General features: G+C 62.9%; 221 protein-coding genes, 3 tRNA genes and 1 pseudogene. 119 read left to right on the forward strand and 106 right to left on the reverse strand.

Annotation, left to right across the window (positions count from 1 at the left end):
* The first annotated feature begins 150 nt into the window (after window positions 1–150).
* On the forward strand, window positions 151–1,314 hold the full coding sequence (locus DQ230_RS02535) for a hypothetical protein (protein WP_113910941.1): 1,164 nt from the start codon (window positions 151–153) through the stop codon (window positions 1,312–1,314).
* A 172-nt stretch (window positions 1,315–1,486) separates the two neighbouring features.
* Here DQ230_RS02535 and DQ230_RS02540 read toward each other — a convergent pair whose 3' ends face one another.
* Window positions 1,487–2,353, reverse strand: a complete 867-nt coding sequence (locus tag DQ230_RS02540; protein ID WP_113910942.1) for a branched-chain amino acid aminotransferase — start codon at window positions 2,351–2,353, stop codon at window positions 1,487–1,489.
* A gap of 155 nt (window positions 2,354–2,508) precedes the next feature.
* Between DQ230_RS02540 and DQ230_RS02545 the strand changes: the two genes are divergently transcribed.
* From DQ230_RS02545 to leuC, 3 genes are all read left to right on the forward strand, one after another.
* On the forward strand, window positions 2,509–3,003 hold the full coding sequence (locus tag DQ230_RS02545; RefSeq protein ID WP_113910943.1) for a MarR family winged helix-turn-helix transcriptional regulator: 495 nt from the start codon (window positions 2,509–2,511) through the stop codon (window positions 3,001–3,003).
* A complete protein-coding gene (locus DQ230_RS02550) occupies window positions 3,003–3,704 on the forward strand; it encodes a response regulator (protein ID WP_113910944.1) in 702 nt (233 codons plus the stop codon). The genes DQ230_RS02545 and DQ230_RS02550 overlap by 1 nt, the downstream gene beginning before the upstream one ends.
* Window positions 3,705–4,025: 321 nt before the next feature.
* A complete protein-coding gene (leuC, locus tag DQ230_RS02560; protein ID WP_113910946.1) occupies window positions 4,026–5,429 on the forward strand; it encodes a 3-isopropylmalate dehydratase large subunit in 1,404 nt (467 codons plus the stop codon).
* Window positions 5,430–5,440: 11 nt separating this feature from the next.
* Here the strand turns inward: leuC and DQ230_RS02565 are convergent, their stop codons facing one another.
* A complete protein-coding gene (locus DQ230_RS02565; RefSeq protein WP_113910947.1) occupies window positions 5,441–5,656 on the reverse strand; it encodes a hypervirulence associated TUDOR domain-containing protein in 216 nt (71 codons plus the stop codon).
* An 87-nt stretch (window positions 5,657–5,743) separates the two neighbouring features.
* On the opposite strand from DQ230_RS02565, the gene leuD reads away from it, so the two are divergent.
* From leuD to DQ230_RS02580, 3 genes are all read left to right on the forward strand, one after another.
* A complete protein-coding gene (gene leuD, locus DQ230_RS02570; RefSeq protein WP_113910948.1) occupies window positions 5,744–6,349 on the forward strand; it encodes a 3-isopropylmalate dehydratase small subunit in 606 nt (201 codons plus the stop codon).
* A 304-nt stretch (window positions 6,350–6,653) separates the two neighbouring features.
* Entirely contained in the window at window positions 6,654–7,490 is an 837-nt protein-coding gene (locus DQ230_RS02575; protein ID WP_238987403.1) for a hypothetical protein, read from the forward strand.
* Window positions 7,491–7,540: 50 nt separating this feature from the next.
* The gene (locus DQ230_RS02580) at window positions 7,541–8,536 is read left to right on the forward strand and encodes an endonuclease/exonuclease/phosphatase family protein (protein ID WP_203227988.1); all 996 of its coding nucleotides are present in this window, start codon (window positions 7,541–7,543) and stop codon (window positions 8,534–8,536) included.
* Window positions 8,537–8,540: 4 nt separating this feature from the next.
* On the opposite strand, the gene hemF is transcribed toward DQ230_RS02580, so the two are convergent.
* The 5 genes from hemF to zapE all read right to left on the reverse strand — a co-directional run bounded on the left by hemF (window position 8,541) and on the right by zapE (window position 12,782).
* Complete coding sequence (gene hemF, locus DQ230_RS02585; protein WP_113911145.1) at window positions 8,541–9,431, reverse strand: oxygen-dependent coproporphyrinogen oxidase; 891 nt, start codon at window positions 9,429–9,431, stop codon at window positions 8,541–8,543.
* A gap of 32 nt (window positions 9,432–9,463) precedes the next feature.
* Window positions 9,464–10,264: an SDR family NAD(P)-dependent oxidoreductase gene (locus DQ230_RS02590; protein WP_113910949.1), complete on the reverse strand. Its 801-nt coding sequence runs from the start codon at window positions 10,262–10,264 to the stop codon at window positions 9,464–9,466.
* A gap of 27 nt (window positions 10,265–10,291) precedes the next feature.
* Window positions 10,292–11,281 carry a class I SAM-dependent methyltransferase gene (locus DQ230_RS02595; protein WP_113910950.1) on the reverse strand — a complete coding sequence of 330 codons (990 nt, stop codon included), beginning with the start codon at window positions 11,279–11,281 and terminating at the stop codon, window positions 10,292–10,294.
* Between the two features lie 5 nt (window positions 11,282–11,286).
* Complete coding sequence (gene clpS, locus DQ230_RS02600; RefSeq protein ID WP_113910951.1) at window positions 11,287–11,625, reverse strand: ATP-dependent Clp protease adapter ClpS; 339 nt, start codon at window positions 11,623–11,625, stop codon at window positions 11,287–11,289.
* Window positions 11,626–11,723: 98 nt separating this feature from the next.
* Window positions 11,724–12,782, reverse strand: coding sequence for a cell division protein ZapE (gene zapE / locus DQ230_RS02605; protein ID WP_113911146.1), 1,059 nt, complete (start codon window positions 12,780–12,782; stop codon window positions 11,724–11,726).
* A 91-nt stretch (window positions 12,783–12,873) separates the two neighbouring features.
* Between zapE and DQ230_RS02610 the strand changes: the two genes are divergently transcribed.
* Together DQ230_RS02610 and DQ230_RS02615 are read left to right on the forward strand one after the other, a co-directional pair.
* Window positions 12,874–13,482 carry a LysE family translocator gene (locus DQ230_RS02610; protein ID WP_113910952.1) on the forward strand — a complete coding sequence of 203 codons (609 nt, stop codon included), beginning with the start codon at window positions 12,874–12,876 and terminating at the stop codon, window positions 13,480–13,482.
* A 61-nt stretch (window positions 13,483–13,543) separates the two neighbouring features.
* Window positions 13,544–14,506, forward strand: coding sequence for an acetyl-CoA carboxylase carboxyltransferase subunit alpha (locus DQ230_RS02615; protein ID WP_113910953.1), 963 nt, complete (start codon window positions 13,544–13,546; stop codon window positions 14,504–14,506).
* On the opposite strand, the gene DQ230_RS02620 is transcribed toward DQ230_RS02615, so the two are convergent.
* A complete protein-coding gene (locus DQ230_RS02620; RefSeq protein WP_113910954.1) occupies window positions 14,503–15,150 on the reverse strand; it encodes a GntR family transcriptional regulator in 648 nt (215 codons plus the stop codon). The genes DQ230_RS02615 and DQ230_RS02620 overlap by 4 nt on opposite strands.
* A 30-nt stretch (window positions 15,151–15,180) precedes the next feature.
* Entirely contained in the window at window positions 15,181–15,861 is a 681-nt protein-coding gene (locus tag DQ230_RS02625; RefSeq protein ID WP_113910955.1) for a M48 family metallopeptidase, read from the reverse strand.
* Between the two features lie 107 nt (window positions 15,862–15,968).
* Between DQ230_RS02625 and DQ230_RS02630 the strand changes: the two genes are divergently transcribed.
* The 4 genes from DQ230_RS02630 to DQ230_RS17480 all read left to right on the forward strand — a co-directional run bounded on the left by DQ230_RS02630 (window position 15,969) and on the right by DQ230_RS17480 (window position 17,163).
* A complete protein-coding gene (locus tag DQ230_RS02630; RefSeq protein WP_113911147.1) occupies window positions 15,969–16,295 on the forward strand; it encodes a TIGR02300 family protein in 327 nt (108 codons plus the stop codon).
* An 84-nt stretch (window positions 16,296–16,379) separates the two neighbouring features.
* Window positions 16,380–16,455, forward strand: a tRNA-Ala gene (locus tag DQ230_RS02635).
* A 169-nt stretch (window positions 16,456–16,624) separates the two neighbouring features.
* Window positions 16,625–16,876: an AAA family ATPase gene (locus DQ230_RS17475; RefSeq protein WP_338050492.1), complete on the forward strand. Its 252-nt coding sequence runs from the start codon at window positions 16,625–16,627 to the stop codon at window positions 16,874–16,876.
* Between the two features lie 5 nt (window positions 16,877–16,881).
* Window positions 16,882–17,163: an AAA family ATPase gene (locus tag DQ230_RS17480; RefSeq protein ID WP_338050493.1), complete on the forward strand. Its 282-nt coding sequence runs from the start codon at window positions 16,882–16,884 to the stop codon at window positions 17,161–17,163.
* 8 nt (window positions 17,164–17,171) lie between these two features.
* Here DQ230_RS17480 and DQ230_RS02645 read toward each other — a convergent pair whose 3' ends face one another.
* From DQ230_RS02645 to DQ230_RS02675, 7 genes and pseudogenes are all read right to left on the reverse strand, one after another.
* On the reverse strand, window positions 17,172–17,381 hold the full coding sequence (locus tag DQ230_RS02645) for a hypothetical protein (protein ID WP_113910956.1): 210 nt from the start codon (window positions 17,379–17,381) through the stop codon (window positions 17,172–17,174).
* Window positions 17,382–17,453: 72 nt separating this feature from the next.
* Window positions 17,454–19,024 (reverse strand): annotated as a pseudogene (gene tnpC, locus DQ230_RS02650) (IS66 family transposase).
* Between the two features lie 62 nt (window positions 19,025–19,086).
* Complete coding sequence (gene tnpB, locus DQ230_RS02655) at window positions 19,087–19,413, reverse strand: IS66 family insertion sequence element accessory protein TnpB (RefSeq protein WP_476705471.1); 327 nt, start codon at window positions 19,411–19,413, stop codon at window positions 19,087–19,089.
* A gap of 17 nt (window positions 19,414–19,430) precedes the next feature.
* Window positions 19,431–19,793, reverse strand: a complete 363-nt coding sequence (gene tnpA, locus DQ230_RS02660) for an IS66-like element accessory protein TnpA (RefSeq protein ID WP_113910958.1) — start codon at window positions 19,791–19,793, stop codon at window positions 19,431–19,433.
* 387 nt (window positions 19,794–20,180) lie between these two features.
* Complete coding sequence (locus tag DQ230_RS02665; protein WP_162497344.1) at window positions 20,181–20,966, reverse strand: DUF4336 domain-containing protein; 786 nt, start codon at window positions 20,964–20,966, stop codon at window positions 20,181–20,183.
* A 2-nt stretch (window positions 20,967–20,968) separates the two neighbouring features.
* Window positions 20,969–21,520: a peptidylprolyl isomerase gene (locus DQ230_RS02670; RefSeq protein ID WP_113910960.1), complete on the reverse strand. Its 552-nt coding sequence runs from the start codon at window positions 21,518–21,520 to the stop codon at window positions 20,969–20,971.
* The gene (locus DQ230_RS02675) at window positions 21,513–22,019 is read right to left on the reverse strand and encodes a peptidylprolyl isomerase (RefSeq protein ID WP_113910961.1); all 507 of its coding nucleotides are present in this window, start codon (window positions 22,017–22,019) and stop codon (window positions 21,513–21,515) included. Before DQ230_RS02675 ends, DQ230_RS02670 begins: the two co-directional genes overlap by 8 nt.
* A 132-nt stretch (window positions 22,020–22,151) precedes the next feature.
* On the opposite strand from DQ230_RS02675, the gene DQ230_RS02680 reads away from it, so the two are divergent.
* Complete coding sequence (locus DQ230_RS02680; RefSeq protein ID WP_113910962.1) at window positions 22,152–23,336, forward strand: phosphoglycerate kinase; 1,185 nt, start codon at window positions 22,152–22,154, stop codon at window positions 23,334–23,336.
* An 81-nt stretch (window positions 23,337–23,417) separates the two neighbouring features.
* A complete protein-coding gene (locus DQ230_RS02685) occupies window positions 23,418–24,311 on the forward strand; it encodes a fructose bisphosphate aldolase (protein WP_113910963.1) in 894 nt (297 codons plus the stop codon).
* 162 nt (window positions 24,312–24,473) lie between these two features.
* On the opposite strand, the gene DQ230_RS02690 is transcribed toward DQ230_RS02685, so the two are convergent.
* Window positions 24,474–26,087 (reverse strand): acyl-CoA dehydrogenase family protein, encoded by a 1,614-nt coding sequence (locus tag DQ230_RS02690; RefSeq protein WP_113910964.1) that lies wholly within the window; start codon window positions 26,085–26,087, stop codon window positions 24,474–24,476.
* A gap of 163 nt (window positions 26,088–26,250) precedes the next feature.
* Between DQ230_RS02690 and DQ230_RS02695 the strand changes: the two genes are divergently transcribed.
* The 4 genes from DQ230_RS02695 to DQ230_RS02710 all read left to right on the forward strand — a co-directional run bounded on the left by DQ230_RS02695 (window position 26,251) and on the right by DQ230_RS02710 (window position 30,507).
* Window positions 26,251–26,550, forward strand: a complete 300-nt coding sequence (locus tag DQ230_RS02695; RefSeq protein ID WP_113910965.1) for an FtsB family cell division protein — start codon at window positions 26,251–26,253, stop codon at window positions 26,548–26,550.
* 230 nt (window positions 26,551–26,780) lie between these two features.
* The gene (gene pdhA / locus DQ230_RS02700) at window positions 26,781–27,791 is read left to right on the forward strand and encodes a pyruvate dehydrogenase (acetyl-transferring) E1 component subunit alpha (RefSeq protein WP_113910966.1); all 1,011 of its coding nucleotides are present in this window, start codon (window positions 26,781–26,783) and stop codon (window positions 27,789–27,791) included.
* Between the two features lie 13 nt (window positions 27,792–27,804).
* Window positions 27,805–29,178 carry a pyruvate dehydrogenase complex E1 component subunit beta gene (locus DQ230_RS02705; RefSeq protein WP_113910967.1) on the forward strand — a complete coding sequence of 458 codons (1,374 nt, stop codon included), beginning with the start codon at window positions 27,805–27,807 and terminating at the stop codon, window positions 29,176–29,178.
* Between the two features lie 12 nt (window positions 29,179–29,190).
* Window positions 29,191–30,507, forward strand: a complete 1,317-nt coding sequence (locus tag DQ230_RS02710; protein ID WP_113910968.1) for a pyruvate dehydrogenase complex dihydrolipoamide acetyltransferase — start codon at window positions 29,191–29,193, stop codon at window positions 30,505–30,507.
* A 65-nt stretch (window positions 30,508–30,572) separates the two neighbouring features.
* Here the strand turns inward: DQ230_RS02710 and DQ230_RS02715 are convergent, their stop codons facing one another.
* The 4 genes from DQ230_RS02715 to DQ230_RS02730 all read right to left on the reverse strand — a co-directional run bounded on the left by DQ230_RS02715 (window position 30,573) and on the right by DQ230_RS02730 (window position 35,524).
* A complete protein-coding gene (locus DQ230_RS02715; RefSeq protein WP_113910969.1) occupies window positions 30,573–31,814 on the reverse strand; it encodes an MFS transporter in 1,242 nt (413 codons plus the stop codon).
* A gap of 170 nt (window positions 31,815–31,984) precedes the next feature.
* A complete protein-coding gene (locus DQ230_RS02720; protein WP_113910970.1) occupies window positions 31,985–32,644 on the reverse strand; it encodes an adenylate kinase in 660 nt (219 codons plus the stop codon).
* Between the two features lie 217 nt (window positions 32,645–32,861).
* Window positions 32,862–34,499: an acetate--CoA ligase gene (locus DQ230_RS02725; protein WP_113910971.1), complete on the reverse strand. Its 1,638-nt coding sequence runs from the start codon at window positions 34,497–34,499 to the stop codon at window positions 32,862–32,864.
* 101 nt (window positions 34,500–34,600) lie between these two features.
* A complete protein-coding gene (locus tag DQ230_RS02730; protein ID WP_113910972.1) occupies window positions 34,601–35,524 on the reverse strand; it encodes a helix-turn-helix domain-containing protein in 924 nt (307 codons plus the stop codon).
* A 562-nt stretch (window positions 35,525–36,086) separates the two neighbouring features.
* On the opposite strand from DQ230_RS02730, the gene DQ230_RS02735 reads away from it, so the two are divergent.
* The 14 genes from DQ230_RS02735 (at window position 36,087) to DQ230_RS02800 (ending at window position 49,685) form a co-directional block, all read left to right on the forward strand.
* Complete coding sequence (locus DQ230_RS02735; RefSeq protein WP_113910973.1) at window positions 36,087–36,845, forward strand: electron transfer flavoprotein subunit beta/FixA family protein; 759 nt, start codon at window positions 36,087–36,089, stop codon at window positions 36,843–36,845.
* On the forward strand, window positions 36,845–37,774 hold the full coding sequence (locus DQ230_RS02740; protein ID WP_113910974.1) for an electron transfer flavoprotein subunit alpha/FixB family protein: 930 nt from the start codon (window positions 36,845–36,847) through the stop codon (window positions 37,772–37,774). The genes DQ230_RS02735 and DQ230_RS02740 overlap by 1 nt, the downstream gene beginning before the upstream one ends.
* Window positions 37,774–38,919, forward strand: coding sequence for an acyl-CoA dehydrogenase family protein (locus tag DQ230_RS02745; protein ID WP_113910975.1), 1,146 nt, complete (start codon window positions 37,774–37,776; stop codon window positions 38,917–38,919). Before DQ230_RS02740 ends, DQ230_RS02745 begins: the two co-directional genes overlap by 1 nt.
* A gap of 42 nt (window positions 38,920–38,961) precedes the next feature.
* On the forward strand, window positions 38,962–39,834 hold the full coding sequence (gene mmsB / locus DQ230_RS02750) for a 3-hydroxyisobutyrate dehydrogenase (RefSeq protein WP_113910976.1): 873 nt from the start codon (window positions 38,962–38,964) through the stop codon (window positions 39,832–39,834).
* Between the two features lie 31 nt (window positions 39,835–39,865).
* Window positions 39,866–41,602, forward strand: a complete 1,737-nt coding sequence (locus tag DQ230_RS02755) for a PHA/PHB synthase family protein (protein WP_162497345.1) — start codon at window positions 39,866–39,868, stop codon at window positions 41,600–41,602.
* 59 nt (window positions 41,603–41,661) lie between these two features.
* A complete protein-coding gene (locus DQ230_RS02760; RefSeq protein ID WP_162497346.1) occupies window positions 41,662–42,495 on the forward strand; it encodes an alpha/beta fold hydrolase in 834 nt (277 codons plus the stop codon).
* 31 nt (window positions 42,496–42,526) lie between these two features.
* Window positions 42,527–43,294 (forward strand): enoyl-CoA hydratase-related protein, encoded by a 768-nt coding sequence (locus DQ230_RS02765; protein ID WP_113911148.1) that lies wholly within the window; start codon window positions 42,527–42,529, stop codon window positions 43,292–43,294.
* A 92-nt stretch (window positions 43,295–43,386) separates the two neighbouring features.
* The gene (locus DQ230_RS02770) at window positions 43,387–43,710 is read left to right on the forward strand and encodes a hypothetical protein (RefSeq protein ID WP_113910979.1); all 324 of its coding nucleotides are present in this window, start codon (window positions 43,387–43,389) and stop codon (window positions 43,708–43,710) included.
* Window positions 43,707–45,350, forward strand: a complete 1,644-nt coding sequence (locus DQ230_RS02775; protein WP_113910980.1) for a sodium:solute symporter family transporter — start codon at window positions 43,707–43,709, stop codon at window positions 45,348–45,350. Before DQ230_RS02770 ends, DQ230_RS02775 begins: the two co-directional genes overlap by 4 nt.
* 38 nt (window positions 45,351–45,388) lie before the next feature.
* Window positions 45,389–45,847 carry a hypothetical protein gene (locus DQ230_RS02780; RefSeq protein ID WP_162497347.1) on the forward strand — a complete coding sequence of 153 codons (459 nt, stop codon included), beginning with the start codon at window positions 45,389–45,391 and terminating at the stop codon, window positions 45,845–45,847.
* A 24-nt stretch (window positions 45,848–45,871) separates the two neighbouring features.
* Window positions 45,872–46,603, forward strand: a complete 732-nt coding sequence (locus DQ230_RS02785) for a haloacid dehalogenase type II (RefSeq protein WP_113910982.1) — start codon at window positions 45,872–45,874, stop codon at window positions 46,601–46,603.
* A gap of 67 nt (window positions 46,604–46,670) precedes the next feature.
* A complete protein-coding gene (locus tag DQ230_RS02790) occupies window positions 46,671–47,438 on the forward strand; it encodes a 3-hydroxyacyl-CoA dehydrogenase (RefSeq protein ID WP_113910983.1) in 768 nt (255 codons plus the stop codon).
* A gap of 28 nt (window positions 47,439–47,466) precedes the next feature.
* Complete coding sequence (locus tag DQ230_RS02795; protein WP_113910984.1) at window positions 47,467–48,657, forward strand: acetyl-CoA C-acyltransferase; 1,191 nt, start codon at window positions 47,467–47,469, stop codon at window positions 48,655–48,657.
* A 125-nt stretch (window positions 48,658–48,782) separates the two neighbouring features.
* A complete protein-coding gene (locus DQ230_RS02800; RefSeq protein WP_113910985.1) occupies window positions 48,783–49,685 on the forward strand; it encodes a LysR family transcriptional regulator in 903 nt (300 codons plus the stop codon).
* Window positions 49,686–49,708: 23 nt separating this feature from the next.
* Here DQ230_RS02800 and DQ230_RS02805 read toward each other — a convergent pair whose 3' ends face one another.
* Complete coding sequence (locus DQ230_RS02805; protein WP_113910986.1) at window positions 49,709–50,482, reverse strand: MBL fold metallo-hydrolase; 774 nt, start codon at window positions 50,480–50,482, stop codon at window positions 49,709–49,711.
* A gap of 178 nt (window positions 50,483–50,660) precedes the next feature.
* Between DQ230_RS02805 and DQ230_RS02810 the strand changes: the two genes are divergently transcribed.
* A complete protein-coding gene (locus DQ230_RS02810) occupies window positions 50,661–51,917 on the forward strand; it encodes a DNA polymerase IV (protein ID WP_113910987.1) in 1,257 nt (418 codons plus the stop codon).
* A gap of 3 nt (window positions 51,918–51,920) precedes the next feature.
* Here DQ230_RS02810 and DQ230_RS02815 read toward each other — a convergent pair whose 3' ends face one another.
* Entirely contained in the window at window positions 51,921–52,784 is an 864-nt protein-coding gene (locus DQ230_RS02815; protein ID WP_113911149.1) for an N-formylglutamate amidohydrolase, read from the reverse strand.
* Window positions 52,785–52,941: 157 nt separating this feature from the next.
* Here DQ230_RS02815 and DQ230_RS02820 point away from each other — a divergent pair.
* The 3 genes from DQ230_RS02820 to DQ230_RS02830 all read left to right on the forward strand — a co-directional run bounded on the left by DQ230_RS02820 (window position 52,942) and on the right by DQ230_RS02830 (window position 54,610).
* Window positions 52,942–53,016, forward strand: a tRNA-Val gene (locus DQ230_RS02820).
* 79 nt (window positions 53,017–53,095) lie between these two features.
* Window positions 53,096–53,221: a type B 50S ribosomal protein L36 gene (ykgO, locus tag DQ230_RS02825; protein ID WP_113910988.1), complete on the forward strand. Its 126-nt coding sequence runs from the start codon at window positions 53,096–53,098 to the stop codon at window positions 53,219–53,221.
* 150 nt (window positions 53,222–53,371) lie between these two features.
* Window positions 53,372–54,610, forward strand: a complete 1,239-nt coding sequence (locus DQ230_RS02830) for an NAD(P)/FAD-dependent oxidoreductase (RefSeq protein WP_113910989.1) — start codon at window positions 53,372–53,374, stop codon at window positions 54,608–54,610.
* Window positions 54,611–54,654: 44 nt separating this feature from the next.
* Here DQ230_RS02830 and DQ230_RS02835 read toward each other — a convergent pair whose 3' ends face one another.
* The 4 genes from DQ230_RS02835 to DQ230_RS02850 form a co-directional block, all read right to left on the reverse strand.
* Window positions 54,655–55,191 (reverse strand): NADPH-dependent FMN reductase, encoded by a 537-nt coding sequence (locus DQ230_RS02835; protein ID WP_113910990.1) that lies wholly within the window; start codon window positions 55,189–55,191, stop codon window positions 54,655–54,657.
* Between the two features lie 165 nt (window positions 55,192–55,356).
* Entirely contained in the window at window positions 55,357–56,262 is a 906-nt protein-coding gene (locus DQ230_RS02840; protein ID WP_113910991.1) for a LysR family transcriptional regulator, read from the reverse strand.
* Window positions 56,263–56,420: 158 nt separating this feature from the next.
* Window positions 56,421–57,974, reverse strand: coding sequence for an exodeoxyribonuclease VII large subunit (gene xseA / locus DQ230_RS02845; protein ID WP_113910992.1), 1,554 nt, complete (start codon window positions 57,972–57,974; stop codon window positions 56,421–56,423).
* Between the two features lie 41 nt (window positions 57,975–58,015).
* A complete protein-coding gene (locus tag DQ230_RS02850; RefSeq protein ID WP_113911150.1) occupies window positions 58,016–58,576 on the reverse strand; it encodes a type 1 glutamine amidotransferase domain-containing protein in 561 nt (186 codons plus the stop codon).
* A 135-nt stretch (window positions 58,577–58,711) separates the two neighbouring features.
* Between DQ230_RS02850 and purD the strand changes: the two genes are divergently transcribed.
* Together purD and DQ230_RS02860 are read left to right on the forward strand one after the other, a co-directional pair.
* Window positions 58,712–59,977 carry a phosphoribosylamine--glycine ligase gene (purD, locus tag DQ230_RS02855; protein ID WP_113910993.1) on the forward strand — a complete coding sequence of 422 codons (1,266 nt, stop codon included), beginning with the start codon at window positions 58,712–58,714 and terminating at the stop codon, window positions 59,975–59,977.
* A complete protein-coding gene (locus tag DQ230_RS02860; RefSeq protein ID WP_113910994.1) occupies window positions 59,974–60,855 on the forward strand; it encodes a bestrophin family protein in 882 nt (293 codons plus the stop codon). The genes purD and DQ230_RS02860 overlap by 4 nt, the downstream gene beginning before the upstream one ends.
* A gap of 57 nt (window positions 60,856–60,912) precedes the next feature.
* Here DQ230_RS02860 and DQ230_RS02865 read toward each other — a convergent pair whose 3' ends face one another.
* Window positions 60,913–61,236 (reverse strand): 2Fe-2S iron-sulfur cluster-binding protein, encoded by a 324-nt coding sequence (locus tag DQ230_RS02865; protein WP_113910995.1) that lies wholly within the window; start codon window positions 61,234–61,236, stop codon window positions 60,913–60,915.
* A 125-nt stretch (window positions 61,237–61,361) separates the two neighbouring features.
* On the opposite strand from DQ230_RS02865, the gene DQ230_RS02870 reads away from it, so the two are divergent.
* Entirely contained in the window at window positions 61,362–61,736 is a 375-nt protein-coding gene (locus tag DQ230_RS02870) for an OB-fold nucleic acid binding domain-containing protein (protein ID WP_113910996.1), read from the forward strand.
* 21 nt (window positions 61,737–61,757) lie between these two features.
* Here DQ230_RS02870 and DQ230_RS02875 read toward each other — a convergent pair whose 3' ends face one another.
* Entirely contained in the window at window positions 61,758–62,648 is an 891-nt protein-coding gene (locus DQ230_RS02875) for a MurR/RpiR family transcriptional regulator (protein WP_113910997.1), read from the reverse strand.
* A gap of 85 nt (window positions 62,649–62,733) precedes the next feature.
* Between DQ230_RS02875 and DQ230_RS02880 the strand changes: the two genes are divergently transcribed.
* From DQ230_RS02880 to DQ230_RS02910, 7 genes are all read left to right on the forward strand, one after another.
* Window positions 62,734–63,519 (forward strand): N-formylglutamate amidohydrolase, encoded by a 786-nt coding sequence (locus tag DQ230_RS02880; RefSeq protein ID WP_113910998.1) that lies wholly within the window; start codon window positions 62,734–62,736, stop codon window positions 63,517–63,519.
* On the forward strand, window positions 63,512–64,108 hold the full coding sequence (locus tag DQ230_RS02885; protein ID WP_113910999.1) for a TRAP transporter small permease subunit: 597 nt from the start codon (window positions 63,512–63,514) through the stop codon (window positions 64,106–64,108). The genes DQ230_RS02880 and DQ230_RS02885 overlap by 8 nt, the downstream gene beginning before the upstream one ends.
* Window positions 64,108–65,427, forward strand: coding sequence for a TRAP transporter large permease (locus DQ230_RS02890; RefSeq protein WP_113911000.1), 1,320 nt, complete (start codon window positions 64,108–64,110; stop codon window positions 65,425–65,427). The genes DQ230_RS02885 and DQ230_RS02890 overlap by 1 nt, the downstream gene beginning before the upstream one ends.
* Window positions 65,428–65,483: 56 nt before the next feature.
* Window positions 65,484–66,524: a TRAP transporter substrate-binding protein gene (locus tag DQ230_RS02895; protein ID WP_113911001.1), complete on the forward strand. Its 1,041-nt coding sequence runs from the start codon at window positions 65,484–65,486 to the stop codon at window positions 66,522–66,524.
* A 78-nt stretch (window positions 66,525–66,602) separates the two neighbouring features.
* Entirely contained in the window at window positions 66,603–67,985 is a 1,383-nt protein-coding gene (locus tag DQ230_RS02900; protein WP_113911002.1) for a glutamine synthetase family protein, read from the forward strand.
* A gap of 149 nt (window positions 67,986–68,134) precedes the next feature.
* A complete protein-coding gene (locus DQ230_RS02905) occupies window positions 68,135–69,517 on the forward strand; it encodes an aldehyde dehydrogenase family protein (protein WP_113911003.1) in 1,383 nt (460 codons plus the stop codon).
* Window positions 69,514–70,659: an iron-containing alcohol dehydrogenase gene (locus DQ230_RS02910; RefSeq protein WP_113911004.1), complete on the forward strand. Its 1,146-nt coding sequence runs from the start codon at window positions 69,514–69,516 to the stop codon at window positions 70,657–70,659. Before DQ230_RS02905 ends, DQ230_RS02910 begins: the two co-directional genes overlap by 4 nt.
* Before the next feature lie 70 nt (window positions 70,660–70,729).
* On the opposite strand, the gene gltB is transcribed toward DQ230_RS02910, so the two are convergent.
* From gltB to DQ230_RS02930, 4 genes are all read right to left on the reverse strand, one after another.
* Window positions 70,730–75,259 carry a glutamate synthase large subunit gene (gene gltB, locus DQ230_RS02915; protein ID WP_113911151.1) on the reverse strand — a complete coding sequence of 1,510 codons (4,530 nt, stop codon included), beginning with the start codon at window positions 75,257–75,259 and terminating at the stop codon, window positions 70,730–70,732.
* Window positions 75,260–75,315: 56 nt separating this feature from the next.
* Window positions 75,316–76,749 carry an NAD(P)-dependent oxidoreductase gene (locus DQ230_RS02920; RefSeq protein ID WP_113911005.1) on the reverse strand — a complete coding sequence of 478 codons (1,434 nt, stop codon included), beginning with the start codon at window positions 76,747–76,749 and terminating at the stop codon, window positions 75,316–75,318.
* A gap of 151 nt (window positions 76,750–76,900) precedes the next feature.
* Complete coding sequence (locus DQ230_RS02925; protein WP_113911006.1) at window positions 76,901–77,704, reverse strand: undecaprenyl-diphosphate phosphatase; 804 nt, start codon at window positions 77,702–77,704, stop codon at window positions 76,901–76,903.
* A 30-nt stretch (window positions 77,705–77,734) separates the two neighbouring features.
* Window positions 77,735–78,718, reverse strand: a complete 984-nt coding sequence (locus DQ230_RS02930) for a complex I NDUFA9 subunit family protein (RefSeq protein ID WP_113911007.1) — start codon at window positions 78,716–78,718, stop codon at window positions 77,735–77,737.
* A gap of 183 nt (window positions 78,719–78,901) precedes the next feature.
* On the opposite strand from DQ230_RS02930, the gene DQ230_RS02935 reads away from it, so the two are divergent.
* Window positions 78,902–78,987, forward strand: a tRNA-Leu gene (locus DQ230_RS02935).
* A gap of 714 nt (window positions 78,988–79,701) precedes the next feature.
* On the opposite strand, the gene DQ230_RS02945 is transcribed toward DQ230_RS02935, so the two are convergent.
* The 4 genes from DQ230_RS02945 to DQ230_RS02960 all read right to left on the reverse strand — a co-directional run bounded on the left by DQ230_RS02945 (window position 79,702) and on the right by DQ230_RS02960 (window position 84,215).
* A complete protein-coding gene (locus tag DQ230_RS02945) occupies window positions 79,702–82,215 on the reverse strand; it encodes a cation:proton antiporter (protein ID WP_113911009.1) in 2,514 nt (837 codons plus the stop codon).
* A gap of 91 nt (window positions 82,216–82,306) precedes the next feature.
* The gene (locus tag DQ230_RS02950) at window positions 82,307–83,170 is read right to left on the reverse strand and encodes a universal stress protein (protein WP_113911010.1); all 864 of its coding nucleotides are present in this window, start codon (window positions 83,168–83,170) and stop codon (window positions 82,307–82,309) included.
* Between the two features lie 98 nt (window positions 83,171–83,268).
* Window positions 83,269–83,970: a response regulator transcription factor gene (locus DQ230_RS02955; RefSeq protein ID WP_113911011.1), complete on the reverse strand. Its 702-nt coding sequence runs from the start codon at window positions 83,968–83,970 to the stop codon at window positions 83,269–83,271.
* Between the two features lie 14 nt (window positions 83,971–83,984).
* Window positions 83,985–84,215: a hypothetical protein gene (locus DQ230_RS02960; RefSeq protein ID WP_238987404.1), complete on the reverse strand. Its 231-nt coding sequence runs from the start codon at window positions 84,213–84,215 to the stop codon at window positions 83,985–83,987.
* Between the two features lie 151 nt (window positions 84,216–84,366).
* Between DQ230_RS02960 and DQ230_RS02965 the strand changes: the two genes are divergently transcribed.
* The 3 genes from DQ230_RS02965 (at window position 84,367) to DQ230_RS02975 (ending at window position 86,672) form a co-directional block, all read left to right on the forward strand.
* A complete protein-coding gene (locus DQ230_RS02965) occupies window positions 84,367–84,750 on the forward strand; it encodes a hypothetical protein (protein ID WP_113911012.1) in 384 nt (127 codons plus the stop codon).
* Between the two features lie 82 nt (window positions 84,751–84,832).
* Window positions 84,833–85,453 (forward strand): ribonuclease HII, encoded by a 621-nt coding sequence (locus DQ230_RS02970; RefSeq protein ID WP_113911013.1) that lies wholly within the window; start codon window positions 84,833–84,835, stop codon window positions 85,451–85,453.
* 103 nt (window positions 85,454–85,556) lie between these two features.
* Window positions 85,557–86,672 carry a site-specific DNA-methyltransferase gene (locus tag DQ230_RS02975; RefSeq protein ID WP_203227984.1) on the forward strand — a complete coding sequence of 372 codons (1,116 nt, stop codon included), beginning with the start codon at window positions 85,557–85,559 and terminating at the stop codon, window positions 86,670–86,672.
* 171 nt (window positions 86,673–86,843) lie between these two features.
* Here the strand turns inward: DQ230_RS02975 and DQ230_RS02980 are convergent, their stop codons facing one another.
* Genes DQ230_RS02980 through mutY form a run of 3 tightly spaced genes read right to left on the reverse strand, consistent with a single transcriptional unit; the run spans window position 86,844 to window position 91,077 of the window.
* Window positions 86,844–88,811, reverse strand: a complete 1,968-nt coding sequence (locus DQ230_RS02980; RefSeq protein WP_113911014.1) for an oxidoreductase — start codon at window positions 88,809–88,811, stop codon at window positions 86,844–86,846.
* Between the two features lie 56 nt (window positions 88,812–88,867).
* Window positions 88,868–89,983: an alkane 1-monooxygenase gene (locus DQ230_RS02985; RefSeq protein ID WP_113911015.1), complete on the reverse strand. Its 1,116-nt coding sequence runs from the start codon at window positions 89,981–89,983 to the stop codon at window positions 88,868–88,870.
* Between the two features lie 29 nt (window positions 89,984–90,012).
* Complete coding sequence (gene mutY / locus DQ230_RS02990; protein ID WP_113911016.1) at window positions 90,013–91,077, reverse strand: A/G-specific adenine glycosylase; 1,065 nt, start codon at window positions 91,075–91,077, stop codon at window positions 90,013–90,015.
* An 81-nt stretch (window positions 91,078–91,158) separates the two neighbouring features.
* Between mutY and DQ230_RS02995 the strand changes: the two genes are divergently transcribed.
* From DQ230_RS02995 to DQ230_RS03005, 3 genes are read left to right on the forward strand one after another with little or no spacing between them, the layout of a single operon-like run.
* Window positions 91,159–91,668: a DUF721 domain-containing protein gene (locus tag DQ230_RS02995; RefSeq protein ID WP_113911017.1), complete on the forward strand. Its 510-nt coding sequence runs from the start codon at window positions 91,159–91,161 to the stop codon at window positions 91,666–91,668.
* A 17-nt stretch (window positions 91,669–91,685) separates the two neighbouring features.
* Window positions 91,686–92,342 (forward strand): DsbA family protein, encoded by a 657-nt coding sequence (locus tag DQ230_RS03000; RefSeq protein ID WP_113911018.1) that lies wholly within the window; start codon window positions 91,686–91,688, stop codon window positions 92,340–92,342.
* On the forward strand, window positions 92,339–93,454 hold the full coding sequence (locus DQ230_RS03005; protein WP_113911019.1) for a CaiB/BaiF CoA transferase family protein: 1,116 nt from the start codon (window positions 92,339–92,341) through the stop codon (window positions 93,452–93,454). The genes DQ230_RS03000 and DQ230_RS03005 overlap by 4 nt, the downstream gene beginning before the upstream one ends.
* A gap of 5 nt (window positions 93,455–93,459) precedes the next feature.
* On the opposite strand, the gene lpxK is transcribed toward DQ230_RS03005, so the two are convergent.
* The 5 genes from lpxK to DQ230_RS03030 all read right to left on the reverse strand — a co-directional run bounded on the left by lpxK (window position 93,460) and on the right by DQ230_RS03030 (window position 99,679).
* Entirely contained in the window at window positions 93,460–94,452 is a 993-nt protein-coding gene (lpxK, locus tag DQ230_RS03010) for a tetraacyldisaccharide 4'-kinase (protein ID WP_113911020.1), read from the reverse strand.
* The gene (locus DQ230_RS03015) at window positions 94,452–95,702 is read right to left on the reverse strand and encodes a 3-deoxy-D-manno-octulosonic acid transferase (protein ID WP_113911021.1); all 1,251 of its coding nucleotides are present in this window, start codon (window positions 95,700–95,702) and stop codon (window positions 94,452–94,454) included. The genes lpxK and DQ230_RS03015 overlap by 1 nt, the downstream gene beginning before the upstream one ends.
* A gap of 9 nt (window positions 95,703–95,711) precedes the next feature.
* Window positions 95,712–95,954 (reverse strand): DUF4170 domain-containing protein, encoded by a 243-nt coding sequence (locus DQ230_RS03020; RefSeq protein ID WP_113911022.1) that lies wholly within the window; start codon window positions 95,952–95,954, stop codon window positions 95,712–95,714.
* Window positions 95,955–96,019: 65 nt separating this feature from the next.
* Window positions 96,020–97,804: an ABC transporter ATP-binding protein gene (locus DQ230_RS03025; RefSeq protein ID WP_113911023.1), complete on the reverse strand. Its 1,785-nt coding sequence runs from the start codon at window positions 97,802–97,804 to the stop codon at window positions 96,020–96,022.
* 87 nt (window positions 97,805–97,891) lie between these two features.
* Complete coding sequence (locus tag DQ230_RS03030; RefSeq protein ID WP_113911024.1) at window positions 97,892–99,679, reverse strand: trypsin-like peptidase domain-containing protein; 1,788 nt, start codon at window positions 99,677–99,679, stop codon at window positions 97,892–97,894.
* A 217-nt stretch (window positions 99,680–99,896) separates the two neighbouring features.
* Here DQ230_RS03030 and DQ230_RS03035 point away from each other — a divergent pair, with 217 nt between their 5' ends.
* The 7 genes from DQ230_RS03035 to folP all read left to right on the forward strand — a co-directional run bounded on the left by DQ230_RS03035 (window position 99,897) and on the right by folP (window position 108,923).
* On the forward strand, window positions 99,897–100,826 hold the full coding sequence (locus tag DQ230_RS03035) for a glycine--tRNA ligase subunit alpha (RefSeq protein ID WP_113911025.1): 930 nt from the start codon (window positions 99,897–99,899) through the stop codon (window positions 100,824–100,826).
* Window positions 100,826–101,350 carry a DUF6446 family protein gene (locus DQ230_RS03040; protein ID WP_113911026.1) on the forward strand — a complete coding sequence of 175 codons (525 nt, stop codon included), beginning with the start codon at window positions 100,826–100,828 and terminating at the stop codon, window positions 101,348–101,350. The genes DQ230_RS03035 and DQ230_RS03040 overlap by 1 nt, the downstream gene beginning before the upstream one ends.
* Window positions 101,351–101,353: 3 nt before the next feature.
* Entirely contained in the window at window positions 101,354–103,453 is a 2,100-nt protein-coding gene (gene glyS, locus DQ230_RS03045) for a glycine--tRNA ligase subunit beta (RefSeq protein WP_113911027.1), read from the forward strand.
* 77 nt (window positions 103,454–103,530) lie between these two features.
* Window positions 103,531–106,086: a putative PEP-binding protein gene (locus DQ230_RS03050; protein ID WP_113911028.1), complete on the forward strand. Its 2,556-nt coding sequence runs from the start codon at window positions 103,531–103,533 to the stop codon at window positions 106,084–106,086.
* A 163-nt stretch (window positions 106,087–106,249) separates the two neighbouring features.
* Window positions 106,250–106,876: a cell wall hydrolase gene (locus tag DQ230_RS03055; protein WP_113911029.1), complete on the forward strand. Its 627-nt coding sequence runs from the start codon at window positions 106,250–106,252 to the stop codon at window positions 106,874–106,876.
* Between the two features lie 99 nt (window positions 106,877–106,975).
* Entirely contained in the window at window positions 106,976–107,908 is a 933-nt protein-coding gene (locus tag DQ230_RS03060; RefSeq protein ID WP_113911030.1) for a dihydroneopterin aldolase, read from the forward strand.
* A gap of 1 nt (window position 107,909) precedes the next feature.
* Window positions 107,910–108,923 (forward strand): dihydropteroate synthase, encoded by a 1,014-nt coding sequence (folP, locus tag DQ230_RS03065; protein WP_113911031.1) that lies wholly within the window; start codon window positions 107,910–107,912, stop codon window positions 108,921–108,923.
* A gap of 18 nt (window positions 108,924–108,941) precedes the next feature.
* Here folP and DQ230_RS03070 read toward each other — a convergent pair whose 3' ends face one another.
* Both DQ230_RS03070 and ilvC read right to left on the reverse strand, forming a co-directional pair.
* Window positions 108,942–109,868, reverse strand: a complete 927-nt coding sequence (locus tag DQ230_RS03070) for a DMT family transporter (protein WP_113911032.1) — start codon at window positions 109,866–109,868, stop codon at window positions 108,942–108,944.
* Between the two features lie 78 nt (window positions 109,869–109,946).
* Window positions 109,947–110,969 (reverse strand): ketol-acid reductoisomerase, encoded by a 1,023-nt coding sequence (gene ilvC, locus DQ230_RS03075; protein ID WP_113911033.1) that lies wholly within the window; start codon window positions 110,967–110,969, stop codon window positions 109,947–109,949.
* A 130-nt stretch (window positions 110,970–111,099) separates the two neighbouring features.
* On the opposite strand from ilvC, the gene DQ230_RS03080 reads away from it, so the two are divergent.
* From DQ230_RS03080 to DQ230_RS03090, 3 genes are all read left to right on the forward strand, one after another.
* Window positions 111,100–111,555, forward strand: coding sequence for an Lrp/AsnC family transcriptional regulator (locus DQ230_RS03080; protein WP_113911034.1), 456 nt, complete (start codon window positions 111,100–111,102; stop codon window positions 111,553–111,555).
* On the forward strand, window positions 111,552–112,010 hold the full coding sequence (locus DQ230_RS03085) for an Lrp/AsnC family transcriptional regulator (protein WP_113911035.1): 459 nt from the start codon (window positions 111,552–111,554) through the stop codon (window positions 112,008–112,010). The genes DQ230_RS03080 and DQ230_RS03085 overlap by 4 nt, the downstream gene beginning before the upstream one ends.
* Before the next feature lie 80 nt (window positions 112,011–112,090).
* Complete coding sequence (locus DQ230_RS03090) at window positions 112,091–113,218, forward strand: aminotransferase class V-fold PLP-dependent enzyme (RefSeq protein WP_113911036.1); 1,128 nt, start codon at window positions 112,091–112,093, stop codon at window positions 113,216–113,218.
* Here DQ230_RS03090 and DQ230_RS03095 read toward each other — a convergent pair whose 3' ends face one another.
* The 3 genes from DQ230_RS03095 to DQ230_RS03105 all read right to left on the reverse strand — a co-directional run bounded on the left by DQ230_RS03095 (window position 113,219) and on the right by DQ230_RS03105 (window position 115,429).
* Complete coding sequence (locus DQ230_RS03095) at window positions 113,219–114,421, reverse strand: UbiH/UbiF family hydroxylase (protein ID WP_113911037.1); 1,203 nt, start codon at window positions 114,419–114,421, stop codon at window positions 113,219–113,221.
* A gap of 48 nt (window positions 114,422–114,469) precedes the next feature.
* Complete coding sequence (locus DQ230_RS03100) at window positions 114,470–114,694, reverse strand: hypothetical protein (protein WP_113911038.1); 225 nt, start codon at window positions 114,692–114,694, stop codon at window positions 114,470–114,472.
* A 90-nt stretch (window positions 114,695–114,784) separates the two neighbouring features.
* The gene (locus DQ230_RS03105) at window positions 114,785–115,429 is read right to left on the reverse strand and encodes a pyrimidine 5'-nucleotidase (protein WP_113911039.1); all 645 of its coding nucleotides are present in this window, start codon (window positions 115,427–115,429) and stop codon (window positions 114,785–114,787) included.
* Between the two features lie 108 nt (window positions 115,430–115,537).
* On the opposite strand from DQ230_RS03105, the gene DQ230_RS03110 reads away from it, so the two are divergent.
* Entirely contained in the window at window positions 115,538–116,182 is a 645-nt protein-coding gene (locus tag DQ230_RS03110) for a GntR family transcriptional regulator (protein ID WP_113911040.1), read from the forward strand.
* Here DQ230_RS03110 and DQ230_RS03115 read toward each other — a convergent pair.
* Both DQ230_RS03115 and carA read right to left on the reverse strand, forming a co-directional pair.
* A complete protein-coding gene (locus tag DQ230_RS03115; RefSeq protein WP_113911041.1) occupies window positions 116,156–118,093 on the reverse strand; it encodes a glycosyltransferase in 1,938 nt (645 codons plus the stop codon). The two genes, DQ230_RS03110 and DQ230_RS03115, sit on opposite strands and share 27 nt — an antisense overlap.
* Window positions 118,094–118,173: 80 nt before the next feature.
* Entirely contained in the window at window positions 118,174–119,337 is a 1,164-nt protein-coding gene (carA, locus tag DQ230_RS03120) for a glutamine-hydrolyzing carbamoyl-phosphate synthase small subunit (protein WP_113911042.1), read from the reverse strand.
* A 206-nt stretch (window positions 119,338–119,543) separates the two neighbouring features.
* Between carA and DQ230_RS03125 the strand changes: the two genes are divergently transcribed.
* Window positions 119,544–120,002, forward strand: coding sequence for a GatB/YqeY domain-containing protein (locus DQ230_RS03125; protein WP_113911154.1), 459 nt, complete (start codon window positions 119,544–119,546; stop codon window positions 120,000–120,002).
* 31 nt (window positions 120,003–120,033) lie between these two features.
* Here the strand turns inward: DQ230_RS03125 and DQ230_RS03130 are convergent, their stop codons facing one another.
* From DQ230_RS03130 to DQ230_RS03140, 3 genes are all read right to left on the reverse strand, one after another.
* A complete protein-coding gene (locus DQ230_RS03130; RefSeq protein WP_113911043.1) occupies window positions 120,034–120,534 on the reverse strand; it encodes a DUF2244 domain-containing protein in 501 nt (166 codons plus the stop codon).
* 157 nt (window positions 120,535–120,691) lie between these two features.
* Complete coding sequence (locus tag DQ230_RS03135) at window positions 120,692–121,138, reverse strand: GNAT family N-acetyltransferase (protein ID WP_113911044.1); 447 nt, start codon at window positions 121,136–121,138, stop codon at window positions 120,692–120,694.
* 75 nt (window positions 121,139–121,213) lie between these two features.
* On the reverse strand, window positions 121,214–123,181 hold the full coding sequence (locus DQ230_RS03140) for a protein meaA (RefSeq protein WP_113911045.1): 1,968 nt from the start codon (window positions 123,179–123,181) through the stop codon (window positions 121,214–121,216).
* A gap of 320 nt (window positions 123,182–123,501) precedes the next feature.
* Between DQ230_RS03140 and DQ230_RS03145 the strand changes: the two genes are divergently transcribed.
* From DQ230_RS03145 to DQ230_RS03175, 7 genes are all read left to right on the forward strand, one after another.
* Window positions 123,502–124,296, forward strand: coding sequence for a bestrophin-like domain (locus DQ230_RS03145; RefSeq protein WP_113911046.1), 795 nt, complete (start codon window positions 123,502–123,504; stop codon window positions 124,294–124,296).
* Window positions 124,297–124,348: 52 nt separating this feature from the next.
* The gene (locus DQ230_RS03150) at window positions 124,349–125,749 is read left to right on the forward strand and encodes a 1-acyl-sn-glycerol-3-phosphate acyltransferase (protein WP_113911155.1); all 1,401 of its coding nucleotides are present in this window, start codon (window positions 124,349–124,351) and stop codon (window positions 125,747–125,749) included.
* Window positions 125,750–125,861: 112 nt separating this feature from the next.
* The gene (gene ccrA, locus DQ230_RS03155; protein WP_113911047.1) at window positions 125,862–127,148 is read left to right on the forward strand and encodes a crotonyl-CoA carboxylase/reductase; all 1,287 of its coding nucleotides are present in this window, start codon (window positions 125,862–125,864) and stop codon (window positions 127,146–127,148) included.
* A gap of 209 nt (window positions 127,149–127,357) precedes the next feature.
* A complete protein-coding gene (locus DQ230_RS03160; RefSeq protein WP_113911048.1) occupies window positions 127,358–127,567 on the forward strand; it encodes a hypothetical protein in 210 nt (69 codons plus the stop codon).
* A complete protein-coding gene (locus tag DQ230_RS03165) occupies window positions 127,506–128,231 on the forward strand; it encodes a helix-turn-helix transcriptional regulator (protein WP_113911049.1) in 726 nt (241 codons plus the stop codon). The genes DQ230_RS03160 and DQ230_RS03165 overlap by 62 nt, the downstream gene beginning before the upstream one ends.
* A gap of 132 nt (window positions 128,232–128,363) precedes the next feature.
* The gene (locus DQ230_RS03170; RefSeq protein ID WP_113911156.1) at window positions 128,364–129,356 is read left to right on the forward strand and encodes a TAXI family TRAP transporter solute-binding subunit; all 993 of its coding nucleotides are present in this window, start codon (window positions 128,364–128,366) and stop codon (window positions 129,354–129,356) included.
* A 73-nt stretch (window positions 129,357–129,429) separates the two neighbouring features.
* Window positions 129,430–131,520: a TRAP transporter permease gene (locus DQ230_RS03175; protein WP_113911050.1), complete on the forward strand. Its 2,091-nt coding sequence runs from the start codon at window positions 129,430–129,432 to the stop codon at window positions 131,518–131,520.
* A gap of 58 nt (window positions 131,521–131,578) precedes the next feature.
* On the opposite strand, the gene DQ230_RS03180 is transcribed toward DQ230_RS03175, so the two are convergent.
* A complete protein-coding gene (locus tag DQ230_RS03180; protein WP_113911051.1) occupies window positions 131,579–132,445 on the reverse strand; it encodes a branched-chain amino acid aminotransferase in 867 nt (288 codons plus the stop codon).
* Window positions 132,446–132,520: 75 nt separating this feature from the next.
* Window positions 132,521–133,540, reverse strand: a complete 1,020-nt coding sequence (trpS, locus tag DQ230_RS03185) for a tryptophan--tRNA ligase (protein ID WP_113911052.1) — start codon at window positions 133,538–133,540, stop codon at window positions 132,521–132,523.
* An 82-nt stretch (window positions 133,541–133,622) separates the two neighbouring features.
* Between trpS and DQ230_RS03190 the strand changes: the two genes are divergently transcribed.
* Window positions 133,623–134,309 (forward strand): rhomboid family intramembrane serine protease, encoded by a 687-nt coding sequence (locus DQ230_RS03190; protein ID WP_113911053.1) that lies wholly within the window; start codon window positions 133,623–133,625, stop codon window positions 134,307–134,309.
* Here the strand turns inward: DQ230_RS03190 and murJ are convergent.
* Genes murJ through DQ230_RS03205 form a run of 3 tightly spaced genes read right to left on the reverse strand, consistent with a single transcriptional unit; the run spans window position 134,300 to window position 139,872 of the window.
* Window positions 134,300–135,817, reverse strand: coding sequence for a murein biosynthesis integral membrane protein MurJ (gene murJ / locus DQ230_RS03195; protein ID WP_113911157.1), 1,518 nt, complete (start codon window positions 135,815–135,817; stop codon window positions 134,300–134,302). The two genes, DQ230_RS03190 and murJ, sit on opposite strands and share 10 nt — an antisense overlap.
* A 50-nt stretch (window positions 135,818–135,867) precedes the next feature.
* Window positions 135,868–138,660, reverse strand: coding sequence for a [protein-PII] uridylyltransferase (locus tag DQ230_RS03200; RefSeq protein WP_113911054.1), 2,793 nt, complete (start codon window positions 138,658–138,660; stop codon window positions 135,868–135,870).
* A 21-nt stretch (window positions 138,661–138,681) separates the two neighbouring features.
* Window positions 138,682–139,872 carry a penicillin-binding protein activator gene (locus DQ230_RS03205; RefSeq protein WP_113911055.1) on the reverse strand — a complete coding sequence of 397 codons (1,191 nt, stop codon included), beginning with the start codon at window positions 139,870–139,872 and terminating at the stop codon, window positions 138,682–138,684.
* Between the two features lie 89 nt (window positions 139,873–139,961).
* Here DQ230_RS03205 and rsmI point away from each other — a divergent pair, with 89 nt between their 5' ends.
* Genes rsmI through DQ230_RS03225 form a run of 4 tightly spaced genes read left to right on the forward strand, consistent with a single transcriptional unit; the run spans window position 139,962 to window position 143,131 of the window.
* The gene (gene rsmI, locus DQ230_RS03210; protein ID WP_113911056.1) at window positions 139,962–140,840 is read left to right on the forward strand and encodes a 16S rRNA (cytidine(1402)-2'-O)-methyltransferase; all 879 of its coding nucleotides are present in this window, start codon (window positions 139,962–139,964) and stop codon (window positions 140,838–140,840) included.
* The gene (locus DQ230_RS03215) at window positions 140,833–141,240 is read left to right on the forward strand and encodes a YraN family protein (protein WP_203227985.1); all 408 of its coding nucleotides are present in this window, start codon (window positions 140,833–140,835) and stop codon (window positions 141,238–141,240) included. Before rsmI ends, DQ230_RS03215 begins: the two co-directional genes overlap by 8 nt.
* Before the next feature lie 59 nt (window positions 141,241–141,299).
* The gene (gshB, locus tag DQ230_RS03220) at window positions 141,300–142,235 is read left to right on the forward strand and encodes a glutathione synthase (protein WP_113911058.1); all 936 of its coding nucleotides are present in this window, start codon (window positions 141,300–141,302) and stop codon (window positions 142,233–142,235) included.
* Window positions 142,232–143,131 (forward strand): alpha/beta hydrolase, encoded by a 900-nt coding sequence (locus tag DQ230_RS03225; RefSeq protein ID WP_113911059.1) that lies wholly within the window; start codon window positions 142,232–142,234, stop codon window positions 143,129–143,131. The genes gshB and DQ230_RS03225 overlap by 4 nt, the downstream gene beginning before the upstream one ends.
* Here DQ230_RS03225 and DQ230_RS03230 read toward each other — a convergent pair.
* The 3 genes from DQ230_RS03230 to cobU form a co-directional block, all read right to left on the reverse strand.
* On the reverse strand, window positions 143,109–144,623 hold the full coding sequence (locus DQ230_RS03230; protein WP_113911060.1) for a YifB family Mg chelatase-like AAA ATPase: 1,515 nt from the start codon (window positions 144,621–144,623) through the stop codon (window positions 143,109–143,111). The two genes, DQ230_RS03225 and DQ230_RS03230, sit on opposite strands and share 23 nt — an antisense overlap.
* A gap of 82 nt (window positions 144,624–144,705) precedes the next feature.
* A complete protein-coding gene (locus DQ230_RS03235) occupies window positions 144,706–145,278 on the reverse strand; it encodes a histidine phosphatase family protein (protein WP_113911061.1) in 573 nt (190 codons plus the stop codon).
* Window positions 145,275–145,799 (reverse strand): bifunctional adenosylcobinamide kinase/adenosylcobinamide-phosphate guanylyltransferase, encoded by a 525-nt coding sequence (gene cobU, locus DQ230_RS03240; RefSeq protein WP_113911062.1) that lies wholly within the window; start codon window positions 145,797–145,799, stop codon window positions 145,275–145,277. Before cobU ends, DQ230_RS03235 begins: the two co-directional genes overlap by 4 nt.
* A 102-nt stretch (window positions 145,800–145,901) precedes the next feature.
* Between cobU and DQ230_RS03245 the strand changes: the two genes are divergently transcribed.
* The 13 genes from DQ230_RS03245 (at window position 145,902) to folD (ending at window position 160,005) form a co-directional block, all read left to right on the forward strand.
* The gene (locus DQ230_RS03245) at window positions 145,902–146,780 is read left to right on the forward strand and encodes an RNA polymerase factor sigma-32 (protein ID WP_113911063.1); all 879 of its coding nucleotides are present in this window, start codon (window positions 145,902–145,904) and stop codon (window positions 146,778–146,780) included.
* Window positions 146,781–146,845: 65 nt separating this feature from the next.
* Complete coding sequence (coaBC, locus tag DQ230_RS03250; protein WP_113911064.1) at window positions 146,846–148,048, forward strand: bifunctional phosphopantothenoylcysteine decarboxylase/phosphopantothenate--cysteine ligase CoaBC; 1,203 nt, start codon at window positions 146,846–146,848, stop codon at window positions 148,046–148,048.
* Window positions 148,049–148,169: 121 nt separating this feature from the next.
* Window positions 148,170–148,451, forward strand: coding sequence for an NINE protein (locus tag DQ230_RS03255; protein WP_113911065.1), 282 nt, complete (start codon window positions 148,170–148,172; stop codon window positions 148,449–148,451).
* Window positions 148,452–148,505: 54 nt separating this feature from the next.
* Window positions 148,506–148,739 carry a TM2 domain-containing protein gene (locus DQ230_RS03260; RefSeq protein WP_113911066.1) on the forward strand — a complete coding sequence of 78 codons (234 nt, stop codon included), beginning with the start codon at window positions 148,506–148,508 and terminating at the stop codon, window positions 148,737–148,739.
* Window positions 148,740–148,948: 209 nt separating this feature from the next.
* Window positions 148,949–149,332 carry a succinate dehydrogenase, cytochrome b556 subunit gene (sdhC, locus tag DQ230_RS03265; protein WP_113911067.1) on the forward strand — a complete coding sequence of 128 codons (384 nt, stop codon included), beginning with the start codon at window positions 148,949–148,951 and terminating at the stop codon, window positions 149,330–149,332.
* Between the two features lie 13 nt (window positions 149,333–149,345).
* Complete coding sequence (gene sdhD, locus DQ230_RS03270) at window positions 149,346–149,717, forward strand: succinate dehydrogenase, hydrophobic membrane anchor protein (protein ID WP_113911068.1); 372 nt, start codon at window positions 149,346–149,348, stop codon at window positions 149,715–149,717.
* Between the two features lie 12 nt (window positions 149,718–149,729).
* Window positions 149,730–151,535: a succinate dehydrogenase flavoprotein subunit gene (gene sdhA, locus DQ230_RS03275; RefSeq protein WP_113911069.1), complete on the forward strand. Its 1,806-nt coding sequence runs from the start codon at window positions 149,730–149,732 to the stop codon at window positions 151,533–151,535.
* The gene (locus DQ230_RS03280) at window positions 151,535–151,855 is read left to right on the forward strand and encodes a succinate dehydrogenase (protein ID WP_238987405.1); all 321 of its coding nucleotides are present in this window, start codon (window positions 151,535–151,537) and stop codon (window positions 151,853–151,855) included. Before sdhA ends, DQ230_RS03280 begins: the two co-directional genes overlap by 1 nt.
* A 13-nt stretch (window positions 151,856–151,868) precedes the next feature.
* Window positions 151,869–152,648, forward strand: coding sequence for a succinate dehydrogenase iron-sulfur subunit (locus DQ230_RS03285; RefSeq protein ID WP_113911070.1), 780 nt, complete (start codon window positions 151,869–151,871; stop codon window positions 152,646–152,648).
* A gap of 151 nt (window positions 152,649–152,799) precedes the next feature.
* The gene (locus tag DQ230_RS03290) at window positions 152,800–154,485 is read left to right on the forward strand and encodes an NAD(P)H-dependent oxidoreductase subunit E (protein WP_113911071.1); all 1,686 of its coding nucleotides are present in this window, start codon (window positions 152,800–152,802) and stop codon (window positions 154,483–154,485) included.
* Window positions 154,485–157,265 (forward strand): formate dehydrogenase subunit alpha, encoded by a 2,781-nt coding sequence (gene fdhF / locus DQ230_RS03295; protein WP_113911072.1) that lies wholly within the window; start codon window positions 154,485–154,487, stop codon window positions 157,263–157,265. Before DQ230_RS03290 ends, fdhF begins: the two co-directional genes overlap by 1 nt.
* Before the next feature lie 30 nt (window positions 157,266–157,295).
* A complete protein-coding gene (locus DQ230_RS03300; RefSeq protein ID WP_113911073.1) occupies window positions 157,296–158,972 on the forward strand; it encodes a formate--tetrahydrofolate ligase in 1,677 nt (558 codons plus the stop codon).
* Window positions 158,973–159,111: 139 nt separating this feature from the next.
* Window positions 159,112–160,005: a bifunctional methylenetetrahydrofolate dehydrogenase/methenyltetrahydrofolate cyclohydrolase FolD gene (folD, locus tag DQ230_RS03305; protein WP_113911074.1), complete on the forward strand. Its 894-nt coding sequence runs from the start codon at window positions 159,112–159,114 to the stop codon at window positions 160,003–160,005.
* 63 nt (window positions 160,006–160,068) lie between these two features.
* Here folD and pdeM read toward each other — a convergent pair whose 3' ends face one another.
* The 7 genes from pdeM to dnaK all read right to left on the reverse strand — a co-directional run bounded on the left by pdeM (window position 160,069) and on the right by dnaK (window position 168,355).
* On the reverse strand, window positions 160,069–160,731 hold the full coding sequence (pdeM, locus tag DQ230_RS03310) for a ligase-associated DNA damage response endonuclease PdeM (RefSeq protein ID WP_113911075.1): 663 nt from the start codon (window positions 160,729–160,731) through the stop codon (window positions 160,069–160,071).
* An 18-nt stretch (window positions 160,732–160,749) separates the two neighbouring features.
* On the reverse strand, window positions 160,750–161,673 hold the full coding sequence (locus DQ230_RS03315) for a restriction endonuclease (protein ID WP_113911076.1): 924 nt from the start codon (window positions 161,671–161,673) through the stop codon (window positions 160,750–160,752).
* A 15-nt stretch (window positions 161,674–161,688) separates the two neighbouring features.
* Window positions 161,689–163,644: a DNA gyrase/topoisomerase IV subunit B gene (locus DQ230_RS03320; RefSeq protein ID WP_113911077.1), complete on the reverse strand. Its 1,956-nt coding sequence runs from the start codon at window positions 163,642–163,644 to the stop codon at window positions 161,689–161,691.
* A 100-nt stretch (window positions 163,645–163,744) separates the two neighbouring features.
* Window positions 163,745–163,963 (reverse strand): hypothetical protein, encoded by a 219-nt coding sequence (locus tag DQ230_RS03325; RefSeq protein ID WP_162497348.1) that lies wholly within the window; start codon window positions 163,961–163,963, stop codon window positions 163,745–163,747.
* Between the two features lie 270 nt (window positions 163,964–164,233).
* Window positions 164,234–165,043: a division plane positioning ATPase MipZ gene (locus DQ230_RS03330; RefSeq protein ID WP_113911079.1), complete on the reverse strand. Its 810-nt coding sequence runs from the start codon at window positions 165,041–165,043 to the stop codon at window positions 164,234–164,236.
* Between the two features lie 175 nt (window positions 165,044–165,218).
* The gene (gene dnaJ, locus DQ230_RS03335; RefSeq protein ID WP_113911080.1) at window positions 165,219–166,373 is read right to left on the reverse strand and encodes a molecular chaperone DnaJ; all 1,155 of its coding nucleotides are present in this window, start codon (window positions 166,371–166,373) and stop codon (window positions 165,219–165,221) included.
* A 74-nt stretch (window positions 166,374–166,447) separates the two neighbouring features.
* On the reverse strand, window positions 166,448–168,355 hold the full coding sequence (gene dnaK, locus DQ230_RS03340) for a molecular chaperone DnaK (protein ID WP_113911081.1): 1,908 nt from the start codon (window positions 168,353–168,355) through the stop codon (window positions 166,448–166,450).
* Between the two features lie 197 nt (window positions 168,356–168,552).
* Here dnaK and DQ230_RS03345 point away from each other — a divergent pair, with 197 nt between their 5' ends.
* Window positions 168,553–169,155, forward strand: a complete 603-nt coding sequence (locus tag DQ230_RS03345; protein ID WP_113911082.1) for an alpha-ketoglutarate-dependent dioxygenase AlkB family protein — start codon at window positions 168,553–168,555, stop codon at window positions 169,153–169,155.
* A gap of 22 nt (window positions 169,156–169,177) precedes the next feature.
* On the opposite strand, the gene DQ230_RS03350 is transcribed toward DQ230_RS03345, so the two are convergent.
* From DQ230_RS03350 to ffh, 16 genes are all read right to left on the reverse strand, one after another.
* Window positions 169,178–169,990 (reverse strand): mechanosensitive ion channel family protein, encoded by an 813-nt coding sequence (locus DQ230_RS03350; RefSeq protein ID WP_113911083.1) that lies wholly within the window; start codon window positions 169,988–169,990, stop codon window positions 169,178–169,180.
* Window positions 169,991–170,109: 119 nt separating this feature from the next.
* Window positions 170,110–170,541, reverse strand: a complete 432-nt coding sequence (mscL, locus tag DQ230_RS03355; protein ID WP_113911084.1) for a large conductance mechanosensitive channel protein MscL — start codon at window positions 170,539–170,541, stop codon at window positions 170,110–170,112.
* 36 nt (window positions 170,542–170,577) lie between these two features.
* Window positions 170,578–171,024 (reverse strand): YtoQ family protein, encoded by a 447-nt coding sequence (locus DQ230_RS03360; RefSeq protein ID WP_113911085.1) that lies wholly within the window; start codon window positions 171,022–171,024, stop codon window positions 170,578–170,580.
* Between the two features lie 14 nt (window positions 171,025–171,038).
* Window positions 171,039–173,450 (reverse strand): phenylalanine--tRNA ligase subunit beta, encoded by a 2,412-nt coding sequence (pheT, locus tag DQ230_RS03365; RefSeq protein ID WP_113911086.1) that lies wholly within the window; start codon window positions 173,448–173,450, stop codon window positions 171,039–171,041.
* 301 nt (window positions 173,451–173,751) lie between these two features.
* Window positions 173,752–174,102, reverse strand: coding sequence for a hypothetical protein (locus tag DQ230_RS17015; protein WP_162497349.1), 351 nt, complete (start codon window positions 174,100–174,102; stop codon window positions 173,752–173,754).
* A complete protein-coding gene (pheS, locus tag DQ230_RS03370) occupies window positions 174,099–175,172 on the reverse strand; it encodes a phenylalanine--tRNA ligase subunit alpha (protein WP_113911087.1) in 1,074 nt (357 codons plus the stop codon). The genes DQ230_RS17015 and pheS overlap by 4 nt, the downstream gene beginning before the upstream one ends.
* 143 nt (window positions 175,173–175,315) lie before the next feature.
* A complete protein-coding gene (gene rpmE / locus DQ230_RS03375; RefSeq protein WP_113911088.1) occupies window positions 175,316–175,537 on the reverse strand; it encodes a 50S ribosomal protein L31 in 222 nt (73 codons plus the stop codon).
* A gap of 11 nt (window positions 175,538–175,548) precedes the next feature.
* Entirely contained in the window at window positions 175,549–175,923 is a 375-nt protein-coding gene (rplS, locus tag DQ230_RS03380; protein WP_113911089.1) for a 50S ribosomal protein L19, read from the reverse strand.
* A gap of 290 nt (window positions 175,924–176,213) precedes the next feature.
* Window positions 176,214–177,008: a tRNA (guanosine(37)-N1)-methyltransferase TrmD gene (gene trmD / locus DQ230_RS03385; protein WP_113911090.1), complete on the reverse strand. Its 795-nt coding sequence runs from the start codon at window positions 177,006–177,008 to the stop codon at window positions 176,214–176,216.
* Window positions 177,009–177,069: 61 nt separating this feature from the next.
* Complete coding sequence (locus DQ230_RS03390; protein WP_113911091.1) at window positions 177,070–177,231, reverse strand: DUF1328 family protein; 162 nt, start codon at window positions 177,229–177,231, stop codon at window positions 177,070–177,072.
* A gap of 71 nt (window positions 177,232–177,302) precedes the next feature.
* Window positions 177,303–177,839 carry a ribosome maturation factor RimM gene (gene rimM, locus DQ230_RS03395; protein WP_113911092.1) on the reverse strand — a complete coding sequence of 179 codons (537 nt, stop codon included), beginning with the start codon at window positions 177,837–177,839 and terminating at the stop codon, window positions 177,303–177,305.
* Window positions 177,840–177,974: 135 nt separating this feature from the next.
* Window positions 177,975–178,604, reverse strand: a complete 630-nt coding sequence (gene bluB / locus DQ230_RS03400) for a 5,6-dimethylbenzimidazole synthase (RefSeq protein ID WP_113911093.1) — start codon at window positions 178,602–178,604, stop codon at window positions 177,975–177,977.
* 16 nt (window positions 178,605–178,620) lie between these two features.
* Complete coding sequence (rpsP, locus tag DQ230_RS03405) at window positions 178,621–179,010, reverse strand: 30S ribosomal protein S16 (protein WP_203227986.1); 390 nt, start codon at window positions 179,008–179,010, stop codon at window positions 178,621–178,623.
* Window positions 179,011–179,033: 23 nt separating this feature from the next.
* Complete coding sequence (locus tag DQ230_RS03410; RefSeq protein WP_113911094.1) at window positions 179,034–179,330, reverse strand: chorismate mutase; 297 nt, start codon at window positions 179,328–179,330, stop codon at window positions 179,034–179,036.
* Window positions 179,327–179,875 (reverse strand): GNAT family N-acetyltransferase, encoded by a 549-nt coding sequence (locus DQ230_RS03415; protein ID WP_113911095.1) that lies wholly within the window; start codon window positions 179,873–179,875, stop codon window positions 179,327–179,329. Before DQ230_RS03415 ends, DQ230_RS03410 begins: the two co-directional genes overlap by 4 nt.
* A 79-nt stretch (window positions 179,876–179,954) precedes the next feature.
* On the reverse strand, window positions 179,955–181,457 hold the full coding sequence (gene ffh / locus DQ230_RS03420) for a signal recognition particle protein (protein WP_113911096.1): 1,503 nt from the start codon (window positions 181,455–181,457) through the stop codon (window positions 179,955–179,957).
* Between the two features lie 306 nt (window positions 181,458–181,763).
* On the opposite strand from ffh, the gene DQ230_RS03425 reads away from it, so the two are divergent.
* Window positions 181,764–182,645 carry a DMT family transporter gene (locus tag DQ230_RS03425; RefSeq protein WP_113911160.1) on the forward strand — a complete coding sequence of 294 codons (882 nt, stop codon included), beginning with the start codon at window positions 181,764–181,766 and terminating at the stop codon, window positions 182,643–182,645.
* Between the two features lie 66 nt (window positions 182,646–182,711).
* On the opposite strand, the gene DQ230_RS03430 is transcribed toward DQ230_RS03425, so the two are convergent.
* Window positions 182,712–183,119 carry an ArsR/SmtB family transcription factor gene (locus tag DQ230_RS03430; RefSeq protein WP_113911097.1) on the reverse strand — a complete coding sequence of 136 codons (408 nt, stop codon included), beginning with the start codon at window positions 183,117–183,119 and terminating at the stop codon, window positions 182,712–182,714.
* 85 nt (window positions 183,120–183,204) lie between these two features.
* Between DQ230_RS03430 and DQ230_RS03435 the strand changes: the two genes are divergently transcribed.
* The 6 genes from DQ230_RS03435 (at window position 183,205) to DQ230_RS03460 (ending at window position 186,545) form a co-directional block, all read left to right on the forward strand.
* On the forward strand, window positions 183,205–183,618 hold the full coding sequence (locus DQ230_RS03435) for a universal stress protein (protein ID WP_113911098.1): 414 nt from the start codon (window positions 183,205–183,207) through the stop codon (window positions 183,616–183,618).
* 219 nt (window positions 183,619–183,837) lie between these two features.
* Window positions 183,838–184,200, forward strand: a complete 363-nt coding sequence (locus tag DQ230_RS03440; RefSeq protein WP_113911099.1) for an AtpZ/AtpI family protein — start codon at window positions 183,838–183,840, stop codon at window positions 184,198–184,200.
* The gene (locus DQ230_RS03445) at window positions 184,190–184,978 is read left to right on the forward strand and encodes a F0F1 ATP synthase subunit A (RefSeq protein WP_113911100.1); all 789 of its coding nucleotides are present in this window, start codon (window positions 184,190–184,192) and stop codon (window positions 184,976–184,978) included. The genes DQ230_RS03440 and DQ230_RS03445 overlap by 11 nt, the downstream gene beginning before the upstream one ends.
* 91 nt (window positions 184,979–185,069) lie before the next feature.
* Window positions 185,070–185,306 (forward strand): F0F1 ATP synthase subunit C, encoded by a 237-nt coding sequence (locus tag DQ230_RS03450; RefSeq protein WP_113911101.1) that lies wholly within the window; start codon window positions 185,070–185,072, stop codon window positions 185,304–185,306.
* 95 nt (window positions 185,307–185,401) lie between these two features.
* Window positions 185,402–185,983, forward strand: coding sequence for a F0F1 ATP synthase subunit B' (locus DQ230_RS03455; RefSeq protein ID WP_113911102.1), 582 nt, complete (start codon window positions 185,402–185,404; stop codon window positions 185,981–185,983).
* Between the two features lie 4 nt (window positions 185,984–185,987).
* The gene (locus tag DQ230_RS03460; RefSeq protein WP_113911103.1) at window positions 185,988–186,545 is read left to right on the forward strand and encodes a F0F1 ATP synthase subunit B; all 558 of its coding nucleotides are present in this window, start codon (window positions 185,988–185,990) and stop codon (window positions 186,543–186,545) included.
* Window positions 186,546–186,986: 441 nt separating this feature from the next.
* Here DQ230_RS03460 and DQ230_RS03465 read toward each other — a convergent pair whose 3' ends face one another.
* From DQ230_RS03465 to DQ230_RS03475, 3 genes are all read right to left on the reverse strand, one after another.
* Window positions 186,987–188,261: a bifunctional folylpolyglutamate synthase/dihydrofolate synthase gene (locus tag DQ230_RS03465; protein WP_113911104.1), complete on the reverse strand. Its 1,275-nt coding sequence runs from the start codon at window positions 188,259–188,261 to the stop codon at window positions 186,987–186,989.
* The gene (accD, locus tag DQ230_RS03470) at window positions 188,258–189,226 is read right to left on the reverse strand and encodes an acetyl-CoA carboxylase, carboxyltransferase subunit beta (RefSeq protein ID WP_113911105.1); all 969 of its coding nucleotides are present in this window, start codon (window positions 189,224–189,226) and stop codon (window positions 188,258–188,260) included. The genes DQ230_RS03465 and accD overlap by 4 nt, the downstream gene beginning before the upstream one ends.
* A gap of 63 nt (window positions 189,227–189,289) precedes the next feature.
* Window positions 189,290–190,177, reverse strand: a complete 888-nt coding sequence (locus DQ230_RS03475; RefSeq protein ID WP_113911106.1) for a CPBP family intramembrane glutamic endopeptidase — start codon at window positions 190,175–190,177, stop codon at window positions 189,290–189,292.
* 126 nt (window positions 190,178–190,303) lie between these two features.
* Here DQ230_RS03475 and ilvD point away from each other — a divergent pair, with 126 nt between their 5' ends.
* The 4 genes from ilvD (at window position 190,304) to DQ230_RS03495 (ending at window position 194,077) form a co-directional block, all read left to right on the forward strand.
* On the forward strand, window positions 190,304–192,061 hold the full coding sequence (gene ilvD / locus DQ230_RS03480; RefSeq protein ID WP_113911107.1) for a dihydroxy-acid dehydratase: 1,758 nt from the start codon (window positions 190,304–190,306) through the stop codon (window positions 192,059–192,061).
* 10 nt (window positions 192,062–192,071) lie between these two features.
* Window positions 192,072–192,767: a hypothetical protein gene (locus tag DQ230_RS03485; RefSeq protein WP_113911108.1), complete on the forward strand. Its 696-nt coding sequence runs from the start codon at window positions 192,072–192,074 to the stop codon at window positions 192,765–192,767.
* Between the two features lie 146 nt (window positions 192,768–192,913).
* The gene (locus DQ230_RS03490) at window positions 192,914–193,684 is read left to right on the forward strand and encodes a DUF6478 family protein (protein WP_113911109.1); all 771 of its coding nucleotides are present in this window, start codon (window positions 192,914–192,916) and stop codon (window positions 193,682–193,684) included.
* Between the two features lie 15 nt (window positions 193,685–193,699).
* On the forward strand, window positions 193,700–194,077 hold the full coding sequence (locus DQ230_RS03495; protein ID WP_113911110.1) for a hypothetical protein: 378 nt from the start codon (window positions 193,700–193,702) through the stop codon (window positions 194,075–194,077).
* Between the two features lie 42 nt (window positions 194,078–194,119).
* Here the strand turns inward: DQ230_RS03495 and DQ230_RS03500 are convergent, their stop codons facing one another.
* Both DQ230_RS03500 and mutL read right to left on the reverse strand, forming a co-directional pair.
* The gene (locus tag DQ230_RS03500) at window positions 194,120–195,550 is read right to left on the reverse strand and encodes a DNA recombination protein RmuC (protein WP_113911111.1); all 1,431 of its coding nucleotides are present in this window, start codon (window positions 195,548–195,550) and stop codon (window positions 194,120–194,122) included.
* Between the two features lie 76 nt (window positions 195,551–195,626).
* On the reverse strand, window positions 195,627–197,462 hold the full coding sequence (mutL, locus tag DQ230_RS03505; RefSeq protein WP_113911112.1) for a DNA mismatch repair endonuclease MutL: 1,836 nt from the start codon (window positions 197,460–197,462) through the stop codon (window positions 195,627–195,629).
* A gap of 185 nt (window positions 197,463–197,647) precedes the next feature.
* On the opposite strand from mutL, the gene DQ230_RS03510 reads away from it, so the two are divergent.
* A complete protein-coding gene (locus DQ230_RS03510; protein ID WP_113911113.1) occupies window positions 197,648–199,846 on the forward strand; it encodes a transglycosylase domain-containing protein in 2,199 nt (732 codons plus the stop codon).
* Window positions 199,847–199,922: 76 nt separating this feature from the next.
* On the opposite strand, the gene DQ230_RS03515 is transcribed toward DQ230_RS03510, so the two are convergent.
* Together DQ230_RS03515 and DQ230_RS03520 are read right to left on the reverse strand one after the other, a co-directional pair.
* Complete coding sequence (locus DQ230_RS03515; protein WP_203227987.1) at window positions 199,923–200,528, reverse strand: MlaC/ttg2D family ABC transporter substrate-binding protein; 606 nt, start codon at window positions 200,526–200,528, stop codon at window positions 199,923–199,925.
* Entirely contained in the window at window positions 200,518–201,339 is an 822-nt protein-coding gene (locus DQ230_RS03520) for an MlaA family lipoprotein (protein WP_238987406.1), read from the reverse strand. Before DQ230_RS03520 ends, DQ230_RS03515 begins: the two co-directional genes overlap by 11 nt.
* 293 nt (window positions 201,340–201,632) lie before the next feature.
* On the opposite strand from DQ230_RS03520, the gene DQ230_RS03525 reads away from it, so the two are divergent.
* The 4 genes from DQ230_RS03525 to DQ230_RS03540 are packed head-to-tail and all read left to right on the forward strand — an operon-like array spanning window position 201,633 to window position 204,393.
* Window positions 201,633–202,094, forward strand: a complete 462-nt coding sequence (locus tag DQ230_RS03525; protein WP_113911115.1) for a RidA family protein — start codon at window positions 201,633–201,635, stop codon at window positions 202,092–202,094.
* Window positions 202,091–202,858 carry a glycerophosphodiester phosphodiesterase family protein gene (locus DQ230_RS03530; RefSeq protein ID WP_113911116.1) on the forward strand — a complete coding sequence of 256 codons (768 nt, stop codon included), beginning with the start codon at window positions 202,091–202,093 and terminating at the stop codon, window positions 202,856–202,858. The genes DQ230_RS03525 and DQ230_RS03530 overlap by 4 nt, the downstream gene beginning before the upstream one ends.
* A gap of 51 nt (window positions 202,859–202,909) precedes the next feature.
* Window positions 202,910–204,100 carry a GNAT family N-acetyltransferase gene (locus tag DQ230_RS03535; protein WP_113911117.1) on the forward strand — a complete coding sequence of 397 codons (1,191 nt, stop codon included), beginning with the start codon at window positions 202,910–202,912 and terminating at the stop codon, window positions 204,098–204,100.
* Window positions 204,097–204,393, forward strand: a complete 297-nt coding sequence (locus tag DQ230_RS03540; protein ID WP_113911118.1) for a 4a-hydroxytetrahydrobiopterin dehydratase — start codon at window positions 204,097–204,099, stop codon at window positions 204,391–204,393. Before DQ230_RS03535 ends, DQ230_RS03540 begins: the two co-directional genes overlap by 4 nt.
* Window positions 204,394–204,544: 151 nt before the next feature.
* Here DQ230_RS03540 and DQ230_RS03545 read toward each other — a convergent pair whose 3' ends face one another.
* Window positions 204,545–205,033: a peroxiredoxin gene (locus DQ230_RS03545; RefSeq protein ID WP_113911119.1), complete on the reverse strand. Its 489-nt coding sequence runs from the start codon at window positions 205,031–205,033 to the stop codon at window positions 204,545–204,547.
* Between the two features lie 106 nt (window positions 205,034–205,139).
* Here DQ230_RS03545 and DQ230_RS03550 point away from each other — a divergent pair, with 106 nt between their 5' ends.
* Both DQ230_RS03550 and rsmD read left to right on the forward strand, forming a co-directional pair.
* Window positions 205,140–206,348: an NAD(P)/FAD-dependent oxidoreductase gene (locus DQ230_RS03550; RefSeq protein ID WP_113911120.1), complete on the forward strand. Its 1,209-nt coding sequence runs from the start codon at window positions 205,140–205,142 to the stop codon at window positions 206,346–206,348.
* The gene (gene rsmD, locus DQ230_RS03555; RefSeq protein WP_113911121.1) at window positions 206,345–206,911 is read left to right on the forward strand and encodes a 16S rRNA (guanine(966)-N(2))-methyltransferase RsmD; all 567 of its coding nucleotides are present in this window, start codon (window positions 206,345–206,347) and stop codon (window positions 206,909–206,911) included. The genes DQ230_RS03550 and rsmD overlap by 4 nt, the downstream gene beginning before the upstream one ends.
* A 10-nt stretch (window positions 206,912–206,921) precedes the next feature.
* On the opposite strand, the gene DQ230_RS03560 is transcribed toward rsmD, so the two are convergent.
* Together DQ230_RS03560 and DQ230_RS03565 are read right to left on the reverse strand one after the other, a co-directional pair.
* The gene (locus tag DQ230_RS03560) at window positions 206,922–207,311 is read right to left on the reverse strand and encodes a hypothetical protein (protein ID WP_113911122.1); all 390 of its coding nucleotides are present in this window, start codon (window positions 207,309–207,311) and stop codon (window positions 206,922–206,924) included.
* Between the two features lie 130 nt (window positions 207,312–207,441).
* Window positions 207,442–208,704 carry a glycerate kinase type-2 family protein gene (locus DQ230_RS03565; RefSeq protein WP_275263518.1) on the reverse strand — a complete coding sequence of 421 codons (1,263 nt, stop codon included), beginning with the start codon at window positions 208,702–208,704 and terminating at the stop codon, window positions 207,442–207,444.
* 129 nt (window positions 208,705–208,833) lie between these two features.
* On the opposite strand from DQ230_RS03565, the gene crcB reads away from it, so the two are divergent.
* The 8 genes from crcB to DQ230_RS03605 all read left to right on the forward strand — a co-directional run bounded on the left by crcB (window position 208,834) and on the right by DQ230_RS03605 (window position 216,282).
* The gene (crcB, locus tag DQ230_RS03570) at window positions 208,834–209,211 is read left to right on the forward strand and encodes a fluoride efflux transporter CrcB (protein ID WP_113911123.1); all 378 of its coding nucleotides are present in this window, start codon (window positions 208,834–208,836) and stop codon (window positions 209,209–209,211) included.
* The gene (locus DQ230_RS03575; RefSeq protein ID WP_113911124.1) at window positions 209,208–210,251 is read left to right on the forward strand and encodes an RluA family pseudouridine synthase; all 1,044 of its coding nucleotides are present in this window, start codon (window positions 209,208–209,210) and stop codon (window positions 210,249–210,251) included. Before crcB ends, DQ230_RS03575 begins: the two co-directional genes overlap by 4 nt.
* Window positions 210,248–210,928, forward strand: coding sequence for an HAD-IA family hydrolase (locus DQ230_RS03580; protein WP_113911125.1), 681 nt, complete (start codon window positions 210,248–210,250; stop codon window positions 210,926–210,928). Before DQ230_RS03575 ends, DQ230_RS03580 begins: the two co-directional genes overlap by 4 nt.
* Entirely contained in the window at window positions 210,925–211,635 is a 711-nt protein-coding gene (locus DQ230_RS03585) for an ATP12 family chaperone protein (protein WP_113911126.1), read from the forward strand. Before DQ230_RS03580 ends, DQ230_RS03585 begins: the two co-directional genes overlap by 4 nt.
* A gap of 199 nt (window positions 211,636–211,834) precedes the next feature.
* Window positions 211,835–212,854 (forward strand): amino acid ABC transporter substrate-binding protein, encoded by a 1,020-nt coding sequence (locus DQ230_RS03590; RefSeq protein WP_113911127.1) that lies wholly within the window; start codon window positions 211,835–211,837, stop codon window positions 212,852–212,854.
* 135 nt (window positions 212,855–212,989) lie between these two features.
* Window positions 212,990–214,204: an amino acid ABC transporter permease gene (locus tag DQ230_RS03595; protein ID WP_113911128.1), complete on the forward strand. Its 1,215-nt coding sequence runs from the start codon at window positions 212,990–212,992 to the stop codon at window positions 214,202–214,204.
* 1 nt (window position 214,205) lies between these two features.
* Entirely contained in the window at window positions 214,206–215,504 is a 1,299-nt protein-coding gene (locus tag DQ230_RS03600) for an amino acid ABC transporter permease (RefSeq protein WP_113911129.1), read from the forward strand.
* A gap of 13 nt (window positions 215,505–215,517) precedes the next feature.
* Window positions 215,518–216,282, forward strand: a complete 765-nt coding sequence (locus tag DQ230_RS03605; protein ID WP_113911130.1) for an amino acid ABC transporter ATP-binding protein — start codon at window positions 215,518–215,520, stop codon at window positions 216,280–216,282.
* A 3-nt stretch (window positions 216,283–216,285) separates the two neighbouring features.
* Here the strand turns inward: DQ230_RS03605 and DQ230_RS03610 are convergent, their stop codons facing one another.
* The 6 genes from DQ230_RS03610 to ttcA form a co-directional block, all read right to left on the reverse strand.
* Window positions 216,286–216,921 carry a ferredoxin gene (locus DQ230_RS03610; RefSeq protein ID WP_113911131.1) on the reverse strand — a complete coding sequence of 212 codons (636 nt, stop codon included), beginning with the start codon at window positions 216,919–216,921 and terminating at the stop codon, window positions 216,286–216,288.
* Entirely contained in the window at window positions 216,918–217,778 is an 861-nt protein-coding gene (argB, locus tag DQ230_RS03615) for an acetylglutamate kinase (RefSeq protein WP_113911132.1), read from the reverse strand. The genes DQ230_RS03610 and argB overlap by 4 nt, the downstream gene beginning before the upstream one ends.
* 54 nt (window positions 217,779–217,832) lie before the next feature.
* Entirely contained in the window at window positions 217,833–218,486 is a 654-nt protein-coding gene (gene yihA / locus DQ230_RS03620; protein WP_113911133.1) for a ribosome biogenesis GTP-binding protein YihA/YsxC, read from the reverse strand.
* Window positions 218,487–218,586: 100 nt separating this feature from the next.
* Window positions 218,587–220,419 (reverse strand): membrane protein insertase YidC, encoded by a 1,833-nt coding sequence (yidC, locus tag DQ230_RS03625; protein ID WP_113911134.1) that lies wholly within the window; start codon window positions 220,417–220,419, stop codon window positions 218,587–218,589.
* Window positions 220,420–220,533: 114 nt separating this feature from the next.
* Window positions 220,534–222,090, reverse strand: coding sequence for a putative bifunctional diguanylate cyclase/phosphodiesterase (locus tag DQ230_RS03630; RefSeq protein WP_113911135.1), 1,557 nt, complete (start codon window positions 222,088–222,090; stop codon window positions 220,534–220,536).
* A gap of 57 nt (window positions 222,091–222,147) precedes the next feature.
* Window positions 222,148–223,026, reverse strand: a complete 879-nt coding sequence (gene ttcA, locus DQ230_RS03635) for a tRNA 2-thiocytidine(32) synthetase TtcA (protein WP_113911136.1) — start codon at window positions 223,024–223,026, stop codon at window positions 222,148–222,150.
* Between the two features lie 97 nt (window positions 223,027–223,123).
* Between ttcA and DQ230_RS03640 the strand changes: the two genes are divergently transcribed.
* Window positions 223,124–223,636, forward strand: a complete 513-nt coding sequence (locus DQ230_RS03640) for a superoxide dismutase family protein (protein WP_238987407.1) — start codon at window positions 223,124–223,126, stop codon at window positions 223,634–223,636.
* Window positions 223,637–223,661: 25 nt separating this feature from the next.
* On the opposite strand, the gene yidD is transcribed toward DQ230_RS03640, so the two are convergent.
* Genes yidD through rpmH form a run of 3 tightly spaced genes read right to left on the reverse strand, consistent with a single transcriptional unit; the run spans window position 223,662 to window position 224,472 of the window.
* Window positions 223,662–223,883, reverse strand: coding sequence for a membrane protein insertion efficiency factor YidD (gene yidD, locus DQ230_RS03645; RefSeq protein WP_113911137.1), 222 nt, complete (start codon window positions 223,881–223,883; stop codon window positions 223,662–223,664).
* The gene (gene rnpA / locus DQ230_RS03650; protein ID WP_113911138.1) at window positions 223,880–224,314 is read right to left on the reverse strand and encodes a ribonuclease P protein component; all 435 of its coding nucleotides are present in this window, start codon (window positions 224,312–224,314) and stop codon (window positions 223,880–223,882) included. The genes yidD and rnpA overlap by 4 nt, the downstream gene beginning before the upstream one ends.
* A 23-nt stretch (window positions 224,315–224,337) precedes the next feature.
* The gene (gene rpmH, locus DQ230_RS03655; protein WP_012177012.1) at window positions 224,338–224,472 is read right to left on the reverse strand and encodes a 50S ribosomal protein L34; all 135 of its coding nucleotides are present in this window, start codon (window positions 224,470–224,472) and stop codon (window positions 224,338–224,340) included.
* Window positions 224,473–224,664: the final 192 nt, after the last annotated feature.

The following is a 224,664-nucleotide window of genomic DNA, read 5'->3' on the forward strand; positions in this document are numbered from 1 at the left end:
GCTGACGTCATCGCCCGCATCTCCGACATGCCGGTCTCACGCCTGCACGAGTTGCTGCCGTGGGAATGGAACGCAGCAACGCACCAAGTCAAGGCTGCCTGACCGCGGCCCTCGGCGGATGTTTACGCCGAACGCGGCTCCTTCAAGGGAATGACGACGGACGACTTCTACACCAAGGCCGCACACTTCGTTCTTCTCAAGGAGATGCTGCCGAAGGGACGGATTGTTCTGACAACTGAACAGGAGGCCACCCTACCCAATATCATTCCACATGTATTCGAAGAGGAGATCCAGGCAGACCGCTTCGTTTGGCTGGCGATGAAGTTCAAGAAGAAGACGACCAAACCGGAAAAGCTGGGAAAGGTGAAGGCATACAAGAAATCCCGCCGTCAGTTTCACAACGACGGTATGTATGCCGGTCGCTTCTCTCCGGAAACGGATGCCCGCACCGTCACGGAAGCCTATATCGCGGACCATATGGAGCCTGCGCTGCGCGGCGCCCGTCCGTATCCCGGATCGAACTACCAGACCCCCGTATTTCCGAAACTCTGGGTGTCTTCTCCGACGCAAGCGAGCGGAGAGCTGGACAAGGTTGTCGGATTTCCGATCCTGCCGCGGTATCTGCGCAATGAGATAAAGAACATCCCGTTCGATGGCCCTCTCGATGCTGATGTCCGCCAGGAACTGGCACCGTGGATCTACAAAGCGACCCTGCAACCGGCAAGCACTTTCATGAACTCGCTCCGAGAGCGCCTCAGCCTGGCGGACAGAGCTGGCAGCGGCGGTGCCCGGATCGGAGGATCGTATGTTCAGGGAGCAATCTTTAACCCTGCGATGCTGATCTCGATCATCAACATCTTCCGGATCAACTACAACTTCTTTGAGCCGAGGGTCTATACGCCACCATACGAAGAAATCGACGACTTCGCTAAGGCAGGAAAGCTGATGCCACGCGCCCTCCGCATCCCGGGGACAGACGAGTTTGTCCAGCTTCCGCCCCGCGCCCGGCGCTCGCCGCAGAAGCGCACTCCAGCAATGCGCCACGGCCTGGATGCCCGCAAGCTCCGGAAGGGCGGAGGCGAAGATGTGCCTGATCTCTACCGCGTGCTCTATCGGCCTTGGCTCTATGCCGGAACAAAAGTGGGCGCCAAGCTGGACCGGTCGTGGAAAACGCCTGCGGTCCAGACAGTAAACCGACCAACAGACCAATCGGATGCTGGCGTCGAGAAGATGGAAGTCGTGCCGATTCCCGAGATTCTGGGCATTCGGACCGACTTGTCGTCCGATGAGGAGAAGGCGGCGGGCCGAACCTGAGCCTGCAAGCGCCCATCATCTTGTAAGAAGCGCATCTTTAACCACAAGAAATGGCCGCGATGGTTCTCATCGCGGCCATACTCATTGAAGCCAGTTCCTAAAAACTGTGTCCCACGGCACGGAATGCGTCACCGTCAAAGGCGCCCTTTTTCGTGGCATTGGCCTGCCGGGATCAGCTGCGCACCAGCTGTTCATATGCGGCGCCAATGTCGCGGGTCAGTGCTCCCACCTCGAACGTGTAGTCGCCAATCATGCCCACGGGGGTCACTTCGGCCGCTGTGCCGGTCAGCCAGCATTGCTGAAACCCTTCCATTTCCTCGGGCATGATGTGCCGCTCATGGACGGTGACATTTCGCTCTTTCAGCATGCCGATAACGGTTTGCCGCGTCAGCCCGTTCAGGAAACAATCGGCCAGCGGCGTATGCACCTCGCCATCCTTGACGAAGAAGATGTTGGCCCCCGTCGCCTCGGCCACGTAGCCGCGATAATCCATGAACAAGGCGTCCGAACATCCCTTGGCCTCGGCCGCGTGCTTGGATGTGGTGCAGATCATGTAAAGGCCGGCGGCCTTGGCGTGGACCGGGATCGTCTCGGGGCTGGGGCGCTTCCATTTCGAGATGTCCAGCTTGGCGCCCTTGGTCTTGGCGTCGCCGTAATAGGCGCCCCATTCCCACGCGGCAATCGCCAGATGCACAGGGTTGCGCGCGCTGGCAACCCCCATATCCGGCCCGGCGCCCCGCCATGCGATGGCGCGCAGATAGGCATCCCTCAGACCCGCCGTAGCAAGAACCTCGGCCTTCGCGGCCTCTATCTCATCGACGGTGTAGGGGATTTGAAAATCCAGCTCGCCCGCGGAAAAATGCAGACGCTCGGAATGCTCGCGGCTTTTGAAGATTTTGCCGTTATACGCACGCTCGCCCTCAAACACAGAGCTGGCATAGTGCATCGCATGCGACAGGACATGAACGTTGGCCGCGCGCCAATCGACCATTTTGCCGTCCATCCAAATCATTCCGTCGCGGTCGTCATATCCTGCCATTTCTGGACTCCACATTCTGATTTTGCGTTTATTGCGCTGAATATGACCGAAACGGGCATAAAATTGCGCAGAAACTGCGATTCGCTACCAGTTGAAACTTGGAAAGTCAATAAAGCTGACGTAAGTTGTTCATGACAGACGACAGGGGATACCACATGGCTGAAGTGCAGGGCGGCGAAATGCTGCTATTCCTCACGGACGAGCAGTTGCAACAGGGCATCGAGGCCATGTTTTTCGCCTATCAGGGCTTTACCGCGGATCCTGATCGCATCCTGGCAAACATGGAATATGGGCGCGCACATCATCGCGCGGTGCATTTCATCGCGCGCAAACCCGGCACGACCGTCACCAATTTGCTGAATATCCTGGGCGTGACCAAACAATCGCTGAACCGGGTCCTGCGGACGCTGGTCGCGGATGGCCTGGTCGAAAGCCGAGTCGGCGCATCGGATAAACGCGAGCGTAACCTGTATCTGACAGAAGCGGGCAAATCGCTTGAGCGCGAGTTGAGTGACGCGCAGCGGGTCCGCCTGCGTGCGGCCTATCGCGCAGCAGGCCCCGAGGCTGTGATGGGATTCCGGCAAGTGCTGGAGGCGATGATGGACCCTGACATGCGCCGCCGCTACCAGACATTGCGAGGCACATCCTGATGACCGATCCCGCCCCCCATCTGCTGATCGTCGATGATGACGAGCGTATTCGCGGGCTTCTACGCAAGTTTCTGTCGCGCAATGGCTTTTTGGTGTCGGTCGCGCGGGATGCGGCCCATGCCCGCCGCATTCTGGCCGGGCTGGAATTTGATCTGATCGTACTGGATGTGATGATGCCCGGCGAAGACGGCGTCGCCCTCACGCGCGGCCTGCGCGCGTCGCTGGATACGCCCATCCTGCTGCTGACGGCCCGCGGCGAGACGAATGACCGCATCATAGGGCTGGAAGCCGGGGCTGACGATTATTTGGCCAAACCCTTCGAGCCCAAAGAGCTGCTGCTGCGGATCAATGCCATCCTGCGACGCATGCCAGATGCAGAACCGGAAGGCGCCGCGCCGAAAGTGATCAATCTCGGCGCGGTCCGATACGACATCGACCGCTCGGAACTGACGCAAGGGGGCGCACCCATTCGCCTGACCGCAACCGAGGTTCAGCTGATGCGGCTGTTCTCACAGAACCTCCGCCAACCCGTCAGCCGCGCCAAGCTGGTCGAGGATCTGGGCCGGGACCGGGGCCAGGCGCAAGAGCGCGCCATAGACGTGCAGATCACCCGCCTGCGCCGCAAGATCGAGGCCGATCCAAAACAGCCCCGCTATCTGCAAACGGTGCGCGGCGAAGGTTATATGCTGGCGCCAGACTGAACCGGAGGATTTGGGTATTTGTACCAAGAAAAAACCTGGTGCGGTTCAATCCATCGCCGCCCGCCCGTTCTTCTTGCTGAAAATATCCTCGCCGAAGGCATAAAATCTCTTTTGGACGACGGGCGCGGCGCAAGATTCCATGGCTCTTGCGAGACTCGGCGGCAGGTAGTATCTGAGGGGCATGAAAAAGATTTTTGACATCGACGACCGTTCGCGCCTGCCCTGGCGGTTCTTTGGTGCGTCCCTGTCGGTGCTTGCGCATCTATGAAGGACATTCGTCCGCCGTTTTTCGACACAATCTGACAATATGGGAGAGGACCTATGTCCCCCAAGACGCTCTACGATAAAATCTGGGATGCTCATCTGGTGCACGAGGCCGAGGATGGCACCTGTCTTCTTTATATCGACCGGCATCTGGTGCATGAAGTCACCAGTCCGCAAGCCTTTGAGGGGCTGCGGATGACCGGCCGCACCGTGCGCGCGCCAGAGCGCACGATTGCGGTGCCGGACCATAACGTGCCGACCACGCTGGACCGTGCCAAGGGAATCGAAAACCCCGAAAGCAAGATCCAGGTCGAGGCGCTGGACAAGAATGCCGCCGATTTCGGCATCCATTACTACCCCGTGTCCGACATCCGTCAGGGCATCGTACATATCGTCGGCCCCGAGCAGGGCTGGACCCTGCCCGGCATGACTGTTGTTTGCGGCGACAGCCATACCGCAACGCATGGGGCCTTTGGCGCGCTCGCGCATGGTATCGGCACATCCGAGGTCGAGCATGTGCTGGCCACCCAGACGCTGATCCAGCGCAAGGGTAAAAACATGAAGGTCGAGATCACCGGCAAGCTGGCGCCGGGCGTGACCGCCAAGGACATCACGCTGAGCGTCATCGGCAAAACCGGGACAGCGGGTGGCACTGGCTACGTCATCGAATATTGCGGTGAGGCCATTCGCGATCTGTCGATGGAAGGGCGCATGACCGTCTGCAACATGGCCATCGAGGGCGGCGCGCGCGCCGGTCTGATCGCGCCTGATGAGAAGACGTTTGAATACTGCATGGGCCGCCCACACGCGCCAAAGGGCGCGCAGTGGGAGGCCGCGCTGGCCTGGTGGAAAACGCTTCATTCCGACGATGACGCGCATTGGGACAAGGTTGTCACGCTGAAGGCAGAGGATATCGCGCCGGTCGTCACATGGGGCACCAGCCCCGAGGACGTTCTGCCTATCACCGCCAATGTCCCTGCGCCCGATGATTTCACCGGTGGCAAGGTCGACGCGGCAAAGCGGTCGCTGGAGTATATGGGCCTGACGGCGGGCACCCCGCTGAGCGAGGTTGAAATTGACACGGTGTTTATCGGGTCTTGCACCAACGGACGAATTGAAGATCTGCGCGCTGCGGCTTCGATCCTGAAGGGCAAGAAGATCAAGGACGGCTTGCGCGCCATGATCGTTCCAGGCTCTGGCCTTGTCCGGGCGCAGGCCGAGGAAGAGGGGCTGGCAGATATCTTCATCGAAGCGGGTTTCGAGTGGCGGCTTGCCGGCTGCTCCATGTGCCTTGCAATGAACCCCGATCAGCTGTCACCGGGCGAGCGCTGCGCCGCCACGTCGAACCGCAATTTCGAGGGCCGTCAGGGCCGCGGCGGGCGCACGCATCTGATGAGCCCGGCTATGGCCGCGGCGGCGGCGATCACGGGCCGGCTGACCGATGTACGCGAGATGATGTGATGCGGGCGGCGTCAGGACGATTTGCGCAGTTCGCTGTACGATTTCAACACCTCGTCCCCGTCCTGCTGCTCGATGCGGTAGGCGGGGCAATCGTCCGAGGCGTCGCGCGTCACATCGGTGCCCTTGATCGTCAGGGTGATTTTTCGGGTGTAAACCTTGGTCACCTTGCCGGTCCCGGTGCCGTCGCCCCAATCCCATTCCACCTTCGTGCCTTCGCTGTATGACATGATGCCAACTCCCTTCGCGTTCCAACGCTGAACGCCCGCCGCACAGGCCCGGTTCCCGGCGCGCGGCCCCGACAAAAGGACAGACCGATGGAAAAGTTTACCAAGATCAGCGGAATTGCCGCACCCATGCCGATGATCAACATCGACACCGATATGATCATTCCCAAGCAGTTTCTGAAGACGATCAAGCGGTCGGGTCTGGGTGTGAACCTGTTCGACGAGATGCGCTATGATGGAGACGGCAACGAAATCCCCGATTTCGTGCTGAACAAACCCGCCTATCGCGACGCCGAGATCCTGATCGCCGGCGATAACTTCGGCTGCGGATCGTCGCGCGAACATGCCCCTTGGGCGATCAAGGATTTCGGAATCCGCTGCGTCATCGCGCCCAGCTTTGCCGATATTTTCTATAATAACTGCTTCAAGAACGGCATTTTGCCAATCGCCTTGCCGCAAGAGCAGGTCGATATCCTGATGAACGAGGCCCAAAAGGGCGCCAATGCGCGGATCGAAGTGGATCTGGAGGCGCAGACTGTCACCACCTCCGAAGGAGAGGTGATTTCGTTCGAAGTGGATGCCTTCAAGAAGCACTGCCTGCTGGAAGGGCTGGATGATATTGGCCTGACCATGGAAAAAGTCCAGGCGATCAACGCCTTCGAGGCCGGTGTTGGCGCCACGCGCCCCTGGGTCTGACATCGTCGCCCGAACCGCTGGTTCGGGCGAATTTCGCCTTTTAGGTGCTGGGTCACGCCCGGCACCTAGATGTTGTTGTCGGCACAATCCCTGCTAAATCTATCCCAGCGATTGATGCAATCCCGCACCAGTCTGGCCACCTTGTTGTGTGCCGCGGTGGGCAATGCCCCCTAATTCCTTGAGCGCCAATCCGAAACAAGGCAAGAATAAGACTTAAATGAGGCATACCGCCGTAAAGAGCGGGATCAGTTTGGAACAACGTCGCGGCATCGTATCGCGCAGGCCAAGTTGAAGGGAACAGGCATTGATAGCTCAGCTATGCAGCGCGTTAGCGCGCGCGATTATCGTGGCCGTACTGGTCACGCTGCCGTCACTTATGTTGACGTCGGGCGCGCAGGATTCCAGCCAGATTGTGATTCTGATCGGGTTTGTCGCGGGGCTGTTGATTTTTGTCGAATACACCGCCCATTCGCCCAGCATTCTGGAATTCAGATTTGCGGCACCGTACAACCGTATCAAGTTTTCCTGCATCGCCTTATCGGTTCTGAGCCTGTCGCTGATTGCGCGCGCGGGCACTGACCCCAGTTCGCTCTCTGTTTTGCTGGCCGATATCGGCCGTGCGGCGCGCGCGGCGCTGGATTTTCCGTATTCGCCGGTCCGCTCGGTAATATTGCTGGTGCCGCCGCATACGCCGCCCGGTCTGGCTGAGTTTGTGGGGATCGCGGCGGCGGTTTGCTATTCTATATCACTGATCATGTTGGCCCTTTTCGTTTTGATCGTGCGGTTTCTGGGGTGGCCTGTACGGCGCGGGGCGTTCAACGTGTGGATGAACTTGCCCCTGTTTGACCCAACCGGCGGCGCGGATGTTGTTCAGAAGCTGAATAAAGAGGCGGTGATTAACGTGTCCTTAGGGATTGTTCTGCCATTCTTGGCGCCGGCGCTTGTGTCAGTTTTGGCCGGAGTGCTGGAGTCTGGCAGGATGCTGGACCCGAAAACGTTGATCTGGATTATTTGCGCATGGGCCTTCATTCCTGCCAGTCTGGTCATGCGGGGCATTGCCATGCACCGGGTGGCCGAACTGATCACAGCAAAGCGGCGGCGCGCCTATGCCAAGGCCGAGGACGCATTGCAAACAGTCTAGCGGCGGCGTGCATTATCTGGCTGCTGGCCTGCGCGGCGGGCGCAGATACGTTGCGGGTTGCGACATGGAATGCTGAACTGACGCGCGATGGGCCGGGTCTGCTGCTGCGTGATATCGTGCGCGGCGGTGATGCGCAGGTGGATGCTGCTGCACAGACAATCGCGGCGGTGGCGCCGGATATCTTGCTGCTTCAGAACGTCGATTACGATATGGAGCTGCGCGCGCTGATCGCGCTGCGTGATCTGATTGCGGCGCAGGGTTTGCGCTATGAACATCTTTATGCCGGACTGCCCAACACCGGGATGGCGACAGATCTGGACATGGACGGTGACGGACGGCTGGGCGAACCGGAGGACGCCCAAGGATACGGCGCCTTTCTGGGACAGGGCGGCATGGCCGTGCTTTCGCGGTATCCGATTGCAGTTGATGCCGTGCAGGACCTGAGCGGTATTTTATGGCGCGATGTGCCGGGGGCCTTGCTGCCCGGTGTGAACGGCGCACCGTTCCCGTCAGCGCAGGCGCAGGGCGCGCTGCGGCTGGCGGATGTGGCGCAATGGGCTGTTCCGGTGCTGCATGACAGCGGGCCTGTCACCCTGCTGGCGTTCCACGCGAATGCCCCGGTCTTTGACGGGCCAGAGGACCGCAACGGTCGGCGTAATCACGATCAGCTCAGGTTCTGGCAGCATTATCTGGACGGTGTTTTTGGCCCGGCTCCTGATGATCGTTTCGTGCTGCTGGGCCATGCCAACCAAGACCCACACCGCAGCGAGGGGATCAAGGCCGGGATCAGGGGCCTTCTGGCCGACCCGCGCGTGACCGACCCCGTACCGCTGCGCGCGCGCGCGCCGCCGGGCGATCCGCCAGAGGCAACGGTGAACTGGCCGCGCGTCACACCGTCGCAGATGCGTGTCAGCTATGTTCTGCCATCGCGCGACTGGACGGTGAGCGCGTCTGGCGTTCATTGGCCGGTGGAAGGTGAGGGCGCGCGCGTATCGGAATTGGCCAGCCGTCACCGGATGGTCTGGGTGGATCTGCAAACAAGGTGACGCGCTAGACCCATTTGGCCATCGGCGGCAGCGACATCAGCACCGCGCTGGGATCGTGCCCCGTGGCAAGGCCAAATTTTGTCCCCCGGTCATAGACCAGATTGTATTCCGCGTAGAGACCGCGATGTACCAACTGCGCATCCTTGTCGGCATCTGTCCACGCCTGCGCGCGGCGCGTTTCGATCAGCGGCACGAATGCCGGCAGGAAGGCACGGCCGATATCCTGGGTCAGGGCAAAATCCGCCTCCCAATCGCCGGAGTTTTGATCGTCCATGAAAATGCCGCCGACCCCGCGCGCGCGCTGGCGGTGGGGGATGTAGAAATAATCATCCGCCCATGCCTTGAGCCGGGGATAGTGGCCGGTGCCGTGCGGGTCCAGATGCAGGCGCTGCTGGTTGTGGAAATGCGCGGTATCGGCCTCGTATTCGATGCACGGGTTCAGGTCAGAGCCGCCGCCGAACCACCATGCATGCGGCGTCCAGAACATGCGGGTGTTCATGTGGACGGCGGGGCAATGCGGGTTCTGCATATGCGCGACCAGGCTGATGCCGCTGGCCCAAAAGCTGGGGTTGTCCTCCATACCCGGCACGCCGCGCGCCGCCATCGCCTTTTGCGCGGCGGGGCCGAGGACGCCGTACACCTCGGACACGTTGACGCCCACCTTTTCAAAGACGCGACCGCCGCGCATGACGCTCATCAGGCCGCCACCCGCGTCGCTGCCGTCGTCGGCGGTGCGCTTGGTCTTGGTCAGTTCGAACCGGCCCGGCGCCGCATCTGATAGCGGGCCAGTGTCGTGGCTGTCCTCCAGCCCCTCGAACGCCGTGACGATCTGATCACGCAGAGCGGTAAACCAGTCTGCGGCGCGGCGTTTGCGGGGGGTGAAATCGTTGCTCATCATGTGCCTCGCTGCTTGGCCAAAATGCGGTATCAGTGCGCCGGAGAGGCCACAGGATCAACCAGGGATCGCCCGCCGTCCAGTGTCATGATCTGGCCGGTCATGAAGCCTGCGCCGTCACTGGCCAGAAACTGAACCGCCTCGACCAGCTCGCTGCACGATGCGATCCGGCCCAGCGGCGTGTGCTGCTCGATGTCGGTGCGATAATCGCTGTGGTCTTTCAGGGTTTCCTGCAAGGACCGGCTCATGACCGAGCCGAAGGCCAGTGCGTTCACCCGGATCCGGTGCGGCGCCAGCGCGACGGCCAGGGATTGTGTCATCTGCTCGACCGCTGCGGTTGAAATGGCATAGGCCAGCAGATCGGGATGCGCGCGGCCGGCGGCGATGGAGGACAGGTTGACGATGGCGCCGCCGGTCGGATTTTCCTCGCCCTCGGACTGTTTGATCATCCGCTTGGCCACCAGTTGGCTGAGGCGCAGGGACGTCATCAGGTTCTGTTCCAGCAACATTCCGACAGCGTCATCGTCAGGATTCAGCGGATCGGACACGCAGACCTGACGCGAGGCGTTGATCAGAATATCGACTGAATCGAACGCGTCGATGGTGGCCGACAGCAGGTTTGCCAGCGTCAGTTTTTCGCGCAAATCGCCTGCGAAATAACGGATTGGCCCGTCTTCTGGATTGTCGCCCAGCTGATTTATCAGGGCATCCTCGTCAATGTCGGCGAACATGACATTCGCGCCCTTGTCAGCCAGATGCCGACCGATGGCCAGCCCGATGCCGTTGGCGCCGCCGGTGACGATGGCCGTCTTGCCGGAGATTGAAAATGACATTTTTGTATCCTTGGGATGATGCCGCGCTTAACGCTTTTTGCGCAGGGGGCGGCGGGCGTGCAGCAGTTTGAACCGGGTGTCGCCGCCCGGTGCCTCGGCCACTTCGGCAAAGTGTTCGGCCAGTGCGCGTTCGTAGGCCAGGTGGCGGTTGGCGACCATCCACAGCTGGCCGGAGGGTTTCAGCATCTCCGCCGCAGCGGCGATAAAGGCGCGGCCAAGCGCCGGGTCCGCCTTGCGCCCGGTGTGAAAGGGCGGGTTCATCAGGACGGTATCGGCAGCAGTATCGGGGCGCCAGCGCAGCGCATCCTCCCAATAAAGCTGCGCGCGGGCGTCGGTGACGTTCAGGCGGGCGCAGGACAGCGCGGTATGATCTGCCTCGATCAGGTCGATCTGGCGGATCGCGTCCCGCTCCAGCGCGCGGCGCGCGAGATATCCCCAGCCAGCGCCCAGATCTATCACATGCGCGCCCAGTTTTTCGGGCAGGGCATCGGCCAGCGCGCGCGAGGCGGGATCAATCCCGTCGGCGGAAAACACGCCGGGCGCGGTGACGAAGCCGTCGCCGATTTCCTGCGGCGGGCCTTGGCGCCAGTCGCTGAATTCGGGCGCCGGGTTCATCCAGAACAGCTTGCCATGGGCCTTGTTGACGGGCCCCTCGCAGGTGGCGCGGGCGCGGCACGCCTTCAGCGCGGATTCGATGCCGTCGGTTTTCAGCCCGTCGACGATCACCGGCCCGTCGGTGACGTCCGCCGCTTGCGCGATCAGGGCGCGGGCCAGATCCTTGGCGCGCGGCAGGCAGACCAGCGCGGCGCCATAGCGCCCCTCGGGCGCGGTGTTGCAGGTGTATCCCAGCGCGGCGAAATGGTCGCGTGCGGGTTTGTCCGTGGTGATGATGTGGCACATATCTGCGGGCAGGGGCGACAGGTCGCTGCTGTCGGTGGGTGCGAACACGGCAATGCGCGCGGATGCTGGAAGGGCCAGACCGCCCTCCAGCGCCAGGGATAACCGGATGCCTGTCACGTGCGCTATTCCCGTTCCATTGTGCATTGCAGGGGGTGTTCGTGGCGGCGGGCAAAGTCCATGACCTGTGCCACCTTGGTTTCCGCGATCTCGTGACTGAAGACGCCGACGACGGCAACGCCTTTTTTATGCACGGTCAGCATGATTTCGAACGATTGGGCGCTGTTCATGTTGAAAAACCGTTCCAGCACGGCAACGACGAATTCCATCGGCGTGTAATCGTCATTCAGCAGCAGCACCTTGTACAGCGGCGGGCGCTTTGTCTTGGGGCGTGTGGCGACGACAACCGACGCGTCGGAATCGTCGTCGCCTTTGTCTGTCAGTGTCCAGGGGGTCAGGGTCATGTCGTCCACGTCGTGTTAAGCGGGTTCGGTGTCTGGCGATCTATATAGCCTTTGGCGCGTTATTTGAAAGGGGGCAGCGATCCGGCCCTGCCATCCGCTCAGTCCGCGCCCCAACCATCGGACTGCATTTCGCGCAGGCGGCTGGCGGTGCGTTCAAATTCAAAGCTGCCTTCGCCTTCGACATAGAGAAATTCGGGCGTGGCGGCGGCGCTGCAAATCAGCCTGACGCGGGCCTCGTACAGCGCGTCGATCAGGGTGACAAAGCGCTTTGCCTCGTTGAAGTTCTGGCGGCTGAGCAACGGAATATCCTCCAGCACCAGCACGCGGGCGGCCTCGGCGATTGCCAGATAATCCGCCGGACCCAGCATGCGGCCGCACAGGTCAAAGAATGTGGCGCGCGCCACACCGTTGTGAAAGGCCGGAATTTCCACGGCGCGTTTTTGCACGGTCAGGGTATGGGGCTGCGCCTGCCCCCCTGTCAGGCTTTGCCATATGGCGTCGATCTGGCCGCGCGCCTCGGCGTTGTTGGGGGTGAAGTAGGTCTGGTTTCCGGCGATCCGGTCCTGCCGGTAATCGGTGGGAGAGGACAGGTGATGCACCACCATGTTTTGTTTCAGCAATTCGATAAACGGCAGGAACAGCTGACGGTTCAGCCCGTCCTTGTACAGATCGTCGGGCAGGCGATTGGATGTCGTGACCACCACAACGCCCGCATCGAACAGCGCCTGAAAAAGGCGCCCGACGATCATTGCATCGGTGATGTCGCTGATCTGCATTTCGTCAAAGGCCAGCAGGCGCACATTCTCGGCCACCTTTGCGGCCACCGGGGCCACGGCATCCTGCGCGCCCTTTTGCCGGGCTTCGTGAATGCCCGCATGGATTTCCTGCATGAAGGCGTGAAAATGCACGCGCCGGTTCGGGACGTCCAGCGACGCGGCAAAGATATCCATCAGCATGGATTTGCCGCGCCCGACGCCGCCCCACATATAAAGGCCCTTGGGCGGCTCGGGCGCCTTGCGAAACCACCCCTTTGGCTGGGCGTCCTGCAAGGCGCTGCGCATCCGCTCGAATTCAGGCAGAACCGCCTCCTGCGCGGGGTCGGCAGTCAGCGCGCCATTGGCGACCATGTCGGCGTATATTTCAGGCATCGTTTTCATGGCATCAGCCATAGCCCGGCAATCCGGCCCTGAAAAGTGGTGCGTGCAAAAACCGATTCCATTAGCCGCGCGGCGCGCTATGACTGCGGCCATGACAGTTGAGATTCTCTTTGCGCTGGTCGCGTTTTGCTTTGTCGGGGTGATCACGCCCGGCCCGAACAACCTGATGCTGATGGCATCGGGCGCCAATTTCGGGTTTCGCCGGACAGTGCCGCATATGTTTGGCGTGGGCCTGGGCATGCCCATTCTGACCACGCTGGTCGGCATCGGCGTGATGCGCGTGTTCGAGGCGTTTCCAATCGTCCAGACCATTCTGACGGTGTTGAGCGTCGCGTACCTGCTGTTTCTGGCATGGAAAATCGCCAATGCCGCGCCACCCTCCCGCGCGGAGGATGCGCAAACCGGCAAGCCGCTGACCTTCCTTCAGGCCGCCGCGTTTCAATGGGTCAACCCCAAGGCGTGGTTCATGGCACTGTCGGCCATTACGCTATATGCCGGCGGGCGCGAGCCGACCGCGATCCTGTGGGTCGCGGGTGTCTATTGTGCAGTGTCCACGATCAGCACGACCAGCTGGACCGCGCTGGGCCAGCAGATGCGCCGCCTGCTGAGTACGCCCGTGCGGTTGCGCATCTTTAACTGGACAATGGCGGTGCTGCTGGTCGGCACGCTGGTGCCGGTGCTGTGGCCTGCCTCTGGCTGAACCGATTGCAATTACGGCACCACCAAGCCATATAACGCAGGCACCAACCGGAGCCGCGACGATGACCCACTACCTCGACTTTGAAAAACCCCTTGCCGAAATCGAAGGCAAGGCAGAAGAGCTGCGCGCGATGGCCCGCGCGGGCGAGGGCGTCGATGTCGAAGACGAGGCCGCCGGTCTGGACAAGAAGGCCGCAACCATGCTGCGCGATCTGTACAAGGATCTGACGCCGTGGCGCAAATGCCAGGTCGCCCGCCACCCCGAGCGGCCCCATTGCGGTGCCTATATCCGGGCGCTGTTCACGGAATACACGCCGCTGGCCGGCGACCGCAACTTTGCCGACGATCACGCGGTCATGGGCGGGCTGGCGCGGCTGAACGACCGTCCCGTGATGGTGATCGGCCATGAAAAGGGCAACGATACCAAATCGCGGATCGAACACAATTTCGGCATGGCCCGGCCCGAGGGGTATCGCAAGGCGATCCGCCTGATGGAAATGGCCGACAAATTCGGCCTGCCCGTCATCACCCTGATCGACACCCCCGGCGCCTATCCCGGCAAGGGCGCCGAAGAGCGCGGCCAATCCGAGGCAATCGCGCGATCAACCGAAAAATGCCTGCAAATCGGCGTGCCGCTGATCAGCGCCGTGATCGGCGAGGGCGGATCGGGCGGCGCCGTTGCCTTTGCCACCGCCAACCGCGTGGCCATGCTGGAACATTCGGTGTATTCGGTCATCTCGCCCGAGGGCTGCGCGTCGATCCTGTGGAAGGACGCCGAGAAAATGCGCGAAGCCGCCGAGGCGCTGCGCCTGACCGCGCAGGACCTGATCAAGCTGGGTATCGCCGACCGTATCATTGACGAGCCGATGGGCGGCGCGCACCGTGCCCCGGGCCAGGCCATTGAAAACGTCGGCAAGGCGCTGGGCGAGATGCTGAAAGAACTGGACGGCAAAAGCCCCAAGGCGCTGATTTCGGACCGCCGCCGGAAGTTTCTGGATATGGGCGCCAAGGGGCTGGCGGCCTAGGTTGTCAGCATCCGCAGCCCTTGGGTCACGTCCGACCGCACGGCAAGGCGCAAGGTCTGCTCGTCCCCGGCCTTCAGCGCGCTGATGATCAGGCGGTGATAGGGGGGCGGTTCCTTCTGGCGCAGCTTGCCGTACAGCTTGCGCATGGTCGGGCCCAGTTGCAGCCACACGGTTTCAGCCATTGCCAGCATCGCGGGCGCCTGCGCGCGCAAATAGAGCGCGCGGTGAAATTCCAGATTGCGCCGGATATAGGCCACCGCATCCTGCCGTGCGATATCTTCGGCAATCGACGCGTTGATCGTGGTCAGCCGATCAATCAGCGCGATGTGTGCGCGGGGCAGGGCGCGGCTGGCCAGCTCGACTTCCAGCAGGGACCGCAGCGCCGCCAGCTCCTCGATCCGGTCATTGCTGAGCCATGGGGTGGACACGCGGCCCGAATTGCTGAGCGTCAGCGCGCCTTCGGCCACCAGCCTGCGCAGCGCCTCGCGGGCGGGGGTCATCGACACGTCAAAATCCTTGCCCACGCCGCGCAGTGTCAGTGATTCGCCCGGCGCCATTTCGCCATACATGATGCGGCTGCGGAGCCCGCGATACACGCGGTCATGGGCGGCAGGTGCCGGATCGGGACGGGGATTCATCAACATGCGTTCTTGTGATCACAAATCGCGCCCGCGTCAATCAAAGCGGTAGCGATGCAGCGCCGTACCGCTCTGGCGCAGCCAGTTGCGATGGGTTTGATAGTCCGGCATCAGCCGCGCGACGATGGCCCAGTAGGCGGGCGAATGATTCATCTGCTCCAGATGCGCAACCTCATGCGCGGCGACATAGTTCAGCACCTCGGGCGGCGCCATGATCAGCCGCCACGAATAGCTAAGGCCCCTGCTGGACGAACACGACCCCCAGCGCGAGCGCGTATCGCGCAGGGTGATGCGCGCGTAGGGTTGCCCCAGCGCCGCCGCATATCGGTCAGACGCCGCCGCCAGCCTATCACGCGCCAGTGTTTTCAGCCACGCTTGCAACCGCGCGGCGCTGCCCCCCGGCACCAGCAGCGAATCGCCCGCCGCCGTGACCCGCCGGCCAGACCCTGCCTCAACGCGCAGCATCTGCCCCTCAACCGGCAGCAGCGCACCGGGCGCTACCGCGACCTCCGGCTGGCGGTCCGCCAGATGCCCGGCCAGCCAGTCCTGTTTGGAGCGGGCAAAATCCAGCGCCTCACGTTCGGGCAGGCCCTTTGGCAGGGTCAGCGTGACGCGTCCATCCAGCGCGGACACGCGCAAGGATATCCGCCGCGCCTGCGCCGAACGGCGCAAGGTAACTTCGATAGGGGGGTTGCCGGGAAGGATATGCTGGCCCATATGCCTGATCTGTGCTGCTACCGAGGCGCAAAAGCTTTGACACCTTTGCCCTGTTATGGCAGGTGGCGCAGATCGCATGCAAGGCACCATATTTGAAAGGGACGCACATGCCCAAGGAAGAATGGGGCGTCAAGCGCCTGTGCCCGACGACCGGCCAGCGCTTTTACGACCTGAACAAGGATCCGATCATCAGCCCATACACCGGCGAAGTGGTCGAGCTGAACACCGGCAAAAGCCGCTCGATCAAGGCAGACGCCGAAGATGCCGAGACAAAGAAGATGAAAGACGCCAACACCGACGATGACGCGGTGCTGGACGATGATGACGACGTTGACGTGGATCTGGGCGACGACGTGCTGGAAGACGAAGATGACGACGCCGATGTCTCGCTGGACGAGATCGCGGATGTCGCCTCGGATGACGACGACAGCTGATATTGCGCGCCGGGCCGGATTTTTCGCTTGATCCCGCCCGGCGGTTTGCCTAAGTCAGCATTCAGCGGCCGCATCGGTCGCCTTGGGGCCTTAGCTCAGCTGGGAGAGCGCCTGCATGGCATGCAGGAGGTCAGGGGTTCGATCCCCCTAGGCTCCACCAATTCACTCTTGGAAATCACCAGATAGTTCTGCCTTTTTCGTCAGAGGATTTGCCTCTGCCGCGCAGACGGGTGCTGTTTTCCCTGCGATAATCCATGCTGCCTTGATCCGCGGCTTTCGGAGCGTCGATCGCTGCGCAGCCCTCCATCTGTCAAACCCGGGGATGGCCCATGAGCGACCATTTCTACGTCGTGACGGGCGGCCCCGGTGCGGGCAAGACCAGCCTCATAACCGAGCTTGCCCGTCGCGGCTTTCACGCGATCCCCGAATCCGGCCGCGCGATCATTCGCGAGGAGATAGATAACGGCGGAGACGCCCTCCCGTGGGTGGATCGCATGGCCTATGCCGAACGGATGCTGGAACGCGCACAGCGCCGCAGAGGCGCTCTCGGGCCCAGTGATCTTCGACCGAGGCACTCCTGACGTTATTGGGTTACCTGACCCTCTGCGGCCTCGCTGTGCCGTCTCACGCCGTGACAGCGGCCAAGACAGCCCGGTACAACGCCCGCGTCTTCCTTGCGTCCCACTGGGATGAGATCTTCACGCAGGATGCCGAACGCAAGCAGACCCGCGCCGAGGCCGAAGCGACATGCGCCGCCATGAGCGAGACCTACGCCGCCCTCGGATACGAAACCACAGAGTTGCCGCGCGCCGACATCGCAACACGCGCCAACTTTGTATGTGCGCAGTTGGCGAACCCAAACCTGTAGCTCCCCTATTATTCCTCCACCCAGAAGCGATCACTTGCTTTGCCACGGGATGCTAGGATACGGCGCACGACTGCGTCGCCACCAAAGACATCAACGGGATCGAAGCAAAATTTGTGGAACGTCTTTTCGCTTATCTCGGCGTCATCAAGTGCATCTTGGGCCACTCTCAACTTCGCACCATAGTTCTCCTTCAAGAACTCGACAGCTACGGGGATCATGCGTAACCGCGCCATTGAGACCGCAGCTTATGCGGCTTGACTGTCGGTTGCGGATGCCAGCGGCACCCAATTTCACGGCAGCAATTCATCCAGCCGGTTGATCTTGTGATCGTGGATACGGTCGAGGATGTCAGCCAGATAGGCCAGCGGGTCGAGACCGTTCAGTTTGGCGGTTTCAATGACGGTCATTGCACGCGCGAGCGTTTCCGCCCCGGTATCGGCTCCTGCAAACAACCAATTCTTACGTCCAATTCCAATCGGGCGCAGGGCGCGTTCTGCCGGGTTGTTGTCGATGGCCACACGCCCGTCAGACAAAAACAGTCTGAAGGCCTCCTGCCGCGCGAGACCATAGCGGAAGGCCTTGGCCAGATCGCTCTTGCCCGGGATGCGCAGAAGCTGCTGTTCGGACCAGGCAAAGAAAGCCTCGACCTTGGGCAGGCTGAGCTTTTGACGTGCCGCATAGCGGGCGTCGGCGGACTGGCCGTTGATATCGCGCTCGATGTCGTAGAACTTGCCAATCCGGTCGAGCGCCTCGCGGGCGATCTCGGATTTGGTCGAGGTCCAGAAGTCATGGAAGTCGCGCCGCAGGTGGGCCCAACAGGCCGCCTCGCGCAAGCGCGGTTTGCCACAGGGTTCAGGCGCGTAGAACTTGGTATACCCTTTGTATCCATCCGCTTGCAGGATGCCGCGCGCATCGGCCAGGTGGCCAAGAACATGCTCTTCCTTCCAGTTGGGTGCGAACCGATAGACAGCGCCGGGTGGCGCAGCTACTGCCCAGGGCCGTTGATCACGCACGTAGGTCCAGATACGGCCTTGCTTCACGCCTTTCCCCAACCCTTTATCTCTCTTCGACCGGTCCAGCACCCGGATTGGGGTATCATCCGCGTGTAGAAGATCGCTGCTCATGATGTTCGCCTCGATCCGCTCGACCAGCGGCGACAGGGTCTTCATGGCGCGGCCACACCGCCCACCAAAGTGCTTTCGGGGATATCAGCCCCCATGCGCGCGAATATCTCATGCTGGCGATACAAAGGGAGGTGATCGTCGAACTTCGAGACCAGCACATGCGCCAGGAGGTTCGGCCCGGCCATGCTGCCCGGGATAGGACGGCTGGGGGCGGGTTCCTGCACCATCCGCTCGCAGCGCCGGCAGGATTTCTTGATCCGAGCGATCTGAACCACCTTCATCTGGGCGGCGATCATATCGAGCAGTTCGCTGACATCTTCGCCGACTACACGCAGATCACCGCCACAGTCGGGGCAGCAGGCACCGGGGTCCAGTTCACGACGCTCGCGCTGGGTCGTATCCGAGACACGCGGCCTGCGACGCAAAGCGGGTGCATCGGCAGTGTCTGGTGATGGCTCATCCTGCCCTTCGTCGATGAGTGCGTCATCGTCTTCGGCCACCGCCACCAGCAGGTCTTCGAGCGCCAGTTCCAGTTGTTCAATCTCGCGCTCGATCTTTTCCGAAGATTTGCCAAAGGCCAGTTTCTGGAGTTTGGCGATCCGCAGGCGAAGCGCCTGAACCAGCTGGTCATGGACGCGCAATGTCGCCGATACCCTGGCGTTCTCGGCTTGCAATGCTGCGATCATCGCCTTCAACACAGCGGGATCATCGGGGAGGTTTTCAGCAGGCTTTGACATGCGCCTGACTACCAAAAATCAGGCCGAAGCACCATAGAAACAAAGCAAATCAAGCAACAGAATCACCCCACCCGCGCAGGCGGAGCACCCCAGTCCGGACGCCGCCAGTCGATGCCTTCCCAGAGCATCGCGAGCTGTGCCGAGGTCATCCGCACAGCTCCATCCTTGGCGCTCGGCCAAGGGAAGCGACCCCGTTCGAGCACTTTGTAATAAAGGCAAAATCCCTGACCATCCCAATACAGCAGCTTGATCCGGTCACCCCGACGGCCCCGAAAGGCAAAGACCGCATTACCGGTCGGCTTCTGATGCAGCACATCCTGGGTCAGCGATGCCAATCCCGCGATCCCCTTGCGCATGTCCGTAACACCGCAAGCGAGATACACACGCACACCAGTGCCGGGGCCGATCAGGCCCCTTCCACCGCGCGGATCAGCACCGACAGCGTCGCCGGATCGACCGCGCGTTCAAAATGTAAGCTGCGCCCGCCACGCAGACGCAACTCAACAGCAAATGAAGGCGGTGACCCAGCGACCGGTGCCTGCGCCATCGGCAGATCCACTGGAAAGAACAGCGCCCCGGCATCGGGCGACCACAAGCCTTTCTTCTTCAGCTCATGTCGCCACGCGTATATATGCTGTCGCTTAATCTCATGACGTTGCGCAACCTGCGTTACGCTTGCACCATCGACACCAACCGACACAACAATCTCAAGTTTGTCGTCGTCATGCCAAAAGCGTCGCCGCTCCGCCCCAAGAATTTCGCCACGCATCGCAGACCCCGTCTAAGAGACGTCGCTAATGACGTCCTTAGCGACGTCTCTTAGATCATTGCAAAAGCGTCAGGCAGGCGCTCCCAGTGGCGCGGTTACGATCAAACACCTAGACGCTTGCAGCTGTCCGACATACCTGCTGGATTAGAAAAGCCGCACATAGGATAGGCAGGAAGACCGATATAGTGCTTCCCGATGTTGGTAAAATTTTAATATTCTGATGGTGGATCCGTCGGTTGATACGAAATCCGCATTTTTCATCAAGCGTCTTTTTCAGAACAAAAAATCTTAATTGACAATACTCCCGCCGGAGGCGGCGCCAGCTTGAGGTGCAGGGACCGCAGGGAATACCAAGGCGGCCGGTTTCGAGCGTCCGCGACGCGCATTTCAGTCCGGTGTGCCGGTTTTTGTGGATATTTTCTCCATTGCTGCGGTCCATTCGCGGTCGCGCAGGATGCGCCGGAAGGCGCGGCGCAATTCGCCGACTGCCCCATCGGGGAACCAGCGACGATGCGCAAGCAACAGGCGCTGAGGGTCCAGCGCGATCATCGCCTCGACGGCGTCGGCCAAATCCGACTTGCGATACCTCATGCTGACAGGGAACGGCATCTTGCCGTCGCTGTCGTCAGCGCCTGACAGCCAGACAAGCGGGCGGGCGGCGGCAGGTAAATGCGCGGTCTGCACGTTATGTATCAGGTCCGTGCAGATCAGCGATGCAGAGGCGCGGTGAAAGTAGACAGTCTCGCAATGGTGCTTGCGGCCTTTGATGGCTATCTGATCGATCTCATCCGCCCAAGCTGCCGCTTTTTGCGATGAGGCGACACCATGCGCGCCTGCGTTCGGCGGGTGATCGGTCAGGCCGCCCGCGTGCCACAGCAGCGCATCGGGATAAGCCTGCTGCCAGTCAGGGAGCTGTGAAAAATGGCGCCCGTTCGGTGCGACAAGATATCCAACCGGCCCCAGCGCTTGCAATTCACGGCGCAGCGTTTCTGTCAGAACAGTTGGAGCATGAATCCAGAGGCTGCCGCATGCAAGGCGCACGACAGTGGCGCGCGACGGATACGGAATTTTACAAATCGTCACCGGCGGGCCGTCGATCAGCCAGATGTCTTTTGCCACGGGCTTGAGCGTGTTCAGCGGCTCATGGCCCGTGGCGCGTTCTTGCGGTGCCAAGGTCAGTCGATGACCGTGACGGAAGTCATCACATCGGGCTGTCCGACAACGGCGCCATTGCTGCCGGTGCCGCGCTTGATGCTGTTCAGCACATCCATGCCGTCCGTCACCTTGCCGACCACGGTGTACTGGCCGTTCAGATGGCCTGCGGGGGCAAAGTTGATGAAGAACTGGCTGTTGGCGCTGTCGGGGCTGGCACTGCGCGCCATGCCGACGGTTCCGGCCTCGAATGGCCGGTCCGAGAATTCGGCGGGCAGATCCGGCAGGTCCGAGCCGCCCGAGCCTGCGCGCATCATGTCGCCACCTTCCAGCTTGCCGTATTGCACATCGCCGGTTTGCGCCATGAAGCCGTCGATCACGCGGTGGAACACCACGCCGTCATAGGCGCCCTGCCGGGCCAGAGTGGTGATGCGTTCGACATGGGCGGGGGCGACATCTTCGAACAGGTCGATGGTGATGGTGCCGTTCGCCTCGCCCGCGACGTCGATTTTCAGGTCTGTCGCCAGCGCAGGCGCGGCGGCAAGGATCACGGTTGCTGCCAGAATGTTACGCATCTGCGGCCACCTTGACGCTGATCATGCGGTCGGGGTTCGCGGGCGGTTCGCCCTTGGCGATGTTGTCCACATGCTCCATCCCCTGAATGACGCGGCCATAGACGGTGTATTGGCCATTCAGGAAATTGTTGTCGCTGAAGTTGATAAAAAACTGGCTGTTCGCGCTGTCCGGGTTCTGGCTGCGCGCTGCGCCCAACGTGCCGCGATCATGCGGGATCTTGGAAAATTCTGCCTTGAGATTGGGCAGGTCGCTGCCGCCGGTGCCGGCCGCGCGGGGGTTGTAATCCTTTTCCATGTTGGCGTTTGCCACATCGCCTGTCTGCGCCATGAATCCGGCGATCACGCGGTGAAAGGCGACGTTGTCATAGGCGCCGGCGCGGGCCAGTTCCTTCATCCGTTCGCAATGGCCGGGGGCGACATCGGGCAGCAGTTCGATCGCGACGGTGCCGTCCTTCAGCTCGATCAGGATGGTGTTTTCTGGGTCTTTGATCTCGGCCATTGGGGCCTCCTTTTGATGGGCATTGCGGCAATATCTAGGCGCTTGGTGGCTGATTGCCAAGCGCCCCACCTTGACGCATGCGCGCCCACGCGCCAAGACATGCGCAACGGACCGGATGGCAAGGATGGGCAGATGAGCTGGAAAACCCTCGACGACATGGACCTGAGCGGCAAGCGCGTGCTGACACGCGTCGATATCAACGTGCCGGTCGAGGCCGGGCGCGTCACGGACGCCACCCGGATCGAACGGATTGTGCCGACCGTGCAGGACATTCTGGCCAAGGGCGGCAAACCGATCCTGATCGCGCATTTCGGCAGGCCCAAGGGGAAGGTGGTTCTGGACCTGTCGCTGCGCGTCCTGCGCCCCGCGCTGGAGGCGGCGCTGGGCCGCTCCGTGCGCTTGATCGAAACGCTGGACGGCGCCGAAAACCTGACCGCCGAGGCAGAGGCGGCAGACGTGCTGCTGCTGGAAAATATACGGTTCTACCCCGGCGAGGAGGCGAACGATCCTGATTTTGCCGCCCGCCTTGCCGCGCTGGGGGATGTCTATTGCAATGATGCGTTTTCAGCCGCGCATCGCGCCCATGCCAGCACGGCGGCCATCGCAGATTTGATGCCGTCCTGCGCCGGGCGCCTGATGCAGGCCGAATTGCAGGCGCTTGAGGCCGCGCTGGGCGCGCCAAAGCGCCCTGTGGTGGCCGTGGTGGGCGGCGCCAAAGTGTCGACAAAGCTGGATCTGCTCAGCAATCTGGTGGAAAAGGTCAACGTTCTGGTGATTGGCGGCGGCATGGCCAATACGTTTCTGGCCGCGCAGGGCCTGAATGTCGGAACGTCGCTGTGTGAGCATGACATGGCAAAAACTGCCCGGCAGATCATGACCAAAGCCGCCGATCAGGGCTGCGATATCATTTTGCCCGCCGATATCGTTGTTGCGCGCGAATTTGTTGAAAACGCCCCGCATGAGACGCTGGCGGTCCATCTTTGCCCCGATGACGCCATGATCCTCGATGCCGGACCGCAAAGCGTGGCGCGCGTGGCTCAGGCATTTGACGCCGCCAAAACGCTGATCTGGAACGGCCCGCTGGGTGCGTTCGAAATCGCGCCCTTCGATGCGGCCACCAATGCAGCAGCACGCCACGCCGCCGAGCGAACCCGGGCAGGCAAGCTGATTTCCGTTGCGGGCGGCGGCGATACCGTCGCCGCACTGAACCGCGCAGGCGCAGCCGACGATTTCACTTATATTTCAACCGCCGGCGGCGCGTTTCTGGAATGGATGGAGGGCAAGGATCTGCCAGGCGTCGCGGCGCTGGGCCGTTAGCGCGACCATAATTGCAAGCATCATGGCACTGCCGTAGAAGCGGGCGATAGACAGTAAATCAAATTGAGCGGAGCCATCATTATGCCGAATACAGCCCAAGCAGAGAAGATTCGCGCCGGTAACGGATTTGTTGCGGCGCTGGACCAATCGGGCGGCTCCACCCCCAAGGCGCTGGCACTGTATGGCGTGCCCGAGACCGCCTATTCGGGCGAGGCCGAGATGTTCGACATGATCCACGCCATGCGGTCGCGCATTGCGCAGGCACCTGATTTCAACGGCGACAAGGTAATCGGCGCGATCCTGTTCGAGATGACGATGGACCGCCAGATTGATGGTAAGCCGTCGGCCACCTATCTTTGGGAGGAACGCGGCGTCGTTCCGTTCCTGAAAGTGGACAAGGGTCTGGAGGATGAGGCAGACGGCGTGCGCCTGATGAAACCGATGCCCGATCTGGACGTTCTGTGCGACCGAGCCGCGAAGGAGGGTATTTTCGGTACCAAAATGCGCTCGGTCATCGACGCCGCATCCGCCAGCGGGATCGAAGCCGTGGTCGCCCAGCAGTTTGAGATCGGCAAGCAGATTCTGGGTCATGGCCTGATCCCGATTATCGAGCCGGAAGTCACCATTTCCATCGCCGACAAGGCCGAGGCCGAAGCGCTGCTTCTGGACGCGGTCAAACGCCACCTCGATGCGCTGCCCGAAGGCACCGAGGTCATGCTGAAGCTGACACTGCCCGAGACCGCAAATCACTATAAGCCGCTGGTCGATCACCCGGCGGTCATGCGCGTTGTCGCCCTGTCGGGAGGCTACTCCCGCGAGGAGGCGAACCGCCGCCTTGAGCAGAACACCGGCATTGTCGCCAGCTTCAGCCGGGCGCTGACCGAAGGATTGTCGGCGGATCAGACAGACGCGAAATTCAACGAAACAATCGGTGCGACAATCGACAGCATCCATGCGGCATCTGTTGCGGGCTGATGTAACCGACAGAGGGGGCCAGCCCCCAAGTCGAAAATCCAAAGGATTTTCAACTTTCCCCCGGGATATTTGACAGCAAGAAGAAATGGCAGGACGTTCCAAGCCGTTCTTCTTGCTGAAAATATCCTCGCCGAAGGCATAAAAGTTCTTGGTCGGAACGCTTTAGCCAAGCCGGGCGAGGATTGCTGCTGTATCGACCCCTGATATTGCGCCAGCGACGCGCCCACGCTCGCCTGTCAGCCGCGTGGCGATATAGGCTTCTGCGATGGCGGGCGGTGCATGTTGGATCAGGACCGCAGCGGTCAGCAATGTTGCCAGACTGTCAGCATACCAGCGTGCCTGCCCGGCGTCGGGCAAGCGGGGGAAGCGGCCCATGTGCGCGCGCAGCGCCGCATCGTAGCGGCGGTATTCGCCCGTCGCTTGGCCCAACGCATCACTCAGCACCTCGCCCGCCATCGGGACCGTGCGCAAGGTCCGCAGGATGTCCAGACACATGACGTTGCCGGGTCCCTCCCACAGGGCTGTCAATGGCGCCTCGCGGTACAGCAGCGGCAGGCCGGTTTCCTCAATATAGCCAGCGCCGCCGAGGCATTCCAGCGCCTCGCAAACTACGGCAGGGCAAAGCCGGTTGCTCAGGAATTTGGCCAGCGCGGCGCCCAGCCGCGCAAAGGCGCGGTCACGCTCGCCGGTGCCGTCGAAGGCGCGGGCGACGGCCAGTCCCAGCGCCATCGCGCCCTCCCAATCCAGTGCAAGATCGGCCAGCACGCTGCGCATCAGCGGCTGGTCGATGAGCCGCGCCGCGCCGACGCTTCGGTGATTGCACCAGTGATGCGCCGCGCCAAGCGCAGCGCGCATCAGGCCAGCCGGGGCAAGCGCGGCGTCCAGCCTGGTATGGTGCAGCATTTCTGCGACCCGCGCGATGCCGTCGCCCTCATCACCCAGCGGCAAGGCAAGCGCATCGGCATATTCGATTTCTGCCAGCGCGTTTGAACGATTGCCCAGCGTGTCCTTTAACCGCTGGATATGCAGCGTATTGCGCGTGCCGGACGTCCAGCGCGGCACCACAAAAGCGGTCAGGCCGCCGGGCGCCTGTGCCAGAGTGATGAACCCGTCCGACATCGGCGCCGAGCAAAACCATTTATGCCCGCGCAGGCGGTAGGCGTTGCCGTCGGGGATGGCGTGGGTCGATGTGCCGGTCAGGTCCGACCCACCCTGTTTTTCCGCCAGGGCCATACCCATCGTCGCCGCCGCCTTTCGCTCCAGCGGCGCAACGGCCGGATCATAAAGGCGCGCGGTCAGCTTTGGCACCCATTCGTCGAACAGGGGTTTCGATGCGCGCAGGGCGGGCACGGCGGCATAGGTCATGGTCATGGGGCAACAGACCCCCGGCTCCACCTGTGTGGTCATGTAAACCATTGCGGCATGGGTAGAATGACCGCCCGGCGCCGCTTCCCATGGCAGCGCGGCATAGCCCGCGCCCAGACCGGCCTGCATCAGCATGTGATAGGTCGGATGGTATGACACCTCGTCCAGCCGCCGGCCGCTGGGATCGAACAGCTGCGCCTCGGGGGGGTGGCGATTGGCCTCCATTCCGGCCTCGCGCATGGCGGCGCGGCCTATTTTGCGCCCGTAGGCCGCCAGATGCGCATCATCGGCGGCGTGCGCGTGGTCGCGCAGCGCCGGATCGCCGTCCCACAGATCCAGATCGCCGCGGGTGGGCGGCTGGTTCAGGACCTCATGCGTGTCTGTTTCGTTATGTGGCCGCGAATTTGGCATCGGCAAATCTCCTGTAGCGTGTGCATTTAGGCGGCCTTGGCGCAAGATTGCAACGTCCTGTCGCGCCATTGCGCGTCGGTCGACAAAGCGATTCCAAATCCGGGGCGGGTGTGGCAGGGTCTGCAAAGGATCCGGCAGAGATCACCAAAATGAGGCAGATGCAGTGACAAATCGGAAAAAGCCCGCGCTGGGCGTGTTCGTCTATTTCGCCATCGCATTCGCGCTGGGCACGTATTTCACCTTTGCCGCCGTTCAGGGCGATTTTGGCCTGTTCAGCCGCGCCGAGATCGAGGCCGAGGCAGATGCGCTTCAGGCGCAGCTTGACTTGCTCAACAGCGATATCGCGATGATGGAAAACCTGACCCGGCGCCTGTCGGACACTTATCTGGACCTGGATCTGCTGGATGAACAGGCGCGCTCGGTTATCGGTCTGCTGCGCAGTGATGAGATTGTCATCCGCTGAAATACCTGCCGAAACGCCTGCGATATACCCGATATCTGCGCGCGCTGCGTCCATCGCCGGCGTCACCGGGCCCGAGTGAAACCAACGAACGCAGCTTGCGTTTGTTGCGCAGCAATGCCTATCCTCAAAGGATGAACGCGGCCGAACGGGTCGCGCAACCATTTGTGCCATGGATAGTTTAGCGTTAAACTATCCTGCGATATATGTGCCAACCAAGGGGATATCTGCCAATGGCTGCCCAGAAGAAAGCAAGCAAATCAAACGCTTCGGCGGAGGATCTGAAGGCGTATTATTACGACATGCTGCTGATCCGGCGATTCGAGGAAAAGGCAGGCCAACTATACGGCATGGGCCTGATCGGCGGATTCTGTCACCTTTACATCGGCCAGGAGGCGATCGTTGTCGGGCTTGAGGCCACCGCGGAAGAGGGCGACAAGCGCATTACCACATATCGCGATCACGGTCATATGCTGGCGTGCGGCATGACCCCGGACGGCGTCATGGCCGAGCTGACCGGCCGCGAGGATGGCTATAGCCGCGGCAAGGGCGGCTCGATGCACATGTTCTCGAAGGAAAAGGATTTTTACGGCGGGCACGGCATTGTCGGCGCCAACGTGCCGCTGGGTGCCGGGCTGGCATTTTCCGACAAGTATCGCGGCAATGACCGGGTGACGTTCACCTATTTCGGTGACGGCGCGTCCAATCAGGGCCAGGTTTTCGAGACGTTCAATATGGCTGCCCTCTGGGCGTTGCCGGTGATTTTCGTCATTGAGAATAACAATTACGCGATGGGAACGTCGCAAAAACGCTCCACCTCGGCGCCCGAGCTTTACAAGCGGGGCGAGGCGTTCGGCATCCCCGGCGAGGCGGTGGATGGCATGGACGTTCTGGCCGTCAAGGAAGCGGGCGAAAAGGCCGTCGCGCATTGCCGCGCGGGCAAGGGGCCGTACATCCTTGAGATGAAGACCTATCGCTATCGCGGTCATTCGATGTCGGACCCGGCCAAATATCGCACCCGCGAGGAAGTGCAGAAGATCCGCGAAGAAAAGGACTGCATCGAACATGTCCGCGATCTGCTGCTGACCGGCAAACACGCGACCGAGGATGATCTGAAAGCGATCGACAAGGACATCAAGAAGATCGTCAACGCATCCGCCGAATTCGCCAAGGACAGCCCCGAGCCGGACCCCGCCGAGCTGTGGACAGACGTCTACGCCGATGCCGTGCCGCAGAAAGCCTGAGGAGCCATATTAGATGACGACAGAAATTCTCATGCCCGCCCTCAGCCCTACGATGGAAGAGGGAACGCTGGCCAAATGGCTGGTGAAGGAAGGCGATACCGTAAGCTCGGGCGATATCATCGCCGAGATTGAAACAGACAAGGCCACGATGGAATTCGAGGCCGTGGACGAAGGCACCATCGGCAAGATCCTGATCGAGGAGGGCACCGAAGGCGTCAAGGTCAACACCGCCATCGCCGTGCTGCTGGAAGAGGGCGAAAGCGCCGACGACATCGGCGACGCCAAGGCCAAGGCGCCAGAACCCGAGGTCAAGGAGGCGCCCAAACCCGACGCGCCGAAATCCGCCCCGGCCAAGGCTGCCGCGCCGCAGCCGGACCGCAGCCCCGACTGGCCCGAAGGCACCGAAACCAAACAGCAGACAGTGCGCGAGGCGCTGAATGCCGCCATGGCCGAGGAAATGCGCGCCGATGATGACGTGTTCATCATGGGCGAGGAGGTGGCCGAATATCAAGGCGCCTACAAGATCACCCAGAACCTGCTGGAAGAATTCGGCGCGCGGCGCGTGATCGACACGCCCATTACCGAACATGGCTTTGCCGGGATCGGCGTCGGCGCGGCCTTTGGCGGGCTGAAGCCCATCGTGGAGTTCATGACGTGGAATTTCGCCATGCAGGCGATCGACCAGATCATCAACTCGGCGGCCAAGACGCTTTATATGTCCGGCGGTCAGATGGGCTGCCCTATCGTGTTCCGCGGCCCCAATGGCGCCGCCGCGCGCGTGGCCGCGCAGCATAGCCAGGATTACGCGGCGTGGTATGCGCATATTCCGGGGCTGAAAGTGGTGCAGCCCTATTCGGCCTCTGACGCCAAGGGCCTGCTGAAATCGGCCATTCGGGACCCGAACCCGGTGATCTTTCTCGAAAACGAAATCCTTTATGGCAAATCGTTTGACGTGCCGGTGATGGATGATTTCACCGTGCCCTTCGGCAAGGCGCGCATCTGGCGCGAGGGCGAGGATGTGACCATCGTCAGCTTTGGCATCGGCATGACCTACGCGTTGGAGGCCGCCGAAAAGCTGGCCGAGGATGGCATTTCCGCCGAGGTGATCGACCTGCGCACGCTGCGCCCCATCGACTATGACACGTTGATCGCCAGCGTGCAGAAAACCAACCGCTGCGTGACCGTCGAAGAGGGCTTCCCGGTGGCATCCATTGGAAACCACCTCTCGGCTGTTATCATGGAGCGCGCTTTTGATTATCTGGACGCCCCGGTGATCAACTGCCTGGGCAAGGATGTGCCGATGCCCTATGCCGCGAACCTTGAAAAGCTGGCGCTGACCTCGACCCAAGAGGTTTTGGATGCCGTGCACAAAGTCACCTACCGTTAAGGAGAGAGAGCGATGCCGACAGAAATTCTGATGCCCGCGCTTTCCCCGACGATGGAGGAAGGCACGCTGGCCAAATGGCTGGTCAAGGAGGGCGACACCGTGTCCTCCGGCGATCTGCTGGCCGAGATTGAAACCGACAAGGCGACGATGGAATTCGAGGCCGTGGACGAAGGCACCATCGGCAAGATCCTGGTCGAGGAGGGCACCGAAGGCGTCAAGGTCAACACCGCCATTGCCGTGCTGCTGGAGGAGGGCGAAAGCGCCGACGATATAGGCAGCGCGCCTGAGTCGGAGAAAAAGGCGGAGAAGGCCGAGGCCCCTGAAAAAGAGGCGCAACCCGAACCTGCATCAGGCACCGTGACCGAGGCACCCGCCGCCCCCAAGGGCAAGGATGGCGAGCGTATCTTTGCCTCCCCCCTCGCGCGCCGGATCGCGGCCGACAAGGGGCTGGACCTGAGCCAGATCGACGGCTCCGGCCCGCATGGCCGCATCGTCAAGGCAGATGTCGAAGGCGCCAGCGCCGCACCGGCCAAGCAGCCCCAGGCGGCAGAGGCGGACGCCGTCGGCGCCCCCGCCGCGACTGAACCGGCCAAAGTGGGCCAGTCTGCCAGCGCCGTCGCCAAGATGTACGAGGGCCGCGAGTATCAGGAGGTCAAGCTGGACGGGATGCGCAAAACCATCGCCGCCCGCCTGACCGAGGCCAAGCAGACCGTGCCGCATTTCTACCTGCGCCGCGATATCCGGCTGGATGCGCTGCTGAAATTCCGCAGCGACCTGAACAAGCAGTTGGAGCCGCGCGGCGTCAAGCTGAGCGTTAACGACTTCATCATCAAAGCCTGCGCGCTGGCCTTGCAGTCGGTGCCGACGACAAATGCCGTCTGGGCGGGTGACCGGGTGTTGCAACTCAAGCCCTCGGATGTGGCTGTTGCCGTCGCGATCGAGGGCGGGCTGTTCACGCCGGTGCTGAAAGATGCCGACACAAAATCCCTGTCGGCCCTGTCTGCCGAGATGAAGGATCTGGCCGCCCGCGCGCGCGATCGCAAGCTGGCCCCGCATGAATATCAGGGCGGCAGCTTTGCGGTGTCCAACCTCGGCATGTTCGGGATCGATAATTTCGATGCGGTCATCAACCCGCCCCATGGCGCCATTCTGGCCGTGGGCGCGGGCGTGAAAAAACCCGTCGTCGGCAAGGATGGCGAGTTGTCGGTGGCAACCGTCATGTCAGTCACGCTCAGCGTGGATCACCGGGTGATTGACGGTGCGATGGGCGCCGAGCTGTTGCAGCATATCGTTGAAAATCTGGAAAATCCGATGGTCATGCTGGCCTGAAACGGGGCTTGTTGCCACGGAAAACGCGCCCCTTCGGGCGCGTTTTTCATTCGGCACCGTCCTGATTATTCCGATACGGCCGGTGGGCGCATTGACACGATCAGAACGATGGCAAGAACCGCCAGCCCCCCGGACAGGGCGTATGGCACCTGAAAATCGCCGATCTTTTCGGCCAGAAATCCGGCAACCACCGGGCCGATGCCCTGACCGGCGGAAAACACGATTGTCAGCACGGCAAACACATTCGCAGCAGAGGTCGGGCCAAAATAATCGCCCGCCGATGCGGCAATGATGACCGGAATGCTCCACGCGGCCAAACCGAACAGAGTGACCGACACATATAAAAGGCCGGGCGCAGATCCAAACCCGACAAGCATATAGGCCGTGCCCAGTACGCCAAACGCTACCGCCATGCCCGCGCGGCGCCCCAGACGATCGGATATCCAGCCAAACAGGATACCCGAAAAAACGCTGAGCAGGCCGAACCACGCCCACAGATTACCGGATGCATTTTTGGTCATGCCGTAGGCGTCGACCATGCTGGTGACGATAAACGTCACGTAAATCATGTAGGTGGCCCCATAGATGCCATAGGCCAGCCCCAGCTGCGCCAGCAGCCGCAGCTTGGCCCGCGGGGCCTGAACGGGTGCGCTTGCGGTCGTTTTCTCAGGGGTGCGCCCGGCGGGCAGCTTGCCAATCTCGCTGGGGCGATTGCGAAACAGGGCAAGGCACAGGCCGATGGCCAGGGCGGTGATCGCTGCAAAGATCAGCCATGCGATCTGCCATGGCACGAGGCCAAATTGCGGTGACAGCTGCGGCAGGATGAACCCGCTCAGGATAATGCCAAAGCCCGATCCGGCCATGACGATCCCCGCGGCAAGGCCGCGATGCGACGGATAGAACCACTGCGACATCGAGCTCATCGAAGGTAGAACAACGCCGGCACTGCCGATGCCGGTCAGCGTATATAGCGCGCACAGAACCGCGAAACTGCCGGTAAACGCCATGCCCGCCATCGACCCCGCAATCAGCCCAAGGCTGGCGACGATGGTTGCGCGCGCCCGCAATCTGGGCAGGACCAGCGGGATCAGCAGCACCCCGATCAAATACCCGGCCATGTTGGCAAAGCCCAGCAAACCGGCCTGCGAATACGACAGGCCCAGCGTCTGCGACATCGACGGCAGCAACATGCCAAAGGCAAACCGCCCCAACCCCAGAGCGCAAAACACCGCAACGGCGCCGGCCAGCGCGACAGTCCACGCATAATTACGTTGCGCGCGGGTCTGGGGTGTCCTGTTCTGGCTCACGTGTGGCCCCTGCTTTGCTGCCCATGCACCGGGTCAAGGTGGCTGCGTTCGGGCGCGATTTATAACGTTGCACCGGGCGCTTGGCGTCCTGCGCAACAGATTGGGCGGCACGCGATGCACGCTGCATTACGCTGGCCTTGCCGATGCATGAGCCTTCGGGGCAAGTCTGGTCAAGCGTCTTCTTGCGCTACGGCCGCTGCCAATTCGTTGCTGATGGCCTTGATATCACCCATTGCGTCAATGTGTTTGAGCAGTCCTTTGCCCTCGTAGTAGGCGATCAGCGGCGCGGTTTCGGCATGATACGCGGCAAGCCGCTGCGCGACGGTTTCCGCATTATCATCCGCGCGGCGTTTGAAATCATGCCCGCCGCAGGCGTCGCAGGTGTCAGGGTTTGCCGGTTTCTTGTGGGTATCGTGATACCCCTCGCCGCAGGCGGCACAGGTATATCGGCCCGATACCCGGTCAATCATCGCCTCGTCCTGCACGTCGAGCGATATGACGAGGTCCAGCGTCTGCGCCTTTTCGGTCAGGAGCGTATCCAACGCCTGGGCCTGTGCCACCGTGCGCGGGAACCCGTCAAAGATGACGCCGTTTGCCGTATCGGGACGGTCCAGCCGGTCGCTGACAATGGCGATGACAATATCGTCGGACACCAGACCGCCGGCCTGCATCACGTCCTGCGCGGCCTTGCCCGCATCGGTGCCCTTTTCCACGGCATCGCGCAGCAAATCCCCGGTGGACAGTTGCACCAGCCCGAATTTTTCAGTCAGCACGCGCGATTGGGTGCCTTTTCCGGCGCCGGGCGGCCCGAGCAATATCAGGTTGGCCATGTTCAACGTTCCTTTCGCTGTGTTCTTTGGGTTGCAGGTGCCGCGCAGGCGGATTGTGCAGGACTGCAAGCGCAGGTCACGCCGCTGGCAGGCGTCCGGACGTGGCATCATGCGGGACTGATAAACTGTTGTGAATTGGCCCCGCGCCGTGCGCGAGGTGGCCGTCATGTGTCTGGCGCGGGCGCCAGACACTGTGTTGTGGCGTCAAAATGCCTGTTCAGGCCTTTTGATCGGCTCGCAGTTCAACGCGGCGGATCTTGCCCGAGATGGTCTTGGGCAGTTCGTCGACAAAATTGATCTCGCGCGGGTATTTGTACGGCGCGGTGTATTTCTTGCAGAAGTCCTGAATTTCCTTGACCAGTTCGTCCGACGGCTCCTTGCCTTTGACCAGAATGACGTAGGCGGAGACAATCTCGCCGCGCATGTCGTCGGGTTTGCCGATCACGGCGCTTTCGGCAACGGCGGGATGCTCCAGCAGGGTGCTTTCCACCTCGAACGGGCTGATGCGATAGCCGCCCGAGCTGATCAGGTCGTCGGCGCGGCCGATGAACCAGAAATAGCCGTCGCTGTCACGTTTGGCGGTGTCGCCGGTAAAGTACCAGCCGTTGCGGAAATCCTTCCTGTTCGGCTCGCCGCCGGTGTAATAGCCGTCAAACAGGCCCGGAGGCGTGCCGTTTTTCAGGTTCACCGCGATATTGCCAATCTCGTCATCGGGCATCCGGTTGCCTTCGTCATCGACGATTTCCACGTCATAGCCCGGCACGGGCTGACCCATCGAGCCGATCTTGACCGGCTGATCGGGGAAGTTGCCGACGATGTTGATCGTCTCGCTCTGGCCATAGCCGTCTGCGACGGTGGTGCCGGTGGCCTTCTTCCAGAAGTTGATCACTTCGGGGTTCAGCGGCTCGCCCGCGCCCATGGAGCGGCGCAGCGAGCTGAGGTCGTAGCCCGACATATCGGCCTGCGCGAACATGCGGTAGGCGGTTGGCGGGCCGCAGAACGTGGTGACGCCCAGCTTTTCCACCAGTTTCAGGTGCTGATCGACGTCAAAGCCGGGGGGATCGTACAGAACAACCGTGACACCCATCAGGAACTGCGGGAACACCATGCCCCATGCCGCCTTGGCCCAGCCGGTGTCGGTCAGGGTCCAGTGGATATCATCGGGCTGGAAGTCCATCCAGAACAGGCCGGTCGACGCATGCGCCAGACCGTATTCATACGACCGCGGCACCATTTTGGGCATTCCGGTGGTGCCGGACGTGAAAAAGCCCAGCATCATATCGTCGCAATGTGTCTTGGGGCGGTCTTCGGGGGCGATTTCACCCGGCTGGTCCTTGCACAGCTCCTCGGTGGAAATCCAGCCTTCGCGCGGGCCGCCGATGACGATCAGGAATTCCAGCGTCGGGCATTCATCCCGCACCTCTTCAACCTTTTCGCAATGCTCGGGCGTGACGATGATCGCGCGCGCCTTGACGCCGTTCACGCGGTATTCGATGTCGTGACCGGTCAGCAGGTTCGTGCCGGGCAGCGACACAACGCCCAGCTTCATGCAGCCGAACAGCGCGTCGTACCACTGGGGGATGCGGCCCGCGATCAGGCAGGCGAAATCGCCCTGCTTCAGCCCCAGTGTGCGCAGCCCGTTGGCCATCTGCGACGAGGTGCGCGCCAGATCGGAATACTTGATTTCGCGGACGTTCTCGCCGGTTTTGTCCACGGCCAGAACCGCCGTTTTGTCGGCCTCGCGCCCGCGGCGGTCGATCACATCATAGGCAAAGTTGAAATCGTCCGGGCAATGAAATTTATAAGCTTCGCGCGCCTCTTTGTATGTTCTTGGAACATTCATGAATTCGTACATGTCTTACTCCTTGGTTGGGGCGGTGGGACGGCTGGTTCGCCGTCGCGCAAATATGTCTGTTCGGTGGCCCATTCGGATCGCTCCCAAAAGTTTAGCGGCGTCTAGGCAACCGTTTCAAGGTATTCGCGCGGCGCCATTCCGAACCGGGATTTGAAGCCCCGGTTGAAATTCGACAGATCGCGAAACCCCGAGTCAAAGGCTACTTCGGAAATGTGAATACGTCTTGTGGTTTTTTGGCTGCGCAGCCGCGCGGCTGCGGCGGTCAGCCTGCGGTCGCGCACTTCGCTGCTGAAACTTGTGTTCTCGGCCTCGAACAGGCGCTGCACCTGCCGGGTCGACATCCCGATCTGGTGCGCCAGCCAGGCAAGGGACAAGTCTTGATTGGTCAGGTTCTGCTGGATCAGGTCAAGCGCAAGCGCCAGTTGGCAATCCTTGCTGCTGGTCGCCTCGTCCTTGGCAAAGTCGACCGGGTTGGAAAAGGCCAGTTGGATCATGCCCAGGATAAGCCCCGAAGTGGCCCGCCCGACAGCCGCGCCGTGATCCCAGCCGTGACAGACCTGCTGCACCTGTTGCCGGATCGTCGGGGCAAGCGGATGATCGGCAGGCAGCAGTTGCCCGATCTGCACGCGCCCCGCGCAGCAGCCAAGGAAATCCGCGCGCGGCATATGCAGCAGCAGCAGGCGGCCGGGCTGAAGCAATGTGATCCGGCAGTCCTTGGTCGAATCCACCAGCACGCAGTCACCCGCGCCCAGCGGGGCCAGTTCGCCGTTGTGATCCACGTGGACCCTGCCGCTGGCCTGAATGAGGCAGAATATAAATTCAGCATCGTCCTGCCCGGCGCCGCGCGGCGCGCGCCGGATTGCGGCCACATCCCCGGAAATATCAGCGACCTTCAAACCGTCCAGATCATGCGCCGTAACGCGCCCTTTGACCGCGCTTTGATGGTCTTGGGCGACGCCCCGAAAGTGGTGGCAAACCTTCGCCAGATCGTGCGACCATCTGTTGAAATCAATCACATCACGCATGCCGCACCCCCCGGCTGCTGCGCGCTGTGCCAGACGTCCCGGCAGATGTGTCGCGCCCTACCAAATTGCGGCCTTCCCATGCGGGCGCTGTGCCGGATGGAGGCAGGCGCACACGATCCGGCGCAGATGAGCAGGTGTATCCGGCATGACGGTGTCCTTTTGGTTGGGCGCGATTGGCGCGCTGTCTGAACTTCATGTCAGAGTATTAAGAAAAATCCCCACGTCTACGCGTAATATTCTAATCAAGTCGTGCGTGAATTCGCATATGAATGTGCGCCTGTTCCGGTGTTGCTGGCGCGTCAGGCATGGATTCTGGCGCGAAATGCCTAGAGCGGCGTGGGGCATTTGGATACCTTACAGGCGAAAGGTTTGTTGCCGCCGAACGCGCGTTCTGGCCGCGACCGGTATGGTCCGGATGGCGCAAGAAGATGGGGTGGGCGCGAGCCCGCAGAACCTCGGCGGTGGTTGAGGGCTGGGGCGCGGGCGCAGCTTTGCCTGGCTCTTTGAGGGGCGCGATGAAAGCCGCAGAACCGCAGAAGCATGATTTAGAAGGAAGTTCCAGATGAAGGTACTGGTCGCTGTCAAGCGCGTCATTGATTACAACGTGAAGGTTCGCGTCAAAGCGGACGGTAGCGGTGTCGATCTTGCCAACGTCAAAATGTCGATGAACCCGTTCGATGAGATCGCGGTAGAGCAGGCCATTCGCATGAAAGAGGCCGGCACAGTTGATGAAGTTGTCGCCGTCTCCATCGGCGTCAAGCAGGCGCAGGAAACGCTGCGCACCGCGCTGGCCATGGGCGCCGACCGCGCAATTCTGGTGATCGCGTCCGAGGACGTGAACACCGATATCGAGCCGCTGGCCGTTGCCAAGATCCTCAAGGCAATCGTGGACGAAGAGCAGCCCGGTCTGGTTCTGGCGGGCAAGCAGGCGATCGACAACGACATGAACGCCACCGGCCAGATGCTATCGGCGCTGCTGGGCTGGTCCCAGGGCACGTTCGCCTCCGCGCTCGATATCGAGGGCGATCATGCGCTGGTCACGCGCGAAGTGGATGGCGGCTTGCAGACGATCAAGGTCAAGATGCCCAGCATCGTCACCGTCGATCTGCGCCTGAACGAGCCGCGCTATGCGTCCCTTCCCAACATCATGAAGGCCAAGAAAAAGCCGCTGGACGAGAAAACCGCCGCCGATTACGGCGTCGATGTCACGCCGCGCCTCACCGTCACCGGCACCGCCGAGCCCGAGGCGCGCAAGGCCGGCGAAATCGTCGGCTCGGTCGATGAACTGGTTGCGAAACTCAAAGAAGCGGGGGCTGTATAATGGCTGTTCTTTTACTTGCAGAAGTGACCGATGGCGAACTGGCGTGGGATGCAACCGCCAAGACCGTAACCGCCGCTACAAAACTGGGCGATGTGACGGTACTGTGCTGCGGCGCATCCGCCGCCGCTGCCGGCGAAGCGGCGGCAAAGATCACCGGCGTTACGCGCGTTCTGGTGGCCGAGGATGCATCGCTGGGCCACCGGCTGGCGGAATCGACTGCGGCGCTGATCGTGTCACTGGCGGGCGATTATGATCACATCGTTGCCCCGGCCACGACGGACGCGAAAAACGTGATGCCGCGCGTTGCGGCGCTGCTGGATGTCATGATCCTGTCGGATGTGTCCGGCGTTGTGGATGCCGACACGTTCGAGCGCCCGATTTATGCGGGCAACGCGGTTCAGACGGTCCGCTCGACCGATGCGAAAAAGGTCGTGACCATCCGCACGTCCACCTTTGACGCGGCGCCGGACGGCGGCTCGGCCCCGGTCGAGACGATTTCGGCAGCGGTCGATCCGGGCCTGTCCGAATGGATCGAGGACAAGCTGGCCGCGTCCGACCGCCCCGACCTGACATCGGCGGGAGTCGTGGTGTCGGGCGGGCGCGGCGTCGGCTCGGAAGAGGATTTCAAGATGATCGAGGCGCTGGCCGATGCGCTGGGCGCGGCAATTGGCGCATCGCGCGCGGCGGTCGATTCGGGCTATGCGCCCAATGACTGGCAGGTGGGCCAGACCGGCAAGGTGGTGGCACCGGCGCTGTACATCGCTGTTGGCATCTCCGGTGCGATCCAGCATCTTGCAGGTATGAAGGATTCGAAAATCATTGTCGCGATCAACAAAGATGAAGAGGCCCCAATCTTTCAGGTCGCTGACTACGGACTGGTGGCGGACCTGTTCACGGCCGTGCCCGAACTGACAGAAAGGTTGAAGTGATGGATTTTGCACCAACAGAAGAGCAGGTCGCCATCTTTGATATGGCATATGAGTTCGGTCAGGAGCATATCGCGCCCAACGCCGCCAAGTGGGAAAAGGAAGAAACCGTTCCCAAAAGCCTGTGGCCCAAAGTGGCCGAGCTGGGGCTGGGCGGCGTCTATGTTTCGGACGAATATGGCGGATCGGGCCTGTCGCGCCTTGATGCGACCATGGTGTTCGAGGCGCTGTCGATGTCCTGCCCGTCTGTTGCATCGCTGCTGTCGATCCACAACATGTGCGGCGGCATGATCGACAAATTCGGGTCCGAGGAAACAAAACAGAAATGGCTGCCGCAGCTGTGCAGCATGGAAAAATTCTTTTCCTACTGCCTCACTGAACCCGGCTCCGGCTCGGACGCGGCTGCACTGCGCACGCGCGCCGACCGCACCAATGAGGGCTACAAGCTGAACGGGAACAAGGCGTTCATCTCGGGCGGCAGCTATTCGGATGTGTACCTGACCATGGTGCGCACCGGCGACGTGGGACCGCGCGGTATTTCGGCGGTTCTGGTCGAGGACGGCACGCCCGGCCTGTCCTTTGGCGGGCTTGAGCAGAAAATGGGCTGGCGCGCGCAGCCCACCTCGCAGGTGCAATTCGATGATTGCGAAATTCCGGCTGAAAACCTGGTGGGCGAGGAAGGGCGCGGATTTACCTATGCGATGGCCGGTCTGGACGGCGGGCGCCTGAATATTGCGGCCTCCGCCTTGGGCGGGGCGCAGTTTGCCCTGAACACCGCACTGCAATACACCGGCGAGCGCAAGGCATTCGGCAAGACCATTGACCAGTTTCAGGCGCTTCAGTTCCGTCTGGCAGAAATGGAGATCAAGCTGCAATCGGCACGCGTGTTCCTGCGCCAGGCCGCATGGAAGCTGGACACCAAAGCGTATGACGCTGTGAAATACTGCGCAATGGCAAAGGCTTACGTCACAGATGTATCGTTTGAGGTGGCCAATGACGCGCTTCAATTACATGGCGGATATGGCTATCTGTCCGATTACGGGATCGAAAAGATCGTGCGCGATTTGCGGGTTCACCAGATCCTGGAAGGCACCAATGAGATCATGCATCTGATTGTCTCGCGGCAACTGATTGCTGATCGCGGATAGGCGAATAGCTTCGCCACCAAGCAAACAAGAAGGAAACACCATATGAAGATTGGCTTCATTGGACTGGGTAATATGGGCGGACCGATGGCCGCAAATCTGGCCGCCGCCGGACACGAGGTGCGCGGTTTTGACCTGGACGCGCCGATGCCCGAGGGCGTGCAGGCCGCCGATTCAGCCGCCGATGCCGCAACAGGGGCCGAGGTCGTCATTTCCATGCTGCCCAACGGCAAGATCCTGCGCAGCGTCGCGGATGAGGTGATCCCGGCCATGGCGGCGGGTGCGGTGCTGTGCGATTGCTCCACAGTCGATGTGGAAAGCGCGCGCGCAGTCGCCGCTCAGGCGCATGATGCGGGATTGGGCGCGCTGGACGCGCCGGTTTCTGGCGGCGTGGGCGGCGCGACAAACGGCACGCTGACCTTCATGGTGGGCGGCGACGATGCGGCCTTTGCCACCGCCGCGCCGCTGTTTGATATCATGGGCCAGAAGGCCGTGCATTGCGGCGCGGCGGGTGCGGGCCAGTCGGCCAAGATCTGCAACAACATGATCCTTGGCGTCACCATGATCGCCACCTGCGAGGCGTTTGCGCTGGCGGACAAGCTGAACCTTGACCGGCAGAAAATGTTCGATGTGGTGTCCACGTCGTCGGGTTATTCATGGTCGATGAACGCCTATTGCCCCGCACCGGGCGTTGGCCCGACCAGCCCTGCCGATAACGATTACAAACCCGGTTTTGCATCCGAATTGATGCTGAAGGATCTGCGCCTGAGCCAGCAAGCCGCCGAAGCGGTCGGCGCCGACACGCCGATGGGCGAGCAGGCGATGGAGATCTACCGAACCTTTGTCGAGAACGAGTCTGGACTTGGCACAGACTTTTCGGCAATGCTCCCTCGGTTTGAAAAACGCTCACGGTCCTGATTTCTGACGCGGCGCAGCTATGGAGACACGAATGAACGAGAAAACAGCAGAAACGATTTCGCAAATGATGAAATCAGCGACGCAGTCCCACCCGCTATTCGCCGGCTTTGACGCAACCAAAGCCGAGGAAATGCGGGAAATCCTCGTGAAATCAATGCAGACCATGGTTGCGCCGAAGCCCGAAGAAATGGGCGAATGGTTTCAAAGCTGGATCGACTATCAAAGTGAATTCACCAAACTCTGGCTCACGACCCTCTCCAACATGCAAAAGGGCGAGGTCGAGCCAAGCAAGGACCGCCGGTTCAGCGCCGAGGAGTGGACCAAGGGCCTGTACCCCTTCCTGCATCAATCCTACGAGCTGACAGCCAAGGCCATGATCGACATGGCCGAAAAGATGGGCTTGCCGGACCACGAACAGCGCAAGCTCAATTTCTACACCCGGGTCACTGCGGACGGGCTTTCGCCGTCGAACTATGCGCTGACCAATCCCGAAGTTCTGAAGCTGGCGATGGAGACGAACGGGCAAAGTCTGGTTGACGGGTTTCAAAACCTGCTGGCGGATCTGGAAAAGGGTTACATCACCACGACGGACGAATCCGCGTTTACCGTTGGCGAAAATCTGGCCAACACACCGGGCGCAGTTATTTTCCGCAATGACCTGATCGAATTGCTGCAATACACGCCGACCACCGAAAAAGTGCGCGCAAATCCGATTATGATCGTGCCGCCTTGCGTGAATAAATTCTATATTTTCGACATCAACGAAAAGAAATCCATGATCCGCTATCTGGTGGAGCAGGGACATACTGTGTTCACTATTTCGTGGCGCAATCCGGATGCGAAAATGGCGCAATATGATTGGAATGACTACATTGAAAAGGGCATTCTGGCCGCGCTGGATGTCACAGCCGAAATCAGCAAATCGGATAAAATTGATATGCTGTCATGGTGCAATGCCAGTGCGATGATGCTGGCGGCCTTGGCGGTGATGCCCGATAAACAGAAAAAGCTGGTCGGCACCGCCACTTTCCTGTCAGCGATGGCCGATTTCACAGATCCCGGCGAAATTGAAGTCTTTGTCGATGCGCCGCAAATTGAAGCGTACAAGCACCGCCTGAAATCGACCAAGGTCGCCACGGGCCGCGATATCGCGCAGGCCATGGCGATGCTGCATGTGAACGAATCGATCTGGGGGTTTGTGATCAACAACTACCTCAAGGGGAAATCTCCACCACCTTTCGATATTCTGTTCTGGAATTCCGATACCTCGAACCTGCCGGCCAAGTGGCTGGAATACTACACAGAGGAAATGTACGTCGCCAACAAGCTGAAAGACCCCGGCGCGCTGACATTGCTGGACCAGCCGGTTGATATCGGAAAGATTGATGTGCCGTGTTATTTCGTTGCTGCCACCGGCGATCATATCGTTCCGTGGAAGGCATCATTTGACGCGCTGCACCGCGTTTCCGGCGACAGCGAATTCATTCTGACGTCCGGCGGCCACGTGTCGGGAATGGTTATCAATCATCCTCACAAAAGCCGCCGCTATTATCTGTCGGGCGGAAAGCCGGTCAATGATGGCGATGAATGGGCCGCGTCGGCCACGCGCACCGAGGGAAGCTGGTGGCCCCATTGGCTGAAATGGCTGGAGACGCAAAACAGTGCCGAAGAACGCGCCGCGCCGCGCGAGTTGGGCAATAAGAAATATCCCGAACTGGCGCCTGCGCCGGGAACATATGTAACGGAAAAGGTGTCGCAAAGCGGCTGATGCTGCATAGGCATATTTAACGCAACGAACTGCGGGCGCTTGAAGGAATGGAAAAGAACATGAAACATGAAAAACTGTCTATTCCTGAAAGCGGCTTTCGCTACATCAAAGTCGGCGGGGTAAAGCTGCGGGTTTATGGGCGCGATCTGGACCGGTCGGAAATGCCGCTCGTTATCTGCAACGGTCTGGGGCAAGGCGTCGAAATGCTGTTCCCCTTGATGGACGAGCTGGAAGACCGTCCGATCATTGCCTTTGACGCTGCCGGTGTCGGCCGGTCGGATGTGCCGCAAACAGGCACGACGATCCCCGATCACGCGCAGATGTTGCAAGGGGTGCTGGACCGGCTGGGCATCGAACGCTTTGATATATTGGGCATTTCATGGGGCGGCGCACTTGCGCAGCAAATGGCGCTGGAGTGCCCCGAACGGTGCAGGCGACTGGTGCTGGCAATCACGTCGGCGGGCGGCATTGGCAGCTGGTGGGGATCGCCGATCGCGCTGGCCGAAATCATCTTTCCATGGCGTTACGTGAACAAGGAATACGGTAACTTTATCGGTCCCCTGATGTATGGCGGCGAGGCAATCATGCATCCCGAATTGTTCCAGCAATATTCGGAGCACGCCATCCGTCCGACCTACGAAGGGTATTCCGCCCAAGTGAATGCAATGTGTTCGTGGAGCAGCCTGCCCTGGCTGTCGCAGATAAAACAGCCAACGCAAGTCATTGCCGGAGCTTATGACACGCTGATCCCCATCGGAAATCAGATATTGCTGTCCAGCTTGATTCCGCAGGCAAGGCTGACGGTTTTTCAGGCGGGGCATCTGTTGATGTATTCGAAACGCGAAGAAGTTGGCGAATTGGTTACAGACTTTCTGGATACCGGACGCAAGTAACACTGTAATTCCAACTCAGGAGGGAATGAAAATGCCTGAAACAATCACAACCGAACAGCAGGGCCGCGTTGTTATCGTCCGCCTAAATCGCCCCAAGAACATGAACGCGCTGAATAGCCAGATGGCGCGGGAAATTATCGAAACACTGGCGCCGCTGGACCGTGATCCGGGCGTCGGTTGCTTTGTGCTGACAGGAAATGAGCGCGCCTTTGCGGCGGGTGCCGACATCAAGGAAATGGCCGACAAGACCTATACCGAAATGGCCGATTCCGATTTCTTTGGCGAATGGGAAACCTTTGCGAATTTTCGCACACCGAAAATTGCGGCGGTCAACGGATACGCACTGGGCGGTGGCTGCGAATTGGCGATGATGTGCGACTACATTATCGCCGGGGAGGGCGCGCAGTTTGGCCAGCCCGAAATCAAGCTGGGCGTTATTGCGGGCATCGGCGGTACGCAGCGCATGACAAAATTGATCGGGCGCGCCAAGTCGATGCAGATGCATTTGACCGGCCGCATGATGAAAGCGGACGAGGCGCTGGCTTGCGGTCTGGTGGCTCAAGTCGTTGCTGACGCTGACGTCGTGGAAACAGCGATCAGCGATGCGACGCAAATTGCCGACTATTCCAAATCGGTGGCGCGTCATGCCCGCGAGGCGGTGAACCGCGCCGAGGAACTTTCGCTGAGCGAGGGGTTGCTGTGGGAGCGGCGCGTATTCCACTCGCTGTTCGCAACGGAGGATCAAAAAGAAGGCATGGCCGCATTTATTGAAAAGCGGGCGCCTGAATTCAAACGCTAGGATATTTTGGAATCTGGTGTCATAATATTTCGGTGCCAGCGGATAAGATGACCAAAATCGCGGCGCTAACGAGATAAAAGGGAGGGACAACCTTGGACGCGTATAAAAAGGAAATAAAATCCACAATCGGTTTTGGCCTTGGCTTTGTTTTGCTGGGACATACCGGATTGTGGTTCATCATTCTGGGGACTGACAACAGCTCCAGAATACTTGGCCTGCCGACGCATTACTTCATCGCGCTCATTCTGGGATCGCTTGGCGTTTTGATCTGGTCGATCATCTGGTGCCGCTATGCCAACCGGCTGGAGGACGATATCGAGGCTGAAAATGCCAAGATTTCCGCCAGCGCGGCGGCAAGCGCCAAGCAACCGGGCTCCATGGCCGGCGCAACCACACCCGGAGGGGCGTCCAAATGACACCTGCTGACTGGCAAATTCAAAATATCTGGCTCGGCCTTGGGATCACCTTTGCCGTTTTTGGCCTCTATTACATCGTCGCCCTGATCAACAACAAAAAGACCGAAAACGCGACGGATCTGTATCTGGCGGGGCGGTCTGTCGGCCCGGTGATCAACTCGCTGGCCGCGTCATCGACATGGATGAGCGTTGCGACCTTCCTGGGCGTTGTCGCGCTGATCCAGCAGTTGCACCTGCCGTTCGTGTTCATGTGGATTCAGCTGATCCTCAGCGTTCCGCTGCTGGTGATGCTGTATGGTGCATCGCTGTATCGGATGGGCGTTTTCACGTCGGTTCACTTTGTTCAGGTGCGCTATGGCCGGAACACGGCATTTTTGGCGGCCGCGTGGATGCTGCTGATCATGCTGATGTACATGGTCGGTCAGTTCATCGGCATCGCCAAGGTGTTCGAGGTGCTGCTGGGCCTGCCCTACATGCCGTCGCTGATCCTGTCGGCGCTGGTGATCACCGGTTATGTCACCATTGGCGGCATGAAGGGGGCAACGTATAACGACGCCATCCAGATGGTGATCATGATGATCGCGCTGGTCGTGCCGCTGGGTGCGATCCTCAAGGCGATGGGCGTATCGGGCTATTGGTTCCCGCCGCTGGGCTATGGCGACATGACCGATACGCTGCTGGCGCAGATCCCGACGTTTTTCGATCTGAAATACGAGGCGCGGTTCTACGTGGCGCTGTTCGTATCGCTGACCATCGGCACATTGGGCCTGCCGCAGCTTGCGCAGCGGGTTCTGACATCGGAAAGCATCAAGGCCGCGCGCCGTGTCGTGCCATGGTTCTGCCTGTGGGTGGGCGTCATGTTTCTGGCGACCTACGCAATGGGTTTCGCGGGCGTTTACCACTTCGCCCTGATCGACACCGAGCTGACACCGGAAGCCGCGGACAAGACGACGCTGCTGCTGAACCTTGCCTATAACCCCGAATGGGTGTCGGCATTTGTTATTGCCGGTGTTCTGGCGGCGGGCGTGTCCACCATCGCGGGCCTGATGATCGGCGTTGCGACCGTGGTTGGCCACGACATCGTCGGCGTGCTGAAGCCGCATCTGCCCGAGAAAAGCCAGCTGCGTTACGGCTACTTCGCGCTTGCCGGAACGGGCATCGTGTCCCTTCTGGTGTCGCTCAACCCGCCTGCCTTCTTGGTCACGTCGATCTTCTGGGCGTTCGGTCTGTGCGCGACGGCCATCACACCGATGGTTGTGCTGGGCGTGTGGTCAACCCGCATCAACACGTGGGGCGCGTTCTGGGGCAGCATCCTGTCGGGTGCGCTTTATATCCTGCTGTCGCCCTATGTGTTCGGTAACTTTTCGGTCGGATCGGGTCTGGTGGCTGCTCTCGGCTTCTCAACCTCGCTGATTTCGGTGCCGGTCGGGTTTATCCTGACGATCGTGATTTCGCTGGCGGCTGAAAAGATGAAGTCCGGCGAAGCAGCGGATGAGCGCCGTATCGCGCAGGAAACCGTCGAGGGGATGCACGGCTGGGTCGATGTCACGCGCCAGCGCTATGACAGCAGCCAGTGGCTGATGATCCTTGCGGCACTGTGGGTTCCGATCCTGCTGTGGGGTATGGTGCCTTGGCAGTAGGAGTGATGAGGTTCTCCTCATTTCGGCTGCCTGCCCTTATGGGCATGCCAATAGCGGGGCTCCTGTGGAGCCTCGCGACCCTTTATGCCAAGTCTGACCTTGTTGCGTCCCTGGACGTGCCGCCCATGCAGGCGTTTCTGGCCATATCGGTTGGCGGCCTGGCGCTGACCTTTTCGCTGTGGGTCGGATTTGCCGCCGTCGGCTGGGCGATGGTGCGCGCCTTTGGCGGGCGCATCCGCGTTCTGGTGCTGACCACCCTGATTTCCAGTGCGGCGCTGCCTTTGTGGGTCGGCGCGCCGGCGGCGGCGCTTTGGCTGAATGGGGCAGGTCAAAACGCGCTGCTTTGGGCGGTGATTGCGCTGCTGAGTGTCGCATTGTTTCTGCAAACGCTCGCCAGCCTTTTGGCGGCCGAGCTGAGCTGGCCGCTGACACGCGCCATGACCTGCGTGGGCGCCGTCGCGATTTTTCTGGGCTGCTTTGCCTATCTGTCAACCTGAACACACTCCTGCGGAGGGATAATCATGGCGATAAAAGCAATCGTTTTCGATGCCTACGGTACACTTTACGATGTCCAATCCCTGTCGCAGATCACCAATGCCGAATTCCCGCGTCATGGCGAATTGATCACGCAGGTCTGGCGCCTGAAACAGCTGGAATACACGTGGCTGCGCACATTGATGCAAAGCTATCAAAGCTTCTGGGACATCTCGCGCGACTCGCTTGAGTTTACCTTGAACGCCATAGGGCAGACCGCCAGCCCGGCGCAGATCGACCGGATCATGGAAAAATACCTGAACCTTGATCCCTATCCCGAGGCGATAGATGCGCTGACCGCGCTGAAGGGCGTCCCGCTGGCGATCCTGTCAAATGGCAATCAAACCATGCTGGATGCGTTGGTGCAAAACAGCGGTTTGGACAAACATCTGGATGCGGTGATCAGCGTCGAAAAGGCCCGTAAATTCAAGCCGGACCCGGACGCTTACGGGCTGGTGGAATCTGCCCTGAACGTGCGTCCCGCGGACGTGCTGTTTGTGTCGTCAAACGCGTTTGATGCGACAGCGGCCAAGGATTTCGGGTTTCAGGTGGCGTGGATCGAACGCGTCACGCCGCAGGATCTGGCGGCCGAGGTTGAGGCAAATCCGGTGACCGGACCGGGTACGATGTTCAAAATACTTCGCATGCAGATGGAGACATTCGACATAGAGCCGGACCACCGCCTGAAAACACTGTCAGACCTCGCGGCACTGACATAGCGCGGCGGGCGCCGCCAAGGCCGCCTGCAATCGCCCGAGCAGATTACACGATCAAGGGACCAAGCCCATGGATATCAAAGACAAAACCTTCATCATCACCGGCAGCGGGTCGGGCCTGGGATCGGCCACCGCGCGCCGCATCGTCGCGGCTGGCGGGCGCGTCATGCTGGCGGACCTGAACGCCGAAAGCGGCGCAGCCCTGGCCGATGAACTGGGACCGCAGGCCGCCTTTGCCAAGGTGGATGTCTGCGACGAGGCCAGCGCCGAGGGGGCCATTGCCGCCTGCGGTGACACCTTTGGCGACCTGCACGGGCTGGTAAACTGCGCCGGTGTCGCGCCGTCGGAAAAGGTGGTCGGGCGCAAGGGCGCGCATCAACTGGACAGCTTCACCCGCACCATTCAGATCAACCTGATCGGCACGTTCAACATGCTGCGCCTTGCCGCAGCCGCGATGATGAACACGCAGCCCGATGAAAACGGCGAACGCGGCGTGATCGTGAACACCGCCTCCATCGCCGCCTTTGACGGCCAGATCGCGCAGGCGGCTTATGCGGCGTCCAAGGGCGGCGTGGTGTCCATGACCTTGCCGATTGCGCGCGAACTGGCGCGCAGCGGGATCCGCGTCATGACCATCGCGCCCGGTATTTTTGAAACGCCCATGATGGCCGCCATGCCCGAGGAGGTCCAGACATCCCTGGGCCAGAGCGTGCCGTTCCCGCAGCGGATGGGCCGCCCGGATGAATTTGCCGGGCTGGTCGCACATATCATCGAAAACTCCTATCTGAACGGCGAGATCATTCGCCTCGATGGGGCCATTCGCATGGCGGCCAAGTAACCGCCGCGCAAACGCAAAGGACACCGACATGACCAAATCCGCTGATCCAATCGTGATCGTCAGCGCCGCCCGCACGCCTTTGGGCGGGTTTCAGGGCGCCTTCTCCAGCCTGACCGCACCGCAGCTGGGCGCGGCCGCCCTGCGCGCCGCAACCGAACGGTCGACACTCAATCCCGCCGATATTCAGGAGGTCAACATGGGCTGCGTCCTGCCCGCCGGTCTGGGGCAGGCGCCCGCGCGGCAGGCGTCGCTGGGGGCGGGGCTGCCGCTGTCCACCGGCTGCACGACCGTCAACAAGATGTGCGGATCGGGCATGAAGGCCGTCATGCTGGCGCATGATTCCATTCTGGCAGGCAGCGCCGATATCATGGCCGCCGGCGGCATGGAAAGCATGACAAACGCGCCTTACATGCTGGACCGGGCGCGCGCGGGCTACCGCATGGGACATGGCCGGACGCTGGACCATATGTTCATGGACGGGCTTGAGGATGCCTATGACAAGGGCAGGCTGATGGGCACCTTTGCCGAGGATTGCGCGCAAAGCTATGGCTTCAACCGCGAGGAGCAGGACGCGTTTGCCATCGAATCGCTGAGCCGCGCACAGCAGTCCATCGCGCAGGGGCTGGCAGATGATGAAACGGTCACTGTCACCGTGAAAACCCGCAAGGGCGAGGTTGAGGTCCGACATGACGAGCAGCCCGGTCAGGCGGATGTGGCAAAAATCCCCAAGCTGAAGCCCGCATTCAGCGCCGATGGCACGGTCACGGCTGCCAACTCCAGCTCGATCTCGGACGGGGCGGCGGCGCTGGTGCTGATGCGCCGGTCCGAGGCGGACAGGCGCGGCCTTCAGCCGCTGGCCGTGATCTGCGGCCACTCCACCTATGGGCACGAGCCGAACCTGTTCCCGACCGCCCCGGTTGACGCCACCCGCCAGTTGCTGGCCAAAGTCGGCTGGAGCGCGGGCGACGTTGATCTGTATGAATTCAACGAGGCGTTCGCCGTCGTCGCCATGGCCGCAATGCGCGATCTGGATCTGCCCCATGACAAGGTGAACGTGCGCGGCGGGGCCTGCGCGCTGGGCCATCCTATCGGCGCATCGGGCGCGCGCATCCTTGTCACGCTGCTGTCTGCGATGAAGGAACGTCAGGCAAAACGCGGGCTTGCGGCGATTTGCCTTGGCGGCGGCGAGGCGACCGCGATGGCGCTTGAACTGGTCTGATCTTGTATCGATGCGCGGCACGATGATTTATCGTGCCGCGCCTGTACTGCCCTTTTCACATTGCACGGGTCCGCCGGGCGTCTTTTCAGGTTAGGATACTCCGACAAGATGCGGTTGGGGGGCTTATGGACAAGGCGCTGAACTGGGATTTGCTGCGGTCCTTTCTGACCGTCGCGCGCACCGGCAAGCTGACAAAGGCGGCGCGCGCCCTCAAAATTGACCACTCGACGCTCAGCCGCCGGGTAAAGCAGCTGGAGCGTGAACTGGACACGCATTTGTTTACCCGCAGCCTGACCGGATACGAATTGACCAAACAGGGCGAGAAGCTGCTGGAACAGGTCGAAAAGATGGAATCGACCGTCTTTGGCATCAATCAGGAGTTTTCCGACGAAAAATCCAGCGTGTCGGGAACGGTCAGGATCGGTGCGCCCGACGGGTTTGGAACCGCCTTTCTGGCGCCGCGTATCGGGCTGCTGCTGAATGCGCATCCCAACCTAGAGGTTGAAATTGTCGCCGCATCCCGCCGCTTCAGCCTGTCCAAGCGCGAGGCGGATATCGGCATCGGGCTGTTTCAGCCCACCCTCGACCGTCACAATGCCGTCAAGCTGACAGATTACGAATTGGGCCTGTACATCTCGCGCCAGCATCAGGAGAAGTTCGCGGATCTCAGGACGGTGCGGGATCTGCCCCGTTTTCCGTTTATCAGCTATATTGACGATCTTATTTTCACACCGGAATTGGATTATCTCAGCTCGGTCTCCAAGGATATCGTTCCGCAAATCCGCAGCTCTAACCTGCTGGCGCAGATGCGGGCGACCATTTCGGGGGCGGGTGTATGCGTGTTGCCGTGTTTTCTGGCCAATGAGCGGCCCGATCTGGTCCGCGTTTTGCCAGACGACGTGAAAATAATGCGCACCTTCTGGATGGTCACCCATTCAGACACGCAGCAATTGTTTCGCGTCCGCGCGGCGGCTGCATTCATTGCGGCCCAGGCGCGAACGTCCTCTGATTTTTTCACTCCACGATAGGGAACGTGCGGTGATTCACCGTTTCAGGCGCCGGGATACCACGCGCCAAATTTTGCCGCGATTCCGTCAGGCAGGGCCGCTGCAAATTCGGCCGGATCCTGCGTGCCGCCGTCGCGCCCGCGATAATGATAGGGATAGACATAGGTCGGGGCGAATTCTGCAACGGCGGATGCGGCGGCGTCGGATTCCATGGTGAAGGGCAGATTCATACAGACAAACGCAAGGTCGATATCTTGCAACGCCCGCATTTCCGGCGTGTCTTCGGTATCGCCCGAGACATAAATGCGAAAATCGCCATGCGTTATGACATAGCCATTGTCGCGTCCTTTGGGGTGAAATTTCAGCCGCTCTTCGGTAATGTTGTAGGCGGGAATCGCCTCGATCTCATAGGCACCGCGCGTGGTTGCATCGCCGTTCGCCATAGAGGTGGACCGCGCGGCCAGATCATCGGGCAGCATGTCCATCACCGCAGGGTTCACCACCAGATGCGCATCCGGGCTTAGCGCGATCAATGCCTGAATTGTATCCAGGTCGAAATGATCGCCATGCTCATGCGTGATCAGGATCGTTGTGGGCATGCCCACCTGCTCAATCCTATCCACATGACCCACCGGATCGACGGCAATCAAACCTGCCGTGCTGTCGATAAGAAAACTTGCATGATCAATCGGATAGATGGACACGTCGCCGCCGGGGCTGTCGAATGTCTGATGCTCCAGCCGGGCGGCGTAGGCGGCGAATGGCAGCACGGTGATCGCGGCGCCGGCACTGGTCAAAAATGTTCTGCGGGTCTGCATCGGCATCTCCTGAATTGGGGCGGCAACTGGTTTTCATCTTCGGGCCGGGCTGAATGACAGCGCCGCGCCACCCGGTAATGGTAGGGGCGCGGCGCGCTGCGTCAAACGCGCGCATTTCCGGCGGCACCGGGCAGGCAGTCACTTTCGCCCGGCAAACCGGGTGTGATATGGTCGGCCCATGCCCGCATTTTGCCGAGATTGCCTGAGCGCCAACGAGCCTGACCAGCGCCGCTGTGCAGTCTGCGGGCGGCCGCGCGTTCTGTCCCATCCCGAGCTGTTCGATCTGGGTATCGCGCATATGGATTGCGACGCGTTTTACGCCAGCGTGGAAAAGCGCGACAACCCCGCGCTGGAGGGCAAGCCGGTGATCATCGGCGGCGGGCGGCGCGGCGTGGTGTCTACCGCCTGCTACGTGGCGCGCATTCGCGGCGTGCGTTCGGCCATGCCGATGTTTCAGGCGCTGAAACTGTGCCCCGATGCGGTCGTCATCAAGCCCCGGATGGAGGTTTATGCCGCCGTATCACGCCAGATCCGCGCCATGATGGAGGATCTGACCCCCGCGATCGAGCCGCTGTCGCTGGACGAGGCGTTCATGGATCTGCGCGGCACCGCCCGCCTGCACGGCGCGCCGCCCGCAATCATGCTGGCGCGGCTGGTGCAAAGGATGCGGGACGAGCTGGGCGTGACCGGCTCCATCGGGCTGAGCCATAACAAGTTTCTGGCGAAAATCGCGTCGGATCTGGACAAACCGCGCGGCTTTTCCGTGATCGGCGCCGCCGAGACGCCCGAATTTCTGCGGGATAAGCCGGTGCGCCTGATATGGGGCGTCGGGCAGGCGGCGCAGATATCGCTGGAGGCGGCGGGGATTCGCACGTTTTCCGATCTGCTGCGTTGGGACCGGACGGACCTGCACGCGCGGTTCGGCGCCATGGGCGACAGGCTGTGGCATCTGGCGCGCGGGCACGATCATCGGCGCGTGGACGCGCGCGCGCCGGTCAAATCCATCTCGAACGAGACGACGTTCAACACCGATACCGGCGATCTGGATATTCTGGACGGCCATATCTGGCGGCTGGCCGAAAAGGTGTCGGGCCGGGCCAAGGCGCGCGATCTGGCGGGGCGGGTTGTAACGCTGAAGCTCAAGCGCAGCAATCACACCAGCCTGACCCGCCGCCAATCCCTGCGCGATGCCAGCCAGATGGCCGATACCATCTACCGCACCGCCCGCGCGCTGATGGATGGTGCGGCGGGCGAGGCGCCGTTTCGCCTGATCGGGGTGGGCCTGTCGGATCTGGTGCCGGACAGCGCGGCGGATCTGTCCGGCGATCTGCTGGACCCCGGCGCCGCCCGGCGCAGCGGGGCCGAGCGCGCCAGCGACGAAATCCGCCGCCGCTTTGGCGATGCGGCCATCCTCAAGGGGCGCGCGCTGCGATAGCGGCTATTCTGCGGCCAGCGGCATCGCGGCGGCGCGCCCGATATCGGTTATGTCCGCAATAACGCCTGCCAAAAGCGCCTGAAACGCGCCAAAGCCGGGCGCGGGGCGCACCGCCTTTTCGTCCATATACAGCGCGCGGTCGATTTCGATCTGAACCGCATGGCGGCCCCGCGCCGGGCGCCCGTAAGCCTGCGCGATATAGGCGCCGGCAAACGGCGTGTTGCGCGCCACCACCAGCCCGGCGGCGGTAAATGCCGCCTCGATCCGGTCGGTCACATCGCCCGACGCCGATGCGCCGAAACGGGTGCCCAGCACCACATCGGGACGCCGCGCGCCGGGGCGCACGGTGCCGTCCATCGCCTCGTGCGGCATGGAATGGCAGTCGATCAGGATCGCGCGCCCGAACATGCGGTGCGCAATGTCCATCTGTGCGGCCAGCGCGGCGTGATAGGGCCTCCAGACTGCTTCGATCCGGGCCTGCGCCTCGGCAGGGGCTAGTTTGCCACGGTAAATCGCCCGCCCGCCCGCCACAACGCGCGGGATGACGCCCAGACCGGCAGCGACGCGGGGGTTGTGCCCGGCATGGCGCACCCCTTCGATCAGGGCCGGGTCCAGCTCATCCGCGTTGCGATTCAGATCGACAAAGGCGCGCGGCGCCCCGGCCAGCAGCAAGGGCGCGCCGTGCTGCGGCGCCGCCGCAAACAGCAGATCCACAAAGGCATCCTCAGAGCTGCGCAGCGTCAGCGCATCCAGTTCGGAGGCGCGTAAAAACCAGTCGGAATAGTTGCGCGCACTGTGCGGCGAGGCAAAAACGCAGCAGGTATCATGCCGGTCCGGCGCGTGCAGATGAAAGGCGGCGTTGTGCATGATATCTCCGGCTTGGGCAGGTTTATGATAGTCCGAAGTTTTCATTATGCAAAAGCCCTTGATCCCCCGCGCGACTCCTTTTATAGACCTGCGGACCGGCGTTTGCTTTTGCGCCCCTTTCGTACGGGGGGCAATGGGGCATGGCGCAGGTATTCATGGGTGATTAGCTCAGTGGTAGAGCACTTCGTTGACATCGAAGGGGTCACAAGTTCGAACCTTGTATCGCCCACCATGAATTCACTGGCGCCGGTTTCGGCGCCGCCCGCAACCTCAGGCGCTGGCCCGCGCCACGATAGATCAGGAGATGAACGATGAAGGTTCGCAACTCGCTCCGCTCGCTCAAGAACCGGCACCGGGATTGCCGTATCGTGCGCCGCAAAGGCCGCGTTTACGTCATCAACAAGACCCAAGGCCGCTTCAAGGCCCGTCAGGGCTAAGCTGGCAACAATTCCTTAGGGAATTGGCAGTATCAAAACCCCGTCTCATCCGAGGCGGGGTTTTTCGCATGTCTGTTCGCATGACGGGCAGGCTATTGCCTGCGGGCGCCGATGCGGATTATCTGGCGCACATGCAGCAGGGGGCAGGATATGCAGGCGCAAAACATCGTTGTCGTCGGGGCCGGTATTTGCGGGCTGTCCGCCGCGATCTGGCTGCGCCGCGCTGGCCATACCGTGACGCTGATCGACAGGGACGGGCCGGGCGCCGGCGCGTCCTATGGTAATGCAGGGCTGCTGGCGGAATGGGCCGTGGTGCCGGTCAGCGAGCCGGGGATTGCGTGGACGGGCCTGAAATACCTGGTGTCGCGCGATGCGCCGCTGTCGCTGCAATGGTCGCAACTGCCGCGGCTGGCGCCATGGCTGGCGCAGTTCCTGCGCAATTCGACCGATACGCGCACGCGCCGGATTTCTAGCGCGCTGTCGCATCTGCTGCACGATAGCGTCGATCAGCATCGCGCGCTGACGCGCGGCACGCGGGCCGAGCGGTGCATCGCCTCCAGCGATATCGGCTGGGCCTACCCGAATCGCGCGGCCTATCATGCTGATGCCTATTCATGGGAATTGCGGCGCATTGCCGGCTACACCCCCGAGGTGAATGATGGCCCCGAAGTGCAGGAAATCGAGCCGATGCTTGGCCCGGCCACCACCTGCCTTGTGCGCCTGAAGGGCCACGGGCACATCACCAATCCGGGCGCCTACATGGCCGATCTGGCCCGCGTGTTGGAGGATGAGGGCGGCACCGTGCGACGCGCCGAAATGCGCGATGTGACCATGGTGGATGGCCGCATTACGCAGGTTTTGACAGACGAACGCCCGCTTCCCTGCGACACGGCCGTTCTGGCGGCGGGCATCTGGTCCGAGCCGCTGGCGCGTAAACTGGGTGTGCGCGTGCCGCTGGTGGCCGAGCGGGGGTTTCATCTGGAATTTCAGAACCCGTCGCAGATGCCGACCATGCCGATGATGATGACCAGCGGTAAATTTGCGGTCAATCCGATGCAGCTGGGCCTGCGCTGCGCCGGCATGGTCGAACTGGGCGGCACGTCCGAAAAAATGTCGCGCGGGCCGCTGAACCTGCTGGCGCGTAACGTGGCGCGGGTGTTTCCCGATCTGCGCTATGACAGCGTTGAGGAGTGGATGGGTTACCGCCCTTCAACCCCGGACAGCCTGCCGCTGATCGGGGAAATGGGCGCCAGCGGCGTGTTCGCGGCGTTCGGTCATCAGCATATCGGCCTGACCGGCGGCCCCAAGACGGGGCGCTGGGTGGCGGATATGATCGACGGGCGCGGCAATGCCGAGCTGCACACATTTGACGCCAACCGCTTTGGTTGAAGCCGCGGCGTGCCGGACATCGTGGGCCGGCACGCCGCGATGGCTTAGCCCAGCAGCTCGCGCAGCCGCGTCATCCGCGCCTCGATCTGCTTTTTAAGAAAATCATTGGTCAGGGCGCCGTTTTCGTCAAATTCGTTCTGCGCCGCCGCGACCAGAATCAGCGGACCATGCACGACGTGGACCTGTAGCTGCGTCAGGATGGAATGAGTCATGAAGTGCCCGGTTTCCCCGCCACTGCGGCCACCGGCGGCGGACAGAATCACGGCAACCTTGTCCTTGAATACAGGCGGCCGCGCGCGGCTGATCCAGTCAATCGCGTTTTTCAGAACGCCGGAAATGCCCTTGTTATATTCGGGCGCACCGATAATCAGCGCATCGGCGCGCACCACCTGATCTATCAGCGTCTGAACGGATGCCGGCATTCCCTCATCCTCGACATCACCGTCATAAAGCGGCAGGTTCAGATCGCCCGTCATCACGTCGGCATCGCCAAAGGCGCGCACGGCCTCGGCAATCAACATGCGGTTGTAGGAGCCTTTGCGCAAAGACCCCGACATGGTGAGAAGAACAGGTTTGCCCATCAAATATTCCTTTTTGGTTCATGTCGGCCCTTATCTGCACCGCTTTGCGTGAAAAGCAAGCAGGTCGCGCAAGGTGCCCGACCAGAAAAAACCCCGGCGCGCCTGTGTGGGCGTCCGGGGCAGGTGGCCGTTTCCGGCAGTCAGGCAGTCAGGTGTATCGCGGGGCTACCACTCGGTCGGCCCTTTGTCCGCGAAGGCATTTACCAAAAAATCAATGAAGGCGCGCACCTTGGGCTGGGTAAACCGGCCCGGCGGGTAAACCGCATAGATGCCTTGGGTTTCAACCGGCAGATCGGGGATGACATCCTCGACCAGACCCTTGGCCATGGCGCCGGCATAGAGAAAACTGGGCAGATAGGCGATTCCCAGCCCCGAAATCGCGGCGTTCAGCAGGGATTGGCCGTCGTTGACGGACAGCCCGCCAGCCGTGCGCACCTGACGTTTTTCGCCGGAGGGCGCGGTCAGTTTCCACACAGAACCGCCCGCCTGGCTGGAGTAATGCAGCAGCTTATGCTCGTTTAGATCGTCGATCTTGGTCGGGCGCCCATATTTGGCGATGTAGCCGGGCGCGGCAATCATCCGCTTGGTCGTTTCGGTCAGTTTTCGGGCGCGCAGGGTGCTGTCCTCCAGCTCTCCGATGCGGATGGCCATGTCGAACCCTTCCGAGATCAGCTCGACGTAGCGGTTATTCAGAACCATGTTCACGGTTATTTCAGGAAATTCGTCCAGAAAGGTGCCCAAGACGGGGCTGAGGTGATTCACCCCGAAATCCGTGGCGACGCTGATCCGCAGCAAACCCGACGGGTCCGACTGCATGGAACTGACCAGCGCGTCAGCCTCGCCCGCGTCGTTCAGCACGCGCAGGGCGCGGTCGTAATAGGCCAGCCCGATTTCCGTCGGGCTGACACGCCGCGTTGTGCGGTTCAGCAGACGCGCGCCCAGCCGCGCCTCAAGCGAGGAGACATGTTTGGACACCGCCGATTTCGAGATGCCCAGCTTGCGCGCCGCATCTGTAAAGCCGCCCTGATCCACAACGGTGGCAAAGGCTTCCATTTCTGTCAGGCGATCCATGCGAAGGCATCCTTCCGGCTATTTCTTGGCCTTCGGGTATGCGGAGCAATTCAGGCACAATAGCGGCGGAGGCCTGACAATCTCGGGGTATTGCCGGGGATCGTTCGCGGCATGGAAACGCGGAAACCCCTGTTTCCGCCGCCCGCCGCAGCCGTGGATCAAAATAAACTGCCCTGCTCTGGTTTCTTTGGCGCGGGTTTGGGCTTGGGCGATTTTTGCTCAGCGGCGCCGATGTCCAGCCGTCCATCGGCAAACTCGATCTCCAGCGCGGTGGCTTTCTTCGCCGCCTTCGCGGTGGTGACCAACGCGCCATCGGCGCGCACCACGGCATATCCGCGCTCCAGCGTGGCCTTGTATCCCAGCGTCTCGCGCAGGCGGTCCAGCGCGTCGATGCGTTGGCGCCAGGCGATGGTTTGCCGCTGCGCCGCCGCCGACAGACGTTGCGCGCTGCGGTCCAGATCGGCGCGGCGCGCGGTGATGCCATCGTCCGGCGCACGGGCGATCAGGCGGGCGGACAGCCCCTCCAGCCGCTTCGCATCGTCGCGCGTGCGGCGCAGCAGCGCACCGCCCAGCCGCTCGGACGCCGCAGTCAACCGGCGGCTGTCGCTGTCGATCATGCGCCGCAGCACGCCGGGGCGCAGGGCGCCGCCGGATTCGGACAAGGCGACACGGCGCAGTTGCACGCCCCGGATCAGCGCGGCAGGCAGGCGGTCGCCCCAGACGTCCAGCCGCTGGCGCGGAGTGTCCAGCAGCGCCTCGACCCGTGGCAGGGCGCGCGACAGATCGCGCAGCCGTTGGCCGCGCTGCGTGACCCCGGTGGTCAGCGCGTGGATCAGTCGCCCCTCTTGCCCGTCCAGCCATGTCAGCAGTTCCATCCGCACCGGCACGGCCAGTTCGGCGGCGGCGGTGGGGGTGGGTGCGCGTTTGTCCGAGGCGTAGTCGATCAGGGTGGTATCGGTCTCATGCCCGACGGCGGAAATCAGGGGAATGTCGCTGGCCGCTGCCGCGCGCACCACCGATTCCTCGTTGAAGCCCCAGAGATCCTCGATCGAGCCGCCGCCGCGCGCGACGATGATCAGATCGGGCCGGGGCAGCGCGCCGCCCGGCGTCATGGCGTTGAAGCCCTCGATGGCGCGTGTCACTTCGGGCGCGCAGCGTTCGCCCTGAACGGCGACAGGCCAGATCAGCACCTTGCGCGGGAAACGGTCGCGCAGGCGGTGCAAGATATCGCGGATCACCGCGCCCGAGGGCGAGGTGACGACACCGATGATTTCAGGCAGATAGGGCAGGGGCCGCTTCCGATCTGAGGCAAACAGCCCTTCGGCGGCCAGCGCCGCCTTGCGTTTTTCCAGCATCGCCATCAGCGCCCCGGCGCCGGCCGGTTTGATATCCTCGATCACAATCTGATAGCGGGACTGGCCGGGGAATGTGGTCAGGCGGCCGGTTGCGACCACCTCCATCCCTTCCTCGGGCATGACGGGCAGGCGGCCTGCAACGCCCTTCCAGATGATGCCGTTGATGACGGCGCGATCATCCTTGAGGTCCAGATAGATATGGCCCGATTTGGGGCGGGAGACGCGGCCGATTTCGCCGCGCACGCGCACATGGCCAAACTCGCCCTCGATCATGCGCTTGATCGCGCCCGACAAGTCCGAGACGGAAAATTCGGGCGCGTTATCGCCGGGGTGGGGATCATCAATCAGGTCAGACATGCCCCATCAATGCCCCATCCCGGCGCGCTTGAAAAGATGCGCTATGCGTCGCGGGCCGTATGCTTACCCTCGGCGATTTCCTCGATCAGCTTGGCACTGAAGGCGGGCAGGTCATCGGGGTTGCGGCTGGTGACCAGCCCAAGATCTGTGACAACTTCCTTGTCGTGCCAGTTGGCGCCTGCATTCTCCACATCCTTGCGGATCGAGTGATACGAGGTCATGTCGCGCCCCTTTGCGATGTCCGCCTCGATCAGCAGCCACGGGGCGTGGCAAATAGCGCCGATGGGCTTTTTGGCATCCCAGAATGCCCGCACGAATGCGACGGCATCGGGATTTGCGCGCAGAATGTCGGGGTTCATCTGGCCGCCGGGCAAAACCAGCGCATCGTAATCCGCCGATTTCACCGCATCCAGATTGTGATCGACCTTGACGATCTGGCCCCAGTCACCGCCGTCCCAGCCGCGGATCTCGCCGCCCTCGGGCGCGATGACGTGAACGGTGGCGCCCGCGTCCTCCAGCGCCTTTTGCGGGTGCTCCAGCTCGGACTGCTCGAAACCGTGGGTTGCCAGAATTGCGATTTTACGTCCTGAAATATCAGCCATTGTGTTTTCCTTCATCTGTTGATGATACCTGACCACATAACGCTTGCCGTGCGGCGATGTTCCATGCGGCGCGCTTGCCTGCGCGAAGCCTTGCGCATAATGAAGGGCGCGAAGTGCAGACAGCAGGAGAGCGGCATGAATATCTTGATCCTTGGCAGTGGCGGGCGCGAACACAGCCTTGCATGGGCCGTGCTGCAAAACCCCAAATGCGACCGGCTGATCGTGGCGCCGGGCAATGCCGGGATCGCGGACATTGCCGAATGTGCGACCGGGCTGGACATCATGAACCCCGGTGCGGTGGTTACATTCGCCGAACAGGAGGCGATTGACTTCGTCATCATCGGCCCCGAGGCGCCGCTTGCCGCCGGCGTGGCCGAGCGTTTGCGCGAGGCGGGCGTTCTGACCTTTGGCCCATCCATGGCCGCGGCGCAGCTGGAGGCGTCCAAGCACTTTACCAAGGAAGTTTGCGACGCCTGCAACGCGCCGACCGCCGCCTACGGCCATTTCACCAACGCCGCTGCCGCACGGGATTATGTCACCGCCCAAGGCGCGCCGATTGTGATCAAGGCGGATGGGCTGGCCGCCGGCAAGGGCGTCATCATTGCCGAAACGATCCCGCAGGCGCATGACGCCATTGACGACATGTTCGGCGGTGCCTTTGGCGGTGCCGGCGCCGAGGTGGTGATCGAGGAATTCATGCAGGGCGAGGAGGCATCGCTGTTCGTTCTCTGCGACGGGGAAAACATCCTGTCCATCGGCACAGCGCAGGATCACAAGCGGGTGGGCGAGGGCGACAACGGCCCCAATACCGGCGGCATGGGCGCCTATTCGCCCGCCCCCGTCGTCACGCCCGAAATCGAGGCGCGCGCGATGGACGAAATCGTGCGCCCGACGATTGCGGAAATGGCCCGGCGCGGGACGCCGTTTCAGGGAATCCTTTACGCTGGGCTGATGATCGAAGACGGCCAGCCGCGGCTGGTGGAATATAACGTGCGCTTTGGCGATCCCGAAGCGCAGGTATTGATGATGCGCCTTGGCGCGCAGGCGCTGGACCTGATGCACGCCGCCGCCGAGGGGCGGCTGGACCAGACCGGCGTGACCTGGGCCGAGGATCATGCGCTGTGCGTGGTCATGGCCGCAGACGGATATCCGGGCGATTATGCCAAGGGCAGCGTGATCGGCGGGCTGGACGATTGCCCGGCTGACAGCTTTCACATGGTGTTTCATGCCGGGACGGCCAAAAAGGATGGGAAGATTACCGCGGCAGGCGGGCGCGTTCTGGGCGTGACGGCGCGCGGCGCCAGCCTGCGCGAGGCGGCGGATCGCGCTTACGGCATGGTGGACCGGATCGACTGGCCCCAAGGGTTCTGCCGCCGCGATATCGGCTGGCGCGCCCTGTGATCATTCGGGACAAACCGGGGCTGCTGCAACTGCTGTTTTCAGTGCGCGGCTCGGTCTTGCCCCGGATCCTGCCACGGATTGCGTTCGTCACATCCTTTGCCATCGGACTGGTCTGGATTGATCAGACCTATCTGCTGCTGCCGCATACCAACGCCGCGCCGTTTGCGGTGTTCGGCATTGCGCTGTCGCTGTTCCTGGGCTTTCGCAACAACGCCGCGCATGACCGGTGGTGGGAGGGGCGCAAACTGTGGGGTCAACTGATCGCCGACATGCGGGCGCTGTCGCGCGAGGTTGAGATTTTCCTGCCCGAGGCTGCCGATCGTCGCCGCGTTCTGACGCTTGCGCTGGGGTTCATTCATGCGCACCGGCTGAACCTGCGGAGGTTACCGTCGAAATCCGCACCGCTGAACTGGCTGAGCGCCGAGGATCTGGCCACGCCGCACCCGCCCTGCACCAAGTTGAACCAGATGACCGAGCTGGTGGCCCGTGCCGCGCCCGATGGCTTTGCCCGCCGCGCCCTGGCTGAGCGTTTGGCCGCGATCACCCGTGCGCAGGCGGGGTGCGAGCGGATTGCGACAACGCCGCTGCCATATGTGTATTCGCTGCTGATTTTTCGCACCACATATCTGTATTGCGGCCTGATTCCGTTCGGGTTGATTGAAACGGCTGGCTGGCTGACGCCGGTGTTCGTGGCGATCATGGCTTACATTTTCTTTGGCCTTGCCGAAGTGACCGAGGAATTGGCCCACCCGTTCGGCGAGACGGTGAATGGCCTGCCGCTGGACGCGATGTGCCGCACGATTGAAATCAGTCTGGCACCGCACATGGGCATGGCGCCGCCCGAACCGATGAAGGCAGACCGGTTCTATCTGAGCTGAAATGCAAAAGGGCGCGGCGCCGCGCGCCACGCCCCTGAAATTGCGCAGGTGCGAAAATCAGATCTGCTTTTCCGGCATCTGCACCACCAGCCCGTCCAGCGCATCGGTCACCTTCAACTGGCAGGTCAGGCGCGAGCGGGCAGGGTCAGGCTCATACGCGAAATCCAGCATATCCTCTTCCATGTCGTCCTTGGCGGGCAGCTTTTCGATCCATTCGGGGTCAACATAGACATGGCAGGTCGAGCAGGCGCAGGCGCCGCCGCAATCGGCCTCGATCCCCGGAATGTTATTGTCGCGCGCGCCTTCCATGACGGTCAGGCCGGTCGGAACCTCGACCTCGTGCTTGGTCCCGTTATGCTCGATATAGGTGATCTTGGCCATGATCGCAGTCCCCCGTTTCTGGCGTTTCAGGTGTGTTAGCGGGCCAAACGGTGCCAAACCAGCCAAATCTGGCCAAGGCGGGGAAAAGAGTTGCGAATCGCGCCCGGCGTTCTATCTTTGTTCGCATGAAGGATTTCGTCTATGCACGCCCCCGCCACCCCGATGACTGGCCGCGCCCGCCCAGTGCAATCATCGCCGAAAGGCTGCATCTGCCGCCCACCGGCGTGCGGGTGACGGTGGCGGGGCTGGTGATTTTGCGCCAGCGGCCCGGCACCGCCAACGGGACGATTTTCCTGACGCTTGAGGATGAAACCGGCGTCGTCAATGTGATCGTCTGGCGCAAGATGTATGAACGGTTCCGCCGCGCGGTGATTGCCGGGCGGCTGCTGCGCGTGACGGGGCGGGTGCAGCGCGACAATAACGTGGTGCATATATTGGCCGAGGAGATCGAGGATATATCGCCCCTGCTGGATGAATTGCTGCGTCTTGAGAATGGTTAATGCGTTAGACCGGCCTGAGCGTCACTTCTCAAACAACCGCGCCGCGTCGAAAATACTGTCCAGCCGTTCGTAACGGTCGCGCGTTTCGGGCCAGTTCGCCTCCTGCGTGGCGGCGATCAGCGCCTCCAGCAGCATCATGGTTGAGGTGTTGCTGTCCCATGCCGACGGGATCTGCGTCCAGCAATGGAACGTGTGCCGCGCATGGGCGGCGGCGGGGCTGGCCCATTGATCGGTGATCAGGATCACGGCAACGCCGCGTTCGGTGGCCAGCTGCGCAAGGCGCAGCAGGTTCGTCTCGTACCGGCGCATGTCGAACAGCAGCAGGACATCGCCCTCGCTCATGTCCAGAACGTAATGCGGCCATGTGGCCGAGCTGGAGGTCATGTGGGTGATCCGCCGCCGCACCGCCTGAAAATGGGTAAAGGCATAATCGGCCAGCGCCCGGCTGATGCGCCCGCCCACCACGTATAGCCGCCGGTCCGTATCGGCCAGCAGCTGCGTTGCGGCGTCGAACTGCGCGCTGTCCAGATTGGCCAGCGTCTGCTGGATATTGTCGCCGACGGCAGTGGCAAAGCGGTTCAGCAGATGCGATTCAGGCACCTCGCTGGCCCATTGATCGCGGCGCTGGGTGGGGCCGGATGCCTTGGCCTCCAGCTCGGCCAGCAGGGCCTGCTGGAACTGCGGATAGCCCTTGAAACCCAGCTTTTGCACCAACCGCGCCAGCGTCGGCGTGGACACCTCGGCGTTGGCCGCCGCGATGGTGATCGAGGCAAGGCCGGCGGCCGGGTAATTGTCCAGCAAGGCTTGGGCGAATTTACGTTCGGAGGCTGTCAGCGCGCCGTAATGAGCGCGGATCGCCTCGCGCACGGTGCGCCCGGCGGACGGGCCGGCGGATGGGGAGGTCTGGCTCATGGCAGTTTCTCCGAAATAGCTTTGAGAAGATATTGACAGAAAATGGACAACGTGGAAACATCTTTCCAAACAGCGAGGGGATGTCATGCAGGGCGAGCCGCAGACAGATGCAATGGTCGAGATTATCGGCGCGGATGCCAAGGGTGCCGCGCTTGTTTTGTGCGAACATGCCGCGCATGCCATTCCCGAGCGCTACAATGGTCTGGGCCTGACGCCCGAGGCTGCGGTTAGCCATGCGGCCTGGGATCCCGGCGCGCGCGATCTGGCGGTGTATCTGGCCGATTGTCTGGACGGAACGCTGATCGCCGCCACCGTGTCGCGGCTGGTCTATGACTGCAACCGCCCGCCCGAGGCGGCATCGGCCATGCCTGAAAAATCCGAACTGATCGAGGTGCCGGGCAATGTCGGCCTGACGGACGCGCAGCGGGCAGAGCGGACCGATACGGTTTATCGCCCGTTTTGCGCGGCGGTCTCCAATGTCGTGGCCGCGCGGCAGCAGCGGCGCCAGCCGACTGCGGTGATCACCGTCCACAGCTTTACCCCGGTTTATTATGGCGAAACGCGCGAGACGGAAATCGGCATCCTGCACGACTGCGATTCCGATCTGGCCGACGCGATCCTGCACAGCCCCGCCAAGGCGGCAGAGCGGGTGATCCACCGCAATCAGCCTTATGGGCCGGAGGACGGCGTGACCCATTCGCTGCAAATTCACGGCATGGCGCATGGCCTGCCGAACGTGATGATCGAAGTGCGCAACGATCTGCTGCAAACACCCGAGGATGTCGCCGATATCGGGCAGGAACTCTGCGCGATGATCCGGCCTGCGCTGATTGATCTGGGTCTGCAACCCGAGGGGGGCGCCAATGCCTAAAGTCATCCGGGGGTTCGTGCGCGGCGTCGATGCGATGAACTATTTCATCGGGCGCATCGCCATGTACCTGATCTTTGCGCTGATCGGCGTGCTGATGTGGTCGTCCGTCTCCAAGACGTTTTTCGAGCCGACGCTGTGGACGCTGGAAATGGCGCAATTCGTCATGGTCGCGTTCTACGTTTTGGGCGGCCCATACGCGATCCAGATGGGATCGAACGTGCGGATGGATCTGTTTTACGGCAACTGGACCATGCGGCAAAAGGCATGGATGGACGCGTTTACCGTATTGTTCCTGATGTTCTATCTGGGCGTTCTGCTGTATGGCGCGATCGGATCGACCGCCTATTCGCTGGGCCACTTCACCGGCGAGCCGTTCAGCTTCTTCTGGGGGCTGTTTACCACGCTCATCACCGAAGGCCCGTCAGCGGCCAAGGAGCAGATGGGCTTCATGGAGCGCAGCCCGACAGCCTGGCGCCCCTATATCTGGCCCGTCAAAACGATCATGATCATCGGCGTCACCCTGATGCTGCTACAAGTCACCGCTGAATTTTTTCGCGATATCGGCCGCATTCGCGGGGAAGAGATCTGATGCCATACGAGATGATTGCGATCCTGATGTTCAGCACGATGATGCTGATGCTGCTGACGGGTCAGCGGGTGTTCGGCGCCATCGGCTTTGTCGCCGCAGCGGGCGGCATGTTGCTGTGGGGCACGGGCGGGGCGGATATGCCGTTTTCCGCCGCGATGAAATTGATGAAGTGGTATCCGCTGCTGACGCTGCCGATGTTCATCTTCATGGGCTATGTACTGTCTGAGTCGCGCATTGCCGATGATCTGTACAAGATGTTCCACGTCTGGATGGGCCCGGTGCGCGGCGGTCTGGCCATCGGGACTATCCTGCTGATGGTGCTGATATCGGCCATGAACGGCCTGTCGGTCGCAGGCATGGCCATCGGCGCGACCATCGCGCTGCCGGAACTCTTGAAGCGCGGCTATGACAAGATCATGGTGACTGGCGTCATCCAGGCCGGATCGTCGCTGGGTATCCTTGTGCCGCCTTCCGTGGTGCTGGTTCTGTACGCGATGATCGCGCGCCAGCCGGTGGGTCAGCTGTGGCTGGCGGGCGTCATTCCCGGCCTGATGATGGCGACCATGTTCATCATCTATATCTATGTCCGCTGCAAGATTCAGCCCGACCTTGGCCCGCCCCTGCCGGCGGAGGAGCGCAACGTCGGCACGCGCGAAAAGCTGCGCCTGCTGCGGTCGGGTCTGCTGCCGTTGATCATCTTTGCGGTGATGATGGTGCCGTTTGTCAAAGGCTGGACGTCGCTGGTGGAAAGCAGCGCAATCGGCGCAATGGCCGCATTCCTGGCCGCTGTTATCAAGGGGCGGATGACGCGCGAGGTGTTTGAAAATTCGGTCCGCAACACGCTGGGTATTTCCTGCATGTTCATGTGGATCATCCTTGCCGCTCTCGGTTTTGGCGCGATCTTTGACGGGCTGGGCGCGGTCAAGGCGATCTCGGATCTGTTCACCGCGCAGTGGGGGCTGGACCCGTGGATCATCCTGATCCTGATGCAGCTCAGCTTTATCGTGATGGGGACGTTTCTGGACGACACCGCGATGCTGGTCATCGTTGCGCCGCTTTACGTGCCGCTGGTGGGCGAGCTGGGCTTTGATCTGATCTGGTACGGCGTGCTGTACACGATCACCTGCCAGATTGCCTATATGACACCGCCCTTTGGCTATAACCTGTTTTTGATGCGCGCCATGGCGCCGCCGGAAATTTCGATCATAGATATCTACAGGTCGATCATTCCGTTCGTGGCGGTGATGTTCGTGGCGCTGGCGGCTGTCATGGCCTTCCCGCAGATCGCTCTGTGGCTGCCGGATCTGGTGTATAACTAACGACATAAGAACTCCGAAAAGGAGCGTACCGAATGACCTCAACAAGGAGAAATACCATGACTACCCGCAGAAAGTTTCTGGCCTCCGCCGGTATCGGCACGGCAGCGACCGCGCTGGGCGCCCCGTCCATCGTGCGCGCGCAGGAAGCCATCAAGTGGCGCTTTCAGACCTATGCCGGCGCCGCGCTGGGCGCCGAGGTGACGAAACCGGCCATCGACTATATCAACAACGCCGCCAATGGCGAGCTGGAGATCGAGCTGTTCTACGCCGATCAGATCGTGCCCACCGGCGAGATGTTCCAGGCGCTTCAGCGCGGCACCATCGACGGCGTGCATTCGGACGACGATTCCATGGCCTCGCCCACGCCACTGCAACAGTTCGGCGGCTATTTCCCGCTGGCGACCAAGCATATCCTCGATGTGCCGGCCTTGTTCAATCAGTACGGTCTGGCCGAGATCTGGGATGCGGAATACGAAAAGGTCGGCGTCAAATGGCTGTCGGCGGCGGGCCAGGATCCGTGCAACTTCAACACCACGCGCGAGATCACGTCGCTGGCGGATCTGGACGGTCTGAAGCTCTATACCTTCCCAACGGCGGGCCGGTTCCTGTCGCAGTTCGGCGTCGTGCCGGTCAGCATCCCCTATGAGGATGCCGAGGTGGCGGTGCAAACCGGCGAATTGGACGGCATGGCATGGTCAGGCATCACCGAGGATTACACGGTGGGCTGGGCGGACGTCACCGACTACTTCCTGACCAACAACATCTCGGGCGCGTGGATCGGATCGTTCTTTGTGAACCCCAAGCAGTGGGCCGACCTGCCCGAGCATCTGAAGCAGATCGTCATGGCCGGAATCGAAGCATCGCACACCTACCGCAACCAGTGGTACTGGGGCGGCGAGGCGCGTCTGCGGGCGCAGGGTGACAAGCTGCAACTGCGTTCGATCCCGCAAAAGGAATGGAAGACCGTCGAAGAGGCGGCTGTCACCTTCTGGGACGAGATCGCTCAGGAAGGCGAAGTTCACCAGAAGGTCGTGCAGATCTTCCGCGACTATAACGACGTGATCGGCAAGGCGGGCGTGCCCTATTCCTTCGAATGATCAGCGTCTAAGATCGGGGCGCTCCGGCATATTGTCGGGGCGCACCGCCCCACCATCAGTTTTACCACGAGGTACGCCATGCCCGCCCAGACCCACGCGCAGACCCCCGCGCTTAGCTTTGACGATCTGAAGAAACAGGTGACGGACGGCAGCGTCGATACCGTGCTGGTCTGCTTTGTCGACATGCAAGGCCGGATGATGGGCAAGCGGTTCCACGCCAGGCATTTCATCGACGGGGCCTACAAGGAAACGCATTGCTGCAACTACCTGCTGGCCACCGATCTGGAAATGTCCACGCCCGAAGGATACGCCAGCACAGGCTGGGAGACGGGCTATGGCGATTACGTGATGGCGCCGGATCTGGACACGCTGCGCCCGATGCCGTGGCTGGAGGGCACCGTCATGGTGCTGTGCGACGTGCTGGACCATCACACGCACAAGCCGATTGCCCATTCCCCGCGCGCGATGCTCAAGGCGCAACTGGCGCGGCTGGAAAAGATGGGTTTCACCGCGATGATGGCCACCGAACTGGAGTTTTTCCTGTTCGAGAAAAGCTTCGATGAACTCCGCAAGGACGGCTACCGCGATCTGGCGCCGATTTCGGGCTATAACGAAGATTACAACATCTTCCAGACCACCAAGGAAGAGCATGTGATGCGCCCGTTGCGCAATCATCTGTGGGATGCCGGCCTGCCGATCGAATGCACCAAGGGCGAGGCCGAGGCAGGCCAGGAAGAGCTGAACATCAAATATGCCGCCGCGCTGGATACGGCCGATTTCCACACCATCGCCAAACACGCGACCAAGGAGATTGCGTGGCAGCAGGGCCACGCTGTATCCTTCTTGCCGAAATGGAGCCGCGACCGCGTGGGCAGTTCGTCCCATGTGCATCAATCGCTGTGGAAAGACGGCGAAAACGCGTTTTTCGACGCATCTGACGATCTGGGCATGTCCGCGTTGATGAAGCATTATCTGGCCGGCATGTTGAAATATGCGCCCGACTACACCTATTTTCTGGCCCCCTACATCAACAGCTACAAGCGGTTCCGGTCCGGCACCTTTGCGCCCACGCGCACGATCTGGTCGGTCGATAACCGCACCGCCGGTTTCCGCCTGTGCGGCGACGGCACCAAGGCCGTGCGGGTCGAGTGCCGCGTTGGCGGGTCGGACATCAACCCCTACCTTGCCATGGCAGTGCAACTGGCCGCAGGGATCGCCGGGATTGAAGAAAAGCTGGACCTTTCGCCGCCCTTCAAGGGGGATGCCTATTCGGGCAATGAGGGCATGATCCCGACCAACCTGCGCGATGCTTGCGCATCGCTGAAGGCGTCGGACATGCTGCGCGCCGCGCTGGGCGATGATGTGGTCGATCACTATACCCGCGCCGCCGAAGTCGAAATCGAGGATTTCGAGGCCGCCGTCACCGACTATGAAATCGCGCGCGGGTTCGAGCGGTGCTAGACCGCAACCGGATGCGCTGAAGGCAATCGCCGGAGCCTCCGGCGGGGATATTTAGGGCAAGAAGAATGACATGCCCGAAGCGTTCTGCCCTGACCGGGTTTTTCAGGGTCAAGGTGCGGCGCCTTAGTAGAAACTGGATAGGCTTACCAATGAGCGAGACACTTACATGCATTTCACCGATTGACGGATCGGTCTTTGCCACGCGCGAGGCGCTGGATCTGGATGCCGCGCGCGCCGCAGCGGACAGGGCGCGCATGGCGCAGGTCAACTGGGCGGCGCGCCCGCTGGATGACCGGATCCGGCTGGTGATGGACGGCGTTGCAGCCGTTGGCGCGATGAATGACGAAGTGGTGCCCGAACTGGCGCGCATGATGGGCCGGCCTGTCCGGTTCGGCGGCGAATTTGGCGGCTTCAACGAGCGCGCGTCGCACATGGCCGCGATCGCCGCCGAGGCGCTGGCCGATATCGAGGTGGGCGAGGACGCCACGTTTACCCGCTATATCAAGCGTTTGCCGCATGGTGTGGTTCTGGTGGTGGCGCCGTGGAACTACCCGTACATGACGGCCATCAACACCGTCGCGCCCGCGCTGATCGCGGGTAACACCGTTTTGCTGAAACACGCGACCCAGACCCTGCTGGTCGGCGAGCGGATGGCGCAGGCATTTCATGCGGCAGGTGTGCCAGAGGATGTCTTTCAGAACGTGTTCCTTGGCCACGATACCACGTCGCAGCTGATTGCGGACCGCGCGGTGGATTTCGTGAACTTCACCGGGTCCGTCGGTGGCGGGCGCAGCATGGAGCAGGCGGCGGCTGGGACATTCACGCCTGTCGCGACCGAACTGGGCGGCAAGGATCCCGGCTATGTCATGGAAGACGCGGATCTGGATGCGGCGGTCGATACCTTGATCGACGGGGCGATGTTCAATTCAGGTCAGTGCTGCTGCGGGATCGAGCGGATCTATGTCCATGAGAGCCTGTATGACGCCTTTGTCGAAAAGGCGGTCAGGATTGTCGAGGGCTATACGCTGGGCGATCCGCTGAACGAAGAGACAACTATTGGGCCGATGGCGCATGTGCGCTTTGCCAAGGAGGTGCGCGCGCAAATAGACGAGGCCGTGGCCGCGGGCGCAAAGGCGCATATCGCCCCGATGGCCGCAGATGACGGCGGCGCCTATCTGACCCCGCAGATCCTGACCGATGTGACCCACGACATGCGCGTGATGCGCGACGAAAGCTTTGGTCCCGTCGTTGGCATCATGAAGGTGTCGTCGGACGATGAGGCCATCGAGCTGATGAACGACAGCCATTTCGGCCTGACCGCCAGCCTGTGGACCGCCGATCTGGACCGCGCGCAGGCCGTGGGCGACCGCATCGAGACGGGCACCGTGTTTATGAACCGTGCCGACTATCTGGATCCCGGTCTGTGCTGGACAGGCTGCAAGGACACTGGCAAAGGCGGCGGATTGTCCATTATCGGATATCAAAATCTGACGCGCCCGAAATCCTACCATCTCAAGAAGGTGACAAAATGAACCTGACAGGAAACTGGTCCTACCCGACCTCGATCAAATTCGGCGCTGGCCGCATTGCCGAATTGCCTGCCGCCTGCGCACAGGCGGGCATCAAGAAGCCGCTTCTTGTCACTGACAAGGGGCTGGCCGATCTGCCCATCACCGCGCAGGTGCTGGACATCATGGAGGGCGCGGGTCTTGGCCGCGGCATCTTCTCCGAGGTTGATCCCAACCCGAATGAGAAGAACCTTGATGCCGGCGTTGCCGCGTACAAATCGGGCGGCCATGACGGCGTGATTGCCTTCGGCGGCGGCTCTGGTCTGGATCTGGGCAAGATGGTCGCCTTCATGGCGCATCAGACGCGCCCCGTCTGGGATTATGAGGATGTCGATGACTGGTGGACGCGCGCGGATGCGGATGCGATCGCGCCGATCATCGCGGTGCCGACGACCGCCGGAACAGGCTCCGAAGTGGGCCGCGCCAGCGTCATCACCAATTCCGAGACGCATGTTAAGAAGATCATCTTTCACCCCAAGGTGCTGCCGACGGTCGTGATCTGCGACCCCGAACTGACCACCGGCATGCCGAAATTCATCACCGCCGGCACCGGCCTTGATGCGTTCGCCCATTGCGTGGAGGCATTCAGCAGCCCGCATTACCACCCGATGAGCCAGGGCATGGCGCTGGAAGGGATGCGCCTGGTCAAGGATTACCTGCCGCGCGCCTATGCCGACGGCAGTGATCTGGAGGCGCGCGCGCATATGATGAGCGCCGCAATGATGGGCGCGACGGCGTTTCAGAAGGGCCTTGGCGCGATCCACGCGATGAGCCATCCTGTCGGCGCCGTCTTTGGCACCCATCACGGCACGACCAATGCCGTCTGCATGCCTGCCGTGCTGCAACTGAACGCGCCCGAAATCAGGGACCGGTTCCGCAGCGCCGCTGCATATCTGGATATCGAAGGCGGATTTGACGGATTCTGCAGCTTCGTTCAGGAGTTCAACGACGCGCTGGGCATCCCACGTAAACTGTCCACCATGGGTGTTGATGCCGCCCGCATCGACGATCTGGTGCGCGAGGCGATCAAGGATCCCAGCTGCGGCGGCAACCCGGTCAAACTGACCGAGTCAAACCTGCGCGCGCTCTACGAGGCGAGCATCTAAGGCTTTCATCGTCCTGAAAATACTCGAAAAGCCCCGGAAGCCATCAATGCTTCCGGGGCTTTTTTCGCGCCTACTCCGCCGGTACGGCCATTTTCTGATCGCTCAACGGATGGGGCAGTTTGTCCAGCATTTCAATGGGGCAGACTTGCACAAAATGCGCCTTTTCCCTGTCCCAGTGCAGCAGTATGTCCAGCGCCTTGCGACTGCCGGTCTCATCGGCGTGGCGCTGAATCAACTCGTGCAGATGCGCCTCCCAGTGCGGATGCTGAACCGGGCCGGTCACAATCGTCTCGCGATTCATCAGCGGCGCGGTCTGCCCGGCGGGATCATAGAGATACGCCATGCCCCCGGTCATGCCAGCGCCGAAATTGGCACCGATCCGGCCCAGAATGACGGCAACGCCGCCGGTCATGTATTCGCAGCCATTGCTGCCACAGCCCTCAACCACCACATGCGCGCCTGAATTGCGCACGGCAAACCGCTCGCCCGCGCGTCCCGCCGCGAAAAGGTATCCGGCAGTCGCCCCGTAGAGAACCGTATTGCCAATAATGGTGTTTTCGCTGGCCTCCAGCGGGCTGGACATGGGCGGGCGCACCACGATAACGCCGCCTGACAGGCCTTTGCCCACGTAATCATTGGCGTCGCCCGACACTTCCAGTTTCAGGCCCGGCGCCGCAAACGCGCCCAGGGACTGGCCCGCACTGCCGGACAGTTTGACCGTCAGGTGATCCGCTTGCAGGCTGTTGTTCATGCCGAACTTGCGCACGATATGGCTGCTCACGCGCGTGCCAACGGTGCGGTGTGTGTTCTGAACCGCGTAATGCAACTGCATCTTTTCACCATCATTCAGGAACCGCGCAGCGTCGCGCACAATTTCGGCGTCCAGCGTGTCGGGCACTGGATTGCGCGGGCGCATGCGGTCCAGCGGCGCGCCCTGATTGGCCACGGTGATCAACATCGGGTTCAGGTCCAGATCATCCAGATGCGCACTGCCTCGGCTGACCTGCGTCAGCAGATCGGCGCGGCCGATCACGTCGTCCAGCGACCGCGCACCGATGCTGGCCAGCAGCTCGCGCACCTCTTGGGCATAAAAGGTGATCAGGTTCACGACCTTCTCGGCGTTGCCAGTAAATTTGGCGCGCAATCCCTCATCCTGAGTGCAAACACCCACGGGGCAGGTGTTGGACTGGCACTGGCGCACCATGATGCAGCCCATGGCGATCAGCGCCGCGGTGCCGATGCCATACTCTTCGGCCCCCATCATCGCGGCCATGACAATATCGCGCCCGGTACGCAGCCCGCCATCGGTGCGCAGCGTCACGCGGTCGCGCAGGTTGTTCATCGATAGCACCTGATGCGCCTCGGTCAGGCCCATCTCCCACGGCAGGCCGGCATATTTGATCGACGTGGCCGGGCTGGCGCCCGTGCCGCCGTTATGGCCGGAAATCAGGATCACATCGGCCTTTGCCTTGGCCACGCCTGCCGCGATGGTGCCGACACCCGATTGCGCCACCAGCTTGACCGTGACCTTGCAATCGGGGTTGATCTGCTTGAGGTCATAGATCAGCTGCGCCAGATCCTCGATGCTGTAGATATCGTGATGCGGTGGCGGCGAAATCAGCGTCACCCCCTTGGTCGAATGACGCAGCCGCGCGATCAGGTCCGTGACCTTCATGCCGGGCAGCTGTCCGCCCTCGCCGGGCTTGGCGCCTTGGGCGACTTTGATCTCCAGCTCTTCACATTGGTTCAAATACTCAGCTGTCACGCCGAACCGGCCAGACGCGACCTGTTTTATCTTGGCGCTGGGATTGTCGCCGTTGGCCTCAGGCGCGAAATGCGCCGGATCTTCGCCGCCCTCGCCGCTGTCGGACCGCGCGCCGATGCGGTTCATCGCCACGTTCAGCGTCTTGTGCGCCTCGGGGCTGAGCGCGCCCAGCGACATGCCCGGCGTCACGAACCGCTTGCGGATCGCGGTGACGGATTCCACCTCGCCCAGCGGGATCGCGTCGCCCATCGGCTTGATCGCCATCAGGTCGCGCAGATGGATCGGCGGCGCCGATTGCATGGCCGCCGAATACCGTTTCCACAGATCGAAACTGCCGGTGTTGCAGGCGGTTTGCAGCAGGTGCATGTTCTGCGCGCCCCAGGCATGGGTTTCGCCGGTTTTGCGTGATTTGTAGAATCCGCCGATGGGCAGCACATTATCCGGGGCGCCGTAGGCTTTGCCGTGAATTTGCTCCAGCTGCGTCTGGATGCCGCTGACCCCGATCCCGCTGATGCGACTGACGAGGCCGGGGAAATACTCGGCACACATGGCGCGGCTCAGCCCGATCGCCTCGAAGTTCAAGCCACCGCGATAGGACGAGATGACGGAAATCCCCATCTTGGACATGATTTTCAGCAGCCCCGCATCGATCGCCTTGCGATAGCGTGCGACCACCTCGGTCAGGGTACCGTCCAGCAGGCCCCGGTCCAGCCGGTCGGCCAGCGAATCCTGCGCCAGGTAGGCATTGACGATGGTCGCGCCCGCGCCGATCAGCACGGCGAAGTAGTGCGGATCAATACACTCCGCCGACCGCACGTTAAGCGAGCAGAACGTGCGCAGCCCCTTGCGCGTCAGGTGGCTATGCACGGCTGACGTCGCCAGGATCATCGGCATCCCGATGCGCCCGGCGCCGGTGCCCCTGTCGCTCAATACCAGGTGTCCCGCGCCGCTGCGCACGGCATCCTCCGCTTCTGCGCGAATGCGCGTCAGGCCCTCCTGCAGCGCATTGGGACCGGGCACAAACGTGCAGTCAACATGCCCCACGTCCGAGCTGAACTGCGCCATCAGCACGTCCCATTCGCTGTTGGCGATGAACGGGCTGTCCAGCACGATGATCTGCGTCTGTGCGCCCGACTCGTCCAGAACGTTGTTCAGATTGCCAAAGCGCGTCTTCAGGCTCATCACCCGATATTCACGCAAGGAATCAATCGGCGGGTTGGTCACTTGGCTGAAATTCTGCCGGAAAAAATGGCTCAGCGGGCGGTATTGCCTGGACAGCACCGCGCTGGGCGTATCGTCCCCCATCGACGCGATGGCCTCCTTGCCGTCCTCGCCCATCGGCGCCAGGATCTGCTCCAGCTCCTCGATGCTGTAGCCTGCGGCGATCTGGCGGCGGCGCAGATCCTCGCCGGTATATCCGACCTCCTCGGGCGTGCTGGTCAGCGTATCCTCCAGCGCGTTGATCTTGGACGTCCACTCGCCAAAGGGGCGCGCGGCGGCCAGCCGGTCCTTGATCTGCGTGTCGTGATAGAGCTTGCCCTCGGCCATATCGACGGCAAGCATCTGCCCCGGTCCCAGTGCCCCCTTTTCGACGACTGTTGCCTCGTCAATCGGCACCATCCCCGCCTCGGACCCCGCAATGACCAGACCATCACCGGTCACGACATAGCGCATCGGGCGCAGCCCGTTCCGGTCCAGCCCGGCACAGACCCAGCGGCCATCGGTCATCGCCAGCGCGGCGGGGCCGTCCCATGGCTCCATTACCGAATTGCAGTAGGAATACATGTCGCACCACGCCTGCGGCAGCGCCTGCGCCTGATTGGACCAGCTCTCTGGCACCAGCATGGTCTTCGCCATCGGCGCGGTGCGCCCGGCGCGCACCAGCACCTCGAACACCGAATCCAGCGCCGCCGAGTCGGAGGCGCCCGCGGGAACGATCGGCTTGATATCCTCGGCCAGATCGCCGAACGCGCTGGAGGCCATGCGGATCTCGTGGCTTTTCATCCAGTTGACGTTACCCTTCAGGGTGTTGACCTCGCCATTATGTGCCAGCATCCGAAACGGCTGCGCCAGCCACCATTGCGGGAATGTGTTGGTCGAATAACGCTGGTGGTAGATGGCAAAGGCCGATTTGAACCGCTCGTCCATCAAATCAGGGTAGAATACGGCAACCTCTTCGGCCAGCATCATGCCCTTGTAGATGATACTCCGGCAGCTAAGCGACGCGATATAGAAGTGATTGATATTCGCGGCGATCACCGCCTTCTCGATGCGGCGCCGGATGACGTACAACTCGCGCTCGAAATCCTCTTCGTCGATATCCTTGGCATTGGAAATCAGGATCTGCTCGATCTCCGGCCTGGTCGCATTGGCCTTGTCGCCCAGACAGGAAACATTCACCGGAACATGCCGCCACCCGTAAATTGTGTGCCCCATGCGCAGCACTTCGGTTTCCACAATCGTGCGGCACGCTTCCTGCGCGCCGAAGTCGGTGCGGGGCAGGAATACCTGGCCAACCGCCACCAGCTGATCCTGACGCGGCTCATGCCCCGTCCTGCGGATCTGGTCATAGATAAAGCTGACCGGAATCTGCACATGGATGCCAGCGCCATCGCCGGTCTTGCCATCGGCATCCACCGCGCCGCGATGCCAGATCGCCTTCAGCGCGTCGATCCCCGCCTGCACCACCCGGCGCGACCGCTTGCCGTTGATCGCAACGACAAGGCCGACCCCGCAGGACGAATGCTCCTCCTCATGGGCATACATGCCATTTTCGGCCAACCAGTCGCGCTTGGCGGCCTCAGTGTCGGCCCAATTTGTATCAAATGCGCTCATTTTCGGACCCTCTTGGCTGATGCTTTTCTCTGCGTCGTTCATCTTGGCAAAAATACTCATTCCGCGGCCACCGCGTGAGCTGCGGCCAGATCGGCCAGAATCGCCCCGGCGCAGTCGCGCCCGTCGCGTATTGCCCAGACAACCAGTGACGCGCCGCGTACGATATCACCCACCGCATAAACGCCGGGCAGGGATGTGCGGCCTGTGGTGAATTCGGCCTTGATCGTGCCCCATCGCGTGACCTCGAGTTCCGGCTGGTCCCAGAGTGTGGGCAAATCCTCGGCTTCAAATCCCAGCGCCTTGATCACCAGATCGGCGGGCTCGTCCTGCACGGCGCCCTCTATTTCCTCGGGCGCCCGGCGACCGGTGACGTCCGGCGCGCCCAGCCGCATTTGCTGCACGGATACCGAGGTGACAGATTCGCCGCTGAACCCCTTGGGCAGGGACAGCCAGTTGAACACCACGCCCTCTTCCTCGGCGTTGCCGACCTCGCGCAGGCTGCCGGGCATGTTCGCGCGGTCGCGGCGATACAGGCATTTGACAGAGTCGGCGCCCTGGCGGATGGCCGTGCGCACGCAGTCCATCGCGGTATCACCGCCGCCGATCACCACGACGCGCTTGCCCGCTGCATTCAGCGCGCCGCTGTCGAACTCCGGCACCGCATCGCCGAATGACCGCCGATTGCTGGCCGTCAGATAATCAATGGCGCGCACGATTCCCTTGGCGCCCGCACCCGGCCCAGCCAGATCGCGCGATTTGTAAACCCCGGTGGCGATGATCACGGCGTCATGGTCGCGCCGTAGATCGGCAAAGCTGACGTCCTGCCCGATGGTGCAGTTCAGGCGAAAGGTCACCCCTCCTGCCTCAAGCTGTGCGATGCGGCGCATCACCACATCCTTTTCCAGTTTGAAACCGGGAATGCCATAGGTCAGCAATCCGCCGCCGCGATCATATCGGTCATAGACCGTGACCTGAATTCCGGCCCGGCGCAGCATATCCGCCGCCGCCAGCCCGCCGGGACCGGCGCCGATGATCGCAACGCTCTCCGTCCGCTCCTTTGCGGGGGCGGCGGGCGTCACCCACCCGTTGTCCCATGCGGTATCGGTGATGTATTTTTCGACCGCACCTATAGTGACAGTGCCGTGGCCGGACGATTCGATCACGCAGTTTCCCTCGCACAAACGGTCCTGAGGGCAGATCCGGCCGCAGATTTCGGGAAATGTGTTGGTGGACTGGCTCAGGTCATACGCCTCGCGCAGGCGCCCTTCGGCGGTCAGGCGCAGCCAGTCGGGGATATTGTTGTGCAGGGGGCAATGGCTCTGGCAATAGGGGACGCCGCATTGGCTGCACCTGCTGGATTGTTCGCGCGCCTTGTCGTCTGCGTACTCGTCGTAGATTTCATCAAAGTCGCGGTTGCGCAGGTCCGGTGCGCGCTTTTGCGGCATATCTCGGGAAATATCTACGAATTTCAGCATCGGATTATCGGCCATCACACACCTGTTCTTGTTCAACTGGGTATGGATAAACGGATGCGCGGCCTGTGAAAAGACAGCATTGCTGCCGTATATATCGTTTATTTAGGCGTCAGGCCAAATTTATCCCACGCGATGCTCTATAATAGGCAGCACAGCTTACCTATATTCACAAACCGACCATCAACAAAACCATGGCGACCGACCCAATCAGGATACGCCACCAGCCAAACAGGCCGTACCCGTTGCGGCTGACAAAGCTCAGCAACCATTTCACCACAAACAGCCCGCTGACAAAGGCCATCGCAAACCCGACGGCGATATCGCCCATGGCGCTCAGGTCCAGAACGTCGCGATTCTGAAACAGGTCATAGGCCACCGCCCCGGCCATCGTGGGAATCGACAGGAAAAACGAAAACTCCGCCGCCGCGCGCTTGCCCACTCCCATCATCAGCGCGCCCACGATGGTCGCGCCAGATCTGCTGGTGCCGGGGATCATGGCAAGGCATTGGAACAGGCCGATGCGCAGCGCCACCCAGATGGGCAGGGCGGCGGCATCGTCATAGCGCGGCTCGGGCGCGAAGCGGTCGACGAAAATCAGCACGATCCCGCCCAGCACGAGCATTACCGCAACCAGCATCGGCGTTTCAAACAGCACATGCTTGATAAACCCGTGCGCCAGCATGCCAACTACCAGCGCAGGCAGAAATGCGATCAGCACCGACGCCAGAAACCGCCGCGCCGCCGCGCTGCGCGGCGCCTCGATCATAACCTGTGCAAGCCGGGTGAAATAAACCGACAGGATCGCCAGCACGGCGCCCAGCTGAATCACCACCTCGAAACTGCGGCCGGCGCTTTGAAAGCCCAGAAAATGCCCAACCAGCAGCAAATGGCCGGTGGAGGATACAGGAATGAATTCGGTCACCCCCTCGATCAGCCCAAGGGCCGCCGCGACGAGCGTCGTATCAGACATGAGGGGATCCGATTTGCTTGGCGCCGGGCATCAGCCCTCGCGCAGGTTGCCTGCTGATTCCTTGATCGCCGCATACTGCCCCGAGGAGCGGAAGCGCCACAGATATTCGGGCAGCACGGCCGCCATGGAATCGGGAACGATCTCCAGTGCCTCGAATCCCTGCGCGCCGTCCTGCACGACGTTGTCCGATTTCAGCGATGTGACCTGATCGCGCGTGATCTGCGCCTTGATCAGGCCCAGCGACAGGGTCTGAACCAGCTCCATTCCCGCGGCCATGCCGGTTGCGGCAAAAAACGGAATGTTGACGATGCCGCGCCGCTTGCGAATGGTGTCCAGCATCAGCTGCATCAGATCGCGGAAGCTGCACCTGTCCGGCCCGCCCAGTTCGTAAATGCCGGGTGCGGCTGTTCCCAGCGCCCCCATCGCGGCGGCCTGCGCCACGTCATCGACATAGACCGGCTGGAACAGCGTGTCAGCGCCGACCACGGGCAGGAGAGGGCCGAATTTTGTCATATTGGCAAAGCGATTGAAAAACTGATCCTCGGGGCCAAAGATGACCGATGGGCGCAGGATGACGGCATTCGGGAAATGCTCCAGCACGCCGTCCTCGCCCCGGCCCTTGCTGCGGGCGTAAAGGCTGTCGCCGTCTGCATCCGCGCCGATGGCCGACAGATGCACCATGTGCTGCACGCCCTCTTCGGCGGCGATGCGGGCGATGCGCGTTGCGCCTTCGTCCTGCACGGCGCCAAAGTTGTTCTTGCCCTTGCGGTCAAACGTGCCGACACAGTTGATCACGGCATCGGCCGCACGGGTCACGCTGCGCACGCTGTCGTCGTTGCGGATATTGCACATCACAGGCTCGACCTGACCGACGACACCGTAGGTGCGCACGAAACCGGCCTGCTCGGGACGGCGCACCGCAATGCGCACCCGCCACCCGGCCTGCGCCATCCGGTCCGCGATGTAGCGACCGACAAAGCCCGACCCACCAAAGATTGTGACCAGTTTCGACATGTGGATAACCTCCGGTGGCGCCCGTTTCTGCTTTACGACACTACTCCTACTCCCGCACGGCCCGGCGGGCAAGGCGCTATGCCATATGTGGCGCGATGGGCGGCGTAACTTGCCGAATGCGAAGTCGTGAAAAAGGCCATTGACACCCCGCGCGCCTACCCCTAAACGGCCCTTACGTGACCTGCCCAGGTGGCGGAATGGTAGACGCGCTAGCTTCAGGTGCTAGTACTGGCAACGGTGTGGAGGTTCGAGTCCTCTCCTGGGCACCATATCCTCAGCTAACACATTGGTGCCGTTCCGGCTTTCATCTCGTCATGGGGGCTGTCGGCCGTGTCGCAGACCAAACCACCTTCACCTTTGACAAGGATGATGCGTGTGACTTCGGCTGTCGCATATCATCGGAGTTGCGTCCCCGCTATTCTCTGCCACGGATCGGATATTCGGCGCATGCAAAATCGGAGAAGGCCCCCGAGCCGGAGCACGCCGAGCTGCTGGATGAGTACTGGTTCGACCGTCGAGCACAGGACGCCCAGTTGCCGGCGCAGCTTGTGATGCGGTCCCAATCGATTGTGACGATTAGGTTTGAACGCGGTGCGGTGCCCGCTTCCCAGCATTCTGTGGTGCTGTGTGAGACTGTATGGGCCTTGAGGGGCAAGGGGCGCAGTGAGACCTTTCAAATCCCCTTACCATTTGCGTGTTGTGGGGGATTGTGAGGCGCAACGGAATGGTTCAAGTCCGAGATAGCCTTGATTTATCGGGGCAGCGGTATTTCCCGGCGCATCAAGATAGAGGACTTGCACGCCTATTTCGGGCGCCAGGTGGAACCGAGTGCCTTGGGAATCGGGATTATCACCCCATCGCCGATCCTGCGCCGCAATCGGGCTGTGTTCGCGGTTGAACCAACCGGCAGCGAAATTGCTGACGGTGGTTTCAGGCGGCCCGTTTCCTGGTGGTGCTCGGGTCGGCAGGGCAGCCGCACGGGCTCATGTCAGTTTGCCCAGGTCGGCTGACAGCTTCTCCAGTGGGATACCGCGCCGGATTGCGCTTTGCTGGACGGCTGATTGCAGTGCCTTGCTGCGCCGCAGCAGGCGCAGGAAGCGTGCCTCGTCCAGGACCAGAAGGGTTGTGGGTGCGATGGCGCGCACTTCGGTGCGTTGCGGGCGGCGCATGAGCAGGCTCATCTGGCCGAACATGTCGCCGCGGCCCAGCCGCCAGGATTGGCCGGCTGTTTCCAGCTCGACCGCGCCGGATGCCACGAAAAATACGCTGCGCGGGACGGAATCGCGGCGCAGGATACGCTCGCCCGCGTTGACATAGCGCGTGACCAGCGACCGCGCCAGCCGGTTCAGCACCGCCTTGTCCAAATCCGCAAACAGCGGAAATTGCCGGACCAGCTCGGCCTTTTGCAGGGTCAGGTCCAGCAGCGGCGCCGCCTCGGCCCGGTCGCGGCGCTGGCCGATGTCGCCGGTCAGGGCGCTGTGAACCTCCTCGCCGATCAGCCCGTCCTCCAGCAACGCGTCGTATTCGCGTTCCTCCAGCCGCAGGGCGGTGCGGCGGATGAACCGGCGCTCCATCTCCTCGGCATAGCCGGGATATTGCAGGCGCAGCCCCTCCAGCGCCTGCTCCACCGTTTCGATCCGGCGGTCCAGCATTTCATGCAGCAATTCGGCCACGCGGCGGCCGTGGATTCGCCGGATGCGCCCGTCGATGAAGCTGTGCAGATCGCGCAGGATCAACCGCTGTGCCAGAAGCAGGCCAAACCGCGTGGCGGTGATGCGCGCCAGCGGCATCGAAAATCGCAGCCGGTTGTGCATGAAAATCGCGGATCTCAGCCACCGGCTGAACCCCAGGCTGCGCGCGGCGGCCCTTTTGTATCCGCTGCGCCCGCCAAAGCGTGACCCCTCGATCAGCGCATCGGCATCTGCCAGCAGCTGTTCGGACAGGGCCGAGGAAATCGTTCTGTCGCGGAACCGGGCAAGGATGCCGTCACGTTCGGCGCTGGCCAGCGCGATCAGGCCCAGCGTGATCCGGTCGCGGTCCAGCACGTTCAGGCTTTCATCGGCGGATTTCACCGCGACATCCAGCCGCTCGCCAAACCTCTTGGCCTCGGCGCGCACGGTGTCCTTGTTCAGCTCGTAATTGTCGGTGACCACGGCCAGATCCGCGCGCACGGTCTGCAAGGCGACGGCGATCACCTGATTATACAGCGCATTGTCCAGCGGCGACAGCTTGTCCAGGCCCAGCCAGCCGATGACGGTACGCAACGTGGTGCCCTGCACCAGCAGCGTGAACAGGGTGAATCCGGTTGCCAGAATGGCGACCTGCCGCTTGACCTCGATCGGGACGGCGGCGCTTTCGGTGACGGCAAGGGCCAGAGACAATGTGACGGCGCCGCGCAGGCCGCCCCACATGATTGCCACGCGGTAGGGTCGTTCGACCACCGGGGACAGGCGCATCAGCGTCAGCAGCGGGAGCAGGCCATATAAGATCAGCGCCCGCGCCACGATTGCCGCCACCACCACGACCATGATCAGGGCCAGATCCTTCAGCTGGATCGTCTCCAGCATGCGGGGAATCAGCAGCGCGGCCAGAATAAAGATCAGCGCGCCGGCCCAATGGGCCAAGAGGTCCCACACCTCGCGCAGGTTCAGCCATGTGGCGGGGGGCAGGCGCCCCGGCCCGGCCAGCTGCAATGTCATTGCCGCCACCACGACGGCGATGACGCCGGATGCGCCGACCATCTGCTCGGCGACGATATAGGCCAGATAGGGCAGGGCGATGGATACCGACACCACCGCCAGATCAAAGCGGGCGAACAGCCCCATGATGCGGATGGCGATCTGCGCCGCGATCCAGCCGACGGCAACGCCGCCGGCCAACAGCACGGGAAACCGTGATAGCGCGCTTTGCACCGACGGGTCCGGCACGCCGGCCATGGCAAACTCCATGAACAGGCCCGCCAGCGCGATGGCGGCGGCGTCATTCAGCAGGCTTTCGCCCTCGATGATCCGGGCCAGCCGCCGCGGCGCGGAGATGGAGCGGAAGATGCTGACAACCGCCGACGGATCGGTGGTGGACACGATCGCCCCCACCAGCAGCGCCGCCGACAGCGACAACGTGCTGACCCACGCCAGCGAGTAGCCGACAACGAATGTGGCCACGAACACGGCGACGACCGCCAGCACCAGAATAGGCACCCAGTCATCGGCCATGCGCCGCAGGTTCAGCCCCAGCGTGACCTGAAACACCAGCGTCGGAAGGAACACATACAGGAACACGTTCGATTTGATCGGCAGCGCCAGAATGGCGAATGCAACCGGATTCAGCGCATCGGTCAGATCCGTGCGCAGGAAAAACGTCGCCGCAAGCCCGACGAAAATGCCCAGGCACGCGATGATCACCGCATAGGGCAGCCGCAAGTAATGCGCGAGCGGTTCCGCCGCGCCGATCAGCAGGAAAAGTGACGCGATAATGGTCGTTATCAGAATGATGTCCATGACACAGACCTAGCAGAATAATCCGGTCAGGATAGTCCTGTTGCCGCGTCTTTCGGGCGAAAATGGCAGGGTATGACGGCCCGCGATTCCTTCAGGCCAGCAGGGTGGGCGGGATCGCCAGAACATCGGTTTCGGCGCGGCGCAGCACCTCTTCGGCCACGCTGCCGAGGAAGGTTTTGCTCAGGCCCACACGGCCCTGGCTGGCCACGACAATCAGATCGGCCTCAATCTCTGTCGCCGCTGTCTGAATCGCGGCGGATGTGGCGGTGTTGTAGTGGCGCGTCATCCGCATCGCATCGCGCAAGGCCGAGGCATCGGCAAAGTCGCGCAGGGCGCTGTCTGCCTCGATCTGCAATTCGACCAGATACTGGTCCTTTTCCTCCTCCTGCAACATGCCGCTCATCAACAGGCGTTTGGCGGGCGCATCGAACACATGCAGCAATGTGCACTGCTCGGGCGTCACCAGATCCAGCGATGAAAAATGCGCCACGGCCCTGCGCGATGTCTCGGACAGGTCGGTGGCGATCAGCACGTTGTCATAGGTCCGCTGCGGCGGCGCGTTGACCATCAGCACCGGCCATTGCGCGCGGCGGATCGTACGCTGCGCCGTGGTGCCGACAAACACGTTGCGCAGCAGGCGGCGGCGATGCGCGCCGATCACCACAAGGTCCGGCGCGATCTGGTCAGCGGCATTGCCGATCCCCTCGAACGGATCGCCCAGCACGACGCTGCTGGTGCAATTCAGCCCGTCCTGATGGTTCAGCTCTGCCGCCTCCTCCTGCAAAAGCTGCTTGGAAACGGTGGTTTCGCTTTCGATGATACGCGCTTTCTGGTCGTCATCGACCACATGCGTCAGGTGCAGCCCGGCGCCCGCCGCCCTGGCCATCAGCGCGGCACGGCGAATGGCCAGATCGGACCGCGCCGAGAAATCTGTCGCAACAAGTATCGTATCCATCCCGGCCCCCTTCAGCACCTGCACCCGGCAAGCCTAACGCGCGCGGCGCCCATTTGATAGACTGCGCAGCGGTGGGCCGATACGCGGCAGCGCGCAGATCAGATGACGCGAATGACTTCCTTGTCTATCGCCAGCACATAACCCTGCCGCGCGATGTTGCGCACCAGAAGCTGGCTGACCATCTGGTTGCCCAGCGTATCGCGCAGGCGCTTGATCCGCGTGGCGCCTGCCGCCTCGTCGCAGTCGCTGGAATCGCGGCCCGATATCATCCCCTCGATCTGCGCGCCGGTCAGGATATCGCCGTCCATCCGCGCCTCGGCCAGAATCGACAGTGTCTCCATCGCGGCATCGGTCAGCTTGAAGCCCATGTTGTTGAGGTAGACGGACTTCTCCGCGCGGCTGATCAGCAGCGAATTCACCTCGATCCCCGACCGCTCGATCTGGGCCATGCGGCGGTTCAGCGCGACCAGCATCAGCAAAAACACCAATGCAGAGGCCAGCAGCGCGGCGCTGAACACCAGCAGGACGAAAATGACCATCCGGTAACTGACCAGCGTTTCGCTGAAGGCGGTGCCGGACAGGGCCAATATCTCCAGCAGCTTGATTTCGGCGTCGCTGGTCAGCGCGTCATTTTCAACAAATATCCGCTCTACCCGCGCGTTGAACGCGCCCGCATCGGGCAGCGACAGGAACAGCCACACCGCCGCCAGGGTCAGAATTGCCACAATCGCGGCAATGCCCAGCGCCACCACGCGGCTGCCCGACCGGCGCGCCCCCGCCGCCGTCACCGTAGGGTCCATTGGGCCCGGTCCCGTCACTCCTGCGTCACCGACAGCACCTTGAGCAGGGTCAGCCCCTGCGCTGCCAGTTGCGGGCCAAGCTGCGCCGTGGCCCCGGCAACGGTGCAGGCGCCGCTGATTTCAATCGTGCCGTAAAACAGGCGCAGCGGATCGTCGCGCTTGGCCTTGTATTCGGCCAGGCAGGCGGCGCTGGCGGGGGTCGCCACCAGCGCGGCAAATATCAGGGGGGCGATCGTTTTCATCATGCGCCGAACATGACCTGCGCCGCGCCGCTATTCAATATCCAATGCCGCGGGCGCGTCCTGCTATCCGATAACACGCCCGCGTTATTGTGCGCGCGGCGCAGCCCCGGCCAGCATGAGCGTACATTTCAAGAAAACAAGAAAGGCTCACACAATGGCTGGCAAATTCATCACCCTCATCCTTGCGGCATCGGTCGCTATCACTGGCCTGACGGCGGCCCCGGCGCGCGCCTCCGACCGCGATCTGGCGCTGGCGCTGGGCGCGCTGGTTGGCGTTGCGGTTATCGGCGCCGCGATCCATGACGCCAAGAAAAAGGACAGGCGCCGCGCCGCAGCCCGGCAGCATCCGCGCCCCCAATACGGCACGCAGCACCGTTCGCACCGCGCGCAGAAACAACACCGCTCGCGCAGCTATCAGCAGGGCTATGACGATCACCGTCGCAAGGTGCAGGACCGGCGCGCGCACCGCCGCATGCACCGCCGCGACCAGCGCCCGCAATATGGCTATAGCGCGCGGCCCTACCGCCGCGCCGACTAAAGCCGCGCGCGCCTCGGGCTTGGAAATCGGCCCCGCGCGGGGCCCTTTTCTTTGGCGGCCACCTGTGGTCTGAGCGGATGCCATGACCGGCCCCGATTATTCATACGAAACCGCGGCGATGGCGCAGGGCGCGCGCATCATTGCCGGCGTGGACGAGGTCGGGCGCGGCCCGCTGGCCGGGCCTGTCACAGCCGCCGCCGTGGTGCTGGACCCCAGCCGCATCCCCGAGGGGTTGAACGATTCCAAGAAACTGACGGAACGCCGCCGCCTTGCGCTTTATGACGCAATCGTCGCCAGCGCCGAGGTCAGCATCGCCCATGCCAGCGTCGAGGAGATCGACCAGATCAACATCCTGCGCGCGTCGCATCTGGCGATGATGCGCGCGCTGGACGGCCTGCCGCGCCGCCCGGACATGGCCCTGATCGACGGCAACATGATCCCCCGCGGCCTGACGATCCCGGCGCGCACAATCATCAAGGGTGATGCCCTGTCCGTGTCGATTTCTGCGGCCTCAATCATGGCCAAAATATGTCGAGATTATGTCATGCGGGATTTAGCGCAACACTATCCCGGATATGGCTGGGAGACGAATGCAGGATACCCGTCCAAAAGCCACAAAGAGGCGCTGCAAAATCTGGGGATAACCCCACACCATAGGCGTTCGTTCAAACCTATCCACAAGATGTTGTATCAAGTTAAATAGTTAACCCTCTGATTTAATAAAGAAATTGACTGCGAATCAGCAATGACTCATCTTTGTCCACAAGCAGACAGAGCGCAAAAACGCGCCGGGACAGAGGCAAGACATGACAAAGATGACCAGCATCAAGGCGGCGGCGACGCTTCCTCTTAACACCATCATAGGCGGCGATTGCATCGAGGTGATGAACGCGCTTCCCGAAAATTCGGTCGATCTGATTTTCGCCGATCCGCCCTATAATCTGCAACTCAAGGGCGATCTGCACCGGCCCGACAACAGCCAGGTGGATGCGGTCGATGATGCCTGGGACCAGTTCGACAGCTTTGCCGTTTATGACAAATTCACCCGCGAATGGCTGGCCGCCGCGCGCCGCCTGCTGAAACCGAATGGCGCCATCTGGGTCATCGGATCGTATCACAACATCTTTCGCGTCGGCGCGGCATTGCAGGATGCCGGCTACTGGATCCTGAACGATGTGGTGTGGCGCAAGTCCAACCCGATGCCCAATTTCCGCGGCAAACGCCTGACCAACGCGCATGAGACGATGATATGGGCGTCCAAGCAGGAAGGCGGAAAATACACGTTCAACTACGAGGCGCTGAAGGCGCTCAATGACGGCGTCCAGATGCGCAGCGACTGGGTGCTGCCGATCTGCACCGGGCATGAGCGGCTGAAGGATGAGGCCGGCGACAAGGCCCACCCGACGCAAAAACCGCAAAGCCTGCTGCATCGCATCATCGTCGGCAGCACCAATCCCGGCGATGTCGTACTGGACCCGTTCTTTGGCACCGGCACCACCGGCGCCGTGGCCAAGATGCTGGGCCGCGACTATATCGGGATCGAGCGCGAAGAGGCGTATCGCACCGTCGCCGAAAAGCGCCTGAAAGGCATCCGCAAATTCGACCGCGAGGCATTGCAGGTCAGCACCTCCAAACGGGCCGAACCGCGCGTGCCCTTCGGCCAGCTGGTCGAACGCGGCATGTTGCGCCCCGGCGAAGAACTTTATTCGATGAACCAGCGCCACAAGGCCAAGGTGCGCGCCGACGGCACGCTGATCGGCGACGACATCAAGGGGTCGATCCATCAGGTCGGCGCCCATCTGGAAGGCGCGCCCAGCTGCAATGGCTGGACCTACTGGCACTTCAAGAAGGACGGCAAGCGCGTGCCGATCGACCTTCTGCGCCAGCAGATCCGCGCCGAAATGGCAGAGCGCCCGAACTAGAATTTTTCAAGTTTCGCAAGAATACCGCCGGTGCCTGTGGTCTGACGCAAGGCACCACTAACTGCGCCCTGCCGCGTGTCGGTAGGGCGTCTTTTTGAGTATTTTATCCAAGATGAATGACAGGTGCCCCTGGTTCATCTTGGCAAAAATACTCAAATCCGCCAGCGGCTGTTACAGCGCCCACGCCGCTTTCAGCCCGTCCAGCACAGCCTCTTCGGCGGTTCTGGGAGCCATGCAGTCGCCAATACCGATAACGCGGCCATCGTAGTCCTCCAGCGCGGCCAGCAGAGCGTCAGCCACATCGGTGCCTTGTGCCAGTACCAGCGTTTCCGTGTCCTCGATCATCATGGCCTCACCATTGGCGGCGTTGATGAAATAGGCCGTGTCGTCGTCCGCGCCATAGAGCTGGGCGTAGGGGATGATTTCAACGCCCAGCTTTTGCACACGGCCCACCATCGTATCACGCACGTAGCTTTGCAGCATTTCGCCGGCATGGGTGCCGTTCACGCATAATCGCACCCGGCGTCCCGCGCTGGCCAGCAGCTCGGCCACGCCAAGGCCGACCCAGTCGGCGCGCCAATCGGCGATGGTGACGGAGCCGCCCACATTTGCGTGGCTGCGCAACACATCCCAGGCGGTGACGATATGCGCGTCGTCGCTGAACTCCATCCCTTGCGGTATTCGCGCCGTGCCGCCGGTGGCGACGATAACGGCATCGGGGGCGGCCTGGGCCACCATGTCTGCTGTAACGCTGCTATTTAGATGTACGGTGACACCTGCCTGCTGCATTTCGCGGCTGAGGTTGGTGACGATGCCGCCAAATTCGGCGCGTCCCGGCAGCATCTGCGCCAGCAGCGCCTGACCGCCCGGTTGGGCGGCGGCCTCGTGCAGCGTCACGTCATGGCCCAGTGCGGCGGCGGTGGCTGCGGCCTTCATGCCGGCCGGGCCGCCGCCGATCACCATGACGGTTCTGGGCGCGCCGGTCTGGCGGCGCGTGCCATAGATCAGCTCGCGTCCCGTTTCGGGGAACTGGATGCAGGAAATCGGCACGCCCTTGTGGAAGTGGCCGATGCAGGCCTGATTGCAGCCGATACAGGCGCGGATATCATCGGGGCTGTCTGCCCTGGCCTTGGCGGGCATGGCCGGGTCGCAGATCAGCGCGCGGGTCATGCCGCACATATCCGCCTGTCCGGTGGCAATGATACCTTCGGCCTCCTGCGGCTGGTTGATGCGGCCCGCCACCATCACCGGGATGTCCACCGCCTGTTTGACCGCATGCGCGAAGGGGGCGAGATAGCCTGTCTCCTCGAACATCGGCGGTACGATATGGATCGCGCCGCTCAGGCTGGCCGATGTGCCGGCGATCACGCTGACATAATCGAGGCCGGGCGCCAGCGCGCGGATCACGTCAAGGCTATCGGCATCCTCCATCCCGTCATGGGTATGTTCGTCGCCCGAGATGCGCAGGCCGATGGCAAAGCCGTCTCCGGTGGCCGTGCGCACCGCGTCGATGACTTCGCGGACAAAGCGCATGCGGTTTTCCGCGCTGCCGCCATAGTCATCGTCGCGCCGGTTGACCTGCGGGCTGAGGAACTGCGCCGGCAGGTAGCCGTGGCTGGCGACGATTTCGACCCCGTCGAGGCCGGCCGTTTGCATGCGCCGGGCGGCGGCGGCATATCCGTCCACCACCTCGCGGATCATGCGCCGGGACATGGCGCGCGGGATGACGTGGAACCGGTCCGACGGCGTGGCCGAGGCGGAATAGGCGACCGGCGCGGTGCCGTCCGCCACCTCCATGATCTCGCGGCCCGGATGGAACAGCTGGGCAAAGATGCGGGTGCCGTGCGCGTGCAATGTCTGGGCCAGACGCGAGAAACCGGGCAGGCAGTCGTCATTCGTGCCCATCAGCACGTGCGAGGTGTAACGCGCCGTTTCATGCACGCCGACAACTTGCGATACGATCAGGCCGGCGCCGCCGCGCGCCCGCGACTCGTGATAGGCGATCATCGCGTCGGTGACCTGGCCGTTATGGGCCATCGACGTGTCGTGACCTGTGGACAGGATGCGGTTTGCAACCTCGACGCCGCCGATTTTCAGCGGAGTGAACAGATGCGGGAACAGCTGCGATGTGTCGGGCATTGGGCGGCCTCCGGGGCGGGGATTTGCCAATACGCTAGCGCCGCGGCGCTGCACCTTCAAGCGGGGTGCGGATTGGACCCTTTGTTATAGGGTTTCCAATCGGTCGTTTGCGGGTAGTTTGCCTTGCGCCAGGCGCGCACGCGCGGGTTCATCACGCGGCGCCAGAGGGGCGGGACCATCGCCGCCATGGTCATGATCGGATAGCCGTAGGGCAGCTGCGGCGCCTCATCCTCGGTGTAGTTTTGCAGCAGGGGAAACCGGCGGTCGGGTTTGTAATGGTGGTCCGAGTGGCGTTGCAGATTGATCAGCAGCCAGTTTGTGGCCTTGTGCGCCGCGTTCCAGCTGTGGCGCGGTTTGACGTGCTCGTACCTGCCATCGCCCAGATGCTCGCGCGTCAACCCGTAATGTTCGACGTAATTCGCCAGCTCCAGCTGCCAGATCGCGACCAGCGCCTGCCACAAAAACAGCGCAAGCCCTGTCCAGCCGCCCAAGGCCAGCGCGAGCGCCAGCATGACGGCCTGTAGCGCCCAGTAGCGAAAGAACGGATTGCTGGGATGCGACCATTTGCGCCCGCGCCGGGCCTGCATCGCCGCCTCGGCGCGAAAGGCCGATGTCACCTCGCCCGGCAGGACGCGGGCAAAAAAGCGGTGAAACCCCTCGTTATAGCGCGCCGTCACTGTATCGCGCGGGGTACCGACATAGCGGTGATGGACGTGCAGATGTTCCGACCGGAAATGCGAATACAGCACCATGGCCAGCAGGATATCGGCCATCCACCGTTCGATCCGCGGCTTTTGGTGCATCAATTCATGCGCGTAGTTGAGGCCGATGGTGCCGGTGATGACGCCAACGCCGAAAAACAGCACGATTTTCTCCAGACTGCCCAGATGCGCCGCCTGGGGGACATACCAGATCATCCAGAACAGCAGCACGAACTGCACCGGCGCCCAGATCAGCGTGATGGCGCGATACCATGTGATGTCCGTCTCGGGCGCCAGATTGTCCAGGTTCAGGCCCAGAAACGCGTCGAGGATCGAAAAGAAATACCATGTGAAGACCGGCAGCAGGATCACCGTCCAGCCGCCGTGCAACGCGCCGATGATTGCGATCGGGACCAATAGCAGCGACATCCAGAACGGGATGGCTTGCCTGATATGGGCGGCGGTGGGCATGGGGGCAGCTCCGAAAAGGTTGGCGCAGTCTAGCCCAGCTTTTGCAGGTTTCCACGCGCCAGATCAAAGACTTTGCGCATCACTGTCGGCAGTTGCGCGGGCTGGAACTGTGCCAATGGGATAAAATCGCCCTTTGACGGGTCCGCATTCATGCCGACCTGCGCCACTGCGATGTTAAGACGCAGATGGAAATGGGTGAAGGTGTGGCGCGCCTGCTCGTTCAGGGTTTGCCAATCAGCCTCCAGCGGGGGCGCCGGTGCGGCCGCGTCTTCGGTCCAGTCGCTGCCGGGCCAGCCCAGCATCCCGCCCAGCAGCCCGCGATCTTCGCGCCGCTCCAGCAGGATCGCGCCGTCGCTGCGCTGGGCGACATAGGCAATGCCATTGCGGATGGGTTTGGGTTTCTTCGGTGTCTTTTTCGGCAGCTCCTGTGCGGTGCCAGCGGCGCGCGCCGCGCAAGGATCGCGCCACGGGCAGATGCCGCAGGCGGGGTTGCGCGGGGTGCAGATGGTCGCGCCCAGATCCATCACCGCCTGGGCATAATCGCCGGGGCGCTGCGCGGGCGTCAGCGCGGCGGCGGCGGCGGTCAGCGCGGGCTTGGCGGCGGGCAGGGGGGTGTGGATGTCGTGCAGGCGCGCCATGACGCGTTCGACATTGCCATCGACGACAGTTTCGGGCGCATCAAACGCGATCGACGCGATGGCGGCGGCGGTATAGGGGCCAATGCCCGGCAGTTTCAGCAGCATTGCGTGATCGCGTGGAAACTTCCCGCCGTGATCGGTCACCACCGCCCGCGCGCATTTCAGCAGATTGCGGGCGCGGGCGTAATAGCCCAGCCCGGCCCATTCGCCCATCACATCGCCGTCGTCGGCCCCGGCAAGGTCCGCCACGCTCGGCCAGCGGGCAGTAAAGCGCTGAAAATACCCGGTAACGGCGGCAACGGTGGTCTGTTGCAGCATGACCTCGGACAGCCAGATCCGGTAGGGATCCGGCGCCTCGCCCAAGCCGCGCCGCGCGGGCGGCACACGCCACGGCATATCCCGCGCATGGACGTCATACCACGCCAGCAAATCGGCAGCCTTCGCCGTCTCACGCATTCTTTATGCCTCATTCGTGCTATGTGCTGGCATGGCCAGCCGCATGCCCTAAAATGGCCCCCGACGTCAGGAGATCAACCAATGCCGCCCCGCCGCCCCACAACCAAGGGTTTCGCCCGTTCCAGCACCCTGCTGCAAGAGCGGATCAGAAAGGTGTCCGAAGGTCGGGGCTTTGCCGAATCGCGCCTGCTGACGCAATGGGCCGAGATTGTCGGCGCTGACGTTGCCGCCATCGCGCGGCCCGTCAAGGTGGGCTATGGGCGCGGCGGCATGGGGGCCACGCTGACAGTGCTGACCACCGGCGCGCAGGCGCCGATGCTGGCGATGCAGACCGAAACGCTGCGCGCGCGCGTCAACGCTGTTTATGGCTACAACGCGATTGCGCGCATCACGATTACCCAGACCGCGCCGACAGGTTTTGCCGACGGGCAGGCCAGTTTCCAGCACCGCCCGCCGAAACAAACGCCGCGCGGCCCCGATCCCGCCACCGCCGAAGAGGCGCGCCATATCGCCGCGCCCGTGGGTGACAGCGGCCTGCGCGCCGCGCTTGAAGCCTTGGCGCAAAATGTTCTATCCAGATCCAAACGCTGACCCGAAAGGAATACCCAATGAATCGCAGATTGCTGCTTGGCGCTGCCGCGCTGGCCCTTGTTGGCGGAATTGTATGGTCCCAGCTTGGCGGAGGCCAGACCACGGGGGCGGCCAACGCCGCCGCTGATTACGCCGATGTCGACACCTCCTCGATTGTCGAGATGACCATGGGGCCGGAGAATGCGCCCGTGACGGTGTACGAGTATGCCTCGCTGACCTGCCCGCATTGCGCGCGCTTCCACGCCACCACGTTTCAGGAGCTGAAGCGCGATTTCATCGACACGGGCAAGATCCGCTACGTCTATCGCGACGTCTTCTTTGACGGGGCGGGCCTGCGCGGATCGCTTCTGGCGCGCTGCGCGGGGCCGGAGCGGTTCTTTGGCATGAACGATCTGCTGTATAGCCGCCAGCAGGAATGGCTGGACGCGCAGACCATGACCGATGTGATGGATAACCTCGTGCGTATCGGCAAGGTCGCGGGTCTGGGCGAAGAGCAGATCACCGCCTGCATTCAGGATCAGGAAAAGGCCGAAGTGCTGGAGGCTTGGTTCCGCCAGAATGCCGAAAAGGACGGAATCACCTCGACCCCGACCATCGTGATCGACGGCCAGACATACGGCAACCCGCCCTATGCCGAGCTGAAAGCGACCCTGGAAGAGAAGCTGGCAGAATGACTGCCGCGCCTTTATCGGGTCTGAAGGTCGTCGAACTGGCGCGCATTCTGGCCGGCCCTTGGGCTGGCCAGACGCTGGCCGATCTGGGCGCCGAAGTGATCAAGGTCGAAAGCCCGGCGGGCGACGATACCCGCCAATGGGGCCCGCCCTTTGTCGAGCGGGAGGGCGACCGTTCGGCCGCCTATTTCCACGGCTGCAACCGGGGCAAGACCGGCGTCACCGCCGATTTTCGCACGCCCGAGGGGCAGGAAAAGGTCCGCGCCCTGATTGCCGAGGCCGATATCGTCATCGAGAATTTCAAGGTCGGCGGTCTGGTCAAATACGGGCTGGATTATGACACGCTGGCGCAGGAATTTCCGGGGCTGATCTATTGCTCGATCACCGGGTTCGGGCAGGACGGCCCCTATGCGCATCGTGCGGGCTATGATTATATCATTCAGGGCATGTCCGGCCTGATGTCGATCACCGGCGCGCCCGAGGGGCAGCCGCAGCGCGTGGGCGTGGCGATCACCGACATCTTTACCGGCGTTTATGCGACCACCGCCATTCTGGCCGCGCTGCACCAGCGCGGGCAGACCGGCAAGGGCCAGCAGATCGACATGGCGCTGCTGGATGTGGCCGTGGCGGTGACGGCGAACCAGTCGATGAACTATCTGACCACCGGCGAGGCGCCGGGCCGGATCGGCAATTTCCATCCCAACCTGGCGCCCTATCAGGTGTTCGATTGCAGCGACGGTTACATCATCATCGCGGTCGGCAATGATGCGCAATATCAGCGGCTGTGCGGTCTGCTGGGCCTGCCGGATCTGGCACACGCGGCGGATTACGCGACCAATTCGGACCGCGTCGCGCGCCGCGATCAGCTAAGCGCGGCGCTGACCGAACGCACGCAGACCTTTACCAAGGATGCGCTGCTGGCGGCATGTGAGGATGCGGGCGTGCCTGCCGGGCCGATCAACACGCTGGACGAGGTCTATGCCGATCCGCAGGTCATCGCGCGCGGCATGCGGATCGACCCGGACGGCGTGCCGGGCGTGCGCACGCCGATCCGGTTTTCGGATGCGCCGCTGTCGCTGGATGCCGCATCGCCGAAACTGCCGAAGCGGGGCTGATCCGGTCAGAGGCCAAGCGCCTCCAGCCGGGTATTCAGCGCGCTCCAGTCTGCCACCTCCAGCCGGACGGGCAGCGTCAATACCTTGGGGCGGAAGGATGCGGGCAGGCGCACCGCATCCTTTTCGGTGGTCACCAGCTGCGCGCCCAGGCGCGTGGCCTCGACCTCCAGCCGCTTCAGCAGCGCGGTGGTAAAGGGCTGGTGATCGTCCAGCGCCTCGAACCCGGCCAGATCGGCGCCCATGCTGCGCAAGGTGGCAAAGAACTTCTCGGGATGGCCGATCCCGGCAAAGGCGAGGCAACGCAGCCCGTCCCAGTCCATCCCGGTCTGCAAGGGCGCCAGCGCGCCGCGCAGATGCGGCAGGCGCACCGCATCGCCCCATGCCGCGTCAAAGTTGGCCTGCGCTGCCGCGCCGCCGATTGACAGCAGCAGATCAGCGCGGTTCAGCCCCACGCCCACCGGCTCGCGCAGGGGGCCGGCGGGCAGGCAGCGACCGTTGCCGAAACCGATCACGGCATCGACCACGATCAGCGACAGATCCTTGTGCAGGCCGGGGTTCTGAAATCCGTCATCCATCACGATTACATCGGCGGCAGCCTGAACGGCGGCGCGCGCGGCGGCGGCGCGGTCGCGGGCGATCCATGCGGGGGTAAAGGCCGAAATCAACAACGGCTCGTCCCCGACATCGGCGGCGGTATGGCGCCGCGGGTCCACCTGCAACGGCCCCTCCAGCCGCCCGCCATGGCCGCGGCTGATGACATGCACCGCCCGGCCCCGCGCGATCAGATGTTGCACCAGCGCGATCACCGTCGGCGTCTTGCCGGTGCCGCCCGCGTTCAGGTTGCCGACGCAGATCACCGGCACCCCGGCGCGCAGCGGTGTGCCGCGCGCCAGCCGCCGCGCCGTGGCGCGGGCATAGAGCGCGCCAAGCGGCGCCAGCAGCCGCGCGCGCAGTCCGGGCGCATCGGCGGGGCGGTGCCAGAAGCCGGGCGCGCGCATCAGCCCATCTCCAGATCGTCGAGCGTGTCGTGCAGGATTTGCAGAATGTGGTCCGTCACCTCGGCGCTGACGGTCGCCACCTCCCACGCCGCATGGGCCATGGTGGCGCTGCGGTCTGCCGCGATCAGATGCGCCAGCGCGCCGGCCAACGTGCCCGCATCGCGCACGATGCGCGCCCCCCCGGCACCCGCATAGCGTTTGTAGCTGGGCAGGTAGCGGCCCACATTCGGGCCGTACACGATGGCCGAGCCGTGCGCGGCAGGCTCGTTCGGGTCGCTGCCGGTCATGCCGGGCATCAGCGAATTGCCCATCAGTGATATGGTCGCCAGCCTGTACCACAGCCCCATTTCGCCGGGCGTGTCGGCCAGCAGAACCTGCGTTGCCTCCTCGGGCATGCCGCCCTGTGACCAGATGGCGTGGCGCCATTTGCCGTGCCGCAGCGTATCGCGGAAGGCGTCCGTTTCCGACAGGTCAGCGGGCGCCACGATCAAAAGCAGGCGATGCGCAAGGCGGCTGGCCTGCCGCTGCGCGTCCAGCACCGTCTCCAGCTCGCTATGGGCGATCATCGCAGCCAGCCAAATGGGGCGCCCGCGCAGGGCGTCGGCCATTTCATCGCGCAGCGCCTCGTCATAGGGCAGGGCGATGGCGCCTTCCTGAAACAGGCCGGTGACGGATAGCCGGCCCTCGGCCACGCCCTGCCGCCGCAGGATGCGCGCGGTCGCCTCGGACCGGGCCATGATGCGCTGAAACCGCGCCAGAAGCGCGCTGGTCGCGTCCGGCAGCCAGCGCCAGTTCGACCGCTCCAGCAGGGACGCATCCGCATCGACCAATATCAACGGCACCCCGGCCGCGTCTGCCGCCGCCAGCAGGGACGGGCGCAGATCGCCGCCGGTCCACAGGCAGACGTCGGGCTGCCAGTGCGCCAGAAATGCGGCGGCGGTCGCCGTGGCATCGCCGATCAGCGGCTGCTCGATGGTCAATGCGCGGGCATGTCCGGACAGTTTCACGCCGTCCGATGTGGTCAGCAGCAGATGCAGCCCACCGCCCGCCATGCCGGGTGTGTTGCCGCGCTGGGCCGACAGCCGCTCGACCAGCTGCACCAGCGCATTGGCGTGTTCAAGGCTGGTCGCATGGCCCCAGACCACGGCGCCGCCGGGCCGGTCGCGCGCGGGGACAAACCCGGTCCCAGACCCCGCGCTGCCGCGCCGGGCCCAGGCCAGATACCCTGCAAGGCCGCGCGACGTGGCCATGACGCGGCCTTAGCCCAGCTCTTCGGTGGGGGAGGCCGGTGTTTCCTCGTCCCGCAGGCGATGCAGATGCGCGATGAAATAGCGCATATGCGCGTTGTCGACGGTGCGCTGCGCCTCGGCTTTCCAGGCGCTGTGGGCCGTCTCGTAATTCGGGAAAATGCCGACGATGTGCAGGTCATCCACGTTTTTGAAGACGTTCTTGGACGGGTTCGTCAGCTCGCCGCCAAAGACAAGATGCAGGCGTTGGGTCATGAAGGGCTCCTTGGTGGGTGTTGCGCCAAAACTATGGGCTGCGGTGAGCGGGGGCAAGGGCGGGACTACGTCTTGTCGTAGCCTTGCTTTTGCGCCTGATACAGCTGCGCATACAGCCGGTTTTGCCGTATCAGATCCTCGTGGCGGCCCTCTTCGACCAGCTGGCCGGCCTCCAGCACGAAAATGCGGTCGGCATCGGCGACCGACGACAGGCGGTGTGCCACGACGATGGTTGTCTTGCCCTTCGTCAGCCGGTCCAGCGCGGATTTGATGCGCGCCTCGGTCGCCTGATCCAGCGCCGATGTCGCCTCGTCCAGCAGCAGGATGGGCGCATCGGTCAGGAAGGCGCGGGCGATGGCAATACGCTGTTTCTGCCCGCCCGACAGTTGCGCGCCCTTCGGCCCGACGGGGGCGTTGCCGCGCGCGCGGACCAGATCGGCGATCTCGGCGTCTTCGGCGGCCTGCCAGACCTGGGCATCGGTGGCGCCCGGATTGACGTAGCGGATGTTTTCCCAGATCGAATTGTTGAAAATCACGATATCCTGCGCCACCACCGAATAGGCGCCTCGCAGCGCGCCCACCTTCAGCTGGTCGATCGGCTGGCCGCCGATGGTGATGCGCCCGCCCTTGGTGTCATAAAGCCGCGTCAGCAGCGACAGGATCGTGGTTTTGCCCGACCCGGTAGAGCCGACGATGGCCGACACCTGCCCACCCTTGAAGGTCATATCCAGACCATTGAACAGCGGGTGATCCGGGCTGTAGGAAAAATGCACATCCTCCAGCACGATATCGCCGCCGGTGTCGAATTCGGTCAGCGCGCCGGGCTTGTCCGTTATGCTGGGAACTTCGTCGTAAAGGCGGCGAATACGCTCCAGCACCACCAGATTGGACGGCAGGCTGCCGAAAAACAGCGCCAGCAGGCGGGCCGGATCGAACACCATGACCATGCCCAGAAGGAACGTGATGATGCCGGCGCCGTCCATGTCGAAATTGGGTGACAGCACCATGTAGCCGCCGCCGCCGATGACCAGCACATACACAAAGGCCGAGCTGAGGTCGATCGACGGCATCACCAGCGCCTGCGTGACCTGCACCCGGTTCATCAGATCGCGGATCGCGCCGGTGCCCTGCATCAGGCGGTCGGTTTCCACGCCTTCCTGGCTGGCGATCTTGACGGTGCGCATGCCGTTTACCGTTTCTTCGATGCCGTTCATATATTCGCCCATCTGGGTTTCAGCCTCGCCCTGCGCGATCTTTACCCGGTCCGAGACGTAATTCATGATCCAGATGATGAACGGCAGCACCACAACGGCGGTGGTGAACAGGATCGGATTTTTCCAGATCAGGTAGCCCGATACGATGATGACCGTCACCGCGTCGCGCACCGCATTGGCCACGGCCTGCCCGACGAACACGCCCAGCGCCTGCGTCTGGCCGACCAGCCGCTGAATGATCTCGCCCGATTTCGTGCGCTCGAAATAGGCCAGATCCAGCGACATCATATGCGCGATCAGGTCGCGGCGCATCTGGTAGATCGCGTCATTGCTGACCCAGATCGTGATGCGTGGCACCAGATAGGACATCAGCCCGCGCACCGCGAACAGCACGAAAACGACGATGCAGACGGTCACCAGATCAGCGACGCTGCCGCTTTCGAAAATGACGCGCAGGCCGCTTTCGGTCATCGACAGGAATTGCTGATAGACAAATCCCTGCACCAGAATCATCAGCAGCACAACGATCAGCCACGGCGCCTTTTTCCGCAGATATTGGGTCCACAGCCAGCGCAGGTTTATGCGGTCACGCTCGGAATAAAGCGGTTCGCGCTTGGGTTTGGGGGTCTTGCTCATATGCGGGCCGGGCCTTGGGTTGGGACGTGTGGCCCGGTCTTAGCGGGTTCCGGCGGCGGCGTCACGCATCGCCGCCGGTAAATTGCGTCACTCCCAGCAGCTGACCAGCACGGTGATGCCGGCCGCGCGTTCGGACATCTGCGCCGGGGCCAGCGCCGCAGTGCCGGTGTCGGCCGCAGCGGGGGTCATCCCGGCATCGGCCAGCACGCGCGCCAATGCGCCCGACCCGGCGGCAAAGGCCACATCGCCGGGCAACGTGCGCGCGCCATCGCCGCGCGGCAGCAGCATGCCCAGAACGGCGCCGCCCGAATCCAGAACCGGACCGCCGGCATCGCCATCCAGCGGGGCCAGCGCCAGACGGTTTATGCCTTCCTCGCCGTTCAGGCCGCGGATGTCGGACACGGTGCCAAAAGTCAGCGACGGCGCGCCCAGAACGCCGCCATAGGAATACCCCGCCAGCGTCACCTCGGATTGGATGCGCGGCGCGCTCTGGCTGAGCGCGGCAACGCCGATGGGCGCCACGGCGCCGCGCGGGCGCAGCACCGACACGCCCAGACCGTCATCGGTTGCGACAATGTCGGCATCCTGCCCATCCTCGATGGTGATGCGCCCGCAGCCGGTGGCAAATTCGGACGTGGTGACAACAGTGCCGCGCCCGTCGATGTAGAATCCCGAGCGCGCGAATTTCGGTTTGCGGATTTCCAGACCGGAAATCAAATCGACGCTTTGCGCCTCATTGTAGCCGGCACCGGGGTCCAGCGTGCCGCCGGTGCGCACAAAACTGTCCTGCATGACGCGCAGCAGACGGGTGCGCCGCTCTTCGTCGCCGGCGGGCCAGATCAGGGTAAAGCCCTTGATTTCGCCGCCTTCAATCCGCGCCTCGGTATGGGATACGATGCTGGCATTCTCGCCCACAAGGGTAAAGCTGTCGCGCCCGCGTTCGCGCGGCCCGTCCTCGGGCACGATTTCCAGCGTCTGCATGATGTCATAAAGGCCATACAGCGTGTCCTGCGTGCCCTCCTGGCTGATCATCAGAACGCGGGCAGGGATGTCGCCGGTCGCGTCGAAATGCGCAAAGGGCGGCTCATACTTTGCGAATTTGACCACGCCCAGCGGGATCTGCATCTGAATGCCTGCCTTGGGGTCTGCCACACGCTCCAGCCCCAGACCGTCCAGAACGGCATTGTACTGCGCCAGCAATTCGGCGCGCTGACGAGTGGTCAGAACGCCGGTATTGTCATGCCCGTTGGCCGTCTGCCATGCGGCCATGGACCGGCGGGTGCCTGCGCCGAACTGCGCGTCGATACGGCCCTGATAATGCCCGGCCCATTCCAGCGCGACCTGAAGGCTGGCCCGCTCGTCCCGGCTGAGCTGCGCCTCGCTTTCGCGGGCCTCGCGCGGGGTTTCGTCGACGACTTCAGGCTCGGGTTGCGGCGCGGGATCGGCCTGCGCCTGCTCGACCTGCTCCAGCGCCTGTGCCAGATCCGTGCCCGCCTCTGTCTGCGGCGCTGGCGTGTCTTGCGCCAGCAAATCGGCGCCAACCGGCCAGATCTGCCGTGCATAATCAGAGCTTTGGGTGACGTAGCTGTCGCGGGGGATGCTGCCATTGCGGCGCAATTCGCGCAGAACCTCATCGGCGGTTTCGGGGTCATACGGGCCCAGCGCCACGACGAACCAGCCCGATCCGTCCAGATCAAAGCCGTTCACATCGTTCAGCGATGCTGCGCGGCGGCGCAATGCCTCGTTTATGGCGGCAAGGTTCGGCTGGGCCTCGATCTGGACCCAGACCGGCCCGGTATCCCCGGTTTGCTGCGCCTGCGCCATGCCAAGGCCCGCGACCATCACGAAAATCGCCGCCAGAAATCTGCTTATCATTCTATTCGTCACCCTTAAGACCCATCGCAAATTCCATTGCGTTTCAGGTGTTCTAACAAGAAACCGATAATATGCACTTAAAATATGCACTCCGCCGCCCCGGAACCCGGCGCCAAATTATGCCCGCCCGCCTGATTGACGCGTTGCCCGGCCCGCCGTAGGTAGGGGGCGCGATTTCAGGGGCGCCGCGCCCCATGGCATCCCGAAAGAGGCCCGCATGACCGATACCACCGCAAAACCGCGCAGCTTTCAGGAAATTATCCTGAGATTGCAAAGCTATTGGGCCGCCCAAGGCTGCGCCATCATGCAGCCCTATGACATGGAGGTCGGCGCCGGCACGTTCCACCCCGCCACCACCCTGCGCAGCCTGGGGCCGCGCCCGTGGTCGGCGGCCTATGTGCAGCCCTCGCGCCGCCCCACCGACGGGCGCTATGGCGAGAACCCGAACCGCTTGCAGCATTACTACCAGTACCAGGTGCTGATCAAACCCAGCCCGCCGGAATTGCAGGCGCTGTATCTGGGCAGCCTTGAGGCCATCGGCATCGACATGAACCTGCATGACATCCGCTTTGTCGAGGATGACTGGGAAAGCCCGACCTTGGGCGCCTGGGGTCTGGGCTGGGAGGTCTGGTGCGACGGGATGGAAGTCAGCCAGTTCACCTATTTCCAGCAGGTCGGCGGGCATGACTGCACGCCCGTTTCGGGCGAATTGACCTACGGGCTGGAGCGTCTGGCGATGTATGTGCTGGGGGCGGGTCACGTCATGGACATGCCCTATAACGACCCCGCCGCGCCCATCCCGCTGACCTATGGCGACGTGTTCCGCCAGACCGAGCAGGAATTTTCACGCTGGAATTTCGACATTGCCAATACCGATGTCCTGCTGCGCCATTTCGAGGAGGCCGAGGCCGAGTGCCGCGCCATTCTGGACGCGCCGGAAACCGACCCCAAAACGCAGCGGCGCATCGTCATGGCGCACCCCGCCTATGACCAATGCATCAAGGCCAGCCACATCTTCAACCTGCTAGACGCGCGCGGCGTGATTTCCGTGACCGAGCGGCAGTCCTACATTGGCCGCGTGCGCGCGCTGGCAAAACAATGCGCCGACGCCTTCGTGCAGACCAGCGCCGGGGGCTGGGCGGCGTAATGGGAAAGATCCTGACCGTGCTTTTGGTTGTCTGTGCCGTCGCTGGCGGCGCCCTGATGTATTACCAACAGGTCTACGCCTATTATTATGACGTCACGCCGAATGGCGACACGGATGTGCAGATCACATCGCTGATCACGGACGCGCCCGAGCCGGTGCTGTACGACAATTTCCGCGCCATCGACGCCGACAGCTCGCCCATCCGCTACCGCGCGTGCTTTGACACCTCCATGAGCCTGGCCATGCTGACCGAAACCTATGTGCTGGACGAGGACGCGGTGCCGCTGACCGCGCCGAAATGGTTCGATTGCTTTGACGCCAAGGAAATCGGCGCGGCGATCGAGGCGGGCAGCGCGCTGGCCTTCATGAGCATTGAAAACGTCGAATATGGCATTGACCGGGTGGTTGCCATTCATGACGACGGGCGCGGCTGGGTCTGGGACCAGATCAACCGCTGCGGCGAGATTGTGTTTGACGGCAATGCCGCCCCCGACGATTGCCCGACACCCCCCGAAGGATACTAAACCATGCCCGATCTGCTGATCGAACTTTTCTCCGAGGAAATCCCGGCCCGGATGCAGACCCGCGCCGCCGCCGACCTGAAGGCGCGCATGACCGACGGTCTGGTCGAGGCCGGGCTGACCTATGCGGGCGCCGCTGCCTTCTCCACTCCACGCCGCCTGACGCTGGCGATTGACGGGCTGACCGCCGCGTCGCCCACCACGCGCGAGGAACGCAAAGGCCCGCGCACCGATGCGCCAGAAAAGGCGATCGAGGGGTTTCTGCGCGGCGCGGGCGTGACCCGCGACGATCTGGAGGTGCGGGACGAAAAGAAGGGGCAGGTTTACTACGCCACCATCACCAAACCGGGCCGCGATGCGGATGTGATCATTGCCGAAGTGCTGGAAGGCATCATTCGCAATTTCCCATGGCCGAAATCTATGCGCTGGGGCACGGGCAGCCTGCGCTGGGTGCGCCCCTTGCATTCGATCCTGTGCATCCTGACGGATGACGCGGGCGAGGCCAGTGTTGTGGGTCTGGACGTCGACGGCATCAAGGCTGGCAACACCACCGAGGGCCACCGCTTCATGGCGCCGGGGCGGTTTGCCGTCACCGGCTTTGACGATTACGCGGCCAAGCTGAAGAAGCGTCACGTTGTGCTGGACGCCGCCGAACGCGCCGATGCGATCTGGCAGGACGCGACCAATCAGGCGTTTGCCGCCGGGCTGGAGGTGGCCGAGGACGCGGGCTTGCTGGCCGAGGTTGCCGGGCTGGTCGAATGGCCGGTGGTGCTGATGGGCCGGATTGACGAGACGTTTCTGGGACTACCGCCCGAGGTGCTGCAAACCTCGATGAAGGAACATCAGAAATTCTTTTCGGTGCGCAACCCCAAGACGGGCCGGATCGAACGGTTCATCACAGTCGCCAACCGCGAGACTGCCGATAACGGCGCGACTATTCTGGCGGGCAATCAGAAGGTGCTGTTCGCGCGGCTGTCTGATGCCAAATTCTTTTGGGAGAATGACTTGCGCGTCGCGCAGGCAGGCGGGCAAGCGTGGCAGGACGCGCTGGCCAATGTCACCTTCCATAACAAGCTGGGCACGCAGGCGGACCGCGTGAACCGTATCGCCGCGCTTGCGCGGGAAATCGCCCCGGTGGTGGGGGCGGATCCCGATCTGGCCGAGCAGGCCGCGCGCTGGGCCAAATCCGATTTGCCCTCGGAAATGGTCTATGAATTCCCCGAATTGCAGGGGCTGATGGGCCGCTATTACGCCGATGTCGCCGGCCTGCCGCCCGAAGTGGGCGCCGCCGCGCAGGATCATTACGCGCCGCTTGGCCCCTCCGACGCGGTGCCGACAGCGCCCGTGTCCATCGCCGTGGCGCTGGCGGACAAGCTGGATATCCTCACCGGATTCTGGGCGATTGATGAAAAGCCGACCGGCAGCAAGGATCCGTTTGCCCTGCGCCGTGCCGCGCTGGGCGTGATCCGTCTGGTTCTGGACAGCAACCTGCGCCGCAAACTGGACGGTATCCTGATCAAGGGCATCGGCCATTGGCAGGCGCATCAGGGCTTTAACGCCATTGAAACGCGTTTGCGCGCGGCCAGTCTGCTGTCGTTTTTCCATGACCGGTTCAAGGTGTTCCTGCGCGATCAGGGCATCCGGCACGATGTCATCGACGCCTGCATCGCCATGCCGGGCAGCGACGATCTGGCCTTGCTCGTCAAACGCGCCACCGCGCTCAGCGATTTTCTGAAGACCGAGGACGGGGAAAACCTGCTGCAAGGGTTCAAACGGGCCAACAACATCCTGACACAGGCCGAGCAGAACGACGGCGTCGAATATTCCTTTGGCGCCGATGCCAAATTCGCCGAAACGCAGGAGGAACGCGCGCTGTTCGCCGCCCTGACCGAGGCCGAGCCGCAGATTGCCGCCGCCGTCAAATCCGAGGATTTCGCCGCCGTCATGTTCGCCCTTGCGGGTCTGCGCGCCCCGATTGATGCGTTTTTCGACGCGGTGCAGGTCAATTCGGACAATCAGGTGGTGCGCCGCAATCGCCTGAATATGCTGGGCCAGATCCGCAAGATCGGGCTGGCCGCCGCTGACCTGACCCGCATCGAAGGCTAAGGCGCCGCGCCCGGCGGTTTTCCTTGCCATGGGCGCGCACGCGCCTATGCTGCACCCACAAAGGGAAAGGCGCCGCAGTGCAGCATCGCGATACGGACATCACGCTTGTCACCCCCGGCGCGCCGATTGGCGCGCATACGCATGGCGGGCGGGCCAAATGCCTGCAACGGCTGGCACGGCTGAAAATGCCCGTCCCGCCGACCGTTGCGCTGTCGTTCAAGGTGGTGCACGGCATCGCGGCGGGCGGCATGCCGGACCTGCGCGCGCTTTTGTCGATGCTGGACGGTGCGGCGCTGCTCTGCGTGCGCCCCTCGTCCGAGGATGGCGATTGGGGCGGCCCGCGTGCGGTGCTGAATATCGGCATGTCGGACGCGATGCGTGACCGGCTGGCCGGCCGGATCGGCCCCGCCGCCGCCACGCGGCTGTATCTGCGGTTCATCGAAAGCTACGCGATCCACGTCGCGCGACTGGACCCCGACATGCTGGACGACATGCCCGAAGACCCGGACGAGGCGGTGGTATTTGCCCTGCGCGTCTACCGCGAAGAAACCGAAGAGCCGTTTCCGCAGGATATCTCGGTGCAACTGGCCGAAGTGCTGCGCTCCATGGCGCGCGCGTGGGAGGGGACGACCGCCCGCCTCCTGCGGCAGGCCAAGGGCGCGCCGGCCGATGCGGGGCTGGGCCTTGTGGTGCAGGAAATGGCCATCGGGTTGGGCCATGGCGAATCGGGCAGCGGCGTGATGCAACTGGTCAACAGCAAATCCGGCGCGCGGCAGATCACCGGGCGCTACCTGAGCCAAAGTCAGGGGCGCGATGCGCTGAATGGCAGCAACGGCACCATCTATCTGGAGCGTGACGGGCGCGGCCCCTCGCTGGAGGATCTGGCGCCAGAGGCATTTGCCGAGTTGAAATCGCACCTGATGCTGATGCGCGAAAAGCTGCGCGAGGAAATGCAGGCCGAATTCACCATTGAAAACGGTAAGTTGCATTTGCTGGACGGGATGCGCGTGGCGCGCAACGCCCGCGCCGCCGTCAGCATCGCCGTGGCGCTGGCCGAGGATGGCATCATCAGCCGCGAAGAAGCGTTGATGCGGATCGAGCCGCGCGCGCTGAACGAGCTTTTGCACCGGCAGGTCGACCCGGAAGCAAAGCGCGACGTTCTGGCCCGCGGCGTTGCCGCCAGCCCCGGTGCCGCCACCGGCAAGATCGTGTTCACAGCCGAGGCATCACAGGCCGCCGCCGCGCGCGGCGAGGCCAGCATTCTGGTGCGGCGCGAAACCAGCTCGGAGGATATTCGCGGCATGCACGCGGCCGTCGCCATCCTGACCGAACGCGGCGGCATGACCAGCCACGCCGCCGTGATCGGACGCGGCATCGGCCTGCCGTGCGTGGTGGGCGCGTCCACCATCCGGTTTCAGACGACGGCCCGCAAGCTGACCGCCCCCGATGGGCGCGTGCTGAACGAGGGCGACGTGATCACCATCGACGGCACCAATGGCGAGGTGCTGTTCGGGGCGGCGCCGCTGCTGGATGCGGGCCATGATGACAGCTTTCAGGTGTTGATGGGGTGGGCGGATGATGTGCGCGACATTGCCGTGCGCGCCAACGCAGACACGCCGATGGACGCCAAAATGGCGCGCAATTTCAATGCGCATGGCATCGGCCTGTGCCGCACGGAACATATGTTCTTCGAAGAGGCCCGCCTGCGCGTCATGCGCGAGATGATCTTTGCCAGCACCAGCCCCGACCGGGCGGCGGCGCTGGAGCGGCTGCTGCCGATGCAGCGCGATGATTTTGCCGATCTGTTCCGCATCATGCAGGATCAGCCGGTTTGCATCCGCCTGTTCGATCCGCCTTTGCACGAATTTCTGCCCAGCGACCGCGCCGGCCACCGCGCCCTGGCCGAGGCGCTGGACCTGCCGCTCAGCACCGTTGTCCGCCGGGTCGAGGCGCTGTCGGAATATAACCCCATGCTGGGGATGCGCGGTGTGCGGCTGGGCATCACGGTGCCGGAAATCTACGATATGCAGGTGCGCGCCATCCTTGAGGCCACGATCAAGGTCGCGGGTGAGGGGGTGCATATTGTCCCCGAAATCATGATCCCGCTGGTATCGGCCAGCCGCGAGGTTGAACTGGTCAAGACCCGCGTCGACGCCGTCGCCGCCGCCCTGCGTGCCGAAACCGGACAGGATTTCGCCTATCGCCTGGGCGTCATGGTGGAAACGCCGCGCGCCGCTCTGCGCGCGGGTGATATCGCGCCGCAGGTGTCGTTCCTCAGCTTTGGCACCAATGACCTGACCCAGATGACTTATGGCCTCAGCCGCGACGACGCCGGGCGGTTCATGTCCGAATATGTCAAGCAGGGCGTCTATCCCGAAGATCCGTTTCACACGCTGGATCTGGACGGGGTGGCCGAACTGCTCAGCATCGGGGCAGAGCGGGCGCGCGCGGCCAGCCCCGGCATCACCCTGTCGATCTGCGGTGAACATGGCGGCAACCCCGAATCGATAGCCTTCTGCCGGGCCGCAGGGTTCGATTACGTGTCCTGCTCGCCCTTCCGGGTGCCTGTGGCGCGTCTGGCCGCGGCGCAACTGGCGGTGCGTGAAAAGACAGGCGATGAACCACGCTTGTAGCCTTTAAAACAAGGGGCATGGCGTGGCTCCGCGCCGCGCCCGCCAAGGGCTGAAAACGGCAGAAAATCGCCTGAAATCGGCACGGACTGGACCAAATGGCGCGAAATCTGTATGCCGCCGTGATCCGGGAGGGCTTGGCCCTTCGCCATTCGCAGGTTGATCCATGTCGCCCAAACTCAAATCTCTTGCCATCGCGCTGTCTGTTGCGCTTGCCCCCGCCCTGCCTGCCGGGGCCGATACTGCCATTTCCAAACTGCTGGGTCAGGAGCGTCGCGGCCTGAATGCCATGTCGCAAACACGCGTCGCCAGCTACCTCAAGGCGCCGGCCGCCACGCTGGGATATACCCGCGAATGGCTGGACGCGAAGGCGCCCGCCAAAGGCGGCGAAGACTGGCGCTGCCTGTCCGAAGCGCTGTATTTCGAGGCGCGCGGCGAGACGGTCAAAGGCCAGTTTGCCGTGGCCGAAGTAATCATGAACCGCGTTGACAGCCCCGCCTATCCCGGCAGCATCTGCGGTGTCGTCAAGCAGGGCACAGGCCAGCTTTATGGGTGCCAGTTCACCTATACATGCGATGGCCGCGCCGAAGTCATCGCCGAGCCGCGCGCGTTCGAGCGTGTGGGCAAGATCGCCGATATCATGGTCAGCGGCGCCGAACGCCCCCTGACGGGCGGTGCGACGCATTACCACACCCGCGCTGTCAGCCCCGGCTGGGCCCGTGTGTTCCCGCGCACGGCGACGATCGGAACCCATTATTTCTACAAACAGCCCACGCGCCTGTCGCAGAACTGACGCGGCACACCGCTTTGCGGATTTGTACGCCGTCCGGCGCTATGCTAAGCCCCGCTCAGCGCGGTTATTTTCGCGCCGCGCAACCAGCAGGAATACGCGATGAGCGATGAAATCTCACTGGCCTTCGGCCATCCGGGCGCCCGCGCCGAAGCGACGGCGCCCGACGGGCCACTGGACCGCATTTCCCTGCGCGATCACATCGTCGAGGTCGAAATCGGCGCCTTCCAGCTGGAGCGTGGCATCACGCAGCGTATCTGCTTCAACGTGGTTGTCGAAGTGCGCCCGGTGACCGAGGATCTGGACGACGATGTTGACCGCATCCTCAGCTATGACCGCGTGACCGAGGCGATTGCCGCCGAGCTGGCCGAGGAACGTCTGAACCTGTTGGAAACACTGGCCGAAAACGTGGCCGAGCGTATTCTGGCCGAACCGCAGGCCGTGCGCACCTTTGTCCGGATCGAGAAGCTGGATCGCGGCCCCGGCGCGCTGGGCGTCGAAATCGTCCGCTCTGTCGATGATCTGGAAACCCGGCCCGTCGGCAGCCACGACCAGACGGCACCGCGCCCGCATGTTGTCTACCTCAGCAATGAGGCGGTGAAATCGCCCAACCTGATTCGCTGGCTGGACCAGTTGGAACAGCGGGCCGAACCGGTGATCCTGTGCGTCGGCCGCGCTGACGTGATGCCGCCGCAAACCGGCCACCGCATGACCCAGCGCCGCGTTGATCTATTGGCGATTGAACAAAACGCATGGGTGCTGGCCGGGCGCGACGACCGCTTTGTCGTGGTCGATACAAGGACCGAGCTGGACTGGGCCATGCGCCATGGCCGCATCAGCGTCTGGGCACCGTCCAAGATTGTGCTGGACGCCGTTGATGGCCCCACCGTTGGCCCCGACAAACCCGTGGCGCTGGCCGCATGGTTTGCCGGGCATATGGATGCGTCCGACCTGCTGCTGATCGGCGAGCCGCCGTTCGAGAACGGCACGAGCGTGCCGGTGCTGGTTCAGGATATCGCGCAATCGGGGCTGTAGGATGAGCCGCGTCTATTACCGCCCCATCGCCCAGAGTGACGCCTGCCGCCCGGCGGATGCCCGCCCTTTGGCGGGCGGCTGGACATGGTTCAACCGGGCCGAGCGTCTCACGCGGGACGGGGGCAGCGATCTGGTGGATATCGCCGATATTCCCGGCGATATCCTGACGCGCCTGACCGCGCCGCGCCCGCCCATTGCGCGCCTCGGCTTTGATGCGCCGCGGCTGATGGGCATCCTGAACGTGACGCCCGACAGCTTTTCCGACGGCGGCCAGTTCAACGCGCCCGAGGCGGCGCTGGCGCAGGCGCATGCGATGGCAGCGGCGGGCGCCGACATGATTGACGTGGGCGGCGAATCAACCCGCCCCGGCGCGCAGCCCGTCCCGGCGGAGGAAGAGATCGCGCGCACCGCGCCCGTCATCGCCGCCATCCGCGCCGGGGCGCAAACGCCCATTTCCATCGACACGCGCAAGGCCGCCGTCGCTCAGGCGGCGATTGGCGCAGGCGCCAATCTGGTCAATGACGTGTCCGGGTTCACCTACGATCAGGCGCTGGCGCCGTGGTGCGCGGACGCCGGCCTGCCGGTATGCGTGATGCACGCGCAGGGCGATCCGCAGACGATGCAGGAAAATCCGGTCTACGATCACGTCACGCTGGATGTTTACGATTTCCTGTCGGACCGGATCAATGCGCTGGTGTCCCAAGGCATCGACCCCGCACAGATCATCGTTGATCCCGGCATCGGCTTTGGCAAGACGCAGGCGCATAACCTGACGCTTCTAAGCCAGCTTAGCCTGTTTCATGGTCTGGGCTGCGCCGTGCTGCTGGGCGCGTCGCGCAAGAAATTCATCGGCACCATCGGCGCTGCCCCGGACCCGGCGGCGCGCATGCCCGGATCGGTCGCCGTGGCGCTGGCGGGCATCGCGCAGGGCGTGCAGATCGTCAGGGTGCATGACGTGGCCGCCACACGCTCGGCGATTGCAGTATGGCGCGCGGCGACGGCTGGGCGCGTCTGAGATTATTCGCGAATAATCTCACGCCCGGCGGCGACCGCTGAACAGCCGCTTCAGCGCGCTGGCCTGGCTCAGGCCGAGGCCGAACAGGATCAGCAGCAGCGCCCAGTAGATGTTTGTCGGCAACTCCTCACCCAGAAAGACGATGCCCAGCATCATTGACCACAGCGGCACCTGATAGTTGAGCAGGGACATGAAAACAGGTCCGGCGCTGCGGATGATCTGGACCAGCAGCAACTGTGCCGTGCCTGTCGCCAGTGTGCCAAGGTATAGCAGCGCCAGCAGGCTGGTTGCCGGAATGCTGTCAGGGACACCCTCGATCATCAGCGCATACGGAACGAACAGCGCAGCACCAATGCTCAGCGCGGCGGCGGCGAGCGAGATCATATCCACATCGGGGCAAAGCCGCGTCAGGATGGCGCCGATGGCATAGCTGAATGCGGCGGCAATGCAGGCAATCCGCGCCGTCAGTTCGAATTCGGTGCCGGTCGCGGCAAAGGCGCTGGGGCCGATCAGCACGGCCACCCCGCAGGTGCCGATCAGAAAGCCGGTAAAGCGGCGCAGGTTCATCCGGTCACCCGGCACCAGAAAATGTGCCAGCGGCAGGATCAGCAGCGGCACAACCGCCATGCAGACGCCGGCAAAGCCCGACGCGACGAATTGCTGGCTCCAGCTGAGCAGGAAGAACGGCAATGCGTTGGTAAAAACACCCATGCCCAGCGCAAAAACCCAGATCAGCCCGGCGCCCTTGCCCCGCACAGGTGGCAGGCCGGTGCCGCGCGCATAGGCGATCGTCAGCAGCAATATCGCCCCAAGGCCAAGGCGGGATGCGACCACCAGACGCGGGCCGACCCCCTCAAGCGCCAGCTTGGTGAACATGAAGGCAGCGCCGAACATGGCGCCAAGCAGGATCAGACGAAACCAGTTGGCAGGGGTGATGGGTGTCATGGCTCTGGCCTTGCGCGCGAGATGTGAAAAGGGGCACCCGCTCAGCGGATGCCCCTCGTGATCGGTCTGAAACTGCGATCAGTTCTTCTCTTTGTCGACCATCTTGCCGGCGGAAATCCACGGCATCATGGCGCGCAGCTTGGCGCCGACTTCTTCGATCTGGTGGGCGTCGTTCATGCGGCGCGTGCCCTTGAAGAAGGGCTGTCCCACGGCGTTTTCCTGCATGAAGTCGCGCACGAATTTGCCCGACTGGATGTCGTGCAGGATCGCCTTCATTTCCTTCTTGGTCTGCTCGTAGGGCAGAACGCGCGGGCCGCTGACATATTCGCCATACTCGGCGGTGTTCGAGATCGAGTAGTTCATGTTGGCGATGCCGCCTTCATAAATCAGATCGACGATCAGCTTGACCTCGTGCAGGCACTCGAAATAGGCCATTTCAGGCGCATAACCGGCCTCGACCAGCGTCTCGAACCCCATGCGGATCAGCTCGACCACGCCGCCGCACAGCACGGCCTGTTCGCCGAAAAGGTCCGTTTCGCATTCCTCGCGGAAGTTCGTCTCGATGATGCCCGAGCGGCCGCCGCCGATGGCGGAGCAATAGGACAGGCCCAGTTCCAGCGCCTTGCCGGATGCATCTGTGTCAACAGCCACGAGGCAGGGCACGCCGCCGCCCTTGACGTATTCGCCGCGCACGGTGTGGCCGGGGCCCTTGGGCGCCATCATGATGACGTCGATCCCTGCCTTTGGCTCGATCAGGCCGAAATGCACGTTCAGGCCGTGGGCAAAGGCGATGGCCGCGCCTTCGCGGATGTTGTCATGCACGTATTTCTTGTAGGTTTCGGCCTGCAATTCGTCGGGCATGGTGAACATGATCAGGTCGGCCCAGGCCGCTGCCTCGGCAATGCCCATGACCTTGAGGCCCTCGCCCTCGGCCTTCTTGGCCGATTTGGAGCCTTCGCGCAGGGCGACGACGAGGTTCTTCGCGCCCGAATCGCGCAGGTTCAGCGCATGGGCGTGGCCCTGGCTGCCGTAGCCCAGGATGGCGACCTTCTTGTCCTTGATCAGGTTGATGTCGCAATCGCGGTCGTAATAAACGCGCATGATGGTGTCCTTTCGTTGCGGTGTTGCTGCTGAAACTACGCGATGTTACCTGAGAGGAACTGCAAAACCGCGTTGATAGGCTGGTTATTTTGAGTATTTATAACCAAGATGAAGCAAGGCTGGGAAAATCATGCTGGATGATACGGACAGGCGGATATTGCGGCATTACCAGCATGCGCCGCAACTGGGGCCCACGGCGCTGGCGGATCTGGCGGGGGTGACGGCCAATACCTGCGCGCGGCGGCTGGAGCGGATGCAGGCGGAGGGCGTGATTTTAGGCAACCGGGCGGTGATCGACTGGGGCAAGCTGGGCTATGAGGTGGAGGTGTCCCTGCGTGCGCAGTTGGACAAGACGCAGCCGCGCGCGTTTGACGAATTCACGGCGGCGGCGCGCGAGGTGCCGGAGGTGATCGAGATCCAGACTTTTCTGGGGCGGGTCGATTTGCGTCTGTATGTGATTGCGCGGGATATGGTGCATTATCAGCATATCTATCGCAGTGCGATCCTGACCCTGCCGCATATCACCGAGATCGAGGCGCTGATGCATATGGCACGGATCAAGTCGGATGAGGGGCTTCCGCTGTGATCGAGTTGGATGACGTGGATCGCCGGATATTGCGCGAATTGGTGGCTGATGCGACGCAGAGCGCCAGCGCGTTGGGGCGCAAGCTGGGCCTGTCGCAGCCCGCCACGTGGCGGCGGGTGAAGCGTTTGTATGATACGGGCGTCATCAAGGGGCAGCGGATGGATCTGGACCGGGAGAAGCTGGGCTTCGGTGTCAGTGTTTTTCTGGGGATCAAGCTGGCCACCAAGGGACGGGTCAGCCTGGATGACTTCGAGCGGGCGGTTTCGGCCATTCCCGAGGTGCAGAGCGTCGAGCATATCCTGGGCGTTTACGACTATCGCCTGCGCGTGGTTGCGCGCGACATCAGCGATTTTGAACGGGTTCTGCGGCGGCGCATCATGACCCTGCCCGGTGTTGGCGATGTCGAGGCCAACGTGCTGCTGAGCGAGGAGCGCAGGCCCGGCCCTATCGGGTAAGATTAGTATGCCGAGGTATCCGTTGCCATTGCGATTGTTGCGCGCTAACAGTTGGAAAACGCAAATCCCGGAGATGCATTATGTCTGCCCTTCTCGATACTGTCGATCCCGATGGCCTGCTGGAATATTCGGTGGTGTTCACCGACCGGTCACTGAACCATATGTCTGCCGCCTTTCAGGGCGTGATGCGCGATATCTCGGACATGCTGAAGGATGTCTATAACGCCGACGCGGTGGCGCTGGTCCCCGGTGGCGGCAGCTACGCGATGGAGGCGGTCGCGCGCCAGTTCGGCAGCGACGCACATGCGCTGATCGTGCGCAACGGCTGGTTCTCGTACCGCTGGACGCAGATTTTCGACGCGGGCAAGTTCACCTCCGAGGAAACAGTGTGCATGGCGCGCCAGTCGGGCAATGATGTCACTGCGCCCTTTGCGCCCGCCCCGATCGAGGAGGTCACCGCGCGTATCCGCGAGGCCAAGCCGGACGTGGTGTTCGCCCCGCATGTAGAGACGTCGGCCGGGATCATCCTGCCCGATGACTACCTGAAGGCGCTGGCGGATGCCGCGCATGATGTGGGCGCGCTGCTGGTGCTGGATAGCATCGCATCGGGTTGCGCATGGGTCGATATGAAGGCGACCGGCGTCGATGTGCTGATCTCTGCCCCGCAGAAGGGGTGGTCGGCCTCGCCGTCCGCCGGGATGGTGATGATGTCGCAGCGTGCCGTGGACCGGATGGAGGGCACGCAGTCGAACAGCTTTGCCATTGATCTGAAGAAGTGGCACCAGATCATGCAGGCCTATGAGAATGGCGGTCATGCCTATCATGCGACCATGCCCACCGATGCGCTGCGCGCGTTCCGCGATACCATGCTGGAGACCAAGGAGTATGGTTTCGAGAAGCTGCGCGATGCGCAATGGGCGCTGGGCAATGGCGTGCGCGCGATGCTGAAGGAGCGCGGCGTGAAATCGGTGGCCGCCGATGGGTTTGGCGCGCCGGGCGTCGTGGTCAGCTATACCGATGATCCCGAGATCCAGAACGGCACGAAGTTTGCCGCCGAGGGGATGCAGATTGCCGCGGGCGTGCCGCTTCAGGTGGGCGAGCCCGAGGGGTTCCGCACCTTCCGGCTGGGCCTGTTCGGGCTGGACAAGCTCTATGACGTCGATGCGGCGCTGGCACGGCTGAAGGCTGTGCTGGACAAGGTGCTGTAATCAGCTGTTGCCGCGCGCGCCGAGGCCCAGACGCATCAGGCCCCGGCGCACCGGCGCCAGCGCATAAAGCGCGTTCAGCCCCATCGCGCGCGCATCGCGCAGGGGCTGGGCGCTGACCATCGAGGCGCGGTTGAGCAGGTCAATGCCCGTCGTGCGCGCCATGATATCGGCGTGGCGGGCGCGGTGGTAGGCGTCCAGCATGGCGGTATCGCCCAGCGTTTCGGGCGATTTTTCGGCCAGATCCAGCAGGGCGGCGACATCGGCAAGGCTCATGTTCAGGCCTTGGGCGCCGATGGGCGGCACCACATGCGCGGCCTCGGCGATCAGGGCGACGCGCTGCGCGCTCATCCGCTCGGCGCGCTGGGTGATGATCGGCCACAGGGTGCGGCGGCTGGCCAGCTTCAGCGGGCCAAGGATGTGGCAGGAGCGGATGTTCATCTCGGCCTCGAAGGCCGTATCGTCCAGCGCGGCAAGGCGCTGCGCTTCGGCGCCGCGCTCCATCCAGACGATGGCCGACGAGGGCATTCCGTCATAGTCAGGCAGCGGGACAAGCGTGAAGGGGCCGCCGCTGCGGTGGATTTCGGTCGAGATATTGCCATGCGGGATCGGGTGCGTGACGGCAAAGGCCAGCGCCTTTTGCCCGTAGCGCGTGGTGTGCACCTTGATGCCGGTTGCGCGGCGGATGGGCGAATTGCGCCCGTCGGCGGCCAGAACCAGCCGCGCGGTGACGCGTTCGCCGCAGGACAAGGTGACAATCGCCTCATTATCGCGGGTCAGCAGGCCGGCGGTGCCGGTGCCGGGGCGAAATTCGACCCCCGGCAAGTCATCAATCCGCGCCAGCATTTCGCGGCGCAGCAGCCAGTTGGGCAGGTTCCAGCCAAAGGGCAGGTCCGACAGCTCATCAGCGGCGAAGGCGCGCACCAAGCGCGGCGCCGGTTCGGCGCCGCCGGCGTCGATGATGCGCATGGTCTGTAGCGGCATTGCGTGGGGCGCAAGCCGGTCCCAGATCCCCGCCCGCTCCAGCAGGGCCTGGGCCGGTTGCAGAAACGCGGTGCTGCGCAGATCGGACCCGCCGGCGTCGCGGTCTGTCACGGGCGCGGCTGGGTCGACGCAAAGGACGCTGAAGCCGGCATTGCCGAAGATGCAGGCCGCCGTCAGCCCGGCAACGCCGCCGCCGGAAATCAGGATGTCAAAATCAGCCATGTCGCCCCCTTGCGAGTGAGTGAAGCGGGGCCAAATAGCCCCCCGCGCTTATTGCCCCAGCGTGATCCAGACCAGCGCGATCCAGATGACCGGCACCAGTGCCAGCGCCGGAATATACAGCCCCGGCACGCCCCAGATAAACACGCTGGCCCCCCACGCGACCAGTGCCAGAACGATCACCAGAATGATCTTGGCGGCGACCATATTTTCCGAGGATTTCGTGCTGCGCTCGCCGGAAGTGGGTTCTGTGTGCGATACGGATGGGTTATTCATCTGAGGGCTCCTTTTTGTTCGCGTCTCGGGCAGATACCCCAATACCCTTAGCATTTCATCCGGTGCATTGCGCGCTAATTGCCGCAGGTGTCAAATAACGCGCGCCAGAAAGCCGCTCAGATCGTCGGTGTGGTGATGGATATGCGCGGCGCGGTGCGGCTGCGGCGCGACATGGACGGTGCGCAGGCCCATCGCGTGCGGCACGGCCAGGTTGCGCGGATCATCCTCGAACATCGCGGCGCGGGACGCGGTCAGCCCATCGGCATCGAATACGGCGCGAAACGCCTCGGCATCCGGTTTGGGGGCGAAACCGGCATGTTCCACGCCATAGACGGCATCGAATATGCCATCCAGCCCGCGTGCGGCGGCAACGCGGGTGGCGTATGGAGCGGTGCCGTTGGTGTAGATGATCTTGCGCCCCGGCAGGGCTGTGATGCGCGCGCGCAGCGCCGGGTCCGGCGTCAGCGGGGACATGTCGATGTCATGGACTGCGATCAGATACTCATCTGGCGCCATGCCATGCACACGCATCAAACCGGCCAGCGTGGTGCCGTGTTCGTGCCAGTAGAGCGCGCGCAGGCGGTTCGCCTCGGCGTGGTCCACGTTCAGCGTGTCCATGACGAATTGCGTCATGCGCAGCTCGATCTGATCGAAAAGGCGCAACTCGGGCGAATACAGCGTGTTGTCCAGGTCGAAAACCCACGTGTCGACGTGGCAGAAATCATGTTTTGTCATGCCGCTATAGGTAGCCGCGCGGGCGGGGCTGTCAACATGCGCGGGCTTGAACGGGCGGGCTTGCGCGCCTAGGGTCTGCCCGGCCTGTAACTGACTGGATGCCCCGCCATGAAACCCGCCCCGACCGATGCCTATTCGCTGATCCTTGAGGCGATTGATATGGGCATTTTCAAACCCGGCGACCGGCTGGTTGAAAGCGATCTGGCCGAGAAGTTCGGCGTTTCGCGCACGCCCATCCGCGAGGCTCTGCAACGGCTTGAGACGCAATCCCTGCTCGCGCGGGACGGGCGCAGCCTGATCGTGGCGTCGCTGGATCACAACCAGCGCGCCGAGCTATACGTCGTGCGCGCCGAGCTGGAAGGGCTGGCCGCCGGTCTGGCCGCGCGCCACGCCACTCCCGAAGAGGTGGCCGTGCTGCGCGGCATGGTCGAGCAGGACCGCGCGCTGATTGGCCGGCCCGATCTGATGGCGCGCGCCAACCGGCGATTTCACAAGCAGATCCATCTGGCCTCGCATAACCGGTTTCTGGTGCAGCAGCTGGATCTTGTGCATCGGTCCATGGCGCTGATGGCCACCACGTCGCTGGCTGCCGAGGGCCGGGGCGAGGCGGCGATTGCCGAACATGACGCCATCGCCCGCGCGATCGAGGACGGCGACGGACGCGCCGCGCATGACGCGCTGAAGGCGCATATCTCCAAGGCGTTCATCACCCGCCTGCGGCTGGAATCAGGCGAGGTCAACGCGATCCCGTAATGGTTGCTGTTCCTGAACCGGTTCGGGTGTCAAAGACAGGCCATGGGTCGTCTTGTCCCAGTAGAATGGCGCGACGATCATCTCATACAGCGCCTTGATTGCGGCAATGGTGCCCAGCGGCGTATAGAGGTGCATCGTGGGCGTCCAGATCATGAGGTGCCGATGCTGGCGGCCAGACACGCCCAGCATGTAAAAGCAGACATTCAGGATCTCGACCGCCAGAAACAGCTGCCCGAACCGCAGCAGATCACTGCGCGGCAGCACGGAATCCAGCGGATGCGGCAGGCCCAGCATCACCAGCCAGAACGACCACAGGAACGGCGCCAGCAGAAACTGTGACAGGGCGGCGACGAAATGCGCCTGAAACCCCAGAAACTGCCACGCGCCCAGTTGCCGAAGCAGCGTGACGGGCCGCCGCATATGCACCAGATAGGTGGTCATGTACCCCTTGAGCCAGCGCGAGCGCTGCTTGACCCACGGCCAGGCGCGGCAATTTGCCTCCTCCCCGGTGACGGTTCCGATGACTTCGGTGCGGTAGCCATGACGCGCCAGACGAAAGCCCAGATCGGCGTCTTCGGTGACGTTATGCGCGTCCCATCCGCCCAAGGCCTCCAGCACGTCGCGCCGGAAATACAGCGTGGTGCCGCCCAGCGGAATGGCGAATCCCAGCCGCGCAAGGCCCGGCAGCATGACGCGGAACCATGTTGCGTATTCGATGGTAAAACAGCGCGCCAGCCAGTTCTGGCGCGGGTTGTAGTAATCCAGGATTCCCTGAAGGCAGGCGACATCCGGCGGCGCGGCCTGAAACCGGCGGGAGATCTGGGTGATCTGGTCGGGGTCGGGGGCATCCTCGGCGTCGAAAATTCCGACGATATCGCCCTCGCAGAAATCCAGCGCATAGTTCATCGCACGCGGTTTTGTGCGCGGCTGGCCATCGGGGACGATAACGGCGCGCATCCATGGCGGCAGGTCGATCTGGGCCAGCGTCTGGCGGGTGGTGTCGTCCTTTTCCTCCAGCACCAGAATGACATCCAGCAGGCATTTGGGGTAAGTCAGCCGCGCAAGCCGGGTGATCAGATGGTGGGCAATCTCGGTCTCGCGGAACAGCGGCACCAGGACCGAGACCTTGGGCAGCTTGGCGCCCGGCGGCAAATCCGGCTGCACGCCCTCGGGCGCGCCCTTGGCGACCCGCGCGCAGACAGCTGCCATTTTCAGCACGGCCGATACGATCAGTGTCACCATGGCCCAGCCCAGAAATACCGAATAAACCGTCACCGGGAATTGCAATGTCAGCGCGATGCACGCGGCCATGACCATCAGCGCCAGCGCGATGCGCCGGGCGGGGGACGCGCGCCAGGTGCGGCAGCTTTCGCTGGCGGGCGTTCGGGACTGGGCGTCGATGGTCAGGCGCGCGCGCGCGGCATCGGCGACCGATGCCTGAATGTCGCGGCGCGGTGCGATGATGCGCGGCAGGTTGCGCAGGTCGGCGGGCAGGGCGGTGTCGCGGGCATGCGCGTCGGGGGTGTCTACCGCCAGTCGCAACCGGCCGTCGGCGCCGCGAATTGGCGCAACATTGGCCTTGATCAACTTGCGCGCATCCATTCCGCCGGGCAGCTCGGCGCCGCGGGCCAGTTCCCGCGATGTGGCAAGGCGCAGATTGGCGCGCGCGGCCTGTGCATTCAGGATGTCGGGCGCATCAACCAGCCCCTCGGACAGCAGCACGCGGTCCAGCGGCGCGTCGCAATGGGCCTGCACGATCTGCGCCAGTTCCGCGTCTGAATTTGAAATGACCCCGGTGCGCACCAGATAGCGGCCCAGACTGCACAGATCATCCCCTTGGGCAAGCGCGCCTGTGCGGCGCACGTCATGCCGTGGATGCGCGTCCAGTTTGCGCAGTTCTGAAATACCCATGAGATACCTTTCGCCATCCCTTCTGGCGAAAAGTTTCGTTCATATTGGTTAATAGAGCGTAAAGGCTTTCTTAACAGCCGTCAGGAAACCGTTTCCTTTTGGGCCATTGACGCGACAAACCGTTCGAAAAGGTAAAAGCTGTCCTGCGGTCCTGGGCTGGCCTCGGGGTGGTGCTGCACCGAAAAGACCGGGCGATTCTCTACCGCGATGCCGCAGTTTGACCCGTCGAACAGCGATACATGCGTCTCGCGCACGCCGTCCGGCAGGCTTTGCCCGTCCACGGCAAAGCCGTGGTTCATCGAGGTGATTTCAACCTTGCCGGTGGTGTAATCCTTGACCGGGTGGTTGGCGCCGTGGTGGCCATGGCCCATCTTGACGGTCTTGGCGCCCAGCGCCAGCGCCAGCATCTGGTGGCCAAGGCAGATGCCGAAAATCGGCAGGTTTGCCGCCAGCAGATCCCTGATCACCGGCACGGCATAGACGCCGGTGGCGGCCGGATCGCCCGGACCGTTTGACAGGAATACGCCATCGGGGCTGTGGGCCAGAACCTCCTCCGCGGTGGCGGTGGCGGGCAGCACGGTGATGTCGCAGCCGGCCGAGGCAAGGCAGCGCAGGATGTTGCGCTTGGCGCCATAGTCGATGGCGACAACCTTGTGTTTCGGATCGGTCTGGCGCGGATAGCCGTCCGGCCATGCCCAGAGCATCTCGTCCCAGCGGTAGGATTGCGCGCAGGTCACATCCTTGGCCAGGTCCTGCCCTTCAAGCCCGGCAAACCCGCGGGCCTTGGCAATCAGCGCGTCGGTATCGAAATTGCCGTCCGGATCATGGGCCAGCGCGACATGCGGCGCGCCCTGCTGGCGGATCGCGCGGGTCAGGCGGCGGGTATCGACGCCGCCGATGGCGATGCGCCCGCGCTGGGCCAGCCAATCATGCAGGTGCTGGGTATTGCGCCAGTTGCTGGGCTCGGTCGGGTCCCATTTGACCACCATGCCGGCGGCGACAGGATCGGCTGATTCGTCATCCTCGGCGCAGGTGCCGGTGTTGCCGATATGCGGAAAGGTAAAGGTGACGACCTGCCCGGCATAGCTGGGGTCGGTCATGATTTCCTGATAGCCGGTCATCGCCGTGTTGAAACACAGCTCGGCCACCACTTCGCCGGTGGCGCCAAAGCCGCGGCCGTAAATCAGCGTGCCATTGGCCAGCGCAAGGCAGGCGGTGGGGCGGGGCTGGGGCGCGTGCGTCATGGCGGCTCTCCGGTAGTGGAATGGCGGGGCAAAATCTGCGCATACCTAAGGGCGGGCAGGGGGACGGTCAAGGGCCAAGCGGCACCGGCGACACCGGGGCGCGGGGGCCGGCAGGTTGCCAGCATGCGCGCCAATCTATAGGGAGCGTAGGCTGGGACAGCGGCCGCATCGGCGGCACGGACCCCAAAGTGAGGATGACCATGGAAATGACACTGCGCGACCGGATTGACACAGCCCTGAAACAAGCCATGCGCGATCGCGATTCCCAGCGGCTTGCAACGCTTCGGCTGATCAATGCCGCGATCAAGGATCAGGAAATCGCCGCTCGCGTCAAGGATGGCGAAACCGGCGTGACCGACGATGATATTCTGGCGATCCTTGGCAAGATGACCAAGCAGCGCCAGGAATCAGTGCGCGCCTACGAGGAGGGCGGCCGGATCGATCTGGCCGAACGCGAGCAGGCGGAAATCGACATTATCGCCGAATTCCTGCCCCGCCAGCTGAGCGATGAGGAAGCCGAGGCCGCCATCAGCCAGGCGATCAATGACACCGGCGCCACGTCGATCCGCGACATGGGCAAGGTCATGGGCGCGCTAAAGGCAAACTATGCCGGGCAGATGGATTTCGGCGCGGTCGGCCCGCGTATCAAGGACCGGCTTTGCTGACAGCAGAACACGTCGGCCCAGCTGCGCGAAGTCAGCTTTGCGCGCGGGCCTCTGTGATGGCGCGGCGCAGTTCGTGATAGAGCGCCTTGCGCTCGTCCTCGGACAGGAACGCGCCCAGCTCGACCTCGCGGCCGGCGCCGCGCAGGGTGATGTAATGCGCCACCGGCCCGCCGGAGGGGTAGATCTGCGGCTGTGCCCAATAGCAGTTGCAATCCCAGGTCTGCACCTCGCCCTTTGGGCTGGTGCGGGTCAGATGCACTTCCCTGTTGTCGATCACCAACGCTTCGTGCAGGCGGCCCGCGCGGTAGCTATGCTCGATCGCCCACCATATCAGCACCACAGCTGCGGCCAGAAACGGCAGCAGCCCCCACAGCACTGCGGTGCCGAGCAGCGCAAACAGCGGCAGTGAGAACATCAGGCAGGTGGCCAGAAGGAAGCCGGCAAAGCCGCGTCTGGACAGCGACCGGTGCGGCCACAGATCCAGCCTGCTGGCGGCCTGATCGGGGGTGGATGGGGACCATTCGTAGGGCATGCTGCGAACCTGAGCTGGGTAATCTTGGTAAAAGGTGTGCCGATGTGGTGCGCGGGTCAAGGGCGGCGCCGGGGGGGCTTTGCCCCCCGCACCCAAAATCCGACAGGATTTTGAGTGCTCCCCCCAGGGTATTGCCACCAAGAAAAAGCCGGGGGCGTCAGCGCGCGTATTTGATGAAGGGCGTCTGTGTGCCGATGCGGTCATAGAGCTTGCGGGCGGTTTCGTTGAAATCCTGCGTCAGCCAATAGACGGTGGGGCAATCATCGGCGTCGGCGGCGGCATAGACCGCCTCGATCAGCTTGCGGCCCACGCCGGTGCCGCGCGCGGATGGGTCGGCGTAGAGGTCCTGGAGGTAGCAGACATCCGCGATCTTCCAGTTATGCGGATGGTAGATGTAATGCACCAGACCGACGGGCTGGCCGTTTTGCAGTGCGATCAGGCCGTTCTGGTTCGGGTGGTCTGCGCTGGTCAGGCGCTGGAACGTGGTGTGATACACCTCGTCCGGCAGGGTAGTTTCGTAGTATTCCAGATAGCCGGTCCACAGACGGCGCCATTCCGTCTTGTCGCTGGCCTGAAGGGGGCGGATGGTGAGGGGGGTAGGCATGGCGCGCGCTTTCTGTTTGATTCGGGTGTTTCACCATAGCAGACGCGCGCGCCGTTCGTGCCCGGCGCGGCGCAGTTATTCGGCGGCGACGGGGCCGGGATCGACCAGTGTGACGATATCGCGCATGATGGTGTTCAGCTCGAAATCCTTGGGGGTGTAGACGCGGGCGACGCCCATGGCGCGCAGGCGTTTTGCGTCCTCCTCGGGGATGATGCCGCCGACGATGACGGGGATGTGCGACAGGCCCGCCTCTTGCATGCGCTTCATCAGATCCTCGACCAGCGGGATGTGGCTGCCTGACAGGATCGACAGGCCGACGACATGGGCGCGGTCATCGAGCGCGGCGCGCACCAGTTCCTCGGGCGTCAGGCGGATGCCCTGATAGTCGATATCCATGCCGCAGTCGCGCGCGCGAAAGGCGATCTGTTCGGCGCCGTTGGAATGGCCGTCCAGCCCCGGCTTGCCGACGAGGAATTTCAAGCGGCGGCCCAGTGCGGTGCTGACCGTGTTCACCCGTTCGCGGATTTCTTCCAGACCTTCGGTTTTGTTCGAGGGGCTGGAGGAGACGCCGGTGGGCCCGCGATATTCGCCGTGGACGGCGCGCATCTGCTGCGCCCATTCGCCGGTGGTCACGCCAGCGCGGGCCGCCTTGATCGAGGCGGGCATGATGTTGCGCCCCTCGGTCGCCGCAGCGCGCAATTCGGCCAGCGCCGATTTGACGGCAGTGGCATCGCGCGCGTTTTTCCAGGCGGTCAGGCGGTCGATCTGCTCGGCCTCGACGGCGGGATCGACCGTCATGATGCCGCCGTCTTCGTCCATCAGCGGCGACGGCTCGCCTGTGGTGAACTTGTTGACGCCGACGACGACCGTCTCGTTGCGCTCGATCCGGTTCAGGCGTTCGGCATTGCTGTCGACCAGCCGCGATTTCATGTAGTCGATGGCGCCGATGGCGCCGCCCATGCTTTCCAGCGTGGCCAGTTCGTGACGCGCGCCTGCTTTCAGTTCCTCAACCTTGCGGTCCACGGCAGGGTTGCCATCGAACAGGTCGTCGAATTCCAGCAAATCCGTCTCATAGGCCAGAATTTGCTGCATGCGCATTGACCATTGCTGATCCCAGGGGCGGGGCAGGCCCAGCGCCTCGTTCCAGGCGGGGAGCTGCACGGCGCGGGCGCGGGCGTTCTTGCTGAGCGTCACCGCCAGCATTTCGATCAGGATGCGGTAAACGTTGTTTTCCGGCTGCTGCTCGGTCAGGCCAAGGCTGTTGACCTGCACGCCATAGCGGAAGCGGCGGAATTTCGGGTCTTCGATGCCATACCGTTCATGCACGATCTCGTCCCACAGATCGACGAAGGCGCGCATCTTGCACATTTCGGTGATGAACCGGATGCCGGCATTGACGAAGAAGCTGATGCGCCCGGCCAGCACGGGAAAATCCGCCTCGGGCACGCGGGGGCGCAATTCGTCCAGCACGGCGATGGCAGTGGCAAGGGCAAAGGACAGCTCCTGTTCCGGCGTCGCGCCGGCCTCTTGCAGGTGGTAGGAACACACGTTCATCGGGTTCCATTTGGGCACGTTTTTATAGCAATACTCGGCCACGTCGCCGATCATCCGCAGCGATGGTTTCGGCGGGCAGATATAGGTGCCGCGGCTGAGGTATTCCTTGATCAGATCGTTCTGCACGGTGCCTTGCAGAACGCTGGGATCTACGCCCTGCTCCTCGGCCACCGCGATATAGAGCGCCAGCAGCCACGGCGCCGTGGCGTTGATCGTCATCGAGGTGTTCATCTGCTCCAGCGGGATATCCTGAAACAGTTGGCGCATGTCGCCCAGGTGGCAGACCGGCACGCCGACCTTGCCCACCTCGCCGCGCGCCAGGATGTGATCGCTGTCATAGCCGGTCTGCGTGGGCAGGTCGAACGCCACCGACAGGCCGGTTTGCCCCTTGGCCAGGTTCGCACGATACAGCGCGTTTGACGCGGCGGCGGTGGAATGGCCGGCATAGGTACGGATCAGCCAGGGGCGGTCTTTTTGCGGATGTGACATCGTGGCGGCCTCGTCAGGTGATTGGTAACAATGTTGCGCTATGAACTGGATATGCGAAAGATTGCACCGTTGTCAATTCGCTGCGTTGCGGCATCCGGCCCTGTTCTGGCTGTAGGATGCAGAGAGCAAACGGTAAAGGCATTTCAGGCGCCGCGGATCGCATGAGCCGGGACATGCGCCATTCATTGCACACATGCCGCATATCGCTGCCAAATTACGCGCTGCCCGCTTGATGCTGGCCCCAAGCGGGCGCTTGCCGTAAAAGCCAGCAAAACCACACACCCAAGGTGCCCGTGGCGCCTTTGCCATGAGGGGCCGAAATGTCAGGACCGCAAGAATTGTTGTACGATATTCCATCTGCCGTCATTTCGCTGGGCCTGCTGGCGGCGATGCTTTTGGCCATGGTCGCCGCCTATCTGATCGGCACTCACAGCCAGCGCCGCACGACCGACGAAGGGCGCAGCCAGACGACCGCCGTGCAGGGCTCGATGCTGGGCCTGTTGGCGTTGCTTCTGGGTTTTACCTTTTCGCTGGGTCTGTCACGGCATGATTCGCGATCGGTCGCTGTTGTGGAGGAGGCGAACGCGATTGGCACTGCGTGGCTGCGCACCGATTTCCTGCCCGAAGAGATCCGCAGCGCTGCCAAGGACGATCTGCGCCGCTACACGCGCCTGCGGCTGGAGGCCGCCGAGGTGTCCGCCGATCAGCACCAGCGTCGCAAGCGTCTGGTGGCCAATGCCGAAGGCGCCTTTGCCGAGCTGTGGACGCAGGCAGCGGCACATGCAGAATCCGGGGGCGGGCCTGCTGCGGTCAGCTATGCCGCATCGCTGAACGACATGATTGATGCGCTGGGCGCGCGCGATGCGGCGATTGAACGGCATGTGCCGGAAATCGTGCTGTTCATGCTGTTCGGCACGTTCATCCTGTCGGGCGCGATGCTGGGCTTTTCCTCGGGTCTGTCGGGGTCGCGGCCGGCAACGCCGGTTTATCTGATGCTGGGGCTGATTGTGCTGCTGGTGTTCATGATCATTGACCTGGACCGGCCACGGCGCGGCCTGATCGAGGTGGACCAGCGGCCGCTGGCCGCGTTGCTGGAGGCGATGAAAGCGCAGTGATGCAGGGGCGCCGCAGCATATCGGGCGCTTGGCGCATCACGGGGCCGGCGCGGTGACGTCCACCGTGTCCATGCCGCTGTGGGCGCTGCTCTTGCTGCTGGCGTTTGCGGCGGTCACGTTTGCCTCGCATTTCCTGTTCCCGTCGGTGCGCTGGTTTTTCCGCCGCCGGCTGGAGCGGGCCGTGGCGCGGCTGAACACTCGGCTGACGCGGCCCATCGAGCCGTTCAAGCTGGCGCAGCGCAACGATATGATCCAGCGGCTGGTGTACGACCCGGACGTGACGCAGGCCATTGTCGATTACGCCGCCAAGCATAAGGTGCGCGAGGATGTCGCATTCGAGAAGGCGCGCCGTTACGCGCGCGAAATCGTGCCCAGTTTCAGCGCCTTTGCCTATTTCAGCCTGGGCACGCGGCTGGCGAACTGGCTGGCCAACCTGCTGTATGACGTGCGCACCAGCCCGCAAAACAGCGCCATTATCGAGGGCATCGACAAGGATGCGACGATGATTTTCATCATGAATCATCGCAGCAATATGGATTACGTGCTGGTCACGACACTGGCTGCGCAATCCTCGGCCCTTAGTTATGCGGTGGGGGAATGGGCGCGCGTCTGGCCGCTGAGCCGACTGATCAAGGCGATGGGCGCCTATTTCATTCGCCGCCGCGCGCGCGGCGGGCTGTATCGCACGGTTCTGGCGCGTTACGTGCAAATGGCGACGACGGGGGGCGTCACGCAGGCGATATTCCCCGAAGGCGGGCTGACCGTCGATGGCATCGTGAAACCGGCCAAGCTGGGCCTGCTGTCCTATCTGGTCGAGGGGTGGAAGCCTGGCGGGCGCGATGTGGTGTTCGTGCCGATTGCGATCAACTACGACCGGGTGCTGGAGGATCGCGTATTGCTGGCCGCCGCCGCGCGGGGCGACCGTCGGTTTCATGCGCGCGCCTCGGTTATCCTGCGGTCCATCCTGCGCATGATGTGGCAGCGTCTGCGCGGCAGCTTTGTCCGGTTTGGCACGGCGTCGGTGGTATTCGCCCAGCCGATCCGGCTGAGCGATTACGGCCCGGCGCCCCGGTTGGCCGATCTGGGGCGCGATCTGATGGGCCGGATCGAGGCGGCGATGCCGGTGCTGTACGTGCCGATGGTGGCGCGCCTGTTGCTGCACAGCAATGGCCCGCTGGACAACACCGCGCTGGTGGCGCAGGTCGGGCAGATCCTGCAAGGTATCGACGGGCAGGCGCCGGGTGATGTTGCCGCCGAGGTGGCGCGCGCCTGCGCCGCGCTGGCCACGCGCGATGCGATTGTCGAACGGGCAAATGGCTGGCATATGACACCTGAAGGCGCGCCGTTGCTGCGATATTATGCAAATTCCATCGCACATCTGTTGCCCGCGATCATCAGCGGTCCGGACGATGCTGCGGCTGCAAAACAAATTTCTGCGCCCGCTGGGTCATAAAGTTACAAAATGGGCATCCCCGGCATTGCATTGTTGCGTCCGCTTGCGTATCTCGGGGTAGGACCGTCGCGATTCTGCATCGCGGCACGGATATGCCAAGGGGAGGCCACGCATGGCACTGGACACTGACACACGCATCGCCAGCTACGATGCGCCGGAAAAAGACCTCTACGAAGTGGGTGAAATGCCCCCGATGGGCTTTGTTCCCAAGCAGATGTATGCGTGGACCATCCGCCGCGAGCGTCACGGCGAACCGGAGCAGGCGTTCCAGCAGGAAGTGGTCGATGTGCCCACGCTCGACAGCAACGAAGTGCTGGTCTTGGTCATGGCCGCCGGCGTCAATTATAACGGCGTCTGGGCCGGTCTGGGCCAGCCGATCAGCCCCTTTGACGTACACAAGGCCGAATACCACATTGCCGGGTCCGATGCCGCCGGCATCGTCTGGGCCGTGGGCGACAAGGTGCGCCGCTGGAAAGTGGGCGACGAGGTGGTGATTCACTGCAATCAGGACGATGGCGACGACGAGGAGTGCAACGGCGGCGATCCGATGTTCTCCACCTCGCAGCGGATCTGGGGCTATGAGACGCCGGACGGGTCATTCGCCCAGTTCACCAATGTGCAGGCCCAGCAGCTGATGCCGCGCCCCAAGCATCTGACATGGGAGGAATCGGCCTGCTACACCCTGACGCTGGCCACCGCCTACCGCATGCTGTTCGGGCACGAGCCGCATGACCTGAAGCCGGGCCAGAACGTGCTGGTCTGGGGCGCGTCGGGCGGCCTTGGTTCCTACGCGATCCAGCTGATCAACACGGCCGGCGCGAATGCGATCGCCGTCATCTCCGAAGAGGACAAGCGCCAGTTCGTGATGGATCTGGGCGCGAAGGGCGCGATCAATCGCAAGGATTTCACCTGCTGGGGCCAGCTGCCCACCGTCAACACGCCCGAGTATAACACCTGGCTGAAAGAGGCGCGCCGCTTTGGCAAGGCGATCTGGGATATCACCGGCAAGGGCGTCAACGTCGATATGGTGTTTGAACATCCGGGCGAATCCACCTTCCCGGTGTCATCGCTGGTCTGCAAGAAGGGCGGCATGGTCGTGATCTGCGCCGGCACCACCGGGTTCAACTGCACCTTCGACGTGCGCTATATGTGGATGCACCAGAAACGCCTGCAAGGCTCGCATTTTGCGCATCTGAAACAGGCCAGCGCCGCCAACAACCTGATGGTCGAGCGGCGCCTTGATCCTTGCATGTCCGAGGTGTTCCCCTGGGCCGAGATCCCCGGCGCGCACACCAAAATGCTGCGCAATCAGCACAAGCCCGGCAATATGGCCGTGCTGGTGCAATCGCCCCGCACCGGGCTGCGCACGGTCGAGGATGCGCTGGCCGCACGCGGCTAAGCCAGCCCCGCACAGAACCGGCCATCATGGCCCCGCGAATCGTGATTCCGGTTTGCGGGGCTTTTTTGCAGCGCAGGTGTAGTGTTATCAGATGCTTGGGCGGCAGCGCCCCACCATTTCCGGGGGGGTGATATGCGCGGATTACGGTGAAAAATTTTGCATGCTAGGGTTGAATTAGCCCTTCCTTATTCCCCCAACGCGAGGCTAGCATGAAAAACGACTGGATACTCGACGTGCTGGACGATTTGCGGGCCTTTGCGCTGCATCATCACCTGCCGGCATTGTCCGAGCAATTGGATGACGCCCGCCTGATCGCCGCAAGCGAGCTGGCGGCGCAGGGGGAAGGGATCGCCGCGCATGATCGCACTCGGGCAATCGCCATTGGATGCGATACTGGAAAGGTTGCAGACGGCCCATGACGTCACGGCGCTGCAACGCGCGATTGAAACCTGCCGCGATCATTTCGCGATAGAACATGCCGTCTATCACTGGGTCAGCGCCGCGGGCCATAATTACGGTGTCTATACCTACCCCAAGGCGTGGATAGACCATTACATGGCGCATGATTACCTGCGCATCGACCCGGTGATCCTGGGCTGCTATTCGCGGTTTCATCCCGTCGACTGGAAGCAACTGGACTGGTCCAGCCGGTCCGCCCGCCTGTTTCGGCAGCAGGCGGCCGATCACGGGCTTGGAACGCAAGGCTACTCGGTTCCCATTCGCGGCCCGCACGGGCAGTTTGCCTTGTTCACGGTCAGCCATACCTGCGACGACGCGGCTTGGGCCAGATTCACGGATGCGAATTGGCGCAGCCTGATCCTGATCGCGCATGCCTTCAATCAAAAGGCGCTTGAGTTCGAGCCAAGCCGCACACCGGACGGCGCCGCCCCGCTGTCACCGCGCGAGGTGGACGCGCTGAGCCTCTTGGCGCTGGGATACAGCCGCGCGCAGGTGGCCAAGACCCTGACCATTTCCGAGCATACGCTGCGCGCCTACATCGAAACCGCCCGGCACAAACTGGGCGCCGCGAACACCGTCAACGCGGTTGCGCTGGCGCTGGCGCGCGGTGCGATCATGGTTTGACGGGGCGCCGGCATCGGGCAATGCGGCATAACCTTGCGCATTGCATTAAAACACCTCCTGTTGTTTAGTCGGATCTCACATCACCAAAGAGTTCGAGGAGGAACCCTGATGAAAAAGAATTTCGCACGCTTTATGCGTGCTGCAACCGTTGGTGCAGCCATGCTGGCCGTCGGATCGGCCGCCACAGCGCAAGAGCCGCAGTTTTTCCGCATCGGCACCGGCGGCACCGCTGGCACCTATTACCCCATCGGCGGCCTGATCGCGAACGCGATTTCGGCGCCTCCCGGCTCGCGCGCCTGCGACGAGGGCGGATCGTGCGGCTATCCGGGCCTGATCGCCTCGGCGCTGTCGGCCAACGGGTCGGTTGCCAATATCAACGCGATTGCCGGCGGCACGCTGGAATCAGGCTTCTCGCAGTCTGACGTCGCCACATGGGCGCAGACCGGCACCGGCATCTGGGAAGGCCGCGAGCCCGTGGAAAAGCTGCGCGCGATTGCCAACCTTTACCCCGAAACGATCCATCTGGTTGCCTCGGCATCCTCGGGCATCGAATCTGTGTCGGACCTGAAGGGCAAGAAAGTATCGCTGGACGAGCCGGGTTCGGGCACGCTGGTTGATGCGCGCATCATCCTTGGCGCCTACGGCCTGACCGAAGACGACATTGATGCGGCCTTCCTCAAGCCCGATCAGGCGGCGGACCGGATGCGTGATGGCGCGATGGACGCGTTTTTCTTCGTCGGCGGCTTCCCCGCTGGTGCGATTGCCGAGCTGGCCAGCCAGGAGGCGATTACGCTGGTGCCAATCACGGGCGCCGAAGCCGAGGCCGTGACAGGCGACTACACGTTCTTTGCCGAAAACACCGTACCGGGCGGCACATATGAGGGCGTTGACGGCGATGTCACCACCCTGTCCGTCGGCGCCCAGTGGGTGACCAGCGCGGATCAGCCCGAAGACCTGATCTACGGCATCACAGCCGCACTGTGGAACGACAGCACCCGCAAGCTGCTGGATTCCGGCCACCAGAAGGGCAAGGTCATCACCGCCGATACCGCGCTTGACGGTGTTGGCATCCCGCTGCACCCCGGCGCGGAAAAGTTCTATCGCGAACAGGGTCTGATCGACTGAACAGACCGCCTGCCGGCCCGCCACGCGCGGGCCGGTTTCCCACTACCCCATATGAAACGGCAGCGAGGCGGCGATGTCCGAGACAACCGAATCCGAACGTGTCAAGGAATTGACCGACGCGGAAATGAAGGCTCTGGAAGAAAAATACGATCCAGAGGTTCGGTTCAGGCCCCTGTTGCCCAGCATGGAATGGATCGTCGGCGGCGTTCTGTTCATCCTGTCCTGCTATCATTTCTATACCGCAGGATACGGGATTCCGCAGGCCACATTGCACCGGGGCGCGCACCTGGCCTTTACCCTCGGGCTGATCTTTTTCCTGTTCACCGCCTTTGGCGCCCGGCCCGAACCGCGCAATACCCTGCTCCGGCCCATGGGCATTTCGGTGATCGACTGGGTGTTGGCCATCGCGGGGGTTACTGCGGCGCTCTATGTGCCATGGGTGTTCAACGATCTGGCGTTCCGGGTCGGCAATCCGCTGATGATCGACGTTGTGATGGGCACCATCCTGATCGTGGTCCTGATGGAGGGCACGCGCCGGGCCATGGGCTGGCCGCTGCCCTTTATCGCGGTCCTTTTCATGGCCTACGCCTATTTCGGGCAGTCCATGCCGGGGGTTCTGGTGCATCCCGGCGCCAGCTGGACCAATATCGTTAACCACCTTTACCTGACGTCACAGGGCATCTACGGCACCGCGCTGGGCGTGATTGCGACCTATGTGTTCCACTTCGTGCTGTTCGGGGTCATGGCCACCCGCATCGGCCTTGGCCAGCTGTTCATCGACCTTGCCTCGGCCCTTGCGGGCCGGTTCGCGGGCGGCCCGGCCAAGGTGTCGGTTGTGTCCTCGGCCATGCTCGGGTCCATCTCCGGTTCGTCGATCGCCAACACGGTGACGACCGGATCGCTGACCATCCCGGCGATGATCCGCATCGGATACCCCCGCCATTTCGCGGCGGCGGTCGAGGCGGCATCGTCCACCGGCGGGCAGATCACCCCGCCCGTGATGGGCGCGGTCGCCTTCCTGATGATCGAATATCTTGGCGTGCCGCTGACCACGATCCTGACGGCGGCGCTGGTCCCGGCCTTCATGCACTTCTTCGGCGTGCTGGTGCAGGTCCACCTTGAGGCGCGCCGCCGCGGCCTGCGCGGCATGACCAAGGACGAGCTGCCGGTTGCGTGGGCCGTGTTCAAGGCCGGCTGGCTGACGACGCTGCCCCTGTTCGTGCTGGTGGCAACGCTGCTGTCGGGCAAGACGCCCTATCTGGCGGCCTTCTACGGCATCCTGTCCTGTATCCTTGTGCTGATCATCCAGAACCTGCTGCGCCAGGGCAGCGACATCGCCGCATTTGCAAGGCACACCATGTCCGAGCTTTGGGACAGCTTCGTCACCGGCGCCAAATTCTCGCTGGCGGTCACGGCGGCGGCGGCGCTGGTGGGGGTCATCATCGGGGTCGTGACGCTGACCGGCGTGGGCTTCAAGATCGCGTACATGGTCACGTCCGTCGCGGCCGGCTGGGCCGAAAGCGTGTCCGGCTTGCTCAGCGTTCTGCCGTTCGAGGTGATGTCCGTTTCGGCGCTGACGCTGCTGTTTACGTTGATCATGACGGCGGTGGTTTGCATCCTGATGGGCTGCGGCATCCCCACCACCGCCAACTACCTGATCATGATCGCCGTGGCCGCGCCCATTCTGGGGATGCTGGGGGTACAGCCGCTGGTCGCGCATTTCTTTGTCTTCTACTACGGCGTCATGGCCGACATCACGCCGCCTGTGGCGCTGGCCGCCTACGCGGCGGCGGGCATTGCGGATTCGAACGCGTTCAAGACCGGCAACACGGCCTTTCGCCTGGGTATGGGCAAGGCGCTGGTGCCGTTCGTTTTCGTCTTCTCGCCGTCACTGCTGCTGGTGGTCGATGGCTTCACCTGGACGCAGTTTTTCATCGGCGTTACCGGCGCTATGGCCGGTATCTGGATGCTGTCGGCGGCTTTTGCCGACTGGCTGATCGGACCCATGCGGGCGTATGAGCGGGCGCTTCTGGCTGTATCCGCGATCCTGCTGGTGGCGCCGAATATCTACGCAACGCTGGTCGGCCTTGCCCTGATTGCGCCGGTCGTCCTGCGTCAGTTGCCTATGCTGCGGATGACAGCGACCGAGCGCGCAGCCCTATAAAACGCAGAACGCCGGGCCATCAGGCCCGGCGCCATGCCGCCCCTCGAAAGGATGCGTATCACAACGGGCTGGAGGCGGCCCAATCCCAGTACATTTCGCGCGCGCGCAAGGTCATCGGTCCGATCTGATAGGACGTGTCATCAAAGGCCGTGACCGGTGTAACCTTGGCCATGTTTCCGGTCAAAAACACCTCATCCGCAGCGTGGAAATCCTCAAAGCTCAGCACGGTTTCATGCACGGGGAGGCCCGCCTGCCGCAAATTCGCAATATGCCGCGCCCGTGTGATCCCGGCCAGAAATGTCCCGTTCGGGACAGGCGTAAACACCTCGCCATCCTTCACCATGAAGGCATTGGCCGTGGCGCTTTCTGCGACGTTCCCCAGCGCGTCAGCGCACAGAACGTTGCCAAACCCCTTGGCGCGCGCCTCGGCCAGCATGCGGGCGTTGTTGGGGTAAAGGCACGCCGCCTTGGCGTTGACCACTGCGTTTTCCATCACCGGGCGGCGGAACCGCGTGCGCGTCAACGTCGTCGCGCCATCCGCAGCGGGCATGGGAATTTCTTCCAGACTGATGGCAAATCCGGTCGACTCGCGCTTCGGTACGATCGCCATGAAGCCAGTGTCCTGCCCCCAGTACATTGGCCGGATGTAAACGGCAGCCCCCGGCGCATAGGCGCGCAGCCCCTCGCGGATGATCTCGACCATGTCGGCTGCCGCAACCGTCGGCTCCAGCATCAGCGCCTCGGCCGAGCGGTTGACCCGCGCGCAATGCAGATCCAGATCCGGCACCAGCCCATGCGCCAGCCGCGCGCCATCGAACACCGCACTGCCCAGCCACATTCCATGATCGGCAGCCCGCATGACCGGCACGTCGCCCTCGTGCCAAGCACCGTCAAAATACGTGCGGATATTAGTGCCTGTCGCCATTGCGCGCCCCTGTTTTCATCTTGCCAAAAATACTCCCGCCGGAGGCATCTTGAGAAAATTCGCAAATTTTCTCGTCTAGCATCCAACCATGCCCATTATATCATAGGCTTTGCGCAAAATAGGCGCAGCAATCTCGCGCGCGCGGTCCGATCCGCGGCACAGGATCGCGTCTATTTCCGCGGTATCCTGCATCAGCCGACCCATTTCTTGCGAAATGGGCGCCATGCGATCCACGGCCAGATCGGCCAGCATCGGCTTGAACTCGGAAAACGGCCGTCCGCCCATATCGCGCATCACGTCCTCGGCGCTCATCCCTGCCAAACCTGCATAGATGTTCACCAGATTGCGCGCCTCGGGCCGCCCCTCCAGCCCGTCCAGATCGGAGGGCAGCGGTTCGGGGTCGGTCTTGGCCTTGCGGATTTTCTTTGAAATCGTATCGGCGTCATCGGTCATGTTGACCCGGCTCATGTCCGAGGGATCGGATTTCGACATCTTCTTGGATCCGTCGCGCAGGCTCATCACGCGGGTGGCGGCGCCTTCGATCACCGGCTCCGGCATCGGGAAAAATGCGACACCGAAATCATGGTTGAATTTGGCCGCGATGTCGCGGGTCAGTTCCAGATGCTGTTTCTGATCCTCGCCCACGGGCACATGCGTGGCGTGGTAAACCAGAATATCGGCGGCCATCAGCGCCGGGTAGCCAAAGAGGCCCAAGGATGCGTTCTCGGCATTCTTGCCGGCCTTGTCCTTGAACTGGGTCATCCGCTTCATCCAGCCCATGCGCGCGACGCAGTTGAAGATCCACGCCATCTGGGTGTGCTCTGGTACCTGTGACTGGTTGAACAGGATCGACTTTTCCGGATCAAGCCCCGAGGCGATGAACCCCGCCGTCAGCTCGCGCGTGGCGTGGCGCAGGCGGGCCGGGTCCTGCCAGACGGTGATCGCATGCAGATCGACCATGCAATATAGCGATTGCACCCCGCGATCCTGTGCATCGGCAAACCGTTTCAGTGCGCCCAGATAGTTGCCCAGATGCAGATCGCCCGAGGGCTGGATGCCCGAAAACACCCTTGGGGTGAAGGTCGCATCGCTCATTGCTCATCTCCGTCTGGATTTTCCTGCCAGCCTCAACTACCCATGCGCTATTGCCCCGTCAAGCAAAGGCCCCGTGCGCCCCATGAAGCATCCAGACGATTCCAGCCCGTTCAACCCGTTGCCGCCCGTTGTGGTGGTGCTGTTTCTGGCGGTGGTGATCCCCGAGATCGCGTTTTTCCTTGGCTCCAAGGGGCTGATCGGCGGGCCGCAGGCGGTGGGCTGGCGGCAGGCTGCGATCCAGGATTATGGCTTTAGCGGCGATTTGCTGCGCTGGATGATCGCCAACGGGCTTTACCCGCCTGAACATTTGCTGCGCTTTGTCACCTATCCGTTCCTGCATGGCGGTTTCAGTGAAATGCTGTTTGGCGCGGCGTTGCTGCTGGCGATGGGCAAGTTCGTGGGCGAGGTGTTTCGCCCCATCGCCACGCTGGCCGCGTTCTTCATTCCCGCCATCTGCGGCGCGCTGGCATACGGGCTGATCGCGCGGGATAATCCGTGGCTTTATGGCGCGTTTCCGGGCATCTATGGCCTGATCGGCGCGTTTACCTATCTGCTGTGGTTGCAACTGGGGCGGACGGGGGGCAGTCAGGCGCGCGCCTTTGTGTTGATCGGCTTTCTGATGGGCGCGCAGCTGCTGTTTTCGCTGCTGTTCGGCGGGACACTGCGCTGGATCGCGGATGGCACCGGGTTTCTGACCGGGTTCGCCGCGTCCTTTGTGCTGCGCCCCGGTGGCTGGACCAAGCTGCGCGCCAAACTGCTTCAGCGCTGACGCCTGAGCGCGGCTTTCAGCTCGGATTTGCGAAAGGCGCCGACCATGCGCCCGGCAAGGTAATAAACCACGATGCCCAGCACGATCAGCACCAGCAGCGCCAGCGCGCGCCAGCCGGTAAAGCCAAAGAACGGCGACAGCGCCAGCATCAGCGCCCAAAGCGCGCCGCCCATGATGGCCGAGGCGACGCAGATCCGCCACAGGCGGCTGCGGAACCGGTCGTCGAACCGGGCGACATCGCCAAAGGGCCGCACACCGCGCGCCAGCAGCCACACCATGGCCCAGCCCGCGATGGTGGTGCCGACCGCCGCCGCGATCCAGCCGATATAGGGCGCAAGGCCAATGGCCAGCGCGGCGTTCACGATCAGCGACACCAGCGCGTAATAGAATGGCCGCTTGGTATCCTCGCGCGCGAAATAGATCGGTTGCAGCACTTTTTGCAGCACGAAGGCCGGCAGGCCAAGACCGTAGATCGACACCGCCAGTGCCGTGGCGGCAGTATCGTCAAAGCCGAAATTGCCGCGCTGGAACAGCACCGTGATCAGCGGAATCGGAATTATCACCAGCGCCACGGCGGCGGGGATGGTCAGCGCCAGCGACACTTCGCCCGCGCGGCTGAGCGCCATGCGCGCGCCGGCGCTGTCGTCCGCGCGCAAGCGGCGCGACAGGTCCGGCAGCAGCACGATGCCCACGGCGATGCCAACCACGCCCAGCGGCAACTGATACAGGCGGTCGGCGGCATAGAGCCAGCTGACCGCGCTTTCGAAATTGCTGGCCACCTGCTGCCCGACCAGCAGGTTGATCTGCATGACCCCGCCCGCAAGCGCGGCGGGAACGGCGACACGCACCAGCTGGCGCATGGCGGGCGTCCAGCGCGGGCGCACCGGGCGTACCGAATGGCCGCCGCGCCGGGCAGAAATCCAGACCATTGCCAGCTGTGCAACGCCCGCAAACGGGATTGACCAGACCAGCGCGGATGGCACGTTGCCCCCGGTCCAGACGGCCGCGGCCATTGCGCCGCACAGGATCACGTTCAGCAGGACCGGCGCGGCAGCGGCAGCCACGAACCGCCCGCCCGAGTTCAGCACGCCTGACAGCAGCGCCGCGAGTGAGATGAAGAAGATGTAGGGAAACACCACGCGCCCGAATTCGACCGTCAGGTCAAACCGTTCGTCCCCCGAAAACCCCTCGGCAGTGGCCCAGACCAGCGCGGGCATGAAGATCATCGCCAGCGCAACAACGAACAGCAGCACCAGCGCCAGACCGCTGAAGGCCAGCGAGGCAAACCCGTTCGGATCCTCGCCCCCCTCCAGCCGCTTGGAGAACATCGGCACGAACGCCGCGTTGAACGCCCCCTCGGCAAAGAACCGGCGGAACATGTTGGGCAGACGGAACGCAGCCACGAACGCATCCATCACCGGCCCCGGCCCGATCAGCCCGGCGATCATCACATCGCGCACAAAGCCCAGCACGCGGCTGATCATGGTCCAGCCGCCGACGGTGAACATGCTGGTGATCAGGCGCACGGGGCGCGCCGTCTGGGTAATCTGACCGTTGCTCACTGAATGGCCCTTTGTGTGCCTTCGGAAATGGCCGCGCGCAGCTTCGCCTCCAGCGATTGCTGCTTGGCCTCCGAGTAGAATTTCAAACCGAACATGTCCTTGACATAGAAGGTGTCGACGACCTGCTCGCCGAATGTGGCGATGACCGCGCTGGCGATATAGACGTTGCTGGCCGCCAATGTGCGGGTCAGATCGTACAGCAGGCCGGGGCGATCGCGGGTATCGACCTCGATGATCGTATAGATCTCGGATCCGTCATTGTCGAAGGTGATATGCGTTGGCACGCGAAAGGCGCGCTCGCGCTTCTTCAGCTTGTCGCGGGATTTGATCGCGTCCTGCGCCACCACTTCGCCGCGCAGGGTTTTCAGGATGGTCCGGCGCAGGCGCGGCAGGCGTTCATCGTCAAAGGGGTGGCCGTCGCCATCCTGTATCCAGAACACGGCGGTCGCGTAGCCATCCTTGGACGTATAGGTGCGCGCGTCGACCACATTCGCGCCGACCAGCGCCAGCGCGCCGGCCAGCCGCGAAAAGATGCCGGGATGGTCGGCCAGCACGAAACAGGCGCGGGTCGCGTCGCGGTCCTCGTCGGGGTGCAGGTCGATGCCGATATCGTCACGGTTGCCGTCGCGGTCGATGTCGCGCAGCAGGTTGGCAAAGATGACATGCGCGGTGATGTGCAGGCCCTGCCAATAGGGCGGATAATGGCGCGCGGTTTCGGCCTTCAGCGCCTTGGCGTCCCAATCGCGCAGCGCGCGGCGCAGGCCGGCCTTGGCGTCCGAGCCGCGCTGTTCGCGGTTGATATCCTCCAGCCCGTTTTCCATCGCGCCCAGCGTCTGCCGATAGAGCGCGCGCAGGAGCGATGCCTTCCAGTTGTTCCAAGTCCCCGGCCCGACGCCGCGAATGTCGCAGACCGTCAGCACCGTCAGCAGGTCCAGCCGCTCGCGTACCTGCACCGCCTTGGCAAAGTCGCGTACGGTGCGCGGATCGGCGATATCGCGTTTTTGCGCCATGTCCGACATCAGCAGGTGATAGCGCACCAGCCATTCTACAGTGTCCACCTCCTTGGGTTTCAATCCCAGACGCGGCGCCACCTTGCGCACGATCTTGGCGCCCAGAATGGAGTGATCTTCGGGGCGGCCCTTGCCGATATCGTGCAGCAGCAGTGCGACATAGAGGATGCGCCGGTTCACCCCCCGTTTCAGGATCGACGACGCGATGGGCAGCTCTTCAATCAGCTCCTCCCGCTCGATGCGGGCAAGGTGGCTGATGCATTGGATCGTGTGTTCGTCCACCGTGTAGTGGTGATACATGTTGAACTGCATCATCGCGACAATCGGCTCGAATTCAGGGATGAAAGCGGACAGAACGCCCAGCTCGTTCATGCGGCGCAGGGCGCGTTCGGGGTTGCCGTGTTTCAGCATCAGCCCCAGGAACAGCTTTTGTGCCGCAGGATTTGCGCGCATGTCATCGTCGATCAGGTCCAGATGCGCCGTGACCAGCCGCATCGCGTCGGGATGAATCAGCAGGCCAGTGCGCAGCCCCTCCTCAAAGACGCGCAGCAGGTTCAGCGGATCGGTCAGAAACGCCGCCTCATCGACGATGGCAAGGCGGCCATGCAGTTCGGTGTAGCCGTCCTTCAGCTTGCGCTTGCGCCGAAAAAGCCGGTGCAGAAGGGGCCGGGATTTGACATGCGCGGCCTCCAGCTTGCTCAGGAAAATGCGGGTCAGATCGCCGACGGCAGTCGCGTGGCGGAAATAATCCTGCATGAAGATTTCCACGTCGCGCCGCCCGGCGCTGTCGGTATATCCCAGCCGCTCGGCCACCTCGACCTGTAGATCGAAGGTCAGCTTGTCGACGGGGCGGCCTGTGATCAGGTGCAACTGGCAACGCACGGCCCAAAGGTAGTTTTCCGCCTGAACGAAGGTATCAAATTCGTCCTCGGCAAACAGCCCCAGCGCAACCAGCTGGGCCGCATCGGGCACGCGGTAGATGTATTTGGCAATCCAGAACAGCGATTGCAGATCGCGCAGCCCGCCCTTGCCTTCCTTGACGTTCGGCTCGACCATGTAGCGCTGGCCGCCCTGCTTTTCGTGCCGCGTCTCGCGCTCTTCCAGTTTGGCCTCGGTAAATTCGCGCTCGCTGCCGGAAAACAGATCGTTCCACAGACGATGGTTCAGCCGGGCGGCCAGATCGCGGTCGCCGGTCAGCCAGCGGTTTTCCAGCAGCGCGGTGCGGATGGTGAAATCCTCGGTGCCAAGGCGCAGGCAATCGGAAATGGTGCGGCTGGAATGGCCCACCTTCAGCCGCAGATCCCACAGGATATACAGCGTGGTTTCTATCACGCTTTCGGCCCAGCCGGTGATCTTGTAAGGGCTGAGAAACAACAGGTCTATGTCCGAATGGGGCGCCATATCGCCGCGTCCATACCCGCCGACGGCCAGAACGCTCAGGTGCTGGCCGCTGGTCGGGGTCGGCAGGGGGTGCAGCACGTCCGAGGCCAGCCTGTAGGCCGCCCGCACAATGCAATCTGTCAGCCAGCTGTAGCTGTGCGTCGCGGCCCGCGCGCGCAACGGCTCCGCCGCCAGGGCGGCCGCGATGGCGGCGCGCCCGCGCTGCTTGGCCCCGGTCAGGATTTCCACCGCGGCCCTGCGGCGGTCCTCGGGCTGGGCGTGCATGACGCCGTCCAGCGCAGCTGTTACCGCACTGGCGTCAAAGATGTCCGGCGCCGGGCAAATCAGGTCGCCCGGTGCCGGATCATGCGCAGATGCGCGGGTCTTTTGCTGTGCCATACGGCGCCGCCTGTGGGTGGATCAGAAGCCCGCGCCGCCAAAGCTCTGCAGGGCACCGTCCAGTATCACCACCTTGCCATCACGCACCGTCGCTACCGCCAGCCCGCGCTGGTTGGTGCCGTCATTGCGCAGGCGGAACACGCCGTCGACGCCCTGAAAACCTGCCGATTGCGTCAGGCTGGATTTCGACAGCGCATTGCGCTTGCCTGTCTTGATCAGCGCGCCGACAGCGGCGATGCCGTCATAGGCCAGCCCGGCGATGGGGTGGGGGGCATTGCCGTTTGTCTGTTGGAACCGCGCCTGAAAACGTGCCGCCTTGGCCGTGTCCGGCATGGCGAACCAGCCACCCTGCAAGCCCGGCAGTTCCAGCGTCTGGGCCGGCGTATCCCAGCGGGCAAGGCCCATATACTGGATCGATGCGGGGCTCAGCCCGTTTTCCGGCAGCATCTGTGCAAACAGCGGCAGCGCGCCGGCGGAGTTTGCAGTCAGGAAAATCGCGTCGGCGGCGGTGCTGCCTGCGGTGCTGGTGATCTGCGGCACAGCCGCGACAACACCCTCCTGCGAGAAGTCATAGGCGATGTTGCCAACAATCTGCGCGCCGGCATTTGCCGCGGCCTGCGCTATGGCTTGCTGGCCCAGCTGCCCGGCAAGATTGCTAGAGGACACCGTCAGGATGCGCCGCTTGTTCTGGCGCACGGCAAAGCGCGTCAGCCGGTCCGCGGTGTTGTCAAAGGTCTGGCCAAGGATGAACAGATTGCCGCCCGCGATGGTCGGGTTGTTGGAAAACGCCAGCACGTTCACGTTGGACGGCGCCACCGCCACCGCCACGGCATTGGCCGATTCGGCGTGCAGCGGTCCGATGATGATCTTGGCCCCGTCCGCGACGGCATTCAGCGCCGCCTTCTGCGCCTGCGCCGGGCGTCCTGCCGTGCCATAGACGCGCAGGTCAATCTTGACGCTGCCCAGATCGGCCACGGCCATGCGCGCCGCCGCTTCCAGATCACGCGCCAGAGCGGCCTCGCCCGGCGAGGATGATCCGTGCGGCACCAGCAGCGCGACGGCAACGGGTCCCGAGGGGTCAATCGGCTGGCCCTGCCCGCCGCCGGTGCCGATTCCCCCGCCCACAGGATCGCAGGCGGCAAGCCACAGGATGGACAGAACCGCAATCATACGGGCCAGCAGCTTGCGGGCGATGGGCAAAACAGCGAACATGGGGATACCTCGTTTCGGGATAAGGGCGCGCCTGTCTGGGCGCCTCGTGTTTCTCGGGCCGATCATAAACGTCATATGGGGCGGGTCCAGTGGTGAATCTGAGCAGACAGGCGCTTGCGCCCGGAATCTATCTGATCGCAACCCCCATCGGGGCGGCGCGCGACATCACGTTGCGCAGTCTGGATATACTGGCCACCGCCGATGTGATCGCCGCCGAGGATACGCGCAGCCTGCGCAAGCTGATGGATATCCACGGCATCGCGCTGGAGGGGCGCCCGCTGATTGCCTATCACGACCACAATGGCGCGCAGGCCCGCCCGCGCATCATGGCGGCGCTTGAGGATGGAAAATCAGTAGTTTACGCATCAGAGGCCGGCACGCCGATGGTGGCAGATCCCGGTTTTGATCTGGTCCGCGCGGCGATTGCCGCAGGGCACGGCCTGATCTCGGCGCCGGGGCCTTCGGCGGCCGTGACAGCGCTGACCCTGTCGGGATTGCCGACCGACCGCTTCCTTTTTGCCGGGTTCCTGCCCAACACCGGCTCTGCGCGAAAAACCGCGCTGCGGGCGCTGGCGCCGGTTGCCGCAACGCTGATTTTCTACGAATCCCCCAAGAGGGTCGCAGCCATGCTGCGCGATGCCGCCGATGTGCTGGGCGCGGACCGCAACGCGGCGGTCTGCCGCGAGCTGACCAAAAAATTCGAAGAGGTGCTGCGTGGCACGCTGTCCGATCTGGCCGACGAACTGCGGGAAAATCCGCGCAAAGGCGAAATGGTTGTGCTGATCGACAGGGCGGGGGAACTGTCTGTTAACCTCTCTGATATAGAACAGGCGCTGCGGGCGGTGATGTCTGATATGTCTGTGCGGGACGCGGCGGATGCTGTGTCGCATGATCTGGGGCTGAAGCGGCGTCAGGTTTATCAGATTGCGCTGCGATTGGATGCAGATGACGGAGAAGGTGATGACTGACGTTTTGGAATTTGCTGACGTGGCCCATGTGACGGCCCGCCGTGACCGTGGCAGGCGGGCGTATAACAGCGGTCTTGCCGCTGAGGAACGCGCTGTCGCGCTGTATACGGCCGCCGGTCTGCGCCTGCTTGAGGCGCGTTGGCGCGGCCAAAGCGGGGAGATTGACCTTGTTTTAGCCGATGGCGACGACATTGTTTTTGCAGAAGTCAAACAGGCGCGCACCCATGATGCCGCGATAGCCAGCCTGCGCCCGGCACAAATGCGGCGCATCCACGCCGCCGGCGCCGAATATCTGGCGCATTGCCCAAAAGGTCAGTTGACCGACGTGCGCTTTGATCTGGCCGTAGTCGATGCAGCGGGGCGATGCGATATTCTGGAAGGCGCATTTTCGCATTTCTGAATTGCACCGCAACGGCCCATGGCCCATGTAGGTGGCATAATGATCCGGGGGTTGTTGCCATGAAGGTCGCATTTCAGATGGACCCGATAGGTCCGATTGACATAAACGCCGACAGCACTTTTCATCTGGCCGAGGAGGCGCAGGCGCGCGGTCACGAGCTGTTTTATTACACGCCGCAGAACCTTGCCTATGACGAGGGGCGCATTACCGCACGGGGGCAAACCCTGAAGGTGCAGCGCGTCAAAGGTGATCACGCCATCCTGGGCGATATGGAGACTGTTGATCTGGCCGATTTTGACGTGGTGTGGCTGCGCCAGGATCCACCGTTCGACATGTTTTATATCACGACCACGCATCTTCTGGACAGGCTCGCGCCCGGCACTTTGGTGGTCAATGATCCGTTCTGGGTGCGCAATTTCCCGGAAAAACTGCTCATCCTTGATTTTCCTGACCTGATGCCGCCCACGGCCATTGCGCGCGATCTGGACACAATCCGCGCGTTCCGGGACCGGCACGGCGATATTATTCTGAAGCCGCTTTACGGCAATGGCGGCGCCGGGGTTTTCCTGCTCAAGGGCGGCGACAGCAACCTCAGCTCCCTGCATGAGATGTTCACGGGCTTCAGCCGGGAGCCGTTGATCGTTCAGAAGTTTTTGCCCGATGTGGCGAAAGGTGACAAACGCGTGATCCTGGTGGACGGCGAGCCTGTCGGCGCGATCAACCGCGTCCCTGCCAAGGGCGAGACACGCTCGAACATGCATGTGGGCGGGCGGCCGGAGAAAGTGGATCTGACCGACCGCGACCGCGAGATTTGCGCCGCGATTGGCCCGCTTTTGCGCGAAAAGGGGCAGGTATTTGTCGGCATTGATGTGATCGGCCGTTACCTGACTGAGATCAACGTGACATCGCCCACCGGCATTCAGGAGCTGGAGCGTTTTGACGGCGTGAATATTGCGGGCAGGATTTGGGACGCCATCGAAGCCAGACGGGCGTGAGCCTGCGCGCCCGGTTGCTGTGCGGCTGGTTGCGCCAGACTGAAAAGCGTTTCATCGCCCGCGCCGGGCAGCCTGCGCAGTTGCGTCGGCATATGGAGCGCAGCGCGCGTTTCTTTTTTCACGCGCCGCGTGGAACGGAATTTGAGGAAATCACGCTTGGTGCAACGCCAGTGGAAGCAACGCGCGTCATGCCCTTGGGCGCGTCGCATGGGCCGCTGATCCTGTATTTTCACGGGGGTGGATATATCTTTGGCAGCCCGCGCACGCATCGCGCGATGGTTGCGCAACTGGCGGCGCGCACCGGATTGCCTGCGGTGCTGCCTCAATACAGGCTGGCGCCGGAGCATCCCTTTCCTGCGGCGCCGGATGATGTGCTAAGTGCATACCGTGCCGTGATGGGACATTCCGGCGGGGTCATTATCGGCGGCGACAGCGCGGGCGGGGGGCTGGCGCTGGGCCTGCTAGGGCATATTGCGGCACTGGGTCTGCCGCAGCCGCTGGGGACGTTTTGCTTTTCGCCATTGACGGACATGACGTTCTCGGGCCGCAGTTTTACCACTAACGCCAAGGCAGATCCCCTGCTGCCTGCGGAGCGGGCGCGCGACATGGCGATGATGTATCTGCAGGGCGGCGATGCCTATGATCCGCGCGCGACGCCTCTTAACGCTGATTTCGCCGGGGCTGGACCTGTCTGGCTGACAGCGGGCGATACCGAAATACTGCTGGATGATACGCGCCGGATGGCGGATCGGCTGATGGCGCAGGGAGTTGACGTCACTTGCATCATTGAGCGCGGCCTGCCGCATGTTTGGCCATTGATGCACGCAATCCTACCCGAGGCACGCCGGACGCTGGACGGGCTGGCGGGGTGGATCACGTCTCTTTCGCGGTTGTGATTCGATAGCTGGCAGCCTCGGCCACGTGCGGGCGGCGCACGTTGGCCGATCCGTCCAGATCGGCGATGGTGCGCGCGACGCGCAGCACCCGGTGATAGCCGCGCGCCGACAGGCCAAAGCGGTCTGCCATGCGTGTCAGCAGGGCGCGCCCTTCGGCATCCGGGGTTGCCACCGCGTCGAGGATGGCGCCCTCGGCATCGGAGTTGAGCCGTGTGCCGGGAGCGTCGGCAAAGCGCGCGGCCTGCACCGCCTGCGCGGCGGCGACCCGGCCGGCGACTTCAGCCGAGCTGTCGCCCGAAGGTGGCAGGTCAAGATCGGAAAAACTGACCGGGGGCACGTCGACCCGCAGATCGAAGCGGTCCATCAGCGGGCCGCTGATCCGGCCAAGGTAATCCTCGCCGCAGACCGGGGCGCGGCTGCAGGCGCGCGACGGCTCGCTAAGGTAGCCGCATTTGCAAGGGTTCGCCGCGGCGATCAGCATGAAACGGCAGGGATAGGTGACATGCGCGTTGGCGCGGGCGATCATGACTTCGCCGGTTTCGATAGGCTGGCGCAGCGTTTCCAGCACCGTGCGCGAAAATTCGGGAAATTCATCCATGAACAGCACGCCATTATGTGCCAGACTGATTTCGCCCGGTGACGCGCGCCGTCCGCCGCCCACGATCGCGGCCATGGAGGCGGTGTGATGTGGTTCGCGGAATGGGCGGGCGCGGCTGATGCCGCCCTGATCCAGCAGCCCGGCGAGCGAGTGGATCATGGACGTCTCCAGCGCCTCGCGCGCGTCCAGTGGTGGCAGGATGCCGGGCAGCCGGGCGGCAAGCATGGATTTGCCCGATCCGGGCGTGCCGATCAGCATCAGGTGATGGCGCCCGGCGGCGGCGATTTCCAGCGCGCGTTTTGCACGTTCCTGCCCTTTGACATCGCGCAGGTCGCGGCCCAGCGGGGGCGCGATCACCTCGCCGGGCTGGGCGGCGGGCAGGGGCGCCTGCCCGGTGAAGTGGCGCACCACGTCGGCCAATGTGGCCGCGCCGATGACATGCGCGGCGCCGACCCATGCCGCCTCGGCCCCCGACGCCTTGGGGCAGAGCAGGGTGCGGTCCTCTTCGGCGGCGGCCATGGCGGCGGGCAGTGCGCCGATGACGGGCATGATGGTGCCGTCGAGCGACAATTCGCCCAGTGATGTGGTGCCCTCGATGGCATCCTTGGGGATGATCTCAAGCGCGGCCAGCAGGGCCAGCGCGATGGGCAGGTCGAAATGGCTGCCTTCCTTGGGCAGGTCCGCAGGGCTGAGATTAACCGTAATCCGTTTGGACGGCAGCGCGATGGCCATGGAGGTAAGCGCCGTGCGCACCCGGTCGCGCGCCTCGCTCACCGCCTTGTCCGGCAGGCCGACGAGGCTGAAGGCCGGCACGCCGGGAGTGACGGCGCATTGCACCTCGACATGGCGGGCGTCGACCCCTTCAAAAGCCACGGTATAGGCGCGCGCGATCATGTCCTGCCCTTCTGGCTTTTGGTTAATCCTAGGGTGGCAAATGTTTAAGAATGGTTAACACGGGAATGGGAATGTTGCGGGCTCAGGGCAGGTAATTGATGCTGTCCGCGTGCCAGCGCTGCCCGTCATGGCGCAGGGCGGTGATCGACAGATTGTCGATGCGGTGGCCGAACGCCTCGTAGGCGGTGATGCCAAGCGCGGTCTGAACCTGCGTCAGAATAGCGCCCATATGCGCCACGGCGATGATGTCGCGGCCCGGATGGGCGGCGCGCAGAGTGCCAACCGCGGCGGACACGCGGGCGCTGGCGGCGTTCCAGGATTCGCCGTCCGGCGCGCTGAGATCGCCGGGCGTCTCCCAGAAGGCGCGCAGGCGCTCGGGCTGCGGGGCGCTGTCGAAACTGGCCATTTCCCACGCGCCAAAGTTAATCTCGCGCAGGGACGGGGTGTCAGGCAGGCGTATCCGGGCGCCCTGTATCGCGGTGGCGGTGTCATGCGCGCGGATCAGGTCCGACGATATGACCAGCGCATCCTGCGGCAGGTGCGATGAGACGCGCGCCAGCTGGGCGGTATCGCTCAGATCGGCGGGCAGATCGGTCCAGCCGACCATGGCGTTTGCATGGGTCGGGCCGTGGCGGACCCAGAAAAAACGGCTCATGGCAAGGCCCCTTTCAGCGTCATGGGCAATCCGGCCGCGATGAATACGACCAGCCCGGCCTGTTCGGCCAAACGCTGATTTAGCGCGCCTTGGGCGCGTTGAAAGCGTCGGGCCAGCGCATTGTCCGGCACGACGGACAGGCCCACCTCGTTCGATACGATGACAACCGGCGCCGCGCAGGCGGCGAGGGACGCGAACAATGCGGCCTCGGCGCCAGCCAGATCGCTGCCGCCCAGCATGTGATTGCTCAGCCACAGGGTTGCGCAATCGAGCAAGACGGCCTGATCCGCGCCCGCAGCCGCCAGCGCCGGACCCAGATCCAGCGGCGCCTCGACCGTGGTCCAGCCGTCTGCCGCGCGGGCCTGTCGGTGCTGCGCGATCTGGCGCTGCATTTCGCCGTCGTAGGCTTCGGCAGTGGCCAGATACAGCCGCCGGTTGCCGGCACGGCGCACCAGATTTTCGGCAAAGGCCGATTTTCCCGAAGCCGCCCCACCTAGCACCAATGTCAGGCTTGGCAACATAAGCTATGAACCTTTTATGATCCGAAACGTTACCCCTTCCGTAACACCTCACATAACACTGAGGAAGAGCGCGCCACGGCGTGCCGAACCGGAGGAAGACAGATGGCTCTGGACGTTCAACAAAGCAGCTCGATGTCGCGCAAGGCCATGAAGGCCGAATTGCTGGATGCCGAAACCGAGTTGAAGCTGGCCTATGCATGGCGCGATCATCGTGATGAGGAGGCCCTGCACCGACTGATCACTGCCTATATGCGGCTGGCCATTTCGATGGCATCCAAGTTCCGCCGCTATGGCGCGCCGATGAATGATCTGATCCAGGAGGCGGGTCTGGGCCTGATGAAGGCCGCCGAGAAATTCGACCCGGACCGTGGCGTGCGGTTTTCGACCTACGCCGTCTGGTGGATCAAGGCGAGCGTTCAGGATTACGTCATGCGCAATTGGTCCATGGTGCGGACCGGATCGACATCGTCGCAAAAGTCGCTGTTTTTCAACATGCGCCGCGTTCAGGCCCGGCTGGAGCGCGAGGCGATGGCCCAGGGCGCCGAGCTGGACGGGTACCAGCTGCGCGAGATGATCGCGCAGGAGGTGGGCGTGCCGCTGCGCGATGTGGAGATGATGCAAGGTCGGCTGTCGGGGTCCGACTTTTCGCTGAATGCGACGCAAAGCTCCGAAGATGAGGGGCGCGAGTGGATCGACGCGCTGGAGGATGACGCCCCGCGCGGCGATCAGCTGGTCGAGGTCGATCACGATCTGGCGGCCCTGCGCGGCTGGCTGACCGAGGCGATGGGAACGCTCAGCACGCGCGAGCAGTTCATCGTGCGCGAGCGCAAGTTGCGCGAGGAGCCACGCACATTGGAGAGCCTCGGGACCGAGTTGAAGCTGAGCAAGGAACGCGTGCGCCAACTGGAAGCGGCGGCATTTCAGAAGATGCGCAAAACCCTTGAGGCCAAAGGCGCCGAAGTTCACAGCCTGCTGGTGTGACCGCGCCCTTGTCTCCGGTGCGGCGCAATCCTACTGTGACCCGTCGATACTGACCGGAGGGTTACATGCTGGCGTCAAAGCGTATTTTGCTTATCATCAGCGGCGGCATTGCCGCGTTCAAGGCGCTGGATCTGATCCGGCGCCTGCGTGAACGCGGTGCCACGGTCACGCCTGTCCTGACGCGCGCGGGCACCGAATTTGTCACGCCGCTGTCGGTATCGGCGTTGGCAGGGCGCAAGGTGTTTACCGATCTGTTCGATCTGACATCCGAGGCCGAGATGGGCCATATCGAGCTTAGCCGAAGTGCGGATCTGATCGTCGTGGCGCCCGCGACTGCCGATCTGATGGCAAAAATGGCGCAGGGGCATGCGGATGATCTGGCCTCGACCCTGCTCTTGGCGACAGATACACCCGTTTTGATCGCGCCCGCGATGAATGTCCGCATGTGGCAGCACCCTGCAACGCAGCGCAATATCGCGGTCTTGCGCGGTGACGGCATCATGTTCGCCGGTCCCGACGATGGCGACATGGCCTGCGGCGAACACGGGCCGGGCCGCATGGCCGAGCCGCTGGATATCGTGTCAGCGATTGATCGGGCGCTGGCCGATGGGCCGATGAAGGGCCGCCGCGTTTTGGTCACGTCCGGCCCCACGCATGAGCCGATCGACCCGGTACGCTACATCGCCAACCGGTCCTCGGGCGCGCAGGGAACAGCGATTGCGCGCGCCTTGGCCGGTTTGGGCGCGCAGGTGGTGTTTGTCACCGGCCCTGCGGATGTGCCACCGCCGGGCGGCGTCGAGGTGCACCGGGTCGAAACCGCCCGCGAAATGCTGGCGGCGTGCGAGGCGGCGCTGCCTGTTGACGTCGCGGTTTGTGCGGCGGCCGTTGCAGATTGGCGCATGGCCACCGCTGCCACCTCAAAGATGAAGAAAACGGCAGGCGGTCTGCCGCAACTGGAATTCGCCGAAAACCCCGACATTCTGGCCAGCCTGTCACAGCGGGCAGAGGGCCGGCCCGGCCTTGTCATCGGCTTTGCCGCCGAGACCGACGATCTGGAGGCGAACGCCACCGCCAAGCGCCGGCGCAAGGGCTGCGACTGGATTGTTGCCAATGACGTCAGTGCCGGTACGGGGATCATGGGGGGCAGCGAGAACGCCGTTCTGCTGATCACAGAGACAGGAGCAGAGGCGTGGCCGCGCATGGCCAAGGACCGCGTTGCCGCGCAGCTGGCACAGCGTATTGCGGATGCGTTGCCGTCCAGGCTGTAACAGCGTCCAACGTCGCACCGAACCGCTAAGATCCGGTTAATCCGCGCGCGCGAATGCGTATTGCGCGGCCCCTGTGATTGCCGCAAAAGGACATCGCAGCGCAATGTGGTGGCCGGTATAAATGCACAGACCTTTGGAGAAATCGCCAAAATCCTATGCGGTTGCCGTCACGTTATGCGGAGTCTTTGGGATGATGGGCGTGCATCATTTCTATCTGGGCGACTGGCTTCATGGTCTGGCGGATGCCGGGCTGCTGGTTCTTGCGGTGGCATTTTCCTTGCAAGGCTACGGGGGGCTGGCGCTGCTGGTTCTGGTCATCGATGCCATCCACACCATCGTGATATTTTACTACCTTATCGTCGAGAAATGGCGCGACGGTCAGGGGCGCCCCGTCACGCTTTAGGTGCGCGCGATACCCATCATTGCCGCTGGGCGGCATCTTGAAAGGATAGAAACCATGTCTGACACTACTACCCTTGGCCCGGTCAGCGACAAGAAATTCGTGCCTGCCGTGCTGCTCTGCTTTTTCCTGGGCGGGCTGGGCATCCACCGGTTTTACCTGGGCAAGATCGGCACCGGCATCCTGATGCTGGTGACGCTGGGCGGTTTCGGTATCTGGACCATCATTGATTTTGTCCGCCTGATCGTTGGCTCGCTCAAGGACAGGAACGGCCTGCCGTTACAGCGCTAATTGCGCCCGGCGGCGGCGATTCTATGATGGACGTAACATTTTGGCCGGGCGTGGCACATGGCGCCAATATTTGTGATCACACGCATAGGCGTGTGATCACAAATAGCAGTTGTTAGGGCCACCGTGGCACTTTTCGGCGCTTTGGGGCTGGGCAAGCGCGTCAGGACGGCTAGAACAATGTGCAAGTGGATAGCAAAGGATCAACCGATATGGCCGATGTGAACCGGGGCGAGCGCCCGCTGTCGCCGCATATTTCCATCTACCGCCCGCAGATGACGTCGATCAGCTCGATCCTGACGCGGATCACTGGCAACGCGCTGATCGTGGCCGTTCTGCCGATGGTATGGTGGCTGCTGGCCGCCGCCGCCGGGCCGGAGTATTTCGACACGGCCAACGCTGTGATCACCTCATGGTTTGGCATCCTGGTGATGACGCTGTCGCTGTGGGCGATCTGGTATCATTATCTGGCTGGGCTGCGGCACCTGATCTGGGACACGGGCAAGGCGCTTGATATCAAATCCGCCGAGACGCTGGGCTGGGTCTGTGTGATCGGCTCTGTCGTGCTGACCGTCCTGACACTCATCATCATTTAAGGGAGGGCAAGCCATGCGTTTCATGACCGCCCGCAAACGCGCCGAGGGTAAGGGCGCTGCACATTCCGGCACCGAACATCACTGGTACATGACCGTCAGTTCGGTCGGGCTGGCGCTGATCGTGCCGACATTCCTGTACATTTTCGGCAGCACACTGGGCGGCACGCGCGACGAGGTGATCGCCACGCTCAGCCACCCCGCCGTGGCGATCCTGTTCGGTCTGGTGTTCTTTGTGGGCCTGGAGCATTTCCGCAAGGGCGCCCAGACGATGATCGAGGATTACAGCAAGGGCCTGACGCGGCGCCTGCTGATCATCGGTGTGACTGTGCTGTCTTATGGGCTTACGGCGACCAGCCTGTTCGCCCTTGCCAAAATCGCGATTTAAGGACCTCATCCAATGGCCGAATACGAATACGAGACGCATGATTACGACGTCGTGGTCGTCGGTGCCGGCGGCGCCGGGCTGCGCGCAACGCTGGGTATGGCCGAGCAGGGCCTGCGCACCGCCTGCGTGACCAAGGTGTTCCCGACCCGCTCGCACACGGTTGCCGCGCAAGGCGGCATTGCCGCGTCGCTGTCGAACATGGGCCCCGACCACTGGCAGTGGCATATGTATGACACCGTCAAGGGGTCCGACTGGCTGGGCGATACCGACGCGATGGAGTATCTGGCCCGCGAGGCGCCCAAAGCGGTGTACGAGCTGGAACATTACGGCGTGCCATTCTCGCGCACCGAAGAGGGCAAGATTTACCAGCGCCCCTTTGGTGGCCACACCACCGAGTTTGGCGATGGCCCCGCCGTGCAGCGGACCTGCGCTGCGGCTGACCGGACCGGCCACGCGATCCTGCACACGCTTTACGGCCAGAGCCTGAAGCAGAAGGCAGAATTTTACATCGAATACTTCGCCATCGACCTGCTGATGTCCGATGATGGCGCCTGCACCGGCGTTGTTTGCTGGAAGCTGGACGACGGCACGATGCATGTCTTCAACGCCAAGACGGTGGTTCTGGCCACAGGCGGCTACGGGCGTGCGTATTTCAGCGCAACATCCGCCCATACCTGCACCGGCGATGGCGGCGGCATGGTGGCGCGGGCGGGCCTGCCGCTTCAGGATATGGAGTTTGTGCAATTCCACCCCACCGGCATTTACGGCGCGGGCTGCCTGATCACCGAGGGCGCGCGCGGCGAGGGCGGGTATCTGACCAACTCCGAAGGCGAGCGGTTCATGGAACGGTACGCGCCCCAGTACAAGGATCTGGCGCCGCGCGATTATGTCAGCCGCTGCATGACCATGGAAATGCGCGAGGGGCGCGGTGTGGGCAAGGATGCCGATCACATCCACCTGAACCTGTCGCATCTTCCGCCCGAGGCGCTGAACCTGCGCCTGCCGGGCATTTCCGAATCGGCCAAGATTTTCGCCGGTGTCGACGTCACCAAGGAACCGATCCCGGTCATCCCCACGGTGCATTACAACATGGGCGGCATCCCCACCAACTACTGGGGCGAGGTGCTGAACCCGACCGAGGACGATCCGACCGCAATCGTGCCCGGCCTGATGGCGGTGGGCGAGGCGGGCTGTGCATCGGTGCATGGCGCCAACCGCCTTGGATCGAACTCGTTGATTGACCTTGTGGTGTTTGGCCGCGCCGCCGCGATCCGCGCGGGCAAGGTGGTGGACCGCGAGGCTGCCGTACCTTCCACGAACAAGGCTGGCGTCGAAAAAGCGTTTGCGCGCTTTGACAGCATCCGGCATGCGGATGGCGGCACGCCGACAGCCGAGTTGCGGCTGGAGATGCAGAAAACCATGCAGGCCGATGCCGCCGTGTTCCGCGCGTCTGAAACGCTGTCCGACGGGGTCGAACGAATGGGCGAAATCGCGGCCAAGCTGGATGACCTGCACGTCACCGACCGCAGCCTGATCTGGAACACCGACCTGATGGAAACGCTGGAGCTGACAAACCTGATGCCCAACGCGATGGCCACCATCGTCGCCGCCGAAGCCCGCCATGAAAGCCGAGGCGCCCACGCGCACGAGGATTTCCCGGCGCGCGACGACGAAAAATGGCGCGTTCACAGCATCGCGCGGGTGGATGGCCCCAAGGTGAATCTCAGCTATCGCCCGATCATCGAAACGCCCCTGACGACCGAGGCGGAAGGCGGCATTTCGCCCGAGAAGATCGCACCGAAAGAGCGGACGTTCTGATGAAGGCGCTGGCCATACTGGCTTTGGCCGCCATGCCGCTCGGCGCCTGTTCGACGGCCAATGACATGGCCGACGATCTGGCGCGCGGCCGGGCCAAGGCGGTGGTGAATGGCTATGTCGCGGATCGCTATCCGGGGCTGAATTCGGCGCCGGTGACGGATTGCATCATCGACGCGGCGAATGCCCGCGAGATCCTGCAAATCGCCAGCGCCACGGTGACGGGGCTGGACGCCGGGACGGCCGAACAGATCGGCATGATCGCCCGGCGACCCGAAGCCTTGCAATGTATTGCCCAAAACGGCCTGAGCCTTTTGGGTTGAGAGGAGTACGACGATGGTTCAACTCACACTGCCGAAAAACAGCCGCATGGTGACCGGCAAAACATGGCCCAAGCCCGAGGGCGCCACCAACCTGCGCAAATTCAGCATCTATCGCTGGACGCCCGATGACGGCAAAAACCCGCGCGTCGATACCTATTTCGTCGACATGGACACCTGCGGCCCGATGGTTCTGGACGCGCTGATCAAGATCAAGACCGAGATTGACCCGACGCTGTCCTTCCGCCGGTCCTGCCGCGAGGGGATTTGCGGCAGCTGCTCGATGAACATCGGCGGCATCAATACGCTGGCCTGCATCTACGGCATGGACGAGGTGAAGGGCGACGTGAAAATCTACCCGCTGCCGCACATGCCGGTCGTGCGGGACCTGATCACCGACCTGACGCATTTCTATGCCCAGCACGCCAGCATCCAGCCATGGCTGGAGACGGAAACGAACGAGCCGGCCAAGGAGTGGAAGCAGTCCATCGAGGACCGCGAAAAGCTGGACGGTCTGTATGAATGCGTGATGTGCGCCTGCTGCTCGACCGCCTGCCCCAGCTACTGGTGGAACGGCGACAAATATCTGGGGCCGGCCGCCTTGCTGCACGCCTATCGCTGGATTGTCGATTCGCGCGATGAGAACACCGGCGAGCGGCTGGACGATCTGGAAGATCCGTTCAAGTTGTACCGCTGCCACACGATCATGAACTGCACCAAAACATGCCCGAAGGGTCTGAATCCAGCCAAGGCAATCGCTAACATCAAGAAGTTGATGGTAGAACGGGCGATTTGATCCCTAAAGTGACGCAACACGTATAGCAGGCCGCATCGCGGCCTGTTTTTTTATGCGATGCGCGGATATGATATAAATCAATTTGCGGCGGTCTTGTGTTGACTGCTGGGAAAATAAGTTAAACACTGGGAAATCAGGGTTAGGAGGCGACATGGGCGCAGATCAAGGTAGCGGTGTTTGGAAGTCCGGACGTGGCAAGGGCCGCGTAACGCCGAAGGGACGACAGCTCGACGATAAACCTTGGGCCGAAGTGAAGGCGCTTCTGGTCGGGCAGGAGGTCCGCCGTGACCGTCTGATCGAATATCTGCACCTGATTCAGGACAAATTCGGCCACCTGTCAGCCGCGCATCTGCGCGCATTGGCCGAAGAAATGCGTATCAGCATGGCCGAAGTTTACGAGGTGGCAACGTTTTACGCCCATTTTGACGTCGTCAAGGAAGGCGAGACGCCGCCCCCCGCGCTGACCATCCGGGTCTGCGATTCGCTGAGCTGCGAACTGGCGGGCGCGCAGGAATTGAAATCCGCGCTGGAAAGCGGGCTGGACCCCGCCGAGGTCCGCGTTCTGCGCGCGCCTTGCATGGGCCGCTGCGATACCGCGCCGGTGCTGGAGCTGGGCCACGCCCATATTGATTTTGCGACCCCGGAAAAGGTGAATGCGGCAATCGCGGCCGGTCATACGCACCCGGTCATCCCTGATTACGAAACGTTTGACACCTACAAGGCCAATGGCGGCTACGACGTGCTGGCCAAACTGCGCAAGGATGGCGATTTCGAGACTGTTCAGCAGACGCTGCTGGATGCCGGTATTCGCGGCCTTGGCGGTGCGGGTTTCCCTTCGGGCAAGAAGTGGGGCTTTGTCCGCGCCGAAGCTGGCCCGCGTTATCTGGCCGTCAATGGCGACGAGGGCGAGCCGGGCACGTTCAAGGACCGCTATCATCTGGAACGGACGCCGCATCTGTTCCTTGAGGGGATGCTGATCGCCGCATGGGCGGTCGAGGCCGACACCTGCTTTATCTACATGCGCGACGAATATCCTGCTGTTCTGGAAATTCTGGCCCGCGAAATCGCGGCGCTCGAAGACGCCGGAATCGCGCCCAAGGGCTATATCGAGGTGCGCCGCGGTGCGGGCGCCTATATCTGCGGCGAAGAAAGCGCGATGATCGAATCGATCGAGGGCAAGCGCGGCATTCCGCGGCACCGTCCGCCATTCGTGGCGCAGGTCGGCGTGTTCAACCGCCCGACGCTGGTGAACAACATCGAAACCCTGCATTGGGTCGCGCGCATCTTGCGCGAGGGCGGGCAGATCCTGTCTGGCGTTGAAAAGAACGGCCGCAAGGGCATGCGCAGCTACTCGGTTTCGGGCCGGGTCAAAAATCCTGGCGTGCATCTGCTGCCTGCCGGATCGACCATCACCGACATCATCGAGGCTGCCGGCGGCATGCCGGATGGGCATACCTTCAAGGCGTATCAGCCGGGCGGCCCGTCCTCGGGGCTTTTACCTGCGTCGATGAATGATATCCCGCTGGATTTCGACACGCTGCAACCGCATGGTACTTTCATCGGATCCGCTGCTGTCGTTGTTCTCAGCGACAAGGACAGTGCCAAACAGGCGGCGCTGAACATGCTGCGGTTCTTTGAGGATGAAAGCTGCGGCCAGTGTACGCCCTGCCGGGTCGGCTGCGAAAAGGCGGTCAAGCTGATGCAGGCGGACACGTGGGACCAGCCGCTGCTGGACGAGCTTTGCACAGCCATGGTCGATGCGTCGATCTGCGGTCTGGGGCAGGCGGCGCCGAACCCGATACTCTCGACGATGAAGTTTTTCCCGGAGGAAATCTGATGCTCGATACCACGACGGAGACAGTCACTTTTACGCTCGACGGCGCCGAAGTTACCGCACCCAAGGGCATGACGATCTGGGAAATCAGCCATGGTCGCGGCTTGATCATCCCCAACCTGTGCCACAAGCCACAGCCCGGCTATCGCCCGGATGGCAACTGCCGCGCCTGCATGGTCGAGATCGAGGGCGAGCGTGTGCTGGCCGCCTCCTGCATCCGCGAGCCGGGTGACGGGATGGTGGTGAAAACCGACACGGCCCGCGCCAAGAATGCGCGCAAGATGGTGATGGAAATGCTGATCGCCGACCAGCCCGAGCAGGAGGTCGCGCACGACAAATCCAGCCACATGTGGGACATGGCCGCGATGCAGGGCGTCGAGGAAAGCCGCTTTCCCAAGCTGGAAGAGGGGCGCATTCCGCTGCTCGATGACAGCCACGTCGCGATGAGCGTCAATCTGGACGCGTGCATCCAGTGCGGCCTGTGCGTGCGCGCCTGCCGCGAGGTTCAGGTCAATGACGTGATCGGCATGGCGGGGCGCGGGCACAACGCCTACCCGGTGTTCGATTTCGACGATCCCATGGGCGAGAGCACCTGCGTCGCCTGCGGCGAATGCGTTCAGGCCTGCCCAACCGGCGCCCTGATGCCGTCGAGCGTTGTCGATGAGGAACAGGTTGGCGACAGTGCCGATTTCGATTCAGAGACCAAGAGCATCTGCCCGTTCTGCGGTGTCGGCTGCCAGATTTCGCTGAAGGTCAAGGACGGCAAGGTCAAATATGTCGAGGGCATCAACGGCCCCGCCAACGAGGGGCGTCTGTGCGTCAAGGGCCGCTTTGGCTTTGACTATATCCACCACCCGCACCGCCTGACCAAGCCGCTGATCCGCCGCGATGATGCCCCCGCCAAGGGGCTGAATGTCGATCCCGGCGATTGGAGCAAACATTTCCGCGAAGCCAGCTGGGAAGAGGCGATGGATTTCGCCGCCAAGGGGCTGAAGGGCCGTGGCCGCGAAGTGGCCGGTTTCGGCAGCGCCAAATGCACCAACGAAGAGGCGTATCTGTTTCAGAAGCTGATCCGTCAGGGATTTGGCCACAATAACGTGGATCACTGCACGCGGCTGTGCCATGCGTCGTCCGTGTCTGCGCTGATCGAAAACGTCGGGTCGGGCGCCGTGACGGCGACCTTCAACGAGATCGAGAATGCCGATGTCGCCATCATCATCGGTGCCAATCCGATCGAGAACCACCCCGTCGCCGCCACCTATTTCAAGCAGTTCACCAAGCGCGGTGGCAAGCTGATCGTGATGGATCCGCGCGGGCAGGGCATGAGGCGATTCGCCACCCACATGCTGCAATTCCGCCCCGGCGCGGATGTGTCGATGCTGAACGCGATCATGCACACGATCGTCGATGAAAACCTTTATGATAAGCAGTATATCGACGCCTACACCGAAAACTGGGAAGCGGAAAAGGCGCATCTGGCCGATTTCAGCCCCGAAAAGATGGAAGGCATCTGCGGTATCCCGGCAGAGGAACTGCGCGCGGTTGCGCGCACCTATGCCGGTGCCAAATCTGCGATGATTTTCTGGGGCATGGGCGTCAGCCAGCATATCCACGGCACCGACAACTCGCGCTGTCTGATTTCGCTGGCGCTGATGTGCGGTCAGGTTGGCCGCCCCGGCGCGGGCCTGCATCCGCTGCGCGGCCAGAACAACGTGCAGGGCGCCTCCGATGCGGGCCTCGTCCCGATGTTCCTGCCCGACTATCAAAGCGTGACCAGCGATAATATTCGCAAGGCGTTTACCGATGTCTGGGAAAGCGGCGATTTCAGCAATGAAAAGGGCCTGACCGTGACCGAAATCATGGACGCGGTCCATGATGGCGACATCAAGGCGATGTATATCCTGGGCGAAAACCCGGCCATGTCGGACCCCGACGTGGAGCATGCCCGCGATGCGCTGGCCAAGCTGGATCATCTGGTGGTGCAGGATATCTTCCTGACCGAAACGGCGAACTATGCCGATGTGATCCTGCCCGCCTCTGCTTTTGCCGAGAAATCCGGCACGGTGACCAACACCAACCGTCAGGTTCAGATGGCCCGCCCCGCGCTGCCGCCCATGGGCGACGCGCGCGAGGATTGGAAGATCACGATTGATCTGGCCAACCGGCTGGGCCTGGGGTGGTCCTACGACAGCCCCGCGGATGTGTTCGCCGAGATGAAGCTGAACATGCGCAGCCTCGACAACATCACGTGGGAGCGGCTGGAGAACGAAGGCGCGGTAACCTATCCGTCGCTGACCCCAACCGACCCCGGCCAGCCCATCGTGTTCGGCGACGGCTTCCCCCGGCCCGAGGGGCGCGCGCGGTTTACGCCCGCGTCGATCATCGCACCCGATGACGTGCCGGACGAAGAATACCCGATGATCCTGACCACCGGCCGCCAGCTGGAGCATTGGCACACCGGGTCGATGACGCGCCGCTCCAGGGTGCTGGATTCGGTCGAGCCGGAGGCGAACTGTTCACTGCATCCCAGCACCCTGCGCAAGCTGGGCGTCGCACCGGGCGAACATGTGCGCCTGACCACCAAGCGTGGCAGCATCAGCATCATGGCGCGGGCCGACCGCGCCGTGGCCCCGGACATGGTGTTCCTGCCCTTCGCCTTTGTCGAAGCGGCTGCGAATATCCTGACAAACCCGGCGGTTGACCCTTACGGCAAGATTCCAGAGTTCAAGTTCTCTGCCGTCAAGGTCGAAGCCGACAACGCCAAATCCGTCGCCGCCGAGTGACGATTGAATAACCCCAGGGAGACTATCTAAATGTCCTACAAGAGCGATATCGAAATTGCGCGCGCAGCGAACAAGAAACCGATCCAGGAGGTCGGTGACAAGTTGGGCATCCCCAACGAACACCTGCTGCCCTATGGCCATGACAAGGCCAAGGTATCTCAGGCCTATATCGACAGCGTTCAAAAGAACAAGAACGGCAAGCTGATCCTTGTCACCGCGATCAACCCGACGCCTGCCGGCGAAGGCAAGACAACCACAACCGTCGGTCTGGGCGACGGTCTGAATGCCATCGGCAAAAAAGCGATGGTCTGTATCCGCGAGGCATCGCTTGGGCCGAACTTCGGCATGAAGGGCGGCGCCGCAGGTGGTGGTTACGCACAGGTTGTTCCGATGGAGGAGATGAACCTGCACTTCACAGGTGACTTCCACGCGATCACATCCGCGCATTCGCTGCTGTCGGCCATGATCGACAACCACATCTATTGGGGCAATGAGCTGGATATCGACATCCGCCGCGTCGTCTGGCGCCGGGTTGTCGACATGAACGACCGCGCGCTGCGCCAGATCACCGCGTCGCTGGGCGGTGTTTCCAACGGTTTCCCGCGTGAGACCGGCTTTGACATCACCGTGGCGTCCGAAGTCATGGCGATCCTCTGCCTCGCCAAAAACCTCAAGGACCTCGAAGAGCGTCTGGGCGACATGATCGTGGCCTATCGCCGCGACCGCAGCCCCGTCTTCTGCCGCGATATCGAGGCACAGGGCGCGATGACCGTCCTGCTCAAGGACGCGATGCAGCCCAACCTGGTGCAGACGCTGGAAAACAACCCGGCCTTTGTCCATGGCGGCCCGTTCGCCAACATCGCGCACGGCTGCAACTCGGTCACGGCGACATCGACCGCGCTGAAGATCGCAGATTTCGTCGTGACGGAAGCCGGCTTTGGGGCCGATCTGGGCGCCGAGAAGTTCATGAACATCAAGTGCCGCAAGGCGGGCCTTGCGCCTGACTGCGTGGTGCTGGTTGCCACCGTGCGCGCGATGAAGATGAACGGCGGCGTTGCCAAGGCTGATCTGGGCGCCGAAAACGTCGATGCGGTCAAGGAAGGCTGCGCCAACCTTGGTCGCCACATCGGCAACCTCAAGTCGTTCGGCGTGCCGGTCGTCGTCGCAATCAACCATTTCGTCAACGATACCGACGCCGAGGTTGAAGCGGTCAAGGAATATGTCAAGGGCCAAGGCTCCGAAGCGATCCTGTCGCGCCACTGGGAGCTGGGCAGCGAAGGCAGTGCCGATCTGGCCCGCCGTGTTGCCGAGATTGCAGAAAGCGGCGAAGCCAACTTCAAGCCGATCTATGCCGACGAAATGCCGCTGTTTGAAAAGATCGAGACGATTGCGAAGAACATCTATCATGCCGATGGTGTGGTGGCTGACAGCAAGATCCGCGATCAGCTGAAACTGTGGGAAGAGCAGGGCTATGGCAATCTGCCGATCTGCATGGCGAAAACGCAGTACAGCTTTACCACCGATCCCAACCGCCGCGGCGCACCCACGGGCCATTCCGTGCCTGTGCGCGAAGTGCGCCTGAGCGCCGGTGCCGGTTTTGTTGTCGTCGTCTGCGGCGAGATCATGACCATGCCGGGCCTGCCACGCACACCTGCGGCGCAGTCGATCCGCCTGAATGACGACGGCGAAATCGAAGGGCTGTTCTGAACAGCGCGGATCGCCGGGGGTATCGAACCCCCGGTGATCCGGTCACCGCCCTTTGGGCGGCTCCTGCGCTCCGCGCGGGGATATTTTCAGCAAGAAGAAAGCAGGGGCATGGCCTCTTGTGGCATAGGAAGGGCGCGCGATGACGGCTCAGGTAATTGACGGCAAGGCCTTTGCGGCCGAAGTACGTGGAAAAGTGGCGGAGCATGTGGCCCGCCTGAAGGAAAAGCATGATTTGGTGCCGGGGCTGGCCGTGGTTCTGGTGGGTGAAGACCCCGCAAGCCAGGTCTACGTGCGCTCGAAGGGCAAGCAGACCACCGAGGTTGGCATGAAAAGCGTCGAGCATAAGCTGGACGCCGATACGTCGGAGGCGGATCTGCTGGCGCTGATCGACCAGTTGAACAACGATGACAGCATCAACGGTATTCTTGTGCAGTTGCCGCTGCCCAAGCATCTGGACGAGGATCTGGTTATCAACTCGATTGATCCGGCCAAGGATGTTGATGGGTTTCATATCTCCAACGTCGGTCTGCTGGGCACGGGTCAGAAGAGCATGGTCCCCTGCACGCCGCTTGGCTGCCTGATGATGCTACGAGAGCATCACGGATCGCTGTCGGGTATGAACGCGGTCGTAATCGGGCGCAGCAACATCGTGGGCAAGCCAATGGCGCAGCTGCTGCTGGGCGATAGCTGCACCGTGACGATCGCGCATTCGCGTACCAAGGATCTGGCGGAGGTTGTGCGCCGGGCCGATATCGTCGTGGCGGCTGTTGGGCGGCCCGAGATGGTTCCGGGGGACTGGATCAAGGAGGGTGCGACGGTGATTGATGTCGGCATCAACCGGATCGAGAAAGACGACGGCAAGACAAAGCTGGTCGGCGACGTCGATTACGCAAGCTGCGCCGAACGGGCTGGTGCGATTACGCCCGTGCCGGGCGGAGTGGGTCCGATGACCATCGCGTGCCTTTTGGCCAACACGCTGACAGCGACATGCCGTGCCAACGGTCTGGAAGAGCCGAAAGGCCTGACCGCTTAACTGTTCGGTAATGACTTGCTTGTAGTATGGGCCATCCTCTTGAGTGAGGGTGGCCCTTTTCTGTTAACGCGGCATGGGGATGGCGTGAGTCTTGGGACCGGTAAGGACGGCGATCGCGCCTGCGGACATAAGCGCTGCCAGAGTGCTGTCATTGCTGCGCAGACCGCCTGTGTAGGTGCCGTATGCCGGCAGGATGATGCGGTCGCCATCTATCAGGAAGGCTGGCCTGCTGACGCTGCGGGCGCGCGTTCTGACGCTGGCCTTTGGGTGATAATGCCCGGACACCTCGCCGCGCGCCGCTGGCTGCGCTATGTGGCGGAACGTGAGCGGCGCCAGCGATAGCTCGCCGAGGTGGGTTCCGCCCAGATCTATGGGGCCGGGATCATGGTTGCCTTCGATCCAGATCCAGCGGCGCCCAGCCTGAAGGGCCGTGATCCGAAGCTTGTCAGCGCGGCTGAGTGCGTGGACGGCTGCGCTGTCGTCAAAGCTGTCGCCGAGGCATATGATGGTTTTTGCGTCCGTGCTATGCAGGTCTGCCTCAAGGCGCGAGAGGGTATCGTGCGTCTCGTACGGAGGCAGCGCGCCGGTGCCCAGGCGCGCGCGGCGTTCCGATTTACCAAGATGAAGATCCGAAACGCAAAGCAGATTTTTGTCCGGCCAGTAGAGCGCGCCAGTCGCAAGCGCGACAAGATGCGCATCGTGCAGGGTGAAGGGATGGCCGGTCATGATGATGGTTAATACTGCTCAGATGTCAGAAAAATAATCTTCATCCAGACTTTTGACATGATAGGTGGAACGTGTTCTGACGCCAACCTCATGCGCGATCATGAGTTGAGCAAGCTTGCTGCCATCAATCAGAACGATCCGTTGCTGGACGCGATCTATATATGCGCACGCTTCTTTTGAGAAGGACGACGTTGTCACAAAAACGCCCTTCGTGGCGCTTTCTCCGGTGAGTGACCCGACGAACCGTTGAATGTCGGGGCGTCCGACCTTGTTGTCTGGTGCGTATCTTTTCGCCTGAATGTATACGGCGTCCAGACCAAGGGCGTCTTCATTGATAATACCGTCAATGCCGCCGTCACTGCCTGTCGCCGTGAGTTTGCCAGAACCGACAGTGCCGCGGCCAAAGTTCATCGCTGTGAGCAGATCAAGGATTAATTGCTCAAACCGGGCTGGTGTCACTTGGAGCAATGCGGTGATCAGCTCTTCGCTCAGCGCCAGATTGAGCAATCGATCTGCGCTGATGATCGCATCTTCTGGTGTCTGGTCATCGGCAATTTGGTTTGTTTGGCCCGCGTTCGATGTGGCAGGCGTGTCATTGGTTGGCTGGTTTTTCCATTCGGCAAAATCGCCGTATTCCGCGAGCATCGCATTGTTGATTGTCGCCGGCCCGGTTGCCAGTAATTCGCGCCCACGCGCCGTTATTTCGTGAAAACCGCGGCGCGGTGATGTCAGCAAACCGGCTTTGCCCAGATACGTGCGTGCCCAATGGGCGCGGCTGTGCAGTCGGGTAATTCGGCCGCTCGGCAGAAGTTCGGCCGCGTCCGCATCGCTGATATTGAACGCAATTTTCAGATCAGGAACACAGTCCGAAACGCTGGTTTTGCGATCCGCAAATAGCCTCAGAATGGGCAGCATCAGACTTTGGTAATCGGGAATTGCCACGGTCAGCGCCCCCTGTCAAACGTCCAGTTCTTCCACGAACCTTGCATTTTCCTGAATGTACTGGAACCGCAGTTCGGGCTTTTTGCCCATCAGACGCTCGACCAGATCGCCGGTTTCCCCCGGTTCATCTTCGTCTATCGTGACGCGGATCAATTTGCGCGACTTGGCGTCCATTGTCGTTTCCTTGAGGTCCTTGGCGTCCATTTCGCCCAAACCCTTGAACCGGCTGACGTCAATTTTACCCTTGCCGCCCAGCCCCTTGGCCAGCCACATGTCGCGCTCGGCCTCGTCTATGCAGTAAACGCGGCGCGCGCCTTGGCTAAGGCGATAGAGGGGCGGGCAGGCCAGATAGAGGTGGCCCGCGTCAATCATCGGGCGCATCTGGGTAAAGAAAAACGTCATCAGCAGGGCGGCAATATGCGCCCCGTCAACGTCCGCATCCGTCATGATGATGATCTTGTCATACCGCAGATCATCAAGGTTGAATTTCGAGCCAAGGCCAACACCAAGAGCCTGTGTCAGATCACTGATTTCCTGGTTGCTGCCCAGTTTGGAACTGGCCGCGCCCAGCACGTTCAGGATTTTACCGCGGAGTGGGAGCAGGGCCTGAACCTTGCGATCGCGCGCCATCTTGGCCGATCCACCGGCCGAGTCGCCCTCGACAATAAACAGCTCTGTCCCGTCGCGGGAGTTGGAGGAGCAATCCACCAGCTTGCCCGGCAGGCGCAGTCTTTTAGTCGCGGTCTTGCGCTGGGTTTCTTTTTCCTGACGCCGGCGCAGACGTTCTTCGGCGCGCAGGACCAGAAAATCGAGTATGGCGCCGGCTGATTTGGTGTCGGCCGCAAGCCAGTTGTCAAAATGGTCCCTGACGGAATTTTCGACCATGCGCTGTGCATCGACGGTGGCAAGGCGGTCCTTGGTCTGGCCGACGAATTCCGGCTCCCGGATAAAGCAGGACACCAGGGCGCCGGCACCGGTCATCAGATCCTCGCGGGTGATCGTTCCGGCCTTTTTGACGTTGACCAAGTCACCATATGCCTTGATCCCCTTGAGGATAGCCGCCCAGAACCCGGCCTCATGCGTGCCGCCTTCGGGTGTGGGAACCGTGTTGCAATAGGATTGGATGAACCCGTCCCGCGCGGGGGTCCAGTTGATCGCCCATTCCACCTTGCCCGGCACCTTGAATTTCTCAAAACTGACGGAGCCTGCAAAGGGGGTGTCGGCATAGGTCGTCGCACCGCCCATCGCCTCTGTCAGATAGTCGGAAAGGCCGCCGGGAAAGTGAAACTTGGCCTCGCGGGGGGTCTCGCCGTCGTCGATTTCGGTTTTCCAGCGGATCTCGACGCCGGAGAAAAGGTAGGCTTTGGAGCGGGCCATCTTGAACAGGCGCGCAGGTTTGAAGCTGAGAGAGCCGAAAATTTCGGGATCCGGATGGAAGGTGACGGCCGTACCGCGCCGGTTTGGCGCAGCGCCGATCTTGGCCAGCGGTGCCACAGGCAGGCCGCGCGAAAAGTCCATCGCAAAAAGCTCTTTGTTGCGCGCCACTTCGACACGCAAATGATCCGACAGCGCGTTAACCACAGAACTGCCGACACCGTGCAGGCCGCCGGATGTCTGATAACTGTCGCCGGAAAATTTGCCGCCGGCGTTCAGTGTGCAGAAGATGATCTCAAGCGCCGATTTGGTCGGGTCCTTGGGATGCGGCCCGGTCGGGATTCCGCGCCCGTTGTCGCGCACGGACACGTGCCCATTCGCGTGCAACTCAACCTCGATCCATGTGGCGTGACCTGCGACCGCCTCATCCATGGAGTTGTCGATGATCTCGGCCACCATGTGATGCAGGGCGCGGTCATCCTTGCCGCCGATATACATGCCGGGACGCAGGCGCACATGCTCCATGTCCTCAAGAACTTGAATCGACGATGCATCATAATCGCCCGAGGATGTGGCGGCTGTCAGAAGATCGGACATGGGTGCGGTGCTCTTTATTTTGGGTTCCCGCAATTATGACAGAGCGGTGGTCCGGTTAAAAGCGGTGCGTCGCGTCATCTGCCCTTGGCTGCGCGCAAATTCACGGTGGCCTGTCGCCCCAGATCAGCAAACCAAGCAAATTCACCGAAAGCAGCCCGACGGTCAGGCTCGCCAGTCGCCATCGCGCACGCATCAGGGTGGGATCGCGGAGGAAATTGCGAAACTCACCGAATTGTTCACGCACATTGGGCCATGTGCCGCCCCGCGTCTCGGCCGCCTGCCGCGCCGCGCGTGACATCATGAAGAGGGCAGTGAACATGCACCAGGCCCACAGGACAAACAGGACCGATGACACGGCCAGCCATACGGATTGGATCAGCGGTATCAACCGGCAGTCACATCTGATTGAGCCACCCTCACGATAATCCCCTCCTTGGCTCCGGCTGTTGGCCCGTCGCAGATCTGGAGCTCAGTTACTCCAAGAGATGCCAGACTGTCATGATTCGTGTGAAGGAATGGCTAACGCACATTCGGGGTTGGCGGTCAGCGACAATTTAAGGCACACGCGCCGATCGGGCAGCGTCCGCGTTCAGAAATCCGGGTCGATACCGGGCAGTTTCAGCGCGGAAATCAGATCACGCAGTTCCTGCCTTGCTGCAATATTCGAAATATTCAGCTGTTTGACGCCCAGATCCTTGAGATCCAGCAGGGTCAGGCCACGCGGAAACAGTTCCCGGAAAATGACCCGTTCGTTAAATCCAGGGGCCACCCTGAACCCGATCCGCTTGGCCAGATTATCGAGGGCAGCGCCCATCTTTTCCTTGTTTACCATGGCTTGGGCGCCAACGCGGTTGCGCACGACGATCCAGTCTATCGGCTTCAGCCCGGCTTGCGCCCGCAACTGGCGCGCGTTCCAGACCATTTCGGAATAAACCGACGGGCGCAGGATCTTGAGCCCTTCGGAATCGACATGTGCCAGCAGATCGAAATCAACAAAGCTGTCATTGAGCGGCGTGACAAGCGTGTCGGCAAGGCTATGCGCCACCTGGCTTAGCCGGGTGTGCGAACCGGGGCAGTCGATGACGATGAAATCGCTGTCCGGCTCCAGCGACGCGACCGCCTCGGAAAGGCGGCGGTCGTAAACGTTCTCGCCGGGGCTGAGCGTGGATTGATCCACCTCGGGTAATTCGTGATAATGGGGGCTGGGCAGGTCGATGCCGGAATGGGCCAGAAACGCCTTGCGGTTCTCCGAATAGCGACCAAAGGTCTTTTGCCGCAAATCCAGATCGAGCGCGCTCACCGTTTTGCCCATCCGCGCCAGCGCCGTGGCGACATGCATCGACACGGTCGATTTGCCCGCGCCGCCCTTTTCATTTCCGACGACGATTATATGCGCCATGTCCCTATTTCCCTTGCCCCACACCCTCGAACCGGGGTGTTTGCGCCATAGTATCGCGCGTGTCGGGAATAGGAAAGGGCGGGCGCGGTAGCAATGCGCCTGCAAACCTGCCTGTGTGCAACGTAAAAGAGCGGCCCTTGTGAGGCCGCTCTTTTATCTTGACCATGGCAAGGGATTAACCCTTCATGCTGTCCCAGAAAGATTTGACTGATCGGAAAAAGCTTTTGCTTTCCGGGTTGTTATCCTCTGACAACGCTTCAAATTCGCGCAGCAGCTCTTTTTGCTTGGACGTCAGGTTAACCGGCGTTTCAACCGCCAGTTCGATGAACATGTCACCGGCCGAGCCACCGCGAAGCGCCGGCATGCCCTTGGACCGTAGGCGCATTTGCCGTCCCGATTGGCTGCCGGCCGGGATTTTCACCTTGCTGCGGCCACCGTCGATGGTGGGCACTTCGATGTCGCCGCCAATCGCGGCGGTGATCATGGACACCGGCACCTTGCAGTAAAGATTGCTTTCCTCACGCTCAAAAAGACTGTGCTTGGCCACCTCGATAAAGATGTAGAGATCGCCCGGAGGCCCGCCGCGCATGCCCGCCTCGCCTTCGCCGGACAGGCGAATGCGCGTGCCGGTTTCAACGCCGGCCGGGATATTGACGCTCAGCGCGCGGTCCTTTTCGACCCGGCCCTGACCGCCGCAGCTTTTGCAGGGGTTCTGCACGATCTGGCCCATGCCGGAACATGTCGGGCAGGTCCGCTCCACCGTGAAAAAGCCCTGTTGCGCACGCACCTTCCCCATGCCCGAGCATGTCGGGCAGGTCGACGGCTCTGCGCCGCCTTCGGCGCCGGACCCGTCGCAGGATTTACACTGCACCGACGTGGGGACGTTGATCGTTTTTTGCAGCCCCTTGAAAGCGTCCTCAAGCGTGATGCGCATGTTGTAACGCAGGTCGGACCCGCGCGCGGCGCGCTGGCGTCCGCCGCCGCCCCGTGCGCCCATGAAGTCGCCGAACAGGTCATCGAACACATCGGAAAACGCGCTGGCAAAGTCGCCTTGGCCCTGCCCGCCCGGTCCGGGACGCTGTCCGCCACCGCCGCCCATGCCACCCTCAAAGGCCGCGTGACCAAAGCGATCGTAGGCCGCCTTTTTCTCGGGGTCTTTCAGAACGTCATATGCTTCCCCGGCTTCCTTGAACTGAGTCTCGGCGTTGGGGTTGTCCTTGTTGCTGTCGGGATGAAAGGCTTTTGCCTTTTGGCGATATGCCTTCTTGATTTCATCTGCCGAGGCCCCGCGCGCGACGCCCAGAACCTCGTAATAATCGCGTTTGGCCATTCGAGAACTCCTATACCTGAAACGAAACGGGCCGGCCTGTTACAGGACCGGCCCGAAGGTTTCTCAGCGGCGCATTAGCCGCGCTTGCTGTCGTCGAGGTCCTCAAAATCGGCATCGACAATGTCATCGTCGCCGGGGGCCTGATCGGCTGCTGCGGGGCCGCCATCATCCTCTTGCTGAGCGGCCTTGTAGATCGCCTCACCCAGCTTCATGGCTGCCTCGGTGACGTTCTGGATACCCGACTTGATCTTGGCCGAGTCTTCTTTTTCCAGATCGTCCTTCAGTGCGGAAATCGCCAGCTCGATCGCTTCGATGGTGGTGGGATCCACCTTGTCGGCATGCTCCTCCATCGACTTTTCGGTCGAGTCGATCAGGCTTTCGGCCTGGTTTTTGGCCTCGACCAGCTCGCGGCGCTCCTTGTCGGATTCGGCGTTTTCTTCCGCATCCTTGACCATCTTTTCGATGTCCTCATCAGACAGACCGCCCGACGCCTGGATCGTGATCTTGTGCTCCTTGTTCGTGCCCTTGTCCTTGGCCGAAACCGAGACGATACCGTTTGTGTCGATATCGAAGGTCACCTCGATCTGGGGCATGCCGCGCGGTGCAGGCGGGATGTTTTCCAGATTGAACTGGCCCAGCATCTTGTTGTCGGCGGCCATCTCACGCTCGCCCTGGAACACCCGGATCGTCACGGCGCTCTGGCTGTCCTCGGCGGTCGAGAAGACCTGGGATTTGTTCGTCGGGATCGTGGTGTTGCGGTCGATAAGGCGGGTGAACACGCCGCCCAGCGTCTCGATGCCCAGCGACAGGGGTGTGACGTCCAGAAGAACGACGTCCTTGATGTCGCCTTGCAGGACAGCGGCCTGAATAGCGGCGCCCATGGCAACCACTTCGTCCGGGTTCACGCCCTTGTTCGGCTCCTTGCCGAACAGCTTGGTCACTTCTTCGATCACCTTGGGCATGCGGGTCATACCGCCGACCAGAACAACCTCGTCAATGTCGCTTGCCGACAGGCCCGCATCCTTCAGCGCGGCCTGGCACGGCTTCAGCGACGCCTTGACCAGATCGCCGACCAGCGATTCCAGCTTGGCGCGGGTCAGTTTCATCACCATGTGCAGCGGCTGGCCGCTGGACGACATCGAGATGAACGGCTGGTTGATTTCGGTCTGGCTGGAGCTGGACAACTCGATCTTGGCCTTTTCGGCGGCTTCCTTCAGACGCTGAAGCGCCATCTTGTCCTGCGTCAGGTCGACCTGATGCTCTTTCTTGAACTCACCGGCCAGATAATCGACGATGCGCATGTCAAAGTCTTCGCCGCCAAGGAACGTGTCGCCATTGGTCGCCTTGACCTCGAACAGGCCGTCCTCGATTTCCAGAATGGTCACGTCGAATGTACCGCCGCCAAGGTCATAGACCGCGATGGTTTGTGCATTGTCCTTGTCCAGACCATAGGCCAGCGCCGCCGCTGTCGGCTCGTTGATGATGCGCAGCACTTCAAGGCCGGCAATCTTGCCCGCGTCCTTGGTTGCCTGACGCTGGGCGTCATTGAAATAGGCCGGAACGGTGATCACGGCCTGCGTGACATCCTCACCCAGATAGCTTTCGGCGGTTTCTTTCATCTTGCCCAGAATGAACGCGCTGATCTGGCTGGGCGAATATTTCTCATCGCGCGCCTTGACCCATGCGTCGCCATTTCCGCCATCAACGATGGTGAAGGGCATGTTTTTCTTGTCCTTGGCCAAGTGGCTGTCATCGGCGCGGCGGCCGATCAGGCGCTTGACGCCAAAGACGGTGTTTTCGGGGTTGGTCACGGCCTGACGCTTGGCCGGCTGGCCAACGAGGCGCTCATTCTCGGTAAAGGCGACGATCGACGGCGTCGTGCGCGCGCCTTCGGAGTTTTCGATAACGCGAGCTGTCTTGCCGTCCATGATGGCGACGCAGCTGTTGGTTGTTCCCAGGTCAATACCAATGACTTTGGACATGTTTTCATCCCTTTCTCTTAGGCGATATGACAGGGCGCGACCCGTTACGGCATCCCGGCCCCGGTTTGGTTGTCGTCGTGGCTGGCATATGCTTGCCCCGGCTCCCGGCGTATATAGGGAGCGGTTCGGGACCCTGCAAGCGGTGGGGGGCGCCCGATTTTGCAGTTTAGCGCTAATTTTTTCGCGGGAGGGACGTGGTGACTGAATTTGACCTGCGCGGTTTTCGCATTCTGCCGGAGTATCTGGCCCCGGCGTGTCAGGCCGATCTGGTGTCGGCGCTGCGGGATGTGGTCGCGCAAGCGCCGCTTTTTTCGCCCGTCACCCCATCAGGCAAGACGATGAGCGTGCGCATGACATCGGCAGGACGCTATGGCTGGGTGTCAGACCGGTCCGGATATCGCTATTCCGGGGCGCATCCGGCCGGGCAGCCGTGGCCGGACATTCCCGCGGCGGTTTTGCGAATCTGGCGCGATCTGGTCAGTGACCGGCGTGATCCCGATTGCTGTTTGCTGAACTATTACGGCGAGGGCGCGCGCATGGGATTGCATCAAGACCGTGACGAGGCGGATTTCAGCTGGCCGGTGCTGTCAATTTCGCTGGGGGACGAAGGGCTGCTGCGTATCGGCAACACGGCGCGCGGGGGCGCAACGGCGTCGCACTGGCTGCGCTCTGGCGATGTGGTGGTGATGGGCGGTGCCGCGCGTCTCGCCTATCATGGGGTGGACCGGATCCGCTTTGGATCGTCCACGCTTTTGCCAAAGGGCGGGCGCATCAACCTGACCTGCCGCGTCGTGGATTGAATGCGCCCGCTTGATCGGGGGATTATCCGGTCTTTTTCGGCTCCACATTCACCTGATGCGGGAAGGGGATGGAAATGCCCTGGGCGTCGAAATCTTCCTTGATGGCTTTGGTCAGCTCAAACTTCACGTTCCAGAAATCATCGGTCGAGGTCCACAGCCGGGCTGTTATGTCGACCGAGCTGTCGCCAAGGTTTGTCACCCGCGCCCATGGTTCGGGCTCGCTCATCACGCGGTCATCGGCGCGGGCATTGTCCAGAATGATCTGCATCGCAGTATCGGCGCTGTCCGCGTAGTCGATGCCGAACACCAGATCCAACCGGCGCGTGTCATGGGCCGAATAATTCGTGATGATCGATCCCCACGCCTGCCCGTTCGGCACGATGATCTGCACGTTTTGCGGTGTCGTCAGTTCGGTAAAGAACAGCGCGATTTCTGTCACCGTGCCGCTGGTGCCACTGATGTCGACATATTGGCCCAGACGATACGGGCGGAAAACCACCAGCATGATACCGGCGGCCAGATCCGCCAAGGTCCCCTGCAAGGCAAGGCCGATCGCCAGCGTTGCCGCACCCAGAACGGCAACCACGCTGGTTGCCTCGATGCCGAACAGGTTCAGCACCGCCAGCAGCACCATGATGCGGATCGCCCATGTCGCGACGGTCGCGGCGAAATTTCCCAGCGTCTTGTCGATACGCTTGTGTTTGTTGACCTGCTTGCGCACGAAACTGCCGACAAACCCTGCCATCGTCCAGCCGACGACCAGCACCAGCAGCGCCTTGACTGTGGCAATGACCAGCGGCGTGTAGGCGCCCAATTCGTCGATTACGTTCTCCATATACGTCCTCTAAGCGGCAAAAGTTAATTTCAGGTTGCCGCGCGTATAACGGGCCTTTGCCACAGAAAAAAGGCCCCGGAGGGACCGGAGCCTTTGAATGGCAGCACAGTGCGGCGCGATCAGCGGTGCGTGAGGGCGTCGCGGATTTCGATCAGGATGTCCTTTTCGGACGGGCCGGTATGCACTTCGGGCGCTACCTCGTCCGGCTTTTCCGCCAGCGATTTCACCTTGTTGACGTAGCGCACCAGCATGAAGACGACGAAGGCGATGATGAAGAAATTGATCACAGCCATCAGAAAAGACCCGTAGGCAAAGACGGATGCGCCCGCTTCGCGCGCCTGCTCCAGCGACGCGCCGGGCGGGACATCGCCGGCCAGCACGGCGTAGTTGTTGGTGAAATCTATGCCGCCGGTAAACAACCCGATGATTGGGTTGATCAAATCACCGACCAGCGATGTCACGATCGCGGTAAACGCCGCACCGATGATGATACCGACGGCCATGTCCATGACATTGCCCTTGGCGATGAAGTCCTTGAATTCATTCAGCATTATCCGCGTTCCGACTTGGATTGACAGGGGGGTATATCAGGCTGGCAAAGTGCCGTTGAGTACGTAACGCAGCATGTCTACCACCTGCTGCGGCGTCCGCGCGACGGCCTGCGCGGCGGCGTCGACTTCTTTCAGCGCATGGTCATGTTCGGCCGGTTGCAGGATGATCAGCGACGTCCCCAGCGCGGCGGCATAGCCCGCATCAAATGCCGCGTTCCACTGCTTGTACTTGTCACCGAAGCGGACAACGACGATGTCGGCCTCCTCGATCATCTGGCGGGTGCGGATCGCGTTCAGCTTGGCGCCTTTGTGGTCGTGCCAGAACTTGTCCGGCTCTTGCCCCAGGATGGCAACGCCGCAATCGTCGCTGGCGGCGTGATCGGTGACCGGAGCCGTAAACGTGACATCCAGATCCCTGGCGCCCTGTTCGATCTGGTCGCGCCAGTCGGTGTGAATTTCGCCGCTCAGATAAACGTTCAGCATGGGGTTCTCCTTTGTTAGCCGCGCAGAGCGCCGCCGGTCGCCTTGGCAACCTTTTCGACGATCTTGGCCGCGACCGCCTCGATTTCCTTGTCTTTCAGTGTTGCGCCGGTCGGCTGCAGCCGCACGGTGACGGCCAGTGATTTCTTACCCTCGCCCAGGCTGCCGCCGATGAACTGGTCAAAGACGCGCACATCCTCGATCAGGGTTTTGTCGGCGCCAAGCGCCGCATTGACCAAGGTCAGCGCCTCGACCTCTGCATCGACGACAAAGGCAAAGTCACGCTCCACCGCCTGCAGATCGCGGATCTGCGCCGCGCCGCGATTGGCGGTGACGTTGCGCGGCAGCGGAATTTCGGCAGGCGCGAGCGTGAAGGCAAAGGCGCTGCCCTTGACGCCCATCGCGCGCAAGGTTTTGGGGTGCAATTCGCCGAATACGCCCAGCACCTTTTTCGGCCCCAGGCAGATCATGCCGTGACGGCCCGGATGCCACCAACCTGCCGCGCCGCGCAGAATCTGCACCTTGGCGGGTGCGCCGATGGCCGACAGGATCGCTTCGGCATCGGCCTTGGCATCATAGAGGTCGATGGAGCGGTCCGAGCCATGCACATCCTTCGGCCCGGTCCGCCCCATCAGGAGGCCCGCCACCTGCAAATGCTGCTCGCCCGGCTCGCCGCCGTGGAAGGCGTGGCCGACCTCAAAGAGGGCCATATCGGAAATGCCGCGCGCCTGATTGCGCGCCGCCGCCTGCAACAGTCCCGGCAGCAGGGCGGGGCGCATATGGCTCATCTCGCGGCTGATCGGGTTGGCCAGCATCGTGGCGTCATCGCCGCCGCCGAACAGGGTGGCGCTGGCATGGTCAATGAAGCTGTAGGTGACGCATTCGTTGTACCCCAGCATCGCCGCAGTGCGCCGCGCGATCTGCTCGCGTTTCTGCATCGGTGACAGGATCGGCGCGGGCACACCGGCCTGCGCGCGGGGCAGGGGGCGGCCGACCAGCTTGGTCAGGGACGCGATGCGCGCCACTTCTTCGACCAGATCCGCCTCGCCCCGGACATCGGGGCGCCAGCTGGGCACGGTGGCCATGTCACCGTCGAGGCGGAAGCCGAGGGCGGTCAGCGTCTGGCGCTGTTCGGATTCGGGGATCTCCATGCCGACCAGCGATTGCACCTTGGCCGGGATCAGCCGGTAAGCGCGGCGCGTGTCCGGCACGCGGCCGACTTGCACGAGGTTCGACGGGGTGCCGCCGCACAGATCCATGATCATCTGCGTGGCGAGGTCCACGGCCTCCATGTTGAAAGCCGGGTCGATCCCGCGCTCGTTGCGATAGCGCGCGTCGGAGTTGATTTTCAGCGCGCGGCCCGTGCTGGCGATCTGGACATGGTCCCAGACAGCCGCCTCAAGGAACACATCGGTCGTCTCGGCGGTGCAGCCGGTTGCCAGCCCGCCCATGATGCCGCCGATGCTCTCGATGCCATTGTCATCGGAAATCACCACCTGACCGGCTTGAAACGTATACTCCTTCTCATCCAGCCCGGTCAGCGTCTCGCCGCCCTTTGTGCGGTGGATGCGCAGATCGCCCTGCACCTTGCCTGCGTCGAACACATGCAGCGGGCGGTTGCGGTCAAACGTGAAAAAGTTGGTGATATCCACCAGCGCCGAGCGCGGGCGCAGCCCGATGGCGCGCAGGCGGTCCTGAAGCCATTCGGGGCTGGGGCCGTTCGTGACGCCGCGAATGAGCCGCCCGGCGAACACCTCGCAGCCGTTTTGTGCCGTGTCCGCGTCGATGGTGACGTTGATCGGGCAGGGAAACTGGCCCTCGATATGGGCGGTTGGCGCGTCCTTCAGCGTGCCGAGGCCGCGTGCCGCCAGATCGCGGGCGATGCCGCGCACGCCCAGCGCATCGGGACGGTTCGGGGTGATGGCGATCTCGATTACCGGGTCCACCTTGGCAGGATCATTCTGCGCCAGCCAGTCGATATAGCGCGCGCCGACGTCGGCCCCGATTGACTCTGGTGGCAGCTCGATGATGCCGTCATGTTCGTCCGACAGCTCCATCTCGCGCTCCGAGCACATCATGCCGTAGCTCTCGATCCCGCGAATCTTGCCCACGCCGATGGTGGTGTCGATGCCCGGCACATAAACGCCCGGCTTGGCAACAACCACGGTGATCCCCTCGCGCGCGTTGGGCGCGCCGCAGATGATCTGAAGCTCGCCCTCGCCGGTGGCCACCGTGCACACGCGCAGACGGTCGGCATCGGGGTGCGGTTCGGCATGCGTTACCTTGCCAAGCGTGAAGTCAGCCAGCCGTGCGGCGGGGTTGGTGACGCCCTCGACCTCAAGGCCCAGATCGGTCAGCGCATAGGTGATCTCATCGACAGATGCGTTCGTGTCGAGATGGTCTTTGAGCCAGGAAAGCGTGAATTTCATGTGCCGTCATCCGCAGGTCATTATGGGTTGGCCTTCGCATACCGCAGAAGGCGCGGCGGGGGAAGGGCGCAGGCGGCGGTGCAAGGCGCCCCTTCGTCCGGAATCAAGGCGAAGCCGCCGGACGAGCGCCTGCCCGTTCCGGCGGGCTGGCGCTTTGGATGCGTAGCGCGCCGCTGATGGGGTGGAGGGCCTTGGCAGGCATAAAGCGCGCCTCATGAGCGTTGCAGCGCCACCCCACGGGCAGGCGCTCGCCCGGCTTGGGTCTGGCAAAGATGTTCTTCGTGTCAGGAGAGGGTGAAGCTCATCTGTCATTTCTCCAAAAATAGATGCGACGAATGGCCCAATCGAACGCCCTCTCGATCCTCTTCCAAAAGAGAGCGATTAGGCCGACGATCACTAGAAGCGGCCAAATAATCCAAACAAGCGTGCCAGCAATGAATGTTCCCGAAATATAGCCAGCGGATCCAGTAAGGATCATTGCGCCAGAGCTATGGGCTACTGCGGAGATGCCAAAGACCTGTCCAAGAACCGACATTGCGCCAGCAGCACCCAGACTGGTTCCAGCAACTGTCTTGCGGTTCCACAGTCGCTTTTTTGGACTCCATTCAAAATTTGCAATGCGTGCTAGCCCAGAAGTAATAATCTTACTCACCGACTCAACCCACCCCGCAACGTCGGCACATCCAGTGCAGCAAACCCATAATGCCGCAGCCAGCGCAGATCTGAATCAAAAAACGCCCGCAAATCCGGGATGCCATATTTCAGCATCGCGATCCGGTCGATGCCCATGCCGAAGGCAAAGCCCTGCCATTCGGTCGGGTCGATGTTGCTGGCCTCCAACACCTTCGGATGCACCATGCCGGACCCCAGGATCTCCAGCCAGTCATCCCCCTCGCCCACTTTCAATGTGCCGCCCTCCCATGAGCAGCGGATGTCGACCTCGGCGGACGGTTCGGTGAACGGGAAGTGCGAGGCTCGGAAGCGTAGCTCGACATCGTCGACCTCGAAGAACGCCTTGACGAATTCCTCCAGCACCCATTTCAGGTTTGCCATCGAGATGTCCTTGTCGATGGCCAGCCCCTCGACCTGGTGGAACATCGGCGTGTGGGTCATGTCGTAATCGGCGCGGTAGACGCGGCCCGGCGCGATGATGCGGATCGGCGCGCCCTGTTCCTGCATCGTGCGGATCTGCACGGGGCTGGTATGGGTGCGCAGGACGTGCGGCGGGCGCTCGTCGCCCTCGCCGCGATGGGTGTAGAACGTGTCCATTTCCGCCCGCGCGGGGTGGTGGCCGGGGATGTTCAGCGCGTCGAAATTGTACCAGTCGCTTTCGACCTGCGGCCCTTCGGCGACGGCAAAGCCCATGTCGGCAAAGATCGCGGTCACTTCCTCGGTCACCTGGCTGATCGGGTGGATGGTGCCCTGGCGCCGCGCGCGCACCGGCAGCGTGACGTCCAGCCACTCGCCGCGCAGACGTTCGTCCAGCGCGGCATCGGCCAGCGCCTCTTTCTTGGCGGCCAGCGCGCTGGTGATCTCGTCCTTCAGCGCGTTCAGTTTCGGCCCGGCCTCCTGCCGCTGCTCGGGCGTCATCTTGCCCAGTTCGCGCATTTTCAGGCTGATCTCGCCCTTTTTGCCGATGGCCTGCACGCGCAGATCCTCCAGCGTGGCCTCGGCCGTGGCGCCCGCTATGAGGCTGATGTATTTATCGCGCAGATCGTCCATGGGGGCATCCTCGGTCTGGTGTCAGCCTGCGAATTACCGCGCATCCCCCTTGCTTGCAAGCCTGCCGGCCCTCACGGCGCTGCGCAATGAAAAACGCCGCCCCCGAAGGTGCGGCGTTTGTCTGATCCAAAAGGCGCGCTGGCTCAGAAGCCGAGGCCTTCGTATTTTTTCTTGAACTTGGACACGCGGCCGCCGGAATCCATCAGGCGCCCGGTGGCGCCGGTCCAGGCGGGGTGCACGCTGGGGTCGATGTCCAGCGACAGCTGATCGCCTTCCTTGCCGTAGGTCGAGCGCATCTTGAGGATCGTGCCGTCGGTCATCTTGACGTCGATCTCGTGATAATCGGGGTGGATGTCTTTTTTCATCGGTCCGCTCCTCAGGCTTTCTTGGGCTTATAGGTGCTGTCTTCGGCGATACGGGCCGATTTACCGCGGCGCGAGCGCAGGTAATACAGCTTGGCACGGCGGACGCGGCCACGGCGCACGACCTCGATGCTGTCGATGTTGGTCGAATAGAGCGGGAACATACGCTCCACGCCTTCGCCGAACGAAATCTTGCGAACGGTGAACGATCCGGCAATGCCTGCGCCGTTCTTGCGGCTGATGCAGACGCCTTCAAAGTTCTGCACGCGGGTGCGCGTACCTTCCGTCACCTTGAAGCCGACGCGAATGGTGTCGCCGGCCTTGAAATCCGGAATGTCCTTGCCGAGTTCGGCAATCTGTTCCGCTTCGATCTGAGCGATTAGGTTCATCGCTGTTCTCCTGATTTGCTTGCGGTTTTTGTCCGCAAAGTGTTTTCGCGCCCAAGAGCTGGTGGTCTTTAACCGGATCCCCCTGACCAGATGTCAGAAGTCCGCCCCAGATCGGATCGTCCTTTTTCTACGCTATGCCTCGGGCGCGCCTGTCACGGATGCAAAGATCACCCGGCAATGTGGCATGCCTTATGGCGCCCGACTCGGCAATGCCGGGGCGGGATGCGCGGGATTTAGGCCAGTTACGGAATTTATGCAAGGGCGGGGTGGCGATTGTGCCCCGCCATGCGCTACGGCCTGCGTTTGGCCCACAAATCGGGCCTGCGCTCTTGCGTGATGCGTTCGGCCTCGGCCTGTCGCCATTTGGCGATTTCGCCGTGGTTTCCCGACATCAGCACCGGCGGGATCGCGCGGCCCTGCCATTCGGCGGGGCGGGTATATTGCGGATGCTCCAACAGGCCGCTGGAGTGGCTTTCATCAACGGCGCTTTCGGCATTGCCCAGAATACCGGGGCGCAGGCGAACGGCGGCGTCGATCATCGCCTGCGCGGCAATTTCGCCCCCCGTCATCACGAAATCGCCCAAGGATACCTCAATGGCGCCGTAATGTTCGATCACGCGTTCGTCCAACCCCTCGAACCGCCCGCAAATCAGGGTCATGCCGGGCGCTTCTGCCAGATCCTGCGCCATCGCCTGATCGAAGGGCCGGCCGCGCGGGCTGAGGTAGATCAGCGGACTGCCCGGCGCCGACCGGGCCTGCGCGGCCTCAATGGCGGCGCCCATGACGTCGGCGCGCAGGACCATCCCGGCGCCGCCGCCGGCGGGCGTGTCATCGACGTTGCGATGCTTGCCGATGCCGAATGTGCGCAAATCGGTGGTGCCAAGCGACCACAGCCCGTCCTTCAGCGCGCGGCCTGTCAGACTGTGGCCCAGTACGCCGGGGAATGCGTCGGGCAGGAGTGTAATGACCTGCACATGCCATGCGCGGGCCAGACGGTCGCCCCCGCCCATCAGGTCGCGCGGCTGCGCGCTGAGCGTGACGGATTTGCGGCCAAATGACCGGTTGGGGGCGTTTTGTTCTGACATGCCGCGCTTCTAGCGCGAAATTCCAGCTGTATGACAGGCAAATTTGCGCAAGCTTGGCGTGTCAGGCGACCGCGACCACGCCAAGCAGCAACAGAACGAAGAAAATCAGCGCGATACCGATCAGGATCTTGGCGCCGGTCAGGGCCGCGCCGGACAGGCGGCCAAATCCCAGAACCGCGGCGATGGCCGCAATGGCCAGAAGTACAAGGATCCACTTGATCATGGGGCTTATCCTTTGATGTGGGTGCGGGCGCGTGATGCAACCGCCTGCAACGGATAACCCGCAAGCGGGCCTTAGGTTCCCGCAGCGTCACCTGCCGTAAACAGCCCCTCGGGCGGATCAGCCACAATGCGCCCGGCGCGCAGATCAACCGTCGGCACAGCGGCGCGGGTAAAGGGCAGCAGCACCGTTTCGGCGGTGCCCGGCACTGACACCTCCAGCAGGTCGGCGGCGCCGTGGTTCAGCACGGCGCGCACGACGCCCAGTGCGGCGCCGCCGGTATCGACCACCTGCAATCCGACCAGATCGGCGTGGTAATATTCATCATCCGGCAGGCCGGGCAGAACGGCACGCGGCACGAACAGCTGAACACCGCGCAGGGCGTCGGCGTCCTCCTTGGTGTCGATACCGGTCAGGCGGGCGGTAAAGCCATTTTTGGTCTGGCCCGTCAAGATAACGTCGAAACGCCGCGCGCCGTCCTGCGTGGTCAGCGGGCCGTAGGCGGCGATATCCTCGGGGCTGGCGGCAAAGCTTTTCAGGCGCACTTCGCCGCGCACGCCGAATGATCCGGCGATTGCCCCGATGCAGATTAGGTCGCTGTCTTGCGTCATCGCGTTTCTCCCTTGCACAGGCCCTGAACGACCTGCCCGCCCGCCGCCGCGCAGCGTTCGGTATGTTGATGTGTGGCGTATCCCCAACCGGCAAGGAAAAGGACACCCCAAAAGACAAGTTTGCGCAACATCTGCCTAGCGCCGAAGGACGGGCAGGGCAGGCGCGCGCGCCTCCCACCCGGCAGTTTCCAGCTCGGGCGTCTGGCTGTCCTCAAGGGGCCAGCCGACGCACAGATAGGCGATCAGTTGCCAAGCGGGGGGCGCGTCCAGATCGCGGGCCAACTGCGCAGGGTCAAGAATCGACACCCAGCCCACGCCAAGGCCCGCCGCCCGCGCGGCCAGCCAGAACTGGGTAATGGCACCCACGACGGAATAACGCCGCATTTCCGGCATGGTCGCGGCGCCAAGGCCGGCGCCCTTGGGCGTTGCGTCATCGCACCAGACCGCCAGATGCACTGGCGCGTCCATCATCCCCGACAGCTTCAGCCCGGCATAAAGCGCCGCGCGGTCGCCATTGTACCCGGCCAGCGCGGCGGAATTGGCCGCCTCGAAATTGGCCACTGCGGCGGCGCGGGCCGGCGCGCTGTCCACCCGCATCAGCCGCCACGGCTCGCTGAGGCCCACAGACGGGGCAAGGTTAAACGAATCGAGGCAGCGCAACAGCGCTGCCTCGTCAATCGGATCGGTGCGGAAGTGGCGCACATCGCGCCGCCAGCGCATCAGATCGGCCAGCTCGGACTGGAAGCCTGTTGAAAATGCGGACATTCCAGCGCGCCCTGGCTTACTCTTCTGCTGCGGCTTCTTCGGCGGGGGCGTTTGCCGCCTCGGTCGCTGCGGCGGCCTTGGCTGCACGCTCTTCCGCGCGGTCGGTTGCCTTCTTGCCGGGCGTGCCTTTTTTCAGGTTGGCGCGGTCCTTCTTGGCCAGAACGCCAGCGGCCTCCAACATGCGCGAGACGCGGTCGGTCGGCTGCGCGCCCTTGTCGAGCCATGCCTGAATACGCTCGATATCCATCTTGACGCGCTCTTCGCTGTTTTTGGGCAGGAGCGGGTTATAGGTGCCCAGCTTTTCGATGAAGCGGCCATCGCGCGGCATGCGCGCATCGGCGGCGACGATGGAATAATGCGGGCGCTTCTTGCTGCCACCGCGGGCGAGACGAATTTTCATGGCCATGGGGGTATCTCCTAAGGGTTTGTTTACGATTGGTGCTGTTTATGGTGCTGAATGACTTCAGCGATGATGAAGTTCAGGAACTTCTTGGCAAATTCAGGGTCCAGATCGGCCTGATGTGCCAAATCCTCCAGCCTGGCGATCTGCGCGGCCTCGCGCGCGGGATCGGACGGGGGAAGGTCGTGTTCGGCCTTGAGGCGGCCGACGGACTGGGTGTGCTTGAACCGCTCGCCCAGTGTATAGACAAGGATCGCATCCAGCCGGTCGATGCTGTCGCGGTGATCCTTCAGAAGCTGCGCGGCCTTTGTCGTGGTTCCGGTCATGCCGCATCTCCTGCGCGGGCCAGCCCCAGATCGGCGGCGGATGGGTGGCGGTAGATCATATCCTCGCCCATATGGGGGTTCAGGTACGTCCGCTCGTAAGTTGCGCCCATCCTCTCGGCCAGCGCGACAGAGCGGGTGTTGCCCGGCACGATATGCGAGCCGACGGAGTGCAGACCGAAATCCGTGTAAGCCCATTGGCGGGCGCGCATGGCGGCCTCATAGGCAATCCCGCGCCCCTCGAACCCGGCAAAGACGGCATAGCCCAGCTCGGGCTCGGGCCAGCCTTCGGGGCACCAGATGCCGGTCAGGCCGCAAGCTGCGCCGCTGGTCTTATCCTCGATCACGAAATAGCCGCAGCCGCGCAGCGCCCAGTGGCCGATATTCATCGCAAACCAGCGCCACGCGCGGGCGCGGTCCGGTTCGGTCCCGAAGCCATGGGCGCGGACCGGGTCCATCAGAAATTCGGCGACGGGTTCAAAATCGGCCGCAGCGGGTGCGCGCAGGATCAGTTGATCGGTTTCAAGGCGGGGAATGTCGAGGGTCATAGTGCAGCCTCACGTGCCTGCGCCTGCATCGGACAAAGGAGCCTCCGGCGGGAGTATTTTGGCCAAGATGAAGTCATGATCATTTCTTTTTGCCAAAGCCGGACAGGCCGGAGGGCAGGCCGCCCCCCATACCGCCCACACCGCCAAGCCCGGCGGGCAGCTTGCCGCCCATCTGCTTGGCCGCCTGCTCCAGCGCCTTGGGGTCCATGCCCTGCAATTCTTCGGGCGTGGGGCCGCCGCCCTTGCCGAACATGCCCTTCATGGCCTGTTTCAGCATGCCGCCCTTGCCCATCTTTTTCATCATGTCGGCCATCTGGCGATGCATTTTCAGCAGCTGGTTCAGCTGGCTGACCTCCAGCCCCGCACCCTTGGCAATGCGTTTCTTGCGGCTGGCCTGAAGGATCTGGGGGTTTGCACGCTCTTTCTTCGTCATCGACTGGATCAGGGCGATCTGGCGCGCGATGATCTTATCGTCAAAGCCGGCGTCCTGCACCTGCTTGGCCATTTTGCCCATGCCGGGCATCATGCCCATCACCGATTCCATGCCACCCATCTTTTGCATCTGCTCAAGCTGGGTGCGCAGGTCGTTCATGTTGAACTGACCCTTCTGGAAGCGCTTCATCATACGCTCGGCCTGCTCGGCCTCGATGGTTTGTTGCGCCTTTTCAACGAGGCTGACGATATCGCCCATGCCGAGGATACGGCCGGCGATCCGCTCGGCTTCGAACGTTTCGATCGCGTCCATCTTTTCGCCAAGGCCGACGAAACGGATCGGCTTGCCGGTGACCGCGCGCATCGAGAGGGCAGCGCCGCCGCGACCGTCGCCGTCCATCCGGGTGAGGACCACGCCGGTGATGCCGATCTTGCCATCGAATTCGGTGGCCACGTTCACCGCGTCCTGCCCCGTCAGGCCGTCGACAACCAGCAGCGTCTCGCGCGGGTTGGCCACGTCGCGCACGGCGGCGGCCTGTGCGATCAGTTCGGCGTCGATGTGAAGGCGGCCGGCGGTGTCGAGGATGTAGACATCATACCCGCCCAAGGACGCCTGCGTATTGGCGCGTTTGGCGATGGCAACCGGGTCTTCGCCCGGAACGATGGGCAGGGTGTCGACGCCGATCTGCTGGCCGAGGATCGCCAGCTGCTCCATCGCCGCCGGGCGGTTGACGTCGAGCGAGGCCATCAGCACGCGCTTGCCGTCCCGTTCCTTCAGGCGCTTGGCCAGTTTGGCTGTCGTCGTCGTCTTGCCGGACCCCTGAAGGCCCACCATCAGGATCGGCGCCGGGGCGTTGTCGATTTTCAGCGCGCCGGGGTCGCCGTCGCCGCGCAGGGTGTCGATCAGTGCGTCATGCACGATCTTGATGACCTGCTGGCCGGGGGTGATGGATTTCAGGACCGACTGGCCGGTTGCCTGCTGCTGCACCTTCTTGACGAATTCGCGCGCGACGGGCAGTGAAACATCCGCCTCCAGCAGGGCAACGCGCACCTCGCGCAGGGCGGTTTTCACGTCCTCCTCGCTGAGCGCGCCCTGTCTGGTCAGGCGATCAAAGACACCGGAGAGGCGTTCGGATAGATTTTCAAACATCTGCAAGGCTCCTTGCGCCGCTCGGTTGTCGCGCGGTCCAAGAAGGGCCGCAGAAGGGGCCAAACCAGTAACGCCCCCGTGGGCGCAAACGCGCTGACGGAGGGCGATCCCGGCCAAAGGCCATGGGACCGGAAGGCAGGACGCTTCCGGGGTGTTGGCGCGCTGTCTACGCAAACGATGCGCGCGAGTCAATAAGGCACGCCTCTTGCTGGGATGGGCGGGTTCGGCCCAGACTGCGCGCGATCCGAATTTGCGAGGCTTGCTGATGACGACACGAATTTGCACGCCGATGTGCGGGCGCATCCCGTGACCGGCGCCCTGCGCGGCCACGCGGCGATGCTGGCGTTCTCGGGGCTGATTGCCGGATCGTTTGCGCTGGGGTCGATGGCGGCGCCCTACATTGCGCCGACGGCCCTGAATGCGCTGCGCTTCACCATGGCGTCCGTGTTGGTGGGGGTCGCTGCGCTGGCGACAACCGGGCTGCGCCGCCGCGATTTTGCAGCGCCTTGGCGCTATGGCGTTCTGGGCGGCCTGATGGGCCTATACTTCGTGCTGATGTTCGAGGGGCTGAAAACCGCGCCGCCGGTATCGGCCGCCGCCGTGTTCACCCTGTCGCCGATCCTGTCGGGCATCGCGGGCTATGTCCTGCTGCGGCAGATCGCGACGCGGCGCATGGCGGTTGCCCTTGCGGTGGGGGCCGCAGGCGCGCTGTGGGTCATATTCCGCGCCGATCTGGCGGCGCTCATGCGGTTTGAGGTGGGCCGGGGCGAGGTGATCTATTTCTGGGGCTGCGTCGCACATGCGATCTATACGCCTTTGGTGCGGCGACTGAACCGGGGCGAATCGGCGCTGGTCTTCTCGTTCGGCACCATGGCCGCCGCGGCCGTGATCCTGCTGGCCGCCGGTGCGCCCGACCTGGCCCGGACAGATTGGGGCATGCTGCCTGCAATCGTCTGGATCACGCTGGCCTATGTCACCATCTTCGCCAGTGCCGTGACGTTCGTCTTGCTGCAATACGCGTCCCTGCGGCTGCCAAGCGCAAAGGTGATGGCCTACACCTACCTCACCCCCAGTTGGGTGCTGTGCTGGCAGGCGGCGCTGGGCGCGCCGATGCCGCCCGTGATGATCCTTCTGGGCGTCGCGCTGACGGTGCTGGCGCTGGTGCTGCTGCTGAAAGACGAAAAATAGCGCGAGGGCCGGGGAACCTTATCAACAGGCCTGCGTTAGGCCCCGGTAAACAAACAGGAAGGTTGTTCAATGCGTAATATCATTTACCTCGTCGGTCTCGTCGTCATCGTTCTGGCTATCGTCAGCTTCGTTCTGTAAGGCGCGCTGCGATCTGCCGGGAAGTTCGACTGCAAGAAACGTCTCGAACGCCTCCAGATCCACAGGCTCGAACTGGCCAAAGCCCTGCATCCAGACGGACGCGGCCCGCAGGGCGCCCGGCTCCAGCTTGCACCATTTCACGCGCCCGCGCCGCTCTTGACTGATCAGACCGGCGCGGGCGAGTATGACCAGATGTTTCGATATCGCGGTCAGGCTCATATCAAACGGCGCGGCCACATCGGTCACGGCCATGTCATCCTCCAGCAGCATCGACAAAATGGTGCGGCGGGTCGGATCAGCCAAGGCTGCGAATGTCAGGTCAAGCGGTCCGTTCACATCGGTTTCTCCTCGGGTGCGCGTGCCGCGTCCGGGGTGCCGGGCGTTTCAGGCCGCTGATGCACCCAACTGAAAAGGAAAGCGCATGTTCACCCATATCATGGTTCCCGTCGATCTGGTCCACAAGGACAAGTTGCAGAAGGCGCTGGATGTCGCTGGCGACATGGCCAAACTTCACACCGCCAAGGTGCATGTGGTCACCGTGTCCGGCGATCTGCCCGGTGAATTGGGGCACACGCCCGCCGAAGTCGCCGCCGCGCTGACCGCCTTTGCCGCAGAGTTGAAGGAAAAATACGGCGTAGATGTCGAGGCGCATCCGGTCACATCGAACGACCCGGCGGCTGACACGACGCGCAAGCTGATGGCGGCGATTGACGATATCGGCGCGGACCTGGTTGTCATGGCGTCCCACCAGCCCGGCATCATGGAGCATATCTTCAACTCGCATGGCGGCTACATCGCGCGCCACGCCAAATGCTCGGTCTTCGTGGTTCGGTAGCGCGGATTTTGCGATGACTGAACCAGAAGGTTGAATATGAAACGGGGCCTGCCAACGGCCCCGCCTGCCACTTGGGCATTCCGGCCTGTCTTTCATCTTGGAAAAAATACTCATATTAAACAACAGATTAAACGCGCCACCCCTTGAAAATTCGCGCGCTTGACTCACCGCCCCCCTGCGCTTAGCAATGCCGCAGTCGTACCGGGCAGGGCAGATATTGTGACAGACCTCGATGAGCGCGCCAGACTTCGCGATCTCGAAGACCGGATCAATGCCCTCAAGACCCCTAAACAGGTCAAGGCTCATACTGACGAACATTATTCCCAGGCACATCTGGCCTGGCGGATGGTGATTGAATTGGTCGCCGGTCTTGGGATCGGCTTTGGCATCGGATACGGGCTGGATCACCTTCTGGGGACGCTGCCCATATTCCTGGTGCTCTTTACATTGCTGGGCCTTGCGGCGGGGATCAAGGTGATGATCCGCAGCGCGCAAGAGATCCAGGGAAAACAGATGGCCGAAGAGGCCGCAGATCAGCCGGCTTCGGACGGCTCAGACGTGAGGGTGAAAGATGGCGACTGACGTGAATGGGGCCGCAGAGCAGTCCGGCGGGCTGGTGTTCCACCCGATGGACCAGTTCATCATCAAGCCGCTGTTCGGTGATGGCGCCGTTGGGATGTTCACCGTGACCAATATCACGCTGTGGATGGCGATCACCGTTCTGGCCACCATCGCGCTGCTGGTTCTGGGCTCGTCCGGCCGCTCCACCATTCCGGGCCGCATGCAGTCCATTGCCGAGCTGGCCTATGGCTTCATTCGCAAGATGGTCGAGGATGTGGCGGGCCGCGACGCGCTGCCCTATTTCCCCTATATCATGACGATTTTCATGTTCGTGGTCATGGCGAACTTCGTCGGCCTGCTGCCCGGCGCGTTCACCTCGACCAGCCATATCGGCGTTACTGCAGTGCTGGCGATGCTGGTGTTCATTTCCGTCACCGCCATCGGTTTCATCAAGCATGGCGCCGGTTTCCTCAGCCTGTTCTGGATCAGCGCCGCGCCGCTGCCGCTGCGCCCCATTCTGGCCCTGATCGAAGTAATTTCCTACTTCGTGCGCCCCGTCAGCCACTCCATTCGTCTGGCAGGTAACATGATGGCGGGCCACGCGGTGATGAAGGTGTTCGCGGCCTTCGCGCCGATGATCATCATCTCGACCGGCATCGGCCTTGTGGTCACGCCGCTGTCGATCCTGGCGATTGCCGCGATCTACGCGCTGGAAATCCTCGTGGCCTTCATCCAGGCCTATGTCTTTACCATTCTGACCTGCGTTTACCTCAAGGACGCGCTGCACCCGGCGCACTGATCCGCAGATCAAGATACCAAACAACCGCGGCGGGACTCCCCGGCGTACGACCAAACGAAATACCGCAAATTCCAAAGTAAGGAGACATCTCATGGAAGGCGATATCGCAACAATGGGCGCATACATCGGCGCAGGTCTGGCATCCGTCGGCATGGGCGGCGCAGCCGTCGGTGTGGGCAATGTTGTCGGCAACTTCCTGGCCGGCGCCCTGCGCAACCCCTCGGCCGCAGCAGGCCAGACAGCGACCATGTTCATCGGCATCGCGTTCGCCGAAGCGCTGGGAATCTTCTCGTTCCTCGTCGCGCTTCTGCTGATGTTCGCCGTCTAAGAACACGTCGCAGACTATCCTTACGGGATGGGTGAAAGGCTGCCGTGCCTTTCACCCTCTCTGACTGACCGGTTCTCTGAGAAAGGACGTCCCACATGGCTACCGAGACCGCTGCCGCAACAGGCGGGCATGTCAGCCCCATCGCCCTCGAAGAGGCCGGCATCTGCGTCGACTCTGCCGGCGGGGCGATCGGCCTGCCGCAGCTTTGCCCCGACTGGATGGGCAATCAAATTTTCTGGCTGATCGTTTCGCTGGTCGTGATCTTCTTCGTGCTGTCGCGCATCGCGCTGCCGCGCATCGCCGCCATTCTGGCCGAGCGTCAGGGATCTATCACCAACGATCTGGCCGCAGCCGAAGACCTGAAGGTCAAGGCAAGCGAAGCCGAAGCCGCCTATGACAAGGCGCTGGCAAACGCCCGCAACGATGCACAGGCCATCGTCGCCCAGACCAAGGCCGACATCAAAGCCGACCTTGACGCCGCCATGGCACATGCCGACGCCGAAATCGCCGCCAAGACCGCCGAAGGCGAGAAGGCGATTGCCGAAATCCGCGCCGGCGCGCTGGAGGCCGTCAAGGAGGTGGCCAAGGATACAGCCCGCGAAATCGTCACCGCCATGGGCGCGCAGGCTGATCCGAAAACCGTCGACGCGGCCGTCACCTCGCAGATGAAAGGGTAACGCCATGCGCATGATTGCAACCTTGATCGCAGCCCTCGTCGCCAGCCCCGCGCTGGCCGCAAGCGGCCCGTTCTTTTCGCTGTCGAACACGAACTTCGTGGTCACGCTCGCCTTCATTCTGTTTGTCGGTTTCCTGATCTACATGAAGGTGCCGGGCAAGATCGGCGAGATGCTGGACAAGCGTGCCGAGGGTATCAAATCCGAGCTGGACGAGGCCCGCGCCCTGCGCGAAGAGGCGCAGGCCCTGCTGGCCAGCTACGAGCGCAAGCAAAAGGATGTGCAGGCACAGGCCGACCGCATCGTTGCCCAGGCCAAGACCGAGGCAACGGCAGTGGCCGAACAGGCACGCGAAGACCTGAAAAAGTCCATCGCGCGCCGCCTTCAATCCGCCGAAGACCGCATTGCATCCGCCGAAGCGGAGGCTGTCCGCGAAGTGCGCGATCAGGCGATCAGCATCGCCATTGCAGCGGCGCGTGAGGTCATCGCCAAGCAGATGACAGCCGCCGAGGCGAACAAACTGATCGACAGCGGCATCGAAACAGTCGCCGCCAAGCTGCACTGACACGCCGCAGCGAGCGCGAGATTACAAACGGCCCGGTGGTTCACTCCACCGGGCCTTTTCGCTCTTGATTACACTTGGTGATGTGGCTATCGGCTGAAACGCGTAGTTCCGAAAGTGAAAGGGGGCCGTTGAACCGGCCCCTCAATCACGTCTGCATCGATTGTTTCGTCTTCGTCTGCCTGTCGTCCGTCGTTCAATGCCTTATCCGCCGCTGCCGCATGGAGCCGACTTTGCGCGCATTCGGAGTGCCCGCTGCCTGAGGGCGCGGAATCTGAATATTTGCGAATTTTTGTAATCGCCGCCGCAAGATATAGAGGAATCGCAGGGAATCGGTCAAGAACCCTGGGCGCGGAAAGTTTGCGCATCTGCGGTCTCGGCGATGGTTTGCCGGAAAAAACCGAATCGAAACGGGCGGTTGCGGTCTTGATTTTTTTTCGCGCATTACGTGTTTTCGCGCAGGATATGTCCGGCAAGGTAGAGCGATCCACAAATCAGGATGCGCGCCTGCGGGGCCTCGGCAGTGATCTGCGCGATGGCCGTCCTGACGTCCGGCGCACACTCGGCTTTCAGCCCGGCGGCGCGGGCCGCCTCGGCCGTGACCTCGGCGGGCAGGGTGTTCGGCTCGCCGGGGATCGACACGGCGATCAGGTGATCGGCCTGCGCCGCGAGTGGGCGCAGATAGCCGCCGATATCCTTGGTGTTCAGCATCCCGCAGATCAAATAGGTAGGCCGCTTTGGCAGGCTGGCCAGATGCCGCCCCAGCGCCAGCCCGGCAGAGGCATTATGCCCGCCATCCAGCCACAGCTCGGCCTCGGGTGCGGCGGCGGCCAGGGCGCCGCTGTCCAGCCGCTGCATACGGGCAGGCCAGACGGCCCGGCTGACCGCAGCCTCGCTGGCGACATCCCCCATGGTCAGGTGGCGCAGCGCGGCCAGCGCCGCGCCCGCATTTTCAATCTGGTGTGCGCCGGGCAGATTGGGCAGGGGCAGATCCAGCAGGCCGCTTTCGTCCTGATAGGTCATGCGGCCGGCCTCTGTTGCGACATGCCAGTGCTGACCATGCGCCAGAACCGGCGCGCCGTGGCGGGCGGCGACGTCTTCGATCACCTCCATCGCTTCGGATGGTTGCGGGCCAACGACAACCGGCACGCCGCGCTTGATGATGCCAGCCTTTTCAAACGCGATTTTGGCCAGCGTATCGCCAAGGAACTGTTCGTGGTCGATGCTGATCGGCGTGATGATGGTCAGCGCGGGCTGCGCGATCACGTTGGTCGCATCCAGCCGCCCGCCCAGCCCGACCTCAAGCAGGGTGTAATCGGCTGGCGTACGCGACATGGCCAGCAAGGCGGCGCAGGTCGTAATCTCAAAATAGGTGATGTTGTCCGCGCCATTGGCGCGGTAGCATTCATCCAGCACCTCTGTCAGCGCATCCTCCGATATCAGATCGCCCGCCAGACGGATGCGTTCGTGAAACCGCGCCAGATGCGGCGAGGTATAGGCATGCACGCGATTGCCCGCCGCCTCAAGCCCCGCGCGCAGCATGGCCTGCGTGCTGCCCTTGCCATTGGTGCCGGCGATGTGGATGACCGGCGGCAGCGCGTCTTGCGGATTGCCCAGCGCCTCCAGCAGGCGCCAGACGCGGTCCAGCGTCAGGTCAATGATCTTGGGATGCAGCGCCATCATCCGGTCAAGGATAACGTCCGAGCCTGCGGCGCTCATGCCTTGGCCTGCGGTTTGGCTGGGGCCTGCGCGTCCGGTTTGGCCGGCGCGGCCTTGGGCGCTTCGGGTTCGTTTTCCGTCATCGTGGGCGGCGGCAGATCCCCGGCAATGGCAGGCGACAAACCCAGCAGCATCCGGGTGATTGTAATCAGTTCGTCCCGCATCTTGGGGCGGGGGGTGACGCGGTCCAGCATCCCGTGATCCAGCAGATATTCGGCGCGCTGGAACCCTTCGGGCAGCTTTTCACGAATGGTCTGTTCGATCACCCGCGGCCCGGCAAAGCAGATCAGCGCGTTCGGCTCGGCGATCTGCACGTCGCCCAGCATCGCGTAGGAGGCTGTGACGCCGCCCGTGGTGGGATGGGTCAACACCACGATATAGGGCAGGCCGGCCTCCTTCAGCATCTGGATCGCCACGGTGGTGCGCGGCATCTGCATCAGGCTGAGAATCCCCTCCTGCATACGCGCGCCGCCGGCGGCGGAGAACAGGATCAGCGGGCGTTTCAGCCGCACAGCCGTTTCAGCGGCGGCGATGATCGCGTTGCCCACATACATGCCCATGGACCCGGCCATGAAGGTAAAATCCTGCGCCGCGGCCACGATCGGCGTGCGCCCGATTTCGCCGGTGGCGACCAGCATCGCCTCTTTTTCTCCGGTGGCCTTTTGCGCGGCCTTCAGGCGGTCGGGGTATTTCTTCTGATCGCGGAAATGCAGCGGATCGGTTTTCGGCAGTGCAACCGGCACATCCGAGAAAACGCCGCCGTCAAACAATGTCTGAAACCGCGCGCGGGGTGTGATGTTCATGTGATGGCCGCAGGAGGTGCAGACATTCAGGTTCTGGCTGAGTTCGCGGTGAAACAGCATGGTGCCGCATTCGTCGCATTTGGTCCACAGGTTCTCGGGCATCTCGCGGCGCGAAAAGATCGAGTTGATGCGCGGACGCATGTAGTTGGTGATCCAGTTCATGTGATCTGCCTATGGGACGTTGCGAATTGGCCCTGAAATAAGCGCTGCAGGCGGGAATTGCAATCAGACGCGCAGCGCCAGCCGTGCGGCCAGCCATGAACACAGCAGCACCAGCAGATCCACCGGAAGCCATTGCATCAGCATCGCGGTATCTTCCGGCCCGAATGGGTAGGTATATAGCGCCAGACCGTCGAAATTCCCCTGCGGCGCAACCAGCGCGATGGCGCTGAAATTGTTGATCAGGTGCAGCGCAATCGCCGGGCCAAGCGTGCCGCTGCGCGCGGTCAGGTCGGCAGTGGCAAGGCCAAACAGGATCGCCCAGATCACGATGACCCATGCCGCATCGCCCATCACGCCGGGCTGGTAATGCAGCAGCCCGAACAGCACCGAGGGCAGCACCATCCACACCGCCGGATGCGCGAACCGCGCGGCAAGCTGGCTTTGCAGATAGCCGCGAAACACGATTTCCTCGGCGCTGACCTGAATGATCAGGCCCAAGAGGGTCATCGGCAGGAACATCAGCCAGGTGCGGCCGGCCAGGTTCGGCGCGATTTCAAACGCATCCGGCATCGGCAGCAGCGACACCACCGCATAGACGCCGAAAATATGCAGTATCGTGCGCCGCGCCTGCCCCCACGCCAGCGCGGCAGGGCCGAACACACCCGGCAGCTCGCGCCGGTGCAAAATCGGCAGCACAAGCGCCACCGCAATGATCATCAGCGCAAAGACGAACAGATTGACCAAGGCGCCCAGCGGCGTGGTCGCCGCCGTGATTCCGTCGCCATCGGCGCCCCATGCAGAGGCGGGCAGGAACCTGCTGAACAGCCAGCCATACAGGCCCGACAGGATCAGGAATATCACAACCATCAACACGCACCCCGCCAGCAGCCGCCAAGGCGCGGCAGAGGGCAGGGCAGGGGCGATCAGCCGTTGATGGGCAGGGTAGCGCATACGCCGCACGCTACCTGCGCGCGCCTGCCTGCGCAATCAGCTACGGCGCGCCCCGCTTGCGCCCTGCGCGCGGCTTGGGTATTCCGAAGGCAGCATAATTTCAGCCCACTCCCTCGCGAGGACATCATGACCAAGTTCGATAAATCCAAATTGCCCAGCCGCTACGTCACCGAAGGCCCGTCAAAGGCGCCGCACCGGTCCTATATGTACGCGATGGGCCTGAGCGAGGAAGAGATCCATCAGCCGCTGGTCGGCGTCGCCACCTGCTGGAACGAGGCCGCGCCGTGCAACATCGCGCTGTCGCGTCAGGCTCAGGCGGTCAAGATGGGGGTCAAGGCAGCCTCCGGCACGCCGCGCGAATTCACCACCATCACCGTGACCGACGGCATCGCAATGGGCCATGAGGGAATGCGGTCGTCCCTCGCCAGCCGCGAGGCGATTGCCGACACGGTCGAGCTGACGATGCGCGGCCATGCCTATGACGCGCTGGTCGGCCTTGCGGGCTGCGATAAATCGCTGCCGGGCATGATGATGGCGATGGTGCGGCTCAATACGCCGTCGGTCTTTATCTACGGCGGGTCGATCCTGCCGGGCCGCGCCCCGCAGATCGAGGAGATCCCCGAGGATTTCCGCACCCGCGACCTGACCGTGCAGGACATGTTCGAGGCGGTCGGCCGCCACCAGAACGGCACCATGTCGGATGCGGCCCTTGATATGCTGGAGCGTGTGGCCTGCCCCAGCGCCGGCGCCTGCGGCGGCCAATTCACCGCCAACACCATGGCCTGCGTATCCGAGGCGATCGGGCTTGCGCTGATGAACAGCTCGGGCATGCCCGCCCCTTATGAGAGCCGCGACCAGTACGGCGAGGCGTCGGGCCGCGCCGTGATGACCCTTCTGGAGAAGAATATCCGCGCCCGCGATGTGGTGACGCTGAAATCGCTGCAAAACGCCGCGCGCGTCGTTGCCTGCACGGGCGGGTCGACCAATGCGGGCCTGCACCTGCCCGCGATTGCCCATGAGGCCGGGATTGATTTCTTCCTTGAGGATGTCTGCGACATCTTCCGCGACACGCCCTATTTCGTCGATCTGAAACCGGGCGGCAGCCATGTGGCCAAGGATCTGTATGACGTCGGCGGCATCCCCGTCGTGATGAAGGAGCTGCGCAAGGCCGGCCTCATTCACGAGGATTGCATCACCGCCTCCGGCCGCTCCATCGGCGAGGAGCTGGACCTGATCGACCGCGAGGCCGACGGCAAGGTCATCTACTCCATCGAGACGCCGATCACCAAAACCGGCGGCGTCGTCGGCCTCAAGGGCAATCTGGCCCCCGAAGGCGCCATTGTGAAGGTCGCCGGCATCGCGCCCGAAAATCAGGTCTTTACCGGCCCGGCCCGCGTGTTCGAAAGCGAAGAGCATGCGTTCGAGTCCGTGCAAAACCGCGGCTATTCCGAGGGCGACGTGATCGTCATCCGTAACGAGGGCCCCGCAGGCGGGCCGGGCATGCGCGAGATGCTGTCAACCACCGCCGCCCTCTCGGGGCAGGGCATGGGCAAGAAGGTGGCGCTGATCACCGACGGGCGTTTTTCCGGCGCGACGCGCGGCTTCTGCGTGGGGCATGTCGGCCCCGAATCCGCCTATGGGGGGCCGATTGCGCTGCTGAAGGATGGCGACATGATCACCATCGACGCGATCAAGGGCGAACTGAGCGTCGATCTGAGCGATGACGAACTGGCCCAGCGCAAGGAGGCATGGCCCGGCCCGCGCGAGACGATGTATGCCTCCGGCGCGATCTGGAAATTCGCCCAGCTGGTCGGTGCCACTTACAAGGGCGCGGTCACCCATCCGGGCGCCGAGGCCGAGCGCCATATCTATATGGATATCTGAGGCGCGCCGGATGGGCCGCCCGTTATCCTTGCGCAGCGCGCTGGCGGCTGTGCTGCTTTTGCCCCTTGCCGCCTGCCTTGGCGGCGAGGGCGGTGCCGGCTCTGGCGCGAAGCCAGCCGAGGCACAGCGCAGTGCCACGTTCTATCGCGGCAAGGTGGTGGTGGCCGGGCCGCAGGGATACTGCATCGACCCCAAAAGCGTGCAGCGTAAAACGGCCAGCGGCTTTGCCCTGATGGCCAGTTGCGGCCACCTGAGCGCGGCGCCGGGCGGGTATGTGCCTGCCGCGGTCATCACCGCATCCGTCCTGCCATATGACGCAGATGCGCAGGCGCCAACGGCCGCGCGGCTGGCTGCGCCATGGGTCGATGTGGGCGTCGGCCAACAGATCGACGCCGGGGAGATTGCCCTGATACAGGTCGAACGCGGCGGCGATAGCCTGTTGCCGGCGGGTGATCCCCGCCACTGGCGCGGCGCGATGCTGGTCAATGGGCATCTGATCGGCCTTGCCCTTTACGGTGATACGGGCGCAAACGTGGCGGGCGACCAGGGCCGGACGCTTCTGATGGAAACGGCGCAGGCCATACGCAGCGCCAGCCCCCGGCTGGCCCCCGCCGGTAGCGTTTCGACCAAAGATGTTGCGCCCGCGCCGACAGACCGCCTGGCGGAACCTGAACGTGCAGCCCTGCCGTCTGTGCCACAGGACTGATCGACGCCGCGCGCGCCCCGCGCCGCCGTTGCAGCCGGTGCGGGTGCGGCACGCCGCCGCCGGAATTGTTTCTCAATCGGGCTTAATAATATATAAGCTTCGCTGGGGCAGGTTAGAGCCGACACGGTAAGCTGGGATTCGAATATATGTCGCTGCGCAGCGCTTGGGGGGATGGGATCGTGCACCGGCTGGGGCTGCGGCGCTGGTCGCGCGCCGCGCGCCGCGCCCCGGATATGCCTCTGGCCGAGCTGAGGCGCGAGCGTGCCATGGCGCGTAACCTGCTGCATCCGCTACAGGAAATGGTCGCCGTGGCAGAAAACCGGCTGGCGCTGCCGATGATCGGCTCAAACGCCTTTCCCAAACCGCATGGCACGGATTGGGCGTGGCGCCCGGCGCTTTGGACCCTGCCGCTGGCCCATCCGGGCCTCTCCTCGGCCCCCAGCAAATCCAAGCTGGGCGACGAGCTGACATTGTTTCACGATTGCGCAAGGTCCGAGCTCACATTGCGACAGGTGCGCAACACGCGCGAGGCGGATCTGGCGCCTTACGGGCTGCGCATGGATGTCTTTGCCTTTGATGGATCGTTCCTGTCGGTGGTGCTGGACCTGCCCAAAGACGCCGTCGACGGGTTGAAAAAGCGCCACCTGCTGCGCGTGACAACCATTGTCGAGATGGAAAAACCGTTGGAGATATTTGCCCGGATCAATATCAAACATGGCCCGAATACGGAACAAATCGTGCGGGAACTGCCGCTGAACGAGCAGGAAATCATTGCCGAATTCGATCTGGCCTACAGCAATCTGAATGAAAAACGGATTGAGCGTGTCTGGCTTGACCTGATTTTCGAGAACCCCGAGATGAGCCAGGTTACCTTGCGCGATCTGACGCTCAGCCGCCGCCCCCGCGCAGAATTCTGAGATAGGACGCCCCGCATGAGCAGCTTCAGATTGACCAAGACCCGCCTGTTCGAAGGGGTGTGGGAAGGGCAGCTGACCTATACCGGCGAGGGGCAGATGCAACCCGATATCGAGGTCACTCATCTGGAGCGGCCTGTTGAGGGGGTGGAGCTGACCGAAACCGCAAATGGCGGGGTCTGGACGTTGCGTGTGCAAATCCCGGCCGAAGCCATTGCAGATGGCGTTCAGACCTTTTTGATCCGCGACCGGCGCGAAGGCACCACCCTGAACAGTTTCGCCCTGATGTCAGGCGATGTTCTGGCCTATGATATCCGGGCCGAAATGGCGCTGCTGCGCGAAGAGCTGGACATGCTGAAACGCGCCTTTCGTCGGCACTGTCTGGAAACCACCTAAGCGGCGCGCGCAAGATTTTTCGCGAAAAATCTGGGCCCGGCCTCAGGCGTCATCCTGTACCTGGGCCGTTTGGTCGAATTCATGCGCGGTCAGTCTGCGCGGCTCATATTCGATGGGGTCCGTCTTTTCAATCTTGTCTGCGGACGGCGACACCACTCCAAGCTGCTCGAACTTGCGGGCCGAGGGCAAAACGCGCCCTTCCAGCGATCCCAGCGCCCTGTTGTAGTGATCGACCGATGCGCCCAGCGACCGCCCCACCTTGCCCAGATGTTCGGCAAAGACGCGCAGGCGGTCATAGATTTCCTTGGCCGTTTTTTGAACCTCGACGGCGTTTTCGGCCATTTTATCCTGCTGCCAGCCATAGGCAATCGCCTTGACCAGCGCCATCAGGGTGGTCGGCGTGGCGATCAGCACCTTGCGCTCGAAGGCGTATTCGATCAGCCCCGGATCGGCCTCGGCGGCGGCTGAAACGAAGGTTTCGCCTGGGATGAACATGACCACGAAATCGGGGGTCGTGGTCAGATTATCCTGATAGGATTTCGACGACAGGTCATTGACATGCTTGCGCACCTGCATCGCGTGTTGCTTGATGAACTGGCTCTGCGCGTCGGGTGTTTCCGCTTCCAGCGCGTCCAGATAGGCCGAGAGCGGCGTTTTTGCGTCGATGACGATGCTTTTGCCGCCGGGAATATGCACGATCGCATCCGGGCGGCGCTGGCCCTGATCGGTGTCAAAGCTATGCTCAAGGTCGAAATCGACACGCTCGGACATGCCGGCCATCTCGAACACTTGCCGCAGTTGCATTTCCCCCCAGCGTCCGCGCGTTTTGGGCGCGCGCAGGGCCTGCACCAGGCGCCGGGTTTCCTGCCCCAGGCTGGCCTGGCCTTCGGTCAGCGACAGCACTTGCTGCCGGATCATGCCATACGCCTCGTTGCGGGCCTTTTCGATCTGGCCCATGCGCTCGTCGAATTTCCCCAGCCGCTCGTCCAGCGGTTTGACCAGATCGCTGATCGCGGCATGGCGGCGGTTCAGATCCTCATCCGCCGATTGTTTATGCGTCTTGAAGCGTTCCGAGACCAGCGACAGGAATTTCTCGGAATTGGCCGACAGCGCGCCCGAGGCGAGCGATTGAAACCGGTCCTCCATCTGTTTGCGCATTTCGGCCAGATCGGCCAGCCGCTGCTGGTGGGTTTCCTGAAGGCTCTCCAGCCGCTGGGCCAGCGATGCGGTCTGCACTTGTTCGTCGATCAGATCGGCGCGCAGGGCGTCGATCTGATCCTCCAGCACCGGCACGCGGGCGGCGACCGGCTCAAGCGCGGCAAGTTGCCGGTGGAGGTGGTTTGCCTCCGACAGGTGCGCGCGGGCGCGGCGGGCGGCGACCAGCGCCGCGATGACACACACCAGCGCAAGCGCCGCGGCGCCGATGGCGGCGGCTTGCCACTGGGGCAGGGTCAGATCCAGATAGTGCTGCATGGCGCGCATCCTTGCCGGGGGAACGGTTGCGCCAACTGGGGGCAAACCCTGCCGCACTGCAACCGGCGAAACGGCGTCATGTGCGCCCGAACAGCCGCTCGATATCGCTGAGTTTCAGCGCGACATAGGTGGGGCGGCCGTGATTGCATTGGCCCGATAGCGGCGTTGCCTCCATTTCGCGCAGGAGCGCGTTCATCTCATCCGCCTGCATCCGCCGGCCTGACCGGATGGAGCCATGGCACGACATGCGGCTGAGGATCGCGTCAATGCGCGCGCGCAGGGTATCGCTGCCGCCCTGATCTGTCAGCTCGTCCAGCACATCCAGCAGCAGGGCGCGCGCATCCACATTGCCAAGGATCGCGGGCGTCTCGCGCACGGCGATGGCGCCGCCGCCGAACGGCTCGATGCTCAGGCCAAGGGCGGCCAGATCGGCGGCGGCATCAGTGAGCGTGGCGCAGTCGGCATCGCTCAAATCGACGATTTCGGGGATCAGCAGCGCCTGCGCGGCGATGCCATGCCCCTCCATCTGGCGCTTCAGACGCTCGTAGACCAGCCGCTCATGCGCGGCGTGTTGATCGACGATGACGATGCCTTCGGCGGTCTGGGCGATGATGTAGTTTTCATGCACCTGCGCGCGTGCGGCGCCCAGCGGGGTGTCTGCCGCTGGGGCGGGCGCATCATCCGGCGCAGGTTCGGCGCGGGCGCTGTAGGTGCCGGTCATATCGGCGAAACCCGGCGCCTGGGCGGCATAGCTTGCGGCGCGGGCTTGCGCTGACGGACGGTCCATCTGATAGACGCGCGCGCCGGCGGGTTCGGGCGTGAAGGCGCCCAGCGTGCCCGCCGCAACGGTCGAGGAGGCGCGGTGGCCTGCCTCGGCCAGCGCGTGACGCAGGCCCGAGACGATCAGCCCGCGCACCGTGCCGGGATCGCGGAAACGCACCTCGGATTTGGCGGGATGCACGTTGACGTCGACCAGCTGCGGCGTGCAGTCGATGAACAGCGCCGCCACCGGATGGCGATCGCGGCTGAGCACATCCATATAGCCCGCGCGCAGGGCGCCGATCAGCATCCGGTCGCGCACCGGGCGCCCGTTGACGAACAGGTACTGCGCCACAGCCGCGCCGCGCGAATAGGTCGGCAGGCCGGCGCAGCCGGTCATGTGAAACCCATCCCGCTCGGCGTCGATGCGCATGGAATTATCGGCGAAATCGCGGCCAATGACGCGGGCCAGTCGTGCATGCAACGCATCAAAAAGATCGCCGGTTTCGGCATCCGCGCGAAAGGTCTGCCGCCCTTCGCCGCCGCCGGACACATCGCGCAGGGTAAAGCTGATGGAGGGCTCGGCCATTGCAAGGCGTTTGATCACATCGCCGATTGCCTGCGCCTCGGCCCGGTCGGTGCGCATGAATTTCAGCCGCGCGGGCGTGGCGTGAAACAGATCGCGCAGGGTGATGATGGTGCCGCCGTTCAAGGCAGCGGGACGCACGGCGCCCACCTTGCCGCCGGTCACCGCAATCTCGGCGCCCTCATGCCCGGCGGCGCGGGACGTCACGGACAGGCGGCCCACGGCGCCCAGTGATGCCAGCGCCTCGCCGCGAAAGCCAAAGCTGTGGATGTTCAGCAGATCGCTGCCGTCGATCTTGGAGGTGGCGTGGCGGGCCAGCGCCAGCGGCAGGTCACCCGGCGCCATGCCGCAGCCGTCATCGGTGACGCGGATCAATGTCTTGCCGCCATCGGCGATATCGACGCAGATCCGCCGGGCGCCGGCGTCAATGGCATTCTCCACCAGTTCCTTGACCGCCGAGGCGGGCCGCTCGACCACCTCGCCGGCGGCGATACGGTTGATCGCGGCATCGTTCAGCTGGCGGATGACCGGGCCGGACTGGCCGATATGGGGGGCGTGCTGCATCATGCCACAAGACCTAGCATGGCGGTATTTGATTCGGCCACCCGATTGCCACGTGGCGGCGCGCATCTGCCGGGCCTCATCAAAAATATGTATCCGGGGCTGTGCGGCCTCTACTTTCGCGGTAAAGACGGGTAGGATTGCCCGAAACACGTGGGCAAAACCCCGAAAACCGGCCGGGCAGGGCATAGATGAGCAATTCAGGACGTCGCAAGCCACCTTTGGTGGCCGAAAAGCGCAAACCAAAGTCAAAACCCAAGCCGCCGGCCAAGCCGCGCAGCACCCGCAAATCGCGAAAGCGCGCGGCGCCGCGACGCGGCGGAAACGTCGTGACGCGGGCGATTTTTGGTCTGCTGCACTGGATCTGGCGCATCATCTGGGGGGTCGGCTGGCGGCTGACCGTTGTGGCGCTGTTGCTGCTGGGCGGCGCGGTCGGGTATTATTACAACACCCTGCCCGAGGCATCGGCGCTCCTGGACGGGCGTGCGCGCGGGTCCGTGACGCTGCTGGATCGCGACAGCGATGTGTTCGCCTGGCGCGGGGATCAGTTCGGCGGTGCGGTCAACGCCCAGGCGGTGTCCAAGCATCTGCGTAACGCCGTGATCGCAACCGAGGATCGCCGGTTCTACAAACATCCCGGCATTGACCCCATCGGCATCGCCAGCGCGATCCGCATCAACCTGAGCGAGGGGCGCGGGCCACTTTCGGGCCATGGCGGATCGACCCTGACGCAGCAGACGGCCAAGCTGCTTTGCCTTGGCAACGAATATGTCGAGGCCGACTGGAAGAGCGAGGCGGAATATGTCGCCGATTGCCGCCGCGGGTCGCTGGGCCGCAAGGCCAAGGAGGCGATCTATGCGATGGCGATGGAGGTCAAATACACCAAGGAAGAAATCCTGTCGATCTACCTGAACCGCGCCTATATGGGCGGCGGCGCGTACGGCGCCGAGGCGGCCGCGCAGCGGTACTTTGGAAAACACGCGGCGCAACTTAACCCCGCCGAGGGCGCGATGCTGGCCGGTCTGCTGACCGCGCCATCGACGCTGGCACCGACCAGCAACATTGAGCGCAGCCAGAACCGCGCGTCTGTCGTTGTTGGCCTGATGCGCAATCAGGGCTTCTTGTCCGAATCCGAGGCGGCATTGGCGCTGGCCAACCCGGCCGAGCTGTCGCAGGCGGCCGAGCGGCAGGCCGGCGGCTATTTCGCCGATTGGGTGATGTCGTCGGGGCCGGAGTTTTTTACCCGCGACACCACCGAGGATGTGATCATCCGCACCACGCTGGACCAGCGCATTCAGCGCGCCGCCGAGGCGGGGCTGACGGCAGTTTTCGAGGAAAAGCTGCGCGACGGGTCCAAGGCGCAGGCGGCGGTGGTGGTCATGTCCGCCGACGGCGCCGTGCGCGCGATGATCGGCGGGCGCCAGACCAAGGTGTCGGGCGCGTTCAACCGCGCGACGCAGGCCAACCGGCAGACCGGCAGCAGCTTCAAGCCGTTCGTTTACGCCACCGCGCTGGAGCTGGGATATTCCAGCATGGATACCGTGGTGGACGAGCCTTACTGCATCAACATTGCCGGTTCCGGCAACTGGTGCCCCAGCAACTATAGCAACCGGTTTCATGGCCGGGTGACGCTGGCCGACGCGCTGCAACATTCCTACAACATCCCGGCTGTCAAGGTTGCCGAAAGCGTCGGGCTGGATCTGGTGCGCAAGGTGGCCAGCGATTTCGGTATTCAAAGCGATCTGGCCGCCGGCCCCGCGCTGGCGCTGGGCGCCTCCGAAAGCACGCTGCTGGAAATGACCGGCGCCTTTGCCGGTATCCTGAACGGTGGATCGTCCGTCACGCCCTACGGTCTGGTCGAGCTGAAGCTGCTGGGTTCGGACGAGCCTGTGATGGGCGCCGGCGGCGGCATTGGCGAGCGGGTCATCCGCGAGGATGCCGCGCGCGAGCTGACATGGATGATGAGCCGGGTGATCGACGGCGGCACCGGATCGCGCGCCAAATTGCCGGGCCGCGAGGCGGCGGGCAAGACCGGCACGACGCAGGCGGCGCGCGATGCGTGGTTCCTGGGCTTTACCGCCGATTATGTGGCGGGCGTCTGGATGGGGTATGACGACAACACGCCGCTGACCGGCGTGACGGGCGGCGGCCTGCCCGCCGAAATCTGGCGCGAGGTGATGGTGCGCGTGCAGGAGGGGATGCCAGCCACCCCGCTGCCGATGGATGCGCCCCGCGTGCAGCCTGCACAGCCGCAAGTGGCCGAACAGCCCCAGCAGCCCCAGCCACAGCAGGAATGGCAGGGCAATCAGGGCCGCCAGCAGGTTCCGCAGCAGCAGCAAAACCGCGAAGGGCCGATTGCCAACATCCTGCGCCAGCTCTTGGGCGGATAATCTCGGCCCGTACCCGGAACGCAAAACGCGCGGCCCTTGTTAGGTGCCGCGCGTTTCACTTTGGATATGGGCCGGTTCAGCCCGCCTGACGCAGATCCGCAATCAGCGCGTCAATATTGCCCTGCCGGCGGTCCAGCATCGAGCCGATTTCTGTTCGCTCGCTCAGGCGCAGGCTGATCCCTTCGATCACCATATCGAAAAACAGATCCCGCCCGGACCGGTCCGATACCAGAAACCGCACGTCAAAAGGCGCCTCGCCGCGCAGGTTGACCAGCCCCTTCACCTCGTACCAGGATTTCACGGAGCTGACGCCCTGAACGGTGATCTGGCCGCCGATAAACTCCTTGAACCGTTTGCCGTATTTGCGGGCGATATAGCCGCGGAACGCTTCGGTATAGGCGCGCATCTGCGCGGGGCTGGCGCGGTTGGCATCCGCGCCCAAGGTGCTGCGCGCGATCAGGTCCACATCGGCATAGCGGCGAAAGATCGCCTCGAAGCTGCCCACCATCGAGCCGAGCGATCCGCCACTGGCGATCACGCGGTTAATCTCGCTAACCAGGCCATCGACGAGGCTGCGCGCGCCGGCTTCGGTCAGGGCAAGCGCGCTGCGTGGCAGCGCGCCGATGCAGGCGGCGCCAAGGCTGGCGGCGATCATGCTGCGGCGGGTCAGATTATTGGTCATAGGGATCCTCGAACTCTGCGCTGACGGGGGCGGCGGCAGGTGTGCCGCCAGTGGTGTCATAGGGGTCCAGATAGGCGCCGCTGCCGGAACTTCCCACCTTGTAGCGGCGATTTTGCAGATAAAGCGACCGGGTCGCCGCGTAACTGTCGGCACTGTCATACAGCACGGAATCGATGGATTCGCTGTAACGGCCCCGCCCGCTGAGCGCGCGCGCGCCCCGCGCACCAAGCGCGTAGTAAGCTTCGGGATCCTCGATCGCGTAACCCAGCGGGTTGGTGAACAGATCCACCACACGCCCCGCCGCGGCACGGCTGGTTGACGGGCCAAGCAGCGGCAATTCGACATACGGCCCCTCATGCACGCCCCAGACATACAGCGTCTGGCCAAAATCGGCGTCCGATTTGGCGGGCATGTTCAGATCCGTCGCAACATCAATCAAACCGCCCAGCCCCAGCGTCGAATTGACCAGAAAGCGGTAGAAATCCGATGTCAGGCCAACGCCATTGCCCTGCAAAATGTTGTTCACCATCGCGCCCGGCAACGACAGGTTGGTGGAAAAATTGCTGATCACCGTTTCGACATCGTCGGGCACAAACGCGCTGTAGCCTGCCGCGACGGGACGCAGAACGGCCCGGTCGATACGCTTGTTGCGTTCGTGGTTCAGACGATTCGATTGCTCGTAGGGGTCATAGGGTGCGCCGCGCGTCACCGCCGGGTCGGGCGCCCCGCAGGCCCCCAGCAGCGCCAGCGCCATGGTGAATAGAACAACCCGTGGGGTCCAAGACGCGGAAAAGTCTGGGAATCCTGTCAATGTATCACCTTTGGCCTAATGCGGAACCGCCACCATCGCCGCGGTGCGATTTACTGAAAAAACATGCCGGACCCGGATGATACGGCGATTGTGGCGAAGGACGCTCGTGCAGCACCGCGCACGCGCGCGCGGCAATCGTCATCCCCCAGACTGCGAATTAACGTTTTACCGTTCTGCGCGCAAGCTTGGCATATCGCGCGCGGCGCGGCCTATCCCCTGTTTTTGCCGTTTTCATCCGCCGCACAGCGCGGTAGCGTCCGCCGCGTAGCGACCAACATCAAGGAGCAAGTCAGATGGGTAAGTTTGAGACGAAACTGTCCGAAATGGGTGTCACCCTGCCGGACGCGCCGGCGCCTGCGGCCAATTACGTGCCGTATATCCAGGTGGGCGATATCGTCTATGTGTCCGGGCAAATCTCGCAGGATGCATCGGGCCTGCTGACCGGCAAGCTGGGCGATGACGTGGATGTGGCCGCCGGGGCCGCCGCGGCGCGCGCCTGCGCGATTTCGCTGCTGGCCCAGGTCAAGGCGGCGTGCGGCGGTGATCTGGACCGGCTGGTGCGCGTGGTCAAGCTGGGCGGGTTCGTCAATTCGACGCCCGACTTCACCCAGCAGCCCCAAGTCATCAACGGCGCGTCCGATTTTCTGGCCGAGGCGCTGGGCGATGCGGGTAAACATGCGCGCGCAGCCGTGTCCGCCGCGTCGCTGCCACTGGGCGTTGCGGTCGAGATTGAAGGCATTTTCCAGATCTCATGATGGCCCTCGATCCGGCCTTTCTGCGCGTCCCGCTGGCGCATCGTGCGCTGCACGATCTCAAGGCGGGGCGCCCCGAAAACTCGTGCGCGGCGATCAGCGCGGCGATTGACGCGGGGTATGGCATTGAAATCGACGTGCAGGTGTCTTCGGACGGGGTCGCCATGGTGTTCCATGACGATGATCTGGACCGGCTGACCGATGCCACGGGGCCGGTCCGCGCGCACAGTGCCGCCGGTCTGGCGGGCATCCCGCTGATCGGCTCCGGCGAGGGGATTCCGACCCTGGCCGAGGTGCTGGCGCTTGTCGCCGGGCGCGTGCCGCTCTTGGTCGAGGTCAAGGACCAGCACGGCCAGATGGGCGCCGTGGACGGCGTGCTGGAACGTGCGGTTGCGCGCGATCTGGCCGGATATGACGGGCCGGTTGCGGTGATGTCTTTCAATCCGCACTCGGTCATCGCGTTGAAACAGGCCGCGCCGGATGTGCCGCGCGGCATCGTCAGCTGTGCCTATACCGCCACCGACTGCCCGGAATTGCCCCAAGATGTGCGCGACCATTTGCGCGGCATCCCCGATTTTGATGCGACCGGCGCCTGTTTTATCAGCCATGAATGGGATGATCTGGACCGCCCGCGCGTGGCCGATCTGGCCCGGCAGGGCGCGGCGATCCTGTGCTGGACCATCCGCAGCCCCGAGGATGAGGCTGCCGCGCGGCGCGTCGCCGACAATATCACGTTCGAGCGGTATCTGCCGGGTCCCGCATCTTGAATCGCGCAGCCGAAGGCACAGGTTGAGCCGGGGCAGCAGGGCAAGAGCATCATGGAAACCGGCAGTGACATAACCATCCGCGCGCATGGCGATCTTGGCGCGATTGCCGCGCGCGACTGGGATGCCTGCGCCTGCCCCGAGGCCGCAGGCGGCGGTCGTCCGACCGATCCCTTTACCACCTACCGGTTCCTCAGGGCGCTGGAGAACAGCGGATCTGTCGGGCCGGGCACTGGCTGGCAGGCGCAGTACCTGACGGCCGAGGCGGGCGGGCAGATCATCGCCTGCGCGCCGCTTTACGCCAAGTCGCACAGTCAGGGCGAATATGTGTTCGATCACGCCTGGGGCGATGCGTATCAGCGGGCCGGCGGGCGCTATTACCCCAAATTGCAGATGGCAGTGCCCTTCACGCCCGTCACCGGCCGCCGTTTTTTGACGCGCCCCGGATTCGAGGATGTCGGCCGCGCCGCATTGGTTCAGGGCGCCGTTCAGATTGCCGATGGCAATGCGCTGTCATCGCTGCACATCACCTTTTGCACCGAAGCAGAGGCGCAGGCCGGCGGCGATATGGGCCTGATGCGGCGCACCGGCCAGCAGTTTCATTGGGTGAATGAAGGATACGGCGATTTCGATGCGTTTCTGGCCGCGCTGAGCGCGCGCAAGCGCAAGGCGATTCGCAAGGAGCGGCGCGTTGCGCAGGCGTTTGGCGGCCAGATCGTGCATCTGACCGGTGATGCGATCACCCCCGCGCATTGGGACGCGGTGTGGGAATTTTATCAGGACACCGGCGCGCGCAAATGGGGCACGCCCTATCTGACACGGGCGTTTTTCGATGCCGCGCAGGAGGCGTTGCGCGATGATATCCTGCTGATCTTTGCCATGCGCGGCGGTGTGCCGGTGGCCGGCGCGGTGAATTTCATCGGCGCATCGGCATTATATGGCCGCTATTGGGGCTGCACCGAGGATCACCCGTGCCTGCATTTCGAGCTGTGCTACTATCAGGCGATTGAATACGCTCTGGCCCATGGCCTGGTCCGGGTCGAGGCCGGCGCGCAGGGCGAGCACAAGCTGGCGCGCGGATACCTGCCGGTGGCCACCCATTCGCTGCACTGGATCCGCGACGCGGGCTTTGCCGAAGCGGTGGCGCAATATTTGCGCGCGGAACGCGCCGCCGTGGAGCAGGATATCGAGATACTGACGTCCTATGGGCCGTTCAGGAAACCCCCGAAGGAGGATCACCAATGACCGAGAAACTCAGCGACACGGCGCGCACCACCATGATCGACCCGCTTTTGAAAGACGGCTGGAGCATGGTGGAAGGGCGAGACGCGATCACTAAGGACTTCAAGTTTGCCGATTTTGCCGACGCGCTGGGCTGGATGGTGCGGGTCGGCGTCTGGGCCGAGAAATGGAACCATCATCCGGAATGGAGCAACGTTTACAACAAGGTGTCCGTGACGCTTGCGACGCATGATGTGGACGGTCTGAGCGCGCTGGACGCAAAGCTGGCCCGCAAGATGGATAATCTGGCGGGCTGATCCGCGCGGGGCACGAAAATTCGCGAATTTTCGGGGGCTGTGTGGCGGGCGGCGGCGCATGTGATTTGCGCCGCCGCTGGGTTGTGGGGCCGGACAGGGGCTTTGCCCCTGACCCCAGGATATTTTCAGCAAGAAGAATGGCAGGGCCGCGTCAGATCGCGTCGAGCAGCGCCTCGCCTGCGGAGACGTTGCACTGGCCAGGGTTTTCCTCTTCGTGCAAGAGGGTGATCGTGCCGTCGTCGACGATCATCGCATAGCGTTTTGAGCGGTCGATCAGGCCCGCCGGGGGTGCGGTGAAGTCCATGCCCATCGCCTTGGTGAAGGTGCTTTCGGCGTCGCCGAGCATGGTGATGCCGGCGGCGGTGGCGCCGGTTGCCTCGCCCCAGGCGCCCATGACGAAGGGGTCATTGACCGAAATGCAGATGATTTCATCCACGCCCTTGGCGGCGAACTGATCGGCGGTGCGGATGAAGCTGGGCACATGCGCTGTGGTGCAAACGCCGGTATAGGCGCCCGGCACCGCAAAGATCACCAGCTTGCGGCCCGCCGCCCTGGCGTTCAGATCGACGGGTTCGGGACCGTCTGTGCCAAGTTGGGTAAGCGTGGCCTTGGGCAGTTTGTCGCCTTTGGAAAGGGGCATGGTGGCATCCTGACTGTTGATTGCACTGATATGCCCAATCGATATAGGTTATGCGCTGTCGGGGCCAACTGAAAACGCTGGCGCCCCTAGCAGGCAGGAGCAGGACATGCCGGATATCGTCGTTATCGGTGCGGGGCAGGCCGGCGCATCGCTGGTTGCGCGGTTGCGCAGTGGCGGGTTTGACGGCGCGATCACCCTGATCGGGGAAGAAGCGGTGCCGCCCTACCAGCGCCCGCCTCTGTCCAAGGGGTATTTGCTGGGCGAGATGGCGCTGGAGCGGCTGTATCTGCGGCCCGCGCGATATTACGAGGAAGCGCAGATTGATCTGCGGTTGAACGCGCGGGTTGACCGTATCGATCCGGCTGCGCGGCATGTACATGTGGGGGATGAGGTTTTGCCCTACGACACGCTGGTATTGACCACGGGATCTGTGCCGCGCCGTTTGCCTGCGGCGATTGGCGGGGCGCTGGACGGTGTTCATGTGGTGCGCGGTCTGGAGGATGTAGATGCGATGGGGCCGCGCTTTGGCCCCGGTGCCAAGGTTCTAATCGTCGGGGGCGGCTATATCGGGCTGGAGGCTGCGGCGGTTGCGGCCAAGAAGGGCCTTGATGTGACGCTGGTCGAGATGGCGGACCGTATCCTGCAACGCGTGGCCGCGCCCGAGACGTCGGATTTCTTTCGCAAGTTGCATCGCGCGCATGGTGTCGATATCCGCGAGGGTGTCGGGCTGGACCGGTTGCTGGGTGAGGGCCGCGTGACCGGTGCGCGGCTAAGCGACGGGTCCGAGATTGACGCCGATTTCGTGATTGTCGGGGTTGGCATCGCGCCTGGCACCGCACTGGCCGAGGCGGCGGGGCTGACGATCGACAATGGCATTGCGGTGGACGCCCAGGGACGCAGCAGCGATCCGGCGATCTGGGCGGCGGGGGATTGCGCATCGTTTCCGTATCGTGAGGGGCGGTTGCGGCTGGAAAGCGTGCCGAACGCCATTGATATGGCGGAATGTGTGGCAGACAACATCATGGGGGCTGGCAAGCCATATGTGCCGCAGCCGTGGTTCTGGTCCGATCAGTATGACGTCAAGTTGCAAATTGCCGGGCTGAATATCGGCTATGACCGCGTCATCACCCGGCCGGGCAGCAGCGATGGATCCGCGTCGTTCTGGTATTATGCCGGGGACCGTCTGCTGGCGGTGGACGCCATGAACGAGCCGCGTGCCTACATGGTTGGCAAGCGGCTGATCGATGCGGGAAAATCACCGCCCGCAAGTGCTGTGGCGGATCCCGGCACCGACCTCAAGTCGCTGCTGAAATGAGGATCATCGCCGGAGAGGCGCGGGGCCGCCGCCTTGCCGCGCTGGGCAAGGGGGATGCCGGCGCGCAGCTGCGCCCGACATCGGACCGGGTCCGCGAAAGCCTGTTCAGCGTTCTGACCGGGCTGGACGTGATCGAGGATGCTGTCGTGCTGGACCTGTTTGCCGGCACCGGCGCGCTGGGCCTTGAGGCGCTGTCGCGCGGGGCAGCATCGGCGCAGTTTGTCGAAAGCGGGCGGACCGCTTTGGGGCTGTTGGACGAAAACATCCGGCTGACCGGAATGCAGGACCGCAGCACGGTGGCGCGCCGTGACGTGCGGCGGTTGGGCACCGTATCGGGCGCGCCTGCAACGCTGGTGTTCATGGATCCGCCATATGGGCGCGGTTTGGGCGAGGCGGCGCTGGACGCCGTGATCGCGGGGGGCTGGCTGGCGCCCGGCGCGCTGATTGTGTGGGAAGAAAGCGCCGCGATTACGCCAAGGCCGGATTGCGCCCTGCGCGACAGGCGCCGGTACGGCGACACGCAGATTTCGTTGTTGGACTGGACGGGTGGCGCCGCGCGCTGATCGGCGGCGTTCAGAAGTCCAGCGCGCGACCTTCGAGAACGTAGAACGGGTAGGCTTTGCCGTCCTTCACCCATGCAAAGCCGCCATCGGTGCGCATGATGTTGTAACCGGTCCAGCCGATTGCATCGAAAAAGCTTTCGTATTCCTGGCTGTCCGGGTTGACGCGCCATTTTCCGGTTAATGTGTCGGAATTGGCCGGGGCAAAGATGGTTGTTCCATCATCTGCGAAATAGGATTTGTAAGTGGTTCCGTCCCAGACCCCTTCGGCGGTATTGCCTGACAGAAGGCGCGTGATTTCGTCGGCGGTCATCTGGGCGTCCTGTGCCAGCGCTGGCGCGGTGAACCCGGTCAGGGCAAAACCGCAGATGGCGGTGGCTGTCAGGAAAAAGCGACGTCTCATGGCAGTGATGTCCTTTTGCTACGGGCAACGCCGGACTCGCGATTCGCGGGCTTGCGCTACCTTTGGGCAACGTAGCGCAGGGGAGGGCATTTTCAAGCGAGCTGTCACGCGCCGACGCTGGCAGGTCCGATCAGGCAGGTCCGATCAGGATCGCCCGAAAATCATTGACGTTGGTCAGCGTCGGCCCCGTCACGACCTGCGCCCCCAGCGCGGCAAAGAAGCTGTGCGCGTCGTTTTCAGCCAATGCCGCTGCGGGATCGGCGCCGCGCTGCGCGGCTGTTTGCAGGGTTTCGGGGGTGATCACGGCGCCGGCAACTTCGGCGGCGCCATCGACGCCGTCGGTGTCGCAGGCGATGGCGTGGATGCCGGGCGCGCCGTTCAGGTGGAGCGCGAGTGCCAATGCGTATTCGGCGTTCGGCCCGCCAACCCCGGCCCCCCGCCGCGTGACCGTCAGCTCGCCCCCCGAGAGCAGCAGGATGGGCGCATCGCCCGGTGCCATGGCGGCCTGCGCATCCAGCGCCTGCTGTGCGTGATCGGCGGCCACCTCGCGCGCTTCGCCTTCCAGATCATCGGCGCCGATGCGCACGTCCAGCCCGGCCGCGCGCGCCATATCGGCTGCGGCGGCCAACGATTGCGACGGTGCGGCGTAGATCACGTTTTGCGCATGGGCAAGACGTGGATCGCCGGGCGGAACGGCATCGCCCGGCCCCGACAGTGCAGCCGTGACAGAGGCCGGGATGTCGATGCCATAGCGCGTCAGGATCGCCGCGGCGTCTTGTGGCGTGCTGCCCTCGGCCACGGTTGGGCCGGATCCGATCATGGCAGGATCATCGCCCGGCACGTCCGAGATCATCAGCGCCAGCATCTGCGCGGGATGAGCGGCGGCCGCCAGCCGCCCGCCTTTGACGCGGCTCAGATGTTTGCGCACCATGTTCATCTGGCCAATCGGCGCGCCCGACGACAAAAGCGCCTGATTGACCGCCTGTTTTTCGGCCAGGGTGATGTTGCCAGCAGGCGCCACCAGCAGCGCCGATGCCCCGCCGGAAATCAGCGCCAGCACGAAATCGCCCTCGCCTGCCTGCGCCACCAGTGCCAGCATTTCCGCCGTTGCCGCCTGCCCGGCGGCGTCCGGCACCGGGTGGGCCGCCTCGACGATGCGCACGCCCTGGCAGGGGCGCGCATAGCCGTAGCGCGTGATCACCAGCCCCTCGCACGGGCCCCATGCCGCCTCTACCGCTTCGGCCATGCGGGCCGATGCCTTGCCCGCGCCGATGACCAGAACGCGCCCCTCGGGGCGAGGCGGCAGGGATGCGGCCAGGCTCTGCATCGGGTCCGCCACCTCGACCGCGCGGTCGAACAGGCGGCGCAGGAGCGTTGTTGGGTCATCTGTCACGGGATCGGCCTTTCGCTAGTCATTGTGGGCATGTTAGCGATCACAGGGCCAGACAGACAAGCGGTTTGTGCAGATGCGGCGCGATCTGCGCCGCTTGACAAATGCGGGGTGCCGCGCGACAGAGCGGCCATGTTCATGACCTTCCTTCACGTCGCCATCGGCGGTGCGATCGGCGCCAGCCTGCGCTATGGCGCGGGGCTGTGGGTGGCGCGCATGGCGCTGCCGGGCCTGCCGTGGGGCGTGATATCGGTCAATATCATCGGGTCGTTCCTGATGGGCGCCTTTGCGGTCTGGTCGCTGGCGCGCGGGCAGGGCGCGCTGAACCCGTTCGTGATGACGGGGGTTTTGGGTGGGTTCACCACCTTTTCGGCGTTCTCGCTGGAGGCGGTGACGCTGATTGAACGGGGGGATATGGCGGCGGCGCTGCTGTATATTGCCCTGTCGGTGGGGCTGTCGATTGGCGCGCTGGGCTTGGGATTTTGGGTAATGCGAGGGATGCTGGCATGAGCGGCGTGCAAACGATCTATGTCTCAAAGGACGATAACGATCAGCGGCTGGACCGCTGGCTGCGCCGCCAGTTTCCGCATTTGCAGCAGGGGCGCATCGAAAAGATGTGCCGCAAGGGCGATCTGCGCGTCGATGGCGGCCGGGTCAAGGCGGCCACACGGCTGACCACGGGGCAGGCGGTGCGCATCCCGCCGCTGCCCGATGCCGCCGAGGCGACGGCACGGGCGCGCGCGCACATCACCGATGCCGATGCGGCGATGATCCGCGCCTGCGTGATCTACCGCGACGAGCATGTGATCGCGCTGAACAAGCCGCCGGGATTGCCGGTGCAGGGCGGCTCGAAAACCACGCGCCATGTCGACGGTCTGGCCGAGGCGCTGCGCTTTGGCCTGGAGGAAAAGCCGCGACTGGTGCATCGGCTGGACAAGGATACGTCGGGCGTTTTGATGCTGGCCCGCACGCGCGAGGCGGCCAAGGGGCTGACCGCCGCGTTTCGCCATCGCAATACGCGCAAGCTCTATTGGGCCGCCGTTGCCGGCGTGCCGACCCCGCGCATGGGCACGATCAAGTTCGGATTGGTCAAGGCGCCCGGCCACGGCGCCAAGGGCGAGGGCGAGAAGATGCACGCGATCCATCCGCGCGACGTGGACGACACCCCCGGCGCCAAACACGCCACCACCGATTATGCGGTGCTGGAGGCGGTCGGCGCGCGCGCGTCGTGGTGCGCGCTGGTGCCGATCACGGGCCGCACGCATCAGTTGCGCGCCCACATGGCCGAGCTGGGTCATCCGGTGGTCGGCGACGGTAAATATGGCGGCTCGGGGCAGGAGAACCTTGGCGATGGCTGGGGCGCGCAGCTGGGCGGCGACATCTCGAAAAAGCTGCACCTGCATGCCCGCTCGCTGAAGATCGAACATCCCGTCACCCGCGCCATACTGCATCTGACCGCGCCGCTGCCGCCGCATATGCAGCATACCTGGGACACGTTCCAATGGTCACCCGCCGACGTGCCGGCCGACCCGTTCGAGGATCTGGAATGACGGCACCGCTGCGCCTGATCATTTTCGACGTGGACGGCACGCTGGTCGACAGTCAGGGCGATATTGTTGCCTCCATGCACCACGCCTTTGCCGAGCTTGGCGCGCCTGCGCCACAGCGGGCGGCGATCACCCGCATCATCGGTTTGTCGCTGCACGCGGCCATGGCGCGGCTGGCACCGGAGCTGGACGCGGGCGCGCATGATGCGCTGGTTGAGGGGTATAAACGCAGCTACATGAGCCTGCGCGCGCAGGCGGGCGCAGCGCAATCCTCGCCGCTATATCCCGGCACACGCGACATGCTGGAGGCGCTGGCGGCGCGCGACGATCTGCTGCTGGGCGTGGCCACCGGCAAATCGCGGCGCGGGCTGGACAAACTGCTGGAGGGGCACGGCCTGACCGGCATGTTCATCACGCAGCAGGTGGCCGATCACCATCCGTCCAAACCGCACCCCGCCATGTTGCACGCGGCGCTGTCAGAAACCGGCAGCAACGCAGCCGACGCGGTGATGATCGGCGATACGACATATGACATGGACATGGCGCGCGCGGCCGGTCTGCGCAGCATTGGCGTTGAATGGGGCTATCACCCCGCCGCAGATCTGCGGGCCGATCACATGCTGGCCAGCTGGGGCGACCTGCCCGGCGCGCTGTCGCAGATGTGGGAGCGAGCAGCATGAGCGAATGGGCGGCCAAACGATTCTGGAAAAGTGCCGACGTAACTGAAATTGGCGCAGGCTACGGCATTGCGCTGGATGGCCGCGCGGTCAAAACCCCGGCCAAGGCGCCGCTGGCCGTGCCGACCCGCGCGCTGGCCCAGGCCATTGCAGGCGAATGGAACGCGGTCGCGGAAAAGATCGATCCGCGCGTCATGCCGATGACCCGGTCGGCCAACGCGGCCATCGACAAGGTCGCGCATCAACACGCCGAAGTGGCCGACATGATCGCCGCCTATGGCGAGACGGATCTGCTTTGCTACCGCGCCACCAGCCCGCAGGAACTGGTCCTGCGCCAGTCCGAGGAGTGGGATCCGCTGCTGGACTGGGCCGATACCGCGCTGGGCGTGCGGCTGCGCACCGTGCCGGGCGTCATGCCTGTGGCGCAGGATCCGGCGGCGCTGGATGTCTTGCGCGCGCGGGTCCATGCGCATGATAATTTCGCATTGACGGCGCTGCATGATCTGGTGGCCCTGTCCGGATCGCTGATTATCGGGCTTGCGGCCACACTGGACGCCCGCGACACGCCGACGCTCTGGCAGATTTCGCGGCTGGACGAGGCGTGGCAGGCTGAATTGTGGGGCGCCGACGATCAGGCCGAGGAAATGGCCGCCGTCAAGCGCGCGGCTTTTCTACACGCTAAGGAATTTTTCCTTCTTCTGAGTGAATAAACACCCGAAAGCTGCGTCCTGCCCCATGGTAACCTGCCCGGTTGCGACCATTTTCCCGAATGCGCCCCTTGACCTGTTGCAATGATTTCCGCCAGACTTGGATGCGCTGAGGAGTGCATCCTTACAGTTTTGCTTTGGTTCGATTCGGACCAATTAAACCATCCGGGATCCAAGGGTGGATAATCAGGAAGAGGTAAACATGAAGAAATCCGTATTTGTTGGCGTGCTGGCGCTGGCCGGGGCGTCCGCTGGCGTCGCTGCCGCCGGGACGCTGGACGATGTCAAGGCGCGCGGCACGCTGAACTGCGGTGTTGTGACCGGGCTTGTCGGCTTTGGCGCGCCGGATGCGAACGGCGAATGGCAAGGTTTTGACGTGGCGATGTGCCGTGCCCTGGCGGCGGCTGTTCTGGGGGATCCGACTGCGATTCAATTTGTGCCGACCACCGGAAAAACCCGCTTTACCGCGCTGTCCTCGGGCGAGATTGACGTGCTTGCGCGCAACACGACCTGGACGTTCAGCCGCGATGTGGACCTGAAATTCGATTTCATCGGCGTGAACTACTATGACGGTCAGGGCTTCATGGTACCCAAGGAACTGGGCGTGACATCGGCCAAGGATCTGAACGGCGCGACAATCTGCGTCCAGACCGGCACCACGACCGAACTGAACCTTGCCGATTATTTCCGCAAGAACAACATCAGCTACGATCCCGTCCCGATCGAAACCAATGCCGAAGGCCAGCAGCAATATCTGGCCGGTGCCTGCGATGCCTACACAACCGATATGTCGGGTCTGGCATCCAACCGCGCCACGTTCGAATCGCCGGGCGATCACGTGCTGCTTCCGGAAATCATCTCGAAAGAGCCGCTGTCCCCGCTGGTTCGCCACGGCGACAATGAATGGGCCGACGTGGTGCGCTGGACGCTGAACGCGCTGATCGCCGCCGAAGAGGCGGGCATCACCAGCGCCAATATCGGCGAGCTGTCGGCACAGGCCGGCGACGCGCCCGAGATCAACCGCATCCTCGGCACCGAAGGCAATCTGGGCGAGCAGCTGGGCCTGAGCGCCGACTGGGCCAAGAACGCGATCATGGCGGGCGGCAACTACGGCGAGATCTTTGAGAAGAACATCGGCGAAGCGTCCCCCATCGGTCTGGCACGCGGGCTGAACGCCCAGTGGACAGATGGCGGCCTGCTCTACGCGCCGCCCTTCCGCTAACTCAATGACGCCAAGGGGCGCGGGATGACCGCGCCCCTTGATCGTATAAGAAACGTCCAAAAACAATTTCGGGCCTTGTGAGGGGCGGACAAACCGCCCCCGCATCAGAGCGTTCCGAAAATTCAGGGAAGTTTAATGACAACCTATACCGACCCCGAAAAGGGCGGGTTTCACGTGTCGCAACTGCTCAGCGATACGCGCTACCGGGCCATCACCTTTCAGGTTATCGTGTTCATCTTGCTGTCATTGGTGCTGTGGCGTCTGGGCAGCAATCTGGTAACGAACCTGCGCACGGCCGGGCTGACCTTTTCATTCGGGTTTCTGGCTGATACCGCCGGGTATGATGTGGGGCAGACGCTGATCCCCTATTCCAGCCAATCGTCAAACTGGCAGGCGGCCAAGGTGGGTATCCTGAATACCCTGCTGGTCGCTGTCCTGGGGTGCATCACCGCCACGATTTTCGGCGTTACGGCGGGCGTTCTGCGGCTTAGCAAGAACTGGATCGTCTCGCGCCTGATGGCCGCCTATGTCGAGGCGTTTCGCAATGTGCCGGTGCTGATCTGGATCCTGATCATCTATGCGATCATGACGGTATCGCTGCCCGCGCCCAGCGCCTTTCGCGGGGAAACCCCCGATAGCACGATGCTGGCCGGGCTGTTCGCCTTTACCAATCGGGGCATCTACATCCCTGCGCCGATCTGGAACGCGGGGTCGGGGATTGTCGCGGGTGTCTTTGTCCTGTCGATTGCGGCGGTGTTTGCCTATCGCGCTTATGCCAAGAAGCAGCTGTTTGACTCAGGCAGGCTGTTGCCCATGGGCTGGCCGTCGCTGTTGATCCTGTTCGTCCCGACAATCGCGGCGTTTTTCCTGCTGGGGCGGCCTGTCGGTCTGGATATTCCCGCGCTGAGGGGCTTCAACTTTGCCGGCGGGATCAAGATTGGCGCGCCGCTGATTGCGCTGTGGTTCGCGCTGTCGATCTATACGGGCGCGTTTATCGCCGAAAACGTCCGCGCCGGTATTCAGGCCGTATCGCAAGGCCAGACCGAAGCGGCGGCGGCGCTGGGCCTGCGTCCGGGGCGCATCATGAGCCTTGTGATCCTGCCGCAGGCGATGCGGGTGATCATCCCGCCGCTGATCTCGCAATATCTGAACCTGACCAAGAATTCATCGCTGGCCATCGCCGTCGGCTATGCCGACATCACCGCCACGCTGGGGGGGATCACGCTGAACCAGACGGGCCGCGCGATTGAATGTGTGCTGCTGCTGATGCTGTTTTATCTGGCGATTTCGCTGACGATTTCGGGATTGATGAACATCTACAACAACTCCGTCCGGCTGAAGGAGCGCTAGGATGTCAGACACACATGCGCAATCCGTTGCCTTTGTCCGCGACACGGAAATCCCGGCATCGCCGCCACCGGTGGCGCAGACCGGTGCGGTGCGCTGGATGCGTGAAAACCTGTTCAGCACTTGGGTCAACGCACTGCTGACGGTTGCCGCGCTTTATGCCATCTACCTGATTGGCGTGGCGATCCTGCCGTGGCTGATCAACGGGGTCTGGACCACGCCCAGCCTGACCGCCTGCCGCGAGGTGTTGCAGGGCAAGGTGGGGGGCTGCTTTTCGGTGCTGACCGAACGCTGGAACCAGCTATTGTTCGGGTTCACCTACCCCAGCGATCAATACTGGCGGCCCGGCATTGCCTTCTTGCTGCTGTTCGCCGCCGCCGCGCCGGTCATGTTCTTCAAGCTGCCGCGCAAGCTGCTGATCATCACCGCGCTCTACCCGTTCGTGGCCTATTACCTGATCTGGGGCGGCACGATCCTGACGCCGGTTTTTGCCCTGCTGGGCTTCGTTGCAGGCTATGCCGCCTATGCAAGGCTGGTCAAAGGGTCGTTTGCGCTGGGCATTTTCGCGGCCGTCGCTGTTGCCGCGCTGACATGGTGGATCGGCGGCATGATCACCGACGCGGTCGCCCCCGCCCAGCCGTGGCTGGAGGAGGTGCCGTCGCGCGACATGGGCGGGTTCATGTTGAACATGATCCTCGGCGTGACCTGCCTGTCGCTGTCGATTCCGCTGGGCATTCTGCTGGCGCTGGGGCGGCAATCGAACCTGCCGCTGATCAAGGCGGTCTGCGTGGTGTTCATCGAATTCATTCGCGGCGTGCCGCTGATCACGCTGCTGTTTGTGGCCAATGTGGTGCTGGCCTATTTTTTGCCGCCCGGCACCAGTTTCGACCTGATCCTGCGGGTGATCATCATGATCACGCTGTTTGCCTCGGCCTATATCGCCGAAGTGATTCGCGGCGGCCTGGCCGCACTGCCCAAGGGGCAGTATGAGGCGGGCGATAGTCTGGGGCTGGATTATCCGCAGGCGATGCGCCTTATTATCCTGCCGCAGGCGCTGAAAATCTCGATCCCCGGCATCGTCAATATCGCCGTGGGGCTGTTCAAGGATACGACGCTGGTGTCGGTCATTTCGATGTTCGATCTGGTCGGCATGATCCGGGGGCCGATCCTGGCATCCGCCGAATGGAACGGCGTCTATTGGGAGCTGTTCGGATTTGCCGCGCTGCTGTTCTTCGTCGTTTGCTACGGCATCTCGAAATATTCGCAATGGTTGGAGCGTCAGCTGTCAACCGGGCATCGCTAAAGGGGGTTTGGGCATGGCCGAAGCACATATGAAAGTCTCGGACGAGGTCGCCATCTCGATCCGCAAGATGAACAAATGGTACGGCGCGTTCCACGTTCTGCGTGACATTGACCTGACCGTAAACCGGGGCGAGCGAATCGTGATCTGCGGGCCGTCGGGATCCGGCAAATCGACGCTGATCCGCTGCATCAACGCGCTGGAAGAGCATCAGAAAGGCACGATCGAGGTCGACGGGATCACCCTGTCGTCGGACATCAAGAATATCGACAAGATCCGCCGCGAGGTCGGCATGTGCTTTCAGCATTTCAACCTGTTCCCGCATCTGACGATTCTGGAGAACTGCACGCTGGCGCCGATCTGGGTCCGCAAGGAGCCCAAGCGCGAGGCGGAAAAGACGGCCATGCATTTTCTGGAAAAGGTGCGCATCCCCGATCAGGCGAATAAATACCCCGGCCAGCTGTCGGGCGGCCAGCAGCAGCGCGTCGCCATCGCGCGCAGCCTGTGCATGAAGCCGCGCATCATGTTGTTTGACGAGCCGACATCGGCGCTGGACCCAGAGATGATCAAGGAGGTTCTCGATACGATGATCGAACTGGCCGAGGAAGGCATGACCATGCTGTGCGTCACACACGAAATGGGATTCGCCCGCCAGGTCGCCAACCGCGTGATTTTCATGGATCAAGGCCAGATCGTCGAACAGAACGAGCCAGAGGAATTCTTCAGCAACCCCAAATCGGACCGCACCAAGCTGTTCCTGAGTCAGATTCTGGGACACTAGAGTTTAGCGGTGGAAGTATGACATGTGAAAGGCGGATTGCCGTGGGTCACGGCCGAACGCTTGCGACACCGGGCAGGCCCGCCGCGCCTTGCATCCTTGCGACAGGCAGTCATCGCCCGGCGCTGTATCCAGAAACGCATGACAGGCGGCCACATCATAGCCGCGCGCGGCGCTGAGCGCATCCACCGGGCAGGCTGTCATGCATGGTTTGTCCGCGCAGGTCAGGCAGGGCGATTCGCCCGTTTCGGGCAGGACGATTTTCTGCGAAAATCGTAGCGCGCCCCGATAGGATACCATCAGCCCGGCAGTGTCGTGCACCAGCATGCCAGCCGGGCTTTGCCACGCGCGCCCCGACGCCATCGCCCAGCGCAGGAAGGGCGAATAGGGTGGTCCGCCGAAGGGAAACAGCGGCGCAGCGTCCAGCCTGCGGGCCAGATCGGCGATAACCCGCAGCGACCAGCGATCAATCGGGTCGGGCGCGCCGTCCTGCATTTCAGGGGCGGCCTGCATGAGCGGCCAGAAACCGCGCGACGGCCCTAGGAGGATGACGGTCGTGCCGTCCTCGTGAACGCCGCCCATGATATCAAGGCTGTAGGCTTCGGCAGCGCGGGAAATGCTGTCATAATCCGGCACGCTCATGCGCGAATCATCGAACCTGCGCCATGATCAGTGAACAGCTCCAGCAGGGGCGCGTTCGGGACGCGGCCATCCAGGATAACGACCGCCCGCACGCCGCCCGCAATCGCGTGCAGTGCGGTTTCCGTCTTGGGGATCATTCCGCCCGAAATGGTGCCATCTGCGGTCATCGCGCGCACCTGATCGGCGGTAAGATCGGTGATCACGTGGCCCTCTGCGTCGCGCACGCCGTCCACATCGGTCAGCAGCAGCAGGCGATCCGCCTTGAGCGCGGCGGCAATCGCCCCGGCCATCGTGTCGCCGTTGATGTTATACGTCTCGCTATTGCGGCCGGCGCCCAAGGGTGCGATCACAGGGATCGCATCGTCGCGAAACAGCGTGTGGAGGATAGCCGGATCAATCTGGCTGGGCACCCCGACCAGCCCCAACGCCGGATCAGCCGGATCGCAAGTGACCAGATGCGCGTCTTTGCCCGACAGGCCCACGGCGCGGCCACCTTGCGCGTTGATCGCCTGCACGATCCGTTTGTTGACGCGCCCCGAAAGCACCATTTCGACCACTTCCATGGTGGCCGCATCCGTCACCCGCTTGCCATTCACGAATTCGGACTTGATCGCCAGCTTGTCCAGCATGTCGTTGATCATCGGCCCGCCGCCATGCACGATGACCGGGTTGACGCCGACCTGCCGCATCAGCACCACATCGCGCGCAAATGTATCCATCGCCTCCGCGTCGCCCATGGCGTGACCGCCGAATTTGATGACGACGACAGCCTCGTCGTAGCGCTGCAAATAGGGCAGGGCCTCGCTCAGGGTGCGGGCGGTGGAAATCCAGTCACGGTTCATATCGCGTTGCTTCATTGTTGGGTCCTCGCTGACGGCTGTTATCGCCACTCAACACGCGCGGCGCAAGGCTCAGACCAGATCGGCGATGGTCGCGCGCAGGGTGGCGATACCGTCGCCCTTTTCGCTGGAGGTCAGGATCATCTCGGGGAAGGCGGCAGGATGGCGCGCAATTTCGCCCCGCACCTGCGCCAGAATTTCGTCCAGCGCCGTACCGCGCAGCTTGTCCGCCTTGGTCAGGACAACCTGAAAGGTGACCGCCGCGCTGTCCAGCAGCGACATGATTTCGTGATCCACCGGTTTGACGCCATGGCGCGTGTCGATCAGCACGAAGGCGCGGCGCAGATTCTGGCGACCCGCAAGATAGCGTTTCAGCAGCGCCTGCCATTTTTCCACCACCGGCAGCGGCGCGTTTGCGTAGCCATAGCCGGGCAGGTCGACCAGATAGTGACTGTCGGCAAGCGTGAAAAAGTTCACTTCCTGCGTCCGGCCGGGGGTGTTGGAGGCGCGCGCCAGCGCCTTGCGGCCTGTCAGCGCGTTGATCAGGGTTGATTTGCCAACGTTCGACCTGCCGGCAAAGCATACCTCGATCCGGTCCGCCTCGGGCAGGCCGGACATGGCAACGACACCTTTCAGGAAATCCGTCTCACCGGCGAACAGGATGCGGCCCCGCTCGGCCGCATCCGGGTCCGGTGCGTCGGCAATGGGGAAGGGAAGCGTGGCCATCACAGTACCTTTGTATCGGCGTAAATGCCTTGTTTACCAGCTATCCGGTTTCCTCCGGGAGGGCTGGCGATTGCGCCGCCCGGTTGGGCGGCGCGCTGTGTCACGTGTCTTTTTTCGTTGCTTTCTCGGGCGCCTCGGCCTTCGGTTTGCGTCTGAACCCCTCGCGGATATTGCCAAAGACGTCCGGTTTGTAGCCCTGGCTGCGCATGATCGCGTATTGCTGCGTGAACGTGATCGTGTTGTTCGCAATCCAGTACAGAACCAGACCGCTGGCGAATTGGCCCAGCATGAACATGAAGACCCAAGGCATCCACGCAAAGATCATCTTTTGCGTCGCGTCCTGCGGTGTCGGGTTCAGTTTCTGCTGAAGCCACATCGAAACGCCCAGAAGGATCGGCAAGACGCCCAGCGATATGATGGCAAGCGGCGAATCGGCGCCGGGGGCGGCATAGGGCAGAAGACCAAAAAGGTTCAGGATCGAGGATGGGTCCGGCGCGCTCAGGTCTTCGATCCAGCCCACCCATGGCGCGTGTCGAAGTTCAAGCGTGACGAAAATCACCTTGTAGAGCGAGAAGAAGATCGGGATTTGCAACAGGATCGGCAGGCAGCCCGATGCCGGGTTTACCTTTTCCTTCTTGTACAGCTCCATCATCGACTTTTGCATCTTCTGCTTGTCGTCGCCGGCTTCTTCCTTCAGCTTTTCCATCTTCGGCTGAAGCTCTTTCATACGGGCCATCGACACGTAGGATTTGTATGCCAGCGGCAGCAGAAGCGCCTTGATCATGAGGGTCAGGCCGATGATGGCCCAGCCCATGTTGCCGATCATGTTGTTCAGATAATGCAGCACAGCGAAAATCGGCTTGGTCAGGAAGAAAAACCAGCCCCAGTCGATAGAATCCACAAACCGGTCGACACCGTCTTCGTTCTGATAGTGACGGATGGTCGCCCATTCCTTGGCGCCGGCGAACACTTCGAGCCGGGTGCTGGCGCTTTCGCCGGGGGCCAGCGTCTGGGTCGGCATGCGTGTGGTCGTCTGGTAGATGTCACGCTTGGCATCATGCAAGGTCGTGACGTTGAAGCCGCCGGTATCGCGCGGAATCAGCGTTGTCATCCAGTACTGGTCGGTGATGCCGGTCCAGCCTGCCTGCTCGACCGCGATGGTGCTGACGTTGTTGACCGGATCGAAATCATCGTAGTCGGTTTCGGTCAATTCGCCATCTGCCATGCGGATGCCGCCCTCGTGCAGGATGAAGAAATTCTTCAGATCTGCGGGCAGGCCGTGGCGGGCGAGAATACCATAGGGTGCGAGGGATACCGTGCCATCGCCGCTGTTGCGGGCCGATTGCTGAATGTCGAACATGAACTTGTCATCGACGGAAATGGTGCGCGTGAATTCCAGACCGGCGCCATTGTCCCATGTCAGCGTGATCGGCGTGTCCGGCGTCAGTTTCGCGCCATCCTCGGCCTGCCATTCGGTGTTGGCGCCCGGCACAAGATCGCGGGTCAGGCCGGCGCCCGGCGCCCAGCCAAACAGGGCATAATAGGGTGCGGCGCTGCCGATCGGTGACAGAAGGTCGACGATGTCGGAATCCGGCTCGATCGTATCGCGGTAGTTTTTCAGGGACAGCTGATCAATGCGGCCACCTTGCAGCGAGATGCTGCCCTTCAGGCTGGGCGTGTCGATTTCGACGCGGGGCGCATCGGCAACCTGGGGCTCGGCCTCTTCGGCGGCGGGCGGGGTGCCATCGACCGCATCGGGCGCGGCGGCAATGCCCGGCTCGGTTGCCACGCCATCGACGGGCTGGCTGGTGGCCGCGGGCGCGCTGATATCCTCCGGAGGGGCCTCCGGCGCGGGAAACAGCACGAACCACAGCATGATTACAACGAAACTCAGCGCGGTGGCGAGGATTAGGTTCTTGTTCTGATCGTCCATTCCTGGAAGCCACTCATCTGTTGGGAAGTCACGGGTGGTTCAACAGAGTGCGGCCACAAAGGTCAAGGAGATTCCGGGCAACGTGACCCTTCGCCGCCGCGTTTTACCCTTAAATCAGTTGATCCGGCGGCCGATCGGCGGCACTTCGGCCAGCTTGGCCAGATGTGAACGAACCCATTCCGCCGTTCGGTCCAGTGGCATCGGGCGGCCGATGCCAAAGCCCTGAACATGACCGCAGCCCAGCTGCGCCAGCATCGCATGTTCGCCGGACGTTTCGACGCCTTCGGCAAGCGTGGACAGACCCAGCTGTTCGGCCATGGTCAGGATCGCCGCCACCATGCGCTGTTGTTCGGGGTCGCAATCGACCTTCATCACAAACGACCGGTCGATTTTCAGCCGCTGCACATCAAACCGCCGGATGGACGAGATGGAGGCATGCCCGGTGCCAAAATCATCAAGGTCAATCTGGCATCCCAGCCGGGCCAGTCCGGCGATATTATGCACAACCGTATCGTCGGGGGTGGAGGCTACGACGTTCTCCAGGATCTCGACGGCGAGGCGGCTCGCCGGCAGGTCGAAGCGGTCCAGCTCCCACTCGATTTTTTTCACAAGGCCCGGATTGCGCAGTTCCTCGGGGGAGAAGTTGACCCCGACATGCGGCACGTCCAGCCCAGCGGCGTCCCATGATTTCAGGGCTGCCAGTGAATTGTACAGCATGATTTCGCCCAGACGCTCCATCTTGGCGCCCTGCTGGAGGGCGGGCAGAAATTCGGCGGGTGAAATGACGCCGCGTACCGGGTGGGTCCAGCGGGCCAGCGCCTCGAACCCGCTGATCTGGCCGGTATCTGTGGATATCTGCGGCTGATACCACGGCTGGATCTGGCCGTTTTCCAGCGCCTCGACGGCCTCGGCGACCAGCCCGTCATCGCAGCCTGTGACCGGCTCTGCCATGTCGCGGCTGAAGGCGCGCGTGGCGGACGGGCCGTGGCGCCGTGCCTCGGCCAGTGCGACGGTGGCGGAGTTCAGCAAGGCCGCGCCGGTGCGATCCTGCGTGGACGTGCCTTTGAGGCCCGTGTCAATGGCAAGGCCGACAGACGCTGTGACGTAAATGCTGGTGCCGTCCAGCGCAATCGGCGCCTCCAATGCGGATTGCAGGCGATCCGCCATCTGCAGCATGTTTCCAAGGTCCAGCTGGCGCACCGGGGCCACGCAGACGGCGAACATGGCCTCTTCAATCCGGCTGACCGTATCGCGGCTGCGCACGGCCGAGCGCAAGCGATCGGTCAGCTGCGTCATCACGGCATCGGTGGGCCCGCTGCCAACCCTTTCGCGCAGGGCGCCGTATTCATCCAGCTCCAGCAGGATGCACCCGGTCCGGCGCGATGTCGCCACCGCACCGCGCACTGCCGCCTCTATCGCCTGATCAAATCCGTCTTCGTCGACGTTCGGATCGCCCTGCCGCGCCGCGCGGGTCAGGGCGGCCCACACAGGGCCGGAAATGATCAGGCAAACGGGAAATCCGACAGCGATCATGATCAGCAAATCCTCGCCGCCCAGCCAGAAACCGCCCAGCACCAGCGCAGGCAAAACGCCAAGCAGCGCCGGAACGACGGGAATTTCGCGAAGGCCGGCATGAACAGCAGACAGTATCGGGCGGAGTGGCAGGGACATCGGGCAGCGCCTTTTCAGATTGCCCGGCCACCCTACGAACGCCCTCTCAACAGCCCCTTAACGCAGCTGTGGAATATCGCCGAAATCTCTGTCGCTTTTTACAGATCCCAGCGAAAGCGTTGTGAAATCAAACAGATCGGGGTCCAGCAAATGTGACGGGCGCGCATTCATCAGGGCGCGAAACATCACCTGGCGGCGTCCGGGGCTGTTTGCCTCCCAACCGTCCAGTATCTGTTTGACCTGCTGGCGTTGCAGACCATCCTGACTGCCGCACAGATCGCACGGAATGATCGGATACTGCATCGCCCGCGCGAATCGCTCGCAATCCTCCTCGGCCACATGGGCAAGGGGGCGCAGCACGAACAGATCGCCATCCTCGTTGACCAGCTTGGGCGGCATGGTGGCCAGCCGCCCGCCGTGGAAAAGGTTCATGAAGAAAGTTTCGAGGATGTCATCGCGGTGATGTCCCAGCACAACCGCTGTGCAGCCTTCCTCGCGTGCGATGCGGTAGAGATTACCGCGCCGAAGCCGCGAGCACAGCGCGCAGAACGTACGCCCTGCGGGGATTTTATCCATGACAATCGAATAGGTGTCCTTGTATTCGATCCGGTGGGTGACCTGCATTTTTTGCAGAAATTCGGGCAGGACCGTGGCGGGAAATCCGGGCTGGCCCTGATCCAGATTGCACGCGAGCAGATCGACCGGCAAAATGCCGCGCCATTGCAATTCGTGCAGCACGGCCAGCAATGTATAGCTGTCCTTGCCCCCGGACAGGCACACCAGCCAGCGCGCGCGCGGACCGTCGCGGTCCACCATGCCATAGGTATCCACCGCCTCGCGCGTCAGGCGCACAATGCGTTTGCGCAGCTTGCGGAATTCCGTGCTGCGGGGCGCCCCGTGAAAGAGCGGGTGAATATCGTCGGCATCATCGAGCATGAATCCGCTGTAATGGACCCAAGCCGCCCAAACAAGACTGGAACGCAGCAGGCCAGCCGCGCGTTACCCGGAGGAATGGTTGATGAAAGGATACGCGATGACCCGCTCAGGATTGATACTGGCAACCGTTATCACAGGTTTGACCGCCGGCACGGCAGTGGCAGAGGCCGGCGCCATGGCGATGCTGAAAGGACAGGACGGACAGGATGCCGGCCATGTCACAATCACCCAAGGGCCGAACGGCACGCTGTTTCACGCCGAACTGACCGGACTTGCGCCGGGTTGGCACAGCTTTCACGTGCATGAGGTGGGATCGTGCGAGGATGGCTTTGCCGCGGCGGGCGATCACTATGCGCCGGACGGCAATGGCCACGGCCTGATGGCCGATGGTGGGGCGCACGCGGGCGATTTGCCGAATATCCACGTTGCCGCCGATGGCACGGCAATGGCGGAATTCTATAGCAGCCGTCTGACAGTGGCAGACGGCGCGGCCCCCCTGATGGACGAGGACGGCTCGGCCATTGTCATTCACGAGAACGCCGATAGTTACGGAGCCGATGCAGGCGCTGGCGGGCGTGTGGCCTGCGGGGTCATCACGCAGACCAAGTAACGCTGCACAGCAAAGCGCGGGCGGATCAGTCGGGCACGTTGTCGATGCCCGACCCGCCCCACGGGTTGCAGCGCGCGATGCGATGCAGGGTCAGCCATGCGCCGCGAATGCCGCCGTGACGCTCCAGCGCCTCCAGCGCGTAGGCGCTGCATGTGGGGTGAAAGCGGCAGCCATGCCCCACCCATGGGCTGAAAAGAAGCCTGTAGGCGCGAACCGGCAGCGCAAGGCACCGCGCAAGCAAGGTCATGTCTGCTTGTCATGCAGTTTGCGAAGCGCGTAGGCCAGATCGCCTTTCAGCGCGTCAAAGGGTCGGTTGGCCGTCGCCTCGGCCCGGCCGATCAGGACGTAATCCCACCCCGGCACACCTTTTCCTGGCAAAACAGCGCGCGCAGCCTCGCGCAGGCGCCGTTTGGCGCGGTTGCGGGCAACCGCGTTGCCGACCTTTTTCGAGCAGGTAAAACCGACGCGGATGCCATCCGCAGCCTCATCACCGGTGCGGCGCCGGGCCTGAACCATCATGGAACTGGTGCCCTGACGACCTGCCCGCGCAGCGCGCAGAAATTCCTTGCGCGTTTTCAGCACAGTCAGGGGGTGTTCCGTCACACCCATCTTTGCGCACGACAAAACCGCCGGGGATGCCTGCCCGGTCTGACGATCGGGGTGCTCCGGCGGTGTCATCACGTCGTTCAGCCTGCTGGCGCTTATGCGCTCAGCGACTTGCGACCGCGCGCGCGGCGTGCGTTCAGGATCTTGCGACCGGCTTTGGTAGCCATACGCGCACGAAAACCGTGGCGCCGCTTGCGAACCAGGTTCGAGGGTTGAAAGGTGCGTTTCATCGCTCCGTCTCCAAACTTTGTGCGGACTGGTGCAATTCCGGGGAATCGCGCAGCATCCGGGTATATCCGAAGCCCGGTCTATAGTGGGCGCCTTTGTCCAAGTCAAACCCCGCGCCGCTGTTTATTGCAACAAAAGCGCCTTTGCAGTCATGCAGATGCGCCAGGGATGTTTGCGCGCCGATAGTCACGGCG

Source organism: Roseovarius dicentrarchi (genome assembly GCF_003316635.1).
GTDB lineage: Bacteria > Pseudomonadota > Alphaproteobacteria > Rhodobacterales > Rhodobacteraceae > Roseovarius > Roseovarius dicentrarchi.

Bases quoted from the DNA above. Each gene is read 5' to 3' on its own strand.
- DQ230_RS03475 (WP_113911106.1), bottom strand. From the start codon at position 190,177: ATGCGCTACCCTGCCCATCAACGGCTGATCGCCCCTGCCCTGCCCTCT.
- DQ230_RS03060 (WP_113911030.1), top strand. From the start codon at position 106,976: ATGAGCGATGAAATCTCACTGGCCTTCGGCCATCCGGGCGCCCGCGCC.
- DQ230_RS02930 (WP_113911007.1), bottom strand. From the start codon at position 78,718: ATGTCGAAACTGGTCACAATCTTTGGTGGGTCGGGCTTTGTCGGTCGC.
- DQ230_RS03540 (WP_113911118.1), top strand. From the start codon at position 204,097: ATGACCGAGAAACTCAGCGACACGGCGCGCACCACCATGATCGACCCG.
- DQ230_RS03515 (WP_203227987.1), bottom strand. From the start codon at position 200,528: ATGACCAATAATCTGACCCGCCGCAGCATGATCGCCGCCAGCCTTGGC.
- leuD (WP_113910948.1), top strand. From the start codon at position 5,744: ATGGAAAAGTTTACCAAGATCAGCGGAATTGCCGCACCCATGCCGATG.
- DQ230_RS03175 (WP_113911050.1), top strand. From the start codon at position 129,430: ATGTCCGAGACAACCGAATCCGAACGTGTCAAGGAATTGACCGACGCG.
- DQ230_RS03300 (WP_113911073.1), top strand. From the start codon at position 157,296: ATGTCCTACAAGAGCGATATCGAAATTGCGCGCGCAGCGAACAAGAAA.
- DQ230_RS02805 (WP_113910986.1), bottom strand. From the start codon at position 50,482: ATGCAGACCCGCAGAACATTTTTGACCAGTGCCGGCGCCGCGATCACC.
- DQ230_RS03160 (WP_113911048.1), top strand. From the start codon at position 127,358: ATGAAAAACGACTGGATACTCGACGTGCTGGACGATTTGCGGGCCTTT.
- DQ230_RS03230 (WP_113911060.1), bottom strand. From the start codon at position 144,623: ATGATCGCGCGCGCCTATACCGTGGCTTTTGAAGGGGTCGACGCCCGC.
- DQ230_RS03180 (WP_113911051.1), bottom strand. From the start codon at position 132,445: ATGGCGACAGGCACTAATATCCGCACGTATTTTGACGGTGCTTGGCAC.
- DQ230_RS03325 (WP_162497348.1), bottom strand. From the start codon at position 163,963: ATGTTCACTGCCCTCTTCATGATGTCACGCGCGGCGCGGCAGGCGGCC.
- DQ230_RS03130 (WP_113911043.1), bottom strand. From the start codon at position 120,534: ATGCCCTACGAATGGTCCCCATCCACCCCCGATCAGGCCGCCAGCAGG.
- DQ230_RS03455 (WP_113911102.1), top strand. From the start codon at position 185,402: ATGGCTACCGAGACCGCTGCCGCAACAGGCGGGCATGTCAGCCCCATC.
- sdhD (WP_113911068.1), top strand. From the start codon at position 149,346: ATGCGTTTCATGACCGCCCGCAAACGCGCCGAGGGTAAGGGCGCTGCA.
- DQ230_RS03170 (WP_113911156.1), top strand. From the start codon at position 128,364: ATGCGTGCTGCAACCGTTGGTGCAGCCATGCTGGCCGTCGGATCGGCC.
- DQ230_RS03280 (WP_238987405.1), top strand. From the start codon at position 151,535: ATGAAGGCGCTGGCCATACTGGCTTTGGCCGCCATGCCGCTCGGCGCC.
- lpxK (WP_113911020.1), bottom strand. From the start codon at position 94,452: ATGCGCGCGCCCGGCTTCTGGCACCGCCCCGCCGATGCGCCCGGACTG.
- DQ230_RS02835 (WP_113910990.1), bottom strand. From the start codon at position 55,191: ATGGGCAAACCTGTTCTTCTCACCATGTCGGGGTCTTTGCGCAAAGGC.
- DQ230_RS03020 (WP_113911022.1), bottom strand. From the start codon at position 95,954: ATGACCCAACGCCTGCATCTTGTCTTTGGCGGCGAGCTGACGAACCCG.
- pheT (WP_113911086.1), bottom strand. From the start codon at position 173,450: ATGAAATTCACGCTTTCCTGGCTCAAAGACCATCTCGACACGAACGCA.
- mutL (WP_113911112.1), bottom strand. From the start codon at position 197,462: ATGATGCAGCACGCCCCCCATATCGGCCAGTCCGGCCCGGTCATCCGC.
- DQ230_RS02685 (WP_113910963.1), top strand. From the start codon at position 23,418: ATGCCGAATACAGCCCAAGCAGAGAAGATTCGCGCCGGTAACGGATTT.
- sdhA (WP_113911069.1), top strand. From the start codon at position 149,730: ATGGCCGAATACGAATACGAGACGCATGATTACGACGTCGTGGTCGTC.
- DQ230_RS03245 (WP_113911063.1), top strand. From the start codon at position 145,902: ATGGCTCTGGACGTTCAACAAAGCAGCTCGATGTCGCGCAAGGCCATG.
- DQ230_RS03135 (WP_113911044.1), bottom strand. From the start codon at position 121,138: ATGCCTACCCCCCTCACCATCCGCCCCCTTCAGGCCAGCGACAAGACG.
- DQ230_RS02850 (WP_113911150.1), bottom strand. From the start codon at position 58,576: ATGGCTGATATTTCAGGACGTAAAATCGCAATTCTGGCAACCCACGGT.
- DQ230_RS02670 (WP_113910960.1), bottom strand. From the start codon at position 21,520: ATGCGTAACATTCTGGCAGCAACCGTGATCCTTGCCGCCGCGCCTGCG.
- DQ230_RS02900 (WP_113911002.1), top strand. From the start codon at position 66,603: ATGCCCGCCCAGACCCACGCGCAGACCCCCGCGCTTAGCTTTGACGAT.
- DQ230_RS03445 (WP_113911100.1), top strand. From the start codon at position 184,190: ATGGCGACTGACGTGAATGGGGCCGCAGAGCAGTCCGGCGGGCTGGTG.
- gshB (WP_113911058.1), top strand. From the start codon at position 141,300: ATGAAGGTCGCATTTCAGATGGACCCGATAGGTCCGATTGACATAAAC.
- purD (WP_113910993.1), top strand. From the start codon at position 58,712: ATGAATATCTTGATCCTTGGCAGTGGCGGGCGCGAACACAGCCTTGCA.
- DQ230_RS02890 (WP_113911000.1), top strand. From the start codon at position 64,108: ATGCCATACGAGATGATTGCGATCCTGATGTTCAGCACGATGATGCTG.
- DQ230_RS02800 (WP_113910985.1), top strand. From the start codon at position 48,783: ATGGACAAGGCGCTGAACTGGGATTTGCTGCGGTCCTTTCTGACCGTC.
- DQ230_RS02840 (WP_113910991.1), bottom strand. From the start codon at position 56,262: ATGGATCGCCTGACAGAAATGGAAGCCTTTGCCACCGTTGTGGATCAG.
- DQ230_RS03290 (WP_113911071.1), top strand. From the start codon at position 152,800: ATGGGCGCAGATCAAGGTAGCGGTGTTTGGAAGTCCGGACGTGGCAAG.
- DQ230_RS03490 (WP_113911109.1), top strand. From the start codon at position 192,914: ATGTCGCTGCGCAGCGCTTGGGGGGATGGGATCGTGCACCGGCTGGGG.
- DQ230_RS02550 (WP_113910944.1), top strand. From the start codon at position 3,003: ATGACCGATCCCGCCCCCCATCTGCTGATCGTCGATGATGACGAGCGT.
- trpS (WP_113911052.1), bottom strand. From the start codon at position 133,540: ATGAGCGATGCGACCTTCACCCCAAGGGTGTTTTCGGGCATCCAGCCC.
- DQ230_RS03465 (WP_113911104.1), bottom strand. From the start codon at position 188,261: ATGAGCGCCGCAGGCTCGGACGTTATCCTTGACCGGATGATGGCGCTG.
- DQ230_RS03070 (WP_113911032.1), bottom strand. From the start codon at position 109,868: ATGACACCCATCACCCCTGCCAACTGGTTTCGTCTGATCCTGCTTGGC.
- rpsP (WP_203227986.1), bottom strand. From the start codon at position 179,010: ATGGCCATGAAAATTCGTCTCGCCCGCGGTGGCAGCAAGAAGCGCCCG.
- yidC (WP_113911134.1), bottom strand. From the start codon at position 220,419: ATGGACGATCAGAACAAGAACCTAATCCTCGCCACCGCGCTGAGTTTC.
- DQ230_RS02970 (WP_113911013.1), top strand. From the start codon at position 84,833: ATGACCGGCCCCGATTATTCATACGAAACCGCGGCGATGGCGCAGGGC.
- DQ230_RS03450 (WP_113911101.1), top strand. From the start codon at position 185,070: ATGGAAGGCGATATCGCAACAATGGGCGCATACATCGGCGCAGGTCTG.
- pdhA (WP_113910966.1), top strand. From the start codon at position 26,781: ATGGCTGCCCAGAAGAAAGCAAGCAAATCAAACGCTTCGGCGGAGGAT.
- DQ230_RS03495 (WP_113911110.1), top strand. From the start codon at position 193,700: ATGAGCAGCTTCAGATTGACCAAGACCCGCCTGTTCGAAGGGGTGTGG.
- DQ230_RS02680 (WP_113910962.1), top strand. From the start codon at position 22,152: ATGAGCTGGAAAACCCTCGACGACATGGACCTGAGCGGCAAGCGCGTG.
- DQ230_RS03525 (WP_113911115.1), top strand. From the start codon at position 201,633: ATGGGTAAGTTTGAGACGAAACTGTCCGAAATGGGTGTCACCCTGCCG.
- DQ230_RS03590 (WP_113911127.1), top strand. From the start codon at position 211,835: ATGAAGAAATCCGTATTTGTTGGCGTGCTGGCGCTGGCCGGGGCGTCC.
- dnaJ (WP_113911080.1), bottom strand. From the start codon at position 166,373: ATGGCCAAACGCGATTATTACGAGGTTCTGGGCGTCGCGCGCGGGGCC.
- DQ230_RS03610 (WP_113911131.1), bottom strand. From the start codon at position 216,921: ATGAGCGTGCCGGATTATGACAGCATTTCCCGCGCTGCCGAAGCCTAC.
- DQ230_RS03030 (WP_113911024.1), bottom strand. From the start codon at position 99,679: ATGATAAGCAGATTTCTGGCGGCGATTTTCGTGATGGTCGCGGGCCTT.
- DQ230_RS03080 (WP_113911034.1), top strand. From the start codon at position 111,100: ATGCTGGATGATACGGACAGGCGGATATTGCGGCATTACCAGCATGCG.
- yihA (WP_113911133.1), bottom strand. From the start codon at position 218,486: ATGGCCACGCTTCCCTTCCCCATTGCCGACGCACCGGACCCGGATGCG.
- DQ230_RS02945 (WP_113911009.1), bottom strand. From the start codon at position 82,215: ATGGACATCATTCTGATAACGACCATTATCGCGTCACTTTTCCTGCTG.
- DQ230_RS02625 (WP_113910955.1), bottom strand. From the start codon at position 15,861: ATGGGCCAGCATATCCTTCCCGGCAACCCCCCTATCGAAGTTACCTTG.
- DQ230_RS03040 (WP_113911026.1), top strand. From the start codon at position 100,826: ATGGGAAAGATCCTGACCGTGCTTTTGGTTGTCTGTGCCGTCGCTGGC.
- DQ230_RS03330 (WP_113911079.1), bottom strand. From the start codon at position 165,043: ATGGCGCATATAATCGTCGTCGGAAATGAAAAGGGCGGCGCGGGCAAA.
- DQ230_RS02985 (WP_113911015.1), bottom strand. From the start codon at position 89,983: ATGCCCACCGCCGCCCATATCAGGCAAGCCATCCCGTTCTGGATGTCG.
- DQ230_RS02865 (WP_113910995.1), bottom strand. From the start codon at position 61,236: ATGGCCAAGATCACCTATATCGAGCATAACGGGACCAAGCACGAGGTC.
- ykgO (WP_113910988.1), top strand. From the start codon at position 53,096: ATGAAGGTTCGCAACTCGCTCCGCTCGCTCAAGAACCGGCACCGGGAT.
- DQ230_RS03500 (WP_113911111.1), bottom strand. From the start codon at position 195,550: ATGCAGCACTATCTGGATCTGACCCTGCCCCAGTGGCAAGCCGCCGCC.
- mutY (WP_113911016.1), bottom strand. From the start codon at position 91,077: ATGCGTGAGACGGCGAAGGCTGCCGATTTGCTGGCGTGGTATGACGTC.
- DQ230_RS02795 (WP_113910984.1), top strand. From the start codon at position 47,467: ATGACCAAATCCGCTGATCCAATCGTGATCGTCAGCGCCGCCCGCACG.
- yidD (WP_113911137.1), bottom strand. From the start codon at position 223,883: ATGACCTTGCTTGCGCGGTGCCTTGCGCTGCCGGTTCGCGCCTACAGG.
- DQ230_RS03630 (WP_113911135.1), bottom strand. From the start codon at position 222,090: ATGTCCCTGCCACTCCGCCCGATACTGTCTGCTGTTCATGCCGGCCTT.
- DQ230_RS02775 (WP_113910980.1), top strand. From the start codon at position 43,707: ATGACACCTGCTGACTGGCAAATTCAAAATATCTGGCTCGGCCTTGGG.
- DQ230_RS03105 (WP_113911039.1), bottom strand. From the start codon at position 115,429: ATGACAAAACATGATTTCTGCCACGTCGACACGTGGGTTTTCGACCTG.
- DQ230_RS03360 (WP_113911085.1), bottom strand. From the start codon at position 171,024: ATGCTGAACGTTTATCTGAGCGGCGAAATTCACACCGACTGGCGCGAC.
- mscL (WP_113911084.1), bottom strand. From the start codon at position 170,541: ATGCTGAATGAATTCAAGGACTTCATCGCCAAGGGCAATGTCATGGAC.
- argB (WP_113911132.1), bottom strand. From the start codon at position 217,778: ATGAAGCAACGCGATATGAACCGTGACTGGATTTCCACCGCCCGCACC.
- DQ230_RS03415 (WP_113911095.1), bottom strand. From the start codon at position 179,875: ATGACCCTCGACATTCCCCGCCTTGAAACCGATCAACTGATCCTGCGC.
- DQ230_RS02705 (WP_113910967.1), top strand. From the start codon at position 27,805: ATGACGACAGAAATTCTCATGCCCGCCCTCAGCCCTACGATGGAAGAG.
- DQ230_RS03285 (WP_113911070.1), top strand. From the start codon at position 151,869: ATGGTTCAACTCACACTGCCGAAAAACAGCCGCATGGTGACCGGCAAA.
- DQ230_RS03200 (WP_113911054.1), bottom strand. From the start codon at position 138,660: ATGGCACAGCAAAAGACCCGCGCATCTGCGCATGATCCGGCACCGGGC.
- DQ230_RS02745 (WP_113910975.1), top strand. From the start codon at position 37,774: ATGGATTTTGCACCAACAGAAGAGCAGGTCGCCATCTTTGATATGGCA.
- DQ230_RS03640 (WP_238987407.1), top strand. From the start codon at position 223,124: ATGACCCGCTCAGGATTGATACTGGCAACCGTTATCACAGGTTTGACC.
- DQ230_RS02980 (WP_113911014.1), bottom strand. From the start codon at position 88,811: ATGCCCGACACATCGCAGCTGTTCCCGCATCTGTTCACTCCGCTGAAA.
- DQ230_RS02895 (WP_113911001.1), top strand. From the start codon at position 65,484: ATGACTACCCGCAGAAAGTTTCTGGCCTCCGCCGGTATCGGCACGGCA.
- pdeM (WP_113911075.1), bottom strand. From the start codon at position 160,731: ATGACCGGCCATCCCTTCACCCTGCACGATGCGCATCTTGTCGCGCTT.
- DQ230_RS02920 (WP_113911005.1), bottom strand. From the start codon at position 76,749: ATGGCCGATAATCCGATGCTGAAATTCGTAGATATTTCCCGAGATATG.
- pheS (WP_113911087.1), bottom strand. From the start codon at position 175,172: ATGGACGATCTGCGCGATAAATACATCAGCCTCATAGCGGGCGCCACG.
- DQ230_RS02690 (WP_113910964.1), bottom strand. From the start codon at position 26,087: ATGCCAAATTCGCGGCCACATAACGAAACAGACACGCATGAGGTCCTG.
- DQ230_RS03025 (WP_113911023.1), bottom strand. From the start codon at position 97,804: ATGAGCAAGACCCCCAAACCCAAGCGCGAACCGCTTTATTCCGAGCGT.
- DQ230_RS03410 (WP_113911094.1), bottom strand. From the start codon at position 179,330: ATGACCGGAACCACGACAAAGGCCGCGCAGCTTCTGAAGGATCACCGC.
- DQ230_RS02540 (WP_113910942.1), bottom strand. From the start codon at position 2,353: ATGGCAGGATATGACGACCGCGACGGAATGATTTGGATGGACGGCAAA.
- DQ230_RS03545 (WP_113911119.1), bottom strand. From the start codon at position 205,033: ATGCCCCTTTCCAAAGGCGACAAACTGCCCAAGGCCACGCTTACCCAA.
- rimM (WP_113911092.1), bottom strand. From the start codon at position 177,839: ATGACGCAAGACAGCGACCTAATCTGCATCGGGGCAATCGCCGGATCA.
- DQ230_RS03145 (WP_113911046.1), top strand. From the start codon at position 123,502: ATGTCAGGACCGCAAGAATTGTTGTACGATATTCCATCTGCCGTCATT.
- DQ230_RS02960 (WP_238987404.1), bottom strand. From the start codon at position 84,215: ATGATGAAAACGATCGCCCCCCTGATATTTGCCGCGCTGGTGGCGACC.
- DQ230_RS03140 (WP_113911045.1), bottom strand. From the start codon at position 123,181: ATGTCACATCCGCAAAAAGACCGCCCCTGGCTGATCCGTACCTATGCC.
- trmD (WP_113911090.1), bottom strand. From the start codon at position 177,008: ATGTCAGAACAAAACGCCCCCAACCGGTCATTTGGCCGCAAATCCGTC.
- DQ230_RS02630 (WP_113911147.1), top strand. From the start codon at position 15,969: ATGCCCAAGGAAGAATGGGGCGTCAAGCGCCTGTGCCCGACGACCGGC.
- DQ230_RS02710 (WP_113910968.1), top strand. From the start codon at position 29,191: ATGCCGACAGAAATTCTGATGCCCGCGCTTTCCCCGACGATGGAGGAA.
- DQ230_RS03595 (WP_113911128.1), top strand. From the start codon at position 212,990: ATGACAACCTATACCGACCCCGAAAAGGGCGGGTTTCACGTGTCGCAA.
- DQ230_RS03560 (WP_113911122.1), bottom strand. From the start codon at position 207,311: ATGAGACGTCGCTTTTTCCTGACAGCCACCGCCATCTGCGGTTTTGCC.
- DQ230_RS02965 (WP_113911012.1), top strand. From the start codon at position 84,367: ATGGCTGGCAAATTCATCACCCTCATCCTTGCGGCATCGGTCGCTATC.
- DQ230_RS03035 (WP_113911025.1), top strand. From the start codon at position 99,897: ATGACCGATACCACCGCAAAACCGCGCAGCTTTCAGGAAATTATCCTG.
- leuC (WP_113910946.1), top strand. From the start codon at position 4,026: ATGTCCCCCAAGACGCTCTACGATAAAATCTGGGATGCTCATCTGGTG.
- DQ230_RS02780 (WP_162497347.1), top strand. From the start codon at position 45,389: ATGGGCATGCCAATAGCGGGGCTCCTGTGGAGCCTCGCGACCCTTTAT.
- DQ230_RS02790 (WP_113910983.1), top strand. From the start codon at position 46,671: ATGGATATCAAAGACAAAACCTTCATCATCACCGGCAGCGGGTCGGGC.
- hemF (WP_113911145.1), bottom strand. From the start codon at position 9,431: ATGAGCAACGATTTCACCCCCCGCAAACGCCGCGCCGCAGACTGGTTT.
- DQ230_RS02815 (WP_113911149.1), bottom strand. From the start codon at position 52,784: ATGCACAACGCCGCCTTTCATCTGCACGCGCCGGACCGGCATGATACC.
- fdhF (WP_113911072.1), top strand. From the start codon at position 154,485: ATGCTCGATACCACGACGGAGACAGTCACTTTTACGCTCGACGGCGCC.
- ilvC (WP_113911033.1), bottom strand. From the start codon at position 110,969: ATGCGCGTTTATTACGACCGCGATTGCGACATCAACCTGATCAAGGAC.
- DQ230_RS03260 (WP_113911066.1), top strand. From the start codon at position 148,506: ATGTCTGACACTACTACCCTTGGCCCGGTCAGCGACAAGAAATTCGTG.
- DQ230_RS03205 (WP_113911055.1), bottom strand. From the start codon at position 139,872: ATGTTCGCTGTTTTGCCCATCGCCCGCAAGCTGCTGGCCCGTATGATT.
- DQ230_RS03530 (WP_113911116.1), top strand. From the start codon at position 202,091: ATGATGGCCCTCGATCCGGCCTTTCTGCGCGTCCCGCTGGCGCATCGT.
- DQ230_RS02590 (WP_113910949.1), bottom strand. From the start codon at position 10,264: ATGTCATTTTCAATCTCCGGCAAGACGGCCATCGTCACCGGCGGCGCC.
- DQ230_RS02975 (WP_203227984.1), top strand. From the start codon at position 85,557: ATGACAAAGATGACCAGCATCAAGGCGGCGGCGACGCTTCCTCTTAAC.
- DQ230_RS02995 (WP_113911017.1), top strand. From the start codon at position 91,159: ATGCCGCCCCGCCGCCCCACAACCAAGGGTTTCGCCCGTTCCAGCACC.
- glyS (WP_113911027.1), top strand. From the start codon at position 101,354: ATGCCCGATCTGCTGATCGAACTTTTCTCCGAGGAAATCCCGGCCCGG.
- bluB (WP_113911093.1), bottom strand. From the start codon at position 178,604: ATGTCCGCATTTTCAACAGGCTTCCAGTCCGAGCTGGCCGATCTGATG.
- DQ230_RS03255 (WP_113911065.1), top strand. From the start codon at position 148,170: ATGCACAGACCTTTGGAGAAATCGCCAAAATCCTATGCGGTTGCCGTC.
- clpS (WP_113910951.1), bottom strand. From the start codon at position 11,625: ATGACCCTGACCCCCTGGACACTGACAGACAAAGGCGACGACGATTCC.
- DQ230_RS02925 (WP_113911006.1), bottom strand. From the start codon at position 77,704: ATGTCTGATACGACGCTCGTCGCGGCGGCCCTTGGGCTGATCGAGGGG.
- DQ230_RS03320 (WP_113911077.1), bottom strand. From the start codon at position 163,644: ATGTCCGATCTTCTGACAGCCGCCACATCCTCGGGCGATTATGATGCA.
- DQ230_RS03100 (WP_113911038.1), bottom strand. From the start codon at position 114,694: ATGAATAACCCATCCGTATCGCACACAGAACCCACTTCCGGCGAGCGC.
- ffh (WP_113911096.1), bottom strand. From the start codon at position 181,457: ATGTTTGAAAATCTATCCGAACGCCTCTCCGGTGTCTTTGATCGCCTG.
- DQ230_RS03005 (WP_113911019.1), top strand. From the start codon at position 92,339: ATGACTGCCGCGCCTTTATCGGGTCTGAAGGTCGTCGAACTGGCGCGC.
- DQ230_RS02725 (WP_113910971.1), bottom strand. From the start codon at position 34,499: ATGTACGAATTCATGAATGTTCCAAGAACATACAAAGAGGCGCGCGAA.
- DQ230_RS02785 (WP_113910982.1), top strand. From the start codon at position 45,872: ATGGCGATAAAAGCAATCGTTTTCGATGCCTACGGTACACTTTACGAT.
- DQ230_RS03215 (WP_203227985.1), top strand. From the start codon at position 140,833: ATGACTGACGTTTTGGAATTTGCTGACGTGGCCCATGTGACGGCCCGC.
- DQ230_RS02810 (WP_113910987.1), top strand. From the start codon at position 50,661: ATGCCCGCATTTTGCCGAGATTGCCTGAGCGCCAACGAGCCTGACCAG.
- DQ230_RS03095 (WP_113911037.1), bottom strand. From the start codon at position 114,421: ATGGCTGATTTTGACATCCTGATTTCCGGCGGCGGCGTTGCCGGGCTG.
- tnpA (WP_113910958.1), bottom strand. From the start codon at position 19,793: ATGCGTGGCGAAATTCTTGGGGCGGAGCGGCGACGCTTTTGGCATGAC.
- rplS (WP_113911089.1), bottom strand. From the start codon at position 175,923: ATGAACCTAATCGCTCAGATCGAAGCGGAACAGATTGCCGAACTCGGC.
- accD (WP_113911105.1), bottom strand. From the start codon at position 189,226: ATGAACTGGATCACCAACTACATGCGTCCGCGCATCAACTCGATCTTT.
- DQ230_RS02880 (WP_113910998.1), top strand. From the start codon at position 62,734: ATGCAGGGCGAGCCGCAGACAGATGCAATGGTCGAGATTATCGGCGCG.
- DQ230_RS02950 (WP_113911010.1), bottom strand. From the start codon at position 83,170: ATGGATACGATACTTGTTGCGACAGATTTCTCGGCGCGGTCCGATCTG.
- coaBC (WP_113911064.1), top strand. From the start codon at position 146,846: ATGCTGGCGTCAAAGCGTATTTTGCTTATCATCAGCGGCGGCATTGCC.
- DQ230_RS02720 (WP_113910970.1), bottom strand. From the start codon at position 32,644: ATGGCCAACCTGATATTGCTCGGGCCGCCCGGCGCCGGAAAAGGCACC.
- DQ230_RS03190 (WP_113911053.1), top strand. From the start codon at position 133,623: ATGAAGCATCCAGACGATTCCAGCCCGTTCAACCCGTTGCCGCCCGTT.
- folD (WP_113911074.1), top strand. From the start codon at position 159,112: ATGACGGCTCAGGTAATTGACGGCAAGGCCTTTGCGGCCGAAGTACGT.
- DQ230_RS03350 (WP_113911083.1), bottom strand. From the start codon at position 169,990: ATGGAGAACGTAATCGACGAATTGGGCGCCTACACGCCGCTGGTCATT.
- DQ230_RS02730 (WP_113910972.1), bottom strand. From the start codon at position 35,524: ATGCGTGATGTGATTGATTTCAACAGATGGTCGCACGATCTGGCGAAG.
- sdhC (WP_113911067.1), top strand. From the start codon at position 148,949: ATGGCCGATGTGAACCGGGGCGAGCGCCCGCTGTCGCCGCATATTTCC.
- rpmE (WP_113911088.1), bottom strand. From the start codon at position 175,537: ATGAAAAAAGACATCCACCCCGATTATCACGAGATCGACGTCAAGATG.
- DQ230_RS03510 (WP_113911113.1), top strand. From the start codon at position 197,648: ATGAGCAATTCAGGACGTCGCAAGCCACCTTTGGTGGCCGAAAAGCGC.
- folP (WP_113911031.1), top strand. From the start codon at position 107,910: ATGAGCCGCGTCTATTACCGCCCCATCGCCCAGAGTGACGCCTGCCGC.
- DQ230_RS02755 (WP_162497345.1), top strand. From the start codon at position 39,866: ATGAACGAGAAAACAGCAGAAACGATTTCGCAAATGATGAAATCAGCG.
- murJ (WP_113911157.1), bottom strand. From the start codon at position 135,817: ATGTTCACCGTCGGCGGCTGGACCATGATCAGCCGCGTGCTGGGCTTT.
- xseA (WP_113910992.1), bottom strand. From the start codon at position 57,974: ATGTCTGACCTGATTGATGATCCCCACCCCGGCGATAACGCGCCCGAA.
- DQ230_RS03580 (WP_113911125.1), top strand. From the start codon at position 210,248: ATGACGGCACCGCTGCGCCTGATCATTTTCGACGTGGACGGCACGCTG.
- DQ230_RS03605 (WP_113911130.1), top strand. From the start codon at position 215,518: ATGGCCGAAGCACATATGAAAGTCTCGGACGAGGTCGCCATCTCGATC.
- rnpA (WP_113911138.1), bottom strand. From the start codon at position 224,314: ATGACACCGCCGGAGCACCCCGATCGTCAGACCGGGCAGGCATCCCCG.
- DQ230_RS02885 (WP_113910999.1), top strand. From the start codon at position 63,512: ATGCCTAAAGTCATCCGGGGGTTCGTGCGCGGCGTCGATGCGATGAAC.
- DQ230_RS17475 (WP_338050492.1), top strand. From the start codon at position 16,625: ATGAGCGACCATTTCTACGTCGTGACGGGCGGCCCCGGTGCGGGCAAG.
- DQ230_RS03460 (WP_113911103.1), top strand. From the start codon at position 185,988: ATGCGCATGATTGCAACCTTGATCGCAGCCCTCGTCGCCAGCCCCGCG.
- DQ230_RS02740 (WP_113910974.1), top strand. From the start codon at position 36,845: ATGGCTGTTCTTTTACTTGCAGAAGTGACCGATGGCGAACTGGCGTGG.
- DQ230_RS03575 (WP_113911124.1), top strand. From the start codon at position 209,208: ATGAGCGGCGTGCAAACGATCTATGTCTCAAAGGACGATAACGATCAG.
- DQ230_RS02870 (WP_113910996.1), top strand. From the start codon at position 61,362: ATGAAGGATTTCGTCTATGCACGCCCCCGCCACCCCGATGACTGGCCG.
- DQ230_RS02620 (WP_113910954.1), bottom strand. From the start codon at position 15,150: ATGTTGATGAATCCCCGTCCCGATCCGGCACCTGCCGCCCATGACCGC.
- DQ230_RS03055 (WP_113911029.1), top strand. From the start codon at position 106,250: ATGTCGCCCAAACTCAAATCTCTTGCCATCGCGCTGTCTGTTGCGCTT.
- DQ230_RS02545 (WP_113910943.1), top strand. From the start codon at position 2,509: ATGGCTGAAGTGCAGGGCGGCGAAATGCTGCTATTCCTCACGGACGAG.
- DQ230_RS03000 (WP_113911018.1), top strand. From the start codon at position 91,686: ATGAATCGCAGATTGCTGCTTGGCGCTGCCGCGCTGGCCCTTGTTGGC.
- DQ230_RS03435 (WP_113911098.1), top strand. From the start codon at position 183,205: ATGTTCACCCATATCATGGTTCCCGTCGATCTGGTCCACAAGGACAAG.
- DQ230_RS03125 (WP_113911154.1), top strand. From the start codon at position 119,544: ATGACACTGCGCGACCGGATTGACACAGCCCTGAAACAAGCCATGCGC.
- DQ230_RS03165 (WP_113911049.1), top strand. From the start codon at position 127,506: ATGATCGCACTCGGGCAATCGCCATTGGATGCGATACTGGAAAGGTTG.
- DQ230_RS02735 (WP_113910973.1), top strand. From the start codon at position 36,087: ATGAAGGTACTGGTCGCTGTCAAGCGCGTCATTGATTACAACGTGAAG.
- DQ230_RS02760 (WP_162497346.1), top strand. From the start codon at position 41,662: ATGAAACATGAAAAACTGTCTATTCCTGAAAGCGGCTTTCGCTACATC.
- gltB (WP_113911151.1), bottom strand. From the start codon at position 75,259: ATGAGCGCATTTGATACAAATTGGGCCGACACTGAGGCCGCCAAGCGC.
- DQ230_RS03015 (WP_113911021.1), bottom strand. From the start codon at position 95,702: ATGGCCACGTCGCGCGGCCTTGCAGGGTATCTGGCCTGGGCCCGGCGC.
- ccrA (WP_113911047.1), top strand. From the start codon at position 125,862: ATGGCACTGGACACTGACACACGCATCGCCAGCTACGATGCGCCGGAA.
- rsmD (WP_113911121.1), top strand. From the start codon at position 206,345: ATGAGGATCATCGCCGGAGAGGCGCGGGGCCGCCGCCTTGCCGCGCTG.
- DQ230_RS02615 (WP_113910953.1), top strand. From the start codon at position 13,544: ATGACCCACTACCTCGACTTTGAAAAACCCCTTGCCGAAATCGAAGGC.
- mmsB (WP_113910976.1), top strand. From the start codon at position 38,962: ATGAAGATTGGCTTCATTGGACTGGGTAATATGGGCGGACCGATGGCC.
- DQ230_RS02535 (WP_113910941.1), top strand. From the start codon at position 151: ATGACGACGGACGACTTCTACACCAAGGCCGCACACTTCGTTCTTCTC.
- DQ230_RS03485 (WP_113911108.1), top strand. From the start codon at position 192,072: ATGGGCCGCCCGTTATCCTTGCGCAGCGCGCTGGCGGCTGTGCTGCTT.
- ilvD (WP_113911107.1), top strand. From the start codon at position 190,304: ATGACCAAGTTCGATAAATCCAAATTGCCCAGCCGCTACGTCACCGAA.
- DQ230_RS02910 (WP_113911004.1), top strand. From the start codon at position 69,514: ATGAACCTGACAGGAAACTGGTCCTACCCGACCTCGATCAAATTCGGC.
- DQ230_RS02765 (WP_113911148.1), top strand. From the start codon at position 42,527: ATGCCTGAAACAATCACAACCGAACAGCAGGGCCGCGTTGTTATCGTC.
- DQ230_RS03550 (WP_113911120.1), top strand. From the start codon at position 205,140: ATGCCGGATATCGTCGTTATCGGTGCGGGGCAGGCCGGCGCATCGCTG.
- DQ230_RS02875 (WP_113910997.1), bottom strand. From the start codon at position 62,648: ATGAGCCAGACCTCCCCATCCGCCGGCCCGTCCGCCGGGCGCACCGTG.
- dnaK (WP_113911081.1), bottom strand. From the start codon at position 168,355: ATGTCCAAAGTCATTGGTATTGACCTGGGAACAACCAACAGCTGCGTC.
- cobU (WP_113911062.1), bottom strand. From the start codon at position 145,799: ATGTTGCCAAGCCTGACATTGGTGCTAGGTGGGGCGGCTTCGGGAAAA.
- zapE (WP_113911146.1), bottom strand. From the start codon at position 12,782: ATGAAAACGATGCCTGAAATATACGCCGACATGGTCGCCAATGGCGCG.
- DQ230_RS02675 (WP_113910961.1), bottom strand. From the start codon at position 22,019: ATGGCCGAGATCAAAGACCCAGAAAACACCATCCTGATCGAGCTGAAG.
- carA (WP_113911042.1), bottom strand. From the start codon at position 119,337: ATGACGCACGCGCCCCAGCCCCGCCCCACCGCCTGCCTTGCGCTGGCC.
- DQ230_RS03390 (WP_113911091.1), bottom strand. From the start codon at position 177,231: ATGATCAAGTGGATCCTTGTACTTCTGGCCATTGCGGCCATCGCCGCG.
- DQ230_RS02905 (WP_113911003.1), top strand. From the start codon at position 68,135: ATGAGCGAGACACTTACATGCATTTCACCGATTGACGGATCGGTCTTT.
- DQ230_RS03090 (WP_113911036.1), top strand. From the start codon at position 112,091: ATGTCTGCCCTTCTCGATACTGTCGATCCCGATGGCCTGCTGGAATAT.
- DQ230_RS03535 (WP_113911117.1), top strand. From the start codon at position 202,910: ATGGAAACCGGCAGTGACATAACCATCCGCGCGCATGGCGATCTTGGC.
- rpmH (WP_012177012.1), bottom strand. From the start codon at position 224,472: ATGAAACGCACCTTTCAACCCTCGAACCTGGTTCGCAAGCGGCGCCAC.
- DQ230_RS02565 (WP_113910947.1), bottom strand. From the start codon at position 5,656: ATGTCATACAGCGAAGGCACGAAGGTGGAATGGGATTGGGGCGACGGC.
- DQ230_RS03235 (WP_113911061.1), bottom strand. From the start codon at position 145,278: ATGAGCCGTTTTTTCTGGGTCCGCCACGGCCCGACCCATGCAAACGCC.
- DQ230_RS02955 (WP_113911011.1), bottom strand. From the start codon at position 83,970: ATGGACCCTACGGTGACGGCGGCGGGGGCGCGCCGGTCGGGCAGCCGC.
- DQ230_RS02645 (WP_113910956.1), bottom strand. From the start codon at position 17,381: ATGATCCCCGTAGCTGTCGAGTTCTTGAAGGAGAACTATGGTGCGAAG.
- DQ230_RS02830 (WP_113910989.1), top strand. From the start codon at position 53,372: ATGCAGGCGCAAAACATCGTTGTCGTCGGGGCCGGTATTTGCGGGCTG.
- DQ230_RS03585 (WP_113911126.1), top strand. From the start codon at position 210,925: ATGAGCGAATGGGCGGCCAAACGATTCTGGAAAAGTGCCGACGTAACT.
- DQ230_RS03110 (WP_113911040.1), top strand. From the start codon at position 115,538: ATGAAACCCGCCCCGACCGATGCCTATTCGCTGATCCTTGAGGCGATT.
- ttcA (WP_113911136.1), bottom strand. From the start codon at position 223,026: ATGCTCGATGATGCCGACGATATTCACCCGCTCTTTCACGGGGCGCCC.
- DQ230_RS03115 (WP_113911041.1), bottom strand. From the start codon at position 118,093: ATGGGTATTTCAGAACTGCGCAAACTGGACGCGCATCCACGGCATGAC.
- DQ230_RS02610 (WP_113910952.1), top strand. From the start codon at position 12,874: ATGACAGTTGAGATTCTCTTTGCGCTGGTCGCGTTTTGCTTTGTCGGG.
- DQ230_RS03600 (WP_113911129.1), top strand. From the start codon at position 214,206: ATGTCAGACACACATGCGCAATCCGTTGCCTTTGTCCGCGACACGGAA.
- crcB (WP_113911123.1), top strand. From the start codon at position 208,834: ATGTTCATGACCTTCCTTCACGTCGCCATCGGCGGTGCGATCGGCGCC.